The sequence below is a fragment of the Methylophilus sp. DMC14 genome (genome assembly GCF_056314085.1).
In genome coordinates this window covers 56,702-287,387 of sequence record NZ_JBQUZA010000002.1, presented here as the reverse complement: position 1 = coordinate 287,387, position 230,686 = coordinate 56,702, and the positions used below count along the sequence as shown (strand labels likewise).

Genomic DNA, 230,686 nt, shown 5'->3' with positions numbered 1-230,686 from the left:
TTAAATGCAATCTGAGTTGTACCCACTGGCGTTAAGCCTGAGATCTCTTTAAATAGCAGTCCAGTAAAGCCCCCGCGCTCACTAGGCGCTGTTGAACCAAAGGTGACAAAAGAAATGACAGATGCATTCACATCCAAGAATTGAATGGTGAGTTGGGAGTAATCCGTTTGACCTGCGAACCCACCAAAATAGCCAGAAGCATAAAATCCAGCATTACCCGCATTATCAAGAATGTCGGTTACTTGATAGGCAGAAGAGTAATTATTACTAGTACCACCACCAAAGTAATTTGAACCACGATCAATAGGCCCAGGATCACCAGATGCCAAATAGCCGCCACCAATATCATATTTAATGACGGTAAAGTTACCAGTTAAATCCTGCCAGTTTGGTACCACCACCACTTCCGAGTTGCCCCCTAAACCTGTTTCAGCATCTCCGTTTTTAATCAGATTGACTGTAGCGTTTGCCGTGTTCACAAAGACCATCGCAAACAATAACGCAAGCAAGCTTTTAGTGTGCATTTAGATACTCCTCGAAATTAATATTATTAATGCAACGATGCCGTCGCTTTATACCAACACCACCTAATAGTATTCTGTTGCAAAAACTTGTCGACCCCTCGTTTAGGGGGGGCAAGCATCAATTGGATTCATCGGGGTTAAGGTCTAGCAAAACACCACCATTGTTTTTAATTGCTTTTAAAGCCTCACACCATCACTGTGCTTTCCAGTTTAAAACGCTAGCGATCAAAGTTTTGAGCACCAAATATGCTTGATCATGCATGTTTAAGATTGGTTGTTAATCTGCTGATGGTTTGATGGTGTGGTTGGTTTGACGCTATTTCAATGGAGAAGACTCGTTCCGTAGGTTTTGTTATTACAGCTTTTTCAGTCCCTCTTTGTATCAAGCAAATACAGTTTTTTAATCTGCCCCAATGATCTTTTTAGACAGAGTTTCAGATTTATATTTGATGACCGTGATTTGAAAACCATATAGATTAAGCATATACTTGCACAATTAATTGAACAAGTTGGAGGCCGCATGCACGTCATCAGTTATTCCGAAGCGCGCAACTCTTTAAAAACTGTCCTTGATAAAGTGGTCAACGATGTGGATGTCACCATCATCAACCGCCGTGATGCAGCCAACGCTGTGGTGATGTCACTGGACCATTACAACAGCCTGATGGAAACTTTGCACCTCTTGCAAAGTCCAGCCAACGCCGCACATTTGGCCGAGTCTATCGCGCAGCTTAAAGCAGGCAAAGCTGAGCCAAAAACGCTGATTCAAGAGTAGCTTGCACGATGGCAAGGCTGATCGTCTTCACACCAAAGGCCTGGGAGGATTATCTCTACTGGCAAACGCAGGATAAAAAAACACTCAAACGCATCAATATGCTGATTGAAGCAGCCGGACGTGAGCCATTTACTGGGATTGCAAAACCTGAGCCACTCAAGGGGGATTTAACTGGCTTTTGGTCGAGGCGGATTGATGATGTGAATCGATTGGTTTATCAGCTGACGGAGTCAGAGTTGCAGATTGTGGCATGTCGCTATCACTATGCTTGAAATGTTGTTTTGCAAGACTTGACCCCGGTGCTTCGCATGAGTGGAGCAAAGTGGCCACCACCGAATCAGAAGAAGTCAAAGTCGTGCGTGATGCCAACGGCAACGTGCTGCAAGATGGCGACACCATTACTGTGATCAAAGACCTCAAGGTCAAAGGCTCTTCGTCAGTGGTCAAGGTCGGCACTAAAGTGAAAAACATTCGCCTGGTAGATGGTGACCATGATATCGACTGCAAGATTGATGGATTTGGCGCGATGAAGCTGAAGTCGGAGTTTGTGAAGAAGGCTTAATGGCATGTATTGCTCGCTAGCTTTGTATAACCAAAACTGGCAAAATTGAATGCAATTTTAAAAGACTTTTGTAAGGCTTAGATAATTGGACTATTTGAGCAAGTTATATCAAAAGCATAAAACAAAAATTGAGGGTATACAAAATGATGCTGACTTTTCTGCATCATGTCATCAAGTTAGTAGCTACCATATGTTGATGAAATTAAATAATAATGCGGCTGCTAATTTGTCTGGGCTTAAGGTTAAATCTAGTGCGGGTATTGCTTCGAATGAAGCATTAAATGCCAGCTTGAATATATTCAGAACTTCTATAGATTTACAGTGCCTGCATACAAGGATAATAGATGTCTAGTGTTCGTTCCCTTACTGTCACTGGTTATAAATCAATACGAGAGTTGAGAGACTTTCCTCTTGCAGACTTGAATGTATTGATTGGTGCCAATGGAGCGGGCAAAAGTAATTTCATTGGTTTATTCCGACTTTTAGGTGAGATTGTCGATGAGCGGCTACAGCTATATGTTCAAACTCAAGGGGGGCCGGATGCGCTTCTTCATCGAGGGCGTAGCCATACTGAGCGACTACATGCAGAGTTCTATTTCGCTCAAAATGGTTACAAGTTTGATCTTGTACCTACCGCGGATAACCGATTAGTATTTGAAAGCGAACAAAGCTGGTTTGGCGGTAGGTTGTATCCAGGGTCATATAATGCATCTTTGGGATCCGGTCATGACGAGTCAAAGCTTAGATTGGCATCTGATAGATACTCTCCTTATGTTCGAGGTTCTGTAACTAATTGGCGTGTCTATCATTTTCATGACACAAGTGAACGTGCAAAAGTCAAACAAAGACATCCTATTAATGACAATCTACGATTAAAGCCTGATGCGGCAAATTTGGCAGCCTATTTGAGATTTCTAAAAGAGTCACATGAGCCAGAGTATCTAAACATCGTCAACACAATCCGGTTAGTGGCCCCATTTTTTGATGATTTTGTACATCGTGAAGATGAGGCAGAAACGCTTGAGTTAGAGTGGTTGCAGAAGGGAAATCCAGATACTCCATTTAAAGCGCATATGTTATCTGATGGAACCTTACGCTTCATGTGTCTTACAACGTTATTGCTTCAGCCATGGTATAAGCTGCCGGAGACAGTTCTAATCGATGAACCTGAGCTTGGGTTACATCCATATGCTATTTCTGTATTGGCAGATATGTTCAAACAAGTTGCAGAAAAAAGACAATTGATTGTTTCAACTCAATCTGTCGAGCTCCTTAATGAGTTGACTCCTGAGGATGTAATCGTGGTTGATCAGGAGGAGGGAGCGTCAACCTTTCATCGCTTTACTCAGGAAGAGCTTTCTGGATGGTTAGAGCAATACTCTATGGGCGAATTATGGAAGCGCAATGTTTTGGGTGGGAGGCCGTAAATGGTGGAGGTTGTTGTCTTTGCTGAAGGGCCCACCGAAGAACAATTTATAAAGCGGCTCGTTGCTCCATCGCTGAGACATTTGCAAGTGTTTGTAAAACCACAACTGCTTAAAACTTCTCAAGAGGCAAGTGGAGGCGCAATTAATTTTGACCGTTTGAAGTTTAATGCTCGAAATACTTTACGGCAGAAACCTAATGTTGTACTAACAACTCTTCTTGATCTTTACGGATTAGATACATCATTTCCTGAGTTTGTCCAAGCTAGCGCTCAACCTCACCTGAATGCTCGTGTTGCACATTTAAATCATGCCTTGCATACAGCTATGGTTGCACATGTGGGTTGTCGACCTGAGCGTTTTATTGCACATATTCAACCCTATGAGTTTGAAGGCTTGCTGTTTTCTGATCCATCTGCACTCGTAAAAACTGAGCCTGGTTGGCAAATTAGTTTAGATAGCTTAAGAGCGGTCCGAGCAGCATTCCCAACTCCAGAACATATCAACAACAGTATTGAAACTAAGCCATCTCGTCGGCTAGAACAGTTGCTCATACCAAAATATAAAAAAACACGTCATGGACCGTTAGCTGCAGAACGGGTGACTTTGGCTGTGATGGAAAGAGAGTGTCCGCACTTTCATCAGTGGATGGAGCGATTACGCTCTCTTCGGTGACAGGGAATAATGTTTTCTTAAATCGATTGCAAATTGCCTTTGGCAGTTAGCTATTACACAAGACTTTGATCTGCTTTAATCTATAAAACACATCATCCAAGTTTTAACGAATTTCCACTTTTCCTACACTGTTTTCAGCAACTGTCTGATAACGCTATCTGTCTCAGAAATTATCATTTAATTACTAAAAATTTAAATTAAATGAGGAGGCTGTATGTCATCGTTCGTTTTGTATCTTATCGGGTTCGCTATTCTGATTGGCGGGATTGCATGGGCGTTGGTAGAAGCGGGTGTGCCGCATTTGTACATCGTGATTGCTTCTGTGATTCTCACCGGTATCGGAATATTAAAGGCGGTATCACATACCAGAACTAAGGATATTTCCCGGAACTAAGCAGGCTCGGAGGCGTTCAATCTAGCTATTGTTGATAAATTTGCGAAGTAGATTGCAATGAACAATTTTAATAAAACTGATTTGAAGTTAGATGGGCTGGAGATTAATGGCCTGTATCTTGAAGATGTTTTTTCGGTGTGGGAGCATTTCGATAAAAACGCGAATAAGTACTTTACCGTTTTTATGATTAATAACTCCCGCATCACTGTGCCAGCAACAGAAGCTAATGCAGCATTACTGTATGAGAGCGGCCATCCTGTGTCTGAATTTGTGGTGAACGATGGCGTTGTGGATGAGCTTGAAATTACGACATAGCTTCTTGTCCATAAGCTAACTAGATTTGGTGAACACTTTCAAAACCCACAGAATTCTTTATTTTGTGAGTGAAAAGTCCTTCAGCGGCTTTACCTGAACACTGACCTTTTCTCTTGCTTGCCAGAGGTCATAGGCTGTTTGTTCCGCCAACCAAATATCTGCACGTCCACCGTTCTCAACCCCCAGCCATTTTTCGAGGCGTATGGCCATTTCGGGGGAAATGGCAGCACGACCATTTAACACTTTGGATAAGGTCGGGCGGGCTACCCCTAATTGCTCGGCGGCTTCGGTTACAGATAGGCCGAGTGCGGGCAATATATCGTCACGTAGTGTTTCACCCGGATGGGGTGGATGATGCATTGGGTTCATAAGTTTTCTTTCAATGGTAATCTTGATAATCGACCAAAATCACATCTTCGCCTTCAAACATAAAGGTCATTCTCCAATTGCCATTCACTACGATTGAAAAATGTTGAGAAAGCTCTCCTTCCAAAGCATGTAATCGCCAGCCGGGCACATTCATGTCATCAGCGTTTTTCGCAACATTGAGGCGTAGTAGTTGTCGACTTAGCCTCGCAGCATGATGCGGTTGAATGCCCGCTTTACTGCCATACTCGAAGAACTGTTTTAAACCTTTGTGTTTAAATGATTTGATCATTTTTAATGAGTGTAGTGTGTAGCGTTACGCATGTCAATATCGTTAATTTGCATAATTAATTTAACATGTGATAAGGCTTTGTGGTGAAACAATTATTAAACCAATCCTACAACGGCTACTCTCAAATATAATCCTTACTTAACTCTAAAAACTCAGGTAAACCCATGCGAACCGAAAACGCTGTTGCACCAAAAACCATCTACCTCAAAGACTACACGCCCGCGCCCTATCTGGCGAAGCAGGTGAATTTGAGTTTTAACCTCTTGCCGGGCAAAACCATCGTCACTTCTGAAGTGAAGTATGTGAAAAACCCGGTGGGGGTGTCGAGCGACTTGGTGCTGGATGGTGAAGAGCAGACGATTGTTTCAGTGGTAAAAAATGGTGTGCCATTGAGCGATTACACGGTGGCCGATGGGCAGATGACGATTGCGAGTCCGGGTGATGAGTTCACGCTTGCCATTGTGAGCGAGATTAACCCCGAGGCGAATACGGCGCTGGAAGGTTTGTATCAGTCACAAGGCACGTATTGCACACAATGCGAGGCTGAGGGGTTTAGACGCATCACTTATTATCAGGACAGGCCGGATGTGTTGAGTGTGTTTACCGTGCGCATTGAGGGCGATGCCACGGCGTATCCGGTGATGCTTTCCAACGGTAATTTGCAGGAAGAGGGCGCACTGGCGGATGGGCGACATTACCGGGTCTGGCATGACCCTTTCCCCAAGCCTTGCTACTTGTTTGCGCTGGTGGCGGGCGACTTGGTGCGGGTGGCGGATACGTTTACCACAATGACGGGTCGCACCGTAGATTTGCATATTTACGTGCGTGCGGGCGACGAAGGCCAGTGTAGTCATGCTATGGAGTCACTGAAAAAGTCCATGAAGTGGGACGAAGAGGTGTATGGCCGCGAGTATCAGCTCGACCTGTTTAATATTGTGGCGGTGAGCGATTTTAATATGGGTGCGATGGAAAACACTTCGCTCAATGTGTTTAACACCGCGTTGGTGCTGGCGCATCAAGAGACCGCGACCGATAGCGATTTCATGAGTGTGGAAGGCGTGATTGGTCACGAATACTTCCATAACTGGACGGGTAACCGCGTGACTTGCCGCGACTGGTTTCAATTGTCCTTGAAAGAAGGCTTTACCGTGTTCCGTGATCAGGAGTTTAGTGCAGACTTGAACTCGCGCGCGGTGCAGCGGATTGACGATGTAAATGGCTTGCGCCGTTTGCAGTTCCCTGAAGATGGCAGTCCACTGGCGCATTCGGTGCAGCCGGATCAGTTTATCGAGATCAGCAACTTTTACACCAAAACCATCTACGACAAAGGCGCTGAGCTGATTCGCATGCAGCATACTTTGCTTGGACCACAGACTTTCCGCAAGGCCACCGATTTGTATTTTGACCGTTTTGACGGCCAGGCGGTGACCTGTGATGATTTTGTGCAGTGCATGGCTGAAGCTTCTGGCCGTGACATGACGCAGTTTTTCAGGTGGTATAAACAGGCAGGCACGCCCACCTTGGTTGCCAGCAGCCATTACGATGCGGCCCAGCAGCGTTATACGCTAAGCTTTAAACAATCGCAGCCGGAGACGCCGGGGCAGACCGACAAGCAGCCCTTGCATATCCCGATTGCGGTGGGTTTACTGGCCGCGGACGGCAGCGAGATGGTGCCTACGCAAGTGCTGGAAATGACTGCCCGTGAGCAATCATTCACTTTCGATGGCATTGCCGCCAAACCAGTGCCTTCGATCCTGCGTGGCTTCTCGGCACCGGTCAAACTGGAAACCGATTTAAGTGACGATGACTTGCGCCTGTTGCAGGTGCATGACACCGATGGCTTTAACAAATGGGAGGCTGGGCAGACGCTGGCGCTGCGCACCATACAGCGTGTGATGGCAGATCCGCAGGCGGATATCAGCCAGTTTATTGCCGATATGGGCACCTTGATTGCGCAAGGTTTGAGCGGGCAGGGTGACAAAGCCTTGCTGGCGCGCGCCTTGAGTTTGCCCATGATAGGTGTGATTGGCCAATATCTGCCGGTGATAGACCCGGCAGCCATTGATGCGGCGCGTAGCAGCATACTTACCCAGATCAAGCGTGCGCATAAAGACGCTTTGGCCGCGCTGTATGAGGCCAACGCCAATCCGGGCGAGTTCACCATTACCCCGCAAGCCATGGGCCGCCGTGCTTTACAGGCCGCCGTGTTAGAGATTCTGACCACCACCAATGGCACTGGTTGTGCCGCACGCGCCAAAGCGCATTACGACGCAGCAGATAATATGACGGATCGGGTGACTGCATTGTCGTGCCTGTCTGACAGTACACAGCCGCAACGGGCCGAGGTGTTTGCAGACTTTTATACCCGCTTTGAAAAGTATCCGCTGGTGGTCGACAAGTGGTTCTCATTGCAAGCGATTGCCAACCGCGAGCAAATTTTTGATGACCTCGCCTTATTGCGCGCGCACCCCGATTTCAACATCAAAAATCCTAACCGCGTGCGTTCGCTGTATAGCGCGTTTGCCATTAACAATCCGGTCAAGTTCCATGATCCTAGCGGCAAAGGGTATGCCTTTTTGCGTGATGCAATTATCGAGCTCAATAGCATCAACCCGCAAATTGCCGCGCGCCTTGTGACGCCGTTGCGTGAGTGGAAGCGCTACACACCTGCCTTGCAGGCGCAGATGAAAACGGCGCTACAAGCGGTGCTGGATACGCCTAACTTGTCGGGTGATGTGTTTGAAGTGGTGAGTAAGAGTTTGCAGGGGTAGTACAGTTAGGTGGCTTAAAGGAGGTGCATTGGCACCTCTTTTTTTTTATTTGATGGGCTTACATCATGTATTGAATCAATTTTTCTACTTCCCTTTGATCTCACTATTATTGTTGGTATGTATTAAAATATTTTAAAAATATCATTGCGCATTCGTGAATTTCAGTTATTAAACAGCTGATACACATTCTTTCGCTTTTAATCTTGAGTCTGTCGTCGTAACTGAAGGCCTTGTTCAATAAGGCGTCTACGATAGTCATTTCAGACTATCGAATATATTGGACAAGTCTGATAACATCTGAGTGAGAGTAATTTTTGTTAATATAAATTAAATGGGGAAAATAATGTGTGTAAGTAAAGTCTTAATAATGTCTGGTAAGCGATTGGTGGTCAGCAGCTTGCTTTTGAGTGCGTGTTTTGGTACTGCTCATGCGGCTCAAACCTATCAACTGACAGATTTAGGCGCGTTTACAGCGCAGGGTAATAGTTTTGCTACCGATATCAATAACCTTGGTCAAATAAGCGGTTACAGTTGGGAATCAGGGGCGGTATCTTATGCTGCAATTTGGAGTAATGGGCAGATTGCTCACCTTGGTCCAACATCGGTAATTTGGTCTTATGCTTTTGCCATCAATAACGCAGGCGTTGTAGTGGGGATGGATCGTGGTGCTAATCAGACTCCAGTTCAGTGGGTAAACGGACAAAGAGATGCCCTTGTCAAAAACGTGTGCTGCAATATGACTGGAATGGCCGCAGATATAAACAACCATAATGTCATTGCAGGCTGGTATGATGGAAACGCATACACTTGGTCAAATGGAAGTATGCAACAGCTATCCAACCTAACTCCTGGGTTCGGTAGCAGTGCATCAGGTATTAATGATTTAGGACAGGTAGTAGGCGTTAGTGTATCAACAGCAGACTTTCAACCATCGGATCACGCTGTTGTATGGAACAACGGTCAAATTACAGATCTTGGAACGGCGGCAGGTTTCAACTCAAGTTTTGCAGAAGCGATTAACGATAAAGGCGATATAGTTGGACAAAGCAATAATGGATATCAAGCTGCAACTCACGCTACCTTGTGGCGTGGTGGGCAAGCAATCGATCTGGGTAGTTTGAATGGTGATGCTGATGCCAGCTTTGCAAAAGACATCAACAATCTTGGTCAAATTGTTGGATACAGCCTCGTTGATCCAGCTGATCCATTAAACTTAGCAAGAGCCGTGATTTGGCAGAATGATCTCAATCCGGTAGCATTGGACAGTTTGATCGATCCTTTAGATCCACTTTTTGGACATGTCCAACTCTATACTGCGTGGGGTATTAATGATCTGGGACAGATTGTAGGCTATGGCCTAATTAACGGTAAAGAGCGTGCATTTTTGCTAAACCCGCTTGCCGCTGCTGTTCCAGAACCGAAAGCACACGCATTCATGATAATTGGTCTCGGACTATTGTCTATCGCATCCAGACGCAAGTTAAGGGCTGACTCTAAGGTTTAAAGGTAATGAATATGAGTCCCGTTTTAAACGGGACTTTTCATTTATTGATACAAAAAGCCCCAAGTATGTATTACCACTAATGGTTACGGCTTTTGAATAATCTCTTTTTTTCATTTACGATCGCCAAAAGACAGCAAGTTGGCTGTGCTGGAGCAGTATGTATGCAATCAGAATAGTGCTACACATGATCAACTTCTTATCTATCAATGTACAGAATAGGTTGCTCAGTGAATTGCACACACACTTGCGTTGTTGTGCCATGCTAAGCGCTGGTTATCATGCCATCAGCAGGTTGACGACTACTAACGGTGATTGCAAGTATTTGATGATGAAGCCACGGCTGGCTGGTATTGCCAAGTTGCGATTGGACAAGGCATGAAATTATTTCAGCGATGGACTTTCTCTGCAGTGGTGTCTGATTCGTCAAAAACTTAGAGTCCCATTGCCTCCCCCAGGCGTATCGGTTTGCCTGGGTGCCAGCTGGTATTAAACTCCAGTACGTCTTTTTCAAATAACATCACCACGGTAGAACCCAGCAGAAAGCGACCCATTTCTTCGCCTTGTTTCAACGTAATGTTGCGGTCGCTGTAATTCCAATGCACCACTTTGCCCGGACGTGGCGGGTTGATGATGTGGTCTTTGGCATCGTGCCAAACGGTCGCCATGCTGCCGACAATTGTCGCACCGACCAAGACCAACACAAACTTGCCATGCTGGGCGGATTCAAAGGTGCATACCACGCGCTCGTTACGTGCAAACAGGCCGGGTACATGGGCGGCAGTCAGTGGGTTGACTGAGAATAAATCGCCAGGCACATACGTCATGCTCAGTAGCTTGCCAGCGCATGGCATATGGATGCGGTGATAATCTTTGGGGCTTAGATACAGGCAGGCAAAACTGCCGTTGGTAAATTGGGCAGCCAGTGTGGCGTCCCCGCCCACTAGTGCTTGTGCGGTGTAATGATGGCCTTTAGCCTGAAAAATCTGGCCGTTTTCAACTTTGCCAAACTGGCTGATAGCGCCATCGACCGGGCATACAAAGGCATTATTCGCCAAGGGGCGGGCGTCCGGTTTGAGTGGGCGCGTGAAGAACAGGTTAAACGTTTTGTAGCTGCTGATATCGCCGTTGAGTGCTTCTTCCATATTCACATGGTATTTGCGCACAAACCAGCCGATAAACGCCGTGGTCAGGCCACCCGCTTGCCAGTGCGCCAGTTTGCCGGCGGCGGCGGTGAGGAGTTGTTTGGGGGCAATGTATTGCAACAGAATGGCGAGTTTCACTTCTTTCCCTTATTGAGTAGCGCTTGCTTGTTGCAAGCACTTGTTTTTATCATGTCTTTATTCATGATTTTACAAATAAAAAAGCACAGGCGATATACATCGGCCTGTGCTTTTTACCTATGGCCGGATTAATTTGTCATCAACCCAACCTTAGGTACTGATTCAAGGTCTAGAATTAGTTTTTAGACTGATCAACCAGTTTGTTTTTCGCAATCCAAGGCATCATGGCGCGCAGTTTGTTACCCACTTGCTCAATTGGGTGAGCAGCGTTCAAACGACGGCGGGCCGTCATTTCTGGGTAGTTAGTACGGCCTTCCAGGATGAACTGTTTAGCGTAGTTACCATTCTGGATATTTTTCAGGCATTGACGCATAGCCTCTTTGGACTGGCTGTTGATCACTTGTGGGCCTGTCACGTACTCACCATACTCCGCGTTGTTGGAGATGGAGTAGTTCATGTTGGCGATACCGCCTTCGTACATCAGGTCAACGATCAGTTTCAACTCGTGCAAGCACTCGAAGTAGGCCATTTCTGGCGCATAGCCCGCTTCAACCAGCGTTTCAAAACCGGCTTTCACCAGTTCAACCGCGCCACCACACAGTACGGCTTGTTCGCCGAACAGGTCAGTTTCTGTTTCTTCGCGGAAGTCAGTTTCAATCACGCCACCTTTGGTGCCGCCGTTGGCTGCAGCGTAAGACAAAGCGATTTCTTTGGCTTTGCCTGAGGTGTTTTGGTAAACCGCGATCAATGAAGGTACGCCGCCACCTTTGAGGTATTCGGAACGCACGGTGTGGCCTGGGCCTTTAGGGGCGATCATGATCACGTCCAGGTCTGCGCGAGGCACGATCTGGTTGTAGTGAATGTTGAAGCCGTGTGCGAATGCCAGTGCTGCACCTTTTTTCAGGTTAGGCGCGATTTCGGCATTGAAAATTTCTGCCATGGTTTCGTCTGGCAGCAATACCATGACCACGTCAGCGTCTTTAACCGCTGCTGCGATCTCTAAAGTGGTGTGACCAGCGCCTTCGGCTTTGGCCCAGGAGCCGCCGCCTTTACGCAAACCAATGGTGACATTCACGCCGCTGTCGCGCAGGTTGGCTGCGTGTGCATGACCTTGAGAGCCGTAGCCCACAATCGTCACTTTTTTGCCTTTGATAATGCTTAAGTCGGCGTCCTTGTCGTAATAAACGTTCATCTCTGCTTTTGCCTTTCAATACAAATGCTTTGTCTGTAAAAAATAATTCCGGTTAAACCTTGAGGATGCGGTCGCCACGACCAATGCCGGAAGCACCCGTACGCACGGTTTCAAGAATCGCGCTGCGGTCTATGGCTTCAATAAACGCATCCAGTTTGCTGCAAGAGCCGGTAAGCTCAATGGTGTAGCTATTGTCGGCCACATCGATAATACGGCCGCGGAAAATGTCGCACATGCGCTTCATTTCGTCTTTATGGACGCCGGTGGCTTTGACCTTGACCAGCATCAGTTCGCGCTCAATGTGCTTGCCATCGTTGAGATCCAGCACCTTGACCACGTCAATCAACTTGTTGAGTTGCTTGATAATTTGTTCAATCACATCATCGGAGCCTGTGGTCACAATCGTCATGCGAGACAGGGTAGGGTCTTCGGTGACCGCCACCGTGAGTGATTCAATGTTGTAACCGCGGGCAGAAAACAGGCCGGCCACGCGTGACAGGGCGCCTGCTTCGTTTTCCATCAGCAGTGAAATAATGTGACGCATTATTCTTCCCCTTTCAGGCGGCTGGCCGTGCGTGGGCTCAATACCATTTCTGACAGGCCCTTGCCGTTTTCAACCATCGGGAAGACGTTTTCTGTTTGGTCGGTTAAAAAGTCCATAAATACAAATTTGTCTTTTCTATCAAACGCTTCTTTCAGGGCACCTTCTACATCCGCCGGATCGGTGATGCGCATGCCAACGTGGCCATAAGATTCGGCCAGTTTGACAAAGTCAGGCAGGCTATCCATGTAGGATTCTGAGTAGCGGTTCTCGTAGAAGAACTCCTGCCACTGACGCACCATGCCCAAATAACGGTTATTCAACAGAATGACCTTGATCGGCAGGCCGTATTGCGCACAGGTGGACAGCTCCTGGATGTTCATCTGGATACTGCCTTCACCGGTCACACAGGCGACTTGCGCATTTTTGTCGGCAAATTGGCAACCCATGGCGTATGGCAAGCCCACGCCCATGGTGCCCAAGCCGCCGGAGTTGATCCAGCGACGTGGCTTATCGAACTTGTAGTATTGCGCCGCCCACATCTGGTGCTGGCCCACGTCAGAGGTCACATAGGCTTCGCCTTTGGTGACTTCCCATAACTTCTGGATCACGTACTGTGGTTTGATCACGGTGTCTGAATAGGCGTAATCCATCGACTGGATGCCGCGCCATTCATTGATTTGTGACCACCAGTCGGCGGTGTCTGTGCTCTGGTTTTCTTCTTGCGCCAAAATTTCGTTCATGTCAGACAGCACGGATTGCACGTCGCCAACAATCGGCACGTCAACCTTGACGCGTTTGGAGATGCTGGATGGGTCGACATCAATATGAATGATGGTGCGTTTGTGGCTGCTAAAGTGCTTGGGATTGCCAATCACGCGGTCGTCAAAACGCGCGCCAACCGCCAGTAACACGTCACAGTGCTGCATCGCCATGTTTGCTTCATAAGACCCGTGCATGCCCAGCATGCCGACAAACTGTTTGTCAGTGGCAGGGTAGCCGCCCAACCCCATCAGGGTGTTGGTGACCGGGAAATTCAACGCTTTGGCCAACTTGACCAGCTCAGCCGCACCATTACCCAATACCAAGCCACCGCCGGTGTAAATCATCGGACGTTTTGCACCCAGCAGCAGCTTGACCGCTTTTTTGATCTGGCCGCTATGGCCTTTCAAAATCGGGTTGTAAGAACGCATCTCTACCGTTTTCGGGTAGATAAAGTCGGCCACGTGCGCCGTGATATCTTTAGGGATATCCACAACTACGGGACCGGGACGGCCGGTTTTGGCGATGAAGAATGCTTTCTTGATGGTCGGCGCAATGTCTTTAACGTGCTTGACCAGGAAGTTGTGCTTCACGCACGGGCGGGTCACCCCCACCATGTCGACTTCCTGAAAGGCGTCCATGCCAATCGCTGGCACCGGGACCTGACCACTGATCACCACCAGTGGGATTGAATCCATATAGGCCGTGGCAATCCCAGTCACCGCATTGGTCGCACCTGGACCGCTGGTGACCAAGGCGACGCCGACATCCCCCGTTGCACGTGAATAGGCATCTGCCGCATGCACAGCTGCTTGCTCGTGACGCACCAGAATGTGCTTGAAGCCATTCTGTTTATATAAAGCATCATAGATATGCAAGACCGCACCACCTGGATAGCCAAAGACGAATTTGACTTTTTCTTCATTCAGGCAGGAGACAACAATGTCCGCACCTGTCATGGATTTGGCGTGGGTGTCTGTCGCAGAGTGGGCTGAGGCGTCCATAAAACCTTGATTTTTCGGCTAATAAATGTTGAACCCTATACATTAACTTGCTTTACTAATTTGGTCAAGATTTCGCACTGACTGAGCCCGACATTCAGTTGCGTCGGATGCCATATTGCAATCCCTGCAATCAATAGTTGACTTTATAAATGAGAAACATTATCATTTGCATAACAGTTAACGAGAGGCATACACGCCATGCAAAGTTTACAAGGCGCATTACCCAGCCAGTTGTTCGATCCTGACCTGCCGACCGCAAGTGCAGTGCTGGTTTCGCTGAGTTGTGTGGCAACGCGCTATGCCATGAATCCTTCGGAGGATTTGGCCTTGTTGGGTTGCAGTCTGGCCCAAACCTTGAATGCGCCTGAGTATGCAGAGAGTGGTTTGATTACCTCGGCGGCCAGGCAATTGTTGCGTGAATGGCAGGAGTTGTTGCAAGCGCATCAAACCTTTGCCATGCAGCAGGCGGTGTCTGAATTTGTGACGCCGTCGGCCACCATGCAGTGATAGGCGCAAGGGCGCAGGCGCTCGTTGCATTAGATAGAGTACATCGCATACAAAAAACAAAAGATTAAGAAAGGCAGTATTGAAATGGCAAGAACCACCGGACCTCGACTCAAGATTATGCGCGCCCTGGGCGTGGAGTTGCCAGGGTTGTCACGCAAGTCGATTGAAGATAGGCCCAATCCGCCTGGCCAGCATGGTCAGCAGGCTTCTCGTCGTCGTCGCTCGGATTTTGCCGTGAAGTTGGTGGAGAAGCAGAAGATTCGTTTTAACTATGGTGTGAGCGAGAAGCAAATGCGCAAGCTGATGCTGGAAGCGCGTAAAGGTTCGGAGCCTACCGGTGAAAAGTTGATGTCTTTGCTTGAGCGCCGTCTGGATAACGTGGTGTTCAGGGCCGGTTTTGCGCCGACGGGCATTGCTGCGCGCCAGTTGGTCAATCACGGGCATGTGTTGTTAAACGGCAAGCCTGTCAATATTGCTTCAGTGCGCTTGAAAGTGGGCGATGTGGTCACACTCAAAGAGAAAAGTCGCAAAATTCCGATGGTAGCCGAGTCGATGGCGACGCCCAGTCTGACTATCCCCGAGTGGTTATCTGTGGATACGACGACCGCCTCGGCAAAAATTGGTCACTTGCCATCCATTGAGGATGTGCCGTTCCCGATTGAAGTGCAGCAAGTGGTTGAATACTACGCTAACCGCGTTTAATTTCGCGTGCAGGTGCAAGCCTGCAGGCCAATGAATTTGAGTGGTGCTCCTAACCCCAACATGTCACTGCTCAAATAGGCGTGTTTTTAATGCGCCAAATTACCCCTGGTAAGGGTGTTCCTTGAAATCTGATGCCGCAGTGCGCAAGCATGTAAGTCGGCTTTTTTTTGGACTGGATTGTAGATGACGAATCGCTTGCAGCCTGAGTTGAATCAAGGGCAAAATGCCGCCAACGCGACTCAGACGGGCGTGCCTGTGGTGGATGCCAATCAATTGCTAGGGAAGCGGGGTGTGGTAGCCATTATGCATGGTCGCGATGAGTACCGCCTGACCCGGACCAGGCAAAATAAATTGCTGCTGACCAAGTGTCAGGACAGTTTGGGGCATGGAATCTCTTCATGATGTGCGCGCTGGGTGTGGTGAAGTATCAATGTGAAGCAGGCAGCCAGCAGGTTGCCTTCAGTACTTTAATAAACAGTCATTTTGTAGGAGATGGACGCTAATGGCGCAACGTGAGTCTTTGCGTGGGTTGTCGTTGAAGCCCGCCCGGATGTCGGCTACCAGCTTGCCTGAGTTGAGTTTGCATAAGCGGCAGTTGGGCGAGCTGGCGGGGGTGTTCCGCTGGTCAGTATTGGCGACTGAACAGTTGCTCATGCGTGACCGCCGCCAGGGTTGGCATGCAGTGGGCATGCTGCTGGTGGTCGCGCTGCATGCGCTGGTGATCGCCAGTTTTCTGCTGTTTGAAGAGGAACTGATTGAGTTGCCCAAGCCAGAGCCGATCACGGTATCGTTGATTACCTTGCCGGCAAAAAAAGAGGAGGCGCCTGCGCCTGAGGTGGTCCCCATCATCAAGCAGCAGCCGGTGGTGAAACCGGTGATCAAACCAAAAGAAACGCCAGTCAAGCCCATAGAGCGCCCGGCACCAGTGGTGGAACGGATCACGGAAACCACGCCAGATCAGCCCAAGTTTGAAGCCAGCACCCAGCCCGCCGCGCCGCCGCTGGAAGCACCGCAAGCGGCTGCCCCAAGCAAGCCCGCACCTGCACCTGCTGCGCCACCCAAGCACGAGGTGGAAGAAAAAGAGGAGCCGCCAAAGTTTGGTGTGGCTTACCTGAACAACCCGGCACCGGAATATCCGCGGTTGTCACAGCGCGCCGGTGAAGAGGGGCGCGTGTTGCTCAGGGTGCTGGTGTCGGCAGAAGGTCACCCGGAGTCGGTAGAGATTTTTAAAAGCAGTGGCTATGAGCGGCTGGACAAGGCGGCACTCAATGCCGTCAAGCAATGGCGGTTTGAGCCAGCCCGCAAAGGCGGCAAGGCACTCAGTGCTTTTGTCAATGTGCCATTGTCTTTCTCACTCACACAAAATTAAATCAGTTTTTATTGAAAGGAACGTTTGATGCAATCAACTAGTGGTTTGGCATTTATTACCGAGGGTGGGGTTGTCTCGGTCATCGTGGCGCTGGTGCTGCTGACTATGTCGGTCATGAGCTGGTATTTTATTGTGGTCAAGGCTTGGCAAGTCTTCAAGCACAAGCGCGAAGTCACGGCTTATGTAAAGCAGTTCTGGCGCAAAGCGACCTTGCAAGAGGCCTTGCAGGATACGCAGATGCAATCACCAGCGTTCCGCCTGGCGCTGACTGCCGTCGAATCTACCCAGCACCATCAGCAACATGCCAGCCAGTCTCTGGGCGCGGCTTGCAGCCAAGATGAGTTTGTTGCACGCCAGTTGCGCCGTACTTTGTCGCAAGAGCAGGCAGGCATGGAGAGCGGGTTGTCTGTGCTTGCTTCTGTGGGCAGCGTGGCTCCATTTGTTGGTTTGTTCGGTACAGTGTGGGGGATTTACCACGCGCTGACCGCGATTGGCCAATCCGGCGTGGCGACCATCGACAAGGTGGCCGGCCCGGTTGGTGAGGCTTTGATTATGACGGCGATTGGTCTGGCGGTGGCGATCCCGGCTGTGTTGGCCTATAACGCCTTTATCAAGGCGAATCGCAGTGTCATGGCCGAGCTCGAGAATTTTGCGCAAGACTTGCATACCTTGCTGACTACGGGTGCGCCATTGATGATCAAGCAAGGTCAGAAGCCTGCCAATGTGACTGAGCTGCACGCTAAAGTTGCAAGCAAAGGTGGCAACCTATGATGGGGCAAAATCCTTTTAGCGCGGGTGAACACACCCAGCCCATGAGTGAAATCAACACCACGCCGCTGGTTGATGTGATGCTGGTCTTGCTGGTGATTTTTATCATTACTGCGCCCTTGCTAACGCATGCGGTCAAGATTGATTTGCCACAAGCCACCTCGCAGCCACTGGAGGAAAAGCCGGAAGTCATTGACCTAGCGGTGGACGCAGACGGTAAGCTGTTCTGGAACGATAGTGAAATTCAGGCGCCAGAGTTAGCCGCCAAGTTGCAGGAAGAAGCAGGCAGGCAGCAGCAGTCAGAGTTGCAGATTCGTGCCGATAAAAACACCCGCTATCAGGTGCTGGCCGAGGTGTTGGCCAAGGCGCAAACGGCGGGCATGAAAAAAATTGGCTTTGTCAGCCAACCGCAACCTTGATTCAAATTCATCTGAGTTAAACATTGCATATGAAACAGCAAACCATCCGCCGCTGGGCATGGATCCATAAATGGAGCAGTCTGGTCTGTACCGCATTCATGTTACTGCTATGCCTGACCGGCCTGCCCCTGATTTTTATGCATGAGCTGCATCATCTGCTGGGTGACCAGATTGAAACACCCGTGATCAGCCATGCCGGTCCCAATGCCAGCATGGATAGTCTGATGGCGGCGGCCAAAGCCCGTTACCCCAAGCTGGTGCCGCAATATATGTACCGCGAAGACGACGAGCCCTTGCAATGGGTTGTCCGCTTGGGTGCGACGCCGACTGACATCACGAATACCCACAACGTGGTACTCGATGCGCGTACGGCACAGGTATTGGGTGAGCCCAAGGATGACGAAGGCTTTTTATATGTGATGTTCAAGCTGCATGTTGATCTGTTCGCGGGCTTGCCTGGCATGTTGTTCCTGGGTTTGATGGGCTTTTTGCTGTTGATTGCCCTTATTTCCGGCGTGGTGCTGTATGCGCCTTTCATGCGCAAACTGCCGTTTGGCGAGATCCGTCACCAGCGTGGCGACAAGCTCAAGCGCCTTGATATCCATAACTTTCTAGGCATCGTCACGCTCTGCTGGTTGCTGGTGGTGGGGGCGACCGGCGTGATCAATGCCTGGTCGGATTTGCTGATTAAATATTGGCAATTTGACCAAATGGCGCAAATGGTCGCGCCCTATAAAAACCTGCCTCCACCGACAGCGTTTGCTTCACTGCAGCAGTCTTTGCAAGTGGCGCAGCGTGCTGAACCCGAGATGGAATTAGGCTTTATCGCTTTTCCCGGCACGCCTTATACCAGCCAGCATCATTATGGCATTTTCATGCGTGGCGATAGCCCGCTGACCAAGCGCCTGTTCAAGCCGGTACTGGTCGATGCACAGACCGCACAGCTGACCGATAGTCGCCCGTTGCCCTGGTATCTGGTGGGCTTGCTGGTGTCGCAGCCGCTGCATTTTGGCGATTATGGCGGCATGACCTTGAAGTGGATTTGGGCGGTGCTGGATCTATTAAGTATTGTGGTGTTGTGGACCGGACTCAAACTCTGGTGGAAAAAGCGCCACCAATATGTACCGGATATTCAAACGCGCATCATACTAAGTGAGGCGAGTTGAGCATCCGGTTTAATGAATAGCGTTTTTTGTGAATATCGACACTGTTTGTGAATTTAAACCTCAGGGGTTTCAACGGCGATGTCTCAATAGGCGATATGAATCATGGTTACACATCTGTTTATGCAAAGTAAATCACTGTCACAAATCTTTTTATGGCCGTTGGTCATTGGCCTCATCACTGTTCTGGGCCTGGTCACCGCCTTGATGGTAGATGATGCCCGCGAATTGCTGTCGGATGCAGCGGTGGCGCTGCCGATTGTGATCAGCCTTTATTACTATCTTTGCAAGCCGTGCTTGTCTGCCCGTTTTTTGCCCGGCCAGCCTGGGCGCGCCCGCAAGTAAGTCTTTTTTGATTGTCCCGGCAAGCTGCCGGGCCGTCTTTAGTTTAGCCAGCCACCGAGTCGTCACTCCAGTAGCCAGCCAGTTTTTAAATTGGATGATTGGAGCATAGATGAAACTCACTTTTAACCCCCGCCTTTCCGCGAGCCAGGCTTCTTTTTTAGCGCGCTTATTGTTAAAAGCCGCGCCGCTCGCCGTGGTTGCCAGCACTTTATTGCTACAAGCCTCTGCGCAGGCCGCAGACCATTGTGAAGTCACGGTAGAAGCCACGGATGCCATGACCTACAACGTCAAGGAAATTGCTGTGCCCAAAGCCTGCGCTTCTTTTGCCATTCGCTTGAAGCATACCGGTACCATGGCTAAAAACATCATGGGCCATAACCTGGTGATCAGCAAACAGGCTGATGAACAGGGCGTATTGCAAGATGGCATGAAGGCAGGCATCGCCAAGTCTTTTGTCAAACCGCAGGACAGTCGCGTGCTCGCCGCCACCCAGGTGATTGGCGGTGGTGAGAGTGCGGAGACCAGCCTGACGCCCAAGCAGCTGGATGCATCAGCCAGTTATGTCTTCTTTTGCTCATTCCCCGGCCATGCCTCGATGATGAAAGGCACGCTCAAGCTGATCTAGTCCTTGCAGAACCTGCCTGCACCGGCAGGTTCAAATGGGCACAGGGCCCAGTTGCGGGTGATCACTTCGTTTCTTACTGGCAGTAAAAGCAAAGCGTTGCCGCGGCTAAAACATGATGAGTGCGTTAGAGGAGAATACGATGCAAGACACACAAAAATTACAGGCCGTTGGCACTGAAGCCAATGCGTTCCACCGGCAGTTTCAATCCCTGCAGTTAGCGACCACCAGTGATCAGGGATGGCCTGAAGCCAGCTATGCCACTTTTGTCGAGCACGAGCAGCGGTTTTATATTTATGTCAGTGAGTTGGCCGCCCATTGCGCCAATTTGCAACATCACGGTCGTTGCTCGGTGATGTTTATCGAAAGCGAGCAGACGGCCAGCCATCCATTTGCCAGAAAGCGTCTTGTGCTGCAATGCCAGGCGCAAGAAGTGCCTAGGGATGAAGCTACGTTTGTATTGGTGATGAATCAGTTTCATGCCAAATTTGGCAAATTTATGGAAGTGATCGCCAAACTGACGGACTTTCACCTGTATGCCTTAACACCGTTAGAGGGCAGCTATGTGGCTGGTTTTGCCAAAGCCTATCGCCTGACCGGCCAGGATTTATCTGAGGTGGCGCACCGTAACGAACAAGGCCATCGTGCGCCAGATAGCGACAGTCAGGCGGATCTGGATGCGTTGGTTTGATGGCATGGATAAGCAGAAAACACGTATTCATGCCATGAGCGCTTCAGTGGCGGCCAGACGGCAATTTTTACAGCAAGCGGGTGCATTGGGAATCACAGCCCTATTGCCCCAGTCTTGGGTGTGGGCCGCAGACACCGAGCCCGCGAGCCAGCGCATCGTCAGTATCGGCGGTGCTTTGACAGAAATGATTTATGCACTTGGTGCCAGCCAGACCTTGGTCGGTGTAGATACCACTTCGCTTTTTCCGGCGGCGGCCACCAGGCTGCCCAGTGTTGGCTATGCACGCACCTTGTCCAGCGAAGGGATTCTGGCATTGGCGCCGACGCTGGTAGTCGCCACTGAAGATGCCGGGCCCCCGGCCGTGCTAAGGCAAGTTCAGGCGGCAGGTGTGCCGCTAAGTATTCTGGCGGCGCATGACCGCTTTGAAGGCGTGGTTGATCGCATGCAACAGCTTGGGCGTTTACTTGATCGTACGCCAGCGGCGTCGCAGTGCGTAGACAAACTCAAAGCCGACTGGCAACGTGCGCGTGCGCCGATTCTGGCACGTAAAGGGCAGGGCCCACGTGTGCTGTTTGTGTTGTCACATGCCCCCGGCCAGGTCATGGTGGGAGGGCAGGGGAGCAGTGCCGAGGCCATGTTGCATTATGTGGGCGCACGCAATGCGGTGCAGGGGTTTCAGGGCTTTAAACCGTTGACCCCCGAGGCATTGATTGCAGCGCAGCCAGAGATCGTTTTGTTCACAGAGCAAGGGCTGGCTGTGGTGGGTGGAGTCGAAGGCGCACTGCGGCTGCCTGGCCTGGCGCAGACGCCCGCCGGGGAGCATCGCCGGATTGTGGCGCTGGAAGCCATGTTCATGCTAGGGTTCGGGCCACGGTTGCCGCAGGCCGTCGCCGCACTTGATCAATTGCTCGGCAAGGCCATGACCCTATGATCAGCGCAACCGCCTGGCCGGTCTTCTGCGAGCGCCTAACCACCCGTTTTGCAACATATCCTTTCTGGGTCTTGGGTGTTGTCTTGCTCATCCTGCTCGCATTGTCGGCCTGGGCGGGGGCCGTCCCCGTGACGTTGGCTGAGTGGCGCATCGGCTGGTTGAATGACCCCGCTCATCCGCTCACTGGCGGTGCTTATGTGCTGTGGAATCTTCGGTTGCCACGCATTCTGTTTGCGGCACTGGTTGGGGCTGCCTTGGGATTGTCAGGCGCGCTCACGCAAGGCCTGTTTCGTAACCCGCTGGCCGACCCGGCGTTGCTGGGGGTGAGTAGTGGTGCCGCCTGCGCGGCGGCGTTAACGATTGTGCTGCTGGCTGGCTCGGGGATAGAGATTCCCACCACTTTACGCTATTGGCTGTTACCACTGATGGCTTTTGTCGGCGCGGTAAGTGTCTGCTTTTTGCTGGATGGCGTGGCGCGCTGGCTCACGGCAGATTCGATTGCCGGATTGCTATTGACTGGGATTGCACTCAATGCGCTGGCTACCGCCGTCATAGGCTTATGCACCTATCTGGCGACGGATGAACAGCTGCGTAGTCTCACATTCTGGACGTTAGGGTCGCTGGCGAGTGCCAGTTGGCGGCTGGTGTTATTGTTGTCGCTATTGTTAATCGCCGCGTTGGCCTATATGCAACGGCTGGTGAATGCCATGAATGCACTGGCGCTCGGCGAGGCGGCCGCCTCGCATGTCGGCATTCACGTGCGTCAATTACGCCGCCGTGTCATTGTGCTGGTGGCGCTATTGAGCGGGTTTGCCGTCGCCTGGTGCGGCATGATCGGTTTTATCGGCTTGGTCGCCCCACATATTGTGCGTTTATTGATCGGGCCTGATCAGCGTCGTCTAGCCCCCCTTGCCATGCTGGTTGGCGCCATCCTGTTGCTATTGGCTGATACCGCGGCCCGTACGCTGGCGATTCCCGCAGAAATTCCAGTTGGGATTTTTACGGCATTGCTGGGTGCGCCGTTCTTCTTGCTATTGCTCGGGAGCCTCAGAAAAGGCGGTCATCTATGAGCCATCGCGCTGCACAGTTGCTCGAGCTGCAAGCCGTGACGCTCAAATTGGGAGGCCATGTTTTTGGTCCGTTCTCGATGACCGTGCAGCCAGGTGAACGGATTGCGGTGCTCGGACCCAGTGGCGCCGGTAAATCCACCTTGCTCAAGTTGCTCGCGCGCGAGTATTTGCCCAGCAGTGGCCAAGTCAGGCTGTGTGAGCGCTGTTTGACAACGTGGTCACTGGTCGACTTAAGCCGCCAACGCGCCATCTTGCCACAGTCGCATGAGGTCGCTTTTGGATTGCCCGTCGAACTGGTGATTGGTCTTGGCCGGGTCGCCAGAATGGTCGATCCTGATTTAAATGGGATAGTGCGCCAGGCCGCAGAACTGGCGTGTGCCCGGCACTTGCTGCCGCGCCGGTTCGATACCCTGTCCGGTGGCGAAAAGGCGCGCGTCCATCTCGCCAGAGTGTTTGCGCAATTGTGGGATATCGAGCAAGGCCTGTTGCTGGTAGATGAGCCGATGGCGGCGCTCGACCCGGGCTTGCAGTGGCAACTGATGGCCGCCATGGATCAGTTTGCCCGCCAGCGTGGGCATGCGATTTTCGCCATCTTGCATGATATCAACCAGGCCTTGCAGGGATTCGACCGGCTCGTGCTGATTAAAGACGGGCGTCTCATGGGCGATTATCCACGCAGGCAAATTGCCCTGTCGACGTTGGCTGAGTTGTACGAAGTTAATTTGGTCAGCGCGGTCACTGAGCAAGGGCAAATGCTGGTTGCTCCCGAGGCGGCCCACAGTACTATCTGTTGATTTTGTTAATGATAATTGTTATCATTTAATGCTTTAATGCAAGCCAACGAGTGTTTTCTCCTGTAGCCAGCGATTGTTTGTCAGGGGAATTGCATGTCTCAATTATCTTTAATACATTACGCGCATTATCGCCGTTTATTTGTTGCCTTACTCATTGCGTTTCACGAGCCAGGGTTTGCTGAAGACCAGCGTCAAAAGGGGGAGGTCGACGCCTTGCCAGAAGTAAAAGTCACATCCAAAGTCGCCCATGATCAGCCCTCTGAGCAAACCAAGTCATACACTGTAAACGCGACGGCGACCGCCACACGGTTGAATACCAGTCTTCGCGACACCCCACAGTCGATCTCGGTCATTACACGGCAGCTCATGGATGATTTTCGTGCGTTGACCGTGAATGATGCGTTATCGCTGGCGACGGGGGTCCGTGTCGAGCAATTTGAAACAGACCGCAGCGAATATACGGCACGTGGGTTTAACATCACCAACTTTCAAATTGATGGATTAAGTACACCGATCACCTATGGCACGCAATATGGGGACCTGGATGTTGCGCTGTACGACAGGATTGAAGTGTTGCGTGGCGCAAACGGTTTGCTCACTTCTACCGGTAACCCCTCTGCGACCATTAACTTTATTCGCAAGCGTCCGACCAAGGATCTTAAAGCACAGATTAATGCCACGGCTGGCTCGTGGGATAACCGTCGGCTGGATGCGGATGTTTCGGGAGCGCTTAATGCGGATGGCAGTGTACGTGCCCGTTTGGTGATGGCACATCAGGAAAAGAATTCTTATCTGGACCGCTATAGCAATGAGCGCAACGTGGCATATGGTGTGATTGAAGCCGATCTTTCTGACCGTACCAGCGTGGCCGTCGGCCACACCTATCAGCAGAATAACTCTAGTGGTAATAACTGGGGCAGTTTACCGTTGCTATACGCTGATGGAAGTCCTAGACATTATAAACGCTCAGATAGTACTGCCCCCCATTGGAGTTACTGGGATGTAGGCACCAATATCAGCTTCGCTGAAATGACTCATCTGTTTGCCAATGGCTGGAAAGCCAAAGGGCAGTTCACCCACAAGCAGACTGACGCAGATGCAAGACTGCATTACATTTATGGCAACGAAGTGCGTGCGACTGGCTTGGGTCTCTTAAGCTACCCAGGCCGATACCATACCCGTACGGAGGACAATGTCCTCGATTTTTATGCGAATGGTCCGGTCGAGTTGGCCGGTCGCAAACACGAATTGGTTTTTGGAACCACCTTGAGCAAGGCGGATGTGCGCGACTATTCACGTTTTGGTGCCATTGGCACACCGCTGGCAAGCTTTGAGTCTGCTGCAGACTTCCGGCTACCAACCTTTGGGGCAGAGAGCAAAGTCGCTGACTTTTCTACGCGCACCATCAATACCTACACAGCGGCCAGAATCCATGTGACGGATGACCTGAAAGTGACTGCTGGCGGCAGCTTGCTGAGTTATGACTTGCAGGGGATCAGTTACGGTGTTCCGCAGTCAGCAAAAGAAGATAACAAGCTCACGCCTTATTTGGGGGCTGTATACGATGTCAGTGACCAGCATTCAGTCTATGCCAGCTATACCGGCATTTACAAGCCGCAAGCTGAGCTAGGCCGCGACTTCAAAGTCTTGCCGCCTTTGCAGGGCAAGAATTACGAGGCGGGGCTCAAAAGTGAGTGGTTAAATGGCCAGTTAAACAGCACAGTTGCACTCTTCAAAACTGAACAAGAACATTTGCCTCAGCAAGTTGGCACCCAAGGCGCAACCTCGATTTATGAGGGTATAGAGGCGATTAGCAAAGGCTACGAGTTTGATATTGCCGGACAGTTGACGGATCGATTGAGCATGAATGCGGGCTATACGCGCTTGATGAGCCTGAAGAACTCAGACGGCAAAAATGTTAATCCTTACACCCCCAGGCATCAGATGCACGTCGCAGCAATGTATAAAGTGCCTTATGTGGAACACCTCAAGTTAGGGGCCAATCTTTACTGGCAAAGCGAAACGCATGTGGATATCACTTTGCAAAACGTGGGTACTTTCCGCTATCGCCAGGACAGCTATGCCACCCTCAATCTGGTCGCAAATTACAAGATTGACCAGCATTGGGACGCGGCGTTGAATCTGTATAACGTGACTAACGAGAAGTATCTCTCCAGCTTGCGCTATGCCTATGCGGGCCAAGCTTACTATGCTGCCCCAATGAGCGCTTTAGCCACACTTACGTGGCGTTATTAAAACGCCAACCTCTTAGCAATCCGGTATGTTTACTGGCCCCTGACAGGGAGGGGTGCTGAGAGTGTTGAAAATAAAAATCAGATTGATCTTGTTGTTTGCCAGCCATCGAGTTTCGCACTCCAGTAGCCAGCTTTATTTAATGGGAGTGTTGTGTGTCCGTGATTCGATTAAAAACAGTTTATTTGTCGTTGTTGTTAGCCTTGCCGATGTCGGCTGTTTGGGCGCAAGGGGAGGCTGAGAAGACTGCTTCTGCGCCAGCTGCAACAAACACTGATGACGATCAGCAAACTCTGGGTGAAGTTGAGGTATCGACCAGCCGTCGTCAGAGTTTTCACTCAAACACGGTACAGGTCGGTACGTTTAGAGATATGAATCCGCTGGACGTGCCCTTGACCGTGAACACGGTGACGCGTGAGGTGCTGGATGCGCAAGCAACCAACTCATTGTTTGGCGCATTGCGGAACACCGCAGGGGTTTCACGCTCGCAATTGAGTGGCTCGACCTATGACAATATTGCGATCCGAGGCATTCTGGTCGAGAACCGCGGAAACTACCGGCTCAATGGTTCGTTGCCGATTATTAACCTGATTGATACGCCACTAGAAAACAAAGAGCGGGTAGAAGTGCTCAAAGGGGCTTCGTCTCTGTATTACGGCCTGGTGCCGCCCTCTGGCATTATCAACCTGGTGACCAAGCGGGCTGGTAAGGTTGAAAACAAAAGCCTGACGCTGTCTACCAATCAATTTGGCGCGCGTAGCGCTCATGTGGACTATGGCAAGCGTTTTGGCGCTGAACAGCAGTTTGGCGCACGCTTTAACGTGGTCACCGGCAGCGAAGATATCGGCATTGACCATTATGACGGCAGCCGTGGCTTGGTCTCAGCCGCATTGGACTGGCGTGCAAACGACAAGCTGTCTTTCAAGCTGGACCTAGAGCATTACCGCAAAGATGTTTCAGAGCAGGCTGCAATTGTCGTCCCGGCAGCCGTGAACGGTAAGATCACGCTACCACCCGTGCCAGCCGCCACACAAAACCTGGCGGGCAAATGGCAACACTATGATGCTGAAGCAACCAATATGCTGTTCCGTACGGATTATGCCATCAGCGATAACTGGAGTTGGCTGTTTGAAGCTGGCCGCGCCAAGACAGAGCGCGACCGTAACTTTTCACAGTTTCAGAACTTTAACCCGCTTACGGGTGAAGGACAGCTACAGGTTTCGTTTGTGCGTAACCAGGTCTTTACCAACACAAACTTCAGAACCGAATTGCTGGGCTTGCTGGAAACGGGCCCTATCAAGCATCAGCTGACCGTGGGCTATACCAGTAATCAGCGCGAAGGGGTGACCCCCATGTTTGCCAGTACTTCTGTTACTCAGAACTATTTCAACCCCAGAGTCGTTCCTGTGCTTGCCGCGGTCTCTAACAACCGTTCCTCTGACCAGACGATTCTGGATCGTGGGCTGTATGTGTTCGATCAAATGGCACTGACAGATCAATGGACCGTGATGATGGGCGCACGCCAGAGCCGCTACGATACCGAGACCATTGCCACCAATGCGGGCACTGAGACGACGACACGGTTCAACGCTAAAAAAGTGATTCCTTCGGCGGCAGTGATGTACAAGGTTCAGCCTAATATTTCACTGTATGCCAGCTATATAGAAGGCTTTGAGGACAGTGGGCAGGCGCCAGCCAACCGTGCGAATGCAGGTGAATTGCTCAACCCGGCAAAATCCAGACAAAAAGAAATTGGCGTAAAAACCCAAGTGTTTAATCGCTTTTTGCTGCAACTGGCTTATTTTGATATTGAGCGTGCTGCTGCGTTTACCAACCCTGTGACTAATACTTTTAAGATCAATGGTGATGCGAATTATCAAGGTCTGGAGTTTGCAGCCACAGGTGAGTTGACTGATCGACTGTCTGTCGCAGCCTCATTTTTACTCATGGACGCAACCTTGAAAACGCCTGATGCAGCCAGCAATGGTAATACGCCAGAAAATACACCAGAAAAAACAGCCAGCTTGTTTGGCGAGTACCAGATCCCGCAAATCCCTGGCCTGTTTTTGAGTGCTGGTGTGTTTTATAGCGGTAAACAGCAGGTAAACGCATTTAACCAGGCCAGCATCCCAGGCTACACCATCGGGTCAGTGGGGGCGCGCTACAAGACGCTACTTGGCAAGCAAAAAGCAACCTTCCAGGTCGTAGTCGATAATGTCACAGACAAAGATTACTGGAGTACCGCAGGCAACAGCTTATTAGGCGTCGGCCGGCCAAGGACCTTGCAGGCCAATCTGCGCCTGGATTTTTAAGTAGTTACTTTCTTCATATGCTAGCGCTTTGAGACGAAGATCAAAGCGCTAGCCCTTATTAGGCCCACTTTGTGCTAAGGGCCACCGCCAGCTACACGTCAACTCTTTCCCCATGCATGGTCACGGCAGTTTTTTGCTTAGGCCTGAGGATTATTTGTATTTGTACAAATAAATGTTCACGCTATGTTTCATTGATTGTAAAAATGAGAATTGTTATCATTCGTGCTTATTCTATTTTGCAAGCCAACGAGTATTGTTTCCAGTAGCCAGCAACTCACTTAACAAGATTGAATTAGGGAAAAAACATGCCATCCGGCTTTAATAAAAAAACAATGACCTTGGCGCTGTTGATGGCGCTTCCAGCAATTGCGATCGCGGCAGATGACGAGAAAACAGCTGACGCGACCCAGACCATGACCGAAGTGAAGGTCAAAACCCAGCGAATTCAAGATGCGCCAAATAAGGGTTATCAAGCGACCAAAACGCGAGTCGGAAAAACGTGGCAAGATCCGCAAGATGTACCCCAGGCCGTCACGACACTGACCAGGGAATTATTGCATGATCAGCAAGTTGGCTCTTTGCGTGAAGCCTTGCGTAATGTGGTTGGTTTGTCAGTGAACGCGGCTGAAGGGGGGCGATCTGGCGATAACTTTAACCTGCGCGGTTTTTACACATTTGGCGATATTTATCTGGATAACATGCGCGATACCGCGCAGTACAACCGTGAAACGTTTAACTTAGAGCAAGTAGATATATTAAGAGGTTCTGCCGCGATGTTGTTTGGCCGCGGGCAGGCGGGTGGTGTCATCAATCAGGTCACCAAAATGGCTGAATTAAATGATAAAAATACCGTGACAGGGAGCGTGGGTAATTATGCTTATCATCAAGAGACTGGCGACTTTAATAAGAAATTGACAGACACTGCCGCGATTCGGGTGAATGTCATGGACCGACATGAAGAAACCTATCGTAAAAATCCGGCAAATGGAGATCATCCGGAGTTTGACCGACAGGGGATTGCTGTAAGTTTTGGGGCCGGCATAGGTACTGAAAATGAGGTCTTCTTGAACCATCAATATTTGCGAACTCGAGATGTCCAGGATTATGGCATTTCTTTTGTGAACCAGCGCCCTATTAATACAATGATTACTGGGGCTAAAGTAGACGATAAAACTTTCTACGGAAGTAGTAATAATTTTGACAATAGTGATACCAATATTACCACCGCTATTTTTACTCACAAATTTACTGAAGACACCCAATGGCGCACTCAATTAAGACATGGGGATTATGAACGCGCATATTGGGCAAAAACGCCAAGTGCGACGCAATTGCCAACTGCGAATCAAAGTGCTGGTGGTAACGTCACAAGGACTCAGTCGTATCAAACTTATAACCTTCAATCAGACTTTACTACTAAGTTTGATTTAGCTGGAATGCAGCACTCCATATTAAGTGGTGTTGAGTATCTACATGAACACTCATATAGAAACTCATTACAACCGATTAATCCCAGTACAGGACTTCCATACCTGCAGACGGGTAATGCGTTGAATAACGCGATTGCTGCTAATGGTGTGTCATATTCAAGTGGTTTTGAGTCTATCAACGCATCGCCTGCGAAGTTTTCGGGGGACAATTATGCTGCGTTTGTACAGGATAGTATTGAATTTATACCGCACTGGACATTATTAGGCGGGATTCGGCGAGATGTTCTGGATGCAACCTATAATACTTCCACGTCTCCTAGCTTGCATTACGGACAAAACAGTTACCGTAGCGGCCTGTCCTGGCAGCCTAACCCAGATAGACATTACTATGTGACATATAGTAACTCCTTTAGCCCTACCGCTGATCTTTACCAGTTGACCACAGTCACCCAGCCACCTGAACGCAGCCGTACTTTAGAGGTTGGGTCCAAATGGCTATTTCTGGATGGAGATTTGTCTTTCCGCACTGCACTATATACAACCACCAAAGATTGGGAACGTAATACAGACATCAATACGATCGGGAATAATCCTATTTTGACTAAGCGTCGCCGTACGAATGGTCTTGAGTTCGAGATGGCGGGCAAGATGACTGATAACTGGGATGTGTTTGCCGGTGTTGCATTTATGCATGCTTACATCATTGATCCTGCTGTCAATATCAGTACCACTGGTGTGACGACATTTGCAGATCCGCGTTTGGCTGGACAAGCGGCACGTAATACACCAAAAACCACCTTTAACTTGTGGACGACCTACGACTGGCAGAATGGTTGGAAAGTGGGTGGTGGAGTCGAAGCAAAATCAGATCGTTATGGATATAATCCAACCCAAACAACGAGCTCTGCATTTGTAAATGGCCAATTCAAGCCCAACACTGCACCTGGCTATGCGCGCGTCGACGCCATGGTGGCCTACGAACAACCCAAATGGGCGGTGCGTTTAAATATCAAGAACTTGCTGGATAAAACCTATTATGATGCGATTTATGATAACGGTGCTTTCTTGACGCCAGGTAACCGTCGTCAAGCGATTGCTACGGCTGAGTACAAGTTCTAGGAGTTAATTTGCTGTTAAGTTTACCGGGGGTTTTGCTTGAAGAAGAGCTGCATACTATCCGTGCCTTGCTGAAGCAGGCGCAATGGGTGGATGGCCGCACAACCGCCGGTATTCAGGCAGCAAGCGTTAAAAACAACCAGCAGCTGGCCGAAGATGACCCGTTGCTGGCACAAATCCGCAGGATCGTGTTGCAGGCATTGCAGCGCGATCCTTTATTTTTTTCGGCCGCTTTGCCAGACAAAATCTTGCCGCCTTTTGTGAATCGTTATGCGGGTGAGACCAATGCCTATGGATTTCACGTCGATAGTGCCATGCGTCATATGCCGGATGGCAGTGCGCGGGTACGGGCAGATGTCTCAGCTACCTTGTTTTTTAACGACCCGGATGAATATGAAGGCGGTGAGCTGGTGGTGCAGGATGTGTTTGGTGATCAGCGCATCAAGCTCAAAGCGGGTGCTATCGTCATTTATCCTTCCAGCTCGGTGCATGCGGTGACGCCGGTCACGCGTGGTGAGCGCTTGGCTAGCTTTATGTTTATTCAGAGCATGGTGCGCGACGCCGCGCAACGGCGCATGCTATTTGATATGGATATGGCCTTGGTCCGCTTGCGACAGCAACAAGGGGAAACGCCAGAAGTGGTGCAGTTAACCGGCATTTACCATAACCTGTTGCGCCAGTGGGCGCTCTAAGCGAATGCAGTCCTTACCTTTGCTCTCCTGTTTTGCCCAGCAAGCGCAAGCCAAATTGCCCGCTGATGTCTGGCATTATTTGCAGTCAGATGCCGGGAACGGGTTGCAATTGCAGGTCAACGAAGCTGGTTGGCAAAGCAAGAAAGTTTGCCCACGTCCACTCCAACCCCTCCATCAACCGAACACAAGGTGTAGCATTTTTGGCGAGCAATGGGCGCATCCCATCCTGCTGGCGCCAGTGGCTTATCAGCGCTTGTTTCATGCCGATGGCGAGATTGGCACCGCTGTCGCTTGCAATGCCCAGCAGGGGCAGATGATGGTGAGCAGTCTGGCCAGTCAAGCCGTGAGCGAGATTGTGACGCAGGCGCAACAACCGCTCTGGTTTCAGCTCTATTGGCAAGGCGATCGTGAACGTACCCAAGCGTTATTGCATAAAGCCGTGGCAGCTGGTATCAGCGCAGTCGTGTTTACTGTCGATGCGCCAGTCAAGCAAGCTTTGATCGATTTACCCGAGGGCATTTCCGCGGTCAACCTGGCGCAGCCATTGGCGATGCGACCCTTGCAAACAGGCCAAAGCGCGGTGTTCGATGGCTGGATGACGCAGGCGCCGACTTGGGAGGATGTGGCCTGGCTCAGGCAGCAAGTGAACCTCCCCTTGCTACTGAAAGGTCTGATGCATGTAGAGGATGCCCGGCGGGCGGTGGAATGCGGCTGTGACGGCGTAGTCATTTCCAATCACGGTGGCCGCGTGCTTGATAGCACTCCGTCTGTGGCGGCAGTGCTGCCAACGATCGTGGCTGCCGTGGGTAGCCAATGCAAAATCCTGGTGGATAGTGGTGTCCGCTCCGGGCAAGATGTGTTTAAAGCGCTGGCGATGGGCGCCGATGCCGTTTGTATTGGTCGCCCTTACATCTGGGGCCTGTCTGCAGAAGGCGCCATTGGCGTGGCAAAAGTGATCCGCACTCTGCGCGATGAGCTGGAAATGACCATGGCGTTGACCGGCGTTTCGAATTTGGCAGAGCTGCGCCAGGTAGAATTGTTTGAATCATGAAAAGGAAGTTTTGATGAAAAAAATTGGTTTTTCACTCTTGTTGGCAATTGGCCTGCTGCATGCACAAGCTGCGTTGGCCGCGGCGGATTGCAAATCCTATCCAAAAGAGGAGTGGGCTTCAGAAAATACCCTTAAAGAAGCACTGGAAGCAGAAGGCTATACCATCAAAAAATTTAAAGTAGACGGTAATTGTTATGAAATTTATGGCCGCAACAAAGAGGGCAAAAAGGTTGAGATTTACTTCGACATGAAAACCCTGGCGATCGTCAAAGCCATCGGCTTGAAAGACTAAGTGGCGAGATGTTGCAGCCATCCGCAATGCTTTGGCCCTGGTGGGTGCGTCTGAGTCACTGGCTGGTGGCAGCCGGGGTGATGGCATTGTGGCTGATGAGCCATGTCTGGTATGAAACGGATGCGCTGCATCGCATGGTTGGCTACGCTGTGCTGGCAATCATTTTGATCCGCATCTTGGCCGGGTGTTTTAGCGCATACCCAAGTGCGTGCTTTCATCTGCCCGGCCTGCGTGACATCCGCTTGCACATTGCAGATGTGCGTCAAGCAACCCTGCCTGTGCATGCCGGGCACAATCCGCTAGGCCAATGGGCCGTGTATGTCATCTGGATGCTAATTGCCTTGCTGGCGCTGACTGGCTGGTTAAGCCGCACCGATGCCTTTTGGGGCGAAGAGGGGCCGGTTGTGATTCATGCGCTGTTGAGTTGGGTACTGATGGCCGTGATTGCATTGCATATTGTTGCGGTGATCTGGATTGGACGCTTGTCCAAGCAGCATTTAGTGCGGCAAATGTGGCATGGCCGCATTCACTTACGCAAATAAGCGGGCCTTGCGTTTTTAATCTACTTCAATCGGTGGGGCAACCTTGAGCACTTCGTCTACGGTTGTCAGGCCTGCCGCAATTTTCTCAGCACCGTTTAACATCAAAGGTTGCATCCCCGCTTGCGTGGCGGCTTGTCTGAGCTGGATCAAATCGGTTTCAGACGTAATCAGTTTGCGTAAGGTCGGTGTGAGTGTCAGCATCTCATAAATGCCGGTACGACCACGATAACCCGTGTTGCGGCACTCCTTACAGCCCACGGCTTTCATGGTTTTTGCCGGTTTGGCGGCCTTGAACGGGCGCGTAACGCTGGCCCATTCTGCGTCAGAAATGGTGGCTTCTGTTTTGCAATGCGGGCACAAGGTGCGCACCAGCCGCTGCGCCATAATCCCCAGCAGGCTGGAATGTATCAGGTAGGCCGGCACGCCTAAATCCAGCAAGCGCGTGACAGCCGATGGCGCATCGTTGGTGTGCAGCGTGGATAGTACCAGGTGGCCGGTCAGTGCGGCCTGAATCGCCATATCGGCAGTTTCCTGATCGCGGATCTCGCCGACCATGATAATGTCGGGGTCCTGGCGCATCAGCGTGCGTATGCCTTCGGCAAAGCCCAGGCCGATATTCTGTGTCACCTGCATCTGGTTAAAGGCCGGCTCTATCATCTCAATCGGATCTTCTACCGTACATACATTGACTTCATCGGTCGCCAATTGCTTGAGTGTGGTATACAGCGTGGTGGTTTTGCCTGAGCCGGTTGGCCCGGTGACCAGAATGATGCCGTTAGGCTGGTGTGTCCACTGCGCCCATTGCTCGCCCTGGCGCTTGGAAAAACCGAGTAACTGAAAATCCTGTACCAGCACGTCCGGCTTGAAAATCCGCATCACCAGTTTTTCGCCAAACGCGGTCGGCATGGTCGATAAGCGTAATTCAACCTCCTTGCCATCAGTGTCTACGGTTTTGACACGACCATCCTGCGGGCGGCGTTTTTCCACCATGTCCATCCGCCCCAGCAGCTTGATGCGGCTGGTAATCGCATTCATGATATTGCTCGGTAGCTGATACACCTGATGCAAGACGCCGTCGATGCGAAAGCGCATCAAGCCCAGATTGCGGCGCGGTTCGAGGTGGATATCGCTGGCGCGCTGTTCAAACGCATATTTAAACAACCAGTCGACAATGCTCACCACATGCTGTTCATTCGCATCCAGTTGGCGGTCTTTGCCCAGCTCAATCAACTGTTCAAAATTTTGTACGCCGACAATTTGCCCGGCCTTGGCGGCATTGGCAGATTGAATCGCTGCAGAAAGCTGATACACCTCGGGCAAATACCGCTGCAAGTCCAGCGGATTCACCATCACCACTTCAATGCGCAACTTCAGCATACGCTCCAGATCATGCAGCCAGGTCTGGTGGAACGGATCGGCCGTCGCAATTGTGGCTACGCCATTCCTGACCGTAATCGGCATGATGCGCAGGCGCTCGGCATAGGCTTGCGACACAATTTGCGCCGCGGCACTAAAGTCCAGTTTTAGGGGGTCGATTTGATAATAAGGCACTGCAGCCTGCTCTGCCACAAAGCGGCTCAGGGCCTCTACAGTCAATAATTGATTGGGGTTTTGTAAATCCGGCCATTTTTGCTCGGCCACAATCACAACCGGATGAATTTTGGAGCTGTCCCGCTTGCGATCTTTATAAAGCTTTTCAGCCTGGACTTTATCTGCATGCCCATGAGCAACCAGCATGCGTAACAAATCCGAGAGTCGCAGGCTCTCTATGGTTTTGGGCGAGGAAACGGGGATTGGACTATTCATGTCACATGCTGGCTAGACTAGCTGCAAATGATGCAAGAGTCATGCCATCAGGAGGTGGCAGAAATGGTCACATTGGATAGATTTAGAATATGGCTAGGTAAGATTTTTTTATGTGTTTTATGATGAAAGTAGATTTTTTTCGCCTCTCGGCGAGTTACTTTCTGGTGCTTGTCCCCCGGAAAGTAACCAAAACTAACGAAGCGTTGCGGCGTAGGCTAACCTTCAGGTTAAGCCAACTCGTGGCGGCCGTAGCCAAAGAGGAGGATACCCAGCCATCACGGCCTTCGGCTCCCTTGCGTTTTGTGCAAGCCGCTAGGGCGAGTTTCGATGGCCGCCCGGCAAACCGAGTAGCATAGGAAAGAAGCGGAAGCTGGGGTGTCTTGTTCTTTGCCTTCTTTATTATGGACAAGCATAAGAAAGAATGGTCGCCGTAAAGGCGAAACAAATCGCTATTCAAACCAGCTCATGTTTCAGGTTTAAATCTATTTGTTCGAGCAAGTAAATAATAAAGTTACTCGCTTGAGCCAGTAAGCTGAGGCTATAAAAGGTCTAAGCATCGGATTGCTACAGCAATACTCGTCAAACAATAACTTTTTACTGCGTTATTTAAATCGTCTGCGCGGATGTTCTATCACTTCATCTGTATCCGCATACTCAAATCCACCGCCTGAATATTTTTAGTCAGTGCGCCAATCGAAATCCGGTCTACGCCTGTTTCCGCAATCGCTCTAACCGTCGTTAAATCCACATTGCCCGATGCTTCCAGCAAGGCTTGCTTTTGATTGATTGCGACAGCTTTACGCAGGTCTTCCAGCGTGAAATTATCGAGCAAGATACTGGTGGCGCCGGCATCTAGCGCTTGCTGCAATTCATCCAGTGTTTCCACTTCGATCTGGATATTATCCGTGCTGCGCATGGCGAAGGCGGCGTCAAGCACGGCGGCAATCGAGCCTGCGGCGGCGATATGGTTTTCTTTGATCAGGATACCGTCGTACAAGGCCAGCCGTTGGTTGGCGCCACCGCCAGCGAGCACGGCATATTTTTGTGCCAGGCGCATGCCAGGCAGGGTTTTACGTGTATCGAGGATTTGCGCTGGCAAACCGACAATGGCGTCCACATAGCGGCGGGTATGTGTGGCTACGGCAGAAAGCGTTTGCAAAAAATTGAGGGCCGGGCGTTCGGCACTGAGCATGGCGCGTGCGTCGCCATGAATATGGACCAGCGCTTGATTGGGGACGACGCGGTCACCGTCTTTTACCAGCCATTCGAGCTGGATGCTGCGATCCAACTGCGCAAAGCACTGTTGCGCCCAGGCGCAGCCGCAGAGAATGGCAGCCTCACGGCTGATAATGGTCGCGCGGGCCTGGGTGCCGGCAGGGATCAGTGCAGCGGTCAGGTCGCCTTTGCCCAGGTCTTCTGCCAGGGCCGATTGCACTTGCGCCGCTATCAGATCGGCATTTAAGTAGTCGGGCAAGTGTTGGTAAAGTGATGCAGTGGTCATGAGCAGCTCAGTCAATTTAAAATTTATGCAGATGAGCGTTCTAAGCCCATGGCAAAAGCTATTATAATAAAAGCACCCCAAGACCAGCGAGTTTTGTACCATCGTATTGCGTCATGGGGTATTTTTTCGGTAAAAGTACTCTTCAATCCGGCTCACATCACACTATGCAGCTTTTATATACGGTTAACAGTCCCTATGCACGTAAAGTGCGTATCGTCGCCATTGAAAAACATATTGACCTGACTTTGACGGAGGTCGTGCTGTCTGCGCCGGATTGTCCCGTGAGCCAGCACAACCCGTTGGGTAAGGTTCCTGTGCTGGTGCTGGATGATGGCGATGCCTTGTATGATTCACGCGTGATTGTCGAGTATCTGGATCATCGCACGCCGGTGGCCCACCTGATTCCGCAAGACCACTCAGCCAAAATCAAGGTCCGTCGCTGGGAGTCACTTGCCGATGGTGTGTGTGATGCTGCCGTGGCGGTGATCTTGGAACAACGCAAGCCAGAGGTGCAGCAGTCTGCACCATGGATAGAAAAGCAATTTGCCAAGGTGACGGCTGGCCTTACCGTGCTTGATAACGACTTGCTAAAGAAAAAGTGGTGTGTCAACGAAACGTTCAGTCTGGCAGACATTGCCCTGGGCACCGCGCTGGGCTACATAGACTTGCGTTTTAAAAATGTGCAATGGGAAGGCAAATACTGGCAAGAGAAGTTTCCTAATCTGGCCAAACATTACGGGGTGCTGGTAAAGCGTCCCAGCTTCAAGCAAACCATGCCACAGCCTTAAGGCACCTTATCTCAGCATTCCGTCCTAAGCTGTCGGGATGCTGTCTTGATTTTCTCCAGTTGATCTTCAGCCGTTCCTTGTGATGCGGCGCTTCCCCCTTGTCTGCCTTCTTTTTCATTCTGCCTTTTGGCCTCACTGCATCTATCCACTTAAGCTTAATCACCGATCGTATTTTTACGTTGCAAAACTAAATGATAATTGTTATCATTTAAGAATACTCAAAAACATGATCAATACATGCTATGCAGGCAATGAATGCATCCGTCAAAAAAAGATTGCTAGAACTGCTGGATGAGCTCATCGCTCATGATGGCTTCGGTAGCATCAAAGTGGATATACGCCTGCTCAAGCGGGGACAGAAAGAAGTCATTATTGATTGCGGCAAGCAGTACCGCTATGTGGTTGATTTTGAGTCCAGGCAGGAGAAGCAAGGCGCCTGACCATGCGTGATTAAAACAACATCACTTTTATTTTTTAATTTCAATTTTATTGCCATGCGCAAAGCGTGGCGATTGAAATACTCAACGGTGTGGGTCCGTGAGACTTCATTTTAAAAAAATGGCGCGATGGCCTTCGAGAGGAAGGGGCACAAGCGCTCGTTGAGGAGAAATAAATCATGAAATTTTCAGCTTTGGCATTCACCTTAGGCATGCTGTTCAATAGTTCCGCGTTTGCGACCCAGGCAGTATGGGACACCGCCAATCCCTGGGGGAGTCTGACACCAGCGAGTTATGCTGAGTGGAACATCTTTAACAGCACCAATGATAATACACCAGATGTCGCTGTGACTGCCGGGATCACCGCTTCTGTGCAAGAAACCACAGGCGGTGCTTTTATCACTGGCGGGGGCAATATTTATAGTTACTCTGGCGCTACGGCATTCACCGCGACCTTGAGCGGTGCCAGCACAGGCCTGTTTGATGTCTATCTGCGTATTGCAACCTTGGGCACCCTGGCCAATAGTTCAGCAACCTTGAATGGCATTACAGCGACTTCTGTGTTGCAGTTCAACGAAGATCAAGGCACCGTGATGGGAGGGGCAACTGCTGAACAAGAGTTGTATTGGAAATGGAGCAATGTCGCCGCTTCCAGCCTGTATACCTTTAAATTCAATGCCAATTCATCCAGTATGAGTTTGGATCAATTGGCATTGGCCGCAGTGTCCGTGCCTACTGTGACACCGGTGCCTGAGCCTGAGGCCTTTAGTCTGATGGGCTTGGGACTGGGTTTGATGGCATTTGTCGCGCGCCGCAACGCAAAAAAACAAGCCTGATTCCCATTCGGCTGACCATGGCAAAGGGGCTGTTTAGCCCCTTTCTTGCGCGCCCACTTATTTTCGTTAAATGAACATCACCGGTTTAAAGCGGGCTCGCACTCTTGCGATCTTCTCCAGTTGCCTGCCTGAAAAAAGCTTCATTCGCGCAAGGTTAACCTTGTCTGTGGGGCTGTGTTGGCTCGCCTGTTTTTTTTGGCCTCACGCCGCCTGGGCTGAGCAGCTCATACCAGACGTGGAGGCAACGGACGTGCAAACGCCCCCTGCGTCTCCAGCACCCACGATAAAACAGCCAGGGGCCGAGGAGGTGGATACGCTGCCTGAGGTCACCATCCAGGAAAAGAAACAAAAAGCGCCCGAGACTGGGATCAATCCAACCTTGCCGGTTACCACCATTACCAGCGAACAATTGCAACGTGCCCAGCCCAGCAATATTTTTGATGCGGTCAGAGCCGTGCCAGGGGTGTCTATCTCTGGCGGACCACGGCCGAGTGGCATGACGTTTGGGATTCGTGGCTACGTGGACAATGAAGACGTGCTGGTGAAAGTGGATGGCGTGCCCAAAGGATTTGAGAAATACCGCATGGGCGGCACGTTTATCGAGCCTGAGTTATTGAAAAGCATAGAAGTACAACGTGGGCCGCAGATTGCGAGTGGCTCAGGTTCATTGGGAGGCACTGTCAATGCGACGACTAAAAATGCTGAAGACTTTTTAAAACCCGGCCAACACTATGGCGGCAAGGCCAAGTTTGGCTATGGCAATAACAGCGATGAATATTCACGTTCCTATCTGCTGTATGCGCGCCCCGATGAACGCGTGGATATTTTGTATAACTATTCCAATCGGCAGGCCAATAATTTGACCTTGGGCGATGGCTCCAAGCTACAAAGTTCTGCGATTGAATCTATTTCACAGTTGCTCAAGGTCAGTGTGTTTCCAACCGAAGACTTGCAGTTGGTGACCTCGGTGGTGAAGTTTGAGGATACCGGGCTGCAACCTTATGATGCGACAGGCGGGCAACCCGGTTTCTTTGGCAATGTGGTGCGTTCGGTGGATGATCTCACCTGGTCAGAGACAGTGAACTACGATCCTCAACACCCGTGGATCAACTTTAAGGGCACTATCGGCGCCGGGCATACGCATTTGCAAGACCTGATTGGGCAAGGTGCGCCGTTCAACTCCACGTTTAATGCCTTGCAAAGGCAGTGTCAGGGTGTCATCAATACGACAAATCCCGCGGATACCACGACTTGCCGCGGCAATTTGACGGATACGTATGAATATAAAACAAACACCGTAGACCTGAGCAACCGGGCAATCTTTGCTGAGAAAGATCTATGGTCTGTTTCGTTACTGACGGGCTATCAATACAACGCCAGCGAACGTGAAATTACACGCTTCTTCGACAATCGGAAGACCGCGTTACAAGCGCTTTATCCCGATGGCTTTAATGCCTCAGCGCCGCCAGGGCGCAAGTCATTTCATGCCGTTTATGTGCAACCAAAGTTTGAGTTCGGCGCATTTTCAGTGATCCCGGGCTATCGCCAGGACCGTTATCAAGTAGAGGCTGATGGAGGGACTTTGGCCTTGCTCGCTCCCTATGGCCAGGCAAGCACCATCAAATTCAAACAAGAGACCTGGAGTCTGGGCCTGGCCTATGATACCTTAGCCAAACAAAACCCCGACAAACTAACCTTTTACAGCAATTACGGGCAAGGCTTCAGGCCGCCCCTGATTGATGAATATTTTACGCAGGGGCCGTTCAGCCGTTGTCGTGCGCAAGTCATGACAACCAAGGGGCCGAAGTCGCAGATTTGTGGGGATTTGTATGTGCCGCAGCGCTCTGAAACCACCGAGGCCGGGGTGAGTTATCAAACACCGCACTTGTTCAATAGCACTATCTGGTTTTCAGGCAAGCTGAATTTTTATCACACCTATACCTCGCATTTGCTGACCTCATTGCGTGAAGATGCCAATGGCAATCTTGCGCAAGATGGTTGGGAGCGCAGAAACGGGGTTGAGGTTGAAAGCTTTCTGCAATATCGCGGGTGGTATCTGCGTAGTGCGTATTCCAGAATCAATGGTGGGATTAATACCGGGCTGGTCAGTGCGCCGTTGTATACCGCGCCAGGCAATGCCTTCAATGTGCAGCTGGGTGCCGTGTTCTCAGAGGCAGTCGATCTGAACCTCAGTTACCGCAAGGTTTCTGACCGGGATATCCTGTTAAGTGGGGATGGCACCACCGCCAGCCCTTACCGGTTTGGGACGCAGGACGGCTATGCAATGTGGAATGCAGGTGCCCGCTGGCAGGCGAGCAAACATGTGACGTTACGACTGATCGGCGAAAATCTCAAAAATACGCTGTATCGCCTGGATGGCACCATGGGCGGCCTGGGTATGTACGGCCCGGGCCGGAATGTGAAATTTCAGGTTGAGCTGAACTACTAGCCAAGATGGGACATTGGCGGTTGACGACTGCTGCTAGAGTGGGCCCAAATCGTCATCGCCCAGCAAATGCAGCTTGTTTTTGTGACGCAAGGTTTGACGCTCGTTCAAGCGTTTTTGTGCGGGGCTCGGGAAGTCGGTAAAGCTGATCAGGTTACGCTCAATCAAAATGCCAATCAGGTCTTCAAGCACGCGCGCGAGCTGAATGTCACTCTCACGGAAGGTGTGGTGCCTTTTGAGTTCGTCATCCAGAAAACACAAATACTCTGTGTCAGTATTATCTATTTCCACCCAGTCCGCAGCCACTTGCGTATCTGGGCTGGCCGCAATAATCGCACCTTGGTTATTTTTTAAGACGTAGGCCATCAGGTGTCATTCCTTGTCACTTGGCAGTGTATTTTGATTAAATGGTGTAAACAAAAGCAATAACCATGCCTCGCGCTTGCGATCTCAACCCGGGTTAAAGCGCACCCGTGATGATGCCGCCGCCCAGACAGACGTTGCTTTCGTAAACGACCACACTTTGCCCCGGTGTGATGGCCCATTGATGCTGACCAAAGCGAATGGTCGCTTCTTCTGCATTCACCGCATCGACCTCGCAAGGTGCATCCGGCTGGCGATAACGGGTTTTCGCCGCATATACCCAGTTGGTACGCGGCTCTTCGCCACTAATCCAGTGCAGTTGTCCTGCTTTCAGCCCGTCGGATTTCAGAAGCGGGTGATCATGCCCTTGTACCACAATCAGCTCGTTATCGGCCATATGCTTGGCGGCGACAAACCACGGCTCGCCATTGCTTTCACGGCTGCCGCCTATCTTAAGCCCCTGGCGCTGACCAATGGTGTAATACATCAAGCCTTCATGCTCGCCAACCACTTTGCCTTCGGGTGTACGCATCACGCCAGGATGACGCGGCAGGTAGCGCTGTAAAAACTCCTGAAACGGCCGCTCGCCAATAAAGCAGATACCAGTTGAATCCTTTTTCTCGGCATTGGCCAGGCCATGTTCACGCGCGATTTCGCGTACTTCACGCTTGAGGTATTTGCCTAACGGAAACAGCGTTTTTGACAACTGCGCCTGATTCAGGCGTGACAAAAAGTAACTCTGGTCTTTGCTGCCATCATCGGCTTTAAGCAGTTGAAAATTGCCTGGCTGGATCGGGTTTTCACGCACTTGAGCATAATGTCCCGTGGCGATTAAGTCTGCGCCCATACCCATGGCATGGTCCAAAAACGCCTTGAACTTGATCTCGGCGTTACACAAAATATCCGGGTTAGGCGTACGGCCCGCCTGATACTCCTGTAAAAAGTTAGCGAACACTCGCTCTTTATACTCGGCGCTAAAATTCACGGTTTCAATGTCAATACCAATTCTATCGGCCGCAGAAACCGCATCAATCAGGTCCTGGCGAGAAGAGCAATACTCATCCGTATCATCGTCTTCCCAGTTCTTCATGAATAAACCGGTGACCTCATAGCCTTGCTGTTTCAACAACAAAGCGGTCACGGAGGAATCAACGCCGCCGGACAACCCGACGATCACATGTGGCTTACTCATAATGCTTGGCCCAAATGCTTCAAAATGTCTAAAGAATAACGTTTACCCGCCAGGTAATCCTGCACACACAACAGCACTTGCGGGCTGCGCATCAACTCGCCTTCGGCCGCAATCTCGGCTTCAGTTTTCCATACGGTGCGAATAATGCCATCGTCTAATGCTTGCTCCGGATAATGTGCACCCAATTTGCCGGTAAAGGCAAAACGCAAGTAGGTAATGCCATTGAGCGGATGCTGCCAGTGGTAAATGCCCACCAGTGCCTCAGGGGTGAAATCATAAGCCGTCTCTTCCAGCGTCTCACGAATCGCAGCTGCAATAATCGTTTCACCTTCTTCCAGATGCCCAGCCGGCTGGTTAAACCTGTTACCGCGGTCTGTGGTTTCTTCTACCAGCAAAAATTTGCCATCTTTTTCAATGATGGCTGCAACGGTGACGTTAGGTTTCCACTGCAGGGAAGATTTGGATGGATTTGAAACGGTGGAATTCAAGATTTGCGGGTTTCGTTAAAAACGCTATTTTACCGCTAAGTGATTGATTGGGGGAGGCTTAATTTACCCCGCCTTGGCACTATGCGGCAGTGATCAGTTGTGGAAACAGGCCAGACAAGCCATGCGCAATAAACTCAACAGCCATGGCGGCCAGAATCAAACCCATCAGGCGGGTGACAATATTGATACCGGTTTTACCCAAGTAGTGCGTAATGCCATCTGCGAGTTGTAACAGGCCCCAGATGAACAACGAAATCAGCGCAATCGGAACCACCAGGCTAAGGTGCCCCCAAAAGCCGGGGTGCTGTTGCGCAGTCAGGATCATGCTCGAGATGGCACCTGGGCCAGCTAATAATGGAATGCTGAGCGGTACAATGGCGATAACTTCACGCTCAGCCATGTCATGAGCTTCTTCGGGAGTTTGGCGCGTAGCACTCTGTTTGCCATGCATCATGGAGATAGAAATTAGCAGTAATAAAATACCGCCTCCCACCTGGAATGAGGGGATGGTGATGCCAAAAAAGTCGAGAATTTTGTCACCGATAAAGGCGGAGACGCATAAGACTATCATTACGGTGATAGCCACTGTACGAGCGGTACGTGCTCGCTCAGCTTTGCTCCAGCCACTTGTGGCGCTGATAAAAATAGGCAGGCAGCCGATGGGGTTAACGATGGCGATCAGGGCGATGGCGACTTTGAGCAGATATGCGTATTCGGTCATGCTGTTTCAGACTCCCAATCGTGCGGCTGGTTGCGTGGTAGGCGGACTTATGCCGGGCGTTTATCGAAAAATGCAATCGGTTGTGGTGGTGGCATTTGCAAGATGTGTTTGCGCACTTTGCCCATCACATGCATTTCGCAAGGTTTGCAGTCGAATTTCAGCGTGTATCTGTCGTTACCACTGATCAGCGTCATGGGCTCAGCCGTCACCGTGCCTTGTACACCGATGACGCCTTTGGCTTCTTTGGGGCATAGGCCGTGGCTAAAACGCAGACAGTGCTTGGTAATCATCACCGGTACTTCATCTAGCTCTTCATTGGCCTCATAAGCGCTGGCGATGAGTTTGACGCCATGCTTGTGATAAAAGTCGCGTGCTTTCTGGTTATAGACGTTGGCTAAATAACTCAGGCTATCTTGCGGATAAATGGCGGGTGGTTCGGCTGCTGCACGCAATAGTGGACGCTCGTAAGCTAGTGTTCTGATATCGACCAGTTGCTCAACGGCATCACGGCGCAGTTGATTGACTGTGGACGCTGGTAAAAACCAGGGCTGGGTCAGCTCGAGACCTATATCTCTGGCAATAAAATCGGTATTGCCTAGTTTTGCCAGGTTTTCACGCAAGCTGGTTTCCGCTTTTTCGACATCATTGGCCAATTGTTTTTCTGCACTGCATTGGGAGGTCGCGCTGAAGCCTTGTTCATCGGTGAGTGTTAAGGCAAAGCCATCAGGCGTTTCGTAAAAGGCAGCATCAATCGCAATTTTGCGCGAGGCTGAATCTTTTTCCAGCAAACGCATAAAGGCATGGTCTCGGTTGCGGTAAAGCTGCGTGTTGTTGCGAATATCCGCTGGCATTTCGTTTGGAAACAGGCGGTAGGTGTATTTATCCAGCGCTTGCACCGTGTTTACGCGCAGGCCAACCAGTTCTTTGTGTACATCAAAAAAGCATACACCGTCACCGTTGTGAAGTTCTATGTCGGTCGCCACATCAATAAAATCTTTACCCACCTTACGCACTTTACCCAGTTCTTCGCCGGCAAATTTGGGTGTATCAAACGCGCCGATATCGGCCTGGCGGCCATTGGCGAAATAATCGGTGGAACTGCGGTTAAAGGTTTTTTCCGGTTGCGGGGTAAATGTGTAGGTGGCATGTCCGGCGGAAGACTTCGCGTATTCCGGCATTTCTTTCAGAATTTCATCAAGCAGTTGGCGGTAATGCGCAGTGGCATTTTTTACATATGGCAAGTCTTTGTAGCGGCCCTCAATTTTAAAGCTGCTGACACCGGCGGCGATCAGGGCGCGTAAGTTGGCGCTCTGATCATTGTCTTTCATCGACAGGTAATGTTTGTCTTTGCCGATAATGCGACCTTTCTGGTCTTCCAGTGTGTAAGGCAAGCGGCACTCTTGTGAGCATTCCCCACGGTTAGCACTGCGGCCGGTATGCGCGTGGCTGATAAAACACTGGCCACTAAACGCGACGCAAAGTGCGCCGTGAATAAAATATTCCAGGTTGGCAGCGGTGGCATCGGCAATTTTCTTCACCGTGGCAATATCCAGTTCGCGTGCCAGTACGATCTGGCTAAAGCCGACTTGATCCAGAAACTGTGCTTTTTCAACGGTACGGATATCGGTTTGTGTACTGGCATGTAGTTGGATCGGTGGCAAGTCGAGTTCTAGTAAACCCATATCCTGCACGATCAGCGCATCGACACCGCTGTCGTATAGCTGATGCACCAACTGGCGAACACCTTCGAGTTCGTTATCATGAAAAATGGTATTTAAGGCGACAAATACCTCAGCATGAAAGCGATGCGCATGCTGCACTAACCTGGCAATATCCTGAACGGTATTTGGTGCTTTGGCACGCGCGCCAAAGGCCGGGCCACCGATATACACGGCATCGGCACCATGGTTAATGGCTTCAATACCGAAATCGGCATTTTTGGCCGGGGCGAGCAGTTCGAGATGTTTGCGGGTTTTTTGCATGCAGAGGTAAGAACTTGATTTAAGACGCTATTTTAAACCAAGCATGCTATTTACGCTTGGTTTAAAATAGCGCCATGAGTGGAAATCAGGATTTATTGCAGCGTAGCCTGCGCAGCGTGTGGCATCCATGCACGCAAATGAAACATCATGAACGTTACCCTTTGGTGCCAATTGCACGTGGCGAAGGGGCCTGGTTGTTTGATAGTGAAGGCAAGGGTTACCTCGACGCCGTCAGCAGTTGGTGGGTCAATTTATTTGGGCATAACCAGCCAGTCATTAAAGAGGCAATCAAAGCCCAGCTTGATCAGTTAGAGCATGTGATGCTGGCCGGCTTTACGCACGAACCCGTGGTGGCGCTTTCAGAACAGCTGTCGGCATTAACTGGCTTGGGTCACGCCTTTTATGGCTCAGATGGTGCCAGTGCTACCGAGATTGCACTGAAGATGAGTTTTCATTACTGGCGCAATATCGGGCAACCGGAAAAAACTAAATTCATTAGCTTGCAAAATAGCTATCACGGCGAAACGCTGGGTGCACTCAGTGTGACCGATGTCGCCATTTTTAAAGACACCTATGCACCCCTGATTTTGCAGTCGGCGCAAATGCCTGGCCCGGATAGCCGGTTGGCTGAAGCGGGTGAGTCTGCCGAGGCCTACGCCTTACGTTGTGCTGAGGCGCTGGAAGCCTATGTGGCCGAGCATCATGCCACCCTGGCTGCGTTTATTATCGAGCCTTTGGTACAAGGCGCAGCAGGCATGGCGATGTATCACCCAGTGTATTTGCAACGGGCGCGTGAAGTTTGCAGCCGTTACCAGGTGCATTTGATCGCCGATGAAATCGCCGTTGGTTTTGGCCGTACCGGCACCTTGTTTGCCTGTGAGCAGGCAGGTGAAAAAGTGAGTGAGATTGCAGATTTTATTTGCCTGTCTAAAGGCATCACCGGCGGTTACTTACCTTTGTCCGTGGTGTTGACGACGGATGAGGTTTATCAGGCTTTTTATCACGACCAGACCGTCAAAGGTTTTTTACACAGCCATAGTTATACCGGGAACCCTCTCGCTTGCAGTGCCGCGCTCGCGACGCTTGAGCTGTTTGCGGCTTCGGATGTGCTGGGGCATAACCGTGAGACAGCGCAGACTTTATTGAGCGCCGTTGAGGGGTATGATTTTGGACTGCAGCATGTGCGCCAGCGCGGCATGATTACCGCTTTTGATGTGATGACCGAAAATCCGCAGTTTGCCCGGTATTGCTATGCCGCAGCCTTAAAGCATGGCCTGCTGTTGCGGCCAATCGGAAATACCGTCTACTGGATGCCGCCTTATTGCCTGACGCAATCAGATCAGCAGCATCTGGTAGAAGCCACCCATGCTGCGGTGATGGAGAGTCTGTCATGCGCTGGTGGCTAGCATTTGCCAGCCTGTGGGCGGCGCTGGCAAAAGCGGCATTGCCGGTCCCTTTGCAAGAGGCACTCGCCAAAGCGCAACTGCCAGTTGAGAGTGTTGCAATTGTGGTGCAGCCCGTGGACGGCGGGGCACCGCTGATCAGCCATAATGCAACCAAAGCCATGAATCCGGCCAGTGTCATGAAGCTGGTGACCACTTATGCCGCGCTGGAGGCGCTCACGCCAGCTTACCGCTGGAAAACAGAGGTCTACCGCAATGGGCCGTTAAATCAGGGTGTGCTCGACGGGGATTTAATCATCAAAGGGAGTGGCGACCCTGCGCTCAACGTCGCTGAGTTCTGGCGCTTGTTGCAACAAGTGCAGCAGCAGGGGATCCGTCAGATTCGCGGCAATCTGGTGCTGGATTTGTCCCTCTACGCGCCCGAAGTCAGCCAGCGGCCTGTGCTGGATGATGAGCCTTGGCGGGCTTACAATGCCAACCCCAGTGCGCTATTACTCAATGGCCGTAATACCAGTTTCCGCTTTTCGGTCGCCACCCTCGCCAGCAAGCCAGCCGTGCTCATCGCGCAAGAATTTGAAATACCGAATATCCGCATTATCAACACCATGCAAACCCGCAAAGGGGCTTGCAATGACTGGCGCAGTGACCTGCATTACAGCGTCACCCAGCAGGCTGATGGCGCCGTGGTTGCCTTTAGTGGCACGCTACCCGACCAGTGTGATGAGCGCTATCTGGAGTTGAGCGTGCTCTCGGATACGCAATATGTGTATGCTTCGTTTAAAAAGCTGTGGGCGCAATTGGGCGGGCAGTTTAACGGCCAAATGGTCCTGGGCCCAGTGACGGATATGGCGATACCAGTGACTAGCTGGTTATCCCCGCCCTTGGATACGGTGGTGCGTGATATCAATAAGTGGAGCAACAATGTGATGGCGCGGCACCTCATGCTGGCTGTGGGCCAGGAAGCGGGGTTTACGCCAGCGGATGAGGCGGGATCTACACTGGCAGTGAGGCAGGTTTTGCGCCAGCATGGCTTGGTCTTTACGGAACTGGTGCTCGAAAATGGCTCTGGTTTATCGCGCAATGAGCGCATCAGTGCGGAACATTTGGCGCAGTTGCTCGTCACAGCCTATCAACGCCCGGTGATGCCGATGTTCATGGCTTCTTTGCCGATTTTGGGCATGGATGGCACGACTAAAAAGCGGTTGGCCGATAGCGCGAGCAAGGGCATGGCTTATCTCAAAACTGGTTCGCTTGAGGGCGTCAGCAGTCTGGCTGGCTATGTGCAGGATCAGGCGGGCAAACGCTACGTGCTGGTGATCGTAGCCAATCACCCAAGGGCCGCTGCTGTGCGCGGGGTGCAGGATTTATTACTTAAACAATTGATAGAAAGTCATTAAAAAGCGCATGCAAGAATTTATGGATAAAAGCGCGTAAAATGACGGACGTTTTCTGGGAGCACATACATGAAATCTGGAATGAAATTAGTCGGTTGCAGCTTATTGATGCTGTTGACCATGACGGGTTGCCAGGCGCAATCCAACACTGCAAAAACAAAGGAAGCCACACAAATGTCAGCCCAAGTCACTGAATTACAAAAAATTGATACTGTCGTGGGGACTGGCCGTGAAGCTGAAGTCGGTTTTAACGTCACCGTGCATTACACTGGCTGGCTGTATGACGCCAACAAGGAAGATCACAAAGGTCAAAAGTTTGACAGCAGCCTGGACCGCAACTCGCCGTTTAACTTTTTTCTTGGCGGCGGCCAAGTCATTGAAGGCTGGGATACGGGGGTGCAGGGCATGAAAGTAGGCGGCAAACGTACCTTGATTATCCCATCTGACATGGGCTACGGTGCCCGGGGTGCAGGTGGTGTGATCCCGCCAAATGCGGCATTGGTATTTGATGTCGAATTGCTGGGCGTGAAATAAAGATTACGCGTGTTGCTGTATATGTTTTTATCCTTGTGAAATGAGAATGTAAATGCAAGTCCAGGTGAAGTGGATAGATGGGGTCAGTTTTGTCGGTGAGTCTGAAACCGGCCATGCCGTGGTATTAGATGGTGCGCCAGAAAATGGTGGCCGCAATATTGGTATGCGTCCCATGGAGATGTTATTGATTGGCATGGGGGCATGTACTTCATTTGACGTGGTGACGATTTTGAAAAAAGCCCGTCAGCCGATTGTAGATTGTGTGGCGCAGATTCAGGCAGAACGCGCTGACACAGTGCCCAAAGTCTTCACCAAAATTCATGTACATTTTGTGGTCACTGGCGAGGGGTTAAATGAATCCCAAGTGGAGCGCGCGGTGAAATTGTCCGCTGAGAAATATTGCTCAGCCAGCATCATGCTGCAAAAGGCTTGTGAGATTACCCATGGTTTTGAAATCAAAGCGCCCAGCTTCGATTAAGTGAGGAATTGGCATGAGCATTCCTAAGGGCATGATAGGTATCCGGCATGTGGCCTTGTTTATCAAAGAGCTGGAGTCTGCGGTCGATTTTTATACCCGCGTGGTCGGTATGCAGATTGAGTGGCAGCCGGACCCGGACAATGTGTATTTGACCAATCATGGCGATGTGTTTGCTTTACACCGGGTGAGTTATACCCCTGACCCGATGCAGCGGCTGGATCATATTGGGTTTGTGCTCACCGATGCCCAGGCCGTCGATGACTGGCATGCGCATATGGTTACGCACGGCGTGCGCATTACCGAGGCGCCGAAAAGCCACCGAGATGGTTCCCGCGGCTTTTATTGCCTGGATAGTGTGGGCCATTTGCTTGAGTTTATTTATCACCCGCCCATCATCAAACACCTTGCGTCCACTTAGGTGATTCAAGGGTTGGACATTAAAAAAGCCTCTAATCATTAGAGGCTTTTTTATTTGGGACTAGTCGGTGATGAGCTTGATGCTCAGCGTCTGCTCTTTATCTAGCACATTGAGCAAGCGGTCAATATTGGGATGCTTGCCAGGATGGTCTTCCGCATCCTCGGTATGTTCGGCGTATAAGGCCAATCCTTCTACCGCTGCATCGGTGTTGATTTCACCAAACACTTTGAACAGATGATGGTAAATCTTGATGGAGCCTTGGGTGCCAGGTTTGTTCTCGATGATCCCGGCAGGCTGATTGCTTTCATCATACAGTTCAATGCGTTTGACGTGATCCGCACTGTCCAGCATCAGAAGATTGTCACTAAATTTTTGCATGGTTGACTCTAGGTTACTACAAATCATTACAAGTGATACGCGGTGCGCGTCATCACTTTTGAAGCCAGCCGCATGGCCAGTTTGACTGGCGCTGGCAACCTGGCGCCGCCCAGTTGCTCTGCGGTATGGGCGTGGTGCTCTTCGTCTTCTTTCATTTGCGCCACAATTGCTTTGGATGCGGTATCGTGAGCCGGGAGCTGTTGCAGGTGACTTTGCAAATGCGCAGAAACTTGATGTTCTGTTTCCGCCAGAAAGCCCAGATTCCACTTGTCGCCAAGCAGGCCGGCTGTGATACCCATGCCAAAACTGGCACCGTACCAGAGTGGATTGAGCAGACTCTTGCGCCCCCCCAACTCTTGAATCCGTTGTTCGCACCAGGCAAGATGATCCACCTCTTCACGAGACGCTTGTTTAAGCGCCTCTACATTGGCCGGGTCACGTGAAACCAGGGCTTGACCACTGTACAAGGCTTGTGCGCAGACTTCGCCGACATGGTTGATGCGCATGAGTGCCGCGGCATGTTTGCGTTCATGGTCACTTAACGTGTCGGCGGTGCTTTCCGCGGGTGGGTAAGGGCGGCTGGAGACTGCCGGGCTGAACACCGTACGCAAACCCATATCCATGACGGCGATGGCTTTGTCTAGTGTCAGCGGCGGCAAGTTCAGCATAGTGGTGTCTCAAGTAAGGCCTGTTTACACCTGCGGGTGTAAACAGGCAGAACATTATGGTTTGGTTGCGCTTACTTTAGCAGGTTCTGGCGCTTTTTGAACAGGCAAGCCTTTGAGTAAGTTCATGGCCTGAACAAACTGGAAGTCATCCTGAGTGGCTGGCTCAATCGGGCCACGTGTTTCAGCATGTTTTTCTTCCTTCAGTTTTTCAGCTGCGGCGCGTGATTTTGCCTCGTCAACGGATTTGCTGTCAGTCGCATTCTTGCCATCGGTCGGGTTGGACAAGTGGCGCTTCAAGTCTGCTTCATGCAGGCTCAGGCTAGGATCGGAACCATCATCCACCGTCACGTCCGGCACAATGCCCTTGGCTTGAATCGAACGGCCATTGGGCGTGAAATAGCGCGCTGTGGTCAGTTTGATTGCGCTGCCATTGTTCATCGGCAATATGGTTTGCACAGAGCCCTTGCCAAAGCTTTGGATGCCCATAATGGTTGCGCGTTTGTGGTCTTGCAACGCCCCAGCCACAATCTCTGAAGCAGAGGCTGAGCCGGCATTGATCAGCACGACGATAGGCACCGATTTAAACTCTTCTGGCAAATCTTTAAGGTAATCAGACTTGCCGCGACGCGCATAATCCAGAGGGGTTGCATTCAGGCGCATCTTGGAATCAGCAACACGACCTTCGGTGTACACAACCAGGTCATCCTTGGGCAGGAACGCGGCAGAGACGCCTACGGCTGCATCCAGCAAACCGCCTGGGTTGTTGCGCAGGTCCAAGATCAAGCCTTTGAGCGGACCTTTATTTTCGGCACGCAGATTTTTGAGCGCTCTGGCCAAGTCTTCGCCAGTACGTTCCTGGAACTGGGTGATACGGACATAGCCATAACCTTGCTCAATCCATTTATTCTTCACGCTTTGTGATTTGATAATCGCACGTGTCAACGTAAAGGTCAGTGGCTTGTCTTCACCTTTGCGAATCACGGTCAGTGTAATTTTGGTGTCTGGAACGCCACGCATGCGTTTAACGGCATCATTCAGCGTCATGCCACGTACTTGGGCATCATCCAGCTTCATGATCAAATCGCCTGATTTAAGGCCCGCTTTGTAGGCGGGACTGTCTTCAATAGGCGTTACCACTTTTACCAATCCATCTTCCATCGCCACTTCAATGCCCAGGCCGCCAAATTCACCTTGGGTACCCGCCTGTAGCTCTTTGTAGGCATCGGCATCCATAAAAGTAGAGTGGGGGTCCAGGCCTTGCAGCATGCCGGACAAGGCTTCGTTGATCAGCTTCTTGTCTTCTACAGGCTCAACGTAATCAGATTTAACTTTGGCAAACACTTCGGCGAATACGCGTAATTCATCGATGGGTAGCTGTGAAACTGAGGTCCTGTCAGCCCAGGCAGAAATGTTGATACTGACCAGAATCCCTACAAATACGCCTGCACCCAGCAAGCCGAACTTTTCTAATTTGGAACGCATACCATGCCTTGTGTGATCAAATAAGCGAAGAATATTACTTCATTCAGAATCAGGATGCATCAGTTGATGTCAGCCTGTTGCAGAGAGTAGATAGAACGCTGTTAAGTTCATTTTCCGCTATTTCAATAAAATTGACTATACTCTTCTAGCAAATAATTGTTTAGAGAAAAACATGCAAAAGCCTATCGTAGAAATCGAGTTTTGTACACAGTGCCGATGGTTGTTGCGGGCTGCCTGGCTGGCGCAGGAGCTGTTAACCACGTTTGATGGCGATTTGAAGTCAGTCAATCTCGTCCCTGGAACGGGCGGTATTTTGGAGGTGCGCTGTGATGGTGTGGTGATTTTTTCACGCAAAGCCGCGGGACGCTTTCCAGAAGCCAAGGAGTTGAAACAGCTGATCCGTGATGTGATTGATCCCGAGCGGTCGCTCGGGCACAGCGATACGCCAGTCAGTCCTTAAGTGGACCGGAGGGAGGGTGGTCGTCATCCTGAAGAGGTAATGACGGTTATTGAGACGCTTCTACCTCAAGTCGCTTGGCACCGTTATAGCGCGATTTCCAGTAGCGCTCATCCATGTTTTCAATGCGTACCTTTGCCCCCGCGCGTGGCGCGTGGATAAACTGGTTATTGCCGACATAAATGCCCACATGCGAAAACGCAGATTTAAGGGTGTTGAAAAAGACCAGGTCGCCCGGTTGCAATTCCTCACGTTTGACGGTGTTGCCCATTTCGCTAATGGTACGGGCTGAAGGGGGGAGCGCAATCTGCGCAGCGTTCATGAACACGTACTGTACAAAGCCGCTGCAGTCAAAGCCGGTTTCAGGGCTGCGTCCGCCATATTTGTAATTGACACCGGTCAGGCTTAAGGCGCGGATCATGATTTCCTCGACCTTTTCAGACCAGCTGCCAGAGACGCCGGACTGACTCTCCATCACCTGCGCTTGAGAGTAGCTGTAGGCGTTTTGCCAGCGCTTGTCATCCCCGGGCGCGGCAACGCTTTTGCACTGGCAGAGCAGTACACTCACGAGTAAGGCTGCCAGCCGGAAAATGGATTTATTCATCACAATCAAGGGCTTGTTATATTGAATTTGAAGCGGTTTAAAAAGTTTTACAGGCTAAACCATGCCATATTTTATATTGATATGCAAGTATTTGGCGCCTTTTGTACGTTGCTTGACTGACTGGAAGTCGCAAAAGTGCTGTCTGTTTTGGCGATGCTCATGGGATAATTACGCATGTCTTTAGCGCAGCAAGTCAGTTCGGCATTTTCAGAAAACGGGTCTTTGGCACAAGCCATGCCCGATTTCCGCAGCCGCCCGCAGCAACAGGAAATGGCGCTGGCCATCGCCGAAGCCATTGAGCAGCAACAGCAGTTGGTCGCCGAGGCTGGCACCGGCACCGGTAAAACCTATGCTTATCTGGTGCCTGCGCTGTTGTCGGGGGGCAAGGTCATTATTTCTACTGGCACCAAAACCCTGCAAGATCAGCTCTTTCAGCGGGATTTGCCAGCGGTACGCGAAGCGCTCAAAGTGCCCGTGTCTGTTGCTATGCTCAAAGGGCGCGCCAACTATCTCTGCCATTATCACTTGCAACGTGCCAGCCAAGAAGGGCGCTTTCAGTCGCGGGAGGACGCACAATATATTCCTATCCTGCAAAGCTTTGCTGAACATAGCCAGACTGGTGATAAAGCAGAGTTGGTCGAAGTACCGGAACAAGCCACCGTTTGGCAACAAGTGACCTCCACCCGCGACAACTGTGTCGGCCAGGATTGCCAGTTTTACAAGCAATGTTTTGTCATGGAAGCACGCAAGCAGGCATTGGCAGCCGATGTGGTCGTGGTCAACCATCATTTGTTTTTCGCCGATGTCATGTTGCGCGATGAGGGCGTGGCCGAGTTGTTACCCAGCGCCAATACCGTGGTGTTTGACGAGGCGCATCAATTGCCTGAGGTGGCTGGGCTCTTTTTTGGCGAGGATATCTCCACCTCACAGTTGATGGATCTGGCGCGGGATAGTCAGATGGCTTACCTGAGCCTGGCCAAGGATTGTGTTGCGCTGAGTGAAGCGGTGCCGCCGTTGGAAAAGGCATGCCGAGATTTCAGGCTGGTGTTCCAGTTTGAAGGTTCGCGTATGCCAGCACAGAAGGCGCAAACCATGAAAAATTTTGATGAGGCTTTTCAGCGGATGCTGGAAACGCTCGCCGCCCTGACCGCGGTACTAGAAACCCAAGCCGGGCGTGATCCGCTGCTGGAAAAATGCTGGCAACGCGGTGAAGCATTGCTGGCCCTGCTGCAAGCCTGGTTGAAAGGCAATCACGCCAATCTTGTGCGCTGGGTCGAGGTATTTAGCCAAAGTGTACAGTTACATGCGACCCCCCTCAGTGTGGCGGATGGCTTTGGCAAGCAACTCAATGCGCAGCCGCGTGCCTGGATTTTTACCTCTGCCACATTGGCCGTCAAAAGTGATTTTAGCCATTATCAGAGCCAGATGGGCTTGCTGGCGGCGCAAACCCGGCATTGGCAAAGTCCGTTTGATTACGGTCAGCAAGCGTTGCTATATGTGCCTACGGGTATGCCTGAACCGAATAGCAGTGCTTATGCCGCTGCCGTTGCCGCTGTCAGTTTGCCTGTGCTGCAAGCCAGCCGTGGCCGCGCGTTTGTGCTGTGTACTTCACTTAAGGCCATGCGCGAAGTGCATGCGTTGCTCAAAAATGCGTTTGAAGAACTTGGCCTCAATTACCCCCTGCTGATGCAAGGCGAGAGTAACCGCACCGAATTGCTGGATCGCTTCCGCAGTCATGGCAATGCCGTCCTCGTCGGCTCGCAAAGCTTTTGGGAGGGTGTGGATGTGCGCGGCGAGGCTTTGTCCTGCGTCATTATCGACAAGCTACCGTTTGCGCCGCCCGATGATCCGGTCCTGGCCGCCCGCATCGACAAAATGAACGCCGAAGGCAAGAATGCCTTTATGGAGTACCAGTTGCCCTATGCTGTGATTACCCTCAAACAGGGCGCCGGGCGTTTGATTCGGGATGAGCAGGATGTCGGGGTATTGATGATTTGCGATCCGCGCTTGGTGGATAAACCTTATGGACGCCGTATCTGGCAAAGTCTGCCTCCATTCAAACGCACACGTGTGCAACAAGAGGTGGAAGACTTCTTTGCACTGATCAATGGGGTTTCTTGATTTGTGAGGATTGCGCGCCATGCTTGAGATTGCCGCTCACGAATATACCCTCACTGCCATTCGCGCCCAAGGCGCAGGTGGTCAAAACGTCAATAAAGTTTCGTCTGCCATCCATTTGCGGTTTGATATCCAAGCCTCCAGCCTCAGTGAGGCCGTGAAAGCCCGCTTGCTCAGTCGCAAAGACCAGCGCATCAGTGCAGAAGGTGTTCTGGTAATCAAGGCGCAACAATACCGCACGCAAGAAGCGAATAAACGCGATGCGATTGCCCGGTTGCATGCGATTGTCGAAGCGGCGAGTCATGTGAACGCGGTACGCCATGCGACCCGGCCAACACTGGCTTCGAAAAAAAGAAGGGTGACCGGGAAGTTGCTGCGTGGGGTCGTTAAACAGGGCAGGGGCAAGGTGCTGGATGAGGCATAAACAAGACATGCCTTTGCTTGGCCGCTGTCTGTTTCAATAACAAAGCCATCACCAGCGGCTGGAGATGGCTTTGTGGTTGCGATGGCCTCACTTGGTGAGGCCGGAGTCAGGCGCTATTAGGATCTGTAGTCGGCATTGATCTTTACATAGTCATAAGAAAAGTCGCAGGTCCATACAGTCGCATTCGCCGCACCGCGATTCAATACCACACGTACCAGGATGTCACTTTCTTTCATGACTGCCGCGCCTTGTTCTTCGACATAGCTGGCTGCACGGCCGCCTTTTTCGGCAACCAAAACATCGCCCAGATAGAGTTGCATGGTGTTGACATCAAGGTCTTCGATGCCTGCGTAGCCGATGGCGGCCAGAATCCGGCCCAGATTAGGGTCTGAGGCAAAAAAGGCTGTTTTGATCAACGGGGAGTGGGCAATCGCATAAGCGACTTTGCGGCATTCCGCTTCATCTTGACCTGCTTCAACCTGAATCGTCATGAATTTGGTGGCGCCTTCGCCATCACGCACAATCGCTTGTGCCAGTTCAATCGCAACGTCGGTCAGGGCGGTTTGCAAAGCCGCAAACTCAGGGCTTTGTTCTGTGATCATGGCATTGCCAGCCTCGCCTGTAGCCATCAGAATCAGGCTGTCGTTGGTGCTGGTATCGCCATCGACGGTGATGCAGTTAAACGATTTGTTCACAGCATGTTGAATGATGCTGTCAAGGGCTGATTGTGCGATGGCCGCATCGGTCGCGATATAACCGAGCATGGTTGCCATGTTGGGGTGGATCATGCCAGAGCCCTTGCTGATGCCGGTGATGGTGATTGGCTTGCCGCCTATGGTTAGTTGGCGGGAAGTACCCTTGGCCACAATGTCGGTGGTCATGATCGCTTCGGCCGCATTTAACCAGTTATCTTCCTGCAAGTTGGCGACTGCATTCGGGATGCCACCTAACAAGCGGTCCATCGGCAGCGTCTCCAGAATCACGCCAGTCGAGAACGGCAGCACTTGTTCCGGGCTGATATTGAGCGCCTGCGCCACACCGATGCAGCTGGCGAGTGCATCATCCAGCCCTTGCTGGCCTGTGCCTGCATTGGCACAGCCGGTATTCACCAACAGGGCGCGAATGCCTTTGTTGAGTGTCAGATGCGTTTTACACACCGTCACTGGCGCCGCACAAAACCGGTTCAGGGTAAACACCCCTGACACGCTGCTGCCTTCAGGCAGGGTCATTACTAGAATGTCTTTACGGTTGGGCTTCCGGACATGTGCTTGGGCAAAGCCAAGTTTGACGCCTTTGACAGGCAGTAGGGTCCCGGCAGCGGGAGCAGTCAGTTTAACGGGCATTCTATTTCTCTCGTGAGTTTCGTCTTTGAAATAAGTGTGCATTCTACAAGAGAATTATGACGAAAAGTCTCTCCTAAAGCGCTGATGAAGTGAATCCACTTTTTAATTATTTAATAGTGATATGGTAATCTTTAATTGTTAAGACTTGATAGGAAGGTGAGTTTTAACAATGACTAAATTTAATTGAATGGAAGAAAAATGAGAAAAATAATTTCGATGGTGTTCATGCTTGGCTTGGTCGGATGCGCTACGGTACAAAAACCAGTGGCACTCGACAATCACTTCTGGGAGAACCGCAAACCTGTTATTGGTATTGCTAAAACAACGGCGCCCAAACCTGATGCATATATGACAGGGAATATGGGGGTGTTAGATATCGCGATTAATCGCGGTAATGCAAAATCGTTGATTACGCATTTGGAAAAGATGGATACATCCAAATTGCAGTCAATGGATAACGAATTTATGGCCCAATTACAGGCAAGGGGCTTTCAGGTTAAAAAAATTGACCAAGCCATAGATTTGAACAAGATGCAAAAGTTTTCAGGCAAGTCGGAAACGACTCAATATGCGGAATACGATTTTCGCAACTTGAAATCAAACAATATTGATTACGTATTGCTGTTAGATGTAGAGCGTATTGGTACGATTAGAAATTATTACGGATTCATGCCTTTAGGGGCGCCGATGGCAGATTTTAAGTACAAGGGATATTTGGTGGATCTGAATACCAACGAGCTGAAATGGTATGTGGATGATGTCAGCAATATGCCGATTTCTGAGCCTTGGGATCAGGCCCCCAGTTTTAACAATGTCACTGCCGCGGTGAGTACCAATCTGGATCGAGGGATCGATAGTCTGGGAAGTTCTTTTTTTGGTGGTAATTTGAAATAGTTAGGGCGCTGTCTGGCTGATGATTTGTGCTTTTGGGATCGAAATCAGCTGGGCAGCATCATGGGCAAACATGCGGCCGACAATGCGGTCAGGGGTTTCAGCCAATGGAAACAAATGATTTTGACTGGTTTTGCCAGAATGGCTATCGATAAAAGAGATATCCCTCATGGCTGATCCTGGACCGGTTTTCCAGTTTTTATCAATAAAGTCCTGGATAAATATCTCAGCCGACACTTGTAAACCATTCCTGATGGACTGTTTCAAGCGTTCACCGCCATTTTGTGTCCAGCTTGCTTTCAAAAACGTTTTATCCTGGCTGATGACTTGATCAGAGATATATTTAATCTCTGATAAATAAAATGGGTTTACTTTATCTTTAACCCATAATCTGGGGCTGGTTTCAAAGCAAAGCGATTGAAGCTTGCTATCAAAATAAATGCGATTCTCGAAAGTCAGGATGTAGTTCTCTTTAATTCTAACGAGTAAGCCTGCCTGGTTAAGTGAGTTTCTAGATTCAACATTCTCAAACTCAAATTGGGTATTCGCAAGATGCTGTGAAAGCTGCTTTTGTAGTGCCAGGCTAAATTCTTGGTTAATATCAATGGATTGCAAGATTGAACTTAACTCGGTATTAAATCTTGCAGCGGCATCATTTTCTTTCGAGTTTTGGCTGTTAAGCAGGCTGGTGGCGATAAACGCGCCAACCAGAGATGAAATCGGGTCTGCCCCTGGCACTTGTGGCGTTGCAATAAATGCTGCAGTGTGGCGTGAAATCGGCAAAATGCTGAATTTGTTGGTGTGCATCATGATGTGTAACGCATCCACCTTTGCATGAAACTCAGGAATTTCCATCGAAACCGAATGCTGGTAATGATTCTCTTCAGCGTGAAGATGGGTTGCGATGAACAGTCCTAGTAATGCCAGATTTTTATACATTTTGGGCCCCACAAAAGCACAAGGTTAGCTAAGCACGACGCCAGGTGGTGCCTTGAGGCGTATCTTCCAGAATCACGCCTGCTTCAGACAGGGCTTTGCGAATCCGGTCGGCCTCGGCATAGTTCTTGGCTGTTTTTGCGGCGATGCGTGCACTGATCATGCCTTCAATATCCAGGCTAGTGCTGCCGGTGTCGCCTTGCATAAAGCTTTCCGGGTCACGTTGTAGCAAGCCGATAATCGCAGCCAATTGTTTCAGTAATGCGGCGGTGGTCGCAGATTTATCTTTATTGAGATCGTTGGCAAGTTCAAACAAGGCGGCAATCGCCTCTGGGGTGTTGAAGTCGTCATTCATGGCTGCCTTAAATTTGGCCGCTTGCGGTTGTTGCCAGTCGATCTCACATGCATCGACCTTAATCCCGCGCAAGGCTGTGTACAGGCGGGTCAGCGAGGCCTTGGCATCATCTAGGTGCTTGTCAGAGTAATTAAGCGGGCTGCGGTAATGCGCGCGCAGAATAAAGAAGCGCACGACCTCGGGGTCATATTTTTCCAGCACTTCACGGATGGTGAAAAAGTTGCCCAGTGATTTGGACATTTTTTCGTCATCGACCCGCACAAAGCCATTGTGCATCCAGTAGTTGGCCATGGCGCAGTCGTGGGTGGCTTCGGATTGGGCAATTTCATTTTCATGGTGCGGGAACTGCAGGTCCTGCCCACCACCATGAATATCAAAGTGCTGGCCGAGATGGGCGGCACTCATGACCGAGCATTCAATATGCCAGCCGGGACGGCCATTGCCCCAGGGGGATTCCCAGTAGGGTTCGCCAGGTTTGACGGATTTCCACAACACAAAGTCCAGCGGGTCTTGTTTGAAGCTATCGACTTCTACGCGTTCACCCGCGCGCAGGTCTTCCAGGCTTTTGCCTGAGAGCTTGCCGTAATCATTAAAGCTGCGTACTTTGTAAAAAACATCGCCATTTTGTGCCTGATAAGCAAAGCCTTTGTCTATGAGTTTGCTGATCATGTCTAGCATGCCTTGCACATGTTCGGTTGCGCGTGGTTCAAGGTCAGGGCGCAAAATGCCAAGCTTGGCCGAGTCCTCGTCCATGGCGGTAATAAAACGCTGCGTCAGACTTTGGATGGTTTCATTGTTTTCGTTGGCACGTTTGATGATTTTGTCGTCAATATCGGTGATATTGCGTACATATGTCACTTGATAGCCAGTGGCGCGCAGCCAGCGCGCCACCATGTCAAACACCACCATGACGCGGGCATGTCCCAAGTGGCAAAAGTCATACACGGTCATGCCGCAGACATACATCTTTACCTGGTTGGGCTGAATCGGCTTGAAATCTTGCTTGCTGCGTGTAAGGGTGTTGTAAAGTTTTAGCATGCGAATGAAATTGAAGAAGGGTGGATGCGTGATAAAATTAGCAGAAATAGTCTGGTGTTTAATTGGTGTTAAGCAGGCAGGCTGCAGTTTTGCCTAAAACAGTCCATTGCTTGATCAGGTTGTTGTGGTTGAGCCGACGCCAAACACAAAATGATGTGTAATTCGTCTGCATATTCACCTAATTTTGCACTGTCTCTAGTACAATCCGAGTATAACATACTGATAAAAATCAACGATTACCCAGGTAATAGCTCATGAACGCAACATTAAAAAAATATTTACTCGTGCTTGGCGTCTTTTTAAGCCAAGCGGCCTTCTCCGATGCCGTGCTGGCCGGTCAAACCAATGTCGAATTGCGCGAAATCAACCAGCTCTCGGAACAAGGGAATCAGGCGGCAGCGCTTGATAAGGTGAACAATTATCTGGCTGCCAACCCGAAAAATGCTGAAGCCATGTTTATGCGTGGCGTGATTTTGGTCGAGTTGGGCAAGCGAGATGAAGCGATCAAGGCTTTTACCGAGTTGACGGACAAATATCCTAGCCTGCCTGAGCCTTATAACAACCTGGCCGTGTTGTATGCGGATCAGGGGCAATATGACAAAGCGAGAAAAGCGCTGGAGTCTGCCATCAAAACGCATCCAAGTTATGCCACGGCCCATGAGAATCTGGGCGATATTTATGCACGTCTGGCCTCTGAGGCTTATGACAAGGCGCTCAAGCTGGATACTTCAAATAGCCGTGCGCAGAATAAGCTGGCCATGATTACGGATCTGTTCGGCGGAAAACGTGCGCAAGCGCGTCCGGCGACAGCTGTACCACCTGCCGCGAGCGTATCTCCTACGCCGCCCACCAATAATGCGTTTGTGAATCCACCGGCAGCGGTGACGCCACCGGTTGCGACCGCCCCTGTGACAAATAATCCTCCTGTGACAGAGACTAAAAAACCGGTCGTCACTGAGGTAAAACCGCAGGAGATCAAGCCGGCTGAGCCGAAATCTGTCGAGCCGAAGGTTGCTGAGTCCAAGCCAACAGAATCTAAATCTGCCGACAGTAAATCATCTGCACAACTCGAGCGCGCAGTGTTGGATGCGGTAAACGCCTGGGCGGATGCTTGGGAGGCACAAAATGTCGAGCGCTATCTGAACAGCTATGCCAAAGATTTTAAAACACCCGCAGGTGAGCCGCGCAAACAGTGGGAATCCACGCGTCGTGATCGCGTGAGCCGGCCAAGTAAAATTTCTGTCAAGTTGAGCAATATCGATGTCAGGATGGAAGGCGACAGCAAGGCAAAAGTCACCTTCCGTCAGGCCTATAAAGCAACCGGCCTGGATGCGAACTCAAACAAAACACTCAATATGGTCAAAGAAGGTGGTCGCTGGTTGATTCAGCAAGAGCGTGTAGGCAAGTTTTAAATTGGCGATCTTGCTTCAGGGTACCTCTTGCGTGATGCATGATGGTGTTCTTGAGGCGAGTCAAACCAAAGCCGCACTGCGGCGCCTGGGAGCCTGAGCACACGGGTTTTTACTGAAACAATTGTATAATCATGGTATGAGTCGGTTGAGAAAGTACTGTTGTATTGCGTTTGTCAGCGCTGCGCTTTTGCCCTGGAATGCAACTGCGGTTAACCATGAGGCGTTAACCGCCAGGTTGTTCATGCAAAGCAAAAACACCAATGCGGTAGAGCGCATGCTGGTGCAAACCTTGCAGTCTATTAAAGAAGGTCATGTGCAACAGGCGCTGGATTACGTCGATCAGTTACTCGCCATCTCTCCCAATTTTGCACTGGCGCACTTGATTCATGGCGATCTCTTATCCGCCAAAGCCAGAATCCTGCATGGCTTTGGCGATGCGCATGTCGCCGATGTCAGCCGTATCCAAGACTTCAAAGAAGAAGCCGAGATTCGGATTCGTAATTACTTTGACCGCAATCGTGGCTTGACCCAACCCAATCTGCTGGTTGAGTTGTCCGAAAAACAAAGCCATGTCCTGTTTGTCGATACCGCACGCTCCCGTGTCTATGTCTACGAAAAAGGCAATGACAATGAGCTCAAGTACATGGCTGACTACTATGTCACGATAGGAAAAAATGGCATCGGCAAAAAAGACCAAGGCGACAAACGCACACCGATTGGTGTGTATTTTGCCTCGCGCAAACTGAACCGTCCCTTACCAGATTTGTATGGCGATGCGGCTTATCCGCTCAACTACCCGAACGAAATAGATAGCTACGAGCGTAAAACAGGCTCCGGGATCTGGATTCATGGCACGCCACGCGATACCTACAGCCGTCCGCCAAGGGCCAGTGATGGCTGTGTTGTGTTGTCCAATCCTGACATGCAAGCGTTGCAAGGTATTTTGCAAGCAGGCAATACGCCCGTGGTAATCGGGGTGGATTTTCAATGGGTGACACCGGAATCGGCCCGCCAGCAAGATCGTGCCAAGGCTGATCTCAAACAGGCGATCGAGCGCTGGCGTAAAGACTGGATGGCGCAAAATACAGAGGCTTATCTGTCGCACTACACGCCTGACTTCTTTTATTCGGACGGTGATTTGTCTAAATGGGCCAGTTACAAACGCCAGATTCAAGCGTCCAAGCCCAAGGTCAATATCAATTTGTCTGATGTCAGCATGTTCACCTATCCGAACGCCAAGCGCAATATGGTGGTCGTAGACTTTGAGCAGGAATATATTAGCGCTGCGCTCAGAAATGTCATGAAAAAACGGCAGTACTGGGTGCAGGAAAACGGTGAATGGAAAATTCTTTACGAAGGATCAGCTTAATGCGTGTGTGGTCAAAATTAGTAGGTGTGTGCTTGATGTTGGCTGTGAATCTGGCGATTGCAGCAACGCAGGTCATGTTTGAAACCAATCAGGGTAATTTTACGGTAGAGGTTTATCGTGACAAGGCACCTAAAACCGTGGATAACTTTTTGCAGTATGTGAAAGACGGTTTTTACAGCAATACCATTTTTCATCGTGTGATTGGCCGTTTCATGATTCAGGGCGGAGGCTTTGACCGTGACCTCAACGAAAAACCGACCCGCGCACCCGTCGTCAATGAGGCGGCCAATGGGTTGATCAACCAGACTGGCACGATTGCCATGGCCCGTACACCAGACCCTAACTCGGCCACCGCCCAGTTTTTCATCAATGTTGCAGATAACCAGTTTTTGGATTACACCAGCCCGGAACCAGACCGTATCGGCTACTGTGTCTTTGGCAAAGTGGTGTCTGGCATGGATGTGGTATTCAAGATCAGCAACTTACCGACAGGTAACCAGCGCGGTTTTTCGGATGTGCCCTATCGTACGGTCATCATCAAACGTGCAACGATAGTCAATTAATTGAGCTTATTGATTGTCGCAACCTTTAATCAACGGAGAATATTTTGGTCAAACTGACGACTAACTTTGGCGATATTACGCTAGAACTCAACGCAGAAAAAGCACCGATCACGGTCGCTAACTTTTTAAGCTATGTAGAAAAAGGCTTTTATGATGGCGTGATTTTTCATCGCGTGATCAAAGACTTCATGATTCAAGGCGGTGGCTTTGATGTCGACATGAAGCAAAAACCAACTGACGCGCCGATCAAAAACGAAGCCGATAATGGCCTCAGCAATGACAAATATACCATTGCCATGGCACGTACCATGGTGCCAGACTCAGCGTCTGCCCAGTTTTTCATCAACGTGAAAGATAACGATTTCCTCAACTTTAGCGCACCCACCACTCAAGGTTGGGGTTACTGCGTGTTCGGTAAAGTGGTCGAAGGCATGGATGTCGTGGATAAAATCACAGTAGTCAAAACAGCTAGCCGCGCTGGTCATCAGGATGTGCCCGTTGAATCTGTGGTGATTGAAAAAGCAGTTGTGGTTGCCTAGGGCATGACCACCTGGATCATTTCTGATCTGCACTTGAGTGCGCAAAGGCCTGCGGTAACGCAGGCTTTTTTGCATTGGCTAGACACTGTGGTTAGTCAGGCCAGCGCATTGTATATTCTGGGTGATTTTTTTGAGGTCTGGGTGGGTGATGACCTGCTGCAAGACGCCGAGTATGGCCGAGCATTTTTGCCAGTCGTCCAGGCGCTTAGGGCTTTATCAGCACAAGGGGTTCAGCTTTATTTCATGCATGGCAACCGCGACTTCTTAATCGGGGATGCCTTTGCTCAAGCCTGTGGCCTCACTTTACTCAAAGACCTTGCACGCTTGCAGATGGCAGGCAAAAGCATTCTGTTGAGTCATGGGGATGCGCTATGCACGGACGATGTGGCTTATCAGCAATTTCGTCAGCAGGTGCGCAGTCCGGCCTGGCAACACGCTTTTCTGTCGCAGCCGTTGGCAGCACGTATTGCCTTTGCCCAAGAAGCGCGTAGCCAGAGTGCGCAAAACAAAGCCAGCCAAAGCATGCAGATCATGGATGTGAATGGCGAGGCGGTCAATCAGCTGATTCGAGATGCCGACTATCCGGATGTGTTGTTGCATGGCCATACACACCGGCCAGCGAGACATCCTTTGCTGGTCGATCAGCATGCCTGTGAGCGTTGGGTGTTAGGGGATTGGCACGAAATCGCAGTGGTGGCACGTTTAGATGCTGCTGAAATGCAGTTAGTGACGTTATCACTTGATGCGTAATTGCTATTTTTTGTGACTTACTCACTCCGCACATAAAAAAGACAGCGCTTTTAAGCGCTGTCTTTTTTATGTCAGATCCAGGTTCAAACCGTCAAAGAATTACTTTTTGACTTGTTGACCAAATTCATGCGGACGGACTTGCGCGGCGACTTTATCCAAGACGCCATTGATATATTTATGGCCGTCTATGCCACCATAAGCTTTGGCGAGCTCCACGCCTTCATTGATCGCGACCCGGTACGGGATGCTGACATCAAACATCAGTTCATAACCTGAAATACGCAAAATGGCATGTTCGATTGGACTCAGTTCTTCGAGTTGACGGTCAATAAACTGTCCGATCATGGCGTCGATCTGCTCGGTTTGCTCAAGTACCCCGGTTAGCAGTTGCTTGAAATAGGCTTCATCTGCTTTGAAATAGTCCGGGTCATCCAAACTGTCCAGGCGCAGTTGTTTGACGTCGCCCGCATTCATACGGTTTCGATACAGGGCCTTGAGCGCCAGCTCACGCGATTTACGGCGGTTTTTACTGCCTTTGCTTTTGCTGGGTGCTGCCTGATCAGCACTCATAGTGCATTCACCAGATTGGCCATTTCAATCGCCACTTGTGCAGCTTCCGCGCCTTTGATGGCCATGCGAGCTTCGGCTTGCTCGTCGTTTTCGGTGGTCAGGATGGCGTTGGCGACGGGCACGCCAGTGTCACGCTGCACTTCGGAAATGCCGCGCGCGGATTCGTTGGACACCACTTCAAAGTGGTAGGTTTCGCCGCGGATAATCGCGCCCAGGGCAATCAAGGCATCGAAGTTTTCTGACAGCGCCATGTGCTGCAGAATCAGGGGCGTTTCGAGCGCACCAGGGACACTGGCAAGCGTAATATCTTCGGCAGCGACGCCTAATTTAAGCAGTTCTTGTTCGCAGGCGTTAAGCAAACCTGCACCGATATTGTCGTTAAAACGGGAAAGAACGATACCGATTTTTTTACCGGTACCGTCCAGATTTTGGGCAATTTTGTTCACTTTGAGTCCGTGGGTTAACACATAAAAGTGCTATTTTAACCCAAACGGCTGCTTTACGGATTATGCGAACAATGACCAGGCTTTTTGTACGGTCATCCAGATGCCGTAACTGATGGGGATCAGTACCGCCAGCCAGGCCAGTTTTACCAGTATGGCAGGTGTTGGCGTATCCGCGTTAGCCAGACTGACTGCGTTATCTGCCGGTTTTTTGCCACTTTGCTGTTCAGCTGCCAGTTCGCTGTCGGACATGAAGTATTTGTCTGCCACTGGCCGGACCAGCAAATTGGCCGTGAAGCCCACCCCAAGCAAAGCCGCCAGCGTCATGAATATCGGCGCATAAATGTCTGCATACGGAACATGAGCCTCCAGCCTTACATCGTGCATGTAGTTGACGATGACGGGCCCCAAAATCCCTGCGGTCGACCAGGCGGTTAACAGGCGGCCATGAATCGCACCGACAAACTGCGTGCCAAACAGGTCTGCCAGGTAGGCGGGAATGGTCGCAAAGCCGCCGCCGTACATGGAGGCGATCACACAAAACACCAGTAGGAACAAGGCTAGTTGATGATGGTTGGCGGCGTAGGTGCCGCAGACATACATCATGATACCCAGCACAAAAAAGATAAAGTAAGTGGTTCTACGCCCCAGCTTATCGGAAGAGGTGGCCCAGCCGATACGGCCAAAAATATTGAACAGCGAAATGAGACCGACAAAGCCTGCGCCAACTGCGGCGGCTGTGGCGGTTAATGCTTCGTCTGCCTTGATCTCGGCAAAGCCCAGTTGTGGCTGGCCTATCAATACGCCACCAAAGGTCTCTTGTAACATGGGCGCCGCTGCGCCAATAATACCGATGGCTGCGGACACATTCATGCACAAAATCAGCCATAACAACCAGAATTGTGGCGTTTTGTGGGCATTTTTCAAGTGTACATGCCGGGTGGCTACCAGTCGGTTGTGTTGTACATCAGGTGGCGTCCAGCCAGCAGGTTTCCAGTTGGCGGCGGGGACACGGTAACCCAGCGAACCACAAGTCATGAATACCGCGTAAATCAGTGCCAGCACCACAAAGGTTTGCCAGACTCCAGGGTCTGTCGGTGTGGCAAACATCGCCATCAGCTTGGTGGCGAGGGGCGAGCCTATCATGGCACCCCCGCCGAAGCCCATAATCGCCAGGCCGGTCGCCATGCCGCGACGATCAGGGAACCATTTAATCAGCGTGGAAACCGGCGAGATGTAGCCCAGGCCCAAGCCGATGCCGCCGATGACCCCGCTACCCAGCCACATCATCCAGAGTTGATGCTGGTGTATGCCCAGCGCCGAAATCAGTAACCCCCCACACCAGCAAAGCATGGCTACCAGCCCGGCTTTACGCGGTCCTGCCCGTTCTAGCCAGCCGCCCCAAACGGCGGCCGAGCAGCCAAGCAAGACAAAAAATAAGGTATACATCCAGCCCAGATCAAACTGGGTCCAGTTACAGTCGGTGGCAGTCAATGCTTTTGCGGTGCCTGTCAATTTGTCGGCGAAGTTGGTTGCGCCCGCAGCACAGGCGGCAACAGGTTTGCCATCTGGCCCGGTCAACGCATTGCCCAACGGTTTCCAGAACACGCTGAAGCCATAAGCCATACCTATTGAAAGATGTACTGCCAATGCCGCTGGCGGTACCAGCCAGCGATTAAACTGATTGCCAGCTGTAATATGTTCTTTGGAAAGATTAATCAAGATAAAGCCCCTCATTTAAGTCTGTTACATATTGTTACAATTTGCCTCAAAAGGCAATAACCGTCTTGATTAAATTTATGTGATGTTGTCATTAAAATGTCATAATTCATTCATAAACTGGCGAGCATTCAATTAAGTAGTTTGATCTCAATATTGCTCGAAGGGAGTGTCATGGCTGCAGCGAATATTTTGGTGGTAGAAGACGAACCGGCGATCCAGGAATTGCTGGCGTTGAATATCAAACAGGCGGGGCATCATGCTATCCGTGCCACCAGCGTTGAACATGCACAAATGTTGTTACGCGAAACGATGCCAGACCTGATTTTGCTGGACTGGATGTTGCCTGGCATGAGCGGAATCGAGTTTGCGCGCAGGCTTAAATCTGACAGCATGACCAAAGAAGTGCCGATTATCATGCTCACTGCCCGCGGCGATGAGTTTGACAAGGTGCGTGGTCTCGAAGTGGGGGCGGATGATTATGTGACCAAGCCATTCAGCCCGCGTGAATTAAATGCACGCATCAAGGCCGTGTTGCGCAGACGCGCGCCGCAGATGACAGATGATCCGATTGAAATTGCCGGCTTGCATCTGGACCCGACTACTCATCGTGTGACCGGTCACAATGTCCATATTCCACTGGGCCCTACCGAATTCAAGCTGCTGCATTTCTTTATGACCAATCCTGAGCGCGTGCATAGTCGTACGCAACTGCTGGACAAGGTGTGGGGTGACCGTGTCTTTGTTGAAGACCGTACCGTGGATGTGCATATCCGTCGTTTACGCAATGCACTGGTGGCCTCCAATCATCAGGAAATGATTCAGACTGTCCGTGGTTCAGGCTACCGTTTCTCCGTGCATACCGATCCTGGTACGCAATAAGCATTCTTCCTTAATTTGACAAAATACGAGCAAGACCATGGGTCTTGCTCTACCATCCGGCAGGGTGTCGTGATACGCTTGCGCCTGTTTCATTTTTTTAATGGCAAGGCCCATGAACGCTGCTACAGATGCTTCCTCGAATGAGTCACTTTACCGCTGGTTGATCCGGCTGTTTTGGCTTGTGCTGGTCGCATGGGTGGCGTTGACCTTCCGTCAGCATGGCATCAGTAATGATGAATATGTGCAGCATACCTATGGTCAGATGCTGCTTGACTGGTATCAGTCGGGATTCAAGGACCAGGACGCTTTTCATTACCGTAATCTTTATCTCTATGGCGGACTGTTCGATATTATTGCGGCCGCACTAGACCCCTACATCCCGATCATGATCTGGGATATCCGTCATCTGCTTTCTGCCTTGTTTGGTTTGCTTGGTTTTTATGGCGTCTCCCAATTTGGCCGGCTGCTAGGTGGCCCCCGTCTGGCACTGTTGGCGATGGCCATGTTGTTTTTGACCGTGTCGTGGTCAGGCACCATGTTTACCCATACCAAAGATGTTCCGTTTGCGACCTGCATGCTGTGGGCGCTGTATGCCACCGCATTGGTAGTGCGCGACATGGAACTGGTGAGTGGCAGAGTCATTGTCCTGCTCGGTTTTGCAGTCGGCGGTGCGCTTGGCTTGCGCGTAGGCGGCGCTTTTGCCGTGATTTATCTGGTTTTGCTGGTCATGCTGCGGGCATGGCTTGATCATAGGCAGCTGCACACCCCAGTATTTTCGCGCTTGTTGCGTATGTTGTGGGTGTTGTTGCCTGCGGCGGTGCTGGCGTTTGTGTTTATGGCCATGTGCTGGCCGTGGAGCGTGATCAAGGCGGACAACATACTGGAGGCGGCCAAGTCGTTCTCCCATTTTGACTTTAATATGCAAACCATCGCCAACGGGGTGGTTTATAACATCAGCGAGGTTCCACGCAGCTATTTGTTCCAGTATCTGGCAGTGAAGTTGCCTGAGGCAGCGCTACTGGCGTTTGCCGGGGTCTCAGTGCTCTGGCTGGTGAATAGACGGTCACTGCGTCTGGCTAGCATCGTAACACGCATGACTATGTATACGCTGTTGATGGGCATCCTGTTTCCGCTGGTCTTTGTCATGGATGACCGTCCAGCTTTGTACAATGGTGTCCGTCACTTTACCTTTATCTTGCCCTTGCTGGCCATCTTGTCTGCCTGGTCTGTGCTAGCGGTTTGGCAGGCCTGCGTGCAGTGCACATCGTCCTTGCATTATCACGCACAGGCGCTGTGGGCGGGTGTTATCGCCGGGCTCATGCTGGTGACGCTGGTGGATATTGTGCAATTGCATCCTTATCAATATGTCAGGTTGAATCGTCTGGTCGGCGATCAGGCACAAGCACAATTCAAGTGGGAGGGCGATTACTGGTCCAGCGCCCTGCGGGCGGCTGCGGCCCAACTCACGGCCCTGCATTTGCCCGCGCGCACCCAGCCTTATTGGGTGGCTGCCTGTGTGGACACGCCGCAAATTGAGCCCTATCTGGATGGTCGCTTCAGTGTCACCCGCCGCTGGGAGGAAGCAGATTTTTTCCTCTCTACCACCAATATGCATTGCCACGAGGTCATGCAAGGCAAACTCATCAGTGGCGTCCAGCGCGAAGGCATGTGGCTGGCGGTGGTTAAGGACCGTCGTCACTTAGATGGTGGGGATCGCAAGGCGACGCCAGCCAAAAACTAATCGCAATCCGCTACAATAGTCCCAGTTATTTTTGAGTATGACAACATGACCACTGCTGTTAGCCATCGCCAATCTGCCCAGCCGCATATGACGGTGATGGTGCCTGCCTACAACGAAGAAAAAAATATTGCAAAAACTTTGCAAAATATCCGGCATGATTTGCAGCAAATGTCGCCCAATTGGGACATTGTCGTGGTGGATGACGGTAGCCGTGATCAGACCTCTCTCGTGGTGCAGTCCCTGGTAGAAGAGTGTCGTGTGACCCTGGTCAAGTTTTCCCGCAACTTTGGCAAGGAAAACGCCATCAGCGCTGGCCTGACTTATGCCAAGGGTGAGATCGTCATTTGTATGGATGCCGATGGCCAGCATGCCTCGGATCTGATGTACACCATGCTGGAAAAGTGGCGGGAGGGATATGACATGGTCTATGCCGTGCGTCAGGACCGTGAGCAGGAATCGCCTTTCAAACTCTGGGGATCTCGGCTGTTTTATCGCATGATGAGTAGCAGTACCCATGTGGAAATCCCACGCGACGCCGGTGATTTCCGCCTCATGGACCGTAAAGTGGTCGATGCGCTGAGTGCACTGCCAGAACGCAACCGCTTCATGAAAGGTATCTATGCCTGGGTTGGCTACAAGTCGATCGGCATTCCGTACATCCCATTGCCGCGGTTGCATGGTGAAAGTGCTTATTCAAAACTCAAGCTGATTGCCTTGGCCTGGACTGGCATTACCAGTTTCTCGGTGTTGCCTTTACGTCTGGCCAGCCTGACTGGTGCCACCCTGGCTATTCTGGCGTTTGCCTATGGTTTGCTGGTGGTCATTGATGCGCTATTTTTTCATGAGTCTGTCCCTGGATGGCCCACGGTGGTCGCCAGCATGATGTTCCTGTCTGGTGTACAGTTGTTGTTTATCGGCGTGCTTGGTGAATATCTGGCACGTGTCTATGATGAGGTCAAAGGGCGGCCACCCTACATTGTGGCAGAAGTCGTCACGCCTGCACCGTCAGCGGATTCCCGCTAAGCGTCCCATGCGTGCCTCAGTACTCGGGTTTGTCAGTGTTGGTGCCTTCGCGGCTGCCGTCCATTATGTCATGGCGCTACTGGCTCATGCCTGGGGCCTGTCACCGGCACAGGCGAATTGGATCGGTTTCTTATGCGCATTTCCGGTCAGTTACCTCGGTCATCGGCTATGGTCTTTTCGCGGCACACAAGCCAATCATCTGGCGGCATTCTGCAAGTTTTTTGCGGTGGCCTTATTGGGGTTCTTTGGTAATCAGGCCCTGTTATGGCTGGGGCTGAACTATACGCCGCTGCCTTTCTGGCTGGTGCTCGGCTGCGTGATGGTGATGGTCGCGGCAAGCACCTGGCTGCTCAGCCGCTTTTGGGCATTTCAACACCATGAGGGCCAAGCATGACGCAGCTCATTATTTGTGCAGATGATTATGCGCAGTCCGCCGCGATTGATGACGCCATCCTGGCCTTGATCGAGCGCGGCGTATTGACCGCCACCTCTTGCATGACCCTGAGTCCGCGCTGGCAAGAGAGTGCCGGGTATCTCACGCCAGCCATCCGCAATTTGGCAGATATTGGCTTGCATCTTGATTTCACGCAGTACGCGCACACCTCACGCTTTGCACATCCTGTCCTGATCATGCGCAGCCTGTGCGGCATGCTCAACCCTGCAGATGTGACGGCGAATATCACACAGCAACTGGATGCCTTTGAAGCGGCTTTGCACACGCCGCCTGATTATATCGATGGGCACTTGCATGTGCACCAGTTGCCAGTGATCCGCGAATCGTTGATCGCTGTCATGCAACAACGCTATGGCCATCTGCCCGTGGATCAACGTCCCTGGCTGCGTATTTCCAGCCCGCCAGCAGCAACCGGTCTCAAGGCGCGCATTATTCATTGGCTAGGCGCACAAGCCTTGCAGCGACAGGCAAGTGCGGCTGGTTTCCGGGTCTCGCCAGTCTTATTAGGCGTCTATGATTTTCAGGGCGATGCTGCCGCCTATCAGGCGCACTGGATAGAATGGGCAAGACAACTTAAGCATCTGAGGCCTGCCATGCAAAACGAATTGCCACCTGTGCTCATGTGCCATCCTGCCCGGCCAACACAGACGTTAGATCCCTTGGACCCCATCGCCATTGCGCGCATGATCGAGTGGCAAGTCATGCAGTCCGCCGATTTTTCAGCCTGGCTTAAGATGGCGGACCTGCAACCAGTCAAAGGCCACCCGAAAGGCCTGCCATGCGCGTAATCACCGCCTGGCTCAGCCAGGCCTCGTGGATCCAGCAAACCGTTCTTTCATGCCTGTTAGGCGCGTTAACGGTGTTTGGTTTTGCGCCGTTTAATCTGTTTTGGTTACCGTGGCTGACGCTGGCAGCGTTGCTGCTACTTTGGCAGCAGGCGGCCACCCCCGCGCAAGTGTTCAGGCTGGGCCTGGCGTTTGGCTTGGGCTTATACGGTGTTGGTATCTACTGGATTTATATCAGCCTGCATACCTTTGGCGGCATGCCCTGGTGGTTTGCCGGTTTTTGTACCTTTTGCCTGTGCGCCTTCATGGCACTGTTCCCGGCCCTCGCCGGTTATCTGGCAAAAAAAGTCGGTCATCTGCTATGGTCTGCGCCACTGCTGTGGGCCTTGTCCGACTGGGTGCGTAGCTGGATTTTTACCGGGTTCCCCTGGTTGACTCTGGGCTACAGTCAGGCCCCAGACAGTCCACTCACCGGCTTTCTGCCTGTTGTTGGCGTCTATGGTGTCTCTGCCTTGCTCATGCTGGGTGCCGCCAGTCTTGCTTGCCTGCAGATCACGCCGCAGCGTAAACCGGCCTTCATCATGCTCGCGCTATTGTGGCTAGGCGGCAGCCTGCTGACACTGGTGCCGTGGACGCAGCCTACGGGAAAACCTGTCTCGGTCGCCTTGCTGCAAGGCAATATTAGCCAAACCATCAAATGGTCGCCTGAGCACGCGGAACAGACCTTGCGACAGTATTTCGACATGGTGCAGCAAACCCAGGCCCAATTGATTGTGCTGCCCGAAACCGCCTTGCCGGTGCTGCTCGACCAACTTGCGCCCAGCTATCTCGATGCTCTCAAACAGCACGCAGTACAGCAAAAAGGCGACCTCTTGGTCGGCGTTGTTGAGTCCAAACAAGACCAGTACTTTAATAGCGCCATCAGCCTGGGCAGCTCTCCCACACAGTCTTACTCCAAAAGCCACCTGGTGCCTTTTGGCGAATTTATTCCGCTTAAAAGCCTGTTCGGCTGGATCTACCGTGACTGGCTGCATATGCCGCTCAGCGATTTATCCCGCGGCACATCGAAACAGCCATTGCTGATTGCCGGGCAAAAAGTCGGTGTCAATATTTGCTATGAAGACGTGTTTGGCGAAGAAATTGCCCAGCAACTGCCGCAAGCCGAGCTCTTGGTCAATATCAGCAACGATGCCTGGTACGGACAATCGTTTGCGGCCGACCAGCATATGCAATTCAGCCAGGTGCGCGCCATTGAAACCGGGCGGATGGTGTTGCGCAGCACCAATACGGGCGCAACCGCCATCATCGATAAAAATGGCCAGGTATTGCAGCATGCACCGCATGATGAGGCGGTGATCTTGACGGGGGAAGCGCAGAGCTGCCAAGGAAAGACGCCTTATGTTTGGTGGGGGAATTGGGCGTTTTTGGTCTTGAGTGCGGCAGGATTGATCTGGATTAGGGTGAGAAGGTAATTCTTGCTGCTTGCGTTTGCGGATTGAAGTAGACCAGTCTTGTCTGAGTGCAGCCAGGTCTGCGTGGATTTGGTAGGCGATTCTTAGGGCATTCTGTGTCCACATCATGGTTGATTGATAGAGTAGTAGGGTGGGCATGGATGCCCACGCGGATAGTTGCTTGTAATCTGTGATGTTCTATTTCGCCCCTCGGCGAGTGATTTTTCTTTGCTTGCCCAAAGAACAAGTCAGCAAAAGAAAGTGCACCCGAGTTTCCGCTGATTCCCTGCGGTGTTCGGCTTAGGGATTTCGTCCATTGTTTTGCCGGACTGAGGCTAGGCACTCGCGAAACTCATGTTGGCTAGAGCTGCCAATACGGCTTCACCTGAAGCTCAGCCTATGCCGCAACACTATGAAGGACGAGGTGACCTTCTGGAGGTAAATCACTGGTCTAAAGGCGAAAAGATTGCCTGACTAGTCAGCCAAACATCAAGGCGAAGAAGAATTGCTTGCTCATTTAACCCCTCTTTTCCCTACCAAAAAAGTGCTGATACAAAATCGGCAAGACAAACAATGTTAAAAAGGTCGCTGTGATGAGGCCACCAATCACCACAATGGCTAATGGCCGTTGAATCTCAGCGCCTGGTCCGGTGGCAAACAATAAGGGAATCAAGCCAAAGGCGGTGATGCTGGCGGTCATGAGTACTGGTCGCAGCCGGCGTTTGGCGCCTTCGTAGGCGATGAGGCTGGCCGCCATTCCTTGTTCGGTTAAGTGTTGGAAGTGACTGACCATGACGACGCCATTTAGTACTGCGATCCCTAGCAAGGCGATAAAGCCTACCGAGGCTGGGACAGACAGGTATTCACCTGATAGCCACAGTGCAAATACGCCACCGATCATGGCGAAAGGGATGTTGGCGAGTATGAGCAGGGCTTTGGGCAGGGAGCCGAAGGTCATGAACAGCAGCAGGGCAATCAGTACGATCGCAATCGGGATGACGATGCTGAGGCGTGCTGCGGCACGTTGCTGGTTTTCGAACTGGCCGCCCCATTTGAGCAAGTAGCCTTCGGGCAGAGACACTTGTTGTGCGACTTTTTGTCTGGCATCTTCAACAAAGCTGACGAGGTCACGGCCTTTCACATTGGCGGTGACGACGACCATGCGGTTGCCGCGTTCGCGGTCTATCTTGACCGGGCCTTCTTCACGCACGACGTGGGCGACGCTGGAAAGCGGGACGGTGCCGCCTTGTGGCAGCGCCAACATGAGCTGGCTGAAGTCGGAAGCGGATTCACGCACGATCTGGCTACCGCGCAGCAAGATCGGGGTGCGGCGGTTGCCTTCAAGCACGATGCCTAGCAGTTTGCCTTCGAGCTGGCTTTGCAGCAGAGCGTTGATGTCTGCTACGCTGAGACCTAAGCGGCCAGCTGCGACCCGGTCTATCTTGATTTGTAGGTATTGCACACCGTTATTTTTCGGCGTGTAGACATCTTGATTGCCAGGGATAGATTTGAGTACATTGATGATTTCATGTGCTTTTTGATCCAGGATTTTGAGGTCTGTACCAAAAATTTTGAGGGCGAGGTCACCGCGCACGCCAAGGATCATTTCGTTGACGCGCATTTCGATTGGCTGGGTGAAGTTGTAATCCTGGCCGGGAGTGCTGTGCATGATCTGGCGCAGCTTTTCGATCAGCGTGGCTTTGTCTGGCACTTGCCATTGGTCACGTGGTTTGAGCACCAGAAAATTATCGGTCTGGTTTACACCCATCGGGTCCAGACCAAGTTCATCAGAGCCAGCTCTAGAGTAAACGCCTTCCAGTTCTGGCACTTGTTGTAGTAGGGTTTGTTGTAGATGGTTATCCGTTGCGATGCTTTGTTGCAGGGAGATAGAGGGCAGTTTTTCGGTGCCGATGATGATGTCGCCTTCATCCATGGAGGGCATAAAGGTTTTGCCGATGAGTGGATAGACGACGCCAGTGAGTACCAGCAGGATAACCGCGGCCAGCAGGACAGGGCGCTTATGTTGCATGGCCTTGCTCAGTGAGTTGGCGTACCAGCGATTGAGGTGCCGGATTAACCACGGGTCTTCGCTGGCCTGGTCGCGGATGAGGAACGAGGCCAGTACCGGAATAATGGTGAGCGATAGCAACAACGATGAACCGAGAGCGAAAATAATGCTCAGGGCCACCGGCGCAAACAGCTTGCCTTCCAGCCCCTGCAGACTGAGCAAGGGGAGAAATACGGTCATGATGATGATCATACCGGCACTGACAGGCACACTGACCTCGCGCATGGCCGCGAGAATGATGCCGAGTTTATCTGTGGTGGGTGAAGCTTGGTTGTGCGCCAGATGTTCGACGATGTTTTCGACCACCACCACGGCAGAGTCGACCAACATGCCAATGGCGATGGCAAGGCCCCCCAATGACATGAGATTGGCTGACATGCCATATTGCTGCATCAGCCAAAAGGTGGCGAGCATGGCCAGTGGCAAGGCACAGGCGACCGTGAGCGCTGCACGCAGGTTGCCTAAAAACAGTACCAGCAAAATCAACACTAGCACTACCGCTTCCATCAGCGCCTTGTTCACTGTGTGTACCGCGTGTTCGACCAGATTGCCACGGTCATAAAACACATGAATATTGACGCCCTTAGGGAGGGTGGGGGCGATTTCATCCAGTTTGGCGCGTACGCCATCGACTACTTGGCGTGCATTGGCACCACGCAAGCCCAGCACCAGCCCTTCGACAGTTTCGCCCTTGCCGTTGCGTGTCACGGCACCATACCGCGTGAGCTCACCAATGCGCACTTCTGCGACGTCGGCGATGCGGATAGGATTGCCCTGCTGACCTTTGAGTACGGTATTGCGTACATCGTCCAACGTCTTGAATGCGCCTTCTGCCCGTACTAGCAAAGACTCTTCTCCATCCTTCAGTCGGCCTGCGCCATCGTTACGGTTATTGTTACTGATCGCTTGTTGCAGCGTGCTTAAGGCAAGGCCGCGGGCTTGCAGTTTGGTGTTGTCGGGAATGATTTCAAAGCTGCGCACCAGACCGCCCAACGCATTGACATCGGCTACTCCTGGCACTGTGCGCAGACGGGGCCGGATCACCCAGTCGAGCAGGGTACGTTTTTCTTGCAGGCTGAGCGTGTCTGATTCTATGGTGAACATAAACATCTCGCCCAGCGGCGTGGTCATGGGGGCGATGCCGCCAGAAATCTCAGTAGGCAGGTTGGGCCAGGCATTGTTGAGGCGCTCGGTGACTTGCTGGCGTGCCCAGTAGATATCGGTGCCATCTTCAAAGTCGATGGTGATATCGGTCAGGGCATATTTCGCCACCGCGCGTAAACTAGTTTGTTTGGGGATGCCCAGCATCTCGACTTCAACCGGGGCTGTGATCCGTGCTTCTACCTCTTCTGGCGTCATGCCTGGCGATTTGATGATGATTTTGACCTGAGTTGAGGAAACATCAGGGAAGGCGTCAATGGCAATGGTCTGGTAAGCCGTCCAGCCCGCGAATAGCAGACCGATGGCAAATACGCAGACCAGCAGGCGTTGTTTGAGGGAGGTGACAATCAGCCAATCTAACATGTTATTTACCCCCCATCCCCAGCCAATGTCCTTTCAAGGCTGCGACCCCGTGCACCGCGATCATTTCATTGCCCTTCAAGTCGGCTTTGATTGTGAGATGCTGGTCTTGTTCCAGCAGGATATTGACCGGGGTAACTGCGATCCCATGTGGCTGCTGCACAAAAATCACCGCCTGTTCACCTTGGCGGGCCACTGCACCTCTCTCGACGGTAAAACTGTCCTGCGCTGTATTTTCCACTAGGGCGACATCGACAATCTGGCCGATGGAAAGTTGTTCTGCCCCCTGGTTAATCGAGGCGCGCACTTGTGTGGTTTGGTTGTTTTTATTGAGCTGCCGCAATACAGTATCCACCTTCGCGGTCAGTCCCAATTTGGGCAAACGAACTGCTGCGCCAGGGCTCAGTTTGCTGGCTTGCGCAAAAGGCAGTTGTATCATCAGCCACAAGGGTTTGGGGTTGCTGATGGTGTAGATGGGCATGGACATGTCCACGCGTGCACCGACTGGCTGCTGTTGCTCCATGACTTGTCCGCTTATGGGAGCAATAATCGCCAGCTCATTTTGCATCATGCGTTTTTTCGTCAATTGCTGGATATGCGCGTCACTCAGGCCTGCCAGTTTTAGCGTTTGTTTACGCTCATGCATCAATGCCTGGCTGGTTTCATAGGCTGTTTGGGTTTCCTGCAAACGGCGCTGGGCAATCACCCCTTCACTGTATAACTCCTGGTCGCGTTTCAGCGCCTGATCGTTGAGTCTGGCCTGGGTTTCACTTTGCAAATAATTGCTTTGCAGGCCGATCAAATCCGGACTGCTGATCTGGCCAATCACTTGACCTTGTTTCACGGTATCACCAACGCTGACATTGAGCCGGGTGATGAGTCCTGCTTGTGGCGCTGTCACGACCCGGCTTTGCGTAGGGGGCAATACGACTTCAGCAGGATAGCTGGCCGAAAGCCCGGTTTGTTGCGTTTGCAATTGCCCCCACTGCACTTGCATTTGCTGGACTTGTTTGGGCGACAGTGGCAAAAAGCTGGCTGCGCCTGCCTTAAATGCAAGGCAGGCCGAGAGGGCAATAAATACTATTTTTTTCATGGGAACACTCCTATCACCTGATCGTATTTGGCGATATTCCAAGAGACTTGAAGTTGCTGGCTGCTTAAATTTCGCTCAGCTTCAAAAGCCAGTAATTGCAAGCGCAATAGCTGGTTAAAATCCAGTTCGCCGAGTTGGTAGGCTTTGCGTGCCAGCTTGGCATTTTCGCTTGCAAGTGCGTCCTGCCGTTGCAACAAAGTGACGTCTTGTCGTTTTACTTGCAGGTTGTGCTCGGTTTCGTGCAGGCCATTTTCGAGCTGGCGGCGAAGGGCAATCTCCCATACCGCATTGCGCAACAAGTCTGCCGCCAGCTGTTGCAGGCTGGCCTGATCCTGTAACAGGCTGTCATCGGCTAAATTAGCTATCTGGCTACGCGCTTCGCGTTGCCACGGTAGCCAAATGGGGATATGCATTTGCGCTTGCCATTTGCGCTCATCGCGATCACTTAGCCAGGCATCGTTTTGATGAGAGAAGCCCACGCTAGGTGCCAGGGGTAACCAGCTTTTCGCCATGATTTTGCGTGCGTTGACCATTTGCTGATCCGCGGCCAGCAAGGCTTGTTGCGGGTGAGTGGCCACCACCTGCTGCAAAACCTCGTGCAGTGACAGGCGTGTATTGAGTGCCACGGTATCTTCGTGATAGGTGGGATGCTGGGCGACACTGGCGGGCATTTTCTCAGCCAGCGCTGGTTGCGCAAGCCAGACGCCGCAGGCGGCAAGCCAGGCGATCAGCAGGGAGCGTTTGACTCCCCAGAATAAACGAAACATAGAGACTCCTGAATAAAACAGGCAAACGGATGGCTAATGCCAACCGGTGCAACGCGTGTTTATTCAGGCGTAAGGCGGCGCGCGTGGGCCGTGGCAGGCGAGAGTGAGACTGGACGGAGCGCGTTCCTGACGGTGTCGCTCAAAAGGGTTTTCAGACCGTTGCAGCGCGATTGCCAGCAACAGCAGCGCGGGCAAAATGGCGGCGGGCAGCCAAAAGCTGGCATAGGCATCTATCAGTGATGACAGCGGATTGCTTTCGCTGATGGCTTGGCCTAAGCCGATGATTTGACCGTGCGATTTGTTGGAGTGTACATGCCAGTGAAAAGGGTGCTTGGAAGCTTCCGCTTGGGCATGCAGGGCGGGAATATCCACCATGTGCATGTGTGGGCCGTCATCCGCCGCGGTATCGCCAGCAGCATGGGCGTGCATGAGCGGCGCGACGGTTTGCAGCAAGGCAAACCATAGCGTCAACAACAATATCCATGTGCGATAAGTGCTCATCTTCTCAATCTAACAAAATTCGGTGAATGCCACAATCGCAAAAAGCCGTAAAAAACGTATTCAACTCTTCAAATGGGGCTGCCAGGTAGCTGGGCATGGCCTGAATGCAATTTCTTTACCCGGGCTGAATCAGGTAAAATATTGGTTTTACATTTATCTGGATCAGGCGTCATGGTACTGACCTTTCAACAAATTATTTTAAAGCTTCAGGAATACTGGGACAAACAAGGCTGCACTTTGTTGCAACCTTACGATATGGAAGTGGGCGCTGGTACCAGCCACACCGCAACCTTTTTGCGCGCCCTGGGCCCTGAGCCCTGGAAAGCCGCCTATGTGCAGCCTAGCCGCCGCCCCAAAGATGGTCGCTATGGCGAAAACCCAAATCGTTTGCAGCATTACTACCAATTTCAGGTGGTACTGAAGCCCGCCCCGGCCAATATCCTGGAGCTCTACCTCGGCTCACTTGAGGCACTGGGGTTTAATCTGAAAGAAAACGATATCCGTTTTGTCGAAGATGATTGGGAAAACCCGACGCTGGGCGCTTGGGGGCTGGGCTGGGAAGTCTGGCTCAACGGCATGGAAGTGACGCAATTCACCTATTTTCAGCAAGTAGGCGGTATTAACTGCAAACCGATCACCGGTGAGATTACCTACGGTCTGGAGCGGTTGGCCATGTACCTGCAAGGCGTGGAAAACGTCTATGACCTCGAATACTCGCCCGGCGTGAAATACGGTGATGTGTTCCACCAGAATGAAGTGGAACAATCGACTTATAACTTTGAGCATTCTGATGCGGATTTCCTGTTCACTGCCTTTAATGCGCATGAGAAGCAGGCCAAGCATTTGATGGAAGAAAAACTCGCGCTACCGGCGTACGAGCAAGTGCTCAAAGCCGCGCATACGTTTAACCTGCTGGATGCGCGGGGGGCGATTTCCGTCACCGAGCGTGCCGCTTATATTGGCCGTATCCGCAACCTGGCGCGCGCTGTGGCCGCCAGCTATCTCGATAGTCGCGCCCGACTGGGCTTCCCGATGGCGCCTAAAGCCTGGGCGGATGAAGTCATCGCCAAACTGGAAAGCGAACAAGCCGAACAAAACAAGAAAGCCGCCGCATGAGTACCCGCAATCTGTTAGTTGAATTATTTGTAGAAGAGCTGCCGCCCAAAGCGCTGAAAAAGCTGGGGGAGTCGTTTAGTAGTGTGCTGGCCGAGAGCCTGAAAGCTTCTGGCCTGGTGGCAGAGGGCAGTGTAGTCACCTCCTTTGCGTCACCCCGGCGTTTAGCCGCACATATCACACAGGTATCCGAAAAAGCGGCGGACAAGCAAGTCGCGCAGAAACTGATGCCAGCAACCGTTGGTCTTGATGCCAACGGGCATGCAACGCCGGCATTAGTGAAGAAGTTGCAGGCCTTGGGCGAGAACGAAAGCGCAGTTGCCAAATTGCGCAAGGAGCACGATGGCAAGGCCGATATTCTGTTTCTGGATGCCACTCAAGCGGGGGCGACCTTGCAAGAAGGCTTGCAAAAAGCGCTGGATGAAACGCTAGCCAAATTGCCTATTCCCAAAGTGATGACTTACCAGATCAATGATGGCTGGGAAAGTGTTAATTTTGTGCGGCCGGCGCATGGCTTGGTCGCCTTGCATGGCGATACCGTTGTGCCGATTTCAACCCTGGGGTTGACGGCAGGCAACACCACGCAAGGGCACCGTTTTGAAGCGAAAAATCCGGTGGTGACGCTCACGTCTGCCGACACCTATGCGCAACAACTGGCGGATGAAGGGGCGGTGATTGCGAGTTTTGATGCCCGTCGTGCCGAGATTGCGCAGCAATTGCAAGCTGCGGCTGACAAACAAGGCCTAAAGCCGATTGAAGACGACGCATTACTTGATGAGGTCACGGCGCTGGTGGAGCGCCCGAATGTATTGCTGGGCCAGTTTGAAGAAGAGTTTTTGGCGGTGCCGCAAGAGTGCCTGATCCTGACCATGAAGGCCAACCAGAAATACTTCCCGCTGCTGGATGTCAACGGCAAGCTGACAAATAAATTTTTAATTGTGTCCAATATTAATCCGGCCGATCCTAGCAAGGTGATTGGCGGTAACGAGCGCGTGGTGCGTCCGCGTCTGGCCGATGCCAAGTTCTTCTTTGACCAGGATCGCAAAAAGACGCTGGAAAGCCGTCTGGCGGGCTTGGGGAGAGTGGTTTACCACAACAAGCTCGGCTCGCAAGGCGAGCGTAATGAGCGTGTGGTGGCGATTGCCACCGCCATTGCGCAACACATCGGCGGTGATGGCTTTGTCGCCAAAGTGGCACAAGCCGCGCGCTTGTCCAAGGCTGACCTGCTGACCGATATGGTCGGCGAGTTCCCTGAATTGCAAGGCATTATGGGCCGCTATTACGCCCAGCATGAAGGCTTGGCCGATGACGTGGCATATGCGATAGAAGACCACTACCGCCCACGCTTTGCCGGTGATGACTTACCACGCAGCCAGGTAGGTGTGGTGGTTGCCTTGGCCGATAAGCTGGAAACCCTGGTTGGGCTATTCAGCATCGGCGAGAAGCCGACTGGCGATAAAGACCCATTTGCCTTGCGCCGTCAGGCCCTGGGCATTTTGCGTATGCTGATGGAAACCGATTTGCCGTTGGCCTTTGACCAGTTAATCGCACAAACGCTGAGCGTCTTTCATGGGGATGCCGAGGTGGCAGAAGCCATCCAGGCCTTCTGCTTTGACCGTCTGGCGGTAAACCTGCGTGACCAGGGTGCGACTGCGCAAGAGGTGGATGCGGTATTGTCCTTGTCACCTAACCAGTTGGCAGAAGTGCCGCGCCGGTTAAGTGCCGTGCAAGCATTTGCCAATTTGGCAGAAGCGCCTGCGCTGGCGGCTGCCAATAAGCGTGTGTCGAATATCCTCAAGAAAGTTGAAGGGGACGTTAAGGCCGAAGTGAACGACAGTTTGTTGCAAGAGGCGGCCGAAAAAGCCTTGTATCAGGCCCTGGCTGACACCAAGCCTAAAGCGGATCAGCTGTTTGAAGCAGGCGATTACACCGCTTCGTTACAGGCACTGGCCGTGCTTAAGGCTCCGGTGGATACCTTCTTTGATGAGGTCATGGTGAATGCCGAGGACCCTGCCTTGAAAGCCAATCGTCTGGGACTGCTGGCGACCTTGCATCAGGCCATGAACCGTGTGGCTGACTTGTCCAAGTTGGCCAGCTAAACAGCCGTCAGGAGTGTAGCCATGAAACTCGTCATTCTTGATCGTGACGGCGTGATTAACCGCGACAGCGCGACCTTTATCAAAAATCCTAACGAATGGATTCCGATTCCGGGGAGCCTGGAGGCAATAGCGCTGCTCAACCAGCATGGCTACCGGGTGGCGGTGGCGACGAATCAGTCGGGCATCGCGCGCGGCTATTTTGATATGGCCACGCTCAATGCCATCCACGACAAAATGCATAAAGCCTTGGCGCAAGTCGGTGGCCGTATTGACGCCGTCTTTTATTGCCCACATGCGGCCGATGCACATTGTGACTGCCGCAAGCCCAAGACCGGCATGCTGGAAGAAATCAGCCGCCGTTTTAATGTTGAGCTGACCAAAGTGCCAGGCGTGGGCGATGCCTTGCGAGACTTGCAGGCCTTCGCCAAAGCCGGTTGCCAGCCTTACCTGGTGCGCACCGGCAAGGGCGAGGAAACCTATCACTTGTCCGAGGTGCCTGCGAACACGATTGTGATGGCTGATTTGGCCGCTGCGGTACAGCACATCATTGCTGGGGATAAGTAATGCAAACCGTGCTGCTGTATGTGCGGGCCTGGCTGTTTTATCTTGGCTTGTTTGTGCTGACCATTCCATTTTCATTGTTGGCAATCCTGCTGATTCCGCTGCCCGCGGTGACGCGGTCACGCTGGGTCAGTGGTTGGGCGCATGCGGTGATGTGGTGGCTGAAGGTCACCTGCAATCTGCGTTATGAAGTCAGTGGCCGTGAGCATATTCCGGCCACGCCCAGTATTATTCTGGCAAAACATCAATCTGCCTGGGAGACCATTGCCCTGCAAACCATTTTGCCGCCGCAAGTGTGGGTGCTCAAAAGAGAGTTGCTGATGATCCCGTTTTTTGGCTGGGGTTTGTGGGCGGTGGGCTCGATTCCGATTGACCGCAGCAGTGGCCGCGAAGCGCTTAAAAAGTTAGTGAATCACGGCAAAGACCGGCTCAAGCGTGGCTTGTGGGTAGTCATTTTTCCTGAAGGCACACGTACCGCCCCCGGTGCCCGCGCCAAGTATCATATTGGTGGCGCCTGGCTGGCGACGCATACCCAAACCGCAGTGCTTCCGGTGGCGCACAATGCAGGCCGCTACTGGCGTAAAAACTCCATCCTTAAATATCCAGGCGTGATTCAGGTGGTGATCGGTCCAGCCATCGCCACCAACGGCCTAAAGCCGGATGCACTGAATCAGCAAGTCGAAACATGGATTGAAACGGAGATGCAGCATCTGTGATCACGCAGCAGTTGCAACTGCCAAATGGGCAAACGATTGCTTACCAGCTGGATCTGCGGGCACGTAGAACCATAGGCCTTAAAATCACGGCCGAGGGCTTGGTGGTCCATGCGCCCAAGCGCATCTCTGCCTCGCAATTGCAGCAAGTTTTGCAGGAAAAATCCAGCTGGATACAGCAAAAGCTGGCTCTGCGTGAGGCCAGCCAAGTGGCCCCCATGCAATGGCTGGATGGTGAGCCACTGTTGTTTATGGGCCAGGATATTGTGCTGACCCTGATTGCGCATCCCACCAGCAAGGCAGTCACGCTCGAAGGTGACAAGTTGCTGGTCCGTTCACCTTTTATCAACAATCCCGACTGGGTCGCGCGCAAAGTGCTGCAATGGTATGCGCAGCAGGCTTTGCCTGATTTTAAACGCCGCGTTGCCTTGATTGCCGCCCAGATGGGCGAGCAGGTGAGCGGTGTCGGACTTTCCAATGCCAAGTCCCGCTGGGGCAGTTGCAATAGTCGCAAGCAGATTCGCCTGAACTGGCGCTTGATCCAGGCGCCGCCGCATGTGATTCAATATGTGGTGTGCCATGAAATGGCGCATCTGAAAGAAATGAATCATTCAGCCAGGTTTTATGCGGTGCAGGCCAGTTTGTTTCCGCAATACGAACATGCTGAGAAAGCGTTAAAGGCCCTGTCGCCTATCCTGCATCGCATGGCTTGATTCATCAGGCTTTTAGTGTGGCTTGCCGGTGTTCGCCAGTCCAATGCCACAAAAAATCGTCAGCATGCCTGCCAGTTGGTAGCCATGAAAGGGTTCGCTCAATAATACGCTGGAGAGTAAGGAGCCAAAAATCGGCATGGCATGAATAAACACGCTGGCGCGCACCGAGCCGACCAATGTGACAGCCTTGGCATAAGCCAGGAAAGCAATCACCGAAGGAAAAATCCCAATATAAAGCAGTGACCAGACCGTTTGTACATGGCCTATCGTTGTCACGGCTGTCTGCTTCTCCCAAATATAGAGCGGTAACAATAAAATCAGCGCAATCAGAACCTGGCATAACATGAGCCCGGTGCGGTCAATAAACGCTGGAATCTGTTTCAGCCACAAGGTAAACAACGCCCAGCAGATCATGGCGACAAAAATAATCATATCGCCAGGAGCAAATGCCAGCGATCGCAGCACTTGTATATCGCCATGCGAGACGACCGTCAGGACCCCGATCAATGAAATCAGTAGCCCGAGCAATTGACGGGTCGATAAGCGTTGCTGATAAAACAACCCGCCAAAGATTGCGACTAGAAAGGGAATAAACGAATTCAGGATAATCCCGTTGGTTGCGCTGGTGCTATGCAAGCCCCAGTACACCAGCAGATTAAATGCAAGTACGCCCGTCATTGCGGTCCCTAGCACATGCCAGCGGTAATTTAGGTAGTGGACGCGGTCACGCAAAAACGGTTTGATCGCAAAAGGGAGCAAGCATAAAAATGCCAGGCCCCAGCGGATCAGGGATAAAGCAACGGGCGGCACCTCATGGCTGACGGCGCGGCCTGCGATAAAGTTACCTGCCCATAGCAGGGGCGGTAGAAGTAACAGCCCCAGTGTATATGGGGTAAGAGTGGCGTGCGATGTGTCTGTCATCTGGGGATTGCATATGAGGATTACCTGTTTGCTGACATGGTATGCTGCCCCAGCCTCTCTGGCTAGGGGCAATGTTGGATGATTTTGTGCCTGAGTGACTAAAAGGGGTCCGTGAGGCGAATGGCCAGGCCGCTGGCGGGTCAGGGGGCGATCGCCAGCGTTTCCTTTGTGCTCCTGATGTCAGAATGCGCCGCCCCCCAGGACTTTATATAGGGTCACCTGATTGGAGACTTCGGACAGCCTGACGCTGATAAGCGTCTGTTGCGCAGCGTAGTAGCTGCGTTGGGCATCCAGTACGGTCAGGTAACTATCCAGGCCTTTCTCGAATCTGGCGCGTGATAGTACAAAGCTTCTTTGCGTGGCATTCACCTGCGCCGTTTGTGCCGACAATTGTTCTTCCAGCGTGGCACGTAATGCCAGCGCGTCAGAGACCTCTTTAAACGCGGTTTGAATCGCTTTTTCATATTGCGCCACGCTAATCTCCCGGCTCACCTCGGCAACCTTCAGGTTAGCCTTATTCAACCCGCCATTAAAGATGGGTAGCACGATTTGCGGTGCAAAACTCCAGACATGGTTATTGCCGCTAAACAGGCTCCCCAACTCCGGGCTGGCCAAACCGGCGGATGCCGTCAATGAAATGGTCGGAAAGAAGGCTGCTCTGGCCGCACCAATATTGGCGTTATTGGCCTGAAGCGTGCGCTCTGCTTCCAGCACGTCCGGCCTGTTCTGCAAGACCGTAGAGGGAAGGCCATCAGGCAGGCTGGCGGTTTGGGAGACGCCCCGCAAGTTGTTCACCTGTTCAAGATTGATATTTGGAGGCTCACCCACCAGTAGTGCCAGCGCGTTTCTATCCTGGTCTACCTGGGTCATATATTTGGCGACATTGACTCGTGCAGATTCCACGCTGGTTTCCACTTGCCGCAGTGTCAGCTCATTGATACTGCCCAAAGCCAGTTGCCGTTTACTCAAGTCGAAAGTCGCCTGTTGGGTGCGCAAGGTTTCCCGTGACAGTGCCAGGTTTTCACTATCTGCGGCCAATGTCAGGTAGGCGTTCGCCACCTCAGACACCAGGCTGATCTGGGCGCTTCTCTTGGCCTCTTCTGTTGACAGGTATTGATACACGGCCTGATCGCGCAGGCTGCTGATGCGCCCGAAAAAGTCCATCTCATAGGAAGAGAATCCCAGGTTTGCCGAGTACTGGTGGCTGTTAAATGTCATGGGTCCGGTCGGCAAGTTCAGCATCATCCGTTGATTGGTCCCGCTGACCGTGCCATTCACCTTGGGAAACAGGGCCGCCCGCTGGATCTGATATTGGGCACGCGCCTTTTCGATATTGAGCGAGGCGACCCTTAAGTCACGGTTGTTTTCCAGCGCCTGCCGGATCAACTTTTTCAATTCGTTGTCGGTAAAAAATTGCTCCCAGCCCAATTCAGCCGAGAGTGTGTCTCCCGTCAGTTTTGCTTGGCCTGACGATGGCTGCCATTGTGCAGGAATCGGTGCTGCAGGCCTTTCATAGTTTGGTTGCATATTGATGCAGCCTGCCAGCAGCAGGCTGGCAATCACAATGGGATAGCGTGATTTATTCATTTTCGTTATTCCTTTTAATGAGCGCCTTAGCCTTTGAATACCCGGCGTACCGCCACGAAAAACAGCGGTACAAACAGGATGGCCAGTACGGTGGCTGTCAGCATGCCGCCAATCACTCCTGTGCCCAGCGCATTTTGGGCACCAGAGCCTGCGCCAGTCGAAATGGCAAGCGGTAGCACGCCAAGAATGAAGGCCAGCGATGTCATGATAATTGGCCGGAAGCGCAGCCTTAACGCCTCTAATGTGGCCTCTGTCATCTCTTTACCTTGCTCCATTTTTTCCTTCGCAAACTCCACAATCAGGATGGCATTTTTGGCCGACAGGCCTATCGTCAACAGCAAGCCAACCTGGAAATACACATCGTTGGAGAGTCCCCGCATGGACGCTGCAATCAAGGCGCCGACGACCCCCAGGGGCACCACCAGCATGACTGCAAATGGAATGGACCAACTCTCATACAATGCGGCGAGGCATAAAAACACAATGAGCAGGGATAAAGCATACAGCGCGGGGGCTTGTGAACCGGTCATGCGCTCCTGGTATGACAATCCTGTCCACTCGTAGCTGATGCCGGGAGGCAGGGTTGCCGCCAATGATTCCATGATGGCCATCGCCTCGCCGGTACTATGCCCGGGTGCCGGGGCGCCCAGGATTTCTAACGAGGATTGACCGTTATAGCGTTCCAGCTTGGGTGACCCATAAGCCCAGTGTGCGCTGGCGAATGAGGAAAATGGCACCATTTCACCGCTGGCATTTTTCACATACCACTGATCAAAATCCTTGGGTTCCATCCGTGCTGAAGTGGCCCCTTGCAGGTACACGCGCTTGACCCGGCCGCGGTCCATAAAGTCATTGACGTAAGTGCTCCCCCAGGCGGTGGAAAGCACTGAATTGATATCCGCGATGGAAATGCCAAGGGCACTGGCTTTGGCTTGATCAATATCCAGCTTGTATTCTGGTGAGTCTTCCTGCCCGTTTGGCCGCACCCCGACCAATGACCGATTCGCCGAGGCCATCCCCAGCAGTTGGTTGCGTGCCTGCATGAGGGCTTCATGCCCAAGGCCTGCCCGGTCTTGCAACTGGAGGTCAAAACCAGAAGCATTTCCTAACTCGACCACGGCTGGCGGGCCGAATGCAAAGACCATGGCCTCATTAATGGTTGAGAATTTGCCCATGGCTTTTCCGATCACCGCTGATATTTTCAGGTCAGGTCGCTTGCGCTCTGACCAGTCTTTCAAGCTGACAAAGGCCAGTCCATTATTCTGGCCACTCCCTGCAAAGCTGAAGCCAGACACCGTGAACACGGATGCGACAGCCTCTTTTTGCTCGGACAGGAAATGCTGCTCTACCTTATTTAGGACTGCCCGGGTGCGCTCTGTTGTTGCCCCGGCAGGCAAGATCACTTGCGTAAACAGGATGCCCTGGTCTTCATCAGGCAAGAAAGCCTGTGGCAAACGGACAAATAATAGCGCCATCACGACAACAATCAGCGCATAAATCAGTCCGTAGCGGCCAAGTCGATGCAGCATACGGGCAACCACGGATTGACTGCCTTGCGTTGTAAGTTCCACGCCACGGTTAAATACCTTAAAAGCACCCGTCAACGGGTTGTGTGTCTTGGTGTGTGGTTTCAGTAAGGTGGCGCATAGGGCAGGCGTCAGAATCAGGGCTACCAGCACTGAAAGCACCATGGCCGATACGATTGTGATGGAGAATTGCCGGTAAATGACGCCGGTAGAGCCGCCGAAAAATGCCATGGGGACGAATACCGCCGAGAGCACAAGGGCGATGCCGATCAAGGCCCCACTAATTTGCGTCATGGAACGACTGGTGGCTTCCTTGGCAGACAGCCCCTCTTCGTGCATCACCCGCTCGACGTTCTCTACCACCACAATGGCATCGTCTACCAGCAGGCCAATCGCCAGTACCATGGCAAACATGGTCAGCGTATTGATCGAGTATCCGGTAGCGGATAACACGGCAAATGTCCCCAGCAGAACCACAGGCACGGCAATGGTCGGGATAAGTGTGGCTCGGATATTTTGCAAGAAGAGATACATCACCAGGAATACCAGGATGATGGCTTCTACCAGCGTTTTGATGACTTCCTCGATGGAGACTTTGACAAAGGGGGTCGTGTCATATGGCATCACCGCCTTCATGCCCGCCGGGAAAAACTGCTCCAGCTCAACCAGTTTAGCCTTGACGGCTTGAGCCGTTTCCAGCGCATTGGCGCCGGTTGCCAGCTTGATTGCCAGCCCTGTTGCAGGTTTGCCGTTATATTGAGCGACAACCTCATAGCTTTCGCCACCGAGTTCAATTTGGGCGACATCCTGCAATCTGACCGCAGCCCCATTGGCGGTGCTTTTTAATAAAATCTGCCCAAACTGCTCGGGTGTTTGCAAACGACTTTGCGCCGTCACCGTGGCATTTAATTCTTGCCCTTTTTTGGCAGGCATGCCACCGATTTGGCCTGCTGACACCTGGGCGTTCTGTGCTGTGATCGCCGCGCTGATTTCGGCAGGCGTCAGCCCAAAATTGTGCAGCTTGGCTGGGTCCAGCCATATGCGCATGGCATATTTGGTCCCAAAAACCTGCGTATCGCCTACGCCATTCACCCGGCTAATAATGTCCTGGACATTCGACCCGACATAGTCCCCCAGATCGATGCTCGACATGCTGTTGTCTTCTGAGATAAACGCAGCCACCATCAAGAAGTTATTGGAAGCTTTGGCGACCTGCACGCCTTGTTTTTGCACATCCTGCGGCAGAAGCGGGGTAGCCAGCGCGAGCTTGTTCTGGACCTGTACCTGTGCAATATCCGGGTCGGTTCCCGCGTCAAAGGTCAGTGTAATGGTGACGCTGCCTGAAGCGTCGCTGGTCGAGGACATATAGGTCAGGTGGTCTATCCCTTTCATTTTTTGCTCGATCACCTGGGTGACGCTGTCTTCCACCGCTTTGGCCGAGGCGCCCGGGTAAGTGGTCGTGATGGAGATCGCAGGCGGTGCAATCATCGGGTATTGCGCAATCGGTAATGACCGGATCGCGAGTATGCCTGCCAGCATGATCACGATCGCAATTACCCAGGCAAAAATAGGGCGGTCAATAAAAAATTTAGACATGATGACTCCCTATATTGGCTTGGTTGTGCGGCTTTTGTCGGTCGACACAATTTTTACCGGCATTCCAGGCCGTATTTTTTGCAGCCCATTCACTACCAGTCTGTCGCCTGCATTCAGGCCCTGGCGTACCACCCACTGGCCATCCAGCGTCTTGTCCGCCTGAATATTCCTGAGTTGCACCTTGCTATCCTTGTCCAGCACATACACGACAGGATCCCCTTTGGCGTCGCGACTCACGCTTCGTTGTGGCACCAGGATGGCGGTTTCTGCAACGCCTTGTTCCAGGACTGCGCGCACATACATGCCCGGTAACAGTACGCCTTTGGGGTTGGGGAATATGGCCCGCAGCGACACGGTGCCTGTCGACTGGCTTACGGTAATGTCTGCAAATGCCAGCTTGCCAGTCAGTGCATAGGTACTACCATCCTCAAGGACGAGTTTCACTTCGGCCTGATTTTCTCCTGCCTTCTTGAGGCGGCCACTCTCCCAGTCATGGCGCAACCGCAACAGATCAGCGCTAGACTGGGTCACATCGACATAAATGGGATCAAGCTGCTGGATGTTGGTCAGCATGGTTTCCTGGTTTGCAATCACCAGGGCGCCTGGTGTAATGTTCGATTTCGCCACCCGTCCAGAAATCGGCGCCAGCACGCTGGTGTATGCCAGGTTGATTTTTGCTATTTGCAATGCGGCCTTCGCCAAATCTACCTCTGCCTGCGCCTGATCCAGCGCTGATTGCGCATCCTCTAAATCCTGCTTGCTCACGGCTTGTATGCTCGCCAGCTCGTGATAACGCTCAGCCTTGCTTTTTGCAGCCACAAGATTCGCCTGGGCTTTATTCAGGCTTGCCTGCGCACTGTCTAATGAAGCCTTGTATGTGGAAGGGTCAATTTGGTACAGCTGTTGGCCCGCCTTGACATCTGTCCCTTCGGTGAACAAGCGTTTTTGCAAAATACCACTGACCTGCGGCCGGATCTCCGAAACCAGAAAGGGGGAAGTGCGCCCAGGTAACTCGGTTTTCAGGTTAACCGATTGTGGCTGGAGATTGATGACTTCCACTTCTGCTGGCGGAGGGGCTGCCGGTGCAGGGGCAGCGCCCTGATGGCAGCCGGTAAGTAATTCACATAAAGCGAGCAATACCGGAAATGCCGTCGCCAAGCGCATGCTCTGTAATGTAGGTTTCATAGGATTCTCCTTTTAAGTACCGCCATGAAAATGGTTTTTTTTCAGGGTGACTTAAATTAGATTGAGTATTCATTCTAGATTGAATGATCATTCTAATATAGAATACTAAAAAAGCAACTTTTATTTTTAATGATGACAGGAGAAGTCATGTCCCTCTCGAACATACAGAACAGCCGTGCGGACCTTCGGCGCAACCAGGTGCTGACGGCCGCGACTGAGTGCTTTAGAAACCAGGGCTTTCATGGCACCAGCATGTCCCAGATATCCAAAGCTTCGGGCATGAGTGTTGGGCACATCTATCATTACTTTGAGAATAAAGAGGCCATTATTGAGGCGATCGTGGAAAAAGATTTGCTCAAAATACTGAATGTTACTAACCGTGTTGAGCAAAACCGGGGCGACGGTGATATCTTTGATGCCCTGATTGCTGACGTTGAAACGGCTGCGCTGGATACTTTCTATGATCCAGATGCGCCCTTATTGCTGGAGGTGATTGCCGAGGCCGCACGCAATCCAAAAATTGCCAATATCATCCGCCGCGCAGAAGCCACGGCCATGGAAAGTATCAAAAGTTATTTTCGTAAAGGAATGATGCAACGGCAAATGAACATCTCAGAAGAGGCGCTAGATACCGCTTGTAATTTGATAGCTTCTTTGTTTGAAGGCTTTACTATCCGGTTAATCAGGAATCCTGACCTTTCACTGAAACGTACTATCCCTATGTTAAGCAGGACGATTCGGTATCTTCTGGAGCACGAGTTAAACGCCAGCTAACAAGTAGTGTGGTTAAAAGTAACTTAGATGAGTGCAGAGCTGCGATTTGTTTTCGGCTCACTTCTGGGAGGAGTGGAGATACTGATTTGAAGGCTGGTGTTCGCCAAAAGCTGGCGATAAAAAAAGAGGCTGATAGCCTCTTTTTTTGAAACTGTATGTAATCAGGCTGCGCCTAATTGTACAGGTGTCAATTGAATTAACTTTTTCACCAGGCCCGGATGTTGTTCTGCATGCGCCTCTTTAAGACAGGCTTTGGCACAGCTGGCACATTTGCCGCATTCTGCCCCTACGCCCAGTTGATCTTTCAAATGCTTGACGGTTTTTGCGCCGTTCTTCACTGCTTGATGAATCTGTCGCTCTGTGACTGCATTACACACGCAAACGTACATATTGCCTCTAATTAAGTTCACTAATGATAATTATTATCATTTCATGTGACTTTGTCAAGCGTGATATGTTTCCTTACAGCCATAAAAAAAGCCGCTTTCGCGGCTTAATTCGATGATTCGTTGAAAAGATCCAGTTAATCAGACGCGATCTGTGATTGCAGGTAGTTCGGCAGGGTCACGTCTTCGATCAGGCTTTGCTGGGTTTCCAGCCAGTCGATGGCTTCTTCACACGCTTCAAGCAACTCGGTCAACAAGTCGCGTGTGACGTAATCTTGCAGTTTCTCGGCTTCGGCAATCGCCTCTACCAGTTGCGGGCGCTGCACTTCTTTTTCAAAGCTCAGGTCGCCCTGCAGGCATTCCACCACCTCTTCGCCTATGAGTAACTTGCCCAGATTTTGCAGGTTAGGCAGGCCATCCAGAAAAAGAATGCGTTCAATCACCTCGTCCGCTTCTTTCATGACGCGGATGGATTGTTTGTACTGGTAGTCATTCAGTCGCTCGAGCCCCCATTTTTTGAACATGCGCGCATGCAAAAAATATTGGTTGATAGACGTCAGTTGGTTTTTAAGCACCTTGTTCAAGGTGCTGATGATTTGTTTATCGCCTTGCATGCGTGATACTCCTTATGCGGCAGAAGGGCTGCTGCCCATTTGGCTCTGGCAGTAGTTTTCAATACCCACCAGTTTGATCAGATTGAGCTGTTTTTCCAGCCAGTAGGCGTGGTCCATTTCGGTATCTTCGAGTTGCACCAGCAACATTTCGCGGGTGACGTAATCTTGCGCTTGTTCACAGGCTTCCATGGCCTTTTTCAGGTGTTTGACCACGGTGTATTCCAACGCCAGGTCAGACTCCAGCATGGATTTTACATCCTTGCCAATATTGAGTGATTCACGCTTGGCCAGATTTGGTTTGCCTTCGAGGAACAGAATGCGCTGTATCAAGGCACGTGCATGTTCGCGTTCGTGCAGCGATTCATGCAGGCTATGCTCTGCCAGGCTGCCCAGGCCCATATCGGCATACATTTCACCGTGAATCAGGTATTGATCGGTAGCGGACAACTCGCCTGCCAGCAAGTCGTTCAGTATCTCTATGATTTTTTTGTCGCCCTTCATGACGGCTCCTTGCACGTTTCAGATGCTAGCCATCATACAGCAAAAATAAATTGATGCAATTGAAATTTTTATGTAACTATTTGATTTTAAATGATATTTTAAATAGAAACATAAATGAAAATCGTTCTTGATGCGCTTGAGGGGAATCATTCCGTTCAGCATGGCTATAACAGCAACGAGAGGTCATGCGCAATATTTTCTGGCTTCTCGCCATAGCCCTCGTAAACACGCGGTGCGCCAGTCTTATCAAACACATACAAGCCTGCGCTGTGGTCCATAGTGTATCCCGATTTGCCCGGCTCGCTGACTTTGGCGGCATACACCTTATATTCGCTCAAATTGGCCGCCACTTCAGCTGGGGTGCCGCGCAAGCCAATAAAGCGCGCATCAAAGCCGGGGACAAACTGCGCCAATACCGCTTGCGTGTCGCGCTCCGGGTCCACCGTCACAAACAGCACCTGTACTTCGTTGGATTTTTCACCGAGTAATTGCATGGTTTTTTTCAGGTCGGTCATGGTGGTGGGGCAGACATCCGGGCAATGCGTGTAACCAAAAAACATCACCACGACCTTGCCTTTAAAGTCGCTCATGTGACGCAATTTGCCCGTGTGATCGGTCAGAGACAGCGGCTGCCCAAACTGGGTACCAGTCAGGTCGGTGCCAATAAAGCGGGCAGAAGGCCCCTGCTGGCAAGCCACCAGCAGCATGCTCAATAGCGAGAACACCAGATAAAGCCACTTAAATCGCACAGGCATGCAAAAAATCCTTGTAAATCATCATTGAAATGGATTCTAGCATAGGCGAAAAGCGCGCAGATTAGTTTACAATACTGGTTTTTGATGACTGACGGATTAAAGGCGAGTTTAAATGGCAATACCGAGTTCGATGGCAGACCGTGACGGCGTTATCTGGTACGACGGCAAAATGGTCAACTGGCGTGACGCCACCACCCATGTATTAACCCACACCCTGCACTATGGCATGGGCGTGTTTGAAGGGGTGCGTGCCTACAAAACTGACAAGGGGACCGCGATTTTCCGCCTCAAAGAGCACACAGACCGCTTGTTCCGCAGTGCGCATATCCTCGGCATGAAAATGCCGTTTGATAAAGCGACCATCTCCGAAGCCCAAAGAGCTGCTGTGCGTGAGAATAATCTCGACTCTGGCTATCTGCGCCCAATGGCGTTTTATGGTGCAGAGGCCATGGGCATTTCTGCCAAAACCTTATCTACTCACGTCATTGTTGCCGCCTGGAGCTGGGGTGCTTACATGGGCGAAGAGGCGATTACCAAAGGCATTCGCGTAAAAACGTCTTCTTTTGCGCGTCACCACGTCAACATCACCATGTGTAAAGCCAAAGCCAATGGCAACTATATGAACAGCATCCTGGCACACCAGGAAGCGGCGCAGGATGGTTACCAGGAAGCGCTGTTGCTGGATGTGGACGGTTTCGTGGCTGAAGGTTCCGGTGAAAACATTTTCATCATCCGTAACGGCAAGCTGTACACGCCAGACCTGACCTCTGCGCTGGAAGGCATTACCCGTGACACCATCATCCACCTGGCCAAAGAAGAGCTGGGCCTGGAAGTGATTGAAAAACGTATTACGCGTGACGAAGTCTACAGCGCTGACGAAGCCTTCTTCACCGGCACTGCCGCTGAAGTGACGCCTATTCGCGAACTGGATAACCGCGCCATTGGCGAAGGCACCCGTGGTCCGATCACTGAAAAGCTGCAAAGTATGTATTTTGATGTGGTTAAAGGGAAAAACGCCAAGTACGCTCACTGGCTGACCCTGGTTTAATGAATTGTTGCCTGTTTGCTGGAGAGTTTGAATGTCTGATGTCAAAGAGTTTGAAGTAGACGGCAAAGACTTGCCATTGCATTGCCCAACCAAAGAAGTGGCCTTGTGGGCATCACATCCCAGGGTGTTTCTGGATGTGGCGAAAACGGGAGAGGTCTCGTGCCCGTACTGCGGGACGAAATACCGGTTGAAACCCGGCACACAGGTGCATCACCATTAAGTCAAAAAAACCCACGCAGCGCGTGGGTTTTTTGTTGGTGGGGTTGTTGCGTAGTTTAGAAGTTTTAGGAAAGTCATTTGGTATTTCTGCGTCATTCCGCGGAGGCTGGAATCCAGGCGAGGCGAAGGGTTGGTTTGGCTGTAATAAAAGAGCAAACGTTGCATATGTTGGAAGTACAAATGGATATTTCTTTGGATAGTCATACTTCTATTTCGCCTGTAGGCGAGTTACTTTTCTTTGCTTGCCCAAAGATAAAGTAACCAAAAGAAAGTGCACCCCAGCTTCCGCTTGTTTCCTGTGTTGCTCGTCAAAATAAGCGCTCGCAGAACTCATCCTAGCGGCCTGCACAAAACGCAGGCCACCGCGGGATTCGAACAGCCGCTCGCTTAATCTTATTTTGTCTGCGCTACTCGGCGCGGCAGATGGGGACCCCGAACACCATGCGAGCGCAACCGTCATTTGTTTCAACAAAAGAATTGGAGATTCAAACCGTCCAAACTTCAACGATGCAACTTTGGCGAGATAAATCCCATTCCATCACGCTGAGTAGCGGAGACAAAGTAAGAAACAAGGGAGCGACTGTCTGAGCTCCGCGGCAGCTTGCGGGGTGTGCAGGCTGCTAGGACGAGTTTCGTGAACGCTTACTTTGTTGAGCAACGCAAGGGAGCCGCAAGGCCGTGATGGCTGGGTGTCGTCCTCTTTGGTTGTTTTCTGGGGGACCAGCACCAGAAAGTGACTCGACGAGAGGCGAAAGAGTAGTCTGTGAATGCGACGAGTTGAAGAGTCTTTTAAGTGATAAATAAAAAATTACTTTTTTAGGATGTCCCTATTCGTAATCAGCTAAACCGAGTTGCTCCACAAGGCTTGCATTACTTGCTGAGTTTCTTCTGTTCCACTGGTCAAAAACACAAAATCCCCAGCTTCCATAGCTGCATTAAGTATCTGCTTTTGCTCCAGCACCTGATGTAGACGCTTGGCAACAGCTGCCCCGGTATCAATCAAGGTGACTTCGGGCCCCACAATCTCTTGAATCTGCTTTCTAACAAACGGATAGTGTGTGCAGCCCAGCACTATGGTGTCTGCGCCTGCAGCCATCAGCGGTCGGCAGTACTGTTGCAGAAGTGCCAGGGTTTGCGGGGTATCCAGCTGACCTTGTTCTATGCACTCTACCAGTCCCACGCAGGCTTGTGTCACGACTTGCACGCCTTGACCGTAATGCTCGAGCAGGGCGGCGAATTGTGCGCTTTTAAGCGTGCCAGTGGTGGCGAGCACGCCGATGATGCCGTTTTTGCTGGCCGCTGCCGCGGGTTTGACGGCGGGTTCCATGCCGATAATTTGGAGTGAATATCGTTCGCGCATGGCTGCGATGGCAGCAGCAGTGGCGGTGTTGCAGGCGACGACCAGTGCTTTGGCGCCTTGGGTGATGAGGGTGTCGGCGATGGTAAAACAGCGCTGCTGAATTTCTGTTGCCGTTTTGTTGCCATAAGGCGCATGTGCGCTGTCAGCAAAGTAGTAGAAATGCTCGTGTGGCAGCTGGCGGGTTAAGTGTTTGAGGACGGTGAGGCCGCCGACCCCTGAATCCATGACCCCGATTGGGGCGTTGACTGCAATCGCTGAGCACATCGAAATGGCACGGTATGATTTATAATGGCTGGATTATATCGGATTTTATACGGGTGACAGGGATGGCCAACCGGCTGAGCAAGATTTACACGCGTACTGGCGATAGCGGTACGACCGGGCTGGGCGACGGCACGCGCGTCGCAAAGTCTGATCTGCGCGTGGAAGCCATGGGTGACGTGGATGAGCTGAATGCGGTGTTAGGCATGTTGCTGGTTGAAACCTTGCCTGAGGATGTGCGTGACAGTCTGCTGGCGATACAGCATGATTTGTTCGATTTGGGCGGTGAATTGTGTATGCCAGGGCATACGTTTATGCAGGCTGGCCGTGTCGCGTTTTTGGAAATGACGCTGGATACCTGGAACGAAGCATTGACGCCGTTAAAAGAGTTTATATTACCAGGCGGCAGTCGGGCAGCTGCGGTGTGTCATCTGGCGCGTACGGTGTGTCGGCGTGCCGAGCGGGTGTTACATGCCTTGCATGCGCAATCACCGGTGACGCCCGTGGCCTTGCAATACCTGAACCGTTTGTCCGATTTGCTGTTTGTCCTCTGTCGTACCTTAAACCGGCATGCGGGTGTGCCGGATGTCTTGTGGAATAACCAACATAAACTGTAGCGCGGCGCAGGCTGACGCTCGAATTGCAAAATAATGATTAAACAATTACTGCAGAAAGTATTCCGTCGGCGTGCCAGCGCGAATACACACACTCAATTGCCAGCGGCACAAATCATCCAGGCGGGCAAGCACAAAATCAACCAGAAACATATCAGCCAGGCGGCCCTCAAAACTTGCGACCAGCTGCAAAAGGCCGGGTTTCAGGCTTATATCGTCGGCGGCGCAGTGCGCGATTTGCTGCTAGATCATCCGCCCAAAGACTTTGATGTGGCAACCAATGCCACCCCTGAGCAGGTGCATAAGGTTTTCCGCCGTTCGCGTATTATTGGCCGCCGTTTCCGGCTGGTGCATGTGTTATGGGGGCATGAGACTATAGAAGTGTCTACCTTTCGCGGGCATCACCTGAGTGAGGGCGATGCTGAAACCAATGACAGTGGCCGTATCATTCGCGATAACGTGTTTGGCAGCATAGAAGAGGATGCGGTGCGCCGCGACTTCACCGCCAATGCTTTATATTACGACCCCAAGCGGCAGGAAGTGCTCGATTTTCATAATGGGGTGGCCGATATTCGTGCCAAAACCTTGCGTATCATCGGCGACCCGATCAAGCGTTATCAGGAAGACCCGGTGCGTATGTTGCGCGCCGTGCGCTTGTCAGCCAAACTGGGCTTGAAGTTGGAGCGAGATACCGAGACCCCGATTCGCAAGCTGGCCGATTTACTTGAAGACGTGCCACCTAGCCGCTTGTTTGATGAAATGCTCAAGCTGTTCTTGTCCGGGCATGCCATTGAAAGCATCAATGCTTTACGTGCGCAACAGTTACATCACGGCTTGTTGCCGTTGCTGGATGTGATACTTGAGCAGCCCATGGGCGAGAAGTTTGTCATGCTGGCGCTTAAGAATACCGACGAGCGCATTTCGTCCGGCAAGTCATCCAACCCCAGCTTTTTGTTTGCAACCTTGTTGTGGCATGAAGTCTTGCTTGCCTGGCAAGAAAACCAGAAGCGTGGCGAACATATGATTCCTGCGCTGCATGAGGCGATGAACGAAGTCATCGACAAGCAAGCCGAGAAGATGGCGATTCATAATCGCTATACGACCACCATGAAAGAAATCTGGGCCATGCAGCCGCGCTTTGAACAGCGCTCGGGCAAGCGGCCATATGCCTTGCTCACGCATCCGCGTTATCGCGCCGGCTATGATTTTCTACTGTTGCGCTGTGCCTCTGGCGAGCTGCCGCAAGAAATCGGTGACTGGTGGACGCGTTTTGCCGATGCCGGGACAGAAGAGCGTACCGCCATGCTGCTACCGGAAAGCGGACCGAAAAAACGTAGACGCAAGCCACGCAAGAAAAAACCGGCGGGTGGAGACCTGGCCTGATGGCGATTGCCTTGATTGCCCTGGGCGGCAATTTGCAGCAGCCGGAGCGGCAGGTTAGCAAAGCCATTGAGGTGTTGGCGCATACGCCAGGCTTGACGCTGCTGCAAGCTTCTAGCCTCTATGCCACCGCCCCTGTGGGGTATGATAACCAGCCAGACTTTATCAATGCCGTGGTGCAAATGGCGACGGAGATTGAGGCGCCACACCTCATGCAATTGCTGTTGGAGATAGAACAGCAGTTTGGCCGAGAGCGCCCTTTTCCCAATGCGCCACGGATTCTGGACCTGGATCTGCTCGATTATGACGGCATGCAGTTGGATTCACCGCTGCTCACCCTGCCGCATCCACGCATGCATATGCGCGGCTTTGTGGTGGTGCCGCTGGCTGAAATTGTGCCGGACTTTGTGCTGCCATCCGGGCAGAGTGTTGTAGAATGGTTGACAACAAACAAGCACGACGACGTGCGCAAACTGGATCCGAATTCAATCCGCTAGACGAGCAATCTCCATGTTTACCCGCTTTCCTTATGTTGTCATTGAAGGTCCTATTGGCAGTGGCAAAACCACGCTGGCCCGCATGCTGGCAGACAAGTTTTCGGTAGAGTTACTCTCCGAAAAAGCCGAAGCCAATCCTTTTTTGACCCGCTTTTATCAGGATGCGCAACGCTATGCCTTGCCTACGCAGCTGTTTTTCCTGTTTCAGCGTTCACGGCAGATTGAGGACATGGCGCAGCGTGACATGTTTGGCCAGCCTACGGTGTCTGACTTCTTTCTCGAAAAAGACCCGCTGTTTGCGCGCCTGAATCTCGATGATGAAGAGTATTCGCTTTACCATCAAATTTACCAGCACTTGCAGCTGAAGGCGCCCAAGCCTGACCTGGTGGTCTATCTGCAAACCCCGGTTGATGCCTTGATGGATCGTATTGAAGAGCGCAATATCAGCTATGAGCAAGACATGCCGCGCGAGTATATTGCGCGCCTGGCTGAGGCTTACAGTGAATTCTTTCATGCTTATGATGCTTCACCTTTGCTGATCGTCAACAACGAAAAGCTCAATATCATTAAAGACCCGGAAGCCTTTGATTTGCTGATCGAACGCATAAGCCAGATCAAGAGCAGCCGCGAGTACTTTAATCCTAATTTCTGATGCGGGTCTGCTGCGACGCATGTGCTTTTTGCGGGCAGCCTTTTAAGACGACATAACGACATGCTGAATACTCTGATCACCAGGGCCAGATCGGGCGAGAAGATTGCCATGCTGACCTGCTATGACGCCACCTTTGCCAAGTTGCTGGCATTGGCGGGAGTGGATGTATTGCTGGTCGGGGACTCACTAGGCATGGTGATACAAGGCGGCAGCAACACGCTCGCCGTCACCATGCAAGACATGATTTACCACACCCGTATGGTCGCCAGAGGCGCGCCGCATACGGTCATCATGAGCGACATGCCTGCTTGCAGCTATGAGCATGATAAGGAAACTGCGCTCACTAACGCACAAACCCTACTCGCGGCAGGCGCGCATATTGTCAAAATCGAGGGCGGTGGAGACATGGTCGAAACCGCGCGCTATCTGATTGAAAACGGTGTGCCGGTCTGTGCGCACCTTGGCTTTACCCCGCAATCCGTTGAAAAGCTGGGCGGCTATAAAATCCAGGGCAAGACAGAAGAAAGCGCCCGCGCCATGCTGGCCGATGCGCAAGCGATGGCCGCCGTCGGCGTCAGTATGGTGCTGTTTGAAATGGTGCCCGCCGCTCTGGCGACGCAGATTACGCAAACGATTCAGGTGCCTACCATAGGCATAGGCGCCGGGGCAGGCTGTAGCGGCCAGGTGCTGGTATTACAAGATTTGTTGGGCATTTATACTGGCCCCGCCGACAAAGCGCCGCAAGACTACAAAGCGCCCAGGTTTGTGCAAAACTTTTTGCAACAGGGCGGCAGTGTGCAGGGCGCGGTGGAGAGTTATGTGCACGCCGTAAAGACCGGGTGTTTTCCTGAGGAAAAGCATCGTTATTAATCTGCGTACCATGAAATTACTTGCCATCGAATCCTCCACCGAAACGCTTTCTCTGGCCCTGCAAACCGAGGCCGGGTTATTGACGTTTGATGAAGTCACCGGCCCTGCCGCTTCGCAACGCATCTTGCCGGAAATCCAACATTTATTGATGAAGGCTGGCGTAAAGTTGCCTCAGTTGGATGGCATCGTCTATGGCATGGGGCCAGGTGCATTTACGGGTGTGCGTGTTGCCGTCGGCGTGACACAAGGCTTAGCCTTTGGCGCTAACCTGCCTGTGATTGGTGTCAGTTCGGTGTTGGCCGTGGCAGAGACGGCATGGCAGCAAACACAGTCCGAGAAGGTGCTGGTGTGCCTGGATGCACGTATGGGCGAGGTCTATCATGCTGCGTTTATCCGCGAAACGGATCAGTGGCTGGCGGTGAGTCCGCCGGTGGTGTGTAAGCCACACGAGGTGCCTGCGATCGCGGGCGAAGGTTGGCTGGGGGCGGGCTCGGGGTGGCGGGTGTTTGCCGAGGGCTTGTCCGCGCAATATGCAGGGCAGGTGAGTGAATTTGCCCCTGAATGTTTGCCTAAAGCCAGTGCCATGCTCGCGTTGGCGCAGCCATTGTTTGTGGCTGGGCAAGGGCAGGCAGCCCATGAGGCGGCCCCTTTGTATGTGCGCAACCGGGTGGCGCTGACCGCCGCCGAGCGTGCGCAAGGCCAGACCTTGTAAGGGCCATATGAGCGCATTACCACATTCTCAACCCAGTTTCAGGCCGATGACAGAGCAGGATCTGTCTGCCGTGATGCGTATCGAACCCACCATTTACAGTCATCCGTGGACCCTGGGCAATTTCAAGGACTCCCTCAATGCGGGCCATAGCGCCTGGGTCATGGAGTTGGCGGGCGAGTTGGTCGGCTATGCGCTGGTGATGATGGTGCTGGATGAAGCCCACTTGCTCAACATCAGTGTAGCAAAACCGTTTCAGGGGCAGGGTTTGGGGCGTGCGTTGCTGGCGCAGATGATTGCCATCTCTCGTCGCTATCAGGCGGCCAATATGTTTCTTGAGGTGCGGGTCAGCAATACGTCCGCGATTGCCTTGTATGAGACGATGGGCTTTTGCGAAATGGGTATACGCCGCAATTATTATCCGACCAAGAGCGGCCGCGAGGATGCGGTGCTGATGGGCTTGGCCTTATGAGCAGGAGGGCATGATGAGCTTGACCCGTGACGATATGCTGCGTGAACTGGAGTTGTTGCCGGCATGGCATGTGCGCATGCCGCCAGTGCTGGAGATAGCTGCTGCCATGCCGCAAACAGCGCCTGTGTCTGTGGGCGAGCAAGTGAGCCTGGTCGCAGAAAAAGCGGTCCCTCCAGATGTGACAGAGACCGCTCCCCAGTTACCTGTCACTGAGTCGCCAACCATGGCCCAAGGGCTTGCTACAGCGGAGTCAGCACATGTTTCCCCCTCCAACTGGAATACAAAAGTTGCTGAAGAGGCCCCCATGCACAGCGTGTCGCTTGACGCGCCAGTGCTGGCGCTTGAGGTGGATAACCCTGTAGAGGATATCGCCGCTGAGACACCAGCCGAGAGCGTTGCAACGCTGATTCAGTCTCCCTGGCTGATCTATTCGCCCCGCCCCGTTGACGCCCCCAGCCAGCAATTGCTGCAAAACATCATGCAAGCCATGCAGTTACCTGCTGATGAGGTGACCGTGACTCATGAATCGTTGCAACGCGCACAGGTCAGCAGCCGCTTTTGTGTGCTGTTTGGCCTGGCGGCCGCCAATCAGTTTTTAAATGCCCAACATGCCGAGATCGCAGCCGTGCGTGGTCAGTTGCATGTAGTGGGTGACTCGTGGTGTGTGGTGACGCATGACTTAGCCGCGATGTTGCAAACACCTGCGCTCAAGCGTGAGGTATGGCAGGACTTGTGCCTGTTACTGGCAAAGAAAAGCGAACCGATGGCTTGAATAAACACTTCTTTGGCCGCATCTATTGCAGTGTTGTGGAGTGTTTGAATGTGGCTAACCAATCGTGGCAAGCCCGTCACCACCAAATATTTTTAAGTGATTGAAGACTGGAGTCTCAAATATGCGCCGTTTATTCACTCTGTTGTTGCTGACTGCCACACTTAGCCTGTCTGGGTGTGGCTATAACCAGTTCCAAAGCCTGGATGAAGAAACTAAAGCCAATTGGTCTGAAGTGCTTAACCAGTACCAGCGCCGGGCCGATCTGGTGCCTAACCTGGTTTCGACAGTCAAAGGCTATGCCAGCCATGAAGAAAAAGTACTGACTGAGGTGACCGAGGCGCGCGCCAAAGTCGGCAGCATGCAAGTGACGCCAGAGCTGCTGAATGATCCGGAGGCGTTTGCCAAGTTTCAGGCGGCCCAAGGTCAATTGACCAGTGCCTTGTCACGCTTGATGGTGGTGTCAGAAAACTACCCTAACCTGAAGGCAGATGCCAGTTTCAGGGACTTGCAGGCGCAGTTGGAAGGCACAGAGAACCGTGTCACCGTGGCGCGTAACCGTTACATCGAATCCGTGAAGCAATACAACGTCGCCGTACGCAGCTTTCCGAACAACCTGACCGCCATGATGTTTGGTTATCAGCCCAAGCCAACGTTTACGGTAGAAAACGAAAAAGCCATTTCTAGCGCGCCTAAAGTCGATTTTGGTGACAGCAAGTAACGGCGGGTGGCTTTGCGCTTAAGAGTATTATTTCTTACCTGGTGCCTGTTCTGCATGGCGCTGGTCAGCCATGCAGAAGATCTGGTTGCTATCCCTGCTTTACAGGCTGCGGTTACCGATTTGACGCAGACCTTGCGTCCTGAAGAGCAAGCGGCCCTGAACCAGAAGCTGAGCCAGTTTGCACAGCAAGCTGGCTCGCAGGTCGCGGTACTGATCTTGCCCAGCACGCAGCCAGAAGACATCGCGCAATTTGGCATTCGCCTGGCCGAAGCCTGGAAAATTGGCCGCGATAAGCAGGATGATGGCGTGATTGTGATCGTCGCCAAAAACGACAAAAAAATGCGCATTGAAGTCGGCTATGGGCTGGAAGGGGCGATTCCTGACGCGATTGCCAAGCGCATTATTGCCGAGCAAATGGCGCCGGCCTTCAAGCAGGGACAGTTTTACAACGGCCTGAATCTGGCCACAGATACCTTGATTAAGCTGATACAAGGCGAGCAACTGCCCGCAGCGGATAAATCATCCTCGCATCACTCAAATGCGGATGGCTGGATGACCATGCTGCCGATATTGATGTTTGCCGCCATTATCGCCGGGGCGATTTTCAAAAGCATGTTAGGGGATTTTCCGGGCAGCCTGGTGACCGGCGGTGCGTTGGGTGTGCTGGCAGGATTCCTGGGGGCCACCTTGCTGGTCATGGGCTTGGTCGGCCTGGCGGCATTTGTCTTTACACTGGCCATGGGTGGGCGTGGTGGCAGTGGTATGCCGTATTCTGCGGGCGGCTTTGGCGGCTACTCAGGCGGCAGCCGTGGGCCAGATATTTTCAGTGGCGGTGGCGGTGATTTTGGCGGCGGCGGGGCTTCCGGCGATTGGTAAACTAAACACATGAAACCCATTCATCCTCTCAAACGCTGGTTTAAGCATGCCTGGAGCCATCCTCGCCAGGTCAAGGCGCTGTTTTCTGCACAGGCGCTGGCCAATATTGAAAATGCTATCTCACAAAATGAACACCATCATGCCGGTGAAATACGCGTGGTGATTGAATCTGGCTTGCCTGCCTATGCTATCCTGCGAGGGCTCACCCCAAGGCAACGCGCCATTCACTTGTTTGGTCATTTGAATATCTGGGATACCGAGCATAACAATGGCGTACTGATTTACCTGTGTCTGGCCGATCAGGATGTTGAAATTGTCGCCGACCGCGGTATTCATCGGCAGGTGGGGCAAGCAGGCTGGCAGCAGATTTGCCAGCAGATGGAAGGGATGTTCAGAAGTGGGCAGTTTGAAGCAGGTGTGGTTTACGGTATTCAGGCCATTGGCCAACATTTGGCAGCGTATTTTCCGCCCGAAGCTGTGCCGCGTAACGAGTTGTCTAACCGCGTCCTTATTCTCTAGCGCATACCTGTTCTCCGGTTTTGTATTGGCCTGCTTATCGGGCGCGATGCCAGCACAGGCCGATCTCAAAGACATCTATCGTATTTATCACAGTCCCCCCACCCTGCAAGCTTTTGAGATTTGTCAGGGCGGGGGCTGTGTCCAGTCAGACGTGCTGAGCCTGAGCTCTGCCGAATGGGACAATGTCGAGCAGCTATTTACGCCGCTGCCATCGAATGCAGAGGCCGAGCGCGAGGCCATTGCAAAAGCCATCGGCCTGCTGGAGGACATGGTCGGTACCAAAATTGGTACTGCAGCAGACCGCGCCGGGACGTTTAACAACAGTGAATACCTGCATCAACAAGACTGCAACGACGAAGCCATCAACAGTACGACCTATCTGCGACTGATGCAGCAAGCTGGCCTGATCCGTTACCATGACATTCTGGATACCCGCACCCGCAAGTTTTTTCTAACCGGCTGGCCACATACGGCCGCTGTCATCCGTGAGCAGGCCAATCAGGCTGAATATGCGGTTGATAGCTGGTTCTACGATAACGGCTATCCGGCCACCATCATCCCGATGGCGACCTGGAAAGACGGATACATTCCTACCGATAGTCCGATCTTGCAACGGCCACAGCAAAAAGAGGCGACAGCCGAGTAGGCGCGGATGACGCCGCCAGCGAATAAGGCTAAAATCGCGCTTTCGGATTTTAATTAAAGTTATTCTTATGCGCGCCTCACAATTTTTCATTGCTACCCAAAAAGAAGCCCCTTCAGACGCTGAACTCATCAGCCACAAACTGATGGTGCGTGCCGGCTTGATCAAAAGGCTGGGTAGCGGTTTGTATAGCTGGATGCCGCTGGGCTTGCGCGTGTTGCGCAAGGTGGAAAACATTGTGCGCGACGAAATGAACAAGGCGGGGGCGCTGGAGCTGTTGATGCCAGCCGTGCAGCCTAAAGAGTTGTGGGAGGAAACCGGCCGCTGGGCGGTGTTTGGCCCACAAATGCTCAAGATTCAGGACCGGCACGAGCGTGACTTCTGCTTTGGCCCCACGCATGAAGAAGTGATTACTGACATCGCGCGTAAGGAAATCAGTAGTTACAAACAGTTGCCGCTTAACTTTTATCAGATTCAAACCAAGTTTCGTGATGAGATTCGCCCGCGTTTTGGCGTGATGCGTGCCCGCGAATTTTTGATGAAAGATGCCTACTCTTTCCATACCAGCGTCGATTGCCTGGTGAACACTTACAACACCATGCACACGGCTTATAGCAATGTGTTCACTCGCCTGGGCCTCAAGTTCCGCGCCGTGAAAGCCGACTCAGGCGCCATTGGTGGCGATGGCTCGCAAGAGTTTCACGTACTGGCAGACAGTGGTGAAGATGCACTGGCCTATTGCGAGCAATCTGATTACGCGGCTAACGTAGAGCTGGCCGAAGCCGTGGCGACTGGCAGTCGTGCCGCAGCCACAGAAGCCATGCGTGAAGTGGATACACCCAAGCAGACCACGTGTGAAGATGTGGCCAAGTTGCTGGAAGTGCCTGTGAGCAAAACCGTGAAGTCAGTGGCCTTGCTGGTGGATGATGTGTTTACGCTGGCTTTGTTGCGCGGTGATCATCAACTCAATGAAGTGAAATTCGGCAAGGTAGAGGGCGTGAAAGAGTTCCGACTGGCAACAGAAGAAGAAATCCGCGCCAACCTGAACTGCCCACCTGGTTTTATTGGCCCGGTTGGCGTGAATGCCAATGTACGCGTGGTGGCCGATAGAACCGTGGCCCTGATGAGTGACTTTGTCTGTGGCGCCAATAAACCTAAGTTTCACCTGGCGGGCGTCAACTTTGGACGCGATTTGCCTGAGCCAGCCATCGTGGCCGATATCCGCAATGTGGTAGAAGGCGATGCCAGCCCGGATGGAAAAGGCACGCTGAGTTTGTGCCGCGGCATTGAAGTCGGCCATATTTTCCAATTGCGCACCAAGTATTCAGAAGCCATGCAGGCGACTTACCTGGACGAAAACGGCCAATCACAAGTGATGGAAATGGGCTGTTATGGCATTGGCGTGTCACGGATTGTGGGGGCAGCGATTGAGCAGGGCAATGATGACAAGGGCATTATTTTCCCCTTGAGCATGGCACCGTTTGCGGTGGTGATCTGCCCGATCGGCCTCGATAAGAGTGAGGCCGTCAAACAGGCCGCGTTTGAGCTCTATGCGCAACTGCAACAGGCGGGTGTAGATGTCTTGCTCGATGACCGTGGCGAGCGTCCGGGGGTCATGTTTGCAGAAAGTGACCTTATGGGTATTCCGCACCGCGTGGTAATTGGTGACCGTGGCCTGGCTGAAGGCAAGGTGGAATACAAAGGCCGCACCGATGCTGAGGCACAAAACCTGCAAGTGGCTGATTGTTTGGCCTTTTTGCAGCGCAAGCTTGCTGAGTAATTAGCGGGATTTAATCCCTCTTTTTGCCCGTCCACCGCACGCCGCTTGTGATTACAATAGGCAACATGAAAAAAGTGTTTTTTTATGTGTTTGCCTTGTTGGTCACCGGCCTTTGTCTGTGGGCGGCGCCTTCTATGGCGGGCAATCAAAAAGAAGAGCCGCTGGCCAATAGCGTTAAAGCTGTGATGCAAAAATCCGTCAGTGACCTGGCGGCGCCGCGCCTGATTTTTGATTCCGAGCAAGCGGCACAAGTCTGGTTGCAAGAAATGTCAGCCCGCTTGGCCAAGCGCATGCCAGACGCGCACTACCGTGAAGATTTTCTCAAGTCCGTGCATTATGAAGCCACACGCGCCGGGCTGGATCCGCAGTTGGTGTTAGGTCTGATTCATGTTGAAAGCGGGTTTAAAAAATATGCAGTCTCTAGCGTGGGCGCAAGAGGCTATATGCAGGTGATGCCTTTCTGGGTGCAGTCTATTGGTACGCCTGAACACAATCTGTTTGATATGCGCCTGAATCTGCGTTATGGCTGCACGATATTGCGCCATTATCTGGATATTGAGCGCGGCGATTATTACCGGGCCTTGGGTAGATATAACGGCAGTCTGGGCAAGCCGGACTATCCGAATTTAGTGGTGGGTGCCTGGCGCAATCATTGGCATTACACGCCATCGCCGCAAGTGATCAAAGTGAATATGACCAGCAGCCAGTAAAAAGTACTTTACAGGTAACGTGTGCCTGCCAGCAATCAAAAAACCGCGCTTGAATCAGCGCGGTTTTTTTATGGGTTACTTGACCACCTTGAATCCGTAATAGGTGCCAAACTCGCCTTCCGATTCGTGATAAACGAATAGCATGCCGTTGGTGTATCCCAGCCCATTAAAGTGATTTTGTGAGCGCAGTTTCATGGTAGCGGGTAAGGCGCTTTTACCCACATATTGCCCGTTCAAGTCAAAAATCAATACGGCTTTATGGTCTACGTCTAGCAAGGCCAGCTCATTACCCGCCACGCCGGTGAAGGCGACAAAATGGTCGCTGACATCATCGTGGGCTACTTTGGCTTTGGCAAAGTCCAGCTTGATCTCCTGCAGTTTTTCGCGCTGCTTGGTGTCCACAACAAACACCAGATTGCCGTGCTCTTGCTTGGCGAAATAGTGTTTGCTCACTGGGTCATAACTTGGCATGGTAGCCGCATCGCCAAAGGCGGGGTTGAATTGCGAAATTTCGCCCGAAGTGCCCAGCAGTTCGCCAGTCTCGGCCACGTCCAGGCTGAAAATCCCTGTGTTAGGCAAAAAGCCTACCGCGCTAGAAATGTTGTAAGTGATGATCTCCAGTTTGCCACTATTGGGGTTGAAATAGAGCGAGCGGTTATCAAACCCCGGTTTGGCTGACTGCACATACTTGCCGTCGCCGGTAAACGTATGCACTTCAGACTTGGAGATGGGCGCTTCAAACTCGCTGCCCATGGGGGCCAGGCCGCCATCGGCAATGTAGTAATGCTGGTTGGCGGGCAAGTAGGCCACGCCCATAGGGCGTGTGGTTGGTTTCTTGGCCAGCGGGATTTTGATGCCGATTTCTGCCTCAGGCAAAATCTCGGCCTGGGTGGTGAGCGTCAGGCATAGCAGTGCCAGGCCGCTCAAAGTTTTTGGGATGAATTGCATATCTCCGTATCCTAGTTTTTATCAGTGTTTAATAGACGTTATTTTAGTCTGCAAGTTTAATGCTGGGCGGATTACTTGCGCGTGATCAGCATGGCATCGCCATAACTAAAAAAGCGGTAAGACTGGGCAATGGCGTGCGCATACGCCTCACGCATCAAGTCGTAACCGCCAAATGCCGAGACCAGCATCATCAAAGTGCTCTTAGGCAGGTGAAAGTTGGTGATCAAACGGTCTACCAGTTTAAACTCAAATCCTGGCGTAATAAAAATATCCGTGTCGCCATGGTGCGCAAACAACTTGCCTGCATGAGCTGCGCTTTCCAGCGTGCGCAATGAAGTGGTGCCCACGGCTGTGACCCGTTTGCCTTCAGCACGGGATGCGAGGATGGTAGAGATGGTCTCTTCCGGCAAATGGTAAACCTCGCTATGCATATGGTGCTCGGCGATATTGTCTACCTTCACTGGCTGAAACGTCCCCGCGCCCACATGCAGCGTCACATAACGCACATGGACGCCTTTATCCATTAGCGATTGCAACAGCACCTCGTCAAAATGCAACCCCGCAGTTGGCGCGGCCACTGCACCCGCATGCTTGGCAAACACCGTCTGGTAGCGGCTATCGTCGGTCGCATCTGCCGCGTGCTCGATATACGGCGGCAAAGGCAATTGGCCATACTGTTCCAAAAAGTCATACCACGACTGTTCGCCAAGTAAGCGAATATGGAACATATCCTGCACCCTGCCGAGCACCTCAGCCTGCATCTCGCCCGCCAGGTGCAGCATACTCCCTGCCTTTGGGGAGCGGGATGATTTGATTTGCGCATAAGCTTCTTGCGGCGACAGCACGCGGTCTATCATCACCTCAATCTGTCCGCCAGTGGCTTTCTGGCCAAACAATCTGGCCTTGATGACTTTGGTATCGTTCAGGACCAGCACATCGCCTGCGGCAAACTGCTCGCCAATCTGCCTGAACAAATTATCCTTGATGGAACCGTCTTGCGCATTGACCTCCAGCAAGCGGCTTTCTGAACGATTGGGTAACGGATATTGGGCAATCAGGTGGGGTGGAAGATAAAAATCGAAATCTAGAGTTCTCATAAGTCAAAATTATGGTTATAATAGCGGTCTTTGATGTCCAACATTATATCCCATGCCGGGATGGCGGAACTGGTAGACGCACTGGACTCAAAATCCAGCGCCGCAAGGCGTGCCGGTTCGATTCCGGCTCCCGGCACCAAGAAGTACTCTCAAGTAGTACCAAAAAGACTCAAAATAGTATGAATTTCAAAGGCTTAGATGAAAATCTAGGCCTTTTTTCATATCATACTGTCGCTTGATATACCCGCAATTTACAGGGGTAACTTACGGGGTAACAAAATTTACCCCTATGGGAGTTACCCCGTGGCACTTACTGATACAGCTTTACGCAACGCAAAACCAGCAGATAAAGCATAAGTGAGAGTAAATTTTGATTTAGTATTCACCATACTTGAGCACATGAAATGATGAAGTTGTCTTATCAAATAACCCAAGATTCATGAATATTACTTTCCAATTTAACTTCATCGCCTTGAGGGCTTCATGGGTTACATCAGGAAATATCTCAGAGCGTGAAGATAGTGAGTCGAGTTTCGGGTCGATGTCATACATGATCCTCGCAAAATCACCTGCTAGTCGCACATGATTCAAACTATGCCCCGAAGTTGTAATTGGCATAGATACATAAACAACTCCTGGCTCTCTACTAAACGATTTTCGTTCATCGTATATTTTCCATAAACGCTCACGCTCAGCGGACATTTTTAAGTTTTCTGGATCGGGAGACTCAAATACAGAGTGATCAAAAAAACCTATAGCATGAAATGTACTTTTAGTTACTTGAGCAAAAAGAACGTCATTTGTTCTTTTGAAATACCCCGCAGGCTCTAAAATTTGACTAAGATGCAGATGATGGTAACCCATAGTATTAATCAGAAAATCTTTATCTGCCCATTTGTCAGTAGATGGGCTAACCCCTGAGCTTGCAGGAGTGAAACCATTACGTAACACTTTTAGTGAAAGATGAAGATTTAAGTTTTCCCTACGTTCAGCTTTTTGTAAAAGTATTTTTGTATCAGAAGATAATCTTTTCCACCGAGGATCAGCTGTCAAAGTTGGTTCAATTACAACTTTTCTTCGACGAATTGAAACGAGTCGACTAGCCCAGTTTAGATAATTGATTAATAGAGAACCTAGTGGTTTATCTAAAAGCAATTGTAAGGTGGCTTTGTCATTAGGGAATTTCGGAATGGTTTTAGCAATCTCTAGACGAAGCTGTTTAATACGCTTTGGTTCAGCGGTTTCTAATATTTCAATATCTGAAGTCATTAGTGAACCTTGTTTGTTTGTCTCAAATATGAGCAGTAGTTCTTTACTTCAAAAGAGGAGTGATAATTTCATTGCTCGTTTTAAAGCTTGTATTAATTGCGACGATATTACTCATAACATTTATGTTGCTACTCTTCATTGTGCAATCAATTGCACAAATATTCATGTTAATAGAATTATGCGTTATTATTAGTGTCCTACATGTATGCTTAATAATGGTATATATTGTTTGGATAAATACGACCATTTATCAAAAGTAATAAATAATATATATATATGAAATTTAAGGGTGAAATTTGTAATGTTCTTTTTCTGGCTTACAGTCAGCCAATTCTTATAGAGGCTCTAGGCCTGAAGATTTAAAAATGGACTTGCAAAATAATCTTCATCGAAGAGTTCGTTTGGCATCAAAAAATAACGCTATTGAGCTGATGGCGTTAGCAGTTGAATGGTCGCAGCATTTAAGTCCAGAACTGTTGGGAAAATCCGCAACTCAAGTCTCCCAAACTGAACAACTTTCACAGCACTTTAATGAAAAACGGGTATCTCCCAGTTTTCAGATAAATTTTGGTGAGAATATTGCCAACTTTGAACAGAGCACATTTGATCTTTATGATTTTCTTCGCGTCTCAACTGAAGGAAAGCCAGAGTGGTCTTTAAGTTTACGACCTGAGTTTTACTCTTGTAGTTGTTCTGTATACGATAGATGGGATACCGTAAAATCAGTTGTGATAAATTCACTTACACTGGCGTCTCAAATTCCATTGGAAAATAATTTCTCAATTTCTGCGATCGGGCTTCAGTACTCTGACGTATTTAGATGGAATAAAGATGATGCCGATGTAGTTTCAGTCTTATTAAGGTCTGATTCAGAGTTGCTTCCAAAATCTATTTTTCAAAGAAACTCTCTCTGGCACACTCATAACGGTTGGTTTTCAAAATCTAATGCCGGTAACAAGATTTTGAATTCATTTAATATGGATTTGATAACTGAAGGAGATGATTTTGCACTCAGGATAACGGGTCAACATCGTTGTTTGAGTGTATTGTTTGATCATGACTCACCAACTGAAATCAAAATTGCTGATTTAACTGCGATTGCATGTCATTTACATGATGAAAATAAAATGGTCCTTCAGGACTTATTAAGTGACGAAGGATTAAAGTTGATTAATATGGATAAGGTTAATTATCATGAGTTATTCAAGCACATCTAGCCTTGGATCAGAATATTTTTCAATAAGTGAATACGGAACAACGGCAGTTACTTCCAGTGATAATAATTATTTTGCTGGTCCAATTTCTCATCAATTATCCAAAAGACCGCAATTAACGAATGCGAACAACTCGCTCTCAGCTCCTAAGTTTCAATTAACGCCTATTTGGAGTGAGGTGCGCAAATTCGCTGAGGCTTTAGAACCATTCACCAGAGTTCATGAAGGGTGGAATGGGCCTGAAAGCAGTCCTCCTACAAGAGAGGCAATAGTAATGGCTTTGGGTACTTGTATTGCTATCGTTAACTCAGGTTTGCCTAGGCCAAGCCCTAAGATATTCTCACATGGTGGATTGGGCGGTTTTTGGTGCTCTGGTAAAGCCTATGCAACTATGGACTTTGAAGATGATGGCGAGCATATTTGGACTGTGACAGATGGAACAAACTATAAATCAGGCACTTGGAAGCTTGGAGAGGCTTTACCGGAGGCTATCGACAATATCGCTGCGATTAAGGAATAAAGACTTATACGAGCGGTGTTGCGCAATTGGTCAGATAAAGGGAAACGGTAAGCGACCTCAATATATTCTCAAATGCGATCCAAATGGGGAATGTGAGCAATATTCTGTGTGTTGGAAATGGTCTGCTGGACCTGTTATAAACTCAGAAACTATTGCTCGATGGGTTTATACCCCTCCTCATGTTGAGAAGCCTTTGCCAGGTGAGCTTTGTGATTCATATTTTGAGGATATTATAAGTTCCGGGCTATCTTCTCAAAGATATTATAAAAGTTTGAGTAAGTCCAAAAATAAAATTCACGAATTAGGATATTTGCCTACACGGCAAACTCCAAAAGTATCGCAAGATGGTAGGCAGAGGGATTCAAGAAAGTATCTTGGATTCATTTGCTTTTCAATAAAAGAGCTCCGAGGGTTGACGGCAGATTTTGAGGGTGAGTCGGCTGCACTTAGAATCTACGATACAGCTAATAAATCTAACAAAACCCACTGTGAAGTTTTTATCAAGAATGATGGATCTACTAACAAAAAAAGTAAGATCTTGAATCAGCAAATGCGAGTAAAGTTGATGACAATGGCAAAAAATACAGGGATTAATAAATCATCTTATCTGCAAGATGATGATGTTGACCTCTTAGCATTGCACATACCAATTTTGAGTTAGTTAATTCAATAAGTCTGATGTGACTTTTACCAAAGTGGGGTAAGTTTGTGGGTAACAAATTTTTTAATTTATTTAGACTGGCTTAAATATTGGTTGGAAACGCAATATTCGGTTCAGGATCCCGCACCATGTAATAGTATCAATAAGTACAGAAAAGACTCAAAATAGTATGAATTTCAAAGGCTTAGATGAAAATCTAAGCCTTTTTGCTTTACGAGAGACTATATCTATATCGCTGGATATGGACTTTAACGAGTGGATTAATTTTTTACCTCAATCAAATCCCGATAGACATGCCAACTTGCGTGTCCAACCACGGGCATGGTCAGCATTAAACCTAAAAAGTTGGTCGCCAGGCCAAAACCGATTAGCACGACAATACAAAAAGCCCATAGCAGCATGGGGATAGGGTTGCGGGCGCAGGTGCGTAAGCTGGTAATCGCGGCGGTCCAGGCACTGGTATTTCTGTCTAGCATAAGTGGCATGGCAATTACGCTGATGCTGAAAATGGCAGCGGCAAACAAGGCGCCAGTGCCAAAGTAAACTAACAGGAAAACCGGTTGTTTGAAGGTGAAAACATTGATGACGACATCGATAAATGTTGGTAGTGCGCCATGAAAATAATGCGCAAAAATGGTCATGGAGAGCCGTACCCAGCTTAAAAACAAACATACCAGCAACACGGTAAACAGAGTGATGTTGATGAGGTTGGGTAGCCAGGCGGTGAGGGTGGGCGTGAGGGCTGGCGGTTCGCCTGCCTCCATGCGTCTGCTGAGGTCGTATAGCCCCATGGCCAAAAATGGGCCTAGCAGGAAAAAGCCGGTAGTGAGCCCGGCTAACAACCAATAGTTTTCAGCGAAGATGGTATGTAACAGGATGCCTGTTGCTGCAAAGAAAATGCCGTAAAACAGGCTGGCGCGGCCACCGAGGTGGATGTCAGTGACGCCGGAGTGTAGCCAGTCTGGAATGATGTGGATGGGGACTTTGCGAATTAAAAACTCGTCGTCAGCATGCACTTTGTTGGCTGAAATATGCTGTATGCCCATGTGTTTGGTCCCCGTCAAAAATGATGGCTATCATTCATTGCTGCTTGCAGTGGGGCCGGTCTTAAAACTAAAAATACACTTTCGTGGACGGCGGTCCCGCTACTGGCATTTCTAATCAATCAACACAAAAAACTGCTTTGAATGCGCCAAGGTTTGAGGCTTTGCGCACGTCACCCGGAGCGCATTTCTGTTCCGAGAGTTGTTTAGCTTAATCATGAATGGTGGCTTAAGCAACAACAAAAATGTGACAACACCCACCGGAATATTTTCTTGATTGTGCTTTTAAGTGACATTTTGCGCTGCGGGTGAGCACAACTATCTTGATGGCAGAACCAAGGTTTTGAATTGCTTTGCCGCGTTTTTAAGGGGCTGTGAGGGGGATTGCAATTGTGAGATTGGTAGAGTGAGAGTGTTTTTTTGTTAAGCGTGGCTATTCATAAATTTACATTGATGACATTGGCGCCGGGCATTTTTTGTCTTGTCACTGCGATTATCTTGTGCTAATTTACAACATGTAACAAATTTGTAACTAAACGTAATTTGGTTGATACAAGCTGAATTCTGGGTTGGCAAACATGTTATCTATTTGCGAAACACAATGCGTTACCAGGCCAAATGCCTCGGCTTCATCGGAAAGTGTGTTGAAGTTGTTGCTGAGTTTGGGCGTGTTTTCGGGGCTGATTGCCATGGCTTTTTTGCATATCGGTGCCTGGATGGTGTTGCCATTTGCTGGCTTGGAATTGGTGATGGTGGTTCTGGCGTTTGTGGTGGTGCTGCGTCATAGCGGTGACTACGAAAAAATCACTTTCGTTGAGGATCATATTGAAATCGAACAAAGTGTGTTGGGGAAAATAAAACACGTTCGGTTTCAGCGCTACTGGACCCGTATAACGCTCAGGGAAGGTGAGAACGGCAAGACGTCACTGTGGATAGGGTCCCATAATCAAGAAGTCGAGTTTGGTCGAGATACCATGGATGATGCGCAACGCGAAGCCCTGGCCTCTCATCTCAAACGAACACTTCTAAAAACTAGATAACTGGATTTTGGAGCGATTAGATGCAAGGGATGAAGAAACTCGGGGTTGGTGCGGTTGCATGGTTTTTGTCTTTAAGTGCGCATGCTGACTACACCTGGAATTTTCCAGAGCCAGTCACGCCAATGGCTTTGGATACCCTCCACGTACATAATAAATTCATGCTGATTACTGCCGTGATTTTTGTGGTGGTGCTGGCAATCATGATTTACTCGATTGTGACCCACCGTCACAGCAAAGGCTACAAACCTGTCGCCGATAACCCTCCCTCTACTGCCGTAGAAATTTTCTGGACCTTGATCCCGTTTGCGATCCTGCTGTTGATTGACTTTGTCATCATGGGTATCCCGGCCTATCACAGCGTGGTGATGATGGAAGACACGCGAGACCAATCGACCATGGTGATCAAAATTACCGGGTCACAGTGGCGCTGGCAATATGAGTATCTTGATGGCGATGCCAAGGGCATCAAGTTCGTCAGCAATCTGGCGACGACTAACGGCCAAATGCATAACGAGGAAGATAAAGGCGAGCACTACCTGCTTGAAGTCGATAATCCGCTGGTGTTGCCTGTCGGCGAGAAGGTGCGCATTTTGATGACGGCCTCTGATGTGTTGCATAACTGGTGGGTGCCACAGTTTGGCTCGTCACGTGTGGCCGTGCCTGGGTTTATCCGTGAAACCTGGGTGCAAGTCGAGAAGCCAGGCGTCTACCGCGGCCAATGCAAAGAACTCTGTGGCAAGGGGCATGGCTATATGCCGGTGGTTGTGAATGCGGTTTCCAAAGAAGAGTTTGCGCAGTGGGCAAACAAAAAACAGGATGAGCAAAAAGCCGCGAATGATGTGAAAGAAATGACCAAGGATGAGTTGGTGGCGCAGGGTAAAGTGGTATACGAGAAAAACTGTGCCGTCTGCCATCAGGTGACCGGGGCTGGCTTGCCGCCTGCATTCCCGGCCTTGACCGGCAGCAAAATTGCGACGGGCGCTATTTTTGGCTCTGATGGCAAATATCAGAAAGATAGCCACCTTGACCGCGTGCTGAATGGCAAGGGTGTGATGCCCGCCTGGAAGGCAACTTTGAACGATACGGAAATTGCAGCGGTGATCACCTATGAGCGTAATGCCTTGGGTAACGCGGCGGCAGTGGATGCCGTGTTGCAGCCAGCGCAAGTTAAAGCAGCCCGTGAATAAATATTTAAGCGATTGATTTAGGAGAGCACTATGAGTACTACTTCAGTAGCACATCATGACGAGCATCAGGATCACCCAACCGGGATCATGCGTTGGCTGACGACGACAAACCACAAAGATATCGGGACCATGTACCTGACGTTTTCACTGATTATGTTCCTGGTCGGTGGCAGCATGATTCTTGGTATCCGTGCCGAGTTGTTCAAGCCCGGACTGCAATTGATGAACCCCGAGTTCTTTAATCAGTTAATTGGCGTGCATGCACTGATCATGATTTTTGCAGCGTTGATGCCTGCTGCAACCGGATTTGCCAACTGGATGTTGCCGTTGCAGATTGGTGCGCCAGACATGGCTTTGCCACGCTTGAATAACTGGGGCTTCTGGATTTTACCCCCTTCCGCCATCTTGCTGACGTTGCCCTTCACTCTGGCATTGTTTGGGGTGGGGGATGGCGCGCTGGCCACCGGTTGGACCTTTTACCCGCCGCTGTCTGTGCAAGGCGGCATTGGTGTGGACTTTGCCATTTTTGCGGTGCACTTGCTGGGTATTTCGTCTGTGTTGGGTTCAATCAACATTATTGTGACGATTTACAACATGCGTGCGCCTGGCATGACCCTGATGAAAATGCCGATGTTTGCCTGGGGTTGGCTGATCACCGCTTTCTTGCTGATTGCCACCATTCCTGTACTGGCCGGCGCGGTGACCATGTTGCTGACGGACCGTCACTTTGGTACACACTTCTTTGACGCTGCCGGTGGCGGTGACCCGATTATGTTCCAGCATTTGTTCTGGTTCTTTGGTCACCCGGAAGTCTACATTCTGCTATTGCCCGTCTGGGGCTTTATCCCCCAGATTCTGCAAACCTTCAGCCGCAAGCCTATGTATGGCTATAAAGCGCAAGTGTATTCATTGTGGGCGATTGGCGCTTTGGCGGTCGTTGTTTGGGCGCACCATTTCTTTACGGCAGGGATGCCTGTGCCTGCGCTGCTGTACTTTATGTATAGCACCATGGCAATTTCCTTACCGCTGGCGGTACTGTTCTACTGCTGGATTCGCACCATGTGGAAAGGCTCCATGAGCTTTGAAACCCCGATGTTGTTCACGGTCGGCTGGATTATCCTCTTCGGTGTCGGTGGTCTGACGGGCCTGGTGCTGGCAGACGTGGCTGCCGATGCACAATATCACAACAGTTACTTCGTGGTCGCACATTTCCATTACACCCTGTTTGCGGGTGGCATCATGGGGATTATGGCGGGCGTGTACTACTGGCTGCCAAAAATGACAGGCCATATGTATAACGAGAAACTGGGTAAATTGCATTTCTGGTTAACGGCCATTTCATTCAATGTGACCTTTATTCCACAGTTCTTTGTCGGCTTGGCCGGGATGCCGCGCCGGATTCCAGACTATGCCTTGCAGTTTGCCGAATTCAATATGATTTCGAGTATCGGTGCATTTGCCTTGGGTCTGTCACAGTTGCTGTTTGTCTACATCATTATCAGCTGTGTCAAAGGTGGCAAAAAGGCATCAGACCGAGTCTGGGAAGGGGCGCAAGGCCTGGAGTGGACATTGCCATCTCCTCCGCCATATCACAGCTTTACTGAACAGCCGGTGGTTAAATAAATGCTAAAAAAGCCAGTCAATCCAGTTTTTTTGGTTGATTGGCTTTGTTTTAAGGTTGACGTATTTTGAGTGATCCCAAGCAGTCTAATAATAGGAAAATTGCATGGCTGTTAGCCGCGGTGGCAATTATCTGGTACCTGATTTCAATGTTTACGATCTGGAAGTAAACCAGTCGCTGAAACAGTTATGGCATTAAAACAGGATCAGGAGCAAGCCAATCAAAAATTGGCTTTTAAGTTGGTATGGATCATCGTCGGTGCGCTGTTGTTTGCCTTTGCCTTGGTGCCATTGTACGACGTCATTTGTTCGGTGACCGGGCTCAATGGCAAAACCAAAAATACGGCGGAAACGGCCACAAATGCGGTGGTAGATTTAAAGCGGGAAGTGACCGTGCAGTTTGTGTCTTCGGTGATGCCAGGCTTGGGGTGGAATTTTTATCCCAAGCAAAGCAGTGTGGTGGTACATCCTGGTCAAGTCACTACGGTCATGTTTGAGGCAAAAAACATTACCAATGAGGAAGTGGTCGGGCAGGCCATTCCCAGTGTGACCCCAGGCAAAGCGTCGGCCCACTTGAAAAAAATAGAGTGTTTCTGCTTTGTCAGGCAGTCATTAAAACCGGGTGAAGTGAAGGCATTGCCACTGCGATTTTTCGTCAGTGCCGAACTGCCTAAAGATGTACAAGAAATGACCTTGTCGTATTCGTTTTTTCCGGCAAGTCAGCAATAAATAATATGAGTAACACGATTAAAGGATAGGGAGTTAATGCATGGCTAGTCATTCAGAAAATCACTATTTTGTCCCGCACGGCAGTATCTACCCGGCATTGATTTCAGTCGGGTTGCTGTCGATGGCGAGTGGCTTTGTCTTTAATGTCACCGGTTCAGACACACGGCTGGATGGGTCTATGAAAAATCCGGCCTTGTCTTACCTCGCCACCCCTGGCAAGTACATGATGTATCTGGGTGTGGCGATTGTGCTGGCTATGATGTTCAAGTGGTTAAGTGCCGTGGTGACTGAAAGCGTGACCGGGCAGTATAAAAAATGGGAAGACAAATCTTTCCGTATTGGCATGATCGTGTTTATTTGCTCTGAGGTGGCTTTTTTTGCAGCGTTCTTCGGGGCATTGTTTTATATGCGGGTGTTGTCAGTGCCTGATCTGGCTTCTTACGCGCCAGACATTACGCCTTACAAGGACTTTTTAAGTACTTGGCCATCACAGGGGCCTGGTGGAACGGTTTTGGGTGAAACCTATCAACCAAACACCGCCTTTCACCCCATGACTTGGAGTGGCCTGCCGCTGATCAATACCTTGTTGTTGTTGAGTTCTGGTGCGACCATTACCTGGGCGCACTGGGGGTTGATCAAAAACAACCGCAAGCAACTGATTGTGGGGTTGTTCCTGACGATTGCACTGGGGATAACGTTCTTGTGCTGCCAGGCTGCTGAGTACCACCACGCTTATACCGAAATGGGGCTGACCCTGAAGTCTGGCGCCTACGGTGCGACCTTCTTCATGTTAACCGGTTTCCACGGTTTTCACGTCACCATCGGCACCCTTATGCTGATTGTGATCTGGTTGCGCAGCATTCGCGGTCACTTTACACCCGAGCACCACTTCGGGTTTGAAGGCGTGGCTTGGTATTGGCACTTTGTGGATGTGGTTTGGCTCGGTTTGTATATCTTTGTTTACATGCTCTGACGGTTAAAAAGGGCGCAAACAGCGCCCTTTTTAGCCTAGGTGATTCCATCGTTCTGGATTAAAGCGTATGGCCAACGTAGCCAAAATGTGCGGCGATGACCAATGACAGAAACAGGAAGATAGACAGACCAATACGCAGGGTAAGTGCTTTAACTGTGCGGTCTGATCCGCGTTTGTCTTTGAGTAAAAAAAGCAGGGCAGAAAACAGGCTGCCAATAATGACGATCAGTATCAAAATGGTGGCAATTTTAATTAACATGATGTGATCTCTCGGTAACGTGATGACATTATGGGCTGTAAGCAAAAAAATGCAAATACCCATGGGAAATTATGTTTTTCGTCTGCGCTGGATGGTGGTGGCTGTGATGGTGGTGGCAATCTGGAGTTGTCTGCGCTTGGGACTGTGGCAGTGGCATAAGGCTGAGCAAAAACAGGCGATGATGCTCGCATTGAAACCGCATGGCGATGCCGTGGAGCTGCGCGCACAAGCGCTGGATATTCCCAGTCATATTGAGGCCCTGCACTTGCAGACAGTGATGATTAGCGGCCGCTATCTACCACAATACAGTTTTTTTCTGGATAACCAGGTGGTTCAAGGGCAGGCCGGATTTGCTGTTATCACCCCGTTTTTGCTGCATGACCAGAAGCATCTTATTTGGGTGAACCGTGGTTGGGTGCCCGGTTTTGCAGATCATCAAAAAGTCCCCGAGATTCAAACCCCTGAAGCAGAGCAAGTCATACGGGGGGTGTTCTGGCAACAAAGCAAAACCGGATTCAGGTTGGATAAAGCGGGCTTAAACTGGCAGATCGTGCAACCTGTGATCGATTTCTCCTATCTGCGGCAGCAGGTGCCTTTTTCGTTTGCAAATGTCATCCTCAAGCTGGATCCAGCAATGCCTGCCGGATTCGTCAGAGTATGGGAAGTGCCTAGCGGGCAAATTGAAAAGCATATGAGCTATGCCTATCAGTGGTTTGGGTTTGCCTTGGCGAGTTTTATGATTGGTCTTTATCAAATGATAGAAAAGCGGTCTTGATCATGCAGGAACAGTTGACAGAGGTGGTTTTGGACCCGATCCAGCAGCGCAAAGGCCGCAGGGTATTTTTTCTGCTAGCGGTATTTTTTACAGTGCCGCTGCTCGTCGTGGTCGCGATGTTCAAGTTTGACTGGCGACCCAGCGGTAAAAGTCATGGTCAACTCATTCATCCGCCGGTCTCGATTGCGCATGCGACGCACTGGGTCAGCGACAGGCAGCAAGCGCTGCCCACTTTCTGGCAAGACAAATGGAACATGGTGTTTATCGCACGGGAGTGCGACAGTGCTTGTATGCAGCGGCTGTACGACCTCAGGCAGATTTATGTCTCCTTGTATAAGGACATGATCCGCGTGCAACGGGTGCTCATCACGCAACAGGCCGATACCACAGCGATCCGTGCTCGTTATCCTGATTTGCTGATTATTAATGGGGAAACGCAGCAAATTGCAGAGTTGGGCGGGCTGTTAAGTGGTGGTGGACAGAATACGCTGGAGGCGCACCGCGTGTATTTTATTGATCCGCTCGGCAATATCATGATGCAGTACGGGCCAGAGATGGAAGCCAAGTGGATACGCAAGGATTTGGTCAAATTGTTAAAAGCTTCGTGGGCTGGATAGTCGATGTTTAAACGTTTAAGTGTGCTGGCGGCGATGGTGGCCTTTTGTGTCGTGGTGCTAGGGGCCTATGTCAGACTCTCTGATGCTGGCTTGGGTTGCCCCGACTGGCCGGGTTGTTATGGAGCGTTGACCGTGCCGCAAAGTGAGGCAGCGATAGTGTCTGCGCAACAGGCCTATCCAGATAAACCACTACAGCATGCCAAAGCCTGGAAGGAAATGGCACATCGCTATCTGGCGGGTAGCCTGGGCTTGTTAGTGTTGCTGCTTGGCGTATTGGCTTATACTAAAAGAAAAACTCTGGAAACACCGTGGCAACTTTCTGTGGGTTTGATTGGTCTGATTGTGCTGCAAGCGATGCTAGGTATGTGGACGGTGACGTTGCTGTTGAAACCCATGATTGTGACTTTGCATTTGCTGGGCGGCATGACGACCTTGGCCGTATTAAGCTGGATCGCATGTCGGCATGTTGTCAGCCAGCGTATCGCGATAAAGCCGTGGCAATTGCACTGGTTGCAACTGGCTTTGCTGGTCTGGATACTGCAGGTGCTACTGGGAGGCTGGACCAGCAGTAATTATGCGGCCTTGGCCTGCACGGACTTTCCCACCTGTCATGGTGCCTGGTGGCCAGATATGGATGCGGGCGAGGGCTTTCATTTGACGCGGGCTTTGGGTGAAAGCCGGGATGGTGGACAGCTGCACCTTAATGCATTAACGGCCATCCAATGGGTGCATCGGTTAGGGGCACTGCTGGTGTTTGTATGGCTCATGGTCAGCGTCAAGCTGGTGTGGCAATCAGCCATGCCGCGTTGGTTAACTGGCTGCTTGCTCGTGCTCGTTTTGGGTCAGATTGCACTAGGGATTGCCAACCTGATTTTGCAGTTACCGTTAGTGCTGGCAGTCATGCATAACGCCGGGGCTGCGCTGCTCGGAATATGCCTGGTTGCCATGAATGCCAGATTGAAGCATTGATTAGATTAAAACAAGGGGGAGTATGCAATGCAAACAGCATGGACACACATGGCCGCTGCAAAAATGGGCTTGCGGCACTTTTATGCCTTATGTAAACCGCGTGTCACCGCGCTGATCGTCTTTACTGCCATGATAGGCATGTTTATGGCCACACCGGGCATGGTACCCATCACTGTGCTGGTGGCAGCCACGGTGGGCATTGCTTTCGCGTCTGGGGCTGCCGCAGCTTTCAATTGCCTGATTGAATATAAGATTGATGCCATGATGGCGCGTACGCGCGCGCGACCATTGCCTACCGGCCAGTTATCACAAATGGAGACCTTGATGTTTGCCAGTGTACTGGGTGGGGTAGGGTTGAGCATCCTCTATTACTGGGTGAATCCGCTCACCATGTGGCTAACTTTAGCCACGTTTGTCGGCTATGCGGTGATTTACACAGTGTTTCTTAAACCTGCTACACCGATGAATATTGTGATTGGCGGCGCTTCTGGGGCCATGCCGCCCATTCTGGGCTGGGCAGCGGTCAACAATACCGTCTCGCCAGAGTCGCTGGTGATGTTTTTGATTATTTTTGCCTGGACGCCACCACACTTCTGGGCGCTGGCTTTGTATCGCCGCGAAGAATACGCCAAAGTCGGCATGCCTATGTTACCGGTCACTCATGGCGAGCGATTCACACTGTTGCATATTGTCTTGTATACCGTGATTCTGGTGGTGGTGTCGCTGATGCCCTATGGCCTCGGCATGAGTGGCTGGCTTTATCTGCTGTCCGCTGTGCTGCTGAATACAGTGTTTATGTATTATGTGGTCAGGCTCTACCGGCAGTATTCAGATGCGCTGGCCAAAACTACCTTCAAGTATTCCATTCTCTACCTGAGTCTGATTTTTGCCGCGCTGTTACTGGATCATTATCTCATTTAAAAACCAACAGCGTTTTAAAATCAAACCCACAGTGCCGATGCGGATAGATCCCGTATCGGCACTGTGGGTTTAGGACATTATTTAATCACGCCGCACGCGATTCTTGGTCCCGCATTGCCTGCAGGTTGAGTCACATAATCGTCGGCATCTCGATGAATAATCACCGCATGTCCAATGAGTGCATGTGCACCTTCAGCCAAACTGGCATCCTCCAGCGTGGCACGGTAAATGGCATTGCCCGTGTTGTCTGCTTTCAGGTTGGGAAGGTCGCCAAAATGATGGCTAGGCGTTGCTTGCGAGGCATGTGGATGCGCATCAGGATTGAAGTGCCCACCTGCGCTCGATGCATCCACCGCAGAACAATCGCCTTTTTCATGAATATGAAAGCCGTGTATGGAGTTGGGCGTCAAGCCCGCCACACGGGCAATCAACAGTACTTTCGTGCCCTGTTGAATCAGGTCTACATCGCCGGTGACCTGTGAGTCCGATTTGGCTTCTAGCGTGGCGTGCGCAGAAGTCTGCTGCATGAAAGGTATTTGACTGCAGGAGGCCAATAAAAAAGGCGAGAGGCTGAGCAGCAAGCGGGATAGGGTTTGCATGAAATACTCCTTGGTATGAATCATTGAGCGAGAGATTGCTGTCACCAGGCGAGGGCAGGTGTCGCAAAGTTGGGCATAAAGCCTTAAAGCAGGCACCAGGCTTTAAAAGTTTCCATGACGATCACTGGAACCATGCCACGATGCCTGGGAGATCCGACTACTTGGGTTGCAAGAAGCCCAGGCCATGCGACCAGGTAATCACATGCACGCCAGCCTCTTTCTGTTTGTCAGCAATTTGCAAATGCAGTTCATGCATTTTGGTCCAGTGGTGCTTGGGACGGTAATGGTGCTCGGCATGATAGCCATTGTTAAACCAGATCAGGTTGTAAAGCTTGCTGTAGCTGCTGACCCCCCAGGCAATCGGCAGGTCAGGATTGCCGCGCCAGTGCTCATACCAGCCGTTGAGCGAAGACAGGCAGTGGCCAAGGTAATAAAACGGCACCATAAACAGCATGAATTTCCAGTTCAGCACAAAACCGACCAGCACCAGCAGGATGGAGCAGAGGATTTCAAACACACCAAAGCGCGCCAGGCCAGGATTGCGTTTTTTAATTTCTCGGTAGATTTCCGCCGGGTCGTCCCTGAAATAACTTTTGAAGGTATACGCCCAGACATTCTCAGGTTCACCGTTGCTGCCGTAGCGGTAAATTGAGAGCCAGTCTATGGTGTTGCCATTGGCATCCGGCCGGTCGCTGTTACCAATATGATGGCGTTTATGCACGGCATCATAAAAGGTTTGCGAGAAGACCATGGTCACAGACTCCAACAGACTGAATATCCGGTTCAGGAACTCAGACTTGAAGTAGGGGTTGTGGATAAAGTTATGCGAGATGCCATTGATGTTCCATGAAATGCTGACGGCGTAGACCAGCCCCAGTAGTACATTGGCGTACCAGGGCAGGCGGTCAAACCATAGAAACATGCCAATCAAATAGGCAAAATGCAGTATCCCGAACACAACGGGGATCACATCCCAGTAAGAGTAAGCAAATAGAAAGCCAGGCTTGTTTTTGGCGGCCATTTATTGTTCCTTCATCCATTCCATCATAAATCCAATCGGGTGTGGCCAAGGGATCACCTTGACCCCGGCTTGTTTTTGTTTCTCGGCAATTTGTGTGTGCAAGGTATGCATCTGTGTCCAGTGATGCTTGGGCCGATAGTGATGTTCGGCGTGATAGCCATTGTTTAACCACAACCAGTTATAGAGTTTGTTATAGCAACTGACACCCCAGGCAATTGGCAAGTCCGGGTTGGCGCCAGCGTGCTCATAGTAGCCATTCATGGCCGTCAGCGAATGGCCCAGGTAATAAAAAAACACGAAGAACAGCCCGAATTGCCAATCCCACAGCAAAAAGCCCACGATCATCAAGGTGACCACGACGACTTCAAACACCGCAAAATAGGCCAATGCCTGGCTATGTTTTTTAATCAAACCGTAGATGCGTTTGGGATCATCGCGGAAATAACTCAGCAGCGAGTATTTGAGCGGATGCTCGGCTTGACCATGCTCGCCATGCCGATAAATGGAGATCCAGTCTATGGTCTCGCCATCGGCACCTTTGCGGTCATTGTTGCCAATGTGATGTTGCCGGTGTACATAGTCATACATGGTTTGCGAGAAGCCCATGGTGACTGATTCCATCAGGCTGAACAGTCGGTTGAGCAGGGCAGATTTGAAGTAGGCATTGTGAATAAAATTATGGGAAACACTATTCACATTCCACGAGATGCTAAAGGCATAGATCAGTCCCACCACACATTTTTGCCACAGCGCCAGACTATGAAAGCTGGAAATCATCCATGCAAAAAACAGAAAATGCAGGCAACCGGCAAGGACAGGGATGATATCCCAGGCGCTATAAGCGAACAGGTAAGGAGATTTTTTGACGCGCACGGGCCAAACCTCAGCAATGATCCACAGATAAAATAATCTCGTATCATGCAGCGGATCACTTACTTAATCCTTACAGCGGCAGAATTTTGCCAAACAGGGGCATGCGCCGACGTTTAGCGCATCGCAGAAGCAACAAAAAAGCCTGTGTAAAACACAGGCTTTTTTTGCAAGTGGTCGCTTAACTGGCGGACAGGCAGGATTTCATAAATGCTTTACGCTCATCGCCTTTGAGCGCTTTGGTTTTAGCGTCGGCGTTACAGGTTTTCATTTTTTCCTGTTGCGCGGTCAACCCTGAGCTGGCGCCCTCTGCGGACAGGCATTGTTTCATGAATGCTTTGCGTTCATCGCCGGCCAAGGCCTTGGCTTTTGCATCGGCGTTACAGGTTTTCATTTTTTCTTGTTGCGTGCCAGCCTGAACAGAAAAACAGACACAAGACAGCAACATAGCAATCACCAGTTTATTCATCGACGTCTCCAAACAAAATAAATTTTTCGAGTTTGAGGCTGCCAGCGGCAGGCCTGTGTGTTGCATTTTGACATAGAGCGCATGGCTTGTGGAATAAAAAAAGCCCGGGAGATCCCGGGCTTTTATGCCTGACGCTGAGACATCTATTTAATGAATGGGCATACGATAGAGAAAGCCGGCTTTCATGTCAGGGATCAGTAGCGATTTGCCATCCGCGGAGAGGCTGATATCGGCTGCTGACTGATAGCCCTGGATGATGCGTTGCGGCGTCGCTTTGGGGTCACTGAGTTGCCAGACGTTGCCGCCCGCCCAGTCACTGACATACAGCATGCCGTAGGCGTCGCGGATCAGGCCATCTGCGCCGCCAAAGCCCTGGTTCAGTAGCGTCACAACCGGCTTGCTGCCACCCAGTTGAACACTGAACAATTTGCCTGTGCCAAAGTCTGCGACCAGCAAACGGTTCGGACCATCCATGAGCAAACCATTGGGGCGTTTGATCCCGGCATTGGCTTTGAGCACTTGCGTGACCTTACCCTCAGGCGTGAGTTTGAAAATCCCCGCGCCCTTGCCGTTGTCATCGCCACTGTCAGAGACGTAGACATTGCCTAGGCCGTCAATCTCGATATCGTTCAGGAACACTGGTTTTTGTGGGAAGGCACTGGCGGCAGCGACTACGGTCTGCTTGCCGTTGCTGGTGTCAATCCGTACCACGCGATCATTATCCGCCACATACAGTTGGCCATTAAACAGATCCAGCCCTTTGGGATCATTCAGGCCTTCTGCCAGTGTGGTACGCGTGCCGTCTGCCGCAATGCGCGTGATTTTGCCATCGCCCGCTTTACCAAATTCACCGATTTCAGACACATATAGGGTGCCGTCCGGGCTGGCAAAGACGGATTCAGGCATGGCGAATCCGCTCAGTGTGTTGGCGGTGTTGGCGTTCATGCCTGACGCACCTGCTTTGCCGGTGTAGCTCACCCGGTAAATCACGCCGTTGTAATCGTCCGAGACCAGCAACGAACCATCCGCAAGCTGTAACACATCCGTCGGGCGGCCCCAGACTTCGCCATCCGCGGTGAGCCAGCCATCAATAAATGGCTTGGTTTCCTTGACCTGGTGCTGAGCATCAAAAGTCACGCGCACCAACTGGTAGCCAACCGGCACCTTGCGGTTCCACGAGCCATGCTGGGCAATTACCGCATTGCCCTGATACTCGGCAGGGAATTGCTTGCCCGTGTAAAACTTGAAGCCCAGATTGGCGCTGTGCGCCTGGAATTCTGCGACAGGCTTGGCCACCTCGGCAGGCGGCGTTTTGTTTTTCCAGTTGGGATCGCGTGTATCGCCGCCTGCATAATAGGGAAAACCAAAGTGCAGCCCGGCTTTAGGCGCTGCGTTAAGTTCGTCATGCGGGATATCAGGTCCGAGCAGATCGACGCCATTGTCAGTGAAAAACAGGGTTTGGGTGCCTGGCTGAAAATCCATGCCGACCGAGTTACGCACGCCTTTGGCAAACGTTTCCACCTGACTGCCATCGATATTCATGCGGATAATTGAGGCCTCGTGACCTGTCGGGTCGCAGATATTGCATGGCGCGCCTATGGTCACATATAGCTTGTTGTCCGGCCCCACCGCCAGATAGCGCCACCCGTGATGCGCCTTGTCCGGCAGTTGGTCATACACGACTTCACGCATGGCCTTAAACGGCAGCGTGAGGTCAAAGTCTGGGGCGGCATAGCGTGTGATGCGATGCTGCTCGGCCACATATAAATGGCCATCCACCATGGCGACGCCATTGCCAACCTTGAGATCGTCCAGAATGCTGACCACCTGGTCAGCCTTGTGATCTTTGTTTTTATCGACGACGGCATACACATGACTGCCACGCGTACCGACATACACATTGCCATTGGTGCCCAGCGCCATCTGGCGGGCCCCCGGCACCTCGGCATACACATCAATCTGAAAGCCATCCGGCAGATGCAGTTTGTTTAAATTGGCACGTACATCATTGATATCTGCCCAGGATGCATTCGCCGCTGTCGCAAGCACGGCGCCCAGCAGGCAGGTGATTAATCTTTTTTTCATCACGGATATCCTCTTCTCTACAAATATTTAAACCAATATACCTAGCTCAGCCAGTGTAAGCACTTGCGCAAGCCCTGCAAAGTTTAAAAATATGAAATGATTGCCTATTCCTATTTTGGATCTGCTGCTTATTGCTATTTGGTAGTAATATCAATGCCTGATTATTCAATCAACCGGGGATATTATGAATAATGAATGCTGGCATGCGCACGACAAGGAACGGACTATTTCTCTGCTCTCGGCACTGACGCCCAAAGAGGGATTTACCCTGACCGCACTCGATGGCGTCAAACTCATGCGCTGGAACCGGTCGATTGCACGCAGCCCGGTGTTTTACGAACCCAGTATTGTGTTCGTCTGCCAGGGCAGAAAAGTGGGTTACCTCGGCGGTGAGGTCTACCAGTATAACCCGCAGCAGTTTCTGATTCTGTCAGTGCCGTTGCCGTTTGAAAGCGAAACCATCGCCTCCCCAGACGAGCCACTGCTGGCCATTTCTATCCGTATCAACTTATCGGTGATCTCAGAGTTATTAATGAGTCTGGAGCACACAACGCCGATGCAGGTGAATGGCAAAAGCGGCATTATTTCTACTGCGCTGGACAAACAACTCTCCAATGCGGTGGTGCGATTGCTGGAGTGCCTGCAATCAAAAACGGAGGCTGCCGTGCTTGGCCAGGCGATTATCCGCGAGATTCATTACCGGCTGCTCACCTCGGCGCAATCTTCTGCCATCCTGGCCGCGCATAGCACGCACAGCAATTTGGGCCGCATCAGCAAAGCCTTGCGCCTGATTCATGCCGAATATGCCAACGCCCTCAATGTGGACACTCTGGCGGCGGTCTCTGCCATGAGTGTGCCGTCGTTTCATGCCGCCTTTCGCGATGTCACGGCCACTTCACCTATCCAGTATTTGAAAAAAACACGGCTGCACAAAGCCAGGTTGTTGATGGTGCAAGACGGTATGAATGCCACGCTGGCGGCGACCAAGGTGGGGTATGAGAGTGCTTCGCAGTTTAGCCGTGAGTTCAAGCGCATGTTTGGCCGCAGCCCGATGGAAGAGGTGAGTGCAGTCCGTAGTGCCTTGATCACTTCACCAGGGGAATTTATTGGCAATCAACGGGACTATGCTTATGTGACCGTTCAGCAATAGCGTCTATGCGGCCTGTCAAAACATCCGAGAGGAATAGGCAACGATTTGAGAAGAGCAGGCAAGCCGGATGACGTACGCTTGTTTAGACTGTTGATCAGACTGCGGACGACTTTGGCCGCGGAACATTTAGTTGAACAAAAAGACATGGAGATGCGATGAAAACTGCAGCCTACGGCGTACAAAATGCAACCTCGCCCGTTGCCCCTATGAGTATAGACCGCCGGGAGCCCGGTCCTAACGATGTGCTCATCGATATCGAGTACTGCGGGATTTGCCATTCGGATATTCACCAGGCGCGCAATGAATGGGGTGGCGGTTCACTTTATCCCATGGTGCCAGGACATGAAATTGTCGGCCGCGTGCGGCAGGTCGGCCCGCAAGTGAGCAAGTTCAAGCCTGGGCAATTGGTGGGGGTCGGTTGCATGGTGGATTCGTGCCGTCACTGTGAGGCCTGCGATGAAGGCGAAGAGCAATACTGTGACCACACGGTATTCACTTACAACGCCAAAGATCCCAAGCATGGCGGCCTGACCTTTGGTGGCTATGCCGAGCGGATTACCGTCGATGAACACTTTGTGGTCAGCGTGCCGGAAAACCTGGATACCAAAGCCGTGGCTCCCTTGCTCTGTGCCGGCATTACCTTGTATTCGCCATTGAAACACTGGAATGTGCAGCCCGGCCAGAAAGTCGGCATTATCGGCCTGGGCGGCTTGGGGCACATGGGCGTCAAGCTGGCGGCCGCGATGGGCGCGCATGTGGTGATGATCACCACTTCGGCCAGCAAGGCGGCTGATGCGACCAAGCTGGGGGCGCATGAGGTGCTGATCTCCACACAAGCCGAAGACCTGGCCAAGCATGCATCCAGTTTTGATTTGATTATTGACACGGTGCCGGTTGCCCATGACCTGAACCCCTATATTGGCCTGCTCAAGCGGGATAAAACTATCGTGCTGGTCGGTCCGCTGGATCCGGTTGACGTCCATGGCGCCAACCTGATCACGCAACGCCGTCATGTCGCCGGGTCACTGATAGGCGGCATTGCGGAAACCCAGGAAATGCTGGATTTCTGTGGCAAACATAACATCGTCAGTGATGTCGAGATGATCGATGCCAGCTATATCAATGATGCTTACGAGCGCATGCTCAAGAGTGACGTGAAATATCGTTTTGTGATTGATATCAATTCCATGAAAGCTTAAGCGGTGAGTACTTGCCGTCTGGCGATAAAAAAGCCCTGTTGAAATGAACAGGGCTTTTTTATAGGTAATGCCTGGCCCGACCACCAAAGCTGAGGGCCGAAAACAGTTTAAACATATTCGTCTATCATTGAGAGTTTCTGCTTGGCAGGCGCCTGGTTGTTCTGGTTCAGCGTTGAAGAGCCTTCTGACTGCTTCTGCTTTTCTGCTGTTTCCTGTTTTTGCCGGATAAGTTGGTCCAGTTGTGCTTGCGTCGCCTCGATTTGCAATTGGATGAGCTTGGCTTTGGCCTGCCCTTCTTTCGATTGCGTATTCATCGCTTCCTTCAGGTCTTTTTGCAGGGAGGTCAGCTTTTTCTGCAGTGCTTCTATGGCCGACTGGCTGCTGCCGCTCGTGCTGGCTGTACTGGTCATTTGAGTGCTCACAGCGGACATCGAAATAGAAATGGACATGGCATGCTCATAAAAGTATTGGCTACAATTGAATTACGACACAAGTCAGCCAAACTTGAGAAAAGCGCTGAATGTTTGACCAAGCCGACGATGACGGGTTTTATGCAAATTATTCAAAGCAAAACACAAAAATGTTGACAATGAAAGTATTTAAGAATAGTTTGAATACAGTTTGTTAATTCTACACAAATCGCCAATGTTGCCGGTTTAGTGTATGGCTAGGAAAGCCCTGTTCAGTCAGTTTATTGACTGAACAGGGCTTTTTTTTGCTCAAAATTTACATCGCTGTACTTATCAAGCTTAAGGGAACAGATGAATGCTCGTACTAAATAAAATCATTGCTAACTCGACTGATCAGGAGGTCGCTGAGCAGTTACACGATTTAAATCACCATGGCGTTGTTGAACACTTGGTACTGAATAAGGACGATGTTCTGAGGCACCGACTGCGGATGAAGACGGATAAAGGCACGGAGTGTGCGATTCAGCTTTCCAGAAATGAGATGTTGTCCAACGGGGCTGTACTTCTCCTTGAAGACAAAAAAGCGATCGTCGTTCAAATGGCTAAAGTTGAATATCTTTGCTTGCGGCCCACTAGCTTAGCTGCCGCGCTGGAGGTTGGGTATTTCTGCGGGAATATGCACTGGAAAGTGGATTTTGAGGGCGATATTTTGAGAATCATGTTGAATGGTCCGAAGGAACGATATATCGAGCGCATTTTCCATTTTATTTCAGATGTGAAAATTGAGTTGGTGTATGAGTAGTGATTCCCTATTCATCACTCTGCAGCATGCAGACAGCTTCTTTCCTTCGGGAGCAACTTCCTTTTCCTGGGGATTGGAGACGCTCTGCAATGAAAAAACAATTCAATCTTCGTTTGATTTAAATACGTATATCGAGGGTCAGTTAAGAGGACGTTGGGTCACTTGTGAATTGCCAGGCCTCATCGCTGCATACCAGGCTAAAGGGGATTTAGCAGCGGTTGCTCGCGTGGATAAAGAGTTACATGTTTTATCACTTACTAAGGAGTTTAGAACAGGGGCTGAACGCGCTGGTTCTGGCTTGTTAACCACGCATGCAAAATTAGGCACGCCGCATGCGGAAGAATACAAGAAACTCGTCAAAAGCCTAAAAGCGCCTGGGCAACTCTCGGCAGTTCAAGGCTTGCTGTGGTTTGGGGTCGGTTTAACCCAGCATCAGGCAGCCGTGTTGTCTGGATATAGTTTTTGTTCAGCCTTCGTCAGTGCAGCCATCAGGCTGGGTCTGATTGGCTATGTTGATAGCCAGATCATCATCAAGAACATGCATGAGATTTCCTCTCATTTGCTCTCGCAACCCTTGGTCCAGCTTGAAGAACTTAATTCGTATATACCCGAAACAGACATTGCTGTGATGCGGCATGAAACAGCAGATTCAAGATTGTTTTTTAATTGATGGCATACATTGAGGGAGAAATGCATGTTACTAACACCCGTAGAAATGGAGCGCTTTGCAATATTCAATGCAGCCCAGTTGGCGCGTAGAAGAAGGGAGCGCGGCCTAAAGTTGAACCACCCTGAGGCGATTGCCATTATTGCTGACGAAATTATGGAAGGGGCAAGAGACGGACGTTCCGTGGCCGAGCTCATTAGTTATGGCTCGCAGATTCTCACCACTGACGATGTCATGCCTGGCGTGGAAGCCATGGTCACGATGATTCAGGTGGAGCCGGTTTTTCCTGATGGGACAAAACTCGTTACCGTGCACGATCCAATCCGGCCAGGAAAACTCAAACGAGCGCCAGAGGATGAAATTGTTCCTGGTGAAATCATTGCAGCCGATGGTGACATTGAAATTAACGCCGGTAGAAAACAGGTTTCATTGAAAGCTGTGAATACTGGAGATAGGCCTATCCAAATTGGCAGCCATTACCACTTTTTCGAGGCTAATAGAGCCCTGGATTTTGAGCGTAGATTATCTTTTGGAATGCACCTCGACATCCCAGCGGGTACCGCAGTGCGTTTTGAGCCGGGCGAAAGCAAAGTGGTGACCCTTGTCGCTTTTGGCGGTAAAGCAGAAGTATATGGTTTAAACAACTTGACCAATGGTTCTGCAAAAAATGAAGAACTGCTAGAGGTCGCTTTAGAGCGGGCACGTCAATCAAACTTTAAAGGTGCGTAAGAGATGGCAAAGATCACGCGTAAAGAATATGCAGCAATGTACGGTCCAACCGTTGGCGATGCTGTTCGACTTGGAGATACCTCGCTGCTTGCTGAAATCGAAAAAGATTTTGGATTCCCAGGGGATGAGTGTTTGCATGGTGGCGGCAAAACGCTCCGTGATGGACTTGGAATGGCGCCAGGGTTTGATAGCGCATCCGGATCATTAGATATGTTGATCTCAAATGTGGTGATTATTGATCCAGTACTCGGCATCGTTAAAGGGGACATTGGGATTAAGGCCGGGAAAATAGTCAAGATTGGCAAGGCCGGTAACCCCGCCATTATGGATGGCGTAGATAGTGACTTGGTGATTGGCGCAGCGACCACGGTGCGGGATGGTGAAGGGCTCATTGCCACGCCTGGAGGCATTGATGTTCATGTTCATTTTGACAGCGCACAACTTTGCGAGCACGCCCTAAGTTCAGGCCTGACAACGCTCATAGGCGGGTCACTAGGGCCGATTACCGTCGGTATTGACAGTGCCGGGGAGTGGAATGTTGGCAAAATGCATCAATCCAGTGAGCATTGGCCAATCAACTTTGGATTCTTGGGGAGAAGCTCCTCCAACCCTCAATCAATATATGATCAACTTTCAGGCGGTTGTTTTGGTCTGAAAATTCATGAAGACTGGGGCGCGATGCCCGCTGTCATCGACACTTGCCTCTCTGTTGCGGATGAACTCGACTTCCAAGTTTGCCTTCATTCAGACACTCTAAATGAGAGTGGTTTTCTTGAAGACTCATTGGCCGCGGTCAAGGGTAGAACAATACACATGTACCATACGGAAGGCGCTGGTGGTGGGCATGCACCTGATATCATCAAAGTCGTCGGGGAGCTGAACTGCTTACCTTCTTCTACTAACCCCACCAATCCTTACACCATCAATACCTTCGATGAGCACCTGGATATGATTATGGTTTGCCATCATCTGAACCCATCCATTCCAGAAGATGTGGCCTTTGCTGAGAGTCGCATTCGAGCGCAAACAATTGCGGCTGAGGATGTTTTACATGATATGGGCGCCATCTCTATGCTTGGCTCTGACAGTCAAGGCATGGGGCGTATCAACGAAGTGGTTTGTAGAACCTGGCAGTTGGCAAGCAAGATGAAAGACCAGCGCGGCCGTTTAGCAGAGGAAACCTCCCGAATTGGGGATAACGAGCGGATCAAAAGGTACATCGCTAAATATACGATTAACGCAGCACGCGCGTTTGGGATCGATGAACATGTTGGCTCAATGGAAAGTGGAAAAATTGCAGATATCGTTTTATGGCGCCCTGCATTTTTTGGCATCAAACCTGAGTTAGTCGTGAAAGGCGGTTTCATTGTCTGGTCTCCCATGGGGGATAGTGCTGCATCATTAATGACCTGTGAACCAGTCATTATGCGTCCACAATGGGGCGCTTTTGGTGGCGCGCCAAGTCAGTTGAGCTTTAACTTTGTGAATCCTTTGGCAATAGAGGCTGGTCTGTCCGACAAGTTAGGGCTCAAAAAAGGTCTGCTTCCATCGTATGGCACCAGAAAAATCAATAAGTCCAATATGCTTCACAACAAGACCTTGCCTAATATCAGTGTCAACTCTCAAACCTTTCAGGTCTCCATTGATGGCGTTCCAATCACTTGTGAGCCTTCAACTAAACTCCCATTGGCGCAAAGGTACATGTTCAGATGAATACAGAAACTGTCAAACCACATAAGGGTGCCGCCAGGGTCGGCATTGGCGGTCCCGTTGGGTCGGGTAAAACGGCCTTACTTGAGCAACTGATTCCAAGATTTATTGCAAGAGGCACCCAACTCGCTGTCATCACCAATGATTTAGTAACTAAAGAGGATGCAATCAGGATTCAACGGAGCGGACTGATTTCACCTGACCGGGTGATGGCAGTCGAAACTGGCGCCTGTCCTCATACTGCTATCCGTGAAGATCCAACAATGAACATCCAGGCGGCTGATTTTCTGGATGAGAAATATGGAAATCTGGATCTCATCCTGATTGAAAGTGGCGGTGATAATTTGGCTTCTTCTTTTTCACTTGATCTGGTTGATTATTGGTTATTCGTCATTGATGTCGCAGGCGGCGATGATATTCCACGCAAACGCGGGCTAGGTGTCATGCAGTGCGATTTGTTGATCATCAATAAAACGGATTTAGCACCTTATGTCGGTGTAAATATCGAACGGATGTTGATGGAAGGGGAAGAGGTTCGAGGCGGCAAGCCAATACTGCTCACCAATTGCGCCAAAGGGCATGGCATTGATGAGGTGGTCGAGAAAATTGCCAGGGAGGTTCTTTTTGAGGGCTAAGCACTTACAGCTTGTGGAACCAATTGTCGAGGCAATTGAAGGTGGAGAAGCCGTGCCTTTGTCTTTAATGAAGCTTGGTTCAACAGGCGGCAATCAAGTCAGATTGGTATTTGTGTCTCCTGGGCCTGGTAAGCGCACTTATATCAATGAGCAATTTGTCACTTATCCCTTTCATGTATGCCGAGCGTATTACAAACCAAATGATCCGCCCAGTATGGCTACTTTATGTTTGCAATCGACTAGTGGCGGTATTTTTGAGAGTGATAGAACCAGTGTTTCGATCGTCCTTGCAGAGAATAGCCAGGCACGCATTACCACTGCGGCCGCGACGGTTGTGCACAGGATGGAGAAAGACATCGCACAACAGAAAGTCTTTATAGAAGCGGGGCCGGGCTCATTTTGTGAATATGCGCCTGGGCCTCTGATTATGTTTCCGATGGCCAATTTAATATCGAGTCTAGAGTTGAAAGTGGATCCATCAGCGACTGTGATATTTTGCGACTCTTTTATCGCGCACAACCCCAATCACAATGGCGAGACGTTTACGAGTTTACGGACAGACGTCTGTGTCCGTAATCTACAAGGGGAAGTGCTGGTGAGGGATCGCGCATTGGTGACTGGGGAGACCTACGAAAGCAAGACCCTAGGCATTACCGGCAAATATAAGGCGCAGGCAACACTCATGGTGATCGCCCAGCAGGTGTCTGCAGACGCTCTGGCGACCCATCTGCGGGCAGGATTGGTTGCGATGGAGGCGTTATATGTGGGCGTGTCTACCTTGCCATCCAACGCCGGGGTGTGGGTAAGGGTGCTGGGGGAGGATGGTGCATCCCTCAAACAAGGGCTGGATTTAGCATGGATATTGGTTCGAGAGTTTATGGTTGAATCTTTGCAATTAGCTGCGCTTGATTAGGGCAGATGCGTAGGAATGATCAATTTAAATGGAAAAGAGGAAAATATGAGAAGTGACACTAAATATCTAGTGACGATGTTTTTGATGATGTGGGCCGGAAGCACCTACGCGCACCCTGGGCATTTCGACGATATGATGGGTTTTTTTGCAGGCTTCAGTCACCCTATTAGCGGGGTTGACCATTTACTTTCTATGTTTGCAATAGGACTGCTCGCTGGTCAAAGAGATGGCAAAGCAATCATGTTGGTGCCGGTGGTATGCCTTTCGGCAATGGCGTTAGCATGTGCTGCAGCCATTTCAGGGTTGGTTATTTCCTTCAGTGAAATGGGTATCCTTTTAACATTGGTTGTCAGTGGCGTGCTGTTAGCATGCAGGGTCAAATTGTCCCTGCCATTGTTATTACCTTTGGTAGGGATGTTCTCTCTTTTTCATGGCTATGCGCATGGTCTTGAAATGCCGTTTAATGCAACAGGTTTTGAATACGGGGTGGGTTTAGTGGCAGGTTCGTCATTACTTCTGTTGGCGGGTATGCTCACTTCACTCAAAGGGCGTGAGAAGATAGTGGCCTATCTTGGCGCTGCCACTGCAGTGGTTGGGTTGTCGCTTCTGGTTGTATAAATACAATAAAATGCTTGAAGGCCGATTGCCTTGGTACGTTGTAGGGGTTTAAATTAATGCAAGATCATTCAATCAAAGTGGGCGTTCTGTACTCCCAAACTGGCGTCGTCTCGGCCATCGGAAACTCGCAACTACAAGGTACTCTGCTTGCGATAGATGAGGTGAATGCCGCTGGCGGTGTGAATGGCAGAATGATCGTTCCGATTTCATATGACACCCAGTCAAATCCTGATCTCGATGCTGCTTTTGCTGAAAAGTTAATCTTGGAAGATAAGGTAAAGGTGATTTTCGGAGGGTACACCTCCATCAGTCGTAGAGCTATTTTACCCGTGGTAGAAAAATGGAACAGGCTACTTTTTTATCCAACCATGTATGAGGGGTTTGAGTTCTCCAATAACGTCATTTATACAGGTGCAACGCCCAACCAGAATATCGTGCAATTAGTCGAGTATATGACCTCCAATTATGGTACAAGGGTTTACCTGGTTGGCTCTGACTATATCTTCCCCTATGAGTCGAATCGCATCATGAAAGAATTACTGACCCAGTATGAAGATGGTGAAGTCCTTGGTGAGGTATATTTGAAGTTGAATGCCAGTGAAGACGAGTTTCTGCCCATTATTGAAGATATCAAAGAAAAAAAACCTGACTTTATTTTTTCGACTGTGGTTGGAGAAACCACTGCATATTTGTATAAGCACTACGCTCAGGCTGGACTGAATCCTCAGCAAATGCCGATAGCAAGTTTGTCTACCTCAGAGGCTGAAATTGCACAAATGGGCGCTGAGGCTGCGGTAGGCCACTTTACAGCCTCACCCTATTTTCAATCTGTAGACTCTCAAGTCAATCGGGAGTGTCTAGCTAACTTTAGAAAAAAATTCGGGCATGGCGCAATCCCAAATATGAATTGGGAAGCAGCGTATTTCCAGGTTCACTTGTTTGCCAACGCGATGGCTCAATCCAACGATGATGATATTGAAGCACTCTTACCCTATCTATTGGATTCAGCGTTTAATGCCCCACAAGGCCTGATCAGTATTGATCCACTCAGTCATCATACAAATCTAAATCCTAGAATTGGACGAGCAAACGCTGATGGCCAATTTACGATTGTGCGTGAATCGTCAAATCAAGTGTATGCGGATCCCTATTTAGTGACACATACATTTGAAGATGTCCGTCTGGTTTCAGGACGATTGGGGATGTAATTTGACCAACGGCCAGCCCACTCAGGCTTTGAGACTAACTTCAGAGTTATTAAGAGATCTGCGATCTTTGAATGTGGTGGTATTTCACCCTCAGGATAAAGATGGGGAAATGCTACTTCAACAATTAGAGCGGATTGGCTGTAGGACGTCGCAATTCTGGCCACCGCGACCAGAGTTATCTGAATTAACAGATTTAATTTTTCTATCCATCAATCCTGAGTTTAATGTGGCAGAGTATGCTTGGTTTAACTCAGAGAATTGCCCACCCATTATTGCGGTTGTGGCTTATGAAAACCCAACCATCGTAAACCTGGCATTAAAGATAGGCGTAAAAGGCGTTGTTGCTTGTCCTATTCGCGAATTTGGCTTGCTTACTTCCATGGTGATTACCAGGCAGTGTTTCAAAGATATTGCCGAAGGGCGTAAGCGTATTCAGCGACTTGAAAGGAAAGTTGCGGGGGTGGCAACAGTCTATGAGGCGAAGCGAATTCTAATGGCTTCGAAAAAAATCTCAGAAGAAGAGGCTTATGCAATACTCCGTGAGCAAGCCAAGAGTAAGCGAGTTGAGATAGAAGTGATTGCGGAAACAATCATTTATGCTCAATCAATTCTGAATATTTGATATTGATTGAGCCTGCGTTGGGTCAATTAAATTTTTTGTGATGTTGCTGAGCCTACATCAAACAACAAGGACTCTTAACAGCAGCGCTTGCATTTTGTTTGATTCCATACTATACTGATCCGTACTATGTTGCTGCTCAAAGAATTACCCACCTCCAAAAGCCTGGAAAAGTTTGTGACCCGCTATCCTGGCACAGACATTACAGCGATTTCTGACTTTGTCAGTATTTTGCGCGCCGCGTCGGATATTTCGACGGCGCTGGATGCGTTACTGGCCAGGCATGGGTTGCTGCAAGGCCGCTGGTGGGTGCTGGTCTTGCTGATGCGGCAGGATGACCTGACTTCTTCGCCTTCAGACCTGGCCGACAAAGCCGGCGTGACCAAGGCCACCATGACTGGCTTCATTGACGGGCTGGAGCGTGAGGGCCTGGTGTCGCGCTTTATGGATACCAGTGACAGGCGCAAATTCCTCATCCGTTTGTCGGTGGCCGGGCAACAAAAACTCGATGAAGTCATGCCGGACTATGTGCAATGCGTCACCCAGTTTATGAACGTCCTGGCCAAGGCACAAAGAGACACCCTGATTGCGGATTTGGCGACATTGGCCAGCCGCGTCGATTTGATTAAATAAACGGCGGCATCATTTTTTTAATTATTTAGTTTGATGCCGTACTATTAACAGCCATACTTTATGTCTCTGCCTTTCACCTCAACACTGACTGTTTTGTCGCCGCGTCAGCCCTGGCAGGTTGCGCGCAGTGCGGTCTGGCTCTTGGCGCTGTTGCTCAATGGATGTCTCAGCAGTAAAGGCATTGCGCCCGTGTCGCAGCCACAGCTACAGGATCAGTTAGCGCTGGGTAAAACCATTTCGGAGGCGCCTGTCATGGCGTGGCCCACCGAGCACTGGTGGCAGGTCTATGGGGATGCACAGCTTAACCGGCTGATTGAGAAAAGTCTGCATGACCATCCTGACCTCAAAAAAGCGACGGCGCGCATGGCCGTAACCACCGCCTTGGCCGAGCAGGCCCGTGCCGCCACCTTGCCCAACCTTGGCGGTAAAGTCAGCTCTTCACGCGAGCGGTTTACCGAGTTGAGTTTTATCCCCAAGCCGTGGGCAGGTCGCTTTAACTGGAACAACCAGGCGACCGTAGACATGTCCTACAACCTGGACCTGTGGAAACAGCAGAAATCGGCGTGGTTGGCGGCACTGGATGAAACGCGGGTGGCGGATGCTGAAATGCAGCAGGTCAAGATTGAGCTCACGGCGGCGATAGTCAAAAGTGAGATCCAGCTTGCGGCCGAATATCAATGGCGCGACCTGGCACAAGACGAGCTGGACGATTTGCGTCACGAGATTGCCATTGCTCAAAAAGCCCTGGCGGCCGGACTCAATACCCAACTCGCCCTGAGTCGTCTGGAGGCGAGGCTACCAGCGGCGCAGAACAAACTGGTATTGATAGACTTGCACCTGACCTTGCTCAAAAATCAGATGGCGGCACTGAGCGGCGAGGGGCCTGGCGCGGGTGAAAGCATTACCCGACCAGCCTTGCATTTGTCCGCCAGCGTTGGTCTGCCCGACCGCTTGCCCGCTAACCTGGTTGGCCGTCGCCCGGATATGGTGGCGGCCAGATGGCGGGTGGAGGCGGCACAGAAGCATATACAAAGTGCCAAAGCAGCGTTTTACCCGAATATTAATTTGCTGGGCTATGTCGGTTTTCAGGGACTGGCGTTTGCGAGTCTGTTTTCCAGTGCCGGTCTGGTGGGTAATCTGGGCCCAGCCATGACATTGCCGCTGTTTGATGGCGGCCGTCGACGCGCCAATCTGTCCGCCGAAACGGCCTTATATGACATGGCAGTGGAGGACTATAACGCTACGCTGCTGAAGGCGCTTGAGCGCATCTCCAGCCAGTTGTCGGTCATGCAAACGGTAGAGGCTGAAATGACAAATACCCGGCAAGCCCTGGGCAAGAGCGAGCAGGCCCATCAGCTGGCGCTGAAAAACTACCGCGCCGGACTCAGTAACCGGGTGGAGAGCCTGCAAATCAATCTGCTGGTCTTGCAGCAAAAAAACGTGCTGGTCGAACAGGAGGCCGCGCGCCTGGAGGCGTATGCGACACTGATGCTGGCCTTGGGCGGTGGCGTGATGGAGGAGGCGCATGCCACGCAGGCACGCCCTTAGGCAAGGTTGGCACGCGCTGGCGGCTGGCATTGCAATACTTGGCCACGTGGGGCGGTGGCTGGCCATCTGTGCGCAACAGGCCGGACTGGACTGGTACCGGCAGGATTTCCCGCGCATCGGTTATTTGTTCAAGTATTTGCTCGCCTCGTGGCTGGCCTTATGGCTGGCCTTGAAAATGGAAATGGACCAGCCAGCGACGGCGCTATTGACGGTGGTAATCGTCATGCATTTCCGTTCAGGCATGGTGATTACCAAGAGTTATTACCGCTTGATCGGGACCGGGATCGGCATTCTGTTTTCGCTATTGCTAGTGGCCTGGTTTGCGCAGGACCGGTTCCCGTTTTTTATCGCGGCTGCGCTTTGGATAGGCTTGTGCACGGCGGGATCGCTGGTTTACCGCAACTTTCAATCTTATGGCTTTGTGCTGGCCGGTTACACACTGTGTATTGTCGGCTTGCCGGCCACGCTAACGCCCTGGCACACCTTTCAAATTGCCTCAACGCGCATGTCAGAAATCGGGGTGGGCTTGCTTAGTGCCAGCCTGGTGAGCGAGCTGGTGCTGCCGCAGCGCCTGTGGGAAACCATTCAGGTCGTGGTGCGTGGCAAGTTCCGTGATTTCAGTCTGTTGCTTGGGCAGCGCGATGCTGTTGGCCTGAATCAGCCCGTTCTCAAGTTTATGCAAGACCTGTATCAACTGGAGTCTTTCCGGGCTTCGGCGCAATTTGAAACCGATGATGCGCGCGTGCATAGCACCACGATTAACCAGCTTAATCTGCAGTTTATGGCGGTTTCAACCACCTACATCGTCTTTCAGCGCCTGCAACAGCGGCTGCAGCGCAGTGGATGCAAGCATGAAGCCGAGGCTTTGCAGGAGTTGATGCAACCCCTGGCGACGGCGGTGTTGAGTAAAGGGCAACCCGCCACAAGCGCGCCAGAGCTGATGCAATTGCAACAGGCGGTTGCCGCGTATCAGCAAGCGTTTGCTACCGCGTTTCAGCGGCAGAGGCAGGCCTTGTCGGCCCTGCCTGAGGCGCAGTTGCTGACATTCGAGAGTGGGGCAGCGTTGTTGCAACGTCTGGCCGCCGAATTGGCGGCTTATCTGGACACCTATGTGTTGCTGGTGGCCAATCCGCGCAAGCGGCAATTGGCCAGCCGCGAGTTTGCAGCCGCGCAGTTGCAAATGCATATTGACTGGTTGCCGGTGGCAATTGCCGCGACACGTGGCGCACTCACCTTGCTGGTGCTGGCCGTGCTCTGGATGACCATAGACTGGCCTTCTGGCATCCTGGCCATGACCCTGGGCGTGATTACCAGCACCTTGTTTGCGGGCAGCCCGACGCCGATGGCTACCTTGCGCCAGTTTACGCTTGGCGTGGTACTGGGCATTGTGCTGGTTTACCTGAGCAATGTGTTCTGGCTGACGGCGGCACACGACTACGTCATGTTGTGCATCGTCATTGCCCCGGCCATTTTGCTAACGGCCTGGCTCAGTGCCCGGCCTGCCACCGCACTTGTCGGGGCTGGGCTGGGCATTGCCTACTTTTTAATGGTTGGCTTTAACCAGGCGCTGGGTGACCTGCCGGTCAGATATTTCAATGATTCGATTGCACTCATGATTGCGCTGGCGGTGTCCGCCATCCTGTTCAGCCTGACTGACTATGCCGCCAGCCCCTGGGCCAGGCGCCGCTTGCTGGCGCAATTGCGCGGGCTAGTGGTGGAGGCTTGCCTGAATACCACCATCACCGCGGCGGCGTTTGAAATGCGGGCACGCGACCTGATCCAGCGCTCGGGCGACCTGCATAGACCACAAGCGGCAGACAGCGTCCACGTCGCAGAGGCATTGTGTGCGGCGCTGGAGATGGGCCATGCCGTACTGGCCTTGCGCACGGCGGCGGTGGCGTTGCCTGCGCAGCCGCAGCGATTAGTGCAACATACACTGTTGCTGGTCGCACACGACTATAAACAGCCCAGCCGCAAACATCAGCAACAGGTCTTGCAATGGCTGGATCACTTTTTGGTCTGGTTGCAAGGCGGTGAATATGCGCAGAGCTTGTCGCCGACGCAAGTGCAAAAGCTGGTAACGCAGTTACATTTTGTCCGGCTGGTGATCGACACCGAAATGCCTGCGCTCAGCCCTAGGTCCTTATGAAGGAGACGACACATGTGGCACGCATGGATTCCGCGTGAACTGACATTTCTGGATGCACATGTGCCGACGTTGTTCGTCGCCTTTTTGCTCGCCGCCGTGGTGGTCTGGCAGCTAGATCAATGGCTGGCCGCATGGGCGATTTACGAGCGGCTCTGGTACCCGGCGCTGTTTCGGGTGGCGCTGTTTTTTGGCTTGTTTTCGCTGTTTGGCTTAATGGTGTATTGAAAGGGAGACACATGCAAACGCAACGTATCTGGATGAAAGTCACCACAGGCGTGCTACGCGCAGGGATCACGCTAGGCATAGCCGTGGCGGCTGGCTGGTTGGCTTACACGTTGTGGGTGCGTTATACCGACTACCCATGGACACGGGATGGCCGCGTGCGCGCCGATGTGGTGAATATTGCCCCGGATGTGGCCGGTCTGGTGACGGCGGTGCCGGTGCACGATAACCAGTATGTACATCAAGGCGATGTGCTGTTTCGCATAGACCCCCTGCATTATGCACATGCCCTGGCCGAAGCCAAGGCCGTGGCCCAGCAGCGCAAATCGCTATGGGAGATGAAGCAGCAACAAGCCTTACGCCGGGCCCATCTGGATGATGAAGTCATTTCTCGCGAGAATCGTGAAGATACCGATTTGGGGGCGCTGGCGGCGAAAGCCGATTATGAGGCGGCCGTCGCACAGGTTGAAAAAATAAAGCTCGACCTGGAACGTACCGTGGTGCGCTCCCCCGTGGACGGCTGGGTCTCCAACCTGCTGGTACGGCCCGGCGATTTTGCCCAGGTCGGGGCGGCCAAGCTGGCAGTCATCGATCAGCACTCGTTCTGGGTCTATGGATATTTTGAGGAACACAAACTGAGCATGATCAAGCCGGGTGACGCAGCCGACGTGCAGTTGCTGGGTAGCCACACCACGCTCAAGGGGCACGTGGAAAGCATTGCCCACGGCATTACCGACCGCGACAACCCTACCGACGTGCGCCTGCTGGCTAATGTCAACCCGACCTTTAACTGGGTGCGGCTGGCACAACGCATCCCGGTGCGTATCCGGCTGGACCAGATTCCGGCAGGCCTGACGCTGGTTGCAGGCATGACGTGTTCGGTGGTCATCAACCCCTAGTGTATTGCGCAACATGCAACAGAAGGGCGCGGCTCTGTTAAGATGACAACTCATTGATGACAATCTAAGCGCATGCTTAAAGAAAAACCGCCCCAGGGACTGTGGTCCCTGCTCATTTCCATTCTCGCTTATCTGGCGCTGGCGCAAGCCGACAAAGTCATCACGCTCGGGCAGCCTGAGTCGCTCATCATTGCGGTCCTGTTTGTCTTGCTGATTATCAACCTGGCTTTTCAGTTATCGTTTCAGGTGGAATATGTCGCCGAACGGCTCAAAGAGCCTTATGGCACCATGATCCTTACCATCAGCGCTGTCATCATCGAAGTGGTGATTATCGTCATGATGCTCAGCCATACCTCCTCGACCACCTTGGCCAGAGATGCGATTTACTCCGCGGTGATGCTGGATATCAACGGCATTCTCGGCTTGTGTGCCATTGTCGGCGGCATCAAGTACGGCGAGGTCGAGTACAACGTCAACTCGGGCAATACCTATATCGTCATGATCATGACCGCGCTGGGCATCTCAATGGCCTTGCCCGCTTTTTTGCCGCCAGAGCACTGGCGCGTGTATTCCATGTTCACCATCGTGACCATGAGTGTGTTTTATGCCCTGTTTCTCAAAATGCAAACCGGGCGGCACCGCAATTACTTCAGCTACCGTGATCAGCACCAGGCCATGCTGGAACAGGGCCAGCCTGTGCCGGTGATCAGTACCAATGTCAAATTTTCTATTCTTTACATCCTGGCCGGCATCGTTACCATCGGCTTTCTGTCTGAAGAAATGAGCCTGCATATGGATGCGGGCCTGACTGGCAGCGGCGTACCGCCGATTGTGGCGGCGATTGTGGTTGCGATTATTGCGGCCAGCCCGGAAGTGCTCACCGCCTTAAAGGCCGCCGTTAATGACCGCATGCAAACTGTAGTCAATATTGCGCTCGGGGCTACCTTGTCTACCGTGATTTTGACGGTGCCGGTGATTGAAGCGATTGCGCTGATCGAAGACAGGCAGCTCATTGTCGGCTTGTCGCCCACGCAGATGGTGATGACATTTTTGACTTTGATTGTGGCCACCATTAATCTGCATGATGGTGAAACCAATGCGATTGAAGGCATGACGCATTTTGTGTTGTTTATGGCGTTTGCCATGCTGGCATCCCTAGGCATGTGATGATTGACTTGTGATGATGAGCATGTGAGGGTCTGTGTGTGATTTCCCGTTAAAAAAGAACTGTTATGAATGTCGTGCTTGAGCTGATTCAGCAATATGGCTTGCTGATTGTGTTTGCCAGTGTATTTCTGGAGCAGATGGGCTTGCCTTTACCGGCCTATCCCACCTTGCTGCTGGCCGGGGTCTTGATCGGCAATGGCCAGTACTCCTGGGCGGCCATGTTGCTGGTGGCGCTGGTGGCAGCCTTGCTGGCAGACTCCATCTGGTACCGCGCCGGGCGTAAATATGGCAAGCGCGTCATGGGCAAGTTATGCAAAATCTCCTTGTCGCCAGACACCTGTGTGCGACAAACCGAGGCGCTCTACCTGAAATTCGGCCCGCCCGCGTTGCTGGTCTGCAAATTTATCCCGGGCTTTGCCTCAATTTCGAGTGCGCTGGCCGGATCATCCGGCACGCCTTATTGGCTGTTTGCGCTTATGGATGGCCTGGGCGCGCTGCTATGGTCTGGCTCCGCATTGTGGTTGGGCAATCTATTCAGTTCTGCCATTGACGAGCTGATGCTGACGCTGGTCGAAATGGGTAAATGGGGCACCGGGCTGGTTTTACTGCTGTTAACCGCGTTTATCGCGGTCAAATGGTGGGACCGGCAACGCTTTCTCAAAAGCCTGCGCATGGCTCGGATCAGTGTCGAAGAATTGCATACACTGATCGCCAGTGATGCGGCGCCAGTGATTCTGGATACGCGTGCCCCGCACTTGATAGAAGACGGCTGGATTCCGGGGGCACAGTTTGTCACGCTGGAAGACGTGGACCAATTGACGCTGGATATTGATGAAGATGCGCCCGTCATTTTGTACTGCTCCTGCCCGAATGAGGTCACCGCAGCCAAAGTGGCAAAAAAACTGATTCGTCGTGGCTATCGCAATATCCGGCCGTTAAGCGGCGGCATTGATGCCTGGCGGGATGCCGGGTTTGCCATCACCGCAGCAAAGGACGCGCATGTTTAATGTGGTTGGCATTGCCCTCAAACGGCCCTACACCTTTGTGGTGATGGCGCTGCTGATTCTGATTTTTGGTACTTTGTCTGCCCTGCGCAGCCCGGTGGATATTTTTCCGGATATCCGTATCCCGGTGGTAGCGGTGGCCTGGCAATACAATGGCTTGCCGCCAGATGACATGGCGGGCCGCATCAGTACGCTATATCAGCGCAGCCTGACCACCACCGTCAACGATATCGAGCATATCGAGGCCAATTCATACAATGGGTTTGCCATCGTCAAAATCTTTTTCCATATGGGCGTCAATATCGCCACCGCCAATGCGCAGGTGGCGGCGATTTCGCAAACAGTGACGCGGCAGATGCCCGCCGGCACCACGCCGCCGTTGATTCTTAACTATAACGCCTCCACGGTGCCCATCTTGCAGATTGCCTTGTCTGGTAAAGGGCTGACCGAGCAGAACCTGGCTGACCTGGGCCTGAATGCCGTGCGTATCCGGTTGGTCACGGTGCCCGGTGCGGGCGTGCCATTTCCCTATGGCGGCAAAAGCCGGCAGATCCAGATTGACCTGAATCCGGCCGCGTTGCAGGCCCGTGGCTTGTCGGCACAGGATATTGCCAATGCGCTGGCTGCGCACAATATGATCGTACCGGTGGGGACACAAAAAATTGGCAGCATTGAATACACGCTGAACCTGAATAATGCCGTCACTCAAATTGACGAGCTGTCCAATATCCCGGTCAAGGTGGTCAATGGCGCCACCGTGTACATGCGTGATATCGGTCAGGTACGTGATGGCAACCCGCCACAAACCAATATCGTGCATGTGGATGGCAACCGTTCGGTGCTGATGACCATCCTCAAAAACGGTGCCATCTCGACGCTGGATATTGTCGATGGTATCAAGGCCAAACTGGAAGAAATCAAGCCGGCCCTACCTGAGACGCTGGTGGCAACCCCGATCAACGATCAGTCGCTGTTTGTGCGCGCGGCGATTGAAGGCGTGGTGTTTGAAGGCGTGCTGGCGGCGGTGCTCACCAGCCTCATGATCCTGCTGTTTCTGGGCAGCTGGCGCTCGTCACTGATCATTGCCACCTCCATTCCCTTGTCTATTCTGGGGGCGGTAATGGGGCTGTCAGCAATAGGCGAGACGCTCAATATCATGACCCTGGGCGGCCTCGCCTTGGCGGTAGGTTTGCTGGTCGATGAGGCCACCGTGACCATTGAAAATATTAACTGGCACCTGGAGCAAGGCAAGCCGGTCGAGCAGTCCATCCTCGATGGTGCCGCACAGATTGTGACGCCTGCGTTTGTGTCGCTGCTTTGCATTTGTATCGTGTTTGTGCCCATGTTTTTTCTCGAGGGCGTGTCGCGCTTTTTATTCGTGCCCATGGCCGAAGCCGTCATGTTTGCCATGGTCAGCTCGTTTATTTTGTCACGGACCCTGGTCCCGACCATGGCCAATTACCTGCTCAAACCACATGTCGCAGGTGAACACCGCCCAGCCAGCCGCAATCCGCTGGTCAGGTTCCAGCAACACTTTGAAACCCGCTTTGAGCAGCTCCGGCAGGGCTATCATGGCTTGCTGAGCCTGGCGATTGCCCACCGCCGACTGTTTATGATCGGCTTTATGTTGCTGGTCATGCTGTCATTTTTATTATTGCCCATGCTGGGCCGTAACTTTTTCCCGGCGGTGGATAGCGGCCAAATCCTCATGCATGCCCGCGTACCGGTCGGCACCCGTATTGAAGACACCGCCAACCGTTTTGCCCGGATACAGGCGGCCATCAAACAGGTGATCCCGACAGCAGAAATCCTCACCATTGTTGATAATATCGGCATGCCGATCAGCAGTATTAACATGGCCTATAACAATACCGGCCTCACTGGCGCGCATGATGGCGATATCCAGATTGCGCTCAAACCCGAGCATGCGCCGACGGCGGATTACATCCGTACCCTGCGCGAAGTGCTGCCCAGGCAGTTTCCGGATACGACCTTTTCATTCCCGCCGGCCGATATTGTCAGCCAGATCCTCAATTTTGGCTCACCAGCCCCGATTGACATCCAGATTCGCGGCGGCAAGCTGGCCGAAGATTTTGTCTATGCCAACCAGTTGCTGGCGCGCATCCGCGCAGTGCCGGGTGTGGTCGATGCGCGTATCCAGCAGTCGCGTCGGCGTCCCGGTTTTGACATTGCCGTCGATAAAACCCGTGCGCAGGAGCTGGGCATCAGTACGCGCGACGTCACCAATAGCCTGGTGGTGAACCTGGCGGGCAGTTCGCAAGTCTCCCCGACCTATTGGTTGAACCCTGCTAATGGCGTCACTTACCCGATTGTGCTGCAAACCCCGCAATACCAGCTCGATAGCCTCAACACGCTGGCCAACCTGCCGATAGGCGGTGCAGATACGCCGCTGCAGACATTGGGTGGGTTGGCAACATTTAAACGCAGTGTCGGCAATGCCGTCATCAGCCAATATGATATCCAGCCCATGGTGCAGATTCATGCCAGCACGCAGGATCGCGACCTGGGGGCGGTGGCCGCCGATATCCGCAAGATTCTGGAGGACACGCAAGCGCAAGTGCCTAAAGCCGCCAGCGTGGTGATGCTGGGCCAGGTGCAGACCATGCAAAGCGCATTTACCGGCCTGTTCTTTGGACTGCTGGGCGCCATTGTGCTGATTTACCTGCTGATTGTGGTCAACCTACAATCCTGGAGTGACCCGTTTGTGATTATTTCAGCTTTACCAGCCGCGCTGGCCGGTATCGTCTGGATGTTGTTTGTGACCTTCACGCCTTTGTCGGTGCCCGCCCTGACCGGCGCCATCATGTGTATGGGGGTGGCGACGGCCAATAGTGTGCTGGTGATCAGTTTTGCCCGCGAACGGCTGGCCGTCTTGCAAGATGCGACTGCTGCGGCGCTGGAGGCGGGCTTCGTTCGCTTTAGGCCGGTACTCATGACCGCGCTGGCCATGGTCATCGGCATGACCCCCATGGCTTTGGGCCTGGGCGAGGGCGGCGAGCAGAATGCGCCGTTGGGCCGGGCTGTGATCGGTGGCCTGCTGTTTGCCACCGTCGCCACCCTGCTGTTTGTACCCGTTGTCTTTAGTGCGATTCATCAAAAACGACAGGCTTCCCCTGAGGCAAGTGTTTCAGGGTCAGTCAGTGATTCAGGAGACCCTATCCATGAGTAATCCACCCACGGCCAGCCGGGGCCTCAAGCTGGCGGGCCTGATCTTGGCCTTGATCGCCAGTGGCATTGTGATTGCGGGCATCAGCAGCCGTCACAGCCATGACGCCAGCGTCAAGGCCTGGACCGACCAGCAGTCGATTCCGACGGTCAGTATCCACACGCCTGCACAGTCTGACCAAGGGGGCAGCCTGATCTTGCCAGGGCGATTTGAGGCCTACGCACGAGCACCGATCTATGCGCGCGTCAGTGGCTATCTCAAATCCTGGAAAGCCGATATCGGCACGCGGGTGAAAAGTGGGCAATTGCTGGCCGAGATCGAGACGCCGGATCTGGATCAGGAATTGTTGCAAGCCAAAGCCGATCTCGCCAGTGCGCAAGCCAATGTGGCACTGGCAGAAACCACGGCCAAGCGCTGGCAGGAGATGCTAAAAACGCAGTCGATTGCCCGCCAGGCGGTGGATGAAAAAGTGGGAGATTTGCAAAGCAAGCAGGCGATCGTGAAAGCGGCCGAAGCCAATGTCAACCGTTTGCTCGCCCTCAAAAGTTTTGCCCGCATCGTGGCGCCGTTTGACGGCTCAGTGACAGCGCGCAATACCGACACTGGCGCGCTGATTAATGCGGGCAGTAGCAGTGCGACGGTGTTGCCGCTATTTGAAGTGTCCAACACGCGCAAGTTGCGCCTCTATATCAATGTGCCACAAAATTATGTCGGTCAGATCCGGACCGGTGACAAAGCCAGGTTTACCGTGCCGGAAGCCGCGGGTGAAGCGTTCGAGGCCACGATACAATCAACTTCAGGTGCCATCAATGCGTCCTCTGGTACAACGCTGGTACAGTTACTGGTGGATAATGCGGCGGGCCGTTTTTTGCCCGGGGGCTTTGCCAATGTCAATCTGCTATTCAATGATGCCGTCGCGCGCCTGAGCATTCCTGCCAGTGCACTGATTTTTGACCAGAATGGCCTCAAGGTGGCTACCGTTGGTAAAGATCGCAAGGTGACTTTAAAAACGATTACCATTGCGCGTGACCTGGGTAAGCAACTGGAAGTGCAGTCCGGCCTGACAAGCACGGATATGGTGGTAGAGAATCCGCCAGATGGTCTCAACGATGGGGATCAGGTCAATATTGCCATAAGGGCCGCAGCGGAAAAATGATGACCGCGTAAACCTGAAAATCCAGTTTATCCGTGCCTGGAAAGGCTAGCGAGTAAACACTAACCAGCCGCTTAATGCCGCAGCAGAGACCGCCAGGAACAAGTTGACCGCCGGTGGCAGCCAGTAAACGTGACCACGTGGTTTTTCCTGTGTGCTGAGCGATTGGTAAAACAGCAGAAACTGGATGGCAGACAAGATTGCCGTACAGGCCCCCAGCAGAATAAATCCAACCCCGAGATAGAGCGATAACATGCTTTGGGAGGGCGACACTGGCTGCCCCTGTGCCATGAGCTGCATAAACAAGCCAAAACGCTCAATCACAAACCCCAGCCCCATCAGGGCAATGGCTGAACGTTGCCAGGCCAGCAATGTCCGTTCTGCCGCAAAATAAACCCGTGGGTCATCGAGGTAAGACATGTGCTGGATTCTCCTGTTTCATGATTTCACCATTCACCGTGGCTTAGGTCTGTCGCTGGGCCATGATCACGCCTGGCACTTGCTTGAGCCTTGCCAGCAAGTGCTCTAGCTGGTCGAGGTCAACCAGTTCAACCGTAAAGTGCATGAGCGCCACATGGTTGCGGCTGAGCGTGTTCGCTTTTGTGGTATTGATTTTTTCACGTGCAAACAGCTCGCTGATGTCACGCAACAATCCCTGACGGTCATTCGCTTCCAGCACAATATCCACTTCGTACACGCCAGATTGTTTATTGCCCCATTGCGCATTGAGCAGACGGTTGTGGCGTGCCTGGTCGAGCCGCGTAATAAACGAGCACGCCTGGCGGTGGATGGTCACACTGTGGTTGCGCGTCAGATACGCGACTATCGGTTCTGGCGACACCGGCTTGCAGCATTTGGCCATGGTGGTTTGTACATTGCCTATGCCTTCAATCATAATGCCCGCATGGTTCACCTGAGAGGCGCTGGGGCGCTTGATGATGGCTGGCGCATTGCCTTGCGCCACCAGTGTCAATTCCCCCTGAATGGTGATGGCAATCTGGTGTTCGCTGATATCGCCGCGGCCAATCGCTGCCAGGCAATCTTCCAGTTTCTGGAACTGCAGCTTTTGTGCGACTTTTTCAAGCGGCAGGCTACTGGCACCGGCACGGTGTAACTCTTTGTCCAATTTAGCCCGGCCCTGGGCGACGTTTTCTTCAAAATGCTGGTATTTAAACCAGTGGCGCACCTTGGCGCGCGCACTGGCGCTTTGCAAAAAGCCGAGCGCAGGGTTCAGCCAGTCTCGGCTGGGGGCGCCATGTTTGGCGGTCAGGATTTCCACCCGCTGACCGTTCTCCAGCTTGGTATGCAAGGGGACGATCTGGCCGTCGATTTTCGCGCCGCGGGTACGATGACCCAGGTCTGTGTGTAAAGCGTAAGCAAAGTCTATGGGGGTGGCGCCTTTGGGCAAGTCCATGACTTTGCCTTGTGGTGTCAGCACGTATACTTTGTCCTGCAATAACGCATTGTTGAATTGCTCCAGCAAGTCACCGTGATCAGCGACCTCATCCTTCCAGGACAGGATCTGGCGCAACCAGGCAATTTTTTCGTCGAATTTCGCGTCGGATTTCCCACCTTCCTTATAGCGCCAATGTGCGGCAACGCCCAGCTCGGAATGCTGGTGCATTTCAAACGTGCGGATCTGCACCTCCACTGCAAGGCCACGAGGGCCGCTGACAGCCGTGTGCAGGGACCGGTAGTTGTTGCTTTTGGGGCGTGCAATATAGTCATCAAACTCACCGGGAATCGGTTGCCACAAGTGATGCACCAGGCCAAGTGCGGTATAGCAGTCCTTCACATCTTGCACCATGATGCGTACCGCACGCACATCATACAGCTGGTTAAATTGCAGATGCTTGCTACGCATTTTTTTCACGATGCTGTAGATGTGTTTTGGCCGCCCGCTCACTTCCCCCTGGATGCCCGCTTGGGTCAGTTCATGCTGCAGCTGCTGCACGACCTCTGTAATATACTGTTCACGATCCACGCGCCGTTCGTCCAGCATTTTCGCGACTTCTTTATACAGCTGCGGTTCGAGATAGCGTAAGGATAAGTCTTCGAGTTCCCATTTGAGTTGCCACACGCCCAGGCGGTTGGCCAGCGGGGCAAAGATACTCTGGTTCTCGCTGGCAATCTGCACTTGTTGTTCTGGGCTGGCGCCAGACAAATGCCGTAATAATTGGGTACGCTCTGCCAGCTTGATCAACACGACACGGATATCTTGCACCATCGCCAATAGCATTTTGCGCAGCGCTTCCAACTGTTGCGCGCGGTCATTCTGTTTGTGGTCCGCTTTGGCGTCCGCATGGTGCAAGCCATCCATTTCACTCAAGGCATGGATCTGTGACATACGCGAAATACCCTCTATCAGACTGACAACGCACGGATTGAAGCGGGTAGATAAGTGGACGGACCAGTCATCAAGAAAGTCTGGCGCGGCATATAGAATGCAGGCAGTCAGGCTGTCTGCATCCATGTTGATATCCGAGAGGGTAGAGGCCGTTTCTAAGGCATGTTGCAATAGGGGATAACGGTTGATGGCATGGTGTTGCGCATACAGAGACGCTGCCAGCTCAGCCGCCTGCCGTATTTGTGTCAATTCATCAGCCGTAAACCGTTGCGCTAAGGAATCCATCCACAAACTGAGTGCCTGTGGATCAAGTACAGTTGGCGTGTGAGTAGAGCGGTGACCAGAAACCATGTCCTATTATCGCCGCTATCCCCAGGCAGCGTAAAGATAAAACGCGTCCTGACGCATGGATCAGGACGCGTACCCGCAGCGGACAGTGGTGTCTGCTGCCAGGGTTGAATGGGCATTAAGCGATCATACTAATGCCAAGCACCGTTGCCAGCGCAATGCCGATGGCCAGTAGCAGGAAAATAAAGAAAAATACCTTGGAGATGGTGGCCGCGCCCGACTCAACGCCTCTAAACCCCAAGAGCCCGGCGATAAATGAAATGACCAGAAACAAGAGTGCGTAATAAAGCATGTTCGACCTTTCCCAATTGGTTAAATACATGCTCATGATAAAAAAAGCCTGGCATGCGCACTATCAGCCTCTGTCGTGACTGCCAGTCAGAAAAGGCTGACGCAGCGCGCAGTCGGATCATGCGTGATTGACAAGTATAAAAGTGCTTGGCGAGCGTCAAAATGCGCGTATATTATTTCAAATCAAAGATAGGCAAGTCCGCCAGTGTGAATGGCGGAGTGCAAATGAGTTAACCTGCAGGAGGGCGCAGTCATGGGCGGGATCAAACAGTGTCGAGCAGCCTGGCTGGTCACAGGAAGTTGCCTGTTAAGTCTTTGGTGGCCAGTTTCTTTTGCGCTGGCTTCCAGCGATAGTGCCAAAGTGATCAGTGCCATGACAGTGACTGAGGATAAGCACGGTAGCAAATCCACAAGCAAGCCTGCCGTCATTGCGCTGGTCAATCTGGATGAGGTGTCGCCTGACTGCCAGCAGCAAGTCACCATGGCCAGAATCAAAACCGTGGCCTATAGTGAAAGTGGCATGACGCCTGAGAAAATCAAGTTTGACTGGCAAGGCAATGCGCTGGATGTGGTCACCAATGTCGGTGAAAACCCGATATTGACGCTAGAAGAGATTCAGGCCGCCCACCAGTTTATCCGCGTTGGCAAGCAGTACCTGATTCATTTTCAGCTGTGTTCTGATGGTCAGCAACGCAGCCTGATTAATTTATATGCCACGCTGAATCCGCCGAGTCGGCCAGCACGTAAAATCAAATCGTAAGATCGTTCTCCCTATCAAGATGGAGCATGATGCCAGGGTGGGTTGGATGGCCAGCAACCGCTCGTTTTCAGCCCATACTGTTCCCAGCATAGTGCATCAGACCTAGCGACGTGCGTCATGCCTTAGCTCAGCTTGGCCGGGGCGCCAGCGTCTGGCCGTTGAAACCGCACACTCATCAACGTGCCTATACCCTGTGCGCCAGCGCTAACGGTGATGCTGGCACTATGCAGCGCCACAATCTCCTTGACGATGGATAAGCCCAAGCCACTGCCTTCCTGTGAATGGTTGAGCACGCGGTGAAAGCGTTCAAACACCATGGCATGCTCTTCTTCCGGGATGCCGATACCGTTGTCTTCCACCTGGATTTCCGTCCACTTTTCCTGGGCAATCACAGACAGCGTCACCTTGCCTCCTTCCGGTGTATAGCGCACCGCATTGTCCAGCAGGTTGACCAGCAGAATCTTCAGGCGTTGCTTGTCGGCATGGATGGTGAAGTCTGGCAAAGGCCCGGCACCACTGGATTCCAGCCCCAGATCTATATTTTTTTTCAGCGCAAAATGAATCACTTCCACGCAGGCATCTTGGGCCAGGGCCAGCAGATTGACAGGTTTGAGCGCAATCACGTTGGCGGCTTCAGGCTGGTTATTTGACAGCCGCAACAACTGGTTGACGATATGTGTGAGCTTGCTCACGCTTTCGCTAATCATGCCCAGCTGGTGTTGAGACTGGTCCTTGGCCTGCTCGTGGCGCAATGCGAGCTCCAGTTGCGCCTGTATGCCCGCCAATGGGGTGCGCAATTGATGGGCGGCATCGGCAATAAACTGGTTCTGCGCCAGGATGGCGTTATTGAGCCTGCCCATGAGCAGGTTGATCGAGTTGATCAACACCATGGCCTCTTCGGGCACGTTGTTGAGCATGACCGGGTCCAGTTGCGTGCTGGAGCGTTTGGCGATCTCTTCGTTGAGCTCGTGCAGTGGCCGTAGACCCTTGGTCACCCCGGCTAACAGCATGACACTGCAGACTAGCAGCAGGAGCAACTGTGGCAGGACGATGGCGAATAGAATCCGGCTGCGCAAGTCATTACGTTTGTGCACGGTTTCGGCAATCAACACAGAGTACATGAGCGGCTGGTTCTGATGATCGACGATCGTGCTTTTCTGATTAAGCAATCGCACGACCTCGCCATGCGCTCTGGCATAGCGTAAATGACGATGATTCAAGCTGTCCTTGTGGTTAAAGGGCAGTGTCGGGTCGCCACTTAAATAATGGCCTTGCGCGTCGTAAATCGCAAAATAGGTTTTATCATCCTTGTCAGAAAACAGCACTGTTTGTGATTCCGTGCTCATTCTGAAATTTTCCGGGGTCTTGCCGGATTCGCTGATCATGGCGATCACGTCATTGGCAATATCCTCCAGCATCTCATCAAACGATTGCTCAATAAAGTGGCTCCCCACCTTGTACAAAATGGTGGTATCCAGTGGCACCAGGATGAACATGGGGATGGTCACCCACAAGAATAACTGTTTGCGCAGGGTGCGGCCCTGGCTCAATTTGAACAGTCGATTCATGGATTTTTTTGTTCCATGATATAGCCCAGACCGCGTACGTTGGAAATGCAGACCTCGCCGTCGCCCAGTTTTTTGCGCAAGCGGTGCACATAAACCTCAATCGCATTCTGGCCGATATCCTGTTCCCAGTTGCAGAGGCTTTCAATCAGCGCCTCTTTGGTTACCAGCTTGCCGCATTTATTGGCCAGGGTTTCCAGTAAGGAAAACTCGCGTGGCGACACACTGAGTTTCTCGCCCTTGAGGTGAACGCTATGCTCCTTGGTGTCCAGTTCCAGCGGACCTATCGTAATCTTGGAGGAGTAGTGCGCATTCACGCGCCGGATCTGGGCGCGGATCCTGGCAGCCAGCTCGGGCAGTCTGAATGGTTTGATCAGGTAATCATCCGCGCCCATGTCAAAGGCGTTGACGATATCATCCGGGTTGTCATTCGCGGTCAGCACGATGATAGGGACGGATTGCTTGCTGTTGCGCAAGCGCTGAATGACTTCAAAGCCGGTTAAAAACGGCAACCCCAAATCCAGTAACACCAGATCATAGGTTTGTGCTTGTGCCGCCAGTACACCGTCCTTGCCATTTCTGAACCAGTCAACCGCATAGGTTGCATTGACTAGCGATTGCACGACGGCATCACCGAGTACCACATCATCCTCAACCAACAAAATACGCATTCATCTGAGTCCCACATCAATTGTGCCGACAGCTTGCCTCAACCCTACTTACACCTTACTTACAGCAAATCGGCGCTTACTACACTGTAAGTGTTTCGTAAGAATTTGGCTTCATGATGACCACGTTACCAATATTTATGCTTGGGCTCAATAGGCACTGATCCTTTATGCCGTGGGTTTTTGCACTTAAAACAACAAGGAGAGGGTGATGTTATTTATTGTGGATTTTGATGGCACCATTTCAAAGTCGGACACGATTGATGCCTTGCTTGAGAAGTTTGCCGATGACCGTTGGCAGCAGTATGAGCAGTCATGGCTGGCGGGCGAGATTGATGCCGTCACCTGCATGAGCAACCAGTTGGCACTGGTTGAGGCCGATCACATTGCCCTCGAGAGTTTTTTTCGCACCATAGAGTTAGACCGTAGCTTTTGCCAGTTTCATAGCTTCGCCCGCCAGTTTGCGCGCGTGGTGATTGCCAGTGATGGCCTGGATCATGCGATCAAGGTTTCCATGCAACATTCCGCCTTTCCTGAACTGCCAGTGTTTGCCAATCGCTTGAATTTTGAACCCAAAGGCATCCGCATGACGTTTCCTAATCGTCAGCCTGATTGTGCGGGCGGCAACGGCAATTGCAAATGTGCGATTGCCACTGCGCAGCGCGCCTATCCTGGCGAAAAAGTAGTGCTGATCGGCGATGGCAAGTCAGATGCCTGCCTGGCCAAGCGCGCCGATGTTGTGTTTGCCAAAGGCTCACTGGTCAAGCATTGCGAAAAAAACCAGATTCCTTTTATTCCGTTCTCAACCTTTGACGATGTTGTAGCCGTCTTGCAAGACTGGCCCGAATGTCAGATTTCAACCACCCTTACCCACCAAACAGCCTAGTGAGGCGATTTCATTATGGACCAAAAAATTATAGAAATTCTCGATAAGAACAATCAGTACTGTTCACATGGTGACACGGTGAACTATGCCGATCCCCCGAAAGTGTTTGAGGGCTGTGATGGCAGCTTTTTGTATGACGAAAAAGGGGTGAAATACCTCGATTGGCAAATGTGGTATTCCGCTGTCAATTTCGGCTATAAAAATGAGCGCATTGCCAATGTACTGAAGAAGCAGATTGATACCTTGCCTCAACTGGCCAGCCAATACCTGCACAAGGAAAAAGTCGAGCTGGCAGAAATCATCTGCCGCTACATGGAAGAAAAATATGGGGTCAAAGGCCGCGTCCACTTCAACGTTGGCGGGGCACAAGCGGTTGAAGACTCCTTGAAAGTGGTGCGTAACCATACTGGCAAGACCCACCAGTTTGCGTTTATGGGCGGTTACCACGGCCGTACGCTGGGCGCCTCTGCGATTACCTCCAGCTACCGTTACCGCCGCCGGTTTGGCAACTTTGCTGACCGCGCGCACTTTGTGCCGTATCCATACTGCTTCCGTTGTCCGTATGACATGAAAGTGGAAACTTGCGATACCTATTGCCACAAAGAGTTTGAAAAACTGTTTGAAACCGAATACCAGTCTTTCTGGGATGAAAAATCCAAACAGTGTGAATTTGGCGCGTTTTATATTGAGCCTATGCAGGGGACCGGCGGCTACATTATTCCGCCTGAAGGATATATGCAAAAGCTGCAAGCTTCACTGAAAAAACGCAATGTGTTGCTGGTGGCCGACGAAATTCAGATGGGCGTTTACCGGACGGGTAAATTGTGGTCCTGGGAAAACTTTGGCATCGTGCCGGATATTTTTGTGTTTGGTAAGGCGATCACCAACGGCTTGAATCCGTTGTCCGGGATCTGGGCGCGCGAAGAATTGATCTCGCCTGAAAAATTCCCACCAGGCTCAACCCACTCTACTTTTGCCTCGAATCCGCTCGGCACTGCCGTGGCGCTCGAAGTGTTGAAAATGACGCAAGAGTCTGATTTTGAGCCGCATGTACGTCAACGGGGTGCGCATTTCCTCAAACGTCTGCATGAACTGAAGTCGCGCTGGAAATGCGTGGGTGATGTCAGCGGTCTGGGCCTGGCGCTCAGAATCGAGTTGTGCGAGAGCGACGGTTTCACCGCGAGTCGTGCCCTGGCTGACCGCATGTTTAACGAAGGCCTGAAAGGCGATTTGCTGATCGGTGACAAGCAGTATGGCTTGGTGCTGGATATCGGTGGCTACGAGAAAAACGTGATTACGCTGGCGCCTTCGCTGATGATTACCGAGGAAGAAATCGACCTGGGTATCCAGCTGTTTGAAATGCTGCTCAAGCGTTGCGGAGCAGAGTAACTTGCTTGAGATGGAAGTGGTCGCTTACGATTTTGATGGCAGCATTCAGGCGCAGCTGGCCATGTTGAACACGCAAGGGGTGCAGCCGGTGCTGCATACCATGCGCCAGCATGAAACGGCGACGCGCCTGTGGGCTTCCACCAAGGCGTTTGCCGCCATGGCCAGCCAGTTGCGGCCGCGCACAAGCCTGCCGCAATTTTCGCTGATCGGTTCCGGCGACTACCACCATATCTCACTGGCCTTGATTGCGCGTTTTGAAACGCCGTTGACGGTGGTGCTGTTTGACAATCATCCTGACTGGATGCAGCCACCGCATCAGTATCACTGTGGTACCTGGGTCTATCAACTGGCCCGTTTGCCACAGGTCAAGCGCGTGATCATCGTCGGCCTCGAAAGTGGCGATATTGATCACGATCAGTTTAAAAAAGGCGATGTAGAAAGCTTTTTGCAGCAAAAAATCATTTTGTTGCCCTATCGCAAGGTGCAGGTGAATGCGCCGCAGCCCCTGTTTTTGCACAGCAAGCTGGCGCAAGACCGGGCGACGGGGATTCAAGAGGTGCTGTCGTATATAGACACTGAGCAGATCTATATCAGCATTGATAAAGACTGCCTGCAAGCGGCAGACGCCAAGACCAACTGGGAGCAGGGGAGCCTGCCTCTGGCCACCGTCACCGCCGTCATCCAGGCGCTCAGCCAGCATAAACAGGTGATAGGTGCGGATACGGTGGGCGACTTTTCGCCGGTGCGGTTCCGCTCACCACTCAAGTGGATTGCCTCCTATTTAGACCGCAAAGTACATCCGCGCGAGCCTGTGCAGGCCGCGGCCCGGGTCAATGCTGCTGCTAACCTGCGCTTGTTGCATGCCCTCAAGGGGCACGCATGATAATACAAACTGGCGCATTATTTGTCGCAGCCGTCTTGCTGGATACGCTGGGAACCACTTTATTTAAACTCGGTGCCATGCAACCAGCGGCAGAAATGTCGATAGCAGCCTCGCCGATAGCGCTACTTCGCTCCTGCCTGACAAGGTGGCATGTCACGGCAGGCTTGCTGGTGTATGTGGTGGAGTATGTGATCTGGATCACCTATTTGTCTGCCTCTTCGCTGAGTCAGGCTTTTCCGATGTATAGCATCACCATTGTATTGATCATGCTGGTTTCACGATTAGCTTTGAATGAACAGATAGGTAAGAAACGCTGGCTGGGAGCCTTGCTCATTGTGGCCGGCGTTGGGTTGTTAGGGAGCAACACATGAATACATTGCAACAAATGGTAGGTGAAAACGGTTTCTGGCTGCAACAGTCAGAAGATGCCGCTGTTTTGCTGGTGCACGGGTTAACCGGCACGCCTGCAGAAATGAAACATTACGGCAAGCAAATCGCTCGTAAAGGCTTGTCTGTGGTTTGCCCGGTGCTGGCCGGACATTGTGCCTCGGTGCAGGAACTGAGCCGCACCCGCTGGCAAGCGTGGTTTACCTCGATTGAAACCGTCTTTCTCGAGATGCGCAAACATTATAAAAGCGTGTTTGTTTCCGGCCTGTCCATGGGCGCATTAATTGCCTTGCTGGTGGCCGCCAAACACGGCAAAGAAGTGGCTGGCGTGGTGCTGTTGTCGGCGACCTTTGTATATGACGGCTGGAATATCCCCCTGTTCAAGCAACGCTTTTTGTTGCCCCTGGTGCTGTATTCGCCCTTGCGCTATGTCATGCAGTGGGAAGAAACCGCGCCTTATGGCATCAAGTGCGAGCGTACACGCGCCATGGTGGCTGCCGTGCTTGAAAACAAGGATGCCCGTACCTCGGAGAAAATCGGCTACTTCAAGACCCCGGCGACCGTCATCTACCAGAGTGTCAAATTGATTCGCGCAGCGCGCAAGCAGTTGCCACAAGTCACTTGCCCGGTATTAATTGTACATTCGACCGAGGATGACATGGCCAGTCTTAAAAATGCCTATCTGGTAGAAAAAGAAATTGCCAGCAAGCATGTGGAAACCTTTTATATCGGCGATACCTACCACGTGGTGACACTGGACAAGCGTAAGGATGATATCGCCAGACGGAGTGCAGAGTTTTGTTTATCCGTGATTAACGCCTGATCACTAGAAGTGAGATAAGTAAGGAGTGCTTATGCAGAATACACAGAATACATTTGAAGTCGTGAGTGGCTTGATCGCCAGCAAGCTGGAGATAGACCAGAAGACGATTACACCACAAAGCAAGCTGGTCGACCTTGGCCTGGACTCGCTGGATATTTTTGACATTATCTTCCAGGCTGAAGATCAGTATGGCATCAAGGTGCCTAACCCTTCAGAAGAGATTGCCACCGTAGAAGATGTGGTGCGCATGCTGGACGACTTGCTCAAGACTGAGGCCAGCGCGTAATGAGCATGCCGCGTCGGGTAGTGATCACCGGAGCGGGCATCGTCTCGCCATTGGGCAATACGGTACCCGCGTTTCAGCAAAATCTCTTGAACGGGGTGTCTGGGATCGCTGCGCTCAAGGCCGAGTTTGCCGAGCAACTCGAAACGCGGATTGCTGCCCAGTGCCAGTTTGAGCCCGAGCAGCATTTCAGCCGTCAGGAACTGGCCTTGCTCGACCGCGTCAGCCAGTTTGCCTTGCATAGTGCCGAGCAAGCCTTGCAGCAATCTGGCATCGATTTGGCTGCTTTCAGCCCAGATGCGCTTGGTTGCTTTATCGGCACCGGCATGGGTGGCGCTGCCGCCACGGAAGAAGGCTATGCGCGCTTGTTCAAACAGGGCCTGAACCGGCTCAAACCGTTTACGGTACTCATGGCGATGAACAGTGCCGCTGCCTCGCAAATTGCGACCAAATACCAGCTCGCTGGCCCGAATCAAACCATTTCCACCGCATGTTCTTCTGCCGCGATTGCCATTGGTGAAGCCGCCAAACAGATTGCCTTTGGACGCTGTGAAGCGGCGCTGGCTGGCGGCAGTGAAGCCTTGCTCACCTTTGGCACCATCAAGGCCTGGGAGGCATTGCGTACCCTGGCCAAAGAAGACCCGCAAGCCGCTGCAGCCTCCTGCAAACCGTTTTCTGCCGATAGAACGGGCCTGGTACTCGGTGAAGGTGCGGCTGTGTTTGTGCTCGAAACCTACGAACATGCCAGTGCGCGCGGCGCGCATATTCTGGCGGAAATCGTTGGTTTTGGCACCTCGAATGACTTTAGCCATATGACCCAGCCTTCGGTCGAAGGGCAGGCCCTGGCCATGCAAAAAGCCTTGCAAGATGCCGGCCTCAACCCTGAGCAGATCAGCTATATCAATGCTCACGGCACCGGCACCCAGCTCAACGATCTGACCGAGACCCGCGCGATCAAGCAAGTGTTCGGCGAGGCGGCGGCGCAGACTCCAGTCAGCTCCACTAAGTCCATGCATGGTCACTTGATGGGGGCTGCGGCTGCGGTCGAGTTGGTCGCCTGCATTGTCGCCTTGCAACAAAACACCTTGCCACCCACCATGCATTTGCACACCCCGGACCCGGAATGTGATTTGAATTACGTGGCCAACCAGGCGCAACCCGTTCAGCATCTCGAGTATGTCATGAGTAACTCATTTGCCTTTGGTGGCACCAGCGGTGTCCTTATTTTGAGAAAGATCTAATCATGCAAACTGCCTTATATATGGATTCCAACCTCAGTGCCGAAACGCCTGTGTTTGACGTCGAAGTTGGCTACAGTGCAGCCAAGTTTCCCGAGGAAACCTGGAAAACGCTGCTCAAGGACGATCTCGAAGGCTACCGCTTGCATCTGGCGTTTGACTCCGCCAATGTGCAGGGCTTTAAAACTGGTTACCTTGCGGTCAAGAAAAATCAGGTCATTGTTTGCCTGGCGCCGTTTTTTATCACCGATTACAACCTGGATACCACGGTGCAAGGGCGCCTGAAACCCTTGCTGCAAAAAGTCCGCGAGCGTATTCCTTTCCTGATGCGGGTCAAATTACTTTGCGTCGGTTCGCCGATCACCGATGCCTGCAAAATGACCTTGCATCCTGACTATCCGTTTGATCCGGCCATGATGCAGGCCCTCAATGCGCAGTTGCAAAAAATCGCCGCCAAAGCCGGTGCCTCGGTGATTGCGTTTAAAGATGTGCTGGCACGTGACCTGCAAAAAGTGGGTGCCCCGCTCAATGCGTTGGGTTACAGCACGCTCAGAAACATGCCGGTCGCGGTCAATCAGATCGCATTTGACTCGATGGAGGCTTACTTCGCCAGCTTGAGTTATGCCACGCGCAAAGACCTGCGCAGAAAGCTCAAAAAACGGTCGCAGATTGAAATCCGCGAAGTGCAGGGCATGCCGTCCAATCTGGACGAAATTTACCAGCTGTATCTCGAAACCTATGAGCGCAGCGAATTGAAGTTTGAAAAACTGACCAGCAGCTTTTTTGAGTTTGTGGCGGGCCTGATGCCAGAAAATACCCGCTTTGTGCTGTATTACCTCGAAGGCAAGCTGATTGCGTTTAACATGCTGCTGCACAACGGCCATACCCTGATGGACAAATACATCGGTATGCACCAGCCTGTCGCGGCGGAGCACAACATTTACTTCTTAAGCTGGATCTATAACATCGAGATGTGCCTGCGCGATGGCATCACGCAGTTTCAAAGCGGGCAGGCCTCCTACGAGGTGAAGAAAAGACTCGGTGCCGAGCTTGAAGACACCTATTTGCTGTTTAAACATACCAACCGCTTCCTGAATCAACCGCTGGCTTGTCTGGCCAAATTGCTTGCTTATGAAAACTTTGACCAGAACGTCTAACGCCAGTGTCGTCTGGTTATTTTCACTGCTGATTTTCTGCGATACGTTTAGTCAGGTGTTATTCAAGATGGCCTCGCTGGAGGTTGGTGCGGCATCATTGGAAAGCTGGCAGAGTTTTTTTGCCTTTGCCGGCTCACTATTGTTACAGCCTGCGTTGGTGGGAGGCGTGATGTTGCTACTGGTGGCGTTTTGTTGCTGGATGCTGCTGATGTCCCGCACCGACCTCTCAAAGGCACATTTGATCTCTGGCATTGCCTATGCCACCGTACCACTGGTCTCTGTCTATTTGTTCGCCGAGCATTTGAGCCCTTCACAAATCATGGGTATCGGCCTAATCACCCTGGGGGCGACGATTTCCAGTCTCAGCTAGCTGTGGGATTAGCCTGCAATAAGCCTCATTTCACGCGCCCAGCATGCGATGTCACACGTGAATGTGCCTGTAACAGGGTTGAAAAATAAAAGTGTCACATCTCCCCACTACAGTGTTGACGATTTTCCGTTAAAACATCTAACTTTTTGGCTGTTGTAGATAATATTTTTATTTTTTTGATTTATTTTTGCAATAAATATGTTTACGGTATTGGTGTATAAAAGTCGCTCAGTAAAGCAGTTGGTGGGGGATGAACTCACTGCATTGGTTGACGCTGCTGCTGAAAAGAATCAAAAGAATGCCATTTCAGGGGTGCTCTTATACGATGGCGACTATTTTCTGCAATATCTGGAAGGTCCGGATATTGCCATCAAGCTGCTTTATCATCTGATTACCTTGGATGACAGGCATCGTAATGTGGTTAAGCTGATGGAGGACTTTTCTCCTGCGCGGCGATTTGGCGGCTGGTCCATGTACTGCATTGATGTGCAAAAGGTGTATGGTGAAGACATTTATGCCCTGTTGTCAGAGGGGGCTACCTTTAATAGCGGCGAGTCGCTCCCCGATCATGACCGTGTTGTTAAACTGATCACGGCCTTTGCCACCTCCCGCTGGAGCGATGGCGAGCGGACACTGCACGCGGAAGACTGGCAGTTTCAGCCCCAACCATCCCCTTTTGATGTCGTGAATCCTGCCCGCATTCAGCAGGCGGCTTGCCAGTTTGCATTTCAACCGATTGTTTCTCCACTGACCGGATTGATCTCTTCGATTGAAGCGCTGATCCGCAGCCCGTCTGGCGGCTCCCCACAGCAGTGTTTTGAGGGATTGTCAGCCGAGGAGTTATATGTATTCGATCTGGAATCCAAGCAGCACGCGTTGGCCCTGGCATCGCAGATGCAACTGGGGCCGATCAAGTTATCCATCAACTTGTTGCCGATGTCTTTGGTGCGGGTGCCCAATGCGGTGGAAAAGCTGCTCAGTTATATCGCACAGTTTGATTTCAAGCCGCAGCAAATCATCGTTGAAATCACCGAGCAAGAGTCTATTGCCAACTTTGATGACTTTCAGCGCGCCATCAGGGAGTTACGTCTGGCAGGCATTAGCGTGTCGATTGATGATTTTGGTGCTGGCTTTGCCGGCCTGACCTTGCTGTCCAAATTTCAGCCTGAGAAGCTTAAGGTGGATAGACTTATTGTTGAAAATATTCACAAGGATGGCCCCAAGCAGGCGATTGTGCGGGCGCTGATTGAGTGTGCCCATGCGCTGGGCATTACGATTGTGGCCGAAGGGGTAGAGACCGTGGAAGAATGGTGCTGGTTACAATCTGCTGGCGTTGATTTGTTTCAGGGATTTTTATTTGCCAAACCCATGCTCAATGGGGTTGCACCTATCCAGTGGCCGATGCAATCGCACTCAGTTGACACGACAACCCCTTAAGGTAAAAGCAGCAGGACTGTCCGCTTACAAAGACGCCAGAAACAACAGCAACAAGTGACGCTCTTCTTGAGAGAGCGCTTCAAAGCGCTTTCTCGCAGTACTCGCCTCCCCATCGTGCCATAAAATCGCCTCTTGCAATGTGCTGGCGCGCCCATCATGCAGAAAGCCTGCTCGTGGATGAACCTGTTTCGCCAGGCCTATGCCCCAGAGTGGCGGTGTGCGCCATTCACGGCCATTGGCCGCAAAATCTGGCCTATGGTCAGCCAGGCCTTCGCCCATGTCATGTAATAGCAAGTCAGTATAAGCCGGTAGCGTCTGCCCGGCGCGCGCGGTGATTCCAGGCAGCGGCCCAGTCCGTAAGTCATCGGTATGGCAGGCAATGCATTGCGCCTGCCTGAACAAAGATGCGCCACGCTGCAATGCTGGGGTGGCCGGGGCGGGGGCCGGTACGGCCAGCGCTGAGAGATAGCACTGGATGGCTTCCAGCTGTGTGTCTGTCAGCTCAGGCTCGCTGCTGTGCGCCTTGGCCAGGCAGGTCGTTTGTGACTCAGCACAAGGTGGCTGTTTAAACAGGCTAGATGTAATGCCCAAGTCGCCATGAAAGGCACTGGCAATTTGCTGGCGCAAGTGAGGGGCGTTGGCTTTCCAGCCAAACCTGCCTATCACCCATTTGTGTTGTGCGATCTCCCACACCCAATTCGGTTTCCCGCTAATGCCCGCAGGTTTGCGCCGGGCGGCCTGGCGCAGAATTTCTGCCTCAGGGACAGCCTCCAGCAGGCCCAGTCCAAAGACGGCCGGGGCAATCCGCGCTGAGGTGAGCGCCGTGTCAAGCGGGCCATAAGCCAGTTCGCTGAAATGCAAGCTGGGCTGACGCAATGTCACGGTTTCGCCGTCAGCGAGCGAGATGGTCAGGGGGTGATAGCTAACGTGCGCAAGCCCTTCACCGGCGACGCCAGGGATTCCAAATTCATTCAGTTGCTCGCCATAGGCGGGATGCGGCTGAGGAGTGCCTTGGGCGGCTGGTACGCTGAGCCTGACCAGCATGGTTTTCATGGATTCAGTGGGGCCATCCGGCGCAAAGCCGCGGCCGTTGCCCGGGTGGCAGGCAAGGCAGGATTGACGGTTGTATAAGGGGCCCAAGCCCGAGAATTGGGTTTGCGCATTGTCGGCAATGGTCCACAGTTGCCGGAACAACTGGCGACCCTCCTCAAAACGTTGTCTGGAGGCCGTGTCACGTAAGGCAGGCAGTGCCTGGCTGTAGGCTTCGGCCGTGCGGGAAGGGCTGTAGAATTCGGCCGCCGGCGCCGCGACGGCGATTGGAGTGACAGCCGCCACTAGGCAGCACCACGCAATCGCAAGTTTGATCAGCGAGAAGTTAAACATGCAGACCAAGCAGGTTAAGGCGTTAACAGCAGCGCCTGCAAGGCGGTGGCGACAGACTGGTAACGCGTCTTGGCCTGGGCCGCCCAGTCCTGGATCAGCGCATCACGCGACGGAGATGGCCCTGCTGCAAATTGTGCGTAATGCGTGGTGCTGAATAACTGCGCTTCAGTGAACAGTGGCTGCAACAGCTGTTGTTCGAGGGTCTGGATGGTTGCGCCATCACGCTTGAGATGTTTGGCAAAGGCGAGGTTGACATGTAGTGACTGCAATAAGGCCTGATGCTGCACCAGGGTGGCTTCAAACATGGCATTCAACAGGGCTTGCTGAACCACATCTCGGCCTTGATCGTGCGAGGGTGGTTGCGCCGCATAGGGGTCAAAATAGCCATGCGGTTTATGCCGATAGGCCGCCGGCACGACCGGTAATTTGCGGATATCCACGGCAAACAGCAGTTGCTGCCCGGCAGGGGAGAGCGTGAATTCTGCAAAGGCCCGCGCCGCCGCCGGATGGGGGGCTTGCTGAAAAATGGCGACGTGCGCTGGCGAGTAGGCCACCATGGGTGGATAGCAATACTGCAGGCGGGCCCCTTTGGCGATGGCCGAGGCAGCAAAAAAATCCATGGTGATGCCGACCATCGCCCGGCCGGCAACCACTTCATCCGTAATAAAGGTGGAGCCATGGTCGATAAAGCGTGCATTGAGCACGATCTGACTCAGCATGGCCCAGCCTTCTGTCCATGACTTTCCGCGTAACATGGCGTCAATCAAGCCCGATGCAAAACCGACTTTGCCGGGAAGGGGAAACGCCACCTGGCCGCGTAGCGTCGGATTGGCCAGGTCCTGCCAGTCTTGCGGCGGACTGAGCCTGGCTTTGCGTGTCGCCGTGGGATCAATCACCATGCCGAGTCCGGCAATTTCAGTCGCCGCATACAAGCCCTGTGCATCATTCAGTTGCGTGCCCTGCAGGGAGGCGGGCGATTGTATCCATGCCGGATCAAGCGGTTTGAGTTTGCCTTGCTGCGCCAGCAGGCTAAAGTTTTGCCGCGCAGGTGCCCAGTACACATCCACTTCGCCTGCATGTTGTTGTAGGTAATGCAAAGCATCTTGTGCCGGTTTCCAAATGATCTCCAGCCGATAGTCAGGCGCTTGCTGCTCAAAGGCCGCCTCAAATTGCGAGATCATTTCCTGCGGATAACTGGTCATGACCACCACTTTTTCGCTGGCGGGGGCACACAGGCTGGCGAAGAACAAGCTGATGCACAGCAGCCGCTGGGTGCAAGGGGTGAATATCCGCTGGTAAAAAACCATGGTCATGTTCCCGGTTAAAACAGGTAACTCAGATTGCTAAACCACATGCGTCCGGGATTCGGAAAACCGTAGTCCAGAGAGTAGTTTTTATCAGTCAGGTTGTTCACGCCCACTTCTGCGCTGAGGTTGGTGACCGGCTGCCAGACTGCTTTGAGATTCATGACGGTGAAACCGTCGACTTTGGTGGTATTGCTGACCCAGCGGCTGCTATTGTATTCGGCGAAACCAATCACGCGAATGGCATTTAAAGGGGTCCATGTGAGGTGCGTCGTGATTTTCGTTTCAGGCACATTGGTAATTTTTGTGTTGTCGGCCAGGTTGTTGACATGCATTTTGGTCACATTGCCGCCTATTTGCCACCCTTCTCCCAAGGGGCTATTTAAACTTAACTCAATGCCTTGAATACGGACTTGACCAACGTTTTGGTTTTGGCATTTGTTTGTCGTTGAGCAGGCGGTTTGCCCATTTAAAACCACGCTTTGAATCTTGTCCGCTATCTCGTTGTGAAACAGGGCCACTTGCGCTGTAGCGCCGTTCCAAGGCATGCCTTTGTAACCGACTTCGTAGTTATGTGCCTTTTCTTTTGACAGATTGGGGTTTTCAATAAACGTCCCAAAACGTAATGAGTAGCGATCTTTTAATGTCGGCAAGCGTGTTTTTTGCGCAGCGCTGGCATAAAGCGTCGCGGTTTCACTCCATTGATACGAAATGGCTGCTTGCGGATCATTGGCGGTGAGTGTGTTCGCGGTAAAGGTAAAGCCTGGCTTATAGATTTTGTCAGGGTCAATTTCATGGTGGGCAAAACCAATCGTCGCCGTTGTTTGCGTGCCCAGCTTGATTGCATCTTCAAAGGCGATCGAACGCCAGGTATCCTGAAAGTGTTCGGTGGTATTGCCCAAGCCATCTAACGCCTGGTGTTTATCCACTTTATATTCACTAAACAGTCGCAATGTGTTGTTCTTCAGGCGCGTCGACTCAAGCTCCAGCATTGCGCCATGCGTTTTGTCATGATACAGACTGATCCCGGAGGCTGGGCCGCCGTTCAAGACACGATAGCTGGCGTTGGTATACATATTCAGCGTGTTATTAAACTTATCCAGGAACAAGCGTAATTTCACGGTTTCATGTTCTCCCACGTCTGTTTTTGAGATGAAATAAAGACTCTCTTTGTCCCACTGCGGCCAATTCCAAAAACGAGCGTTGCTAGCAATCGTGCTGGGCGGATTGCCCTTCTCGCCATCTTGTTTATAGTAGGAAAGCGCATACTCATCGGTTTTATTCGGGGTTACGCCAAACTTCAGCGAGACTTTACTATCCTGATATTGTGAGTGATTGCGAAGCCCGCCTTGTTCGGTGGCGGTAGGTGTAAAGTGATCTGACATTCTGAAGCCATCGCTGTCTCGATAACTGACCCCTGCTTGAGCGTACCAGGTGCCTTGATTCGTGCCTATGTTGGCATTGGCTTCATGGGCATTTTCCTGGCCAAAGCCCACTCTGGCATCTCCTTCCAGCGTTTTACTGGGCTTGCGTGATACCAGGTTAATGGCGCCACCCAAGGTATTGGGGCCAAAAGAGACCGAGCTGTAGCCTTTGGAGACCTGAATCGCCGCCAGGTCGCCTGTGGTGAAGCGCGCCAGGTCCACATAACCATCGTAAGGAACATACACTGGAATCCCATCAATGAACAAGGGGACTTGTCTGATATCGTAGCCGCGGACAGTGACCATTTGTTCATTACGTGCGCCACCATTGGTGAGTGTGATCCCTGGTAAAAGGTTGAGAGCAGTGCCCACCGTTTCGCGATTAAATTTGCGGAGGTCGCTGATGTCTAGCGTGTCAGAGACGACGCCTGCTTCGTGGTCCTTGGGGGCGGTGACGACGATTTCGCCCAGGGTGAACGCCTTGCTGTCGCTGGTATTGTCGGCGGCCATGGCCTGTTCGCTGACGCTCGCAAGCAGGCAGGCCATCAGTAAGGAGAATCGTGCAGATGGGTGATGCAATGACATGTCAGGGTCCTCTCTTGGTGTGCGTCTTAAATGCGCATTCGCACTCGTTATATTTATTTGGGAATAGCGTAAGCCGCAAAAAAACTGGTATGCCGCAATTCACGCTCTGGATGATAGAGATTCTAACATCGTTATATTCATTCGGGAATATCGTAAAGCGTGTTTCTGACCAGGCGATTGCTGGATGCTGTCAGGATGCGTTGCCAGGGTTTATTTTGAGGTGTTGTAAGTCCCGCCCAGGGCTACCATCAGGGCCACCGAGGCATTGAGCCTGCGCCCGGTGATGGAGAGCAGGTTGCGCTCGGCGCTCAACAGGGTGGATTGCACGTTGACCACGTATTGGTATTCACTGATGCCGGCACGGTAGCGGTTTTCGGTTTGGGTGACGGCTTCGCGTGCAAATTTGACGGCGGTTTCCTGTTCTTTTGCCTCCGCCTCCAGAATACGCAGCAAGGCCAGATTATCCTCAACTTCGCGCAAGCCATTAATCACGGTTTGTTTATAGGTGGCGACACTGGCATCGTAGCGGGCAATGGCCGCATTGGTATTCGATCTACGCAGCTGGTTATCAAAAATCGGCCCGGCCAGCGCGGGGCCCAGTGACCAGAGGCGGTTAGGCAGCGAAAGCAGATTGCTCAGGCTGTTGTCGCTATAGCCAAAGGTCGCGCCCAACGTCAGCGTGGGGAAGAGTGCCGCCCGCGCAACGCCGATCTGTGCATTGGCGGAGGCGACCCTGCGCTCAGCCCCGGCAATGTCTGGTCTGCGTTCCAGCAGGCTGGCAGGCAAGCCTGTATTCGCGGCGGGCAGAGACAAATTGGCCACGTCCTTGTATGGTTGTTCGGGGATAGACAGCTCGGCTGGCGGCTTGCCGATCAGTACTGCAATCGCATGCTCCAGTTGCGCGCGCGAGGCGCTGATATCAATCGACTGTGCCAGTGTATTGCGCAATTGCGTTTCGGCCTGGGCGATTTCCGTGCGCGACGCCAGGCCCACGTTATAGCGGTTGGTGGTCAGCTTGAGTGAGCGATCAAAGCTTTTGGCCGTGTTATCCAGCAGCAGCTTTTGCGAGTCCAGAATCCTGAGCTGAAAATAGGTTTGCGCCAGGGTAGACTGGACCGAGAGCTTGGCCGCAGCCAGGTCGGCGGCTGTGGCTTCGGCATTGGTTTCGCCAGCAATCACGCTGTTACGTATTCTGCCCCACAAATCCATCTCCCAACTGGCGTTGAGGCCAATGCTGTAATCACTGCGCACGCCAGTGGTATTGGTGGTTTCCCCACGGGTGGCGCCTGCCTGCCCGTTGAGTGCGGGCAATTGCGGCGAGTGGCTCGCCCGCGCCAGTGCCAGCCCTTGCCGATAATTGGCCTCCGCAATCAGGATGGTGTAGTTGGCTTGATTGGCCTGGGTGAGTAAGGCGGTCAGTTGGGGGTCGTTGTAACGTTCCCACCAGGCCGCAGACAGTTCTGGTGAACCGGGCTCGGCCACTTTCCAGCCTTCAGGCGGCGGTTCTTTGTATTGTGCCGGTATCTCGACGCGCGGGCGTACATAGTCTTGCCAGACACTGCATCCTTGTATCATCAGGCCCGCCATGGCCAGCACCCACATTTTGACTATGTTCATACCGTTTGATTCTTCAAAGAATTTGAGTTTAACGAGAGGCCGAAACGCTGGCTGAGCCAACGCCCCGCATCATCCAGATACAGATAAACCACGGGCGTGGTGACCAGCGTCAGCACTTGCCCTACCAGCAGGCCACCGACGATGGAGATGCCCAGCGGCTGACGGATTTCAGCACCATCGCCGACGCCCAGCAACAAGGGCACCGCTCCCAGCACCGCCGCCAGCGTGGTCATTAAAATGGGCCGCAAGCGTTGCAGGCAGGCCTGGGTGACGGCGGCTTCGGCAGAGAGCGCGTGTTCACGCCGCAAATGAATCGCCGCATCAATCATGATAATGGCGTTTTTCATGACAATGCCCACCAGGAGCACAATGCCTATCATGGCGATAATGGTCAACTCGCTGTCAAACCATAACAGGGCCAGCAAGGCGCCTATGCCCGCCGAGGGCAGGGTAGAGAGGATGGTCAGCGGATGGATCAGGCTTTCGTACAGCATGCCCAGCACGATGTAGATCGCGATCACGGCGGTCAGGATCAGCCACGGCTGGCTATCCATGGAATCCTGAAACGCTTTGGCTTTACCGGCAAAGGTGCCATGGATGCTCTCTGGCGGCACCAGCGCGGCAAAGGTCGATTCGATGGCCTGGCTGGCGACATCCAGCGCATAGCCCTGGGCCAGGTTAAACGAAACCGTGGCGGCGGCAAACTGCCCCTGGTGATTGACCGCCAGCGGCGTATTCACGGGTTGCCAGTGGGCAAAGCTGGCCAGCGGAATGCGCTGGTTTTTGAGGCTGGTCAGGTAGATATTCTGCAAGGATTCCGGCCCCTGCGCAAAGCGGGCCGCCACCGTCATCACCACATAGTATTGATTAAGCGGTTCGTAAATGGTTGAGACCAGCCGCTGGCCAAAGGCATCATTCAAGGCACTGTCAATCTGCTGCTGGGTGATGCCCAGGCGCGTGGCCGCGTCGCGGTCCACCACCAGATTAATCTGCAAGCCCTTGTCTTGTGCATCACTGGAGACGTCAGTCAGTTGCGGCAGCTTGGCCATGGCATCCTTGAGTTTGGGAGCAAACTGGCGCAAATCGTCTACGCTGCTGGAGAGCAAGGTGTATTGGTATTCTGCCGAGCCGGGACGCAAGCCGATATTGAATTCCTGTTGTGGTCGCAAGCGTAACGATGCTCCGGCCACGCGGTCCAATTGCGGGCGCAAGCGATCCACCACTTCTTGCGCGGAGGCCTGGCGCTCTGCACGGGGTTTCAGCCGCGCATTGAGCATGCCAGTATTGGATTGCCCGCCGCCAAAGCCACCCGTGTATTCATAATAGGTATCGATATCGGGGTCGCGGGCGATGATCTGCATGAATTGGGCCACTTTTTCACGCATGGCCCAAAACGACAGATTCTGGTCGCCCTCGAAGTTGCCTTGCAAGCGGCCAGTATCTTGTAGCGGAAAAAAGCCCTTGGGCACCAGGGTATATAGATAAAGGTTGCTGCCGATAGCCACGGCAAAGAGCAGCAGAATCAGGCGCCTGTGGTGCAGGCTCCAGCGCAGCACACGCTGATACACTGAGGCTGGCCAGGGTTGGTCCTGCGTGGCGGGAGCGGGACTCGTATGATCAGCGCCACCAGCCTTTGCGCCATGCTTTGCTGCTTGCGGCCGCAGTAGTTTGGAGGAGAGGACGGGTGTCAGTGTCAGCGACACCAGCAATGAAATGATGACCGCACTGGCCAGCGTGATTGAAAACTCGCGGAACATGCGCCCGACCACACCGTCCATGAACAGCAGCGGAATAAATGCCGCAATCAGCGCCAGACTCATGGCGATAATGGTAAATGACACCTCGTGCACTGCCCGCAGTGCCGCCTGCAAGGGGCTGAGGCCATGTTCAATGTGCCGGGCCGTATTTTCTACCACCACAATCGCATCATCCACCACAAAGCCGGTGGCAATAATGAGCGCCATCAGGGTCAGGTTATTGAGGCTGAAACCGCACAGGTAAATCACGGCCAGCGTCCCCAGCAAGGACACCGGAATGGCGATGCTGGGAATCAGCGCCGCGCGCCCGCTTTTTAAAAACAAAAAGGTCACCACGATCACCAATCCAATCGAGATCAGCAGGCTGTGTTCGACTTCTTCTAACGATTTGCGGACGATGGTGCTGCGGTCTATGAGCACTTCCATGGCAATGCCAGGCGGCAACAAGGGCTGCAGCCTGGGCAGCAAGGCTTTGATGCCATCAACCGTGGCGACAATGTTGGCGCCCGGGATATTATTCACCGCGATGACCACGCCGGGCTTTTGCTTGACGCTGCCGGCGCTGCGCAGCTCCTGCACCGAGTCTTTCACCTCGGCAATGTCGCGCAGCCTGACCGGGGCGGCATTGCGCCAGGCCACAATCAAATCACGAAAATCGGCCGCCTGGCGGTTACTGTCATTCACTTCCAGCTGCCAGCGTTTGCTGGCACTCTCGATAAAGCCTTTGGGTAAATGGGCGTTGGCATTGGCGATGGCCGTGCGGATCTGGTCCAGGCTGATGCCATATTGATTGGCAGTGAGCGGATTCACTTCTACCCTGACCGCCCGCAAGGCGCTGCCATTGACGTTGACCTGGCCCACGCCATCCACTTGCGAGATGCGCTGCCCGACCAGGCTGTAGGCCACATCGTACAGCTCGGACTGGCTGTAGCGGTCCGAGGTCAGTGCGATATGCATGATCATGGTCGGGCCACTCTTGCGCCAGGTTGGGTTGCTTTGCATGCCGGCTGGCAGCAAGGGGATGGCGGTATTGATGGCCGCTTGCACATCGCGTGCGGCACTGTCTGCATTGCGGTCCAGATCAAACTGCAAACTGACCCGGGTCTGGCCTTTGGTGCTGCTGGAGGTCATCTCGTTGAGGCCGGCAATATTACCCAGCGAGCGCTCCAGCGGCGAGGCAACGGCGGAAGCCATGGTTTCGGCGCTGGCGCCGGGCAGGCGCGCAAACACATCGATGCTGGGCATTTCCACTTGCGGCAGCGAGGCAATCGGCAGTGCCACATAAGCCGCAATGCCGGGCAAGGCAATCGCCAGTGCCAGCAAGGTGGTGGCCACGGGGCGGCGCAAAAACAGCGTGAGCCCACTCATGGGTTCGCCTCGCTGTGTGCGACTGCTTTGTGCTGACCAGGCTGGGCCAGGCGGTCAAACATCAGGTAGATGACTGGCGTAGTAAACAAGGTGAGCAACTGGCTCACTAACAGGCCGCCTATCATGGCAATGCCGAGCGGCGCACGCAATTCTGAGCCGGGGCCATCGCCGGTGACCAGCGGCACGGCACTTAACAGCGCCGCCAGTGTGGTCATCAGGATAGGCCGGAACCTGAGCAGGCAGGCTTCATAAATGGCTTCTTCAGGCGACTTGCCATGATGGCGCTCGGCCTCCAGTGCAAAATCAATCATCATGATGGCATTTTTTTGCACAATGCCGATCAGCAGGATAATGCCGATGATAGCAATCACGCTGAGCGGATGCCCGGTCAGCATGAGCGCCAGCAAGGCGCCGACGCCCGCAGAAGGCAAGGTGGAGAGGATGGTCAGCGGGTGGATATAGCTTTCATACAAAATACCCAGCACGATATACATGGTGAGGATGGCGGCCAGCATTAAAAATAATTCGTTGCCGAGTGCGGCATTAAAGGCGGCAGCTGCGCCCTGAAAGCGGCTAATCATGGTGGCCGGGAATTGCATGCGCTGTTTGACTGCATCAATTGCTGCCACGGCATCCCCCAGGGCATAGCCATCGGCAAGGTTAAAGCCAATGGTGACTGAGGGTAACTGGTCTTCCCGGTTCACCACCAGCGCCGCCGGTTGCTCGCTGATGCGTGCGATACTCGCCAGCGGCACCTGGCGCCCGGTATTGCTGGTGACATAAACCTGATCCAGCGCCTGCAAGCCTGAGGCCGAGGATGGTTGCGACTCAAGAATCACGCGGTACTGATTGGCCTGGGTGAAAATGGTACTGATCATGCGCTGGCCAAAGGCGCTATAGAGCGCATTGTCCACATCCGCCATGGTAATGCCCAGCCGCCCGGCACTGTCGCGGTCCACGGTCACGGCGGCGCGCAGGCCGTCGCTGTGCAAGTTATGTGTGACGGTGGTCAGTTGCGGCAGCTTGCGCAGTGCTTGCATAAAGCCGGGGAGTGCGCTTTGCAAGGCTTGCGGATCGGTGCTGGTCAGCAGGTATTGATACTGGGTCTGGCTGACACGGTCTGACAACGTCAGGTCTTGCACCGGTTGCATAAACAGCTTGAGCGGGGCGGTGGCCTCCAGGCGAGATTGCAAGCGGGAAATGACCTCGCTGGCGCTGGCCTGGCGTTGCGGGTAGGGCTTGAGATTGATCAGCATACGGCCACTGTTATGCGTGGTGTTGACCCCATCCACGCCTACCACTGAAGAAATACTTTCTACATCGGCATCCTGCAAAATGGCTTCTACCACGGCTTGCTGCTTGTGGCTGATCACGCTGAAGGCATCCGAACCGTTGGCCTCAGTCATCACCTGGATAAAGCCGGTATCCTGGGTCGGGAACAGGCCTTTGGGGATGCTGATCACCAGCGTGACCGTCAGCACCAGCGATGCGGCCGCAAGCAGCAATACCAGCGGCTGGTGCCGCAAGGCAACCTGCAGTCCTCTGCCGTAATAGGCAATGATGCGGTCTATGAGGTTAGTCTGGTTTGCGACAGGGGCTTTGGCTGGTTTGAGCAAGCGCGCGCACAGCATGGGCGTCAGGGTGAGCGAGACTACCGCCGAAATGAGGATGGCGACCGCCAGTGTGACGGCAAACTCGCGGAACAAGCGGCCAATCACATCGCCCATAAATAGCAAGGGGATCAGCACCGCAATCAGTGAAAAGGTCAGCGAGATGATGGTAAAGCCGATCTGGCGGGCGCCCTTGATGGCGGCATTCATCGGCGTCTCGCCTTCTTCAATATGGCGCGCGATATTCTCAATCATGACAATGGCATCATCGACCACAAAGCCGGTGGCAATGGTCAGCGCCATCAGGGTGAGGTTGTTGATGCTAAAGCCCGCCGCATACATGATGCTAAACGTGCCCACCAGCGACAACGGCACAGTCAAACTGGGGATGACGGTGCCCGCCGCCGTGCGCAAAAACAGGAAGATCACCATCACCACCAGGGCAATGGCCAGCATGAGCTCAAACTGCACATCTTCAAGCGCGCTGCGGATGGTATGCGTGCGGTTAGTGAGTTCGCTGACGCTGACATCGGCCGGCAAGCCCGCGGTCAGGCCGGGCAGGCGCTCGCGAATCTGCTCGACCACCTCAATCACATTGGCGCCGGGCTGGCGGCGGATATTGACCAGAATGGCGGGCGTTTGATTGGACCAGGCAGAGATATACAAGTCTTCTTGTGCCTCTTTCACCTCAGCCACATCCCGCAGGCGCACGGGCCGGTCACCGGTGTTGGCAATAATCAGGTTACGGTATTCCTCTGCGGACCGCAGTTGGCTGTTGGCATCGAGTTCATAGGCCAGCAAGGGGCCATCAATATTGCCTTTGGCCTGGTTGGAGTTGGCGCTGTCTATGATGGTGCGCAGCGTATTCATGCCCAGCCCGTAGGCCGCCAGCACGGGCTGATTCACCTGAATGCGGATCGCCGGTTTTTGCCCGCCATCCACACTGACCAGGCCCACGCCACTCACCTGCGCAATTTTTTGTGCCATGCGCGTATCCACCAGGTCGCGTAACTTTGGCAATGGCAGGCTCTGTGAAGTCACGGCCAACGTCAGCACCGGGGCATCGGCCGGGTTCACCTTGTTATAGATAGGCGGGGAGGGTAAATCCGCAGGCAAAAAGGTACTGGCCGCGTTCATGGCCGCCTGAACTGACTGGACGGCAACATCGAGGCTGTTTTTCAGGCTGAACTGCAAGGTAATGACTGAAACGCCGCCAGAGCTGGCAGAGGACATATGTGCCAGGCCAGCCATAGAGCCAAATTGACGCTCCAGCGGTGAGGTCACATTCATCGCCATCACCTCGGCACTGGCGCCGGGGTAGAGCGTGACCACCTGAATCACCGGGTAATCAACCTGCGGCAAGGCAGATTTGGGCAACAAGGTATACGCCAGCAGGCCCGCCAGCAGAATGGCGACCATCAATAACGAGGTCGCCACCGGTCTTAAAATAAACAGCCGTGAAGGGTTCATCATCGTCAGGCGTGCCGCTTATGCCCCGGCTGCCGCGCGGCGTCTATGCTTGGATGCTTGTCCCTCAGCGCCACCACTGGCCGGCGCTGGGTCCGCCTGCTCAGCCGGATCCAGCGCGTGATTCGGGTCCTTGACCCGCACTTTGGCGTCTTGCTTGAGTTTATCAATGCCGCTGCTCACCACCCGGTCACCCGGCTGCAAGCCCTTGGTAATGGCCGCGATTTCCGCGTCGGTATGCCCCACCGTCACCGCTTGCAACACCACTTTTTCGCCGTTGGTATCGGGCACAATTTTATACACAAAAGCACCGTCCGGCCCTTGCTGCAAGGCATTGATCGGGATCACGCTGGCATGCGGAATTGTCTCGCTAAACAGTTTCACATTCACAAACTGGTTAGGAAACAGGTGGTCGTCCTCGTTGGCAAAGGCCGCCTTGAGCTTAAGTGTGCCCGAGGTGGTATCAATCTGGTTATCAATACTCTCAAGCACCCCGCTGGCCAACCGCCGCGTATTGCCTTTGTCCCACGCTTCTACCTTGAGTTTGTGCAAGCCAGCGCTTGACTGGCTTTGTGCCACCAGGCGCGTGATGCGGTCTTCCGGCAGCGTAAATACCACATGGATAGGATGAATCGCATTGATCACCGCAATCGGGCTGGTGGTGTCGATATTGTTGCCGCTATCGACCTGGCGCAAGCCAATGCGGCCACTGATTGGCGCGGTGATGTTGGTAAAACTGAGCTGTAACCTGGCGTTTTCCACCGAGGCTTTGTCGGCCTGCACCGTACCCTGATATTGCTGCACCAGCGAGGCTTGTGAGTCTACTTGCTGTGAGGCAATCGAGTCTTGCGCTTGCAGGGTTTTATAGCGCTCCAAATCAATCTGGCTGTTTTTGAGCAAGGCCTGGTTGCGCACTGCCTGCCCCTGAATCTGCCCCAGCGCCGTTTCAAACGGACGCGGATCAATCTTCGCCAATAACTGCCCTTGCTTGACCAGCTGACCTTCCTGAAAAGCCACTTGAATCAATTGCCCGGCCACGCGGCTGGTCACCGTCACCACCGCAGACGGAATCGCCGTCCCCAGCGCCGTATGTGTCACCGGAATATCGGCAACCGTCACCGTGGCCGCTGTCACTGGCGTGGGCTTGTCTCCCCCTGGGCCATGATGGCCGCCGTGTCCGCGACCATGCCCTTGCTCAGCTTGCGCCTCGGCCTGGGGCACCTCAGCCCCTTGATCGGTACGCGGATGTTTCCAGAACCAGAGTGCCAACCCCAGGGCAATCAGTCCTATTGCAGTGTTCAATAGCGCTTTTTTATTAGACATAGCCGACTCAATATGCTTGCTCAACGTTGAAAATACAAACATCTCTTCATGCGGTCAATCATTCACCCCCGCGACTTGCATTTTATCGCGACCATCCCCCGATTCTGGTTTTCCAGAAAAAGAAAATTCGAAATCGCAAACGGGAGTTGTTTGTAATTGGGGTGGGACTCACTGTGATATCTGTTTACAGGGCGTAACCTTGCATCACCGCATTGAGTGCTGCATTTGCTAGGCAGCTAATCTAACAATTGGTGCGATTATTGTGCAAAAGATTTTGTCACGAAATGTATCAACCCCTGATTCAACGCCGGGGATTGAACCGGGCGTAGTCAGGGGGTAGACGGCGAAGACAAGTCAGGAAAAAGTAATTTTGCGGGCTAGCTTCTGCTAGAAGCTCAAAGACGATTGCAACGGCACATCTGTTGCAGACTCAGCGACCATCACCCGCACCGGGTCTCCTCGCTGCAGTATCCCACTTTTTAAAACCCGAGCCGTGACCCCGCCATGACCACGCATGGCGTTGTAACCGCCTGTCCCTAGCACCTGCTCCATACGTGAGCATGGCTCACAAGGGCCAGTCACCTCCAGCACCACTTCACCTATCAATAGATGCAAGGGCTGATCTTTAAACAGCGATTTAGCAGCCAGCAGATTGAGCCCGGAGACAATCAGGTTGCGCCTGAGCACCGCCGGATCCACCTGCGCCCGACCCGTGAGTGCCGCAATCACTTGTAAATGCTCGGCTTGCAGCAAGGTCACCTGCCGTTTGCTGCCATTCGCTTGTGATGACGCCCTCAAGCTGGCTCTATCCCCTTGCAATCCACGGTTTGCTATCGCTAAGGCTTGATTGGGTGACAAACAAGGCTGACCGCGATCTGGACGAAGGTAAATGTTTTCCAGTCGACCGTGTTGGCTAAAGTGTTGGGTTAAGTCACGCAGGGTGGCGGTTTGCATTGATTGAGTCTTAAAAATAAGCGGCGATTCATAAATTGGGGCGCTGGGAAAACAAAATTGGTTTTTTTGCGTATCGCCTAGAACGATTATATCGAGTTTGAATAGTGATTCATGCAACCCATGTTCAAACTTTCTATCTGCAGGCGATGATCCGCTTTAAGAACAAAAAGTATCAATATCCAGCAGCATTGTATTTCCATGCCAAGGGGTATAGTATTTGAAATAGACAGACCTGTCTTGCATTGATTCTTTTTAAAACATGACGGCATATAACAGTGCGCTTGGAGTGTCATATGAATGATGTTGCAGATGTAGTCCAAACCTTTCATGGCGGTTGCCCGCATGATTGTCCTGATACTTGCGCGATGCAGTTTCATGTCAAAAACGGCGAGCTGATTTCAGTTTCAGGTAACCCTGATCATCCGATGACGCGAGGCGGGTTATGCGTCAAATTAAAAGATTATGAAAAGCGGCATTATCACCCCAACCGCCTACTCTATCCCATGAAGCGGGTAGGGCCCAAAGGCACGAATCAGTTTGAGCGCATCACCTGGGATGAGGCCCTGGATACCATTGTGGCTCGATGGCAGGCATTGATCAATCATGAAGGCCCCCGCGCCATATTACCCGTCAGTTATTTGGGTAATCAGGGGCTGGTACATGGACTCAATGGCGGGGATGCCTTTTTCAACCGGCTGGGCGCCACCGTTTGCGAGAGAACCTTTTGTGGTGAAGGCTCCTGTACTGCCTGGTTGCTGACGGTTGGGCCGACCGCCGGCGTGGACCCCGAAAGCTTTATCCATGCCAATTTCATCGTCATCTGGGCGTGTAACTCGGTCTCCACCAACCTGCATCACTGGCACATTATTAAAGACGCCCAAAAAAGAGGGGCGAAGATCGTTGTGGTAGATTCGTTCGCCTCTACAACCGCAAAAGAAGCCGATTGGCATATTGCCCCCAGGCCAGGCACCGATGGCGCGCTGGCCATGGCCATGATGCACGTGATCATTGCAGAAGACTTGGTCGACCATGACTATGTTGAGAAATTTACCGTGGGTTATGCCGAGCTGGCGGAGAGAGCTAAATCCTGCACGCCGGAATGGGCAGCTGACATCACAGGCATCCCCGCCGACCAGATTCGCCTGTTTGCCCGCGAATATGCGACCACGCCGCCAGCCGCCATCCGCATTGGCGTCGCGCTGGAGCGTAGTTATGGCGGCAGTCAGGCGATACGCGCTGTCACCTCATTGCCCGCCCTGATTGGAGCCTGGCGACACGTTGGCGGCGGTGCGCTGCAATTCCCAGTCTGGGAGCATCCTTACAAGTTTGACGTGATTTGCAGGCCGGACTTGATCCCTGAAGGTACGCCAGTGGTGAATATCCTGCAATTAGGCCGGGCGCTGCTTGGCGAAACGCCGCTAGAGGTGCCGATTAAATCGATCATGGTGTGGAATACCAACCCGGTCACCCAATCGCCCGAAACTGACAAGGTCATCGAAGGGCTCAAGCGCGAAGACCTGTTTACCATCGTTGCCGATCACTTCATTTCAGATACGGCGTCATATGCAGATATTGTCTTGCCCGCAGCCATGGGGGCAGAGCAGGAAGACATGATCTTATCCTGGGGCCATTTATACCTTACCTACAACACCAAATGCATAGAGCCTCCCGGCGAAGCCTTACCCAACAATGAAATATTCCGGCGCTTGGCCCAGCGTTTGGGATTCGAAGAAGACAATTTCAAATGGAGCGACAGCGAATGTCTTGAAAATTATGTAGATTGGAGTTCACCCGCCTGCCAAGGCATAGACCTCAACTACATGCGTGAGCACGGGTTTGCAAGACTGAATGTAGGCACCAAAGACGACCGCGCCCCGCATCGCGAGGGGAACTTCCCCACCCCAACCGGTAAATGCATGTTCATGGTCGAAGGCGCCAAAAATTTTGTCGCCGGCCCTTTCAGGCAGATGTATGACGGTTTTCAGCCAGGCGAAGATTTAGACCCATTGCCGGCCTATGTGCCCAGTCGGGAAGCTCCTGATACCAACGCAACGCTGGCGGCCAGGTTTCCTCTAAACATCATCTCACCAAAAAGCCATGGCTTTATTAATTCCTCATACGCGAATATGGAATCCAAACTCCGCGTGCAGGGCGAGCAATACCTGATGATCAACCCGGTAGATGCACTCGCACGCGATGTGCAGGATGGCATGATGGTCAAAACCTATAACGAAAGAGGCGCTTTTGAAGCGGTCGCCCGTGTCACTACTGATGTGAATCCCGGCATCGTGGTCGCTACTCTGGGCTATTGGCGCCAACTCAACAAGGGGACGGTGAACTGTATCAGCTCAGCCGAGTATGGTGACATGGGCCACTCAAATACGTTTAGCGATAATCTCGTTGAAGTCGAGCTTGTTTGAACAGTTAATTTATAAAAGCAGAGGCACGGGTTCGAGTGATCTATCGAGTTTTTTCACTCGGGATCTCCACTAACTGTGAAAGGCTGTTCAATCAATCGGCTGAACAGAGTCTACAAATTAGTGGCGATTCAGTCTGATGGCTACTACCTTACTTGCCATTTCCTTCTAAGAGAGTTTCTAAAACTCCGATTCTCCCGCACTTGCTGGTGTATTTATACATTTTTTATACGCCAGCATTTTTTCATTACAACTTCTTTATTTTCGAAGGCGTAACCTGACTCAGGTGTCAAAAGTTGTTTTTGACGTTTTAGAAATTAAAGAGGTACTGAGCATGATTTACATCATTAGCGGAGTCACAGCAGCGTTCCTGTTTGTATATCTCATTTACGCCCTTATCAATCCGGAGCGCTTTTAACATGTTCACGAATGGATTTATACAAGTTGGTTTGTATATGCTCGTGTTGCTGTTGCTGACCAAGCCAGCAGGACAGCTGATATACAAGGTCATGGAAACACGATCTTTGCAGGATCACAAATGGCTAGGCGCACCAGAACGCCTGATTTACCGCTTATCCGGCATAGACCACAAAATCGAAATGAACTGGAAAGCTTATGCATTGGCTTTGTTAGCGTTTAATTCAATCGGTGTCCTGTTTGTTTTCTTGTTGCAAATATTGCAGGCATGGCTGCCACTCAACCCGGAAAAACTTGCCAACGTGACTTGGGATTCTGCCTTCAACACGGCAGTGAGTTTTGTCACCAACACTAACTGGCAAGGTTACAGCGGTGAAACTACCATGAGCTATTTCACGCAGATGATAGGCTTGTCTGTTCAGAACTTTGTTTCTGCAGCAACAGGTATTGCAGTTGTGATTGCATTGATTCGCGGCTTTGCCAGAAGCAACACTGACCGCATCGGTAACTTTTGGGTAGATTTGACTCGCTCCACCTTGTATTTGTTAATGCCTGCTTCATTAGTGCTGGCGACAATCTTCATGCAACAAGGGGTGATCCAGAACTTCAACCCTTATGTCGATGCACGAACCGTTGAAACAACCCAATATGAAGTGGCCGTTGCAGGTAGCGAGATGACCGAGCAGGCAACAACTCAGACACAACATATTGCCATGGGTCCTGTTGCCTCGCAGGAAGCAATCAAAATGCTGGGCACCAACGGCGGTGGTTTCTTTAACGCCAACTCTGCACACCCGTTTGAAAACCCTACCCCGCTGACTAACTTTATTCAGATGCTGGTCATCTTTCTGATCCCGGCTGGATTGTGCTATGCCTTTGGCATGATGGTGGGTGATCGCAGGCAAGGCTGGGCTGTATTCGGTGCAATGGCCATCATGTTCGTGGTCATGGCTGGCGTGACGATTCGTTCTGAATTGATCGGCAACCCTGTGTTGACCAGTGTCGGTGCGGATACTACCTCTACCTTGCAACAGCCTGGTGGCAATATGGAAGGAAAAGAAACACGTTTCGGTATCGTGACATCAGCCTTATTTGCCACGATCACCACCGCTGCATCCTGTGGCGCAGTGAACGCCATGCATGATTCCTTTACACCTATTGGCGGCATGATGCCGATGTGGTTGATGCAATTGGGCGAAGTAGTGTTTGGTGGTGTCGGTTCCGGTTTGTACACCATGCTGATTTATGCCGTGATCGCCGTGTTTGTAGCCGGGCTGATGATAGGCCGCACACCTGAATACCAAGGTAAGAAAATCGAAGTGTTCGAAATGAAAATGTCAGCACTGATTATTCTGGTAACGCCATTGTTGGTACTGATCGGAGTGGCAATTTCGGTGGTGGTTGAACCAGGTCTTGCTGGTATTGCTAACCCAGGGGCGCATGGCTTGAGTGAAATTCTTTATGCCTACTCATCTGCAGCCAATAACAATGGCAGCGCCTTTGCCGGGTTATCTGCCAACACCCCGTTTTATAACTTCATGCTTGCATTTGCCATGTGGTTTGGCCGGTTTGGCATCATTGTGCCAGTGCTTGCGATTGCCGGTTCATTGGCTACTAAGAAACGCATTAAACCGGGCTTAGGTACTTTGCCTACGCATGGACCGCTGTTTATCGGCCTGTTGATCGGTGCAGTGATTCTGGTAGGGGCATTGACCTATATCCCAGCGCTAGCACTAGGTCCAGGCATTGAGCATTTGATGTTGTTTTCACAACACTAATGCGACGTTAAGAAAGTAAGAGAGTGAGTAAATTGATGGCTACAAATACTGTTAGCAACTTACCGAAGATGGATCAACTGAAAACGGCATTCGTTCAGTCCATCCTGCGTTTGTCACCACAGGTGCAATGGCGCAATCCGGTGATGTTTGTGGTGTACCTGGGCAGCATCCTGACCACAGCTTTGTTCTTTGCCGGATTGTTCTCCGAAGTGAATACACAGTCTGGCTTCGTTGGTTTGATCAGTCTATGGCTGTGGTTCACCGTGATTTTTGCCAACTTTTCCGAGGCAATTGCTGAAGGCAAGAGCAAAGCCCAGGCAGCCAGCTTGCGTAGTTCCAAGAAGAACGTGCCTGCCAAAAAACTGGCCAGCGCCAGCAAGTCGGCCAAGGTCAGTCTAGTGGATAGTCTGTCACTGCGCAAAGACGATATTGTGTTGGTTGAAGCAGGTGATACGATTCCAGCCGATGGTGAAGTGCTTGAAGGGATTGCTTCAGTGAATGAAGCCGCGATTACTGGTGAATCTGCACCAGTGATCCGTGAGTCCGGTGGTGACTTTAGTGCTGTCACTGGTGGTACACAGGTACTGTCTGACTGGATTGTAGTACGCGTTACCGTCAATCCGGGCGAAGCATTTTTAGACCGTATGATTGCCATGGTAGAAGGTGCTACGCGTCAGAAAACACCCAATGAAATTGCATTGACCATTTTACTGGTGTCGTTGACGATTGTTTTCTTGCTGGCCACAGTAACCTTGTTGCCTATGTCGATCTTCAGCGTCAATGCAATGGGTGCAGGTGAACCTGTTTCTATCGTCGTGTTAGTAGCTTTGTTGGTCTGTCTGATCCCGACCACGATTGCCGGACTGCTGTCTGCGATTGGCGTTGCCGGTATGAGCCGCATGTTGCAAGCCAATGTGATTGCTGTGTCTGGTAAGGCGGTGGAAGCTGCAGGTGACGTGGATGTGTTGCTGCTGGATAAAACCGGAACCATCACGCTAGGTAACCGTCAGGCTTCAGCCTTTTTCCCAATTAGTGGAATTACCGAAGAAGCTTTGGCGGATGTCGCTCAGCTGTCTTCGCTAGCTGACGAAACACCTGAAGGCCGCAGTATTGTCGTATTGGCTAAAAACAAATTCGCTATCCGCGAACGAGATATGCAATCCTTAGGTGCAGTGTTTGTGCCTTTCTCAGCACATACCAAAATGAGTGGAATCAATCTGGGTGAACGCCAAATCCGCAAAGGTGCAGCAAGTGCGATCAAACAGCATGTCGTTAGCCTGGGTGGTGCATATCCTGATGAATTGATTCGGATTGTGGACGATATTGCCAAGCGTGGTAGCACGCCACTGGTCGTCGCAGATGATGCAAAGGTGTTAGGTGCAGTCGAGCTGAAAGATATCGTCAAAGGTGGTATCAAAGAGCGCTTTGCCGAATTGCGCAATATGGGCATCAAAACCGTGATGATCACCGGCGACAACCGTTTAACGGCTGCATCTATTGCTGCAGAGGCAGGGGTAGATGATTTTCTGGCTGAAGCAACCCCCGAAGCGAAATTACAGTTGATTCGTGACCATCAGGCTGAAGGCAAACTGGTTGCCATGACCGGCGACGGTACCAACGATGCACCAGCATTGGCGCAGGCCGATGTCGCTGTAGCAATGAATACAGGTACACAGGCAGCAAAAGAAGCCGGTAATATGGTTGACTTGGACTCAAACCCGACCAAACTGATTGAGATCGTTGAGATCGGTAAGCAAATGCTGATGACGCGTGGCTCGCTGACCACTTTCAGTATCGCTAATGATATTGCCAAGTATTTTGCAATTATTCCAGCTGCTTTTGCCAGCACTTATCCAGCATTAGCTGCACTCAACGTGATGCATCTTGGCTCCCCCAACTCTGCCATCTTATCTGCAGTGATTTTCAATGCCCTGATTATTGTCGTTTTGATTCCTCTGGCCCTTAATGGCGTGGCCTATCGTGCCATAGGCGCGGCAGCATTATTACGAAGAAACATGCTGATTTATGGGCTAGGCGGCATTATCGTCCCGTTTATCGGCATTAAAGCCATCGATGTCTTGCTAGTTGCAATTGGCATTGTCTAGTGAGTTGAAAGGTGAATTTCATGAAAAATATAGTACATGTCTCTCTAGTAATGTTTCTCAGCCTGACCTTGGTCACTGGTGTGGCTTATCCACTATTGGTTACAGGCATAGGTCAAACATTTTTTCCTGAACAGGTTGAAGGCTCGTTGATTAAAAAAGATGGCAAAGTGATTGGTTCAGCCCTGATCGGCCAGAACTTCAGCGACGAAAAGTATTTCTGGGGCAGACCTTCTGCTACTAGCCCATACCAAAATAATGCGGCAGCTTCATCCGGCTCTAATTTAGGCCCGTTAAACCCTGCCTTGACAAAAGCAGTGAGCGAGCGTGTAAAAATCCAACAGGCCGCTACACATAGCAATCATCCAGTACCTGTAGACCTGATTACAACCTCAGGCAGCGGCCTAGACCCGGAAATCAGCCCAGCAGCCGCTTTATATCAGGTAGAAAGAGTCGCGAAAGCCAGGCAGATGGATAACGAAACAGTGAAAACATTAGTCATGACACATGTGGTGGGTCGTCAATGGGGAATCTTTGGTGAACAGCGTGTCAATGTGCTCCAGCTTAACCTGGCACTGGATGAAATCAACCGCTCCTAGAGGTAGATGATGTTTCAGCTATTTCCAAAACAAGCTCAGAGAATTGTTGAGCGCATGCCAACCACCTCGATAGAACTGTATGCTCAAAAAGAATGTGTAGATTTGGTTAAAAAAGTGATTTTTGCAACATGTGGTCAACAGATCCATGTATTTACTGTAGAGAATGGTGCATTGAACGGTAAAACGCAGATGATTTTTGATGTGCCTACTGCGCTGGCAGACAAAGTGACCGTCAGGATTATTTTGTCTTTGCCGGGAAATAGCGTGCATGGCTTGCATCCTTTACACTGATAGCATCACCTTCCCATACAAGCTGTGATAAATGAATAAAACTGCGGTACGCCCTAATCCAGATCAATTGCTTAAGCAGCTTGATCTTGAAAACCGGAAAAGCCTTAGAGGCAAATTAAAAGTATTCTTTGGTAGTTCGGCTGGCGTCGGTAAAACTTGCGCCATGCTGAATGCAGCGCATGCCTTGCAACGGGAACATGTACATGTACTCGTTGGTGTCATCGAAACACATGGCCGTTCAGAGACTGCTTTAAGAGTGGAAGGTCTGCGATGTTTGCCACTGAAGGAAATTCCCTATCGGAATAAAACACTTAAAGAGTTTGATATTGATGAAGCGTTGCGCATTCACCCAACCGTGATTCTGGTAGATGAATTAGCTCACTCGAATGTAGAAGGCTCAAGACACAAGAAACGCTGGCAAGATGTTGAAGAGTTATTGTCTTCTGGCATTGATGTGTATACCACTGTCAATGTGCAGCATATCGAAAGCCTGAATGATATCGTAGCTCAAATCACCGGTGTAAAGGTACAAGAGACCATTCCGGATAGCGTGTTTGATTTAGCCGATGAAGTGGTACTCATCGATTTGCCTCCAGAAGAGTTATTACAGCGTTTGGACGAAGGCCGGATTTATATCCCGGAGCAAGCGCAAAAAGCACTTAAAAACTTCTTCCGTAAAGGCAATCTGATTGCTTTACGTGAGCTGGCATTAAGGCGTACAGCAGACCGCGTTGATGCACAGATGCAGGAGTATCGCCAGGATCAATCGATACAACATATCTGGCAGGCTAATGAGCGTATTTTAGTTGGTATCGGTCCCAACAAAGAATCTGAGAGCCTGATCCGCACTGCAGCTCGACTGGCACAAAGCCTGAAGGCGGACTGGCTGGTGGCTTATATCGAAACGCCTGCATTGCAAAATATCAGCATAGCAGCGCGCAAGGAAATTACCGAATTGCTCAGATTGGCACAATTACTAGGCGCCACAACTGCCAATCTTAGCGGCGACTCAGTGACCGACAAGTTATTGGAATATGCACTTAGCCATAATGTCTCACGCATTGTTATAGGAAAGCCAACCCGATCAATTTTGTCACGCTTTTTCCAACCTAGTGTCAGTGATGCACTGGCAAAAGCAGCTACAGATATTGATGTGCATATCGTGATGAAGGGCAGGGAAAGATCATCCAAACATAAAAGATCAAAACTGAGTGCATTAAGCATGAGTGCGCACTTTAACAACCAGAAGCGGCAAGGTTATGTCTGGGCGGTCGTCATCAGCGCCATTACTTCACTAGTAGCCAGCGTCTTGCTGCTTTATTTTGAATTGGCAAATATCATCATGCTGTATCTGCTTGGCGTGATGCTGATTTCTATTCGTTATGGAAGAGGCCCAGGTATTGCTGCTTCATTCTTGAGCGTGTCTATTTTTGATTTCTTCTTTGTGCCGCCTCGTTTTTCTTTTACTGTTTCGGATACCCAATACTTGCTCACGTTTGCGATTATGCTTTCAGTGGCTTTAGTAATCAGCAATCTGACCTCCAGTTTGCGCAAGCAGGCAATGATTGCCAACTACAGAGAAAAGCGCAGTTTGGCATTGTATGAAGTGGGTAAAGAATTAGCCTCAGCCATGACTACCAGTCATATTGTTGAAGTCAGCATTCATCACGTTGCCAGAATGTTTAATTCCAAAGTAGCCATTCTGACGCCAGATTCAAATGAACAATTGCAAATTGCACAGGTTACGGAGTCTAACGATATCTCTTTGCTGGAAACAAAATTACCTGAGGTAGATCTGGGCATTGCGCAATGGACATATGACAGGCAACAGCAAGCCGGATTAGGTACAGACACTCTACCCTCAAGCAAAATTTTATATATCCCGCTCAAAGCCCCCATGCGTACCCGGGGCGTGCTGGCGATTTCACCAGAAAGTAATCAGGATATCTATCTGCCAGAACATCGACAGTTGCTAGATACTTTTGCTTCGCAAATTGGGCTGGCGCTGGAGCGTAAACACTATGTAGAAATTGCTCGTGATGCTGTTATTTCCATGGAAACTGAACGTTTAAGAAACTCTCTGCTGAGCGCAATTTCGCATGATTTAAGAACTCCCTTAACCAGCATCATTGCCACAACAGGGCAACTAAAAGAGTCTATTGATGTAACAACCAATGAGTATAAGCTGATCGCTGGTTTGCATGACCAAGGGATCCGGATGCAAAATCTGGTTTTGAATCTCTTGGATATGGCCAGATTGCAATCCGGTACTGTGAAATTAAACAGTGATTGGCATGTGCTAGAAGAAATAGTCGGTTCTGCTATTAATGGCTTGCAAACGACACTGCAAGGTCATCGGGTGACAGTAAAACCAATGGAGCATATTCCATTGCTGTTTGTTGATGCCATTCTGATTGAACGTGTATTAAGTAACTTATTAGATAACGCCTGTAAATACAGCGAGCTTGGCACAGAGATCATCATTGCGGCACAGCAAAATAAACAACATATCCATGTGTCATTTACTGATGAAGGTCAAGGATTGCCAGATGGGATGGAGGCCAGCATCTTTCAGAAGTTTACCCGTGGCCGTAGCGAATCATCCATTCCTGGTATAGGGTTAGGTCTGTCAATTTGCAAGGCAATTATTGATGCCCATGGTGGCAAAATCTGGGCGGAAAAAAATCCGAAAAAAGGAACGACCTTTATTTTCACCTTACCTGTGAAAACACCGCCACTGGTTAGTGAAATGGAGATTTAAAGATGTCTGATACAAAGGGTAATATCGTCGTTGTTGAAGACGAAGATCAAATTCGTCGCCTCATTACCATTATTTTGGAAGCAGAGAGCTTTGCGGTTTACTCTGCAGAAAATGGCAAGCGTGGCTTGGTGGAGATTGGCACACGAAAGCCTGAGGTGGCTATTATTGACTTGGGATTGCCCGATATGAATGGTGTTGAACTGATTCAAGAAGTACGGACCTGGAGTTCTATCCCAATTATTGTGCTGTCTGCCCGCTCTAACGAACACGATAAAGTCAACGCGCTAGATGCTGGCGCAGATGATTACATTACTAAGCCATTTGGTTCTGAAGAGTTATTGGCCAGAATACGTGCCCATTTGAGAAGGCACAATACAGTTCAGCAGAATAATAGCCAGTCCAATGTCAAATTCGGCCACATCATGGTCGACTTTATCAAGCGCCAGGTCTATCGGGATGGACAGCCCGTATCGTTGACGCCAATTGAGTACCGCTTATTAACCGTGTTGTTACGTTCAGCAGGCTGTGTGCTGACTCAACGCTACTTGTTGAAAGAGGTTTGGGGGCCGTCTTATGTTGAACATACGCACTATTTGCGTATTTATATGGGTCATTTGCGTAACAAGCTGGAGGAAGATCCAGCCCAGCCTAAGCATTTCCTGACCGAAATTGCAGTGGGCTACAGGCTGGTACTGGATACTGATCCAGCTTAAGCGGCTTGAGTGAGCAATGCCTCTAACAGGCTGAATGCCTTAATCAATTCTTTTTTGAGTCCAGGTGTTACATCAGTCATTGGTAATCTTAGTTCCGGATGTATCAATCCCTGATGTCCCAGTAAGGCTTTTACAGGTGCCGGGTTTGGCTCTTTAAACAACAAATGAATCAGTGTTTCCAAGTTGGAAAACTGTTGGCTTGCCTCACGATATTTCTGCTGTTTAGCAAGCTCGTACAGACGAAGGAAGCTTTCTGTATGGATATGTGCAGAAGCCGAGATGGCACCTGCTGCACCATGCAGCAATCCATTCAGAATAAGGCTATCGTCCCCACACATCACGCGCAGATTGGTTTCTTTAATAGTGCGGTACAAAGTTTCCGAGTTGCCGCTGGATTCCTTGATACCAATAAAGGTGGGATTGTTTGCGAGACGCTGCACTGTCTCCAGGTGAATCGGAACGCCAGCGCGTGCGGGAATGTTATACAACACAATGCTGGAAGAAATGGCGTCAGCTAATGCGCTGAAGTGAGCGAACAAGCCTTCTTGGGATGGTCTGATAAAGGATGGTGGAGCGATCAGAAAGCCAAAAGGGTTTAATGAGTCTAGTAATTGCGCCTGATGTACTAATGCACGCGTATCTGTGCCAAGCAGACCGATTAGAATTGGAATTTTTTGGTGCGTGACTTGCTGTACCGTTCGGATGATCTGTAATTGTTCATCTAGTCGCAAACTACCCATTTCGCCTGTGGTGCTACAGACCACCAGACCATGCACGCCATAATTTACCATGCGTTGCGTAAGCGTTTTTAATGCATCCAGATCAAGCTCGCCATGTTTGAATGGCGTTACCAAGGGTACCCAGATCCCTTCCAGTGGTGTTTTATCGTTTATGACCACTGAGTGTACGTCTTTAACCTTCTCATATCCATGCGATACCAAACAAGCAGAGTCTCCATCCATGATTCAAACCTCCTTCGTGAAATGGCCAAACTCGGCAGATTCAAAGAATTGCATGACCACTGACATGATTTTCTGCTCACAGCCGGACACTGCTTTGATAGATATTTTGACACGTTTGGAACGGTCAACTGTTTTCACGCTGTAAGAAGGCACTAGGTTTTTGAACTGTGTGGCTAAGATGAATCGGAATTGAGACATTAAATGCACATCAATGGTGACCGCCATTCGAATATAGTCCAGATGATTGGCTATGTGTCTAGGTGTTCGTAGGATGCGTCTGGAATGAATATATGGGATATTTAAAAGCGCTTTGGTAAGCGAATGCTGCAATGGTGCATCAGGAATTAAATAAAACATACCTCACTCTTTCATGTTGTTACGAGGTATTCAGTCTATTAAAACAGGTATTAAAAACCTGTAAATTGAAAAAAGCCAAAAATAAAAATTGTATAAATGTCTGTAGTGGCTATAAACCCAGGCAACCCTATTCTCACAAGCATAAAGTGTCTCCAGCAGAGCCGCCTAGAGATAGCCTTGATAATCCGCCTTCATACAGAGACAGGCTTGATCAGTAAGAGTTGGGAGGGTAGTTATAAGCTATAAGAAGAGCACCAAGTCGAAACAAAAAAGCCAAGTTAGAAATCACTATCTTGGCTTTTATTTTTTTGATGGTGCGCCCGGCGGGAGTCGAACCCACGACCCTTGGCTTCGGAAACCAATACTCTATCCAGCTGAGCTACGGGCGCGATCCTGCCATTATAGCAAATTAAGTGCTGCTGGCTTCGCTTGTCGCCGCTCAATTTTTAGGGGTGTTTGATTCAAAGCGTTGCTCACTGTTACTTAAACTGGATCTTTTTGATCAAGTTGCTTTCGCCTCTGTAGTAATAGGCTTCATATGCAATTTCTTTGAGGGAGTAGACTTTTTCAACGACAATTTTGTCAGCGCCTATATTCTGCGCATTTACATAGGCTTGTTTGGGTGCGTCCAGTGCTGTGAATGGAATAATCCTTTCAAATTCAAAGCCTTCGCCGTATTTGAACTCAATGGTATAGATTAAATCATCCCAATTTAAGGTGGCGTCGTAGCCCTTGGAGACGCGGACGATGTGTACGTTAGGGTCGTGCGCTTCTTGAATGCGGAGGATGGCGCTGTTTAGTAATAAGACGCCAGATAAGACCATGGCACCGTAGCCGATTTTGCTAAATAGGTGAATCGAGATTTTAGGCAGCACGTATTTCATCAGGTAGGTGGCGGCGACGGCGGCAACGGCAACAAGCAGGCCGATGGTGAGTGCTTTTAGTGTAAATAAGCCGAAATAGGCATATAAGCCGAGTTTGACGATATGCAGGCAAATCTCATTGGCTGCGCGGGTGGCGACGATTTCTTCTTTGCTGAGCCCGTATCTGAGGTAAACACCGTTGAACAAGACGCCGACTGCGCCGGTGAGGGCAGAGATAAAGCCTGCGAGAAAACCGATGAATTTAAGGAAATGGTCAGATAGTGTTGGCTTTTCAATATTGGATGAGGCTGTTTTTTTGAACAGGTAGGGCAGGTTGGAGACCAGGAAGAGTGCCATACACAACTCGATATACATCGGGGCCAGATAGCTGAGCAACCAGGCGCCAGCCAATACCCCCAGCAAAGCAAGCGGCAAAAAGTGTTTCACGATACGCCAGTTGATTTGCTGGAAGAACAAATAAAGCTTGGTCAATGAGCTGACTGAGGTGCCGACCGAGAGTGCAGCGGGCACTTGTGACGCCGGAAGGGCATGGCCTAACAGCGGAATGAGTAACAAACCGGCGCCACCCCCACATACCATGCTTAATGCAAACGCGATAAACGCAATCAGGAAAATACTTAAATAAATCATGTGTGTGCTGAAGAGGTTTTAACGCCCATGGTGACCAGTGAAAACGCGCAAATCATTACCCTAATCGCTTGGTTTTTTTGTGCGCGAATGTAAACAGAAAAACGCATTTTACGCTGTAGGATAATCTATTGTCTTGGAGAGTGACTGTGTGAGGGTACTAAAGGTTGCAATAATCGTGTCATAGAGCGTGACTATGCTTGGCTGATAAATCTAAACATATGAGGATATAGCACGATGAAAGCCATGATTTTAGCTGCGGGGAAGGGCACTCGCGTTCGGCCACTGACTTATGATTTACCCAAGCCGATGATTCCGGTGCTGGGCAAGCCGGTGATGGCTTATCTGGTGGAGCACCTGGCATTGCATGGGGTGGCGGATATTATGGTCAATGTCAGTTATCTGCACAAAAAGATTCAGGATTACTTTGAGGATGGTCATCGTTTTGGCGTGAATATCGGCTACTCGTTTGAGGGGGATATTGTGGATGGCCAGGTGGTGCCGCATGCAGTGGGCTCAGCCGGTGGCATGCGCAAGATTCAGGACTTTAGCGGCTTTTTTGATGAAACGACGATTGTGTTGTGCGGGGATGCGATTATTGACCTGGACATTACGCGTGCGGTGAAAGAGCACAAGGAGAAAGGCGCACTGGCGAGCCTGGTGACCATGCAGGTGCCCATGGACAAGGTATCTGGCTATGGCGTGGTGGTAACCAACAATGAAGGGCGCATTATTTCGTTTCAGGAGAAGCCTAGCCAGCTGGAGGCGCGCTCTAACTGGGCGAGTACCGGCATTTATATTTTTGAGCCGGAGGTGCTGGACTTGATCCCCTCTGGCAGCGAGTTTGATATTGGCTCGGACTTGTTTCCTTTATTGGTGCAAAAAGGCTTGCCGTTTTATGCGATCCAGCATCCGTTTAACTGGATTGATATTGGCGTGGTGACCGATTACTGGCTGGTGATGCAGCAAATGATGCAAGGCTTCTTCCCGTCGATGCCGATTCCGGGCAAGCAGGTCAAGCCGGGTGTGTGGGTGGGCCTCAACGTGCATATTGACTGGGAGCACACGCAGATTGAAGGGCCGGTATACATTGGTGCTGGTAGCCGGATTGATAAAAATACCCGTATTGTTGGCCCGACCTGGATTAATTCTGGGTGCCATATCCAGCGCGACAGCACCGTCATCCGCTCCATTTTGTTTGATTACACCCGTATTGCGCAGGGCTATGAAATTGTTGAGCGCATCGTCTGTGGCGAGTATTGCGTAGACCGCAATGGCCGCATGGTGCATATGGATGATGATAGTTGTGACATTATCTGGACCGATGCGCGGGAAAAAGTGGTGTATCCGCAAAACTACGCTTACGCGCGCTTGTAATCAAACGCCTCCAGGCACCAGCCAGTTGCCTGGAGGCGTTGCAGGGCAAGACTCTGGTCGCCATGATGCTGCCTGGCGATCAGAGATTCTTACAATACGCTTAAAAGCGTGCCGGTGCGTTTCCTGTCTGCGCGTTCTGCGCTATAATCGCGGGGTTATTTTTTCTAACGCAACGGGATGCAGATATGTCGGGTTACAATCAGAGTTCAAGCATTAAAGAGTTAATTATTGCCATTCCAGGCGCCATTATTGCTTTCACATTGCTGGTTTCGCTACTGGCCTATCTTTTTGGCGTGTTTGGTGCCGAAAAAGCAGCCCCAAGCAAAGAAGTGGCTGACGCAGCAGAGCAAAAAGTGCTGGCCAATATTGCACCAGTTGCAACAGTGGCGGTGGCTGAAGCAGGTGGCGCGCACGTTGAGAAAAGCGGTGAAGAGATTGTTAAAGGTGTGTGTATCGCATGCCACGGTGTGGGTGCCTTGGGCGCGCCAAAAATCGGCAATGCCGGTGACTGGGGTCCACGTATTGCACAAGGCTATGAAACTTTGGTAAAACATGCCACCGAAGGGATTCGTAGCATGCCAGCCCGCGGCGGTAACGCAGAGTTGACTGACCACGAAGTCGCGGATGCTGTGGCCTATATGGCGAATCAGGCAGGGGCCAAATTTGATCCTGCCAGCTTGAAAAAATAAACAGCAATATTGCGATAAGCCGCTTGAATCTCAAGCGGCTTTTTTATTGGTCAGGGCGCTTCTACACCTTCAAATCGCTAAGCCAGACAAGGCGCGCATGAAAAAATTTGATACTGCATATAGTTGATATGGCAGGAAAAATTTCTTTATGTGCAACGCCGTATCGCGACGGAAGTTGAGTGTGTAGCAGTGCCCGTAAATCGATTTCAGATAGGTGCATAGCCATGGCGAGATACGCGATTGGCGACCTGCAAGGTTGCTATCATTCTTTTATGCAGTTGCTGGCAAAGCTAAACTTTGCGCCTGGGCGCGACCAGTTGTGGCTGGTTGGCGATTTGATCAACCGCGGCACGGGATCACTACCGGTATTGCGCTGGTTATATGCGCATCGCGAGCATATCAAGGTGGTGCTGGGTAACCATGATTTGCATGCCATTGCCGTCGCACACGCCGTGCGGCCACCGCATCGCTTTGACACTTTAGCGCCTTTATTGGCAGCCGAGGATGGCGAAGCGTTATTGCACTGGTTGCGGCATCAACCATTGATGGTGCTGGAAGACGACTATGCCATGATACATGCCGGCTTGTATCCGCAGTGGTTGTTGCCGCAAGCGAGGGCGCTGGCTGCCGAGGTTGAGGCGGTGTTGCAATCGCCCGACTATCTGGGCTTTTTGCAACAGATGTATGGTAATCAGCCTGCCGCCTGGCACGCGGACTTGACCGGCATGGACCGCTTGCGGGCGATTACCAATGCGCTGACCCGCATGCGTGTGGTGGATGCGGCCGGCGCGATGGAGTTTGCGTTTAAAGGCGAACTGTCTGAGCTACCGGCCGGGTATCTGCCCTGGTTTCAGGCGGCCGGTCGCCAGTCCGCCCAGGCCAAGCAGCCCATCCTGTGTGGGCACTGGTCGGCGTTGGGCCTGTATCAAGCGCATGGCGTGATCGCGCTGGACACCGGTTGTTTATGGGGGCGAGAACTGACGGCATACGCCCTGGACACTGGCAAGGCGACGCAGGTGGCGCTGGATCCGCGTGATCAGCCGCCAGGCCTGGGTGGCGATTAGCCCGGGGGACGGGGGTGGAGCTCTGGTGGGTGATCCTGGCCGCTTTTGGGGCGGGCGTGGTGGATGCCATGGTGGGCGGCGGTGGGCTGGTGACCGTCCCCGCTTTGCTAACCAGCTTTCCGAATACCGCGCCCGTGTTGTTACTTGGCACCAATAAATGTTCCAGTCTGTTTGGCACCAGTGTTGCCGCCTGGCGCTATAGTCGGCATGTGCGTCTGGATTGGGCCTGGTTAGTCCCTGCAACGCTGGCTGCATTTTTAGGCGCCTGCCTGGGCGCGTGGACCTTGACCTGGGTCGCGCCAGATTTTTTGCGCAAGCTATTGCCAGCGGTGTTGTTGCTGGTGTTGGTGTATACGCTCAAGTTTCCGCAGTTTGGGGTCGAACAGGGGGGGCGGGGCCACAGCGTGCGGCAGCGATGGATGATTGCGTTGAGCATTGGGGTCAGCATCGGCTGGTATGACGGTTTCTTTGGACCAGGCACCGGCAGTTTTTTTATTTTTATGCTGGTGCGTTTTCTCGGCCAGGATTTTTTGCATGCTTCTGCCTCTGCTAAAGTGTTAAATGCCAGTACGAATCTGGCGACGTTAGCGGTGCTGGGCTGGAGCGGTGCAGTCTGGTGGCAACTGGGCTTGGCCATGGCGGCCGCCAATATCGCGGGCAGCCTGTTAGGGAGTGCACTGGCGCTAAAGCATGGAACCACGCTGGTGCGCCGCGTGTTTGTGGCAGTTGTGACGCTTTTGCTGCTTAAAACGGCCTGGCAGGCATATGTCTAACGATGGGCTGAGCCATCACAGTCAGGCTTGCTTTTGCACCGCTGGTTCGCTGACGGTTTCAGGCACGGTCGCCCAGGGTAAGCGCGCCATGATTTCTTTTCTTGCCTGGCTGGCTAACGTTTGCCGGTCCAGCAGGCGCGCCTCTATCGGCGCACAAAAATGCAAATGCACTTTGGGTGACTGCATGTTCAGAAAAGACAGCATGGATTCGATCATGCTGGTTTCACCGGCATACGCTGCCGCCAGGTTAGGGCTGCCGTCAGGCATGGGATAGTGGATCGCAATCGGGATCACCGTCGCCTCTGCATCAATCGCGGCCTGAATCAGGCTACTTTTAAACGGTAATACTTGCTGTCCATCGGTGGTGGTGCCTTCGGGAAACACGCACAGATTGTCCCCCAGTTTCATCGCCTGCGTGACTACTTTCAGCACGCGTGCCGCATCACGTTGGCGTGTCCGGTTAATAAAAATGGTGCCAGACTTTTTGACCAGATAGCCAAACACTGGCCAATCCTTAATTTCAACTTTTGCGACAAAACGCACTGGAATCAGGCTGTTCAAGGCATGGATATCTGACCAGGAAATATGGTTGGCAACAAACAGCACATGCTTGGACTGCGGCGCCGGGCGTACGCCGCTCACCGATAACTGCAGGTTAAAACAGCGCAATAGTTTGGCACACCACCAGCGAATCAGCTGCTCGCGGCCACGACGGCCACACACAGGCAACACGAGCGTTGCCAATGTGAGTCCGGTGAGTGTGTGGAGAAAAATGCGGGCGGTGCGCCAGCAGAAGGTAAGAAAATTTGTTTTTGGCAAGTTATTTCAAGAAATGCGCAGCATATCTGGGATTGATTCTGGATAAAGGTAACAATACCAGCATATCGGCTGTATTAAAAGCCGGATCCCAGGCAGGTTCGCCACAAATATAAGCCCCCAGGCGCAAATAGCCTTTCACCAAGGGTGGGCAGGTCACTTCGAGTGACTGATCCAGGGCCTCGATCGGCAATGGATGGTGCGGAAACACACGATATTCCGCGGGAGACAGATAGTCTTCTCGCAGGCTGTTGAACAGCGAGGCAGCGGTGTGGCCGCCATCGTGCATGGAAATGCTGGCGCAACCAATCATGTATTCATACTGGCGGGCCATCATGTATTTGGCCAGGCCTGCCCACAACATGGTGATGGTGCCACCGGTGCGATAATCGGCATGCACACAGGCACGGCCCACTTCTACCATCCGGTCAGACAAGGGAGCCAGACGGCTCAAATCAAACTCTCCGGCAGAGTAGTAACCGCCTGCCAGCATGGCCTGCATCGGGTTCAGGATGCGGTAAGTGCCCACCACTTGCTGCGTGGCATCATCGCGGACCAGCAAGTGATCGCAAAAGGCATCGAAGCCGTCTACATCAAGACCATTCTGGCTCTTGATCTGCGCGCCCATTTCTTCAGCAAACACCTGATAGCGCAAGCGTTGCGCTTCCATGATTTCTTCTGCGGTTGTTGCCAGAGCAACACTCAGCGTTGAGTTGACTTTACGGTTGTTCTCGGTCGTTGGCTGAATTTCGGCTTGATATAGGCCATGTTCCTGCAAATTGCGTTCTAACATCACGCGACTCCTTGGTTGAGGTTTAGGGTGATATTAGAAGTGTCACATGAATGATTGGTGACGTTGACATGACAATTCTGTGACGTTGACTATGGTGGCGGACATGCCCCATGCACTAATAAAAAGAGCAGCCTAGGCTGCTCTTTTTAATGACCACACCCCAGAAGGTGATGGTTGCCATGCGGCGTTTAACGCCAGCTTTTGTTAGTGGGAAACACGTGAGGTGCCGCCGTTTTCAACGATGCGTACACGGTCGCCCGCATTAAACTGTTCGTCCGCTTCCTGCACGATGGCCACCAGGCCGCCGCCATCCAGTTTGACGGTGATTTCCAGTGCGTTTTTGCGGGTGACGGCTTCTTCGGCGGCTGAACCAGCCAGGCCGCCGGCGACGGCACCAATGACAGCTGCAATCGCGCTGCCGCGACCACCGCCCACTGAGCTGCCAGCAATCCCACCAATTGCCCCCCCTGCGATCGTGCCGACGGGGGACTTGGTACCTTCAAGTTTGACGGCACGCACGCTTTCCACTACCCCGGTTTTCACCGTTTGTGCTCTGCGTGCTTCATCACGCGAATACACACTACCAGAGTTAGAGCTCGCGCACGCGGCCAGAATGCCGGTGACCAATACGACAGCAAGCCATTGCAATACACGTGTTTTCATTTTTTTCTCCAATATTGAACAAGCTTCTTTTAATGGGTAGCCTGGCCCAGACTAGGATCCTCTTTCAGGGCATCCTGTACCAGGGCGTGACTGTAAATATTTTCAATCTCGGCCCGGCTCGGCTGGTGATTCTGCCCGCCACGGCTCGCAATCTTGATCGCGCCCATGGTAGACGCCAGCCGACCACAGGCTTTCCAGTCCCAGCCACGCACAATGCCATACAGCAGGCCAGCACGGTAAGCATCGCCACATCCTGTTGGGTCTACGACCTTATCTGCTTTAACGCACGGAATGTCATGGCGTTGACCATCAGCATAAATATGCGAGCCCTCGCTACCCAAGGTCACAATCAAGGCTTTGACCTTGGCCGCCAGTTGTTCCAGACTGAGCCCTGTTTTGTCTTGGATGACTTGTGACTCGTAATCGTTCACTGCCAGATAGTCAGCCATTTCAATAAAGTGCATGAGTTCTTCGCCATTAAACATCGGCAAGCCCTGGCCCGGATCAAACATGAAGGGAATCCCGGCCTCATGACACTCTTTTGCGTGCTGGAACATGGCATCGCGACCATCCGGGGCAATGATGGCCAAGGCAATATCTTTGGCCTCGTTCACGCTGTTGGTATGCGCATATTGCATGGCCCCGGGGTGAAACGCGGTAATCTGGTTATCATCCATGTCGGTGGTGATAAATGCTTGAGCAGTGTAGGTACCAGCAATCGCCTTGATGTGCTGCGTATCAATATGATGCTGGTTCAGCCATGCCTCATAGGGGGCAAAGTCATCCCCGGTTGTCGCCATGATCTGCGGCTGGCCTTCGAGCAATTGCAGGTTGTAGGCAATATTGCCCGCGGTGCCGCCAAATTCGCGGCGCATTTCAGGGACCAGAAATGCCACGCTCAGTTTATGAATTTTGTCTGCCAGAATATGATTTTTAAACTGGTCAGGGAACACCATGATGGTGTCGTAGGCGAGTGAGCCGCAAATAAGAATTTTCATGAAGTGAATACGGGGTTGGATAAAAGTAGGGCTATTATTGCTGTGCGCCAGCAGTGTGGCAAGTGTTACGAGCGGCTAAGAGTGGTCACGACTGCTTGATGGCCAGATCAATCAGCGTTTTGGCGGCCTTTTTGGCAGACTTGATGGCGCCTGAGCCGCGTTTGATTTGCTCGGCCTGTACGGCACCTTCAAACAGAATGGAGAGTTGCAGCGCCAGGCCTTCGGCATCTTTGATATTGGCTTCTTGTGCCAGCTTGGTAATAAATTGCCTGAATTCACGGGACTGTTGCGAAGACAGCTGATGAATCCGGTTTTCTTCATTGGGGAACTCGGCGGAAGCCTTGATAAAAGCAATCCCGGTGAACGAGGGGGAAGTCACCCACTCTTCAATAAATTCAAACAGTTTTTGGATTTTTTCATTTGGGCTGCCACCAAGACCGCCCAGTTTTTCATTCATCCAGTCCTGAAAGTCCTGGTGGCTCTGTTGCAACACGGCCAGGATCAGTTCTTCCTTGTTTTCAAAATACTTGTAAAGCGTCATTTTGGTGGTGCCTGCGACAGCCACAATCGTATCTACCCCCGTGGAATTAATGCCACGTGTCTGGAACAGATCCGTCGATACCTGCAAAATTTTTTGCTTAAGCGCATTCATGCCTAAAATTATAACACCCTATACAAGTTTGTATACCCCCAGAACTTTCAGCCAGGGAACAAATCCTATTGTTTGACTTTGCTTGTCGTGTTAAATATACTATACCGTATAGTATACATTTATGGTCAATTTATTTACAATGTACTTCATCTACAACAAGGAGAAAATCATGCGTCAATTATTATTAGCTAGCCTGTTCGCCCTCTCAAGCACGGCATTTGCGGCCGAGCCACTGTATGTTGTTAAATCTGTGGAGCTGAATCAGCCGGTAGACGTGGTCTGGAAAAAAGTCTCTGACTTTGGCGATTTGGGTGCCTGGCATCCAGCCGTTGCCAAAACCGAGATCGTTTCGGGTAAAAATAACAGCGTGGGCGCTAAACGCGTGCTGACGCTCAAGGATGGCGGCAAAGTGAATGAAACACTGACTGCTTACAATCCAAAACAGAAAAGCTATGGCTACAAAATCACTGATGGCGTGTTGCCTGTGAATGACTACGCATCCACCGTGAGTGTGCATAGCAATGGGGATGGGAAGTCTGTGGTGGTGTGGGAAAGTCATTTCTTGCCAAAAGCGCCTGCAGATGAAAAAGCAGCCTCTGACGCGATCAAAGGCGTTTACGATGGTGGTTTGAATCAGCTTAAAACCCTGTTCCAATAAATCAGCGTTTGCTTTAAAAAAAGCCGTCACGAGCAGTGGCGGCTTTTTTGTTGTGCAATGACGGCCTGTTTTATTGTCAGGCAGTCTACTGTCTGGAGTTGGCCATCAGTTTGGGCGTGTAATTGCACTGCACCTGATCAAGCAGCTGGTTGACCAGTACTTGTTCGTCGCGGTTGGTTGTGACGTGACCATTGATGATGTTTTCGATGTAAACGCTTTTCAAGCGTTCTGGCAGTTGAATCGCTTCGATCAGTCGGCAATCACCATGCTTCATGGTTTCGAGGCGGCTGTAAATGGCTGCGGTTTCGGTGGGACTGGCCTCGAATGATAACGGGTGGGGCGGAGGCTGATGCACTGCTGCGGTCTGGAGGCTGGGCGCGGATTCGAGCTGCATATGCCAGTAATAACCGCCCAAGACGCCACAGACCAAGGTGACCGCCACCACGCCATAGTTGCGGATGGCCAGCCAGTCGATTTGCAGTTTGGTTTGCTCGTCGATAAGTGCTTTTGCTGCCTGTTTTGCATGTTGCAGGGCGCTGGATTGTCTGTGTGCCAGCTTTTCCTGACAGGCGCTGAGTGCCATAAAATAGAGCTGGTTAGCGAGCATGTCAGGCAGGCGCGCGCCTGCCAGTTGTGCCTGTGTGCTCAGGTATGCCTGCAGTCGCCCAGGCTGGGTAGATGTTGTCGCGGGCGTGGTTTGCGCCTCTGCGAGCGGGCTGGAGAGCAAGTCATCCAGAATATTGAATAAGCCTAGCAGCTTGTGCGCGGCCTGCTTGCCGGACTTGTCCAGCATGGTTATCAGCCAATCTGATTGTAATAATGCGTGCAACATACCTGCTTAAAATGGCTTGACGACCACCAGAATCACCACGGCGAACAGGATCAGCACCGGGACTTCATTAAACCAGCGAAACCAGACATGACTACGCTTGTTTTGCTGCGCATGAAATTGTTTAAGCAGTTTGCCGCAATAGTGATGGTAGCCAATCAGCAGGATGACCAGGGTCAGTTTGGCATGCATCCAGCCACCGGTGATGCCGTAACCCAGCCATAACCATAAGCCAAATGCGAGCGCCAGCAGCATGAGGGGCTGCATGAAGCGGTAGAGTTTTTGCGCCATGAGCAGCAAGCGCGCATAGGCGTGAGTTTCTGTTTCCATCGCCAGGTTGACGTAGATACGGGGCAGGTAAAACAGGCCGGCGAACCAACTGGTGACAAAAATAATATGTAGCGCTTTGACCCACAACATTTAGCTGGCTTTCTGATTCAGGAGTTTGCGTAATTCGGCAAAGTTGAGTTCGCCTATGGTTTTCTGGATGCGGTTGCCGTTGCCGTCAAAGATGAAGGTGGTCGGGGTCAGGTTGACATTGCCAAACGCCTTGACCATTTCGCCGTAACCGTCATGCATGACGGCAAACGGCAGCGCTTTTTCCTTGGTGTAATTGAGCACTTGCGCAGGCGGGTCGTAGGGCATCGCCACGGCAATCACCACCAGGTTTTTGTCTTTGTATTGCTGGTAAGTGTGGATAAGGTCAGGCATCTCCTTGATGCAGCCAGAGCAGTCTGTTGCCCAGAAGTTGACCAGCACCGTTTTGCCGCGCAGGCTTTGCATGCTGATTTTCTGGCCATCCAGCGTGGTGAAGGTGACTTCTGGAGCCTGCGGTTTTTGCATGACTGCAAATACCAGGCCTGCGATGAGCGCCAATGCCACTATTGCTACGCCCCATGTTCTGAATATTGATTTCAACTTAGCCTCTTAAAAAACGGATGACTCAAAAATGCACGCTAAAAACCATAGGCCGTGTAACGTGTTTGTGCTGTATACGACATGGTATAATTGACTTTTGTTTTTGATAAATTATCAATGAACGCACCTGTCAACGCAGATTTGTTAAAGCGCAATTCTACCCCTCTCGCACGATTACGCGAAATTCCGTACAACTATACCTCCTTCTCTGACCGCGAAATCGTCATCCGGTTTCTCGGCGAAGAAATCTGGGAAGTCCTCAATGTGTTGCGCGCCGAGCGTAAAACAGGCCGCAGTGCGCGCATGCTGTTTGAGGTGTTGGGCGATTTGTGGGTGGTGTCACGCAATCCTTATCTGCAAGATGACCTGCTGGAAAATCCCAAGCGCCGCAAGGCCTTGATCGAGGCGCTATATCATCGTATTTCTGCCATTCAAGAACGTAGCGGCGGCAACGAAAAAGTACAAAAACTGGTGTCTGCCGCGACCAAAGCGGTAGAGAAGTTTGCCGATGATTTCAAGCAAACGGCCGAGTTACGCAAAAAAGCCCTGGCCAAACTGACGAAGTACACTCGCAAAGACAATGTGCAGTTTGATGGCTTGGCACGTGTCTCACATGTGACAGACGCGACCGACTGGCGCGTCGAATATCCATTTGTAGTGATCAACCCGGATACTGAAGCCGAGATCTCTTATCTGGTGCGCGCCTGTATCGAATTGGGTCTGACTATTATTCCACGTGGGGGCGGAACGGGTTACACGGGCGGCGCGGTACCGTTGACGCCATTGTCTGCAGTCATCAATACTGAAAAACTGGACCAACACACAGGCGTGCAAATGCGCACCTTGCCGGGCGTCTCCCGTCAGGTGGCGACGATTGAGTGCGGCGCGGGTGTAGTGACCCGTCGCGCCATGGATGCGGCCACGGCTGCCGGCCTGGAATTCGCCTGCGACCCGACCTCTGCCGATGCCTGTTGCATTGGCGGTAACGTCGCCATGAACGCTGGTGGTAAAAAAGCCGTGCTGTGGGGGACGGCGCTGGATAACCTCGCCTCATGGCGCATGGTGACGCCAGATGCGACCTGGCTGGAAGTGGAGCGTCTGGATCACAACCTGGGCAAAATTCACGATATTGACATGGCGCGCTTTAAAATTAGCCGCTACGACATCGACCATAAAAACCTGCTGTCCGAGCCTGAGATTCTTGAAATTCCGGGGCCGAGCTTCCGTAAGGTCGGCCTGGGTAAAGACGTGACCGACAAGTTCCTGTCCGGCTTGCCTGGTGTGCAAAAAGAGGGTTGTGACGGCCTGATTACCTCTGCCACCTTTATTTTGCACCGCATGCCCAAACATGTACGCACCATTGCGCTGGAGTTTTTTGGCAATGTGTCGCATGCCGTGCCCGCGATTGTCGAGATCAAGGATTATCTGGACGCTACTGCCAAGCAAGACCCGTCGGTGATCATGGCCGGTCTGGAGCACATGGATGAGCGCTATGTGAAAGCCGTGGGCTATGCGACCAAGGCCGCACGCCAGCAACGGCCAAAAATGGTGTTGTTGTGCGATATCGCGTCTGATGATGAAAACGCCGTCGGTGAAGTGGCTTCTGCCGTGGTGCGCATGTGTAACGCCCGTAACGGTGAAGGCTTTATTGCCGTCTCGGCCGAGGCCCGTAAAAAATTCTGGCTGGACCGTTCACGCACGGCGGCAATTGCCCGCCATACCAACGCCTTCAAGATTAACGAAGACGTGGTGATTCCATTGCCGCGCCTGGGCGAGTACTCCGACGGCATTGAGCGCATCAATATCGAGCTGTCTATCAATAACAAGCTGCGTCTGGTGGATGCGCTGGAAGCCTTTGTTGCTGGCGACCTGCCTTTGCAGCCGGATGAAGACGGCAACGCTGACCCTGAGGGCGTAAAGTCCAAACAGAATATTGCCTTGCAGTTGTTGCGCGATGTGCGCGCCAGATGGCGTCTGATCCTCAATACGCTGGACGAACCCGTGTCTGTACTGGGTGAAATGGGTAAACCATTCGCACAGTATGGCAATGTGTTCCGTGCCGTGCAGTCGTATGATTTGCGTGTCTCCTGGAAGCGCGAGCTCAAGCGCCCGATGGCAGATATTTTTGCTGGCCGCGAATACCAGAAGATTCTCGACAAACTGGACGAGATCCAGAAAACCGTGTTGAAGAGCCGAGTGTTTATCGCGTTACACATGCACGCCGGTGACGGTAACGTGCATACCAATATCCCGGTCAACTCTGACGACTACGGCATGATGCAAGACGCCCATGCCGCTGTTGCGCGTGTGATGGCCCTGGCACGTAGCCTCAATGGCGTGATTTCTGGCGAGCATGGGATCGGTATCACCAAGATGGAGTTCCTGGATCAGGCCACCATTGATACCTTTGCTGCTTACAAAGCCAAGGTAGATCCCGAAGGCCGTTTCAACAAAGGCAAACTGATGATGGGTTCCGGGCTGGAAAACGCCTATACCCCCAGCTTTGGTTTGCTCGAGCAAGAGTCCATCATCATGGAGCAGTCTGCCATAGGCGAGATTGCCGATGATATTTCTGACTGCTTGCGTTGCGGCAAGTGTAAGCCCGTGTGTTCTACCCACGTGCCACGCGCCAATTTGCTGTATTCCCCACGTAACAAGATTCTCGGCACCTCCTTGCTGATCGAGGCCTTCTTGTACGAAGAGCAAACCCGCCGCGGCATTTCGCTCAAGCACTTTGACGAGTTCAACGATGTGGCTGACCATTGCACGGTCTGCCACCGTTGTGAAAAACCTTGCCCGGTCAATATTGACTTTGGTGATGTGTCCGTCAAGATGCGTAACTTCCTGCGCGAACAAGGCAAGAAGAAACTCAACCCTGGCACGGCTGCGGGTATGCTGTATCTGAATGCCAAAGATCCGGCCACCATCAAGTTCTTGCGTGCAACCATGATAGGCATGGGCTACAAGGCGATTAATATTGCTAACAGCCTGGCCAAGAAATTTGGCCTGCTCAAGGACAAAAAAGCACCACCGGCGACGGTAGGCAAGCCAGAGATCAAGGCGCAGGTGATTCACTTCATCAACCGGCCAATGCCGAAGAAAATGCAGTCCAAGACCTCACGTGCCATGCTGGGCGTGGAAGATGACACCATGATTCCGGTCATCCGCAACCCGCAAAAGGTGAACGAGGATTCGGAAGCCGTGTTCTACTTCCCGGGCTGCGGCTCCGAGCGCCTGTTCTCTAACGTCGGCCTGGCGACTCAAGCCATGTTGTACGAGGTGGGCGCGATTACGGTCTTGCCACCTGGCTACCTGTGCTGCGGTTACCCGCAAACAGCCTCAGGCAACCACGACAAGGGCCAGGAAATCACGGCGGACAACCGCGTGCTGTTCCACCGCGTCGCCAACACCTTGAACTACCTGGATATCAAGACCGTGATTGTGTCTTGCGGCACCTGTATGGATCAGTTGCAGAAGTACGAGTTCGAGAAGATTTTCCCGGGCTGCCGTCTGCTCGACATCCACGAGTACCTGATGGAAAAAGACATGCGCCTGCAAAGCGTGACCGGTACGCGTTATATGTATCATGACCCATGCCACTCGCCGATGAAGACGTACAAGCCGCTGGAAGTTACCAACAAGCTGATGGGCACCGAGGTGGCGTTGAATGACCGTTGCTGCGGTGAGTCGGGCACTTTTGCTGCGGCGCGTCCTGACATTGCTACCCAGGTCAAATTCCGCAAACAGGAAGAGCTGGAAAAAGGCATGGAGAAAATGGGCTTGACCGTGGGCGCCCCCGAGCAGCCAGTCAAAATCCTGACGTCTTGCCCAAGCTGCCTGCAAGGTCTGTCACGCTATGGCGATGACACCGGCATTGAAGCTGACTATATTGTGGTGGAAATGGCCAAGCACGTGTTGGGTGAAAACTGGATGGAAAATTACATCCAGAAGGCCAATAACGGTGGCATTGAGAAAGTATTGCTGTAAACCCGCAAACCCCGCGCAAGCGGGGTTTGTTCAAGTGGGGCATATCGTGGCAGTGCAGAGGATTTATGATTGTCGCGCTTTGACATAGACATAAATACCTGCCCAAATCATGACCACTAAAATCACAGCAATCACGATAAAACTCATTAAACCGTAGTCAGTCGATAACAAATCAATCAAAATTTTCATGGGTTTCCTCCAGTAAGCGAATCATGTTGCACGCAATGAATCTGTAGAGGATTTTGAACCCTTATGACATCATGGTTTTTGATGTAACGCAAAAGTCATGTCAGCGACACCTGGTGACTGTATTGTCTAGTAGTCACTGCTGGCAAAATGCAACGATAGAGTTGGAAAATTAAAAGTTCAGGAATCAAACGGATGAATGTTTACTCGCTGCTTAAACCTCTGCTGTTTCAACTGGATGCAGAGCAAGCACACGATATTACTTTGCAATCGCTTAAACGTGCAGAAAAGCTCGGCCTGCTCACACTCGCCGCCTGCCGTTTACCTGCACAACCGAGGCAGGTCATGGGCCTTACTTTCCCCAATCCGGTCGGCCTGGCGGCCGGGCTGGATAAAAATGCCGCTGTGATTGACGGCATGGCCGCGCTAGGCTTTGGCTTTATTGAGGTGGGCACCGTCACGCCGCGCCCACAGCCGGGCAACCCCAAACCACGCTTGTTCCGTTTGCCACAAGCCGAGGCCATTATTAACCGCTTTGGCTTTAACAACCTCGGTGTCGATCAACTGATCCAGAATGTGAAGGCGTCCAAATTCAAAGGCATCCTGGGCATCAATATCGGCAAAAATTTCGATACGCCGAACGACCGTGCCGCTGAAGACTACCTGAGCTGCATGCGCAAGGTGTATAACTATGCCAGCTATATCACGGTAAATATTTCCTCACCCAACACCAAAAACCTGCGCGCCCTGCAAGAAAAAGAGGTGCTGGGCCAACTGCTCGCAACACTCAAAGCCGAGCAAAAAATCCTCTCGCAACTGCATGGCAAATATGTCCCCGTTGTGCTCAAAATCGCCCCCGATTTAACCACCGAACAAGTGCAAGAAATCGCTGAACTGCTCATGCAGCACCAAATGGACGGCGTGATTGCCACCAATACTACCTTGTCGCGCGATGCTGTGGCCGGCTTGCCAAACTCGGAAGAGGCAGGTGGGCTGTCAGGCGCACCGGTAAAAGCGGGTTCTACACGCGTGATTCAAACACTGGCGGCCAGTTTGCAAGGCAGCCTGCCGATTATCGGCGTCGGTGGTATTCTCAATGGCGACGATGCCAAAGAGAAAATGGCGGCCGGTGCCAGCCTGGTTCAACTCTACAGCGGACTCATCTATAAAGGCCCGCAACTGATTAAAGACTGCCGCAAAGCGCTGGGAAACTTTAACTAAATGATTGATTGGGCGAATTGCGGCGTTACGCGGTACGCGAAATCCTCACGTACTATCTGTACGCTCCGGTTTCTGTGTTCCGTGCGCCTTGCACTTCATCACACTCAATCACTTATTTAAAGCTCCCTTGTTATCAGGCGCTTCTATAAATTCAAATTGCTAAGCCAGACAAGGCGCGATTAAAAATTGTGACGCCACATATAGTTGATATGTCAGGAGAAATTTTTTATGAGCAACGCAGTATCGCGACGGAATTTTAGTTTATAGAAGTGCCCATCAGAATGAAGCCCATCCTTTATTCCTACCGCCGCTGCCCCTACGCCATGCGCGCCCGTATGGCGATCTGGGCGGCGAATATTCAAGTAGAAGTGCGAGAGATTTCCCTGCGAGAGAAACCTGCGCATTTGCTACAGATTTCCCCCAAAGGCACCGTGCCGGTATTACAACTGCCAGATAGCACCGTGCTAGAGCAAAGCTTGGATATCATGCAATGGGCACTTGCCCAGAACGATCCTCAAGGTTGGTTGAATACAGACCACGATGCAGTGAACGCGCTGATAACTATCAATGATGGTGAGTTTAAACAAGCACTGGACCGCTATAAATACCCTGACCGTTACCCAGAGCATCCGCAAGAACTTTACCGTCAGCAAGGCGAACAGTTTTTGCAGAGGCTGGAAACTGCTTTGCAGAAACATGCATATCTTTTGGGCGATTTTGCCAGCATGGCCGATGTCGCCATATTTCCGTTTATCCGCCAGTTTGCAGCGGTTGATGCGGATTGGTTTGCCAGCAGCGCATATCCAAAATTGCGTGTCTGGTTAGAAGGGTGGTTGCAAAGCCCCTTATTTGAAAAAGTGATGCAGAAGTTTCCGACTTATACACAGTAAACATTCCTGTTGAAATAATATTGTGTTAGAGTTTCCGTAGAAAGGAATTTTTATGGTCGCGACCACACAAAATACCGTCACCCAAGCCGATGCGCAATCCGTGTTAACCAAAGCGGTAAGACGCGCGGCTGAACGCTTGCAGATTTCCAAAGCCTTGTTGGCAAGCATCCTTGGCCTGAGTCCTGCCACCATTAGCCGCCTGTATAGTGGTGAATATATCCTTGACCAAAAACGCAAAGAGTGGGATTTTGCTTTGCTATTTGTCCGTGCATTCCGCTCGCTGGATTCCATCGTCAACAATGACGAAACCGCCCGCGTCTGGTTACACAATCCCAACCTTGCGCTCAATGCGCGCCCCATCGACCTGATTAAACAAACTGAAGGCTTAGTTCGTGTCGTCCAATACTTGGACACCTCACGCGGTATCGTCTGAGGCTTTTGCTTGGTCATCATTGGCCTGGCGCATGGTAGAGGCGCAACATGTCGCCTCCACCATGAAGCTGGTCGATACTGAAGCCGAACAAACGCTCCTTGAAACTTTGCTCGATAGCAACAAGCCGCCTTATGCCGCGGAAACCCAACAACTGGATTACCTCCTCGCCACGCCATTCCGTTACCCCAGCCGCGCTGGAGGTTCACGCTTTCGCGGTCCAAACGACCCAGGTGTGTTTTATGCCGCAGAAACAGTTCGTACCGCTGCCGCTGAACTTGGCTATTGGCGCTGGCGCTTTCTCATGGATTCCCCCGCGCTGAGTCGTATAGAGCCCGTGCCACACACCGCTTTTCAAGTCTCACTCGCCACCCATGCCATTGATTTAAGAAATCTACCGTTTAATCAAGACCCAGCATGGCAACACAAAACTAACTACCAGCCCACTCAAGCCTTGGCTGTAACAGCAAGGGATATAAATTTAGGCGCCATAATTTATACCTCGGTAAGAGACCCGCAACCGGCGTGGTGTGTTGCAGTATTAACTCCGCAAGCGTTTAAAGAGAATACGCCTAGACCAGAAAAACAGACTTGGTGGCTGGCTGTGAATGCTCATGAAGTGATATGGCGTAGAGACTATGAGTCGATTACTTTTGATTCGGCATATTGGTGGTAAGCGCTTTTTTAGACATCATAAATTGACTGTTTTACTCGGGAAAGGTCAAAACGAGGATCGTTATGGTAATTTCTATAGGGTACCCAATTTGCAACACTATTTTAAATTAAGTCGCCTCGTTATACTTTACTCACAATATTTGTCAGCTCCGTAAAGGAATCATAAATAAAATAATCACTAATTTATAAACTCTTGATAAAAAATTAATTCTAGGGAGCACTTATGTATTTGGTGTCTTTTACGATAAAAAACTTTCGTAAATTTAGGGAAGAAAATAATACGATTCAATTCGTCAAACCTAAGTCTATAAAGGCATCCTCAACAGGGAATGATGAAGAGAGTTCTCCAATTGCTGAATCCAGTACTTTAATTATTGGTAAGAATAACGTCGGGAAAACAACAATCGCAAAAGCTTTTGGTTTTGTGATTGAAAAAGAAAAAAAGGCTAAAGCCTCCGATTTTAATAATGAGTACCTAAAGAGTTTTTTAAATGAAGCCATCGCCGCAATAGATGAAGGAAAGGGGCTGGCTGAGCTTGCTCTACCCTCAATGAGTTTTGAGTTTAAGGTTGGGCTTAATTTAAAGGCCAGCGAGGCAGACACAACTAGTCTGCTATCTGACTTTCTGTCTTTGAGTGAGTTATTGGGCGACGTTGATGATGCAATAATTGCTATCAAAATTCAGGTGACAATTAAAGAAGAGGAGTTATTTAAGCAAAAAGTTGAGCAAATAATTAATTCGTCAACAAAATTAGAGAATGGTGAAATTAAAGAACCCACTGCTTTTCAACTTCTGTGTGATTTTATAAACAAGGAAGTGGAATTCACGTTCGCAATTTACAACTCAAACAATGAGAAGGTAACCAATCTATCTTTGCATAGTCTTTTTAACATAAAAGAGATTAAAGCAAACAAACGCTTGGATGACGGCGTTTTGTCAACACTATACGGCAAGATTGTTAAGTCTGAATTCACTGATGGAGCCTCAAAGAATACTCTAGACACTCATATTGGCGGTATCAATCTAACTATTACCAAAGCAGTTAAAAGCAAAGGTCAATCAATCTCGGGCGTTCTAAAAGAAATAGAACAATCAAATCATGTGTCAGTAGACTTATCTGGCAATGTTACCGAAAAGTCCATCTTGGAGGAGTTAATTAAATACTCTTTTAGTGAGGGTGATGATTTTATCCCTGAAAATCAGTTTGGATTAGGGTACATCAACTTGCTCAATATCATTGGTGAGATTGTTGGGTTCGTTGATAGTTATGAAGACAAGTCCCATCAAAATCAAATTAACTTGTTGTTTATCGAAGAGCCTGAATCTTTCATGCATCCGCAGATGCAAGAATTTTTCATTACCAGAATTGATGCCGCCCTTAAAAAAGCACTTGAGTCATCAAGCAAAAAGATTAACTGTCAGTTGATTATTACCACGCATTCATCGCATATAGTTAACAGCAAAATACACAGTAGTAATTCGTTCAACAATATTAATTACATTTGCAATAGCAATAAGAGCTCATGTGTTGTCTCTCTTGAAGATAGCAACATCGTTCAAGGAAACACTGCCCAAGATACACAAAACCTGAACTTCTTAAAAAAGCATATCAAATTCAAAGTGTCTGAATTGTTTTTTTCTGATGCTGTAATTTTTGTTGAAGGTGCGACCGAAGAAGCTTTGTTATATTTTTATCTAGAAAAGCACATGAAACTGAGAAATTTCTATATTTCCATTTTCAACATCAATGGAGCTCACGGCAAGGTTTACCATCCATTGGCAAAACTTTTAAAAGTGCCGACACTGATTATTACGGATATCGATATCAAACGAGACGAGGCCGAGAAGAAAGAGTACAAACAAATCACAGAATTGAAAGGTCGAGAGACAACGAATCAGACTTTAATTGAGCGTAATCAGAACAGCAGCTTACTGGATGGGATCAATTATTTTCAAGATGAGAACCTTTACTTTGTCTTCCAAAAAGATAGCGTTAATGGACAACACCCAACAAGCCTAGAGGAAGCAATAATTCTAGAAAATTACGATAACGACATTCTCAACGAGAGTCTAAAAAAAGTTAAGAAAAATATATATACAGAGATTGTTGGTAGCCCTGAAGTGAGAACCAATCTAATCAGCAATTCCTATAAGCTGCAAAGAAAAATAGCTGAAAATAATGACAAGAGTGAATTTGCAAATGAATTACTTTTTCGCTGCATAACTGCCGATGATCCAAGCAAAGTGCCTAAACTTCCTGAATACATTCGTTTTGGATTTTCTTGGTTAGAACTCAAACTGAATGGGCACTAAAGATGAGTCAAATTGATACCGAGGTTATAGATAAAGAGATTGCAATCCAAAGGTCTATTAATGGATGTGTGGATGAATGTACAAGTTTTAGGTTTAATGCTGGAGCAGGTGCAGGCAAAACTTATGCATTAATTGAGACAATCAGACACATTATCCAGACAAAATATTCTTCGCTTTCTAGACTAAATCAACAAGTCATTTGTATTACCTATACAAATGTCGCAGTGAAGGAAATACGAAAGCGCTTGGGTGAATCTGAGTTAGTAATTGTTTCAACAATCCATGAGCGTCTTTGGGAGCTGATTAAGATTCATCAACCTGAGCTGCTCAAAATACACCAAGAAAAACTCGAAACTGAGCTGGTTGAGCTTGAGGCGAAACTTAGAAACAATGAAGATCAAAATTATCAGTCTTATATTCAATTAACTGAGGTTGAGAAAAATCAGTTAATTAATTTCATGTGGGCTAATAAAGATTCTTTTTATAGAGCCATTAATTTGCCTGTAGCTCAATTTAGAGCAACGCTAAATCAACTTGATAATCCACCTAATTTTCTTGCTGATTTAGTAAAAAAACCTAGAGCTCATTTTGAAAAAACTATAAAAGCAGTTTTTAAAAGAAAGCGTTATCAGGATTGCTTAACACGTATTGTTAATGGCGAAGATAAATATGTTAGTTACGACAGCCTAAACAATTCAGATAGACTTGATCGTATGCGTTTTAGTCATGACACTCTACTGGAGTATGCAGCGAAGCTCGTAGATAAATATCCGTTGTTGTGTCGTTTGATTGTTGATAAATATCCGTTTATCTTGGTGGATGAGTATCAAGATACAAATGAAAATGTGATTAAGATTTTGAGTGTTCTAGATACGTATGCTAAACAATATAACCTAGATTTCCTTGTTGGATATTTTGGCGATGTTGCTCAAAATATTTATGAAGATGGTGTTGGTTCAAATATATCAACACTACACCCCAATCTTCAAACTATAACGAAGGTTTTTAATAGGCGGTCACATTTTCAGGTTGTAGAACTTATCAATAAGATACGTGCTGACGATGTTGTTCAGGAGCCGATTTCACAGGCAAAAAACCATGGCACCGTGGAATTTTTTTCAAAGGACTGTGCAAATGATGCTGAAAAATTTTCGGCATCCCAAGACTTTATTGCTTGGAATGCAAGTGTTCTTGGCAAAGATAAACTTCATTGCCTTGTCCTGACCAATAAAATTTTGGCGAGACTGAGTGGGTTTGGTGATTTTTATGATTACATCTACCAAGCAGGCACGATTCGCTGGGAGGATATCAAAACCAAGTTACTGTCGAATGAACTGGAAAAGTTAGATTCAAAAGTTCTTTTGATTTATCGCTTGGTGAATTGGTATAAGAACATTCAAAACGAACGTGCCGTTTTGAATGACTTTATTGGTAACTCTGATGTTAAGTTAAATCTAGGTCAGGCAGTTAAATTAGCAAAGGACATTAGAAATAATAAAGCATCAAATTTGAAAGAGTTGAAAGCTATTTTTTTTACGCTAATAAAAAATAATGAAATAGAAAAAAATATAAGACTTTCACTTCTAAATCAGGTCGTACCGCAAAATCATCAAACTGATCTTGATAATTTTGAATCTATGTTTGACTTGAATGTTCGTGATTTACTAATTAAGAATCAAGATGAGCCAACAGAAACCGATCCCGTAGAGCGGTTTTATAGTTTGCCTTTTGAGCAGTTCTCCTTATGGGTTGATTTCATCAATAGGGTTGAGACTAACCAAACTATTTACCATACCTATCATGGAACAAAAGGCGAGGAGTACGACAACGTTGCCATCATCATGGAGCATAGCTTTGGAACGCAAGGCAGGGATAAGTTTAAAAATTATTTTAAAGTCCAACAACTAGAAGATAAAAGTAATGAGCACATAATTGATACATGTAAGAGTCTTGATGAGTATGAAAATACAAAGAACCTAATGTATGTGGCATGTTCAAGGGCAATTAAAAATCTAAAAATACTTTACTTGGATGATGTTTCTGATATTGAGCAGGGGATAAAAAAAACATTTGGGGAAATAAAACAATCGCCTGTTTAAATAAGCGTTACAGAGTATTATTTGCCCCATTCTTTTCCATAATAGAAAATCTTAGAGATTCAGCTAATTTGACCGTTTAATCTTTTTGCGCATTCTGCTCAAACCTCTCATAAGCATTAATAATTTTCTGCACCAACGGATGCCTTACCACGTCCTGCGACATAAACTGGGTAAAGGCGATGCCTTTTACGTCCTTGAGAATTTTCTGTGCTTCGACCAAGCCGCTTTTTTGGTGACGTTGTAGGTCAATCTGTGTCACGTCGCCGGTAATCACCGCTTTGGTGCCAAACCCAATGCGGGTTAAAAACATTTTCATTTGCTCGGGCGTGGTGTTTTGCGCTTCATCCAGAATAATAAAACTCTGGTTGAGCGTGCGGCCTCGCATGTAAGCGAGTGGGGCGACTTCAATTGCGCCGCGTTCGAACATTTTGTTCACGGTGTCGTAACCGGCCAAGTCATAAAGTGCGTCATAAAGCGGGCGCAGGTAGGGGTCGACTTTCTGGTTGAGGTCGCCGGGCAAAAAGCCCAAGCGTTCGCCTGCTTCTACGGCCGGGCGAACTAACACGATTCTTTTCACGCGGTCACGTGTCATGGCATCCACTGCACTGGCGACAGCCAGATAGGTTTTACCTGTACCCGCTGGGCCGATGCCAAAGGTGATGTCATGGTCTTGTATCTGTTGCAAGTAGCTGACCTGGCGCGGGGTGCGCCCATGCAGGTCGCCGCGGCGCGTCATCAGTACAGGCATGGCACTGCTGGCGACTTCTTCAGGTTTCAGTTTGTCGATTTCTACTAGGCCGAGTTGAATATCTTCGAGCTCAATTGGCTTTTTTGAGCGGGCATAGAAGTTTTCCAGCATTTGCGCGCCCAGTCGCATATTGGTTTGGTTGCCGCTCAAGTAAAACGTGCTGCCACGGCGGTTGATGTCGATATCGAGACCATTCGCCAGTTGGCGGATATTTTCATCAAGCGGGCCGCACAGGTTGGCCAGCATCAGGTTGTCTTCGGGGCTGAGGGTAATTTCCATGCTTAATTCACAATTTCGCCAACCAGGCGTTTTGGGTTGTAGACGTCGGTGATTTTGACTTGCACCATCTGGTGGATATAGCGGCTATCGGCAGCGATATCCACCACGCGGCCGTTATCGGTTTTGCCTGCCAACAAATTGGGGTCTTTCCACGACGGGCCGTCGATGAGCACGCGTTGCACGGTGCCCAGCATGGCGCGGCTGATGGCGTCACCATTGGTTTCGTTCTCGGTTTGCAGTTGCTTGAGCCAGGCCGCTTTGTCGGCTTGCGGGGTTTCGTCGGGTAGGTAGCTGGCCGGCGTGCCTGGGCGCGGGCTGTATAAAAAGCTGAAACTGTAATCAAATCCCACATCGCGCATGAGTTTGAGTGTGGCCTGAAAGTCTTTTTCGGTTTCACCAGGAAAGCCGACGATGATGTCGCTGGTGATGGTCAGGGCCGGATTGGCAGCTTTCAGTTTGCGGATCAGGCCTTTGTATTGCAGCGCGGTGTAGTTGCGCTTCATCGCCATCAAGATACGGTCACTGCCTGCCTGCACTGGCAGGTGCAATTGGTTGGCCAGCTTGGGCACCGTCGCATGGCACGCAATCAGACGCTCGCTCATTTCGTTGGGGTGGCTGGTGGTGTAGCGGATACGCTCGATTTGCGGGATTTCTGCGATGGTTTCAATCAACAGTGGCAAATCGGCCTCGATGCCTTGATAAGGCGCGCGGTAGGCGTTCACGTTCTGGCCGAGCAGCGTGATCTCTTTGACGCCTTGCTCAGCCAACTGGATCGCCTCGGTAATGATGTCTTCAAACGGGCGTGAGAACTCTTCGCCGCGGGTATAAGGCACTACGCAAAAGCTACAATATTTGCTGCAGCCTTCCATAATGCTCAAAAAGGCAGTCGCCCCTTCGACGCGGGGCGGCGGCAAATGGTCAAACTTTTCAATCTCGGGGAAGGCAATGTCTACCTGCGGCTTGTCTGCAGCCTGTTTGGCTTTGATCAGCTCTGGCAGGCGGTGCAGGGTTTGCGGACCAAACACGACATCGACATAGGGCGCGCGCTGAATGATGGCCTCGCCTTCCTGGCTGGCCACGCAACCGCCGACCCCAATCACCAGGTTGGGATTTTTTTCTTTGAGCGGAATCATGCGGCCTAGGTGGCTGAATACTTTTTCTTCGGCTTTTTCACGCACCGAACAGGTGTTGAGCAAGATCACATCTGCTTCTTCCATGTTCTCGGTTTGCGTCATGCCTTCATGCTCGCGCATCAGGTCTATCATGCGTGACGCATCGTATTCGTTCATCTGGCAACCAAACGATTTAATGAATATCTTTTTTCCGCTTTCGTGCTTCATCGAACGCTAAATTTCTCACAAAAACAGTATTTTAGCGTATTTGCAGGGGAAACCCCAGCTAACACTGGGGACTGCGGTAAAATACGCTTTTCTTGTTGAAGTCCACTCTGCATGCAAGCTTTACCGATTTTTTTCAATATTGCACAACGCCCTTGTATCGTCATCGGCGGTGGCGATGTTGCGACGCGCAAGGTGATCATGCTACGCAAGGCGCAAGGACAGGTCACCGTGATCTCGCCCGAATTGTGCGATGAGTTACGCGAGATGCATGCGCAGGGCGAGATTGACTATGTGGCTGCCGAGTTTCAGGCCGAACAATTGACCAGTGCTTGCCTGGTGATTGCTGCCACCGATGACGAAGCGGTGAATGAAGCGGTCTCTGTGGCGGCAAAGCGGCTGAATATTCCGGTGAACGTCGTCGATGCGCCTGCGTTATGCACGTTTACCATGGGCTCGGTGATTGATCGCAGCCCGGTGGTGATTGCGATTTCGAGTGAAGGCAATGCGCCGGTGCTGGCAAGGCATATCCGCAGTAAAATCGAAACCATGTTGCCTGCGGCTTATGGCCGGATTGCGACCATCGCAGGTGAATTCCGCGACCAGGTGAAAGCCAAATTCTCCAACCTGCCTGCACGTCGTCGCTTTTGGGAGGATGTGTTGAACGGGCCGTTGGTGGAGCGCGTGTTGTCGGGGCAGGAGCAGGCAGCACGGGCTTTGCTGGCCGAGTTGCTCAATCAGCGTGAAGATGCGCCTGCGCGTGGCGAGGTTTATCTGGTGGGCGGTGGGCCGGGTGACCCGGATCTGCTGACGTTCAGGGCATTGCGACTGATGCAGCAATGCGATGTCTGTGTCTATGACAAGCTGGTGAGCAAAGAGGTGATGGAGTTGGTGCGTCGCGATGCCGAGCTGATTTACGTGGGTAAATCACGTGACCAGCACACCTTGCCGCAAGAAGAAATCAATGCCTTGCTGGCCAGGCTGGCGCTGGAAGGCAAGCGCGTATTGCGGCTTAAAGGCGGCGACCCGTTTATCTTTGGGCGTGGCGGCGAAGAGATCGAAACCCTGATGCAGCATGGGGTGCCATTTCAAGTGGTGCCCGGCATTACCGCGGCCAACGGTGTCTCTAGCTATGCCGGGATTCCGCTCACGCACAGGGATTACGCCCAGGCCTGTTTATTTATTACCGGCCACCTCAAAGATGGCACCATTGATCTGGACTGGCAGGCGATGGCCAGACCCAAGCAGACGGTGGTGATTTATATGGGTCTGGTAGGGCTGGAGCAGATTTGCAGCAAGCTGATGGCACAAGGCGTGTCGCCGGACATGCCGGCGGCAGTGATCCAGCAGGGCACGACGCAGAAGCAACGCGTGGTGGAATCTACCTTGCAGCATCTGGCAGCAGAGGTGGCGGCCGCGGGCTTGAAGCCGCCCAGTTTGACGATTATTGGCGAAGTGGTGAAATTGCGCGAGCGACTGAACTGGTTTACGCCGTCGGCGGATTAATCGCTGCGCTCAACCAGCGTAAGTGTTGGGCAAGATTTAGTGTTGGCCAGATTAAGTGTTAGGTAGGATAGGCAGTGAAAGCCTGGCTTCCAGCCCGCCTTCCGGGCGGTTGAGTAAAGCCAGTTGGCCACTATGTAAAGCGGCAATGCGGTTGCAAATCGCCAGGCCCAGGCCGCTGCCACCTTCGTATTTGTTGCGCGCGCTGTCCATGCGCTCAAAAGGTCGCAGCAAGCGGTCTGCATGTTCAGGCGGTATGCCGGGGCCGTTATCCAGCACACTGATGACGATCTTGTCGGCCATGACTTGGCTGCGCACCTCGACCTTGCCTTTGCCATAGTTGTAAGCATTGCCGACCAGGTTGTCGAGCAGGCGTTGCATGGCTAGCGGACGGATGGGGATAAAGTATTTGGGCCCCAGCGAAATTTTGAGCTCGCGGCCTGCGCGACGTTGACGTTCTGCCAGTGCATTGAGCAAATCGTTAATATCCATCATGCGCGTGGGCTCGCCCTCTACGCCGCGCACAAAGTCCAGAAACTGGTGAATGATATTGTCCATATCGGAGATGTCTTCAATCATGCCCTGTTTCATATAATCGGCTTCTTGCGGCAGCATTTCTACCGCCAGCCGCAGCCGCGCCAGCGGCGTGCGGATGTCATGTGAGACCCCGGCCAGTAGCAGTGTGCGTTCAGCATCAAGGCGGGCCAGGGATTCCGCCATCTCGTTAAAGGTCTGTGTCACTTCGCGTAACTCTTCCACGCTATCCACCGGCAGTTTAGGCGCGGGCTCGCCATTACGCAGCCGTTCTGCGGCATGCACCAGCATGGTCAGCGGCCGGTTGATGCGGGCCGTCAGTAAATAGCCACCCACCAGTGAAAGCAAGCCGACCACCGCCGCCCAGCCCAGCCAGTGCCAGGGGAAAGGGCGGTCTACCTGAATTTTGGGGATGACCACCCAGAAATCATCCTGGCCGACATTAAAGCTGATCCACAAGCCAGGGATATCATAATGATTGACCGTGATAATGGTTTCTTCGCCCAGCCGTTCGCGGATTTTGAGTGCGACCAGATTAATGAAGGGATCTGCGGGTAAGGGCTCGATGTCTTCAAGAAAGTCCGCCGCATAGACGCGCACGCCTTCGCGGCCCGATAACTCGGACAACAAGGCCAGGCGGCGGTTTTCGTGCGAGGCGATCAGTGAGGCGCGGGTGTAATTGACGATGGTGACGGCTTGCAGGGCGGCGGCAGTTGCGCGTGGTTCGCGGTCAAAATAATCAAAGATTTTGAGCGATGCATAGATGCTGACCGCCAGTAAGATGGCGATCAGCAACATGATGCGGGACAGCAGTCGGCGGGGCAGTAAGCGCACGGGGATTAAAGCTTGGCCGGATTATTGTGGTGCTTCACCATCTGGAATAAAGACATAGCCAAAGCCCCACATGGTTTGCAGGTAGCGAGGATGTGCCGGATCAGGCTCGATAATGCGGCGCAGGCGAGAGACCTGCACGTCTATGCTGCGATCAAATACATCCAGCTCGCGGCCACGCGCCAGTTGCATGAGTCGGTCACGTGACAGCGGCTGGCGTGGGTGTTCGGTGAAGACTTTCAGCAAGGTGAATTCACCACTGGTAATCGTAATGGGCACGCCGTTTTTACTTAGGCTGCGGGTACTGGTGTCGAACACAAACTCGCCAAATTGGAACGCAGCGGATTTTTCTTCAACTGCCTGTTTTGGCGAAATCTCGTGACGGCGAAGGACGGCATTGATTCTGGCCAGCAGTTCACGTGGGTTGAAAGGTTTAGGCAAGTAGTCATCCGCCCCCATTTCCAGTCCGACAATACGGTCCACTTCATCACCACGTGCCGTCAGCATAATGATGGGGGTCATGTGGTTGGCACCGCGCAGTCGGCGGCAAATGGCCAGGCCATCCTCGCCCGGTAGCATCAGGTCCAGAATCAGCAGGTCAAAATGTTCATTGGCCAGGGTTTTATCCATTTCCTTGCCATCCGACACGGACTTGATGTTAAAACCTTGTTCAGTCAGGTAGCGCTGTAAAAGTTCGCGCATACGTAAATCATCATCGACCATCAAGATTTTTTTTAACTGTTCTGACATACGGACCTTTGTTATTTGAAGCAAGTATTTGCTTAACGCATTTTGTTGCGATCAGGATGACCGCAGGAAGATAAATACGGCAAGGCCAAAAACTTATCCTTGATAATTATACTCCAAGCACTGGAGCGCATGAAGTGTGCAAGTTACAACTTCGTTACAAATGGCGTTGGGGATGAAATATTGCAGTTACAATCCTGATGCATGATTGCCTTCTGCTATCGGCAGGGGCATCCGAAAACGCTATTTTTTGTTAAATTTGTTGCCGCTAAAGTTGCAATTGCGTTAATGTGATCGACCTGATTTTAAAATCGGTCCCTCGTTTGCCATGAGATTCATGCTTGAGAGCACCCAATAATAGCTTAAACAACACAAGTGCTTTCGATGGAACAGGAATAAAGGTATTGCGTTTGGATGTGTAGAGCGATTAAACATTTGAAACGAATTGTATTGCTGACAACCTCCATGTTGCTGGCATTCCCTGCTTTGGCTGATCTTAAATTGCCAGTCCGATTGACAGAGATCCGTCTGGCTGACAATGATGATGCCGGCCTTTCCAAAACGCTAGAGCACAACTTTAGCCCTGAAGACCGTGCACGTTTGCGCAAGGCCCTTTCTGATTACGCCCGTAACACCGATCCCGACCACCAGTTGATGTTGCAAAAGCGCAAGGCCATGCATGACAGCATCGCACAACGGTTCAATGAGTGTAACCGCGACAATGACGACTCGCTAGACCGCGAAGAAGCAACGCTATGTTTGCCACAGGTAGCCCGCCATTTTTCCTACGTTGATCTTGATGGCAATGGCGTGATTACGCTAGATGAACTTGAAACCGCCTATGCCAAAATGGTCGAGCGTCAACGTGAAGCCGAAGCCAGAACCGAGGCAAAAATCGAAAATCAGCAAAATATCGTCAGCGACTCAGAGCCTGATGCCAAGTCCAGAAACAAATCCAAAGCAAGCTCGGCAGTAATTCCTGCCAATAGCCCTGTCAATTCAAGCGGTAAAGACGTTTCGGTCATTCGTAAGCGTCCCAGTTAATTTCCTTGGTCTCAACATGCACATGCCATTCAGCGTTTCGGCGTGTCAAACCAGCAGATTGCCTTCATTATTTTTGCTGTTTAGTGGCTTTGTCGCTGACTCTGGACCCGCTTGATGCTGCCCTCGCAATTATCCTTTGTCTGGTCCCGTGGCTTGCAGGAGATAGACCCTGCCGACTGGCAGCGCCTGGCGGGCACGCACCCCATGCTCGACTACCAGTTTTTGCTGGCGTTTGAGGCCACCGCTTGTGTCGGTGCGCAGACGGGCTGGATGCCCTATCATTTAACTGCGTTTGACCAGGGGCAGTTGGTGGCAGCTATACCTTGTTATCTCAAAACGCACTCTTACGGCGAGTATGTCTTTGACTGGTCATGGGCCGAGGCCTATGAGCAAGCGGGTGGGCAGTATTACCCCAAGCTGATCTCCGCCATTCCTTTCTCACCCGTCACTGGCCCACGCCTGCTGATAGACCCGGCCTGTGACGCGCCTGCGTTGATTGCAGAGGCCATGCTTAAGCAGCTGCAGGCTTTTTGTCAGGAGCATGCCCTGTCCGGCGCGCATCTGTTGTTCCCCGATGCCATGTCGGCTGACTTTTGTGAACAGCAGGGGTGGCTAAGGCGTGAGGGCGTGCAGTTCCGCTGGGAAAACGCAGGATATGCCGACTGGGACGCTTTTATGGCGGTATTGAGCCGGGACAAGCGCAAAAAAATCCGGCAAGAACGGCAAAAAGTTGCGCAACAGGGCGTGACCTGCCGCGTGGTAAGTGGGCATGACATGACTGCGCAAGATCTGGCCTTGTTTTATCAATGCTATTGCCAGACGTATCTCCGCCACCATAGTTCACCTTATCTGACCCCGGCATTTTTCGAGCATTTGCAGCGCTACCTGCCGGGACATTTGCAGTTATTTATTGCTTCGCAGCATGGCGAGGATGTCGCGGCCAGTCTGTGTGTGCTGGGTGAAGCGACGCTTTATGGCCGCTACTGGGGGAGTTTGCGCGATATTTCTTGTCTGCACTTCGAGTTGTGCTATTACCAGCCGCAGCAATTCAGTATCCGCGAGCAGATCCGCTATTTTGAAGGCGGTGCACAAGGCGAGCATAAGCTTGCCCGTGGCTTTGTCGCTTACCCCACCTGTTCTTACCACTGGCTCAGCCATCCCGATTTTCACCAGAGTGTGGCGCTCTTTCTGCGCCGGGAGGCCGAGGGCATGCAGCAATATGTCAATGAGCTAGAGGAGCGCAGTCCATACAAAAACATACCGGATATCAATGACACTGGCCTGCCGCATATCCCTTTATCGACGTGATTGCGTTACCAGGGAATCGGTTTGCCATCATAGGCGATAAACTGGCCCGATTGTGCAGGGGTTAAACTGGCAATCACCTGGCGCAGGCCTTGCACGCTGGTTTCGGTATCAATCAGGCCGTTTGGACCGCCCATGTCTGTGCGCACCCAGCCCGGATGCAGTGCAGCAACGACAATGTTAAAGCCGCGCAAATCGATAGACAGGCTTTTGACGACCATATTCAGTGCAGTTTTGCTGCTGCGATAGATATATTCACCGCCACTGCCATTGTCTTCTAGGCTGCCCATTTTGCTGGTCATGGCGATCAGCTTTGCCTGCGGAGCACGTCGCAGCTGCGGCAAGAAAGCCTCTGCAAGATAGTAAGTGCTCAGCGTGTTGACCTGAAAAGCCTGTAACCAGGCTTGCACGTCGGTATTGCCAAAGCTGCTCTCAGGGTAGGTGCCCGCATTGCTGATCAGAATGTCCAGCGTCAGTGCTGACAGCTGGCTTGCCAGCGCCCGGATTGAATCGACATCGGCCACATCCAGCGCAAGCAACTGCAGGTTGCTGTGTTGACTGGCCAGTTGTTGTAACGCGGGGGCCTGGGCGGGATCGCGTACCGTGACGTAGACCTGCTGGCCGCTTTCGGCATATTGCCTGGCATACTCGAGGCCGAGGCCGCGATTGCCGCCAGTGATTAAGATGGTTTGTGTATTCATGCTGTGAACCTCGCCTTCATGCAGTGGTTTAATTTAAGTTATGATGTCATTCTACGCGGGTTGAAATGACAGGCGTAGTATCTTTGCAATCGCAATGGAGTGTTGAGTTGAAGGCAGTAAAGCAGTGGCTGATCAGTCAGTGGGGGGCAGTGGGTATCTGCCTGCTTTTTATGGTGAGCAGTGTTGCTGGCGCGGTAGACCTCAGCAAGCAAATCCCGTTGCGGCCCTCATTATTAAAGCCGGAAGATGTGGCAGTGGTGTATAACCTCAATGACGCGCAAAGCGAAGAGGTCGCCCGTTACTACCTGCAAGCCAGGCAAGTCCCTGCGGAAAATCTGATCGGGGTGGAATTGCCCCGCCATTTTAAAGATGCGCTGACGGTTCCCGAGTTTGAGTCACTCAAAGCCCAGTTGGACGCCAAGTTGACCACGCAGCAAGTGGTCTTGCTGGTCTGGCGCACCCCGTTTGCCGTGCAATGTAACAGCCTTACCAGTGCGCTGACGCTCGGGCTGGATCTCAATCAATGCCGCAAGACCTGTGACCCTGGCCGCGACAGCCCTTACTTTAACAGCCCCTCATTGCGGCCATGGACGGATCACCATTTGCGTTTGTCCATGTTGTTGCCCATCACCAGTGTCGCTGCGGCCAAGGCACTCATAGACCGTGGCGTCATGAGTGAATTCAGTTTAAATGACGCGAATGGGTTTTTTCTAAAAACCCAGGATGCGGCACGCTCCAAGCCACGTGAACCTTTTTTCCCGCAAGAGGGCATGACGGTCAAATCCAAAAAACTGACCTTGCATACCTTGAGTCAGGAGACGATAGAAAAACAGCCCTCAGTCATGTTTTATTTCACCGGGCAAAAATCGGTCGATTATCTGCTTACCAACAGTTATTTGCCCGGCGCCATTGCCGATCATTTGACCTCGACCGGAGGCATTTTGTCTAATTACAATCCGCAAATGCCCGCCTCGCGCTGGCTGGATGCGGGGGTTACCGGCAGTTATGGCACTGTGTCTGAGCCTTGTAATTATTGGCAAAAATTCCCCAACCCGCAGGTGTTAATTGGCCATTATCTGGCCGGTGAAACCCTGATTGAGGCCTACTGGAAAAGCGTGAAATGGCCGATGCAGGGCGTGTTTATTGGCGAGCCGCTGGCCAAACCCTACGCCAAAAGCGTCCAGGTGGTGGATGAGTGAGCGATGGTCATTGCACCTGCGCTTACGTCATTTTCCTGTCATTGTGCCTGCATCGTTGTGTCGTATAATCGCTGCCATCTATCCGGTGAGATTGGCTTGTGCAAGATATTCGTTTAAAAGCGTTTTGGACTTTGTTTCTGTGGGCATTTGGTTGCCTGCTCCTTGGCTGGTTCACAAATGCGCATCTGGCGTGGTTGACTTATTTATGTGGTGTGCTGGCCTATCTGGCCGGACATTTATACTGGATACACCGTCTGTACCAGTGGGCCCTTAAGCCCAGCCTGAATTTTATCCCCAACGGCAAAGGTATCTGGGAAGACATTTTTGCCAATCTCTATCATGAAATGCGCCGCCATTCGCGTAGCCAAAGCCAGTTAAGCAGTACCTTGGAGCGCTTGCGTCATGCCACCAGTGCTTTGCCGGATGGCGTGGTCGTGCTGAATAATCGTAATGAAATCGAATGGTTTAATGAGCCTGCCGTGCAACGCCTGGGTCTCAAGCGCCATCATGACGAAAGTCAGCCGATTTATTATTTATTACGCCAGGCCGAGTTCGTGGAATACCTGCAAGCCGAAGAGTACAGCGAACCACTCAAGCTTAAATCCTGGCGCAGTCCCGATATCACGCTGGAGTTGCAGATTATTCCGTTTGCCAGCAAGCAGCGACTGCTGATTTGCCGCGATGTATCCGCCATTGAAAAAACCGAAGTCATGCGCCGCGATTTCATCGCCAACGTGTCACATGAGTTGCGTACACCGCTCACCGTGATTGGTGGCTTTCTGGAAACCATCAGTGACATGCAGGGGGAGATTTCTCCCGATATCCAGCCTTATTTTGACATGATGCAGGCGCAAACGACGCGCATGCGCCGCATTATCGAGGACTTGCTGACCTTGTCACGCCTGGAGAATAATGTCACGCTCAAGGATGAAACCGAGATTGACATGAAGGCCATGCTGCAGCAATTGCATCGCGATGCCCAGGCATTGAGCCAGGGTCAGCATCAGGTCACCTTGCATATGGAGGCGAACGTTAACCTGACGGGCAGTTATAATGAACTCATGAGTGCCATGAGTAACCTGACCACCAATGCTGTACGCTATACCCCGCCACAAGGCAAGATTGATATTTATTGGCAAATGCGGGGGGAGGACGTGGTGTTCAGCGTCCAAGATAATGGCATCGGTATTGAAGCACACCATTTACCCAGACTGACCGAGCGTTTTTATCGTGTGGACAGCGGCCGGAGCCGCGATACCGGCGGCACAGGTTTGGGCTTGTCTATTGTCAAACATATTCTGCATCATCATCAGGCCAGCTTGCAGGTGGAGAGTGAGCCTGGGCTGGGGAGCTGTTTCCGTATCGTGTTTCCTGCGCAAAGGATCTTGCCTGCATGAGTTGTATCGGCTGCAGTGGCCTGATGTTGCTATTGCTGCTGGTCGCCTGCACGACCTCCCCTCATTCAGGTTATGTCGATTCGCCAAATGGACGTCCGGTGCCAGTGCGGCAAGACCGGAATGCCTTGCATCAACTGGTGAAAACCGATCTGGATCGTCTGGCGGATATTGAATATGCCGAAAACGTCAGCACCTTGCGCTTGCTGATGCTCAAACTGTATAAACGCAACCCGGCTGAAGCGCAGAAATCTGGCTTGGGCGGC

General features: G+C 51.5%; 220 protein-coding genes, 2 tRNA genes and 1 pseudogene (2 of these 223 cut by a window edge). 144 read left to right on the top strand and 79 right to left on the bottom strand.

Features of this window, described 5'->3' with window-relative positions; genetic code table 11:
* Positions 1–524: the 5' portion of a PEP-CTERM sorting domain-containing protein gene (locus ACT53C_RS05630; RefSeq protein WP_476145221.1), read on the bottom strand. The gene continues 160 nt to the left of window position 1, outside the view; only the first 524 of its 684 coding nucleotides appear in the window; its start codon is at positions 522–524; its stop codon lies off the left edge, out of view.
* 520 nt (positions 525–1,044) lie between these two features.
* On the opposite strand from ACT53C_RS05630, the gene ACT53C_RS05625 reads away from it, so the two are divergent.
* The 6 genes and pseudogenes from ACT53C_RS05625 to ACT53C_RS05600 all read left to right on the top strand — a co-directional run bounded on the left by ACT53C_RS05625 (position 1,045) and on the right by ACT53C_RS05600 (position 4,669).
* Positions 1,045–1,299 (top strand): type II toxin-antitoxin system Phd/YefM family antitoxin, encoded by a 255-nt coding sequence (locus tag ACT53C_RS05625; protein WP_287033297.1) that lies wholly within the window; start codon positions 1,045–1,047, stop codon positions 1,297–1,299.
* Between the two features lie 8 nt (positions 1,300–1,307).
* On the top strand, positions 1,308–1,571 hold the full coding sequence (locus tag ACT53C_RS05620; RefSeq protein ID WP_476145220.1) for a Txe/YoeB family addiction module toxin: 264 nt from the start codon (positions 1,308–1,310) through the stop codon (positions 1,569–1,571).
* Positions 1,572–1,594: 23 nt separating this feature from the next.
* Positions 1,595–1,861: pseudogene (locus tag ACT53C_RS05615) on the top strand (zinc ribbon domain-containing protein YjdM); the annotation flags it as partial.
* A gap of 344 nt (positions 1,862–2,205) precedes the next feature.
* Positions 2,206–3,288 (top strand): AAA family ATPase, encoded by a 1,083-nt coding sequence (locus tag ACT53C_RS05610; RefSeq protein WP_476145219.1) that lies wholly within the window; start codon positions 2,206–2,208, stop codon positions 3,286–3,288.
* Positions 3,289–3,960, top strand: a complete 672-nt coding sequence (locus ACT53C_RS05605; protein ID WP_476145218.1) for a DUF4276 family protein — start codon at positions 3,289–3,291, stop codon at positions 3,958–3,960.
* A 451-nt stretch (positions 3,961–4,411) separates the two neighbouring features.
* Positions 4,412–4,669, top strand: coding sequence for a hypothetical protein (locus ACT53C_RS05600; RefSeq protein ID WP_476145217.1), 258 nt, complete (start codon positions 4,412–4,414; stop codon positions 4,667–4,669).
* Between the two features lie 57 nt (positions 4,670–4,726).
* Here ACT53C_RS05600 and ACT53C_RS05595 read toward each other — a convergent pair whose 3' ends face one another.
* On the bottom strand, positions 4,727–5,038 hold the full coding sequence (locus ACT53C_RS05595) for a HigA family addiction module antitoxin (protein ID WP_476145216.1): 312 nt from the start codon (positions 5,036–5,038) through the stop codon (positions 4,727–4,729).
* A 10-nt stretch (positions 5,039–5,048) separates the two neighbouring features.
* Positions 5,049–5,327 carry a type II toxin-antitoxin system RelE/ParE family toxin gene (locus ACT53C_RS05590; protein ID WP_476145215.1) on the bottom strand — a complete coding sequence of 93 codons (279 nt, stop codon included), beginning with the start codon at positions 5,325–5,327 and terminating at the stop codon, positions 5,049–5,051.
* Between the two features lie 164 nt (positions 5,328–5,491).
* Here ACT53C_RS05590 and pepN point away from each other — a divergent pair, with 164 nt between their 5' ends.
* Positions 5,492–8,098 carry an aminopeptidase N gene (pepN, locus tag ACT53C_RS05585; RefSeq protein ID WP_476145214.1) on the top strand — a complete coding sequence of 869 codons (2,607 nt, stop codon included), beginning with the start codon at positions 5,492–5,494 and terminating at the stop codon, positions 8,096–8,098.
* Between the two features lie 367 nt (positions 8,099–8,465).
* Complete coding sequence (locus tag ACT53C_RS05580; protein ID WP_476145213.1) at positions 8,466–9,602, top strand: PEP-CTERM sorting domain-containing protein; 1,137 nt, start codon at positions 8,466–8,468, stop codon at positions 9,600–9,602.
* Between the two features lie 431 nt (positions 9,603–10,033).
* Here the strand turns inward: ACT53C_RS05580 and asd are convergent, their stop codons facing one another.
* From asd to ilvB, 4 genes are all read right to left on the bottom strand, one after another.
* The gene (gene asd / locus ACT53C_RS05575) at positions 10,034–10,882 is read right to left on the bottom strand and encodes an archaetidylserine decarboxylase (protein WP_476145212.1); all 849 of its coding nucleotides are present in this window, start codon (positions 10,880–10,882) and stop codon (positions 10,034–10,036) included.
* A gap of 175 nt (positions 10,883–11,057) precedes the next feature.
* Complete coding sequence (gene ilvC / locus ACT53C_RS05570) at positions 11,058–12,074, bottom strand: ketol-acid reductoisomerase (RefSeq protein ID WP_194749235.1); 1,017 nt, start codon at positions 12,072–12,074, stop codon at positions 11,058–11,060.
* Positions 12,075–12,126: 52 nt separating this feature from the next.
* Positions 12,127–12,618 (bottom strand): acetolactate synthase small subunit, encoded by a 492-nt coding sequence (ilvN, locus tag ACT53C_RS05565; RefSeq protein WP_018987330.1) that lies wholly within the window; start codon positions 12,616–12,618, stop codon positions 12,127–12,129.
* On the bottom strand, positions 12,618–14,381 hold the full coding sequence (gene ilvB, locus ACT53C_RS05560) for a biosynthetic-type acetolactate synthase large subunit (protein ID WP_194749236.1): 1,764 nt from the start codon (positions 14,379–14,381) through the stop codon (positions 12,618–12,620). Before ilvB ends, ilvN begins: the two co-directional genes overlap by 1 nt.
* 198 nt (positions 14,382–14,579) lie before the next feature.
* Here ilvB and ACT53C_RS05555 point away from each other — a divergent pair, with 198 nt between their 5' ends.
* From ACT53C_RS05555 to ACT53C_RS05460, 20 genes are all read left to right on the top strand, one after another.
* Positions 14,580–14,888, top strand: coding sequence for a hypothetical protein (locus ACT53C_RS05555; RefSeq protein WP_476145211.1), 309 nt, complete (start codon positions 14,580–14,582; stop codon positions 14,886–14,888).
* 84 nt (positions 14,889–14,972) lie between these two features.
* The gene (rpsD, locus tag ACT53C_RS05550) at positions 14,973–15,590 is read left to right on the top strand and encodes a 30S ribosomal protein S4 (RefSeq protein WP_476145210.1); all 618 of its coding nucleotides are present in this window, start codon (positions 14,973–14,975) and stop codon (positions 15,588–15,590) included.
* A 183-nt stretch (positions 15,591–15,773) separates the two neighbouring features.
* A complete protein-coding gene (gene hemP / locus ACT53C_RS05545; protein ID WP_476145209.1) occupies positions 15,774–15,992 on the top strand; it encodes a hemin uptake protein HemP in 219 nt (72 codons plus the stop codon).
* Positions 15,993–16,092: 100 nt separating this feature from the next.
* The gene (locus ACT53C_RS05540; RefSeq protein ID WP_476145208.1) at positions 16,093–16,959 is read left to right on the top strand and encodes an energy transducer TonB; all 867 of its coding nucleotides are present in this window, start codon (positions 16,093–16,095) and stop codon (positions 16,957–16,959) included.
* 27 nt (positions 16,960–16,986) lie between these two features.
* Positions 16,987–17,730 (top strand): MotA/TolQ/ExbB proton channel family protein, encoded by a 744-nt coding sequence (locus tag ACT53C_RS05535; protein WP_194749241.1) that lies wholly within the window; start codon positions 16,987–16,989, stop codon positions 17,728–17,730.
* Positions 17,727–18,146: an ExbD/TolR family protein gene (locus ACT53C_RS05530; RefSeq protein ID WP_379073468.1), complete on the top strand. Its 420-nt coding sequence runs from the start codon at positions 17,727–17,729 to the stop codon at positions 18,144–18,146. Before ACT53C_RS05535 ends, ACT53C_RS05530 begins: the two co-directional genes overlap by 4 nt.
* Positions 18,147–18,175: 29 nt before the next feature.
* Positions 18,176–19,312, top strand: coding sequence for a PepSY-associated TM helix domain-containing protein (locus ACT53C_RS05525; protein WP_476145207.1), 1,137 nt, complete (start codon positions 18,176–18,178; stop codon positions 19,310–19,312).
* Between the two features lie 102 nt (positions 19,313–19,414).
* Positions 19,415–19,654, top strand: a complete 240-nt coding sequence (locus ACT53C_RS05520) for a hypothetical protein (RefSeq protein WP_476145206.1) — start codon at positions 19,415–19,417, stop codon at positions 19,652–19,654.
* 109 nt (positions 19,655–19,763) lie between these two features.
* Entirely contained in the window at positions 19,764–20,279 is a 516-nt protein-coding gene (azu, locus tag ACT53C_RS05515; protein ID WP_476145205.1) for an azurin, read from the top strand.
* 139 nt (positions 20,280–20,418) lie between these two features.
* Positions 20,419–20,967: a HugZ family pyridoxamine 5'-phosphate oxidase gene (locus ACT53C_RS05510; protein WP_476145204.1), complete on the top strand. Its 549-nt coding sequence runs from the start codon at positions 20,419–20,421 to the stop codon at positions 20,965–20,967.
* Positions 20,954–21,898: a heme/hemin ABC transporter substrate-binding protein gene (locus ACT53C_RS05505; protein ID WP_476145203.1), complete on the top strand. Its 945-nt coding sequence runs from the start codon at positions 20,954–20,956 to the stop codon at positions 21,896–21,898. The genes ACT53C_RS05510 and ACT53C_RS05505 overlap by 14 nt, the downstream gene beginning before the upstream one ends.
* A complete protein-coding gene (locus ACT53C_RS05500) occupies positions 21,895–22,968 on the top strand; it encodes a FecCD family ABC transporter permease (protein ID WP_476145202.1) in 1,074 nt (357 codons plus the stop codon). The genes ACT53C_RS05505 and ACT53C_RS05500 overlap by 4 nt, the downstream gene beginning before the upstream one ends.
* Complete coding sequence (locus ACT53C_RS05495) at positions 22,965–23,762, top strand: ATP-binding cassette domain-containing protein (RefSeq protein ID WP_476145201.1); 798 nt, start codon at positions 22,965–22,967, stop codon at positions 23,760–23,762. Before ACT53C_RS05500 ends, ACT53C_RS05495 begins: the two co-directional genes overlap by 4 nt.
* Positions 23,763–23,855: 93 nt before the next feature.
* Complete coding sequence (locus ACT53C_RS05490) at positions 23,856–26,018, top strand: TonB-dependent siderophore receptor (RefSeq protein WP_476145200.1); 2,163 nt, start codon at positions 23,856–23,858, stop codon at positions 26,016–26,018.
* Positions 26,019–26,200: 182 nt separating this feature from the next.
* Positions 26,201–28,327, top strand: coding sequence for a TonB-dependent siderophore receptor (locus ACT53C_RS05485; protein WP_476145199.1), 2,127 nt, complete (start codon positions 26,201–26,203; stop codon positions 28,325–28,327).
* A gap of 305 nt (positions 28,328–28,632) precedes the next feature.
* A complete protein-coding gene (locus ACT53C_RS05480) occupies positions 28,633–30,876 on the top strand; it encodes a TonB-dependent receptor (RefSeq protein WP_476145198.1) in 2,244 nt (747 codons plus the stop codon).
* Positions 30,877–30,884: 8 nt separating this feature from the next.
* Positions 30,885–31,565 (top strand): Fe2+-dependent dioxygenase, encoded by a 681-nt coding sequence (locus tag ACT53C_RS05475; RefSeq protein ID WP_275356606.1) that lies wholly within the window; start codon positions 30,885–30,887, stop codon positions 31,563–31,565.
* Positions 31,566–31,569: 4 nt separating this feature from the next.
* Complete coding sequence (locus ACT53C_RS05470) at positions 31,570–32,616, top strand: alpha-hydroxy acid oxidase (RefSeq protein ID WP_476145197.1); 1,047 nt, start codon at positions 31,570–31,572, stop codon at positions 32,614–32,616.
* Positions 32,617–32,629: 13 nt separating this feature from the next.
* A complete protein-coding gene (locus ACT53C_RS05465) occupies positions 32,630–32,908 on the top strand; it encodes a PepSY domain-containing protein (RefSeq protein ID WP_476145196.1) in 279 nt (92 codons plus the stop codon).
* 26 nt (positions 32,909–32,934) lie between these two features.
* Positions 32,935–33,450 carry a cytochrome b/b6 domain-containing protein gene (locus ACT53C_RS05460; protein ID WP_476145195.1) on the top strand — a complete coding sequence of 172 codons (516 nt, stop codon included), beginning with the start codon at positions 32,935–32,937 and terminating at the stop codon, positions 33,448–33,450.
* 15 nt (positions 33,451–33,465) lie between these two features.
* Here ACT53C_RS05460 and tfpB read toward each other — a convergent pair whose 3' ends face one another.
* Positions 33,466–35,256, bottom strand: coding sequence for a type IV pilus assembly ATPase TfpB (gene tfpB / locus ACT53C_RS05455; protein ID WP_476145194.1), 1,791 nt, complete (start codon positions 35,254–35,256; stop codon positions 33,466–33,468).
* A gap of 631 nt (positions 35,257–35,887) precedes the next feature.
* Positions 35,888–36,757, bottom strand: coding sequence for a carboxylating nicotinate-nucleotide diphosphorylase (gene nadC, locus ACT53C_RS05450; RefSeq protein ID WP_476145193.1), 870 nt, complete (start codon positions 36,755–36,757; stop codon positions 35,888–35,890).
* A gap of 164 nt (positions 36,758–36,921) precedes the next feature.
* Here nadC and ACT53C_RS05445 point away from each other — a divergent pair, with 164 nt between their 5' ends.
* The 4 genes from ACT53C_RS05445 to ACT53C_RS05430 all read left to right on the top strand — a co-directional run bounded on the left by ACT53C_RS05445 (position 36,922) and on the right by ACT53C_RS05430 (position 41,267).
* Positions 36,922–37,545, top strand: coding sequence for a glutathione S-transferase family protein (locus ACT53C_RS05445; RefSeq protein WP_275356612.1), 624 nt, complete (start codon positions 36,922–36,924; stop codon positions 37,543–37,545).
* 242 nt (positions 37,546–37,787) lie between these two features.
* Positions 37,788–37,985, top strand: a complete 198-nt coding sequence (locus tag ACT53C_RS05440; protein ID WP_476145192.1) for a hypothetical protein — start codon at positions 37,788–37,790, stop codon at positions 37,983–37,985.
* A gap of 176 nt (positions 37,986–38,161) precedes the next feature.
* Positions 38,162–38,818: a PEP-CTERM sorting domain-containing protein gene (locus ACT53C_RS05435; protein WP_476145191.1), complete on the top strand. Its 657-nt coding sequence runs from the start codon at positions 38,162–38,164 to the stop codon at positions 38,816–38,818.
* Positions 38,819–39,068: 250 nt separating this feature from the next.
* On the top strand, positions 39,069–41,267 hold the full coding sequence (locus ACT53C_RS05430; RefSeq protein ID WP_476145190.1) for a TonB-dependent receptor domain-containing protein: 2,199 nt from the start codon (positions 39,069–39,071) through the stop codon (positions 41,265–41,267).
* A gap of 33 nt (positions 41,268–41,300) precedes the next feature.
* On the opposite strand, the gene ACT53C_RS05425 is transcribed toward ACT53C_RS05430, so the two are convergent.
* From ACT53C_RS05425 to ACT53C_RS05405, 5 genes are all read right to left on the bottom strand, one after another.
* Entirely contained in the window at positions 41,301–41,630 is a 330-nt protein-coding gene (locus ACT53C_RS05425; protein WP_194749265.1) for a hypothetical protein, read from the bottom strand.
* A 94-nt stretch (positions 41,631–41,724) separates the two neighbouring features.
* Complete coding sequence (gene mnmA / locus ACT53C_RS05420; RefSeq protein WP_313985930.1) at positions 41,725–42,819, bottom strand: tRNA 2-thiouridine(34) synthase MnmA; 1,095 nt, start codon at positions 42,817–42,819, stop codon at positions 41,725–41,727.
* On the bottom strand, positions 42,816–43,271 hold the full coding sequence (locus tag ACT53C_RS05415) for an NUDIX hydrolase (protein ID WP_379073765.1): 456 nt from the start codon (positions 43,269–43,271) through the stop codon (positions 42,816–42,818). Before ACT53C_RS05415 ends, mnmA begins: the two co-directional genes overlap by 4 nt.
* 115 nt (positions 43,272–43,386) lie before the next feature.
* Complete coding sequence (locus tag ACT53C_RS05410) at positions 43,387–44,028, bottom strand: YchE family NAAT transporter (protein ID WP_379073488.1); 642 nt, start codon at positions 44,026–44,028, stop codon at positions 43,387–43,389.
* A 47-nt stretch (positions 44,029–44,075) separates the two neighbouring features.
* Complete coding sequence (locus tag ACT53C_RS05405; RefSeq protein WP_476145189.1) at positions 44,076–46,010, bottom strand: peptidase U32 family protein; 1,935 nt, start codon at positions 46,008–46,010, stop codon at positions 44,076–44,078.
* Positions 46,011–46,084: 74 nt separating this feature from the next.
* Here ACT53C_RS05405 and bioA point away from each other — a divergent pair, with 74 nt between their 5' ends.
* The 5 genes from bioA (at position 46,085) to ACT53C_RS05380 (ending at position 50,237) form a co-directional block, all read left to right on the top strand.
* A complete protein-coding gene (gene bioA / locus ACT53C_RS05400; protein WP_476145188.1) occupies positions 46,085–47,416 on the top strand; it encodes an adenosylmethionine--8-amino-7-oxononanoate transaminase in 1,332 nt (443 codons plus the stop codon).
* Positions 47,401–48,810 carry a D-alanyl-D-alanine carboxypeptidase/D-alanyl-D-alanine endopeptidase gene (dacB, locus tag ACT53C_RS05395; RefSeq protein WP_476145187.1) on the top strand — a complete coding sequence of 470 codons (1,410 nt, stop codon included), beginning with the start codon at positions 47,401–47,403 and terminating at the stop codon, positions 48,808–48,810. Before bioA ends, dacB begins: the two co-directional genes overlap by 16 nt.
* A 117-nt stretch (positions 48,811–48,927) precedes the next feature.
* Positions 48,928–49,341 carry an FKBP-type peptidyl-prolyl cis-trans isomerase gene (locus ACT53C_RS05390; RefSeq protein ID WP_412011208.1) on the top strand — a complete coding sequence of 138 codons (414 nt, stop codon included), beginning with the start codon at positions 48,928–48,930 and terminating at the stop codon, positions 49,339–49,341.
* Between the two features lie 52 nt (positions 49,342–49,393).
* On the top strand, positions 49,394–49,819 hold the full coding sequence (locus tag ACT53C_RS05385) for an OsmC family protein (RefSeq protein WP_412011165.1): 426 nt from the start codon (positions 49,394–49,396) through the stop codon (positions 49,817–49,819).
* 13 nt (positions 49,820–49,832) lie between these two features.
* Entirely contained in the window at positions 49,833–50,237 is a 405-nt protein-coding gene (locus ACT53C_RS05380; protein ID WP_412011166.1) for a VOC family protein, read from the top strand.
* Between the two features lie 60 nt (positions 50,238–50,297).
* Here the strand turns inward: ACT53C_RS05380 and ACT53C_RS05375 are convergent, their stop codons facing one another.
* From ACT53C_RS05375 to ACT53C_RS05365, 3 genes are read right to left on the bottom strand one after another with little or no spacing between them, the layout of a single operon-like run.
* Entirely contained in the window at positions 50,298–50,615 is a 318-nt protein-coding gene (locus tag ACT53C_RS05375) for a DUF2322 family protein (protein WP_476145186.1), read from the bottom strand.
* Positions 50,616–50,641: 26 nt separating this feature from the next.
* The gene (gene coq7 / locus ACT53C_RS05370; protein ID WP_476145185.1) at positions 50,642–51,283 is read right to left on the bottom strand and encodes a 2-polyprenyl-3-methyl-6-methoxy-1,4-benzoquinone monooxygenase; all 642 of its coding nucleotides are present in this window, start codon (positions 51,281–51,283) and stop codon (positions 50,642–50,644) included.
* Positions 51,284–51,337: 54 nt separating this feature from the next.
* Positions 51,338–52,765 carry a S41 family peptidase gene (locus ACT53C_RS05365; protein ID WP_476145184.1) on the bottom strand — a complete coding sequence of 476 codons (1,428 nt, stop codon included), beginning with the start codon at positions 52,763–52,765 and terminating at the stop codon, positions 51,338–51,340.
* 172 nt (positions 52,766–52,937) lie between these two features.
* Between ACT53C_RS05365 and ACT53C_RS05360 the strand changes: the two genes are divergently transcribed.
* Complete coding sequence (locus tag ACT53C_RS05360; RefSeq protein WP_275356627.1) at positions 52,938–53,225, top strand: Rdx family protein; 288 nt, start codon at positions 52,938–52,940, stop codon at positions 53,223–53,225.
* A 46-nt stretch (positions 53,226–53,271) separates the two neighbouring features.
* Here ACT53C_RS05360 and ACT53C_RS05355 read toward each other — a convergent pair whose 3' ends face one another.
* Positions 53,272–53,826: a C40 family peptidase gene (locus ACT53C_RS05355; protein ID WP_194749282.1), complete on the bottom strand. Its 555-nt coding sequence runs from the start codon at positions 53,824–53,826 to the stop codon at positions 53,272–53,274.
* A gap of 174 nt (positions 53,827–54,000) precedes the next feature.
* On the opposite strand from ACT53C_RS05355, the gene ACT53C_RS05350 reads away from it, so the two are divergent.
* Positions 54,001–55,947 carry a DNA repair helicase YoaA gene (locus ACT53C_RS05350; RefSeq protein WP_338656481.1) on the top strand — a complete coding sequence of 649 codons (1,947 nt, stop codon included), beginning with the start codon at positions 54,001–54,003 and terminating at the stop codon, positions 55,945–55,947.
* A 19-nt stretch (positions 55,948–55,966) separates the two neighbouring features.
* Positions 55,967–56,368 carry an alternative ribosome rescue aminoacyl-tRNA hydrolase ArfB gene (arfB, locus tag ACT53C_RS05345; protein ID WP_194749284.1) on the top strand — a complete coding sequence of 134 codons (402 nt, stop codon included), beginning with the start codon at positions 55,967–55,969 and terminating at the stop codon, positions 56,366–56,368.
* A 116-nt stretch (positions 56,369–56,484) separates the two neighbouring features.
* On the opposite strand, the gene argJ is transcribed toward arfB, so the two are convergent.
* Positions 56,485–57,711, bottom strand: a complete 1,227-nt coding sequence (gene argJ, locus ACT53C_RS05340; RefSeq protein ID WP_476145183.1) for a bifunctional glutamate N-acetyltransferase/amino-acid acetyltransferase ArgJ — start codon at positions 57,709–57,711, stop codon at positions 56,485–56,487.
* Between the two features lie 198 nt (positions 57,712–57,909).
* Between argJ and ACT53C_RS05335 the strand changes: the two genes are divergently transcribed.
* Complete coding sequence (locus tag ACT53C_RS05335) at positions 57,910–58,605, top strand: hypothetical protein (protein WP_476145182.1); 696 nt, start codon at positions 57,910–57,912, stop codon at positions 58,603–58,605.
* On the opposite strand, the gene ACT53C_RS05330 is transcribed toward ACT53C_RS05335, so the two are convergent.
* Complete coding sequence (locus ACT53C_RS05330) at positions 58,606–59,541, bottom strand: hypothetical protein (protein ID WP_476145181.1); 936 nt, start codon at positions 59,539–59,541, stop codon at positions 58,606–58,608.
* Between the two features lie 28 nt (positions 59,542–59,569).
* Complete coding sequence (gene cysS / locus ACT53C_RS05325; RefSeq protein ID WP_476145180.1) at positions 59,570–60,931, bottom strand: cysteine--tRNA ligase; 1,362 nt, start codon at positions 60,929–60,931, stop codon at positions 59,570–59,572.
* 254 nt (positions 60,932–61,185) lie between these two features.
* Here cysS and ACT53C_RS05320 point away from each other — a divergent pair, with 254 nt between their 5' ends.
* The 5 genes from ACT53C_RS05320 to ACT53C_RS05300 all read left to right on the top strand — a co-directional run bounded on the left by ACT53C_RS05320 (position 61,186) and on the right by ACT53C_RS05300 (position 65,564).
* Positions 61,186–62,343 (top strand): nuclear transport factor 2 family protein, encoded by a 1,158-nt coding sequence (locus ACT53C_RS05320; protein WP_476145179.1) that lies wholly within the window; start codon positions 61,186–61,188, stop codon positions 62,341–62,343.
* Between the two features lie 121 nt (positions 62,344–62,464).
* The gene (locus ACT53C_RS05315) at positions 62,465–63,712 is read left to right on the top strand and encodes a L,D-transpeptidase family protein (protein ID WP_476145177.1); all 1,248 of its coding nucleotides are present in this window, start codon (positions 62,465–62,467) and stop codon (positions 63,710–63,712) included.
* Positions 63,712–64,275, top strand: coding sequence for a peptidylprolyl isomerase (locus ACT53C_RS05310; protein WP_275356634.1), 564 nt, complete (start codon positions 63,712–63,714; stop codon positions 64,273–64,275). The genes ACT53C_RS05315 and ACT53C_RS05310 overlap by 1 nt, the downstream gene beginning before the upstream one ends.
* Before the next feature lie 44 nt (positions 64,276–64,319).
* A complete protein-coding gene (locus ACT53C_RS05305) occupies positions 64,320–64,814 on the top strand; it encodes a peptidylprolyl isomerase (protein WP_476145176.1) in 495 nt (164 codons plus the stop codon).
* 3 nt (positions 64,815–64,817) lie between these two features.
* Complete coding sequence (locus ACT53C_RS05300; protein ID WP_476145175.1) at positions 64,818–65,564, top strand: UDP-2,3-diacylglucosamine diphosphatase; 747 nt, start codon at positions 64,818–64,820, stop codon at positions 65,562–65,564.
* A gap of 99 nt (positions 65,565–65,663) precedes the next feature.
* Here the strand turns inward: ACT53C_RS05300 and nusB are convergent, their stop codons facing one another.
* The 3 genes from nusB to ACT53C_RS05285 are packed head-to-tail and all read right to left on the bottom strand — an operon-like array spanning position 65,664 to position 68,314.
* A complete protein-coding gene (gene nusB, locus ACT53C_RS05295) occupies positions 65,664–66,134 on the bottom strand; it encodes a transcription antitermination factor NusB (RefSeq protein WP_194749292.1) in 471 nt (156 codons plus the stop codon).
* Positions 66,131–66,580 (bottom strand): 6,7-dimethyl-8-ribityllumazine synthase, encoded by a 450-nt coding sequence (gene ribH, locus ACT53C_RS05290; protein WP_194749293.1) that lies wholly within the window; start codon positions 66,578–66,580, stop codon positions 66,131–66,133. The genes nusB and ribH overlap by 4 nt, the downstream gene beginning before the upstream one ends.
* Before the next feature lie 60 nt (positions 66,581–66,640).
* Complete coding sequence (locus ACT53C_RS05285; protein ID WP_476145174.1) at positions 66,641–68,314, bottom strand: OFA family MFS transporter; 1,674 nt, start codon at positions 68,312–68,314, stop codon at positions 66,641–66,643.
* Between the two features lie 156 nt (positions 68,315–68,470).
* Between ACT53C_RS05285 and phoB the strand changes: the two genes are divergently transcribed.
* From phoB to lnt, 6 genes are all read left to right on the top strand, one after another.
* Positions 68,471–69,178, top strand: coding sequence for a phosphate regulon transcriptional regulator PhoB (gene phoB, locus ACT53C_RS05280; RefSeq protein ID WP_194749295.1), 708 nt, complete (start codon positions 68,471–68,473; stop codon positions 69,176–69,178).
* 112 nt (positions 69,179–69,290) lie between these two features.
* Positions 69,291–70,919 carry an ArnT family glycosyltransferase gene (locus ACT53C_RS05275; RefSeq protein WP_476145172.1) on the top strand — a complete coding sequence of 543 codons (1,629 nt, stop codon included), beginning with the start codon at positions 69,291–69,293 and terminating at the stop codon, positions 70,917–70,919.
* Between the two features lie 45 nt (positions 70,920–70,964).
* The gene (locus ACT53C_RS05270; RefSeq protein ID WP_476145170.1) at positions 70,965–71,942 is read left to right on the top strand and encodes a glycosyltransferase family 2 protein; all 978 of its coding nucleotides are present in this window, start codon (positions 70,965–70,967) and stop codon (positions 71,940–71,942) included.
* Between the two features lie 7 nt (positions 71,943–71,949).
* On the top strand, positions 71,950–72,336 hold the full coding sequence (locus ACT53C_RS05265) for a GtrA family protein (protein WP_275356639.1): 387 nt from the start codon (positions 71,950–71,952) through the stop codon (positions 72,334–72,336).
* Positions 72,333–73,184, top strand: a complete 852-nt coding sequence (locus tag ACT53C_RS05260; protein WP_476145169.1) for a ChbG/HpnK family deacetylase — start codon at positions 72,333–72,335, stop codon at positions 73,182–73,184. The genes ACT53C_RS05265 and ACT53C_RS05260 overlap by 4 nt, the downstream gene beginning before the upstream one ends.
* The gene (gene lnt, locus ACT53C_RS05255) at positions 73,175–74,653 is read left to right on the top strand and encodes an apolipoprotein N-acyltransferase (protein WP_476145168.1); all 1,479 of its coding nucleotides are present in this window, start codon (positions 73,175–73,177) and stop codon (positions 74,651–74,653) included. Before ACT53C_RS05260 ends, lnt begins: the two co-directional genes overlap by 10 nt.
* 496 nt (positions 74,654–75,149) lie before the next feature.
* Here lnt and ACT53C_RS05250 read toward each other — a convergent pair whose 3' ends face one another.
* The 4 genes from ACT53C_RS05250 to ACT53C_RS05235 all read right to left on the bottom strand — a co-directional run bounded on the left by ACT53C_RS05250 (position 75,150) and on the right by ACT53C_RS05235 (position 80,582).
* The gene (locus tag ACT53C_RS05250; RefSeq protein ID WP_476145166.1) at positions 75,150–78,224 is read right to left on the bottom strand and encodes an efflux RND transporter permease subunit; all 3,075 of its coding nucleotides are present in this window, start codon (positions 78,222–78,224) and stop codon (positions 75,150–75,152) included.
* 1 nt (position 78,225) lies between these two features.
* Positions 78,226–79,314, bottom strand: coding sequence for an efflux RND transporter periplasmic adaptor subunit (locus tag ACT53C_RS05245; protein ID WP_476145165.1), 1,089 nt, complete (start codon positions 79,312–79,314; stop codon positions 78,226–78,228).
* Positions 79,311–80,081, bottom strand: coding sequence for a TolC family protein (locus tag ACT53C_RS05240; protein WP_476145164.1), 771 nt, complete (start codon positions 80,079–80,081; stop codon positions 79,311–79,313). The genes ACT53C_RS05245 and ACT53C_RS05240 overlap by 4 nt, the downstream gene beginning before the upstream one ends.
* Positions 80,082–80,144: 63 nt before the next feature.
* Positions 80,145–80,582, bottom strand: coding sequence for a hypothetical protein (locus ACT53C_RS05235; RefSeq protein ID WP_476145163.1), 438 nt, complete (start codon positions 80,580–80,582; stop codon positions 80,145–80,147).
* A gap of 171 nt (positions 80,583–80,753) precedes the next feature.
* On the opposite strand from ACT53C_RS05235, the gene glyQ reads away from it, so the two are divergent.
* From glyQ to ACT53C_RS05210, 5 genes are read left to right on the top strand one after another with little or no spacing between them, the layout of a single operon-like run.
* Positions 80,754–81,698, top strand: coding sequence for a glycine--tRNA ligase subunit alpha (glyQ, locus tag ACT53C_RS05230; protein WP_476145161.1), 945 nt, complete (start codon positions 80,754–80,756; stop codon positions 81,696–81,698).
* Positions 81,695–83,794 carry a glycine--tRNA ligase subunit beta gene (gene glyS / locus ACT53C_RS05225; RefSeq protein WP_476145159.1) on the top strand — a complete coding sequence of 700 codons (2,100 nt, stop codon included), beginning with the start codon at positions 81,695–81,697 and terminating at the stop codon, positions 83,792–83,794. The genes glyQ and glyS overlap by 4 nt, the downstream gene beginning before the upstream one ends.
* Positions 83,795–83,815: 21 nt before the next feature.
* Positions 83,816–84,358: a D-glycero-beta-D-manno-heptose 1,7-bisphosphate 7-phosphatase gene (gene gmhB, locus ACT53C_RS05220; protein WP_476145158.1), complete on the top strand. Its 543-nt coding sequence runs from the start codon at positions 83,816–83,818 to the stop codon at positions 84,356–84,358.
* Positions 84,358–85,071, top strand: coding sequence for a lysophospholipid acyltransferase family protein (locus ACT53C_RS05215; protein WP_476145157.1), 714 nt, complete (start codon positions 84,358–84,360; stop codon positions 85,069–85,071). Before gmhB ends, ACT53C_RS05215 begins: the two co-directional genes overlap by 1 nt.
* Complete coding sequence (locus ACT53C_RS05210) at positions 85,068–85,781, top strand: M48 family metallopeptidase (protein WP_476145156.1); 714 nt, start codon at positions 85,068–85,070, stop codon at positions 85,779–85,781. The genes ACT53C_RS05215 and ACT53C_RS05210 overlap by 4 nt, the downstream gene beginning before the upstream one ends.
* A gap of 12 nt (positions 85,782–85,793) precedes the next feature.
* Here ACT53C_RS05210 and ACT53C_RS05205 read toward each other — a convergent pair whose 3' ends face one another.
* From ACT53C_RS05205 to ACT53C_RS05190, 4 genes are all read right to left on the bottom strand, one after another.
* A complete protein-coding gene (locus ACT53C_RS05205; protein WP_476145155.1) occupies positions 85,794–86,702 on the bottom strand; it encodes a DMT family transporter in 909 nt (302 codons plus the stop codon).
* Positions 86,703–86,882: 180 nt separating this feature from the next.
* Positions 86,883–88,289, bottom strand: a complete 1,407-nt coding sequence (locus tag ACT53C_RS05200; RefSeq protein ID WP_476145154.1) for an efflux transporter outer membrane subunit — start codon at positions 88,287–88,289, stop codon at positions 86,883–86,885.
* Positions 88,290–88,315: 26 nt separating this feature from the next.
* Positions 88,316–91,411 carry an efflux RND transporter permease subunit gene (locus ACT53C_RS05195; protein WP_476145153.1) on the bottom strand — a complete coding sequence of 1,032 codons (3,096 nt, stop codon included), beginning with the start codon at positions 91,409–91,411 and terminating at the stop codon, positions 88,316–88,318.
* Positions 91,412–91,420: 9 nt separating this feature from the next.
* Positions 91,421–92,596 (bottom strand): efflux RND transporter periplasmic adaptor subunit, encoded by a 1,176-nt coding sequence (locus tag ACT53C_RS05190; protein ID WP_476145151.1) that lies wholly within the window; start codon positions 92,594–92,596, stop codon positions 91,421–91,423.
* Between the two features lie 129 nt (positions 92,597–92,725).
* Between ACT53C_RS05190 and ACT53C_RS05185 the strand changes: the two genes are divergently transcribed.
* Entirely contained in the window at positions 92,726–93,370 is a 645-nt protein-coding gene (locus ACT53C_RS05185) for a TetR/AcrR family transcriptional regulator (RefSeq protein ID WP_476145149.1), read from the top strand.
* Between the two features lie 161 nt (positions 93,371–93,531).
* Here ACT53C_RS05185 and ACT53C_RS05180 read toward each other — a convergent pair whose 3' ends face one another.
* The 4 genes from ACT53C_RS05180 to ACT53C_RS05165 all read right to left on the bottom strand — a co-directional run bounded on the left by ACT53C_RS05180 (position 93,532) and on the right by ACT53C_RS05165 (position 95,626).
* Positions 93,532–93,759 (bottom strand): (2Fe-2S)-binding protein, encoded by a 228-nt coding sequence (locus tag ACT53C_RS05180; RefSeq protein WP_194749314.1) that lies wholly within the window; start codon positions 93,757–93,759, stop codon positions 93,532–93,534.
* A gap of 134 nt (positions 93,760–93,893) precedes the next feature.
* On the bottom strand, positions 93,894–94,370 hold the full coding sequence (gene bfr / locus ACT53C_RS05175; RefSeq protein ID WP_476145148.1) for a bacterioferritin: 477 nt from the start codon (positions 94,368–94,370) through the stop codon (positions 93,894–93,896).
* A gap of 12 nt (positions 94,371–94,382) precedes the next feature.
* Entirely contained in the window at positions 94,383–94,871 is a 489-nt protein-coding gene (gene bfr, locus ACT53C_RS05170) for a bacterioferritin (protein ID WP_194749316.1), read from the bottom strand.
* A 164-nt stretch (positions 94,872–95,035) separates the two neighbouring features.
* Positions 95,036–95,626, bottom strand: a complete 591-nt coding sequence (locus ACT53C_RS05165) for an SCO family protein (RefSeq protein WP_476145147.1) — start codon at positions 95,624–95,626, stop codon at positions 95,036–95,038.
* Between the two features lie 130 nt (positions 95,627–95,756).
* On the opposite strand from ACT53C_RS05165, the gene ACT53C_RS05160 reads away from it, so the two are divergent.
* Both ACT53C_RS05160 and ACT53C_RS05155 read left to right on the top strand, forming a co-directional pair.
* Positions 95,757–96,674, top strand: a complete 918-nt coding sequence (locus tag ACT53C_RS05160) for a branched-chain amino acid transaminase (RefSeq protein WP_379073770.1) — start codon at positions 95,757–95,759, stop codon at positions 96,672–96,674.
* A 31-nt stretch (positions 96,675–96,705) separates the two neighbouring features.
* The gene (locus tag ACT53C_RS05155; protein WP_313986044.1) at positions 96,706–96,894 is read left to right on the top strand and encodes a zinc-finger domain-containing protein; all 189 of its coding nucleotides are present in this window, start codon (positions 96,706–96,708) and stop codon (positions 96,892–96,894) included.
* Positions 96,895–97,734: 840 nt separating this feature from the next.
* On the opposite strand, the gene murI is transcribed toward ACT53C_RS05155, so the two are convergent.
* The gene (gene murI / locus ACT53C_RS05150) at positions 97,735–98,517 is read right to left on the bottom strand and encodes a glutamate racemase (protein WP_476145146.1); all 783 of its coding nucleotides are present in this window, start codon (positions 98,515–98,517) and stop codon (positions 97,735–97,737) included.
* A 62-nt stretch (positions 98,518–98,579) separates the two neighbouring features.
* On the opposite strand from murI, the gene ACT53C_RS05145 reads away from it, so the two are divergent.
* The 14 genes from ACT53C_RS05145 to ACT53C_RS05080 all read left to right on the top strand — a co-directional run bounded on the left by ACT53C_RS05145 (position 98,580) and on the right by ACT53C_RS05080 (position 109,726).
* Complete coding sequence (locus ACT53C_RS05145; RefSeq protein ID WP_476145144.1) at positions 98,580–99,131, top strand: cob(I)yrinic acid a,c-diamide adenosyltransferase; 552 nt, start codon at positions 98,580–98,582, stop codon at positions 99,129–99,131.
* A gap of 33 nt (positions 99,132–99,164) precedes the next feature.
* Positions 99,165–100,511 (top strand): polynucleotide adenylyltransferase PcnB, encoded by a 1,347-nt coding sequence (pcnB, locus tag ACT53C_RS05140; RefSeq protein WP_275356659.1) that lies wholly within the window; start codon positions 99,165–99,167, stop codon positions 100,509–100,511.
* Entirely contained in the window at positions 100,511–101,005 is a 495-nt protein-coding gene (gene folK, locus ACT53C_RS05135; RefSeq protein WP_476145143.1) for a 2-amino-4-hydroxy-6-hydroxymethyldihydropteridine diphosphokinase, read from the top strand. Before pcnB ends, folK begins: the two co-directional genes overlap by 1 nt.
* Positions 101,006–101,018: 13 nt before the next feature.
* Positions 101,019–101,657, top strand: coding sequence for a deoxynucleoside kinase (locus ACT53C_RS05130; RefSeq protein ID WP_445241979.1), 639 nt, complete (start codon positions 101,019–101,021; stop codon positions 101,655–101,657).
* 60 nt (positions 101,658–101,717) lie between these two features.
* A complete protein-coding gene (panB, locus tag ACT53C_RS05125) occupies positions 101,718–102,527 on the top strand; it encodes a 3-methyl-2-oxobutanoate hydroxymethyltransferase (RefSeq protein WP_338656557.1) in 810 nt (269 codons plus the stop codon).
* 10 nt (positions 102,528–102,537) lie between these two features.
* Positions 102,538–103,239: a tRNA (adenosine(37)-N6)-threonylcarbamoyltransferase complex dimerization subunit type 1 TsaB gene (gene tsaB / locus ACT53C_RS05120; RefSeq protein ID WP_476145142.1), complete on the top strand. Its 702-nt coding sequence runs from the start codon at positions 102,538–102,540 to the stop codon at positions 103,237–103,239.
* A gap of 7 nt (positions 103,240–103,246) precedes the next feature.
* Positions 103,247–103,708: a ribosomal protein S18-alanine N-acetyltransferase gene (gene rimI, locus ACT53C_RS05115; RefSeq protein WP_476145141.1), complete on the top strand. Its 462-nt coding sequence runs from the start codon at positions 103,247–103,249 to the stop codon at positions 103,706–103,708.
* Positions 103,709–103,718: 10 nt separating this feature from the next.
* Positions 103,719–104,480, top strand: coding sequence for a uracil-DNA glycosylase family protein (locus ACT53C_RS05110; protein ID WP_476145140.1), 762 nt, complete (start codon positions 103,719–103,721; stop codon positions 104,478–104,480).
* Positions 104,481–104,601: 121 nt separating this feature from the next.
* Positions 104,602–105,198, top strand: coding sequence for a LemA family protein (locus ACT53C_RS05105; RefSeq protein WP_194749326.1), 597 nt, complete (start codon positions 104,602–104,604; stop codon positions 105,196–105,198).
* A 54-nt stretch (positions 105,199–105,252) separates the two neighbouring features.
* A complete protein-coding gene (locus ACT53C_RS05100; protein ID WP_275356665.1) occupies positions 105,253–106,074 on the top strand; it encodes a TPM domain-containing protein in 822 nt (273 codons plus the stop codon).
* Positions 106,075–106,083: 9 nt separating this feature from the next.
* The gene (locus ACT53C_RS05095) at positions 106,084–106,593 is read left to right on the top strand and encodes a TPM domain-containing protein (RefSeq protein WP_476145138.1); all 510 of its coding nucleotides are present in this window, start codon (positions 106,084–106,086) and stop codon (positions 106,591–106,593) included.
* Positions 106,594–106,639: 46 nt separating this feature from the next.
* Positions 106,640–107,239 (top strand): hypothetical protein, encoded by a 600-nt coding sequence (locus ACT53C_RS05090; protein ID WP_228518913.1) that lies wholly within the window; start codon positions 106,640–106,642, stop codon positions 107,237–107,239.
* A 67-nt stretch (positions 107,240–107,306) separates the two neighbouring features.
* A complete protein-coding gene (locus ACT53C_RS05085; RefSeq protein ID WP_476145137.1) occupies positions 107,307–109,016 on the top strand; it encodes a proline--tRNA ligase in 1,710 nt (569 codons plus the stop codon).
* A 65-nt stretch (positions 109,017–109,081) separates the two neighbouring features.
* Complete coding sequence (locus ACT53C_RS05080) at positions 109,082–109,726, top strand: lytic transglycosylase domain-containing protein (protein ID WP_379073546.1); 645 nt, start codon at positions 109,082–109,084, stop codon at positions 109,724–109,726.
* 75 nt (positions 109,727–109,801) lie between these two features.
* Here the strand turns inward: ACT53C_RS05080 and ACT53C_RS05075 are convergent, their stop codons facing one another.
* Positions 109,802–110,674 (bottom strand): hypothetical protein, encoded by an 873-nt coding sequence (locus ACT53C_RS05075; RefSeq protein ID WP_275356672.1) that lies wholly within the window; start codon positions 110,672–110,674, stop codon positions 109,802–109,804.
* A 71-nt stretch (positions 110,675–110,745) separates the two neighbouring features.
* Positions 110,746–111,771, bottom strand: a complete 1,026-nt coding sequence (gene queA, locus ACT53C_RS05070; protein WP_476145136.1) for a tRNA preQ1(34) S-adenosylmethionine ribosyltransferase-isomerase QueA — start codon at positions 111,769–111,771, stop codon at positions 110,746–110,748.
* A 54-nt stretch (positions 111,772–111,825) separates the two neighbouring features.
* On the opposite strand from queA, the gene ACT53C_RS05065 reads away from it, so the two are divergent.
* Positions 111,826–111,910 (top strand) — tRNA-Leu (locus ACT53C_RS05065).
* Positions 111,911–112,146: 236 nt separating this feature from the next.
* Here ACT53C_RS05065 and ACT53C_RS05060 read toward each other — a convergent pair.
* Positions 112,147–113,040 (bottom strand): hypothetical protein, encoded by an 894-nt coding sequence (locus tag ACT53C_RS05060; protein ID WP_476145135.1) that lies wholly within the window; start codon positions 113,038–113,040, stop codon positions 112,147–112,149.
* A gap of 365 nt (positions 113,041–113,405) precedes the next feature.
* On the opposite strand from ACT53C_RS05060, the gene ACT53C_RS05055 reads away from it, so the two are divergent.
* The 3 genes from ACT53C_RS05055 to ACT53C_RS05045 all read left to right on the top strand — a co-directional run bounded on the left by ACT53C_RS05055 (position 113,406) and on the right by ACT53C_RS05045 (position 115,435).
* Positions 113,406–114,257 (top strand): TIGR04255 family protein, encoded by an 852-nt coding sequence (locus ACT53C_RS05055; protein WP_476145134.1) that lies wholly within the window; start codon positions 113,406–113,408, stop codon positions 114,255–114,257.
* A complete protein-coding gene (locus ACT53C_RS05050; RefSeq protein WP_476145133.1) occupies positions 114,235–114,774 on the top strand; it encodes a hypothetical protein in 540 nt (179 codons plus the stop codon). The genes ACT53C_RS05055 and ACT53C_RS05050 overlap by 23 nt, the downstream gene beginning before the upstream one ends.
* A gap of 106 nt (positions 114,775–114,880) precedes the next feature.
* Positions 114,881–115,435, top strand: a complete 555-nt coding sequence (locus tag ACT53C_RS05045) for a hypothetical protein (RefSeq protein WP_476145132.1) — start codon at positions 114,881–114,883, stop codon at positions 115,433–115,435.
* Between the two features lie 260 nt (positions 115,436–115,695).
* On the opposite strand, the gene ACT53C_RS05040 is transcribed toward ACT53C_RS05045, so the two are convergent.
* Complete coding sequence (locus ACT53C_RS05040) at positions 115,696–116,499, bottom strand: DUF2189 domain-containing protein (RefSeq protein ID WP_476145130.1); 804 nt, start codon at positions 116,497–116,499, stop codon at positions 115,696–115,698.
* Between the two features lie 557 nt (positions 116,500–117,056).
* On the opposite strand from ACT53C_RS05040, the gene ACT53C_RS05035 reads away from it, so the two are divergent.
* The 5 genes from ACT53C_RS05035 (at position 117,057) to ACT53C_RS05015 (ending at position 122,027) form a co-directional block, all read left to right on the top strand.
* On the top strand, positions 117,057–117,518 hold the full coding sequence (locus ACT53C_RS05035; RefSeq protein ID WP_476145128.1) for a DUF2244 domain-containing protein: 462 nt from the start codon (positions 117,057–117,059) through the stop codon (positions 117,516–117,518).
* A 20-nt stretch (positions 117,519–117,538) separates the two neighbouring features.
* A complete protein-coding gene (gene coxB / locus ACT53C_RS05030) occupies positions 117,539–118,705 on the top strand; it encodes a cytochrome c oxidase subunit II (RefSeq protein ID WP_194749335.1) in 1,167 nt (388 codons plus the stop codon).
* 30 nt (positions 118,706–118,735) lie between these two features.
* Positions 118,736–120,328: a cytochrome c oxidase subunit I gene (ctaD, locus tag ACT53C_RS05025; RefSeq protein WP_194749336.1), complete on the top strand. Its 1,593-nt coding sequence runs from the start codon at positions 118,736–118,738 to the stop codon at positions 120,326–120,328.
* Between the two features lie 186 nt (positions 120,329–120,514).
* Positions 120,515–121,054, top strand: a complete 540-nt coding sequence (locus ACT53C_RS05020; RefSeq protein WP_476145126.1) for a cytochrome c oxidase assembly protein — start codon at positions 120,515–120,517, stop codon at positions 121,052–121,054.
* A gap of 40 nt (positions 121,055–121,094) precedes the next feature.
* Positions 121,095–122,027, top strand: coding sequence for a cytochrome c oxidase subunit 3 (locus tag ACT53C_RS05015; protein WP_476145125.1), 933 nt, complete (start codon positions 121,095–121,097; stop codon positions 122,025–122,027).
* A 58-nt stretch (positions 122,028–122,085) separates the two neighbouring features.
* Here the strand turns inward: ACT53C_RS05015 and ACT53C_RS05010 are convergent, their stop codons facing one another.
* Complete coding sequence (locus ACT53C_RS05010) at positions 122,086–122,286, bottom strand: twin transmembrane helix small protein (protein WP_476145124.1); 201 nt, start codon at positions 122,284–122,286, stop codon at positions 122,086–122,088.
* Positions 122,287–122,347: 61 nt separating this feature from the next.
* On the opposite strand from ACT53C_RS05010, the gene ACT53C_RS05005 reads away from it, so the two are divergent.
* The 4 genes from ACT53C_RS05005 to cyoE are packed head-to-tail and all read left to right on the top strand — an operon-like array spanning position 122,348 to position 125,568.
* Positions 122,348–123,061, top strand: coding sequence for an SURF1 family protein (locus tag ACT53C_RS05005; protein ID WP_476145123.1), 714 nt, complete (start codon positions 122,348–122,350; stop codon positions 123,059–123,061).
* Between the two features lie 2 nt (positions 123,062–123,063).
* Complete coding sequence (locus ACT53C_RS05000; protein WP_476145122.1) at positions 123,064–123,678, top strand: SCO family protein; 615 nt, start codon at positions 123,064–123,066, stop codon at positions 123,676–123,678.
* A 3-nt stretch (positions 123,679–123,681) separates the two neighbouring features.
* Entirely contained in the window at positions 123,682–124,647 is a 966-nt protein-coding gene (locus ACT53C_RS04995) for a COX15/CtaA family protein (protein WP_476145120.1), read from the top strand.
* A gap of 27 nt (positions 124,648–124,674) precedes the next feature.
* Positions 124,675–125,568 (top strand): heme o synthase, encoded by an 894-nt coding sequence (gene cyoE, locus ACT53C_RS04990; protein ID WP_476145119.1) that lies wholly within the window; start codon positions 124,675–124,677, stop codon positions 125,566–125,568.
* Between the two features lie 77 nt (positions 125,569–125,645).
* Here the strand turns inward: cyoE and ACT53C_RS04985 are convergent, their stop codons facing one another.
* The 5 genes from ACT53C_RS04985 to ACT53C_RS04965 all read right to left on the bottom strand — a co-directional run bounded on the left by ACT53C_RS04985 (position 125,646) and on the right by ACT53C_RS04965 (position 130,612).
* A complete protein-coding gene (locus ACT53C_RS04985; protein WP_476145118.1) occupies positions 125,646–126,167 on the bottom strand; it encodes a superoxide dismutase family protein in 522 nt (173 codons plus the stop codon).
* Between the two features lie 157 nt (positions 126,168–126,324).
* Entirely contained in the window at positions 126,325–127,188 is an 864-nt protein-coding gene (locus ACT53C_RS04980) for a fatty acid desaturase family protein (protein WP_275356683.1), read from the bottom strand.
* Positions 127,189–128,061 carry a fatty acid desaturase family protein gene (locus tag ACT53C_RS04975; protein ID WP_476145117.1) on the bottom strand — a complete coding sequence of 291 codons (873 nt, stop codon included), beginning with the start codon at positions 128,059–128,061 and terminating at the stop codon, positions 127,189–127,191.
* A gap of 178 nt (positions 128,062–128,239) precedes the next feature.
* On the bottom strand, positions 128,240–128,527 hold the full coding sequence (locus tag ACT53C_RS04970) for a PsiF family protein (protein WP_194749345.1): 288 nt from the start codon (positions 128,525–128,527) through the stop codon (positions 128,240–128,242).
* 147 nt (positions 128,528–128,674) lie between these two features.
* Positions 128,675–130,612, bottom strand: a complete 1,938-nt coding sequence (locus ACT53C_RS04965) for an SMP-30/gluconolactonase/LRE family protein (protein ID WP_476145116.1) — start codon at positions 130,610–130,612, stop codon at positions 128,675–128,677.
* 184 nt (positions 130,613–130,796) lie between these two features.
* On the opposite strand from ACT53C_RS04965, the gene ACT53C_RS04960 reads away from it, so the two are divergent.
* On the top strand, positions 130,797–131,762 hold the full coding sequence (locus ACT53C_RS04960; RefSeq protein WP_194749347.1) for an AraC family transcriptional regulator: 966 nt from the start codon (positions 130,797–130,799) through the stop codon (positions 131,760–131,762).
* A gap of 155 nt (positions 131,763–131,917) precedes the next feature.
* Positions 131,918–132,961, top strand: a complete 1,044-nt coding sequence (locus ACT53C_RS04955) for an NAD(P)-dependent alcohol dehydrogenase (RefSeq protein WP_476145115.1) — start codon at positions 131,918–131,920, stop codon at positions 132,959–132,961.
* A 107-nt stretch (positions 132,962–133,068) separates the two neighbouring features.
* Here the strand turns inward: ACT53C_RS04955 and ACT53C_RS04950 are convergent, their stop codons facing one another.
* On the bottom strand, positions 133,069–133,410 hold the full coding sequence (locus tag ACT53C_RS04950) for a FlxA-like family protein (protein WP_476145114.1): 342 nt from the start codon (positions 133,408–133,410) through the stop codon (positions 133,069–133,071).
* Positions 133,411–133,726: 316 nt separating this feature from the next.
* Between ACT53C_RS04950 and ureE the strand changes: the two genes are divergently transcribed.
* The 18 genes from ureE to ACT53C_RS04860 all read left to right on the top strand — a co-directional run bounded on the left by ureE (position 133,727) and on the right by ACT53C_RS04860 (position 153,237).
* Entirely contained in the window at positions 133,727–134,173 is a 447-nt protein-coding gene (gene ureE / locus ACT53C_RS04945; RefSeq protein ID WP_476145113.1) for an urease accessory protein UreE, read from the top strand.
* Positions 134,166–134,843, top strand: coding sequence for an urease accessory protein UreF (locus ACT53C_RS04940; RefSeq protein WP_476145112.1), 678 nt, complete (start codon positions 134,166–134,168; stop codon positions 134,841–134,843). Before ureE ends, ACT53C_RS04940 begins: the two co-directional genes overlap by 8 nt.
* A gap of 24 nt (positions 134,844–134,867) precedes the next feature.
* Positions 134,868–135,569, top strand: coding sequence for an urease subunit gamma (locus ACT53C_RS04935; protein ID WP_476145111.1), 702 nt, complete (start codon positions 134,868–134,870; stop codon positions 135,567–135,569).
* 3 nt (positions 135,570–135,572) lie between these two features.
* Positions 135,573–137,282 carry an urease subunit alpha gene (ureC, locus tag ACT53C_RS04930; protein ID WP_476145110.1) on the top strand — a complete coding sequence of 570 codons (1,710 nt, stop codon included), beginning with the start codon at positions 135,573–135,575 and terminating at the stop codon, positions 137,280–137,282.
* Entirely contained in the window at positions 137,279–137,914 is a 636-nt protein-coding gene (ureG, locus tag ACT53C_RS04925; RefSeq protein WP_313987034.1) for an urease accessory protein UreG, read from the top strand. Before ureC ends, ureG begins: the two co-directional genes overlap by 4 nt.
* A gap of 214 nt (positions 137,915–138,128) precedes the next feature.
* Complete coding sequence (locus ACT53C_RS04920; protein ID WP_476145108.1) at positions 138,129–138,827, top strand: urease accessory protein UreD; 699 nt, start codon at positions 138,129–138,131, stop codon at positions 138,825–138,827.
* A 45-nt stretch (positions 138,828–138,872) separates the two neighbouring features.
* Positions 138,873–139,445: a HupE/UreJ family protein gene (locus ACT53C_RS04915; RefSeq protein ID WP_476145106.1), complete on the top strand. Its 573-nt coding sequence runs from the start codon at positions 138,873–138,875 to the stop codon at positions 139,443–139,445.
* 56 nt (positions 139,446–139,501) lie between these two features.
* Positions 139,502–140,653, top strand: coding sequence for a transporter substrate-binding domain-containing protein (locus ACT53C_RS04910; protein ID WP_476145104.1), 1,152 nt, complete (start codon positions 139,502–139,504; stop codon positions 140,651–140,653).
* Positions 140,619–141,275, top strand: a complete 657-nt coding sequence (locus ACT53C_RS04905; protein ID WP_476145102.1) for an ANTAR domain-containing response regulator — start codon at positions 140,619–140,621, stop codon at positions 141,273–141,275. Before ACT53C_RS04910 ends, ACT53C_RS04905 begins: the two co-directional genes overlap by 35 nt.
* A 126-nt stretch (positions 141,276–141,401) precedes the next feature.
* Positions 141,402–141,905: a MarR family winged helix-turn-helix transcriptional regulator gene (locus ACT53C_RS04900; protein WP_313987048.1), complete on the top strand. Its 504-nt coding sequence runs from the start codon at positions 141,402–141,404 to the stop codon at positions 141,903–141,905.
* Between the two features lie 60 nt (positions 141,906–141,965).
* Entirely contained in the window at positions 141,966–143,453 is a 1,488-nt protein-coding gene (locus ACT53C_RS04895; protein WP_476145100.1) for an efflux transporter outer membrane subunit, read from the top strand.
* Complete coding sequence (locus ACT53C_RS04890; protein WP_476145099.1) at positions 143,431–145,602, top strand: FUSC family protein; 2,172 nt, start codon at positions 143,431–143,433, stop codon at positions 145,600–145,602. Before ACT53C_RS04895 ends, ACT53C_RS04890 begins: the two co-directional genes overlap by 23 nt.
* 12 nt (positions 145,603–145,614) lie before the next feature.
* Positions 145,615–145,827, top strand: coding sequence for a DUF1656 domain-containing protein (locus ACT53C_RS04885; RefSeq protein WP_275356702.1), 213 nt, complete (start codon positions 145,615–145,617; stop codon positions 145,825–145,827).
* Between the two features lie 11 nt (positions 145,828–145,838).
* Positions 145,839–146,723, top strand: coding sequence for an efflux RND transporter periplasmic adaptor subunit (locus ACT53C_RS04880; protein WP_476145098.1), 885 nt, complete (start codon positions 145,839–145,841; stop codon positions 146,721–146,723).
* A gap of 72 nt (positions 146,724–146,795) precedes the next feature.
* Complete coding sequence (locus ACT53C_RS04875) at positions 146,796–147,890, top strand: calcium:cation antiporter (RefSeq protein WP_194749354.1); 1,095 nt, start codon at positions 146,796–146,798, stop codon at positions 147,888–147,890.
* A 65-nt stretch (positions 147,891–147,955) separates the two neighbouring features.
* Positions 147,956–148,897 carry a DedA family protein/thiosulfate sulfurtransferase GlpE gene (locus ACT53C_RS04870; RefSeq protein WP_194749355.1) on the top strand — a complete coding sequence of 314 codons (942 nt, stop codon included), beginning with the start codon at positions 147,956–147,958 and terminating at the stop codon, positions 148,895–148,897.
* Positions 148,890–152,084, top strand: a complete 3,195-nt coding sequence (locus tag ACT53C_RS04865) for an efflux RND transporter permease subunit (RefSeq protein ID WP_476145096.1) — start codon at positions 148,890–148,892, stop codon at positions 152,082–152,084. The genes ACT53C_RS04870 and ACT53C_RS04865 overlap by 8 nt, the downstream gene beginning before the upstream one ends.
* Entirely contained in the window at positions 152,077–153,237 is a 1,161-nt protein-coding gene (locus ACT53C_RS04860; RefSeq protein WP_476145095.1) for an efflux RND transporter periplasmic adaptor subunit, read from the top strand. The genes ACT53C_RS04865 and ACT53C_RS04860 overlap by 8 nt, the downstream gene beginning before the upstream one ends.
* A 45-nt stretch (positions 153,238–153,282) precedes the next feature.
* On the opposite strand, the gene ACT53C_RS04855 is transcribed toward ACT53C_RS04860, so the two are convergent.
* The 3 genes from ACT53C_RS04855 to ACT53C_RS04845 form a co-directional block, all read right to left on the bottom strand.
* Positions 153,283–153,654: a YidH family protein gene (locus ACT53C_RS04855; RefSeq protein WP_194749358.1), complete on the bottom strand. Its 372-nt coding sequence runs from the start codon at positions 153,652–153,654 to the stop codon at positions 153,283–153,285.
* 43 nt (positions 153,655–153,697) lie between these two features.
* Positions 153,698–155,932, bottom strand: a complete 2,235-nt coding sequence (locus ACT53C_RS04850; protein WP_476145094.1) for a RelA/SpoT family protein — start codon at positions 155,930–155,932, stop codon at positions 153,698–153,700.
* Between the two features lie 115 nt (positions 155,933–156,047).
* Entirely contained in the window at positions 156,048–156,221 is a 174-nt protein-coding gene (locus ACT53C_RS04845; RefSeq protein ID WP_194749360.1) for a DUF1328 domain-containing protein, read from the bottom strand.
* A gap of 252 nt (positions 156,222–156,473) precedes the next feature.
* Here ACT53C_RS04845 and ACT53C_RS04840 point away from each other — a divergent pair, with 252 nt between their 5' ends.
* The gene (locus ACT53C_RS04840; RefSeq protein ID WP_476145093.1) at positions 156,474–156,980 is read left to right on the top strand and encodes a hypothetical protein; all 507 of its coding nucleotides are present in this window, start codon (positions 156,474–156,476) and stop codon (positions 156,978–156,980) included.
* Positions 156,981–157,102: 122 nt separating this feature from the next.
* Here ACT53C_RS04840 and ACT53C_RS04835 read toward each other — a convergent pair whose 3' ends face one another.
* Both ACT53C_RS04835 and ACT53C_RS04830 read right to left on the bottom strand, forming a co-directional pair.
* Positions 157,103–158,548: a sensor histidine kinase gene (locus ACT53C_RS04835; RefSeq protein ID WP_476145091.1), complete on the bottom strand. Its 1,446-nt coding sequence runs from the start codon at positions 158,546–158,548 to the stop codon at positions 157,103–157,105.
* Positions 158,545–159,216, bottom strand: coding sequence for a response regulator transcription factor (locus ACT53C_RS04830; RefSeq protein WP_194749362.1), 672 nt, complete (start codon positions 159,214–159,216; stop codon positions 158,545–158,547). Before ACT53C_RS04830 ends, ACT53C_RS04835 begins: the two co-directional genes overlap by 4 nt.
* A 208-nt stretch (positions 159,217–159,424) precedes the next feature.
* On the opposite strand from ACT53C_RS04830, the gene ACT53C_RS04825 reads away from it, so the two are divergent.
* From ACT53C_RS04825 to ACT53C_RS04780, 10 genes are all read left to right on the top strand, one after another.
* Entirely contained in the window at positions 159,425–160,099 is a 675-nt protein-coding gene (locus ACT53C_RS04825; RefSeq protein ID WP_194749363.1) for an MtnX-like HAD-IB family phosphatase, read from the top strand.
* A gap of 15 nt (positions 160,100–160,114) precedes the next feature.
* Entirely contained in the window at positions 160,115–161,488 is a 1,374-nt protein-coding gene (locus ACT53C_RS04820; protein ID WP_194749364.1) for an aspartate aminotransferase family protein, read from the top strand.
* Between the two features lie 10 nt (positions 161,489–161,498).
* Positions 161,499–162,371, top strand: a complete 873-nt coding sequence (locus tag ACT53C_RS04815) for an arginase family protein (protein WP_476145362.1) — start codon at positions 161,499–161,501, stop codon at positions 162,369–162,371.
* Complete coding sequence (locus ACT53C_RS04810) at positions 162,368–162,742, top strand: EamA family transporter (protein WP_476145090.1); 375 nt, start codon at positions 162,368–162,370, stop codon at positions 162,740–162,742. The genes ACT53C_RS04815 and ACT53C_RS04810 overlap by 4 nt, the downstream gene beginning before the upstream one ends.
* On the top strand, positions 162,739–163,581 hold the full coding sequence (locus ACT53C_RS04805) for an alpha/beta hydrolase (protein ID WP_476145089.1): 843 nt from the start codon (positions 162,739–162,741) through the stop codon (positions 163,579–163,581). Before ACT53C_RS04810 ends, ACT53C_RS04805 begins: the two co-directional genes overlap by 4 nt.
* A gap of 31 nt (positions 163,582–163,612) precedes the next feature.
* Positions 163,613–163,867 (top strand): phosphopantetheine-binding protein, encoded by a 255-nt coding sequence (locus ACT53C_RS04800; protein ID WP_313987085.1) that lies wholly within the window; start codon positions 163,613–163,615, stop codon positions 163,865–163,867.
* Positions 163,867–165,105, top strand: a complete 1,239-nt coding sequence (locus tag ACT53C_RS04795) for a beta-ketoacyl-[acyl-carrier-protein] synthase family protein (protein ID WP_476145088.1) — start codon at positions 163,867–163,869, stop codon at positions 165,103–165,105. Before ACT53C_RS04800 ends, ACT53C_RS04795 begins: the two co-directional genes overlap by 1 nt.
* 2 nt (positions 165,106–165,107) lie before the next feature.
* Positions 165,108–166,259: a GNAT family N-acetyltransferase gene (locus tag ACT53C_RS04790; RefSeq protein WP_476145087.1), complete on the top strand. Its 1,152-nt coding sequence runs from the start codon at positions 165,108–165,110 to the stop codon at positions 166,257–166,259.
* A complete protein-coding gene (locus tag ACT53C_RS04785) occupies positions 166,234–166,629 on the top strand; it encodes a DMT family transporter (protein ID WP_476145086.1) in 396 nt (131 codons plus the stop codon). The genes ACT53C_RS04790 and ACT53C_RS04785 overlap by 26 nt, the downstream gene beginning before the upstream one ends.
* Positions 166,630–166,827: 198 nt before the next feature.
* A complete protein-coding gene (locus tag ACT53C_RS04780) occupies positions 166,828–168,066 on the top strand; it encodes a diguanylate phosphodiesterase (protein WP_476145085.1) in 1,239 nt (412 codons plus the stop codon).
* 24 nt (positions 168,067–168,090) lie between these two features.
* Here ACT53C_RS04780 and ACT53C_RS04775 read toward each other — a convergent pair whose 3' ends face one another.
* The 8 genes from ACT53C_RS04775 to ACT53C_RS04740 form a co-directional block, all read right to left on the bottom strand.
* Positions 168,091–169,401 (bottom strand): di-heme oxidoreductase family protein, encoded by a 1,311-nt coding sequence (locus tag ACT53C_RS04775; RefSeq protein WP_476145084.1) that lies wholly within the window; start codon positions 169,399–169,401, stop codon positions 168,091–168,093.
* A gap of 62 nt (positions 169,402–169,463) precedes the next feature.
* The gene (locus ACT53C_RS04770) at positions 169,464–170,651 is read right to left on the bottom strand and encodes an ABC transporter substrate-binding protein (RefSeq protein ID WP_476145083.1); all 1,188 of its coding nucleotides are present in this window, start codon (positions 170,649–170,651) and stop codon (positions 169,464–169,466) included.
* Between the two features lie 119 nt (positions 170,652–170,770).
* Positions 170,771–172,762 (bottom strand): TonB-dependent receptor plug domain-containing protein, encoded by a 1,992-nt coding sequence (locus tag ACT53C_RS04765; protein WP_476145082.1) that lies wholly within the window; start codon positions 172,760–172,762, stop codon positions 170,771–170,773.
* A 210-nt stretch (positions 172,763–172,972) separates the two neighbouring features.
* Positions 172,973–174,379, bottom strand: coding sequence for an efflux transporter outer membrane subunit (locus tag ACT53C_RS04760; protein ID WP_476145080.1), 1,407 nt, complete (start codon positions 174,377–174,379; stop codon positions 172,973–172,975).
* Complete coding sequence (locus ACT53C_RS04755) at positions 174,376–177,504, bottom strand: efflux RND transporter permease subunit (RefSeq protein ID WP_476145079.1); 3,129 nt, start codon at positions 177,502–177,504, stop codon at positions 174,376–174,378. The genes ACT53C_RS04760 and ACT53C_RS04755 overlap by 4 nt, the downstream gene beginning before the upstream one ends.
* The gene (locus ACT53C_RS04750; RefSeq protein WP_476145077.1) at positions 177,501–180,587 is read right to left on the bottom strand and encodes an efflux RND transporter permease subunit; all 3,087 of its coding nucleotides are present in this window, start codon (positions 180,585–180,587) and stop codon (positions 177,501–177,503) included. The genes ACT53C_RS04755 and ACT53C_RS04750 overlap by 4 nt, the downstream gene beginning before the upstream one ends.
* A gap of 15 nt (positions 180,588–180,602) precedes the next feature.
* The gene (locus ACT53C_RS04745; protein ID WP_476145076.1) at positions 180,603–181,904 is read right to left on the bottom strand and encodes an MdtA/MuxA family multidrug efflux RND transporter periplasmic adaptor subunit; all 1,302 of its coding nucleotides are present in this window, start codon (positions 181,902–181,904) and stop codon (positions 180,603–180,605) included.
* Positions 181,905–182,291: 387 nt separating this feature from the next.
* Positions 182,292–182,858: an MOSC domain-containing protein gene (locus ACT53C_RS04740; RefSeq protein ID WP_476145075.1), complete on the bottom strand. Its 567-nt coding sequence runs from the start codon at positions 182,856–182,858 to the stop codon at positions 182,292–182,294.
* A gap of 293 nt (positions 182,859–183,151) precedes the next feature.
* Here ACT53C_RS04740 and ACT53C_RS04735 point away from each other — a divergent pair, with 293 nt between their 5' ends.
* From ACT53C_RS04735 to kdpE, 8 genes are all read left to right on the top strand, one after another.
* Positions 183,152–185,278 carry a molybdopterin-containing oxidoreductase family protein gene (locus tag ACT53C_RS04735; protein ID WP_476145073.1) on the top strand — a complete coding sequence of 709 codons (2,127 nt, stop codon included), beginning with the start codon at positions 183,152–183,154 and terminating at the stop codon, positions 185,276–185,278.
* 331 nt (positions 185,279–185,609) lie between these two features.
* Positions 185,610–185,693 (top strand): K(+)-transporting ATPase subunit F, encoded by an 84-nt coding sequence (gene kdpF / locus ACT53C_RS04730; protein ID WP_379073774.1) that lies wholly within the window; start codon positions 185,610–185,612, stop codon positions 185,691–185,693.
* 1 nt (position 185,694) lies between these two features.
* A complete protein-coding gene (gene kdpA / locus ACT53C_RS04725) occupies positions 185,695–187,470 on the top strand; it encodes a potassium-transporting ATPase subunit KdpA (protein WP_476145071.1) in 1,776 nt (591 codons plus the stop codon).
* 68 nt (positions 187,471–187,538) lie between these two features.
* Positions 187,539–189,575, top strand: a complete 2,037-nt coding sequence (gene kdpB, locus ACT53C_RS04720; RefSeq protein ID WP_379073642.1) for a potassium-transporting ATPase subunit KdpB — start codon at positions 187,539–187,541, stop codon at positions 189,573–189,575.
* Between the two features lie 20 nt (positions 189,576–189,595).
* Complete coding sequence (gene kdpC, locus ACT53C_RS04715; RefSeq protein ID WP_476145070.1) at positions 189,596–190,171, top strand: potassium-transporting ATPase subunit KdpC; 576 nt, start codon at positions 189,596–189,598, stop codon at positions 190,169–190,171.
* A 6-nt stretch (positions 190,172–190,177) separates the two neighbouring features.
* Positions 190,178–190,462: a hypothetical protein gene (locus ACT53C_RS04710; RefSeq protein WP_476145068.1), complete on the top strand. Its 285-nt coding sequence runs from the start codon at positions 190,178–190,180 to the stop codon at positions 190,460–190,462.
* A 31-nt stretch (positions 190,463–190,493) separates the two neighbouring features.
* Positions 190,494–193,223: a DUF4118 domain-containing protein gene (locus ACT53C_RS04705; RefSeq protein ID WP_476145067.1), complete on the top strand. Its 2,730-nt coding sequence runs from the start codon at positions 190,494–190,496 to the stop codon at positions 193,221–193,223.
* A 2-nt stretch (positions 193,224–193,225) separates the two neighbouring features.
* Entirely contained in the window at positions 193,226–193,936 is a 711-nt protein-coding gene (kdpE, locus tag ACT53C_RS04700) for a two-component system response regulator KdpE (RefSeq protein ID WP_476145066.1), read from the top strand.
* On the opposite strand, the gene dapA is transcribed toward kdpE, so the two are convergent.
* The 4 genes from dapA to ACT53C_RS04680 all read right to left on the bottom strand — a co-directional run bounded on the left by dapA (position 193,933) and on the right by ACT53C_RS04680 (position 196,769).
* Positions 193,933–194,898 carry a 4-hydroxy-tetrahydrodipicolinate synthase gene (gene dapA, locus ACT53C_RS04695; protein ID WP_476145064.1) on the bottom strand — a complete coding sequence of 322 codons (966 nt, stop codon included), beginning with the start codon at positions 194,896–194,898 and terminating at the stop codon, positions 193,933–193,935. The genes kdpE and dapA overlap by 4 nt on opposite strands.
* A 3-nt stretch (positions 194,899–194,901) precedes the next feature.
* On the bottom strand, positions 194,902–195,255 hold the full coding sequence (locus ACT53C_RS04690; protein ID WP_476145062.1) for a hypothetical protein: 354 nt from the start codon (positions 195,253–195,255) through the stop codon (positions 194,902–194,904).
* 312 nt (positions 195,256–195,567) lie between these two features.
* Positions 195,568–195,644: transfer RNA gene (locus tag ACT53C_RS04685), tRNA-Arg, on the bottom strand.
* A gap of 90 nt (positions 195,645–195,734) precedes the next feature.
* A complete protein-coding gene (locus ACT53C_RS04680) occupies positions 195,735–196,769 on the bottom strand; it encodes a sulfite exporter TauE/SafE family protein (protein WP_476145061.1) in 1,035 nt (344 codons plus the stop codon).
* A 234-nt stretch (positions 196,770–197,003) separates the two neighbouring features.
* Between ACT53C_RS04680 and ACT53C_RS04675 the strand changes: the two genes are divergently transcribed.
* From ACT53C_RS04675 to ACT53C_RS04660, 4 genes are all read left to right on the top strand, one after another.
* Entirely contained in the window at positions 197,004–198,143 is a 1,140-nt protein-coding gene (locus tag ACT53C_RS04675) for a nucleotidyltransferase family protein (protein ID WP_379073658.1), read from the top strand.
* A 185-nt stretch (positions 198,144–198,328) separates the two neighbouring features.
* Positions 198,329–198,832: a c-type cytochrome gene (locus ACT53C_RS04670; RefSeq protein ID WP_476145060.1), complete on the top strand. Its 504-nt coding sequence runs from the start codon at positions 198,329–198,331 to the stop codon at positions 198,830–198,832.
* Between the two features lie 224 nt (positions 198,833–199,056).
* Positions 199,057–199,896 (top strand): symmetrical bis(5'-nucleosyl)-tetraphosphatase, encoded by an 840-nt coding sequence (locus ACT53C_RS04665; RefSeq protein WP_476145059.1) that lies wholly within the window; start codon positions 199,057–199,059, stop codon positions 199,894–199,896.
* A 14-nt stretch (positions 199,897–199,910) separates the two neighbouring features.
* Entirely contained in the window at positions 199,911–200,669 is a 759-nt protein-coding gene (locus ACT53C_RS04660) for a sulfite exporter TauE/SafE family protein (protein ID WP_476145057.1), read from the top strand.
* 21 nt (positions 200,670–200,690) lie between these two features.
* On the opposite strand, the gene ACT53C_RS04655 is transcribed toward ACT53C_RS04660, so the two are convergent.
* From ACT53C_RS04655 to ACT53C_RS04635, 5 genes are all read right to left on the bottom strand, one after another.
* The gene (locus ACT53C_RS04655) at positions 200,691–201,413 is read right to left on the bottom strand and encodes a lysophospholipid acyltransferase family protein (protein ID WP_476145056.1); all 723 of its coding nucleotides are present in this window, start codon (positions 201,411–201,413) and stop codon (positions 200,691–200,693) included.
* A gap of 76 nt (positions 201,414–201,489) precedes the next feature.
* On the bottom strand, positions 201,490–202,278 hold the full coding sequence (locus ACT53C_RS04650) for a GNAT family N-acetyltransferase (RefSeq protein WP_194749443.1): 789 nt from the start codon (positions 202,276–202,278) through the stop codon (positions 201,490–201,492).
* Positions 202,279–202,482: 204 nt separating this feature from the next.
* Positions 202,483–202,941, bottom strand: a complete 459-nt coding sequence (locus tag ACT53C_RS04645) for an outer membrane lipoprotein (RefSeq protein WP_194749444.1) — start codon at positions 202,939–202,941, stop codon at positions 202,483–202,485.
* 29 nt (positions 202,942–202,970) lie between these two features.
* Complete coding sequence (locus ACT53C_RS04640) at positions 202,971–203,939, bottom strand: carbohydrate kinase family protein (RefSeq protein WP_379073669.1); 969 nt, start codon at positions 203,937–203,939, stop codon at positions 202,971–202,973.
* A gap of 85 nt (positions 203,940–204,024) precedes the next feature.
* Complete coding sequence (locus tag ACT53C_RS04635; RefSeq protein WP_194749446.1) at positions 204,025–204,591, bottom strand: TetR/AcrR family transcriptional regulator; 567 nt, start codon at positions 204,589–204,591, stop codon at positions 204,025–204,027.
* 169 nt (positions 204,592–204,760) lie between these two features.
* Between ACT53C_RS04635 and ACT53C_RS04630 the strand changes: the two genes are divergently transcribed.
* Positions 204,761–205,249, top strand: a complete 489-nt coding sequence (locus tag ACT53C_RS04630) for an SRPBCC family protein (RefSeq protein WP_194749447.1) — start codon at positions 204,761–204,763, stop codon at positions 205,247–205,249.
* An 85-nt stretch (positions 205,250–205,334) separates the two neighbouring features.
* Here the strand turns inward: ACT53C_RS04630 and ACT53C_RS04625 are convergent, their stop codons facing one another.
* From ACT53C_RS04625 to ACT53C_RS04615, 3 genes are read right to left on the bottom strand one after another with little or no spacing between them, the layout of a single operon-like run.
* Positions 205,335–206,081, bottom strand: coding sequence for a hypothetical protein (locus ACT53C_RS04625; protein ID WP_476145055.1), 747 nt, complete (start codon positions 206,079–206,081; stop codon positions 205,335–205,337).
* A gap of 6 nt (positions 206,082–206,087) precedes the next feature.
* The gene (locus ACT53C_RS04620) at positions 206,088–206,498 is read right to left on the bottom strand and encodes a CopD family protein (RefSeq protein WP_476145054.1); all 411 of its coding nucleotides are present in this window, start codon (positions 206,496–206,498) and stop codon (positions 206,088–206,090) included.
* Positions 206,499–206,996 (bottom strand): TlpA disulfide reductase family protein, encoded by a 498-nt coding sequence (locus tag ACT53C_RS04615; RefSeq protein WP_194749450.1) that lies wholly within the window; start codon positions 206,994–206,996, stop codon positions 206,499–206,501.
* A gap of 117 nt (positions 206,997–207,113) precedes the next feature.
* Between ACT53C_RS04615 and ACT53C_RS04610 the strand changes: the two genes are divergently transcribed.
* Complete coding sequence (locus tag ACT53C_RS04610) at positions 207,114–210,983, top strand: DUF3683 domain-containing protein (RefSeq protein ID WP_476145053.1); 3,870 nt, start codon at positions 207,114–207,116, stop codon at positions 210,981–210,983.
* 63 nt (positions 210,984–211,046) lie between these two features.
* Here the strand turns inward: ACT53C_RS04610 and ACT53C_RS04605 are convergent, their stop codons facing one another.
* Positions 211,047–211,172: a DUF3149 domain-containing protein gene (locus tag ACT53C_RS04605; RefSeq protein WP_194749452.1), complete on the bottom strand. Its 126-nt coding sequence runs from the start codon at positions 211,170–211,172 to the stop codon at positions 211,047–211,049.
* A gap of 192 nt (positions 211,173–211,364) precedes the next feature.
* Between ACT53C_RS04605 and ACT53C_RS04600 the strand changes: the two genes are divergently transcribed.
* From ACT53C_RS04600 to ACT53C_RS04575, 6 genes are all read left to right on the top strand, one after another.
* Positions 211,365–212,390 (top strand): quinone-dependent dihydroorotate dehydrogenase, encoded by a 1,026-nt coding sequence (locus tag ACT53C_RS04600; protein ID WP_476145052.1) that lies wholly within the window; start codon positions 211,365–211,367, stop codon positions 212,388–212,390.
* Positions 212,391–212,671: 281 nt separating this feature from the next.
* Positions 212,672–213,280, top strand: a complete 609-nt coding sequence (locus tag ACT53C_RS04595) for a glutathione S-transferase (protein WP_476145051.1) — start codon at positions 212,672–212,674, stop codon at positions 213,278–213,280.
* Between the two features lie 52 nt (positions 213,281–213,332).
* Positions 213,333–213,713, top strand: a complete 381-nt coding sequence (locus ACT53C_RS04590) for an antitoxin Xre-like helix-turn-helix domain-containing protein (RefSeq protein WP_476145049.1) — start codon at positions 213,333–213,335, stop codon at positions 213,711–213,713.
* A complete protein-coding gene (locus tag ACT53C_RS04585) occupies positions 213,673–214,386 on the top strand; it encodes an RES family NAD+ phosphorylase (protein ID WP_476145048.1) in 714 nt (237 codons plus the stop codon). The genes ACT53C_RS04590 and ACT53C_RS04585 overlap by 41 nt, the downstream gene beginning before the upstream one ends.
* A 222-nt stretch (positions 214,387–214,608) precedes the next feature.
* Entirely contained in the window at positions 214,609–216,699 is a 2,091-nt protein-coding gene (locus tag ACT53C_RS04580) for an AAA family ATPase (RefSeq protein WP_476145047.1), read from the top strand.
* Positions 216,700–216,701: 2 nt separating this feature from the next.
* Positions 216,702–218,798 (top strand): UvrD-helicase domain-containing protein, encoded by a 2,097-nt coding sequence (locus tag ACT53C_RS04575; RefSeq protein ID WP_476145046.1) that lies wholly within the window; start codon positions 216,702–216,704, stop codon positions 218,796–218,798.
* 76 nt (positions 218,799–218,874) lie between these two features.
* On the opposite strand, the gene ACT53C_RS04570 is transcribed toward ACT53C_RS04575, so the two are convergent.
* Together ACT53C_RS04570 and miaB are read right to left on the bottom strand one after the other, a co-directional pair.
* The gene (locus ACT53C_RS04570; RefSeq protein ID WP_476145045.1) at positions 218,875–219,825 is read right to left on the bottom strand and encodes a PhoH family protein; all 951 of its coding nucleotides are present in this window, start codon (positions 219,823–219,825) and stop codon (positions 218,875–218,877) included.
* A gap of 2 nt (positions 219,826–219,827) precedes the next feature.
* Positions 219,828–221,165 (bottom strand): tRNA (N6-isopentenyl adenosine(37)-C2)-methylthiotransferase MiaB, encoded by a 1,338-nt coding sequence (gene miaB / locus ACT53C_RS04565; RefSeq protein ID WP_476145044.1) that lies wholly within the window; start codon positions 221,163–221,165, stop codon positions 219,828–219,830.
* 111 nt (positions 221,166–221,276) lie between these two features.
* On the opposite strand from miaB, the gene cysG reads away from it, so the two are divergent.
* A complete protein-coding gene (cysG, locus tag ACT53C_RS04560) occupies positions 221,277–222,668 on the top strand; it encodes a siroheme synthase CysG (protein ID WP_476145042.1) in 1,392 nt (463 codons plus the stop codon).
* Positions 222,669–222,719: 51 nt separating this feature from the next.
* Here the strand turns inward: cysG and ACT53C_RS04555 are convergent, their stop codons facing one another.
* Together ACT53C_RS04555 and ompR are read right to left on the bottom strand one after the other, a co-directional pair.
* Complete coding sequence (locus ACT53C_RS04555; protein WP_313987167.1) at positions 222,720–224,033, bottom strand: sensor histidine kinase; 1,314 nt, start codon at positions 224,031–224,033, stop codon at positions 222,720–222,722.
* A gap of 21 nt (positions 224,034–224,054) precedes the next feature.
* Positions 224,055–224,780, bottom strand: a complete 726-nt coding sequence (gene ompR / locus ACT53C_RS04550; RefSeq protein ID WP_313987169.1) for an osmolarity response regulator transcription factor OmpR — start codon at positions 224,778–224,780, stop codon at positions 224,055–224,057.
* A 432-nt stretch (positions 224,781–225,212) separates the two neighbouring features.
* On the opposite strand from ompR, the gene ACT53C_RS04545 reads away from it, so the two are divergent.
* Together ACT53C_RS04545 and ACT53C_RS04540 are read left to right on the top strand one after the other, a co-directional pair.
* Positions 225,213–225,821: an EF-hand domain-containing protein gene (locus ACT53C_RS04545; RefSeq protein WP_228518928.1), complete on the top strand. Its 609-nt coding sequence runs from the start codon at positions 225,213–225,215 to the stop codon at positions 225,819–225,821.
* 114 nt (positions 225,822–225,935) lie between these two features.
* Complete coding sequence (locus tag ACT53C_RS04540; RefSeq protein WP_476145041.1) at positions 225,936–227,129, top strand: GNAT family N-acetyltransferase; 1,194 nt, start codon at positions 225,936–225,938, stop codon at positions 227,127–227,129.
* Positions 227,130–227,134: 5 nt separating this feature from the next.
* Here ACT53C_RS04540 and ACT53C_RS04535 read toward each other — a convergent pair whose 3' ends face one another.
* Complete coding sequence (locus ACT53C_RS04535; protein WP_476145039.1) at positions 227,135–227,827, bottom strand: SDR family oxidoreductase; 693 nt, start codon at positions 227,825–227,827, stop codon at positions 227,135–227,137.
* A gap of 83 nt (positions 227,828–227,910) precedes the next feature.
* On the opposite strand from ACT53C_RS04535, the gene ACT53C_RS04530 reads away from it, so the two are divergent.
* From ACT53C_RS04530 to ACT53C_RS04520, 3 genes are all read left to right on the top strand, one after another.
* Positions 227,911–229,026: a TIGR03790 family protein gene (locus ACT53C_RS04530; RefSeq protein WP_476145038.1), complete on the top strand. Its 1,116-nt coding sequence runs from the start codon at positions 227,911–227,913 to the stop codon at positions 229,024–229,026.
* A 98-nt stretch (positions 229,027–229,124) separates the two neighbouring features.
* Positions 229,125–230,423 carry a phosphate regulon sensor histidine kinase PhoR gene (phoR, locus tag ACT53C_RS04525; protein WP_194749463.1) on the top strand — a complete coding sequence of 433 codons (1,299 nt, stop codon included), beginning with the start codon at positions 229,125–229,127 and terminating at the stop codon, positions 230,421–230,423.
* A protein-coding gene (locus ACT53C_RS04520; RefSeq protein ID WP_228518929.1) for a hypothetical protein crosses the window boundary here: on the top strand, positions 230,420–230,686 show its start. It continues 477 nt past the right edge of the window; 267 of the gene's 744 nt are visible here — the first part of the coding sequence; its start codon is at positions 230,420–230,422; the stop codon falls past the right edge of the window. The genes phoR and ACT53C_RS04520 overlap by 4 nt, the downstream gene beginning before the upstream one ends.

Bases quoted from the DNA above. Each gene is read 5' to 3' on its own strand.
- ACT53C_RS05215 (WP_476145157.1), top strand. From the start codon at position 84,358: ATGCAAACCGTGCTGCTGTATGTGCGGGCCTGGCTGTTTTATCTTGGC.
- argJ (WP_476145183.1), bottom strand. From the start codon at position 57,711: ATGCCCGTTAAACTGACTGCTCCCGCTGCCGGGACCCTACTGCCTGTC.
- ACT53C_RS04735 (WP_476145073.1), top strand. From the start codon at position 183,152: ATGAATGATGTTGCAGATGTAGTCCAAACCTTTCATGGCGGTTGCCCG.
- panB (WP_338656557.1), top strand. From the start codon at position 101,718: ATGCTGAATACTCTGATCACCAGGGCCAGATCGGGCGAGAAGATTGCC.
- pcnB (WP_275356659.1), top strand. From the start codon at position 99,165: ATGATTAAACAATTACTGCAGAAAGTATTCCGTCGGCGTGCCAGCGCG.
- ACT53C_RS05505 (WP_476145203.1), top strand. From the start codon at position 20,954: ATGCGTTGGTTTGATGGCATGGATAAGCAGAAAACACGTATTCATGCC.
- glyS (WP_476145159.1), top strand. From the start codon at position 81,695: ATGAGTACCCGCAATCTGTTAGTTGAATTATTTGTAGAAGAGCTGCCG.
- ACT53C_RS05525 (WP_476145207.1), top strand. From the start codon at position 18,176: ATGAAACAGCAAACCATCCGCCGCTGGGCATGGATCCATAAATGGAGC.
- ACT53C_RS04870 (WP_194749355.1), top strand. From the start codon at position 147,956: ATGAATGTCGTGCTTGAGCTGATTCAGCAATATGGCTTGCTGATTGTG.
- ACT53C_RS05320 (WP_476145179.1), top strand. From the start codon at position 61,186: ATGAACGCAACATTAAAAAAATATTTACTCGTGCTTGGCGTCTTTTTA.
- ACT53C_RS04800 (WP_313987085.1), top strand. From the start codon at position 163,613: ATGCAGAATACACAGAATACATTTGAAGTCGTGAGTGGCTTGATCGCC.
- ACT53C_RS05440 (WP_476145192.1), top strand. From the start codon at position 37,788: ATGCAGGCAATGAATGCATCCGTCAAAAAAAGATTGCTAGAACTGCTG.
- ACT53C_RS05500 (WP_476145202.1), top strand. From the start codon at position 21,895: ATGATCAGCGCAACCGCCTGGCCGGTCTTCTGCGAGCGCCTAACCACC.
- ACT53C_RS05590 (WP_476145215.1), bottom strand. From the start codon at position 5,327: ATGATCAAATCATTTAAACACAAAGGTTTAAAACAGTTCTTCGAGTAT.
- ACT53C_RS05005 (WP_476145123.1), top strand. From the start codon at position 122,348: ATGGGAAATTATGTTTTTCGTCTGCGCTGGATGGTGGTGGCTGTGATG.
- ACT53C_RS05520 (WP_476145206.1), top strand. From the start codon at position 19,415: ATGGTTACACATCTGTTTATGCAAAGTAAATCACTGTCACAAATCTTT.
- ACT53C_RS05540 (WP_476145208.1), top strand. From the start codon at position 16,093: ATGGCGCAACGTGAGTCTTTGCGTGGGTTGTCGTTGAAGCCCGCCCGG.
- ACT53C_RS05285 (WP_476145174.1), bottom strand. From the start codon at position 68,314: ATGAGGGGCTTTATCTTGATTAATCTTTCCAAAGAACATATTACAGCT.
- kdpF (WP_379073774.1), top strand. From the start codon at position 185,610: ATGATTTACATCATTAGCGGAGTCACAGCAGCGTTCCTGTTTGTATAT.
- ACT53C_RS04580 (WP_476145047.1), top strand. From the start codon at position 214,609: ATGTATTTGGTGTCTTTTACGATAAAAAACTTTCGTAAATTTAGGGAA.
- ACT53C_RS05035 (WP_476145128.1), top strand. From the start codon at position 117,057: ATGTTATCTATTTGCGAAACACAATGCGTTACCAGGCCAAATGCCTCG.
- ACT53C_RS05080 (WP_379073546.1), top strand. From the start codon at position 109,082: ATGAAAAAAGTGTTTTTTTATGTGTTTGCCTTGTTGGTCACCGGCCTT.
- ACT53C_RS05010 (WP_476145124.1), bottom strand. From the start codon at position 122,286: ATGTTAATTAAAATTGCCACCATTTTGATACTGATCGTCATTATTGGC.
- gmhB (WP_476145158.1), top strand. From the start codon at position 83,816: ATGAAACTCGTCATTCTTGATCGTGACGGCGTGATTAACCGCGACAGC.
- queA (WP_476145136.1), bottom strand. From the start codon at position 111,771: ATGAGAACTCTAGATTTCGATTTTTATCTTCCACCCCACCTGATTGCC.
- ACT53C_RS05130 (WP_445241979.1), top strand. From the start codon at position 101,019: ATGTTTACCCGCTTTCCTTATGTTGTCATTGAAGGTCCTATTGGCAGT.
- ACT53C_RS04890 (WP_476145099.1), top strand. From the start codon at position 143,431: ATGCCACGCAGGCACGCCCTTAGGCAAGGTTGGCACGCGCTGGCGGCT.
- ACT53C_RS05595 (WP_476145216.1), bottom strand. From the start codon at position 5,038: ATGAACCCAATGCATCATCCACCCCATCCGGGTGAAACACTACGTGAC.
- ACT53C_RS05535 (WP_194749241.1), top strand. From the start codon at position 16,987: ATGCAATCAACTAGTGGTTTGGCATTTATTACCGAGGGTGGGGTTGTC.
- ACT53C_RS04570 (WP_476145045.1), bottom strand. From the start codon at position 219,825: ATGGAAATTACCCTCAGCCCCGAAGACAACCTGATGCTGGCCAACCTG.
- ACT53C_RS05015 (WP_476145125.1), top strand. From the start codon at position 121,095: ATGGCTAGTCATTCAGAAAATCACTATTTTGTCCCGCACGGCAGTATC.
- ACT53C_RS05405 (WP_476145189.1), bottom strand. From the start codon at position 46,010: ATGCAAAAAACCCGCAAACATCTCGAACTGCTCGCCCCGGCCAAAAAT.
- cyoE (WP_476145119.1), top strand. From the start codon at position 124,675: ATGCAAACAGCATGGACACACATGGCCGCTGCAAAAATGGGCTTGCGG.
- ACT53C_RS04910 (WP_476145104.1), top strand. From the start codon at position 139,502: ATGCAAGATCATTCAATCAAAGTGGGCGTTCTGTACTCCCAAACTGGC.
- ACT53C_RS04970 (WP_194749345.1), bottom strand. From the start codon at position 128,527: ATGAATAAACTGGTGATTGCTATGTTGCTGTCTTGTGTCTGTTTTTCT.
- coq7 (WP_476145185.1), bottom strand. From the start codon at position 51,283: ATGCTGAACTTGCCGCCGCTGACACTAGACAAAGCCATCGCCGTCATG.
- ACT53C_RS05190 (WP_476145151.1), bottom strand. From the start codon at position 92,596: ATGAAACCTACATTACAGAGCATGCGCTTGGCGACGGCATTTCCGGTA.
- ACT53C_RS05390 (WP_412011208.1), top strand. From the start codon at position 48,928: ATGACGGGTTGCCAGGCGCAATCCAACACTGCAAAAACAAAGGAAGCC.
- ACT53C_RS05410 (WP_379073488.1), bottom strand. From the start codon at position 44,028: ATGACCGAATACGCATATCTGCTCAAAGTCGCCATCGCCCTGATCGCC.
- ACT53C_RS05580 (WP_476145213.1), top strand. From the start codon at position 8,466: ATGTCTGGTAAGCGATTGGTGGTCAGCAGCTTGCTTTTGAGTGCGTGT.
- azu (WP_476145205.1), top strand. From the start codon at position 19,764: ATGAAACTCACTTTTAACCCCCGCCTTTCCGCGAGCCAGGCTTCTTTT.
- ACT53C_RS05060 (WP_476145135.1), bottom strand. From the start codon at position 113,040: ATGACTTCAGATATTGAAATATTAGAAACCGCTGAACCAAAGCGTATT.
- ACT53C_RS04625 (WP_476145055.1), bottom strand. From the start codon at position 206,081: ATGTTGCACGCATTATTACAATCAGATTGGCTGATAACCATGCTGGAC.
- ACT53C_RS05200 (WP_476145154.1), bottom strand. From the start codon at position 88,289: ATGAATAAATCACGCTATCCCATTGTGATTGCCAGCCTGCTGCTGGCA.
- hemP (WP_476145209.1), top strand. From the start codon at position 15,774: ATGACGAATCGCTTGCAGCCTGAGTTGAATCAAGGGCAAAATGCCGCC.
- ACT53C_RS05050 (WP_476145133.1), top strand. From the start codon at position 114,235: ATGAGTTATTCAAGCACATCTAGCCTTGGATCAGAATATTTTTCAATA.
- bfr (WP_476145148.1), bottom strand. From the start codon at position 94,370: ATGCAAGGCGATAAACAAATCATCAGCACCTTGAACAAGGTGCTTAAA.
- ACT53C_RS05180 (WP_194749314.1), bottom strand. From the start codon at position 93,759: ATGTACGTTTGCGTGTGTAATGCAGTCACAGAGCGACAGATTCATCAA.
- ACT53C_RS05355 (WP_194749282.1), bottom strand. From the start codon at position 53,826: ATGAATAAATCCATTTTCCGGCTGGCAGCCTTACTCGTGAGTGTACTG.
- ACT53C_RS05275 (WP_476145172.1), top strand. From the start codon at position 69,291: ATGAACGCTGCTACAGATGCTTCCTCGAATGAGTCACTTTACCGCTGG.
- ACT53C_RS04810 (WP_476145090.1), top strand. From the start codon at position 162,368: ATGATAATACAAACTGGCGCATTATTTGTCGCAGCCGTCTTGCTGGAT.
- ACT53C_RS05620 (WP_476145220.1), top strand. From the start codon at position 1,308: ATGGCAAGGCTGATCGTCTTCACACCAAAGGCCTGGGAGGATTATCTC.
- ACT53C_RS04540 (WP_476145041.1), top strand. From the start codon at position 225,936: ATGCTGCCCTCGCAATTATCCTTTGTCTGGTCCCGTGGCTTGCAGGAG.
- kdpA (WP_476145071.1), top strand. From the start codon at position 185,695: ATGTTCACGAATGGATTTATACAAGTTGGTTTGTATATGCTCGTGTTG.
- ACT53C_RS04665 (WP_476145059.1), top strand. From the start codon at position 199,057: ATGGCGAGATACGCGATTGGCGACCTGCAAGGTTGCTATCATTCTTTT.
- ACT53C_RS05555 (WP_476145211.1), top strand. From the start codon at position 14,580: ATGCAAAGTTTACAAGGCGCATTACCCAGCCAGTTGTTCGATCCTGAC.
- ACT53C_RS05105 (WP_194749326.1), top strand. From the start codon at position 104,602: ATGCGCCGTTTATTCACTCTGTTGTTGCTGACTGCCACACTTAGCCTG.
- ACT53C_RS04900 (WP_313987048.1), top strand. From the start codon at position 141,402: ATGTTGCTGCTCAAAGAATTACCCACCTCCAAAAGCCTGGAAAAGTTT.
- ACT53C_RS05155 (WP_313986044.1), top strand. From the start codon at position 96,706: ATGTCTGATGTCAAAGAGTTTGAAGTAGACGGCAAAGACTTGCCATTG.
- ACT53C_RS04790 (WP_476145087.1), top strand. From the start codon at position 165,108: ATGCAAACTGCCTTATATATGGATTCCAACCTCAGTGCCGAAACGCCT.
- ACT53C_RS04905 (WP_476145102.1), top strand. From the start codon at position 140,619: ATGTCCGTCTGGTTTCAGGACGATTGGGGATGTAATTTGACCAACGGC.
- ACT53C_RS05360 (WP_275356627.1), top strand. From the start codon at position 52,938: ATGCAAAAGCCTATCGTAGAAATCGAGTTTTGTACACAGTGCCGATGG.
- ACT53C_RS05205 (WP_476145155.1), bottom strand. From the start codon at position 86,702: ATGACAGACACATCGCACGCCACTCTTACCCCATATACACTGGGGCTG.
- ureC (WP_476145110.1), top strand. From the start codon at position 135,573: ATGGCAAAGATCACGCGTAAAGAATATGCAGCAATGTACGGTCCAACC.
- bfr (WP_194749316.1), bottom strand. From the start codon at position 94,871: ATGAAGGGCGACAAAAAAATCATAGAGATACTGAACGACTTGCTGGCA.
- bioA (WP_476145188.1), top strand. From the start codon at position 46,085: ATGAGTGGAAATCAGGATTTATTGCAGCGTAGCCTGCGCAGCGTGTGG.
- ACT53C_RS04605 (WP_194749452.1), bottom strand. From the start codon at position 211,172: ATGAAAATTTTGATTGATTTGTTATCGACTGACTACGGTTTAATGAGT.
- rpsD (WP_476145210.1), top strand. From the start codon at position 14,973: ATGGCAAGAACCACCGGACCTCGACTCAAGATTATGCGCGCCCTGGGC.
- ACT53C_RS05625 (WP_287033297.1), top strand. From the start codon at position 1,045: ATGCACGTCATCAGTTATTCCGAAGCGCGCAACTCTTTAAAAACTGTC.
- dapA (WP_476145064.1), bottom strand. From the start codon at position 194,898: ATGGATGGAGACTCTGCTTGTTTGGTATCGCATGGATATGAGAAGGTT.
- ACT53C_RS05460 (WP_476145195.1), top strand. From the start codon at position 32,935: ATGCTTTGGCCCTGGTGGGTGCGTCTGAGTCACTGGCTGGTGGCAGCC.
- tsaB (WP_476145142.1), top strand. From the start codon at position 102,538: ATGAAATTACTTGCCATCGAATCCTCCACCGAAACGCTTTCTCTGGCC.
- ACT53C_RS04885 (WP_275356702.1), top strand. From the start codon at position 145,615: ATGTGGCACGCATGGATTCCGCGTGAACTGACATTTCTGGATGCACAT.
- ACT53C_RS05365 (WP_476145184.1), bottom strand. From the start codon at position 52,765: ATGCGTTCCAAATTAGAAAAGTTCGGCTTGCTGGGTGCAGGCGTATTT.
- ACT53C_RS05335 (WP_476145182.1), top strand. From the start codon at position 57,910: ATGAGAAAAATAATTTCGATGGTGTTCATGCTTGGCTTGGTCGGATGC.
- ACT53C_RS05160 (WP_379073770.1), top strand. From the start codon at position 95,757: ATGGCAGACCGTGACGGCGTTATCTGGTACGACGGCAAAATGGTCAAC.
- ACT53C_RS04895 (WP_476145100.1), top strand. From the start codon at position 141,966: ATGTCTCTGCCTTTCACCTCAACACTGACTGTTTTGTCGCCGCGTCAG.
- cysS (WP_476145180.1), bottom strand. From the start codon at position 60,931: ATGCTAAAACTTTACAACACCCTTACACGCAGCAAGCAAGATTTCAAG.
- ACT53C_RS04650 (WP_194749443.1), bottom strand. From the start codon at position 202,278: ATGTTAGAACGCAATTTGCAGGAACATGGCCTATATCAAGCCGAAATT.
- ACT53C_RS04595 (WP_476145051.1), top strand. From the start codon at position 212,672: ATGAAGCCCATCCTTTATTCCTACCGCCGCTGCCCCTACGCCATGCGC.
- ACT53C_RS04575 (WP_476145046.1), top strand. From the start codon at position 216,702: ATGAGTCAAATTGATACCGAGGTTATAGATAAAGAGATTGCAATCCAA.
- ACT53C_RS05530 (WP_379073468.1), top strand. From the start codon at position 17,727: ATGATGGGGCAAAATCCTTTTAGCGCGGGTGAACACACCCAGCCCATG.
- ACT53C_RS04880 (WP_476145098.1), top strand. From the start codon at position 145,839: ATGCAAACGCAACGTATCTGGATGAAAGTCACCACAGGCGTGCTACGC.
- dacB (WP_476145187.1), top strand. From the start codon at position 47,401: ATGCGCTGGTGGCTAGCATTTGCCAGCCTGTGGGCGGCGCTGGCAAAA.
- ACT53C_RS04745 (WP_476145076.1), bottom strand. From the start codon at position 181,904: ATGTCTAATAAAAAAGCGCTATTGAACACTGCAATAGGACTGATTGCC.
- ACT53C_RS04610 (WP_476145053.1), top strand. From the start codon at position 207,114: ATGAACGCACCTGTCAACGCAGATTTGTTAAAGCGCAATTCTACCCCT.
- ACT53C_RS04950 (WP_476145114.1), bottom strand. From the start codon at position 133,410: ATGTCCATTTCTATTTCGATGTCCGCTGTGAGCACTCAAATGACCAGT.
- ilvC (WP_194749235.1), bottom strand. From the start codon at position 12,074: ATGAACGTTTATTACGACAAGGACGCCGACTTAAGCATTATCAAAGGC.
- ACT53C_RS04535 (WP_476145039.1), bottom strand. From the start codon at position 227,827: ATGAATACACAAACCATCTTAATCACTGGCGGCAATCGCGGCCTCGGC.
- ureE (WP_476145113.1), top strand. From the start codon at position 133,727: ATGCTCGTACTAAATAAAATCATTGCTAACTCGACTGATCAGGAGGTC.
- ACT53C_RS04865 (WP_476145096.1), top strand. From the start codon at position 148,890: ATGTTTAATGTGGTTGGCATTGCCCTCAAACGGCCCTACACCTTTGTG.
- ACT53C_RS04835 (WP_476145091.1), bottom strand. From the start codon at position 158,548: ATGAATCGACTGTTCAAATTGAGCCAGGGCCGCACCCTGCGCAAACAG.
- ACT53C_RS05240 (WP_476145164.1), bottom strand. From the start codon at position 80,081: ATGTTTCGTTTATTCTGGGGAGTCAAACGCTCCCTGCTGATCGCCTGG.
- ACT53C_RS05090 (WP_228518913.1), top strand. From the start codon at position 106,640: ATGCCAGCACAGGCCGATCTCAAAGACATCTATCGTATTTATCACAGT.
- ACT53C_RS05380 (WP_412011166.1), top strand. From the start codon at position 49,833: ATGAGCATTCCTAAGGGCATGATAGGTATCCGGCATGTGGCCTTGTTT.
- ACT53C_RS04860 (WP_476145095.1), top strand. From the start codon at position 152,077: ATGAGTAATCCACCCACGGCCAGCCGGGGCCTCAAGCTGGCGGGCCTG.
- ACT53C_RS05110 (WP_476145140.1), top strand. From the start codon at position 103,719: ATGATGAGCTTGACCCGTGACGATATGCTGCGTGAACTGGAGTTGTTG.
- folK (WP_476145143.1), top strand. From the start codon at position 100,511: ATGGCGATTGCCTTGATTGCCCTGGGCGGCAATTTGCAGCAGCCGGAG.
- ACT53C_RS05235 (WP_476145163.1), bottom strand. From the start codon at position 80,582: ATGAGCACTTATCGCACATGGATATTGTTGTTGACGCTATGGTTTGCC.
- ACT53C_RS05245 (WP_476145165.1), bottom strand. From the start codon at position 79,314: ATGAAAAAAATAGTATTTATTGCCCTCTCGGCCTGCCTTGCATTTAAG.
- ACT53C_RS04710 (WP_476145068.1), top strand. From the start codon at position 190,178: ATGATGTTTCAGCTATTTCCAAAACAAGCTCAGAGAATTGTTGAGCGC.
- kdpB (WP_379073642.1), top strand. From the start codon at position 187,539: ATGGATCAACTGAAAACGGCATTCGTTCAGTCCATCCTGCGTTTGTCA.
- ACT53C_RS04690 (WP_476145062.1), bottom strand. From the start codon at position 195,255: ATGTTTTATTTAATTCCTGATGCACCATTGCAGCATTCGCTTACCAAA.
- ACT53C_RS05435 (WP_476145191.1), top strand. From the start codon at position 38,162: ATGAAATTTTCAGCTTTGGCATTCACCTTAGGCATGCTGTTCAATAGT.
- ACT53C_RS05350 (WP_338656481.1), top strand. From the start codon at position 54,001: ATGTCTTTAGCGCAGCAAGTCAGTTCGGCATTTTCAGAAAACGGGTCT.
- ACT53C_RS04755 (WP_476145079.1), bottom strand. From the start codon at position 177,504: ATGAGTGGGCTCACGCTGTTTTTGCGCCGCCCCGTGGCCACCACCTTG.
- ACT53C_RS04850 (WP_476145094.1), bottom strand. From the start codon at position 155,932: ATGGTTTCTGGTCACCGCTCTACTCACACGCCAACTGTACTTGATCCA.
- ACT53C_RS05055 (WP_476145134.1), top strand. From the start codon at position 113,406: ATGGACTTGCAAAATAATCTTCATCGAAGAGTTCGTTTGGCATCAAAA.
- ACT53C_RS04935 (WP_476145111.1), top strand. From the start codon at position 134,868: ATGTTACTAACACCCGTAGAAATGGAGCGCTTTGCAATATTCAATGCA.
- ACT53C_RS05195 (WP_476145153.1), bottom strand. From the start codon at position 91,411: ATGTCTAAATTTTTTATTGACCGCCCTATTTTTGCCTGGGTAATTGCG.
- mnmA (WP_313985930.1), bottom strand. From the start codon at position 42,819: ATGAGTAAGCCACATGTGATCGTCGGGTTGTCCGGCGGCGTTGATTCC.
- tfpB (WP_476145194.1), bottom strand. From the start codon at position 35,256: ATGAATAGTCCAATCCCCGTTTCCTCGCCCAAAACCATAGAGAGCCTG.
- ACT53C_RS05145 (WP_476145144.1), top strand. From the start codon at position 98,580: ATGGCCAACCGGCTGAGCAAGATTTACACGCGTACTGGCGATAGCGGT.
- ACT53C_RS04830 (WP_194749362.1), bottom strand. From the start codon at position 159,216: ATGCGTATTTTGTTGGTTGAGGATGATGTGGTACTCGGTGATGCCGTC.
- ACT53C_RS04770 (WP_476145083.1), bottom strand. From the start codon at position 170,651: ATGACCAGTTATCCGCAGGAAATGATCTCGCAATTTGAGGCGGCCTTT.
- rimI (WP_476145141.1), top strand. From the start codon at position 103,247: ATGAGCGCATTACCACATTCTCAACCCAGTTTCAGGCCGATGACAGAG.
- ACT53C_RS05490 (WP_476145200.1), top strand. From the start codon at position 23,856: ATGTCTCAATTATCTTTAATACATTACGCGCATTATCGCCGTTTATTT.
- nadC (WP_476145193.1), bottom strand. From the start codon at position 36,757: ATGACCACTGCATCACTTTACCAACACTTGCCCGACTACTTAAATGCC.
- ACT53C_RS05600 (WP_476145217.1), top strand. From the start codon at position 4,412: ATGAACAATTTTAATAAAACTGATTTGAAGTTAGATGGGCTGGAGATT.
- arfB (WP_194749284.1), top strand. From the start codon at position 55,967: ATGCTTGAGATTGCCGCTCACGAATATACCCTCACTGCCATTCGCGCC.
- ACT53C_RS04980 (WP_275356683.1), bottom strand. From the start codon at position 127,188: ATGGCCGCCAAAAACAAGCCTGGCTTTCTATTTGCTTACTCTTACTGG.
- ctaD (WP_194749336.1), top strand. From the start codon at position 118,736: ATGAGTACTACTTCAGTAGCACATCATGACGAGCATCAGGATCACCCA.
- ompR (WP_313987169.1), bottom strand. From the start codon at position 224,780: ATGTCAGAACAGTTAAAAAAAATCTTGATGGTCGATGATGATTTACGT.
- ACT53C_RS04620 (WP_476145054.1), bottom strand. From the start codon at position 206,498: ATGTTGTGGGTCAAAGCGCTACATATTATTTTTGTCACCAGTTGGTTC.
- ACT53C_RS04670 (WP_476145060.1), top strand. From the start codon at position 198,329: ATGTCGGGTTACAATCAGAGTTCAAGCATTAAAGAGTTAATTATTGCC.
- ACT53C_RS05330 (WP_476145181.1), bottom strand. From the start codon at position 59,541: ATGTATAAAAATCTGGCATTACTAGGACTGTTCATCGCAACCCATCTT.
- ACT53C_RS04820 (WP_194749364.1), top strand. From the start codon at position 160,115: ATGGACCAAAAAATTATAGAAATTCTCGATAAGAACAATCAGTACTGT.
- ACT53C_RS04815 (WP_476145362.1), top strand. From the start codon at position 161,499: ATGGAAGTGGTCGCTTACGATTTTGATGGCAGCATTCAGGCGCAGCTG.
- ACT53C_RS04955 (WP_476145115.1), top strand. From the start codon at position 131,918: ATGAAAACTGCAGCCTACGGCGTACAAAATGCAACCTCGCCCGTTGCC.
- ACT53C_RS04875 (WP_194749354.1), top strand. From the start codon at position 146,796: ATGCTTAAAGAAAAACCGCCCCAGGGACTGTGGTCCCTGCTCATTTCC.
- ACT53C_RS04600 (WP_476145052.1), top strand. From the start codon at position 211,365: ATGAATGTTTACTCGCTGCTTAAACCTCTGCTGTTTCAACTGGATGCA.
- glyQ (WP_476145161.1), top strand. From the start codon at position 80,754: ATGGTACTGACCTTTCAACAAATTATTTTAAAGCTTCAGGAATACTGG.
- ACT53C_RS05085 (WP_476145137.1), top strand. From the start codon at position 107,307: ATGCGCGCCTCACAATTTTTCATTGCTACCCAAAAAGAAGCCCCTTCA.
- ACT53C_RS05260 (WP_476145169.1), top strand. From the start codon at position 72,333: ATGACGCAGCTCATTATTTGTGCAGATGATTATGCGCAGTCCGCCGCG.
- ACT53C_RS04995 (WP_476145120.1), top strand. From the start codon at position 123,682: ATGTTTAAACGTTTAAGTGTGCTGGCGGCGATGGTGGCCTTTTGTGTC.
- ACT53C_RS04630 (WP_194749447.1), top strand. From the start codon at position 204,761: ATGCGTCAATTATTATTAGCTAGCCTGTTCGCCCTCTCAAGCACGGCA.
- ACT53C_RS04680 (WP_476145061.1), bottom strand. From the start codon at position 196,769: ATGATTTATTTAAGTATTTTCCTGATTGCGTTTATCGCGTTTGCATTA.
- ACT53C_RS05020 (WP_476145126.1), top strand. From the start codon at position 120,515: ATGGCATTAAAACAGGATCAGGAGCAAGCCAATCAAAAATTGGCTTTT.
- ACT53C_RS05310 (WP_275356634.1), top strand. From the start codon at position 63,712: ATGCGTGTGTGGTCAAAATTAGTAGGTGTGTGCTTGATGTTGGCTGTG.
- ACT53C_RS04740 (WP_476145075.1), bottom strand. From the start codon at position 182,858: ATGCAAACCGCCACCCTGCGTGACTTAACCCAACACTTTAGCCAACAC.
- ACT53C_RS04920 (WP_476145108.1), top strand. From the start codon at position 138,129: ATGGCTACTTTATGTTTGCAATCGACTAGTGGCGGTATTTTTGAGAGT.
- ACT53C_RS04750 (WP_476145077.1), bottom strand. From the start codon at position 180,587: ATGATGAACCCTTCACGGCTGTTTATTTTAAGACCGGTGGCGACCTCG.
- ACT53C_RS04760 (WP_476145080.1), bottom strand. From the start codon at position 174,379: ATGAACATAGTCAAAATGTGGGTGCTGGCCATGGCGGGCCTGATGATA.
- coxB (WP_194749335.1), top strand. From the start codon at position 117,539: ATGCAAGGGATGAAGAAACTCGGGGTTGGTGCGGTTGCATGGTTTTTG.
- ACT53C_RS04940 (WP_476145112.1), top strand. From the start codon at position 134,166: ATGAGTAGTGATTCCCTATTCATCACTCTGCAGCATGCAGACAGCTTC.
- ACT53C_RS04635 (WP_194749446.1), bottom strand. From the start codon at position 204,591: ATGAATGCGCTTAAGCAAAAAATTTTGCAGGTATCGACGGATCTGTTC.
- ACT53C_RS05385 (WP_412011165.1), top strand. From the start codon at position 49,394: ATGCAAGTCCAGGTGAAGTGGATAGATGGGGTCAGTTTTGTCGGTGAG.
- ACT53C_RS04780 (WP_476145085.1), top strand. From the start codon at position 166,828: ATGTTTACGGTATTGGTGTATAAAAGTCGCTCAGTAAAGCAGTTGGTG.
- ACT53C_RS04985 (WP_476145118.1), bottom strand. From the start codon at position 126,167: ATGCAAACCCTATCCCGCTTGCTGCTCAGCCTCTCGCCTTTTTTATTG.
- kdpC (WP_476145070.1), top strand. From the start codon at position 189,596: ATGAAAAATATAGTACATGTCTCTCTAGTAATGTTTCTCAGCCTGACC.
- ilvB (WP_194749236.1), bottom strand. From the start codon at position 14,381: ATGGACGCCTCAGCCCACTCTGCGACAGACACCCACGCCAAATCCATG.
- ACT53C_RS05445 (WP_275356612.1), top strand. From the start codon at position 36,922: ATGCAGCTTTTATATACGGTTAACAGTCCCTATGCACGTAAAGTGCGT.
- ACT53C_RS04640 (WP_379073669.1), bottom strand. From the start codon at position 203,939: ATGAAAATTCTTATTTGCGGCTCACTCGCCTACGACACCATCATGGTG.
- ACT53C_RS04845 (WP_194749360.1), bottom strand. From the start codon at position 156,221: ATGCTTTATTACGCACTCTTGTTTCTGGTCATTTCATTTATCGCCGGG.
- ACT53C_RS05185 (WP_476145149.1), top strand. From the start codon at position 92,726: ATGATGACAGGAGAAGTCATGTCCCTCTCGAACATACAGAACAGCCGT.
- ACT53C_RS05480 (WP_476145198.1), top strand. From the start codon at position 28,633: ATGCCATCCGGCTTTAATAAAAAAACAATGACCTTGGCGCTGTTGATG.
- ACT53C_RS05495 (WP_476145201.1), top strand. From the start codon at position 22,965: ATGAGCCATCGCGCTGCACAGTTGCTCGAGCTGCAAGCCGTGACGCTC.
- ACT53C_RS04705 (WP_476145067.1), top strand. From the start codon at position 190,494: ATGAATAAAACTGCGGTACGCCCTAATCCAGATCAATTGCTTAAGCAG.
- lnt (WP_476145168.1), top strand. From the start codon at position 73,175: ATGCGCGTAATCACCGCCTGGCTCAGCCAGGCCTCGTGGATCCAGCAA.
- murI (WP_476145146.1), bottom strand. From the start codon at position 98,517: ATGTGCTCAGCGATTGCAGTCAACGCCCCAATCGGGGTCATGGATTCA.
- ACT53C_RS05270 (WP_476145170.1), top strand. From the start codon at position 70,965: ATGACCACTGCTGTTAGCCATCGCCAATCTGCCCAGCCGCATATGACG.
- ACT53C_RS05075 (WP_275356672.1), bottom strand. From the start codon at position 110,674: ATGCAATTCATCCCAAAAACTTTGAGCGGCCTGGCACTGCTATGCCTG.
- ACT53C_RS05465 (WP_476145196.1), top strand. From the start codon at position 32,630: ATGAAAAAAATTGGTTTTTCACTCTTGTTGGCAATTGGCCTGCTGCAT.
- ACT53C_RS05375 (WP_476145186.1), bottom strand. From the start codon at position 50,615: ATGCAAAAATTTAGTGACAATCTTCTGATGCTGGACAGTGCGGATCAC.
- ilvN (WP_018987330.1), bottom strand. From the start codon at position 12,618: ATGCGTCACATTATTTCACTGCTGATGGAAAACGAAGCAGGCGCCCTG.
- ACT53C_RS05605 (WP_476145218.1), top strand. From the start codon at position 3,289: ATGGTGGAGGTTGTTGTCTTTGCTGAAGGGCCCACCGAAGAACAATTT.
- ACT53C_RS05165 (WP_476145147.1), bottom strand. From the start codon at position 95,626: ATGCCTGTGCGATTTAAGTGGCTTTATCTGGTGTTCTCGCTATTGAGC.
- ACT53C_RS05265 (WP_275356639.1), top strand. From the start codon at position 71,950: ATGCGTGCCTCAGTACTCGGGTTTGTCAGTGTTGGTGCCTTCGCGGCT.
- ACT53C_RS04960 (WP_194749347.1), top strand. From the start codon at position 130,797: ATGAATAATGAATGCTGGCATGCGCACGACAAGGAACGGACTATTTCT.
- ACT53C_RS05425 (WP_194749265.1), bottom strand. From the start codon at position 41,630: ATGGCCTACGTCTTAAAAAATAACCAAGGTGCGATTATTGCGGCCAGC.
- ACT53C_RS04915 (WP_476145106.1), top strand. From the start codon at position 138,873: ATGAGAAGTGACACTAAATATCTAGTGACGATGTTTTTGATGATGTGG.
- ACT53C_RS04785 (WP_476145086.1), top strand. From the start codon at position 166,234: ATGAAAACTTTGACCAGAACGTCTAACGCCAGTGTCGTCTGGTTATTT.
- ACT53C_RS05470 (WP_476145197.1), top strand. From the start codon at position 31,570: ATGCAGTCCTTACCTTTGCTCTCCTGTTTTGCCCAGCAAGCGCAAGCC.
- ACT53C_RS04765 (WP_476145082.1), bottom strand. From the start codon at position 172,762: ATGTCATTGCATCACCCATCTGCACGATTCTCCTTACTGATGGCCTGC.
- ACT53C_RS05610 (WP_476145219.1), top strand. From the start codon at position 2,206: ATGTCTAGTGTTCGTTCCCTTACTGTCACTGGTTATAAATCAATACGA.
- pepN (WP_476145214.1), top strand. From the start codon at position 5,492: ATGCGAACCGAAAACGCTGTTGCACCAAAAACCATCTACCTCAAAGAC.
- ACT53C_RS05250 (WP_476145166.1), bottom strand. From the start codon at position 78,224: ATGTTAGATTGGCTGATTGTCACCTCCCTCAAACAACGCCTGCTGGTC.
- ACT53C_RS04590 (WP_476145049.1), top strand. From the start codon at position 213,333: ATGGTCGCGACCACACAAAATACCGTCACCCAAGCCGATGCGCAATCC.
- ACT53C_RS04825 (WP_194749363.1), top strand. From the start codon at position 159,425: ATGTTATTTATTGTGGATTTTGATGGCACCATTTCAAAGTCGGACACG.
- ACT53C_RS05000 (WP_476145122.1), top strand. From the start codon at position 123,064: ATGCAGGAACAGTTGACAGAGGTGGTTTTGGACCCGATCCAGCAGCGC.
- ACT53C_RS05510 (WP_476145204.1), top strand. From the start codon at position 20,419: ATGCAAGACACACAAAAATTACAGGCCGTTGGCACTGAAGCCAATGCG.
- ACT53C_RS05095 (WP_476145138.1), top strand. From the start codon at position 106,084: ATGAAACCCATTCATCCTCTCAAACGCTGGTTTAAGCATGCCTGGAGC.
- ureG (WP_313987034.1), top strand. From the start codon at position 137,279: ATGAATACAGAAACTGTCAAACCACATAAGGGTGCCGCCAGGGTCGGC.
- ACT53C_RS04795 (WP_476145088.1), top strand. From the start codon at position 163,867: ATGAGCATGCCGCGTCGGGTAGTGATCACCGGAGCGGGCATCGTCTCG.
- ACT53C_RS04805 (WP_476145089.1), top strand. From the start codon at position 162,739: ATGAATACATTGCAACAAATGGTAGGTGAAAACGGTTTCTGGCTGCAA.
- ACT53C_RS04855 (WP_194749358.1), bottom strand. From the start codon at position 153,654: ATGTCTTACCTCGATGACCCACGGGTTTATTTTGCGGCAGAACGGACA.
- cysG (WP_476145042.1), top strand. From the start codon at position 221,277: ATGCAAGCTTTACCGATTTTTTTCAATATTGCACAACGCCCTTGTATC.
- ACT53C_RS04645 (WP_194749444.1), bottom strand. From the start codon at position 202,941: ATGAAAACACGTGTATTGCAATGGCTTGCTGTCGTATTGGTCACCGGC.
- ACT53C_RS05300 (WP_476145175.1), top strand. From the start codon at position 64,818: ATGACCACCTGGATCATTTCTGATCTGCACTTGAGTGCGCAAAGGCCT.
- ACT53C_RS04675 (WP_379073658.1), top strand. From the start codon at position 197,004: ATGAAAGCCATGATTTTAGCTGCGGGGAAGGGCACTCGCGTTCGGCCA.
- phoB (WP_194749295.1), top strand. From the start codon at position 68,471: ATGGCTGCAGCGAATATTTTGGTGGTAGAAGACGAACCGGCGATCCAG.
- nusB (WP_194749292.1), bottom strand. From the start codon at position 66,134: ATGAGTGCTGATCAGGCAGCACCCAGCAAAAGCAAAGGCAGTAAAAAC.
- ACT53C_RS04840 (WP_476145093.1), top strand. From the start codon at position 156,474: ATGGGCGGGATCAAACAGTGTCGAGCAGCCTGGCTGGTCACAGGAAGT.
- ACT53C_RS04965 (WP_476145116.1), bottom strand. From the start codon at position 130,612: ATGAAAAAAAGATTAATCACCTGCCTGCTGGGCGCCGTGCTTGCGACA.
- ACT53C_RS05100 (WP_275356665.1), top strand. From the start codon at position 105,253: ATGGCGCTGGTCAGCCATGCAGAAGATCTGGTTGCTATCCCTGCTTTA.
- miaB (WP_476145044.1), bottom strand. From the start codon at position 221,165: ATGAAGCACGAAAGCGGAAAAAAGATATTCATTAAATCGTTTGGTTGC.
- kdpE (WP_476145066.1), top strand. From the start codon at position 193,226: ATGTCTGATACAAAGGGTAATATCGTCGTTGTTGAAGACGAAGATCAA.